The sequence below is a fragment of the Desulfitobacterium elongatum genome, from assembly GCF_055378975.1.
On sequence record NZ_AP038772.1, the window covers coordinates 3,113,458 to 3,344,143 of the forward strand.

General features: G+C 43.8%; 192 protein-coding genes, 53 tRNA genes, 9 rRNA genes and 1 riboswitch (2 of these 255 running past the window's edge). Of the genes, 32 read left to right on the top strand and 222 right to left on the bottom strand.

The genetic code is table 11. From position 1 onward, the window contains the following. A protein-coding gene (locus ACZ42W_RS14555; protein WP_464166065.1) for a TSUP family transporter crosses the window boundary here: on the top strand, nt 1-266 show its 3' end. 487 nt of this gene lie to the left of the window's left edge; 266 of the gene's 753 nt are visible here — the last part of the coding sequence; its start codon lies off the left edge, out of view; it ends in the stop codon at nt 264-266. Nucleotides 267-409: 143 nt separating this feature from the next. Here the strand turns inward: ACZ42W_RS14555 and ACZ42W_RS14560 are convergent, their stop codons facing one another. From ACZ42W_RS14560 to ACZ42W_RS14610, 11 genes are all read right to left on the bottom strand, one after another. Next, on the bottom strand, nt 410-1,390 hold the full coding sequence (locus tag ACZ42W_RS14560) for a VanW family protein (protein WP_464171024.1): 981 nt from the start codon (nt 1,388-1,390) through the stop codon (nt 410-412). A 167-nt stretch (nt 1,391-1,557) separates the two neighbouring features. Then, nucleotides 1,558-2,340 (bottom strand): PRC-barrel domain-containing protein, encoded by a 783-nt coding sequence (locus tag ACZ42W_RS14565; protein ID WP_464166066.1) that lies wholly within the window; start codon nt 2,338-2,340, stop codon nt 1,558-1,560. A gap of 22 nt (nt 2,341-2,362) precedes the next feature. Beyond that, nucleotides 2,363-3,571, bottom strand: a complete 1,209-nt coding sequence (locus ACZ42W_RS14570) for a hypothetical protein (RefSeq protein WP_464166067.1) — start codon at nt 3,569-3,571, stop codon at nt 2,363-2,365. 360 nt (nt 3,572-3,931) lie between these two features. Next, nucleotides 3,932-5,317: a citrate transporter gene (locus ACZ42W_RS14575; RefSeq protein ID WP_464166068.1), complete on the bottom strand. Its 1,386-nt coding sequence runs from the start codon at nt 5,315-5,317 to the stop codon at nt 3,932-3,934. 142 nt (nt 5,318-5,459) lie between these two features. Then, nucleotides 5,460-6,869: a group II intron reverse transcriptase/maturase gene (gene ltrA, locus ACZ42W_RS14580; RefSeq protein ID WP_464166069.1), complete on the bottom strand. Its 1,410-nt coding sequence runs from the start codon at nt 6,867-6,869 to the stop codon at nt 5,460-5,462. Nucleotides 6,870-7,342: 473 nt separating this feature from the next. Continuing rightward, a complete protein-coding gene (locus tag ACZ42W_RS14585) occupies nt 7,343-7,489 on the bottom strand; it encodes a hypothetical protein (RefSeq protein ID WP_464166070.1) in 147 nt (48 codons plus the stop codon). 211 nt (nt 7,490-7,700) lie between these two features. Continuing rightward, entirely contained in the window at nt 7,701-8,333 is a 633-nt protein-coding gene (locus tag ACZ42W_RS14590) for a YigZ family protein (RefSeq protein WP_464166071.1), read from the bottom strand. A 5-nt stretch (nt 8,334-8,338) separates the two neighbouring features. After that, a complete protein-coding gene (locus tag ACZ42W_RS14595) occupies nt 8,339-8,734 on the bottom strand; it encodes a thioesterase family protein (protein ID WP_464166072.1) in 396 nt (131 codons plus the stop codon). Between the two features lie 146 nt (nt 8,735-8,880). Further along, nucleotides 8,881-9,303, bottom strand: a complete 423-nt coding sequence (locus ACZ42W_RS14600) for a CBS domain-containing protein (protein ID WP_464166073.1) — start codon at nt 9,301-9,303, stop codon at nt 8,881-8,883. A 170-nt stretch (nt 9,304-9,473) separates the two neighbouring features. Beyond that, entirely contained in the window at nt 9,474-10,193 is a 720-nt protein-coding gene (locus tag ACZ42W_RS14605; protein WP_464166074.1) for a demethylmenaquinone methyltransferase, read from the bottom strand. A 76-nt stretch (nt 10,194-10,269) separates the two neighbouring features. After that, on the bottom strand, nt 10,270-11,301 hold the full coding sequence (locus tag ACZ42W_RS14610; RefSeq protein WP_464166075.1) for an asparaginase: 1,032 nt from the start codon (nt 11,299-11,301) through the stop codon (nt 10,270-10,272). Between the two features lie 195 nt (nt 11,302-11,496). Here ACZ42W_RS14610 and ACZ42W_RS14615 point away from each other — a divergent pair, with 195 nt between their 5' ends. Both ACZ42W_RS14615 and ACZ42W_RS14620 read left to right on the top strand, forming a co-directional pair. Continuing rightward, entirely contained in the window at nt 11,497-11,766 is a 270-nt protein-coding gene (locus ACZ42W_RS14615; RefSeq protein ID WP_464166076.1) for a late competence development ComFB family protein, read from the top strand. A gap of 272 nt (nt 11,767-12,038) precedes the next feature. Further along, complete coding sequence (locus ACZ42W_RS14620) at nt 12,039-12,692, top strand: Crp/Fnr family transcriptional regulator (RefSeq protein ID WP_464171025.1); 654 nt, start codon at nt 12,039-12,041, stop codon at nt 12,690-12,692. Between the two features lie 17 nt (nt 12,693-12,709). Here the strand turns inward: ACZ42W_RS14620 and ACZ42W_RS14625 are convergent, their stop codons facing one another. Beyond that, the gene (locus tag ACZ42W_RS14625) at nt 12,710-13,585 is read right to left on the bottom strand and encodes a hypothetical protein (RefSeq protein ID WP_464166077.1); all 876 of its coding nucleotides are present in this window, start codon (nt 13,583-13,585) and stop codon (nt 12,710-12,712) included. A gap of 130 nt (nt 13,586-13,715) precedes the next feature. Between ACZ42W_RS14625 and ACZ42W_RS14630 the strand changes: the two genes are divergently transcribed. Both ACZ42W_RS14630 and ACZ42W_RS14635 read left to right on the top strand, forming a co-directional pair. After that, nucleotides 13,716-15,968 (top strand): DEAD/DEAH box helicase, encoded by a 2,253-nt coding sequence (locus tag ACZ42W_RS14630; RefSeq protein WP_464171027.1) that lies wholly within the window; start codon nt 13,716-13,718, stop codon nt 15,966-15,968. 51 nt (nt 15,969-16,019) lie between these two features. Then, nucleotides 16,020-16,307 (top strand): hypothetical protein, encoded by a 288-nt coding sequence (locus ACZ42W_RS14635; RefSeq protein WP_464166078.1) that lies wholly within the window; start codon nt 16,020-16,022, stop codon nt 16,305-16,307. A 149-nt stretch (nt 16,308-16,456) separates the two neighbouring features. On the opposite strand, the gene rd is transcribed toward ACZ42W_RS14635, so the two are convergent. The 10 genes from rd to ACZ42W_RS14685 form a co-directional block, all read right to left on the bottom strand. Beyond that, on the bottom strand, nt 16,457-16,621 hold the full coding sequence (gene rd, locus ACZ42W_RS14640) for a rubredoxin (protein ID WP_464166079.1): 165 nt from the start codon (nt 16,619-16,621) through the stop codon (nt 16,457-16,459). A 132-nt stretch (nt 16,622-16,753) separates the two neighbouring features. Next, on the bottom strand, nt 16,754-17,200 hold the full coding sequence (locus ACZ42W_RS14645; RefSeq protein ID WP_464166080.1) for a hypothetical protein: 447 nt from the start codon (nt 17,198-17,200) through the stop codon (nt 16,754-16,756). A gap of 25 nt (nt 17,201-17,225) precedes the next feature. After that, the gene (locus ACZ42W_RS14650) at nt 17,226-17,921 is read right to left on the bottom strand and encodes an HAD family hydrolase (protein ID WP_464166081.1); all 696 of its coding nucleotides are present in this window, start codon (nt 17,919-17,921) and stop codon (nt 17,226-17,228) included. 222 nt (nt 17,922-18,143) lie between these two features. Beyond that, nucleotides 18,144-20,291 (bottom strand): L-lactate dehydrogenase (quinone) large subunit LdhH, encoded by a 2,148-nt coding sequence (ldhH, locus tag ACZ42W_RS14655; RefSeq protein ID WP_464166082.1) that lies wholly within the window; start codon nt 20,289-20,291, stop codon nt 18,144-18,146. Further along, the gene (locus tag ACZ42W_RS14660; protein ID WP_464166083.1) at nt 20,284-20,859 is read right to left on the bottom strand and encodes a LutC/YkgG family protein; all 576 of its coding nucleotides are present in this window, start codon (nt 20,857-20,859) and stop codon (nt 20,284-20,286) included. Before ACZ42W_RS14660 ends, ldhH begins: the two co-directional genes overlap by 8 nt. A gap of 219 nt (nt 20,860-21,078) precedes the next feature. Further along, nucleotides 21,079-22,335: an NAD(P)-dependent malic enzyme gene (locus ACZ42W_RS14665; protein ID WP_464166084.1), complete on the bottom strand. Its 1,257-nt coding sequence runs from the start codon at nt 22,333-22,335 to the stop codon at nt 21,079-21,081. 141 nt (nt 22,336-22,476) lie between these two features. Further along, nucleotides 22,477-23,361: an HpcH/HpaI aldolase/citrate lyase family protein gene (locus tag ACZ42W_RS14670; RefSeq protein ID WP_464166085.1), complete on the bottom strand. Its 885-nt coding sequence runs from the start codon at nt 23,359-23,361 to the stop codon at nt 22,477-22,479. A gap of 209 nt (nt 23,362-23,570) precedes the next feature. Beyond that, nucleotides 23,571-24,467 (bottom strand): succinate--CoA ligase subunit alpha, encoded by an 897-nt coding sequence (locus ACZ42W_RS14675; RefSeq protein WP_464166086.1) that lies wholly within the window; start codon nt 24,465-24,467, stop codon nt 23,571-23,573. Nucleotides 24,468-24,529: 62 nt separating this feature from the next. Next, entirely contained in the window at nt 24,530-24,817 is a 288-nt protein-coding gene (locus ACZ42W_RS14680) for a hypothetical protein (RefSeq protein WP_464166087.1), read from the bottom strand. 8 nt (nt 24,818-24,825) lie between these two features. Next, nucleotides 24,826-26,103, bottom strand: coding sequence for an ATP-grasp domain-containing protein (locus ACZ42W_RS14685; protein WP_464166088.1), 1,278 nt, complete (start codon nt 26,101-26,103; stop codon nt 24,826-24,828). Between the two features lie 539 nt (nt 26,104-26,642). Between ACZ42W_RS14685 and ACZ42W_RS14690 the strand changes: the two genes are divergently transcribed. Continuing rightward, a complete protein-coding gene (locus tag ACZ42W_RS14690) occupies nt 26,643-27,422 on the top strand; it encodes a tetratricopeptide repeat protein (RefSeq protein WP_464166089.1) in 780 nt (259 codons plus the stop codon). A gap of 151 nt (nt 27,423-27,573) precedes the next feature. Beyond that, on the top strand, nt 27,574-27,792 hold the full coding sequence (locus ACZ42W_RS14695) for a hypothetical protein (protein WP_464166090.1): 219 nt from the start codon (nt 27,574-27,576) through the stop codon (nt 27,790-27,792). Here ACZ42W_RS14695 and ACZ42W_RS14700 read toward each other — a convergent pair. Together ACZ42W_RS14700 and ACZ42W_RS14705 are read right to left on the bottom strand one after the other, a co-directional pair. Further along, complete coding sequence (locus ACZ42W_RS14700) at nt 27,782-29,359, bottom strand: prenyltransferase/squalene oxidase repeat-containing protein (RefSeq protein WP_464166091.1); 1,578 nt, start codon at nt 29,357-29,359, stop codon at nt 27,782-27,784. The genes ACZ42W_RS14695 and ACZ42W_RS14700 overlap by 11 nt on opposite strands. An 83-nt stretch (nt 29,360-29,442) precedes the next feature. Then, a complete protein-coding gene (locus ACZ42W_RS14705; RefSeq protein ID WP_464166092.1) occupies nt 29,443-29,901 on the bottom strand; it encodes an N-acetyltransferase in 459 nt (152 codons plus the stop codon). 270 nt (nt 29,902-30,171) lie between these two features. On the opposite strand from ACZ42W_RS14705, the gene ACZ42W_RS14710 reads away from it, so the two are divergent. Beyond that, nucleotides 30,172-31,413, top strand: coding sequence for a two-component system sensor histidine kinase NtrB (locus tag ACZ42W_RS14710; RefSeq protein WP_464166093.1), 1,242 nt, complete (start codon nt 30,172-30,174; stop codon nt 31,411-31,413). A 38-nt stretch (nt 31,414-31,451) separates the two neighbouring features. On the opposite strand, the gene ACZ42W_RS14715 is transcribed toward ACZ42W_RS14710, so the two are convergent. The 6 genes from ACZ42W_RS14715 to guaB form a co-directional block, all read right to left on the bottom strand. Next, on the bottom strand, nt 31,452-32,666 hold the full coding sequence (locus ACZ42W_RS14715; protein WP_464166094.1) for a hypothetical protein: 1,215 nt from the start codon (nt 32,664-32,666) through the stop codon (nt 31,452-31,454). 111 nt (nt 32,667-32,777) lie between these two features. Beyond that, on the bottom strand, nt 32,778-33,839 hold the full coding sequence (locus tag ACZ42W_RS14720; protein ID WP_464166095.1) for a DmpA family aminopeptidase: 1,062 nt from the start codon (nt 33,837-33,839) through the stop codon (nt 32,778-32,780). Nucleotides 33,840-34,006: 167 nt separating this feature from the next. Then, on the bottom strand, nt 34,007-34,789 hold the full coding sequence (gene uppP, locus ACZ42W_RS14725) for an undecaprenyl-diphosphatase UppP (RefSeq protein ID WP_464166096.1): 783 nt from the start codon (nt 34,787-34,789) through the stop codon (nt 34,007-34,009). A 68-nt stretch (nt 34,790-34,857) separates the two neighbouring features. After that, nucleotides 34,858-35,436 (bottom strand): TetR/AcrR family transcriptional regulator, encoded by a 579-nt coding sequence (locus ACZ42W_RS14730; protein ID WP_464166097.1) that lies wholly within the window; start codon nt 35,434-35,436, stop codon nt 34,858-34,860. Nucleotides 35,437-35,553: 117 nt separating this feature from the next. Next, entirely contained in the window at nt 35,554-35,919 is a 366-nt protein-coding gene (locus ACZ42W_RS14735) for a hypothetical protein (protein ID WP_464166098.1), read from the bottom strand. Between the two features lie 12 nt (nt 35,920-35,931). Continuing rightward, complete coding sequence (gene guaB, locus ACZ42W_RS14740) at nt 35,932-37,386, bottom strand: IMP dehydrogenase (protein ID WP_464166099.1); 1,455 nt, start codon at nt 37,384-37,386, stop codon at nt 35,932-35,934. A 350-nt stretch (nt 37,387-37,736) separates the two neighbouring features. On the opposite strand from guaB, the gene ACZ42W_RS14745 reads away from it, so the two are divergent. Next, nucleotides 37,737-38,219 carry an HD domain-containing protein gene (locus ACZ42W_RS14745; protein WP_464166100.1) on the top strand — a complete coding sequence of 161 codons (483 nt, stop codon included), beginning with the start codon at nt 37,737-37,739 and terminating at the stop codon, nt 38,217-38,219. 79 nt (nt 38,220-38,298) lie between these two features. On the opposite strand, the gene ACZ42W_RS14750 is transcribed toward ACZ42W_RS14745, so the two are convergent. From ACZ42W_RS14750 to rimO, 17 genes are all read right to left on the bottom strand, one after another. Beyond that, nucleotides 38,299-38,586 carry a translation initiation factor 2 gene (locus ACZ42W_RS14750; RefSeq protein ID WP_464166101.1) on the bottom strand — a complete coding sequence of 96 codons (288 nt, stop codon included), beginning with the start codon at nt 38,584-38,586 and terminating at the stop codon, nt 38,299-38,301. A 57-nt stretch (nt 38,587-38,643) separates the two neighbouring features. Further along, the gene (locus tag ACZ42W_RS14755; RefSeq protein WP_464166102.1) at nt 38,644-39,810 is read right to left on the bottom strand and encodes an aminotransferase class I/II-fold pyridoxal phosphate-dependent enzyme; all 1,167 of its coding nucleotides are present in this window, start codon (nt 39,808-39,810) and stop codon (nt 38,644-38,646) included. Between the two features lie 112 nt (nt 39,811-39,922). Continuing rightward, nucleotides 39,923-40,786: a PHP domain-containing protein gene (locus ACZ42W_RS14760; RefSeq protein WP_464166103.1), complete on the bottom strand. Its 864-nt coding sequence runs from the start codon at nt 40,784-40,786 to the stop codon at nt 39,923-39,925. A 36-nt stretch (nt 40,787-40,822) separates the two neighbouring features. Further along, entirely contained in the window at nt 40,823-41,773 is a 951-nt protein-coding gene (locus tag ACZ42W_RS14765; RefSeq protein WP_464166104.1) for a dipeptidase, read from the bottom strand. A gap of 75 nt (nt 41,774-41,848) precedes the next feature. Then, the gene (gene spoVS / locus ACZ42W_RS14770; protein WP_011459952.1) at nt 41,849-42,109 is read right to left on the bottom strand and encodes a stage V sporulation protein SpoVS; all 261 of its coding nucleotides are present in this window, start codon (nt 42,107-42,109) and stop codon (nt 41,849-41,851) included. A 210-nt stretch (nt 42,110-42,319) separates the two neighbouring features. Beyond that, on the bottom strand, nt 42,320-43,099 hold the full coding sequence (locus ACZ42W_RS14775) for a TIGR00282 family metallophosphoesterase (protein ID WP_464166105.1): 780 nt from the start codon (nt 43,097-43,099) through the stop codon (nt 42,320-42,322). Between the two features lie 119 nt (nt 43,100-43,218). Further along, nucleotides 43,219-43,734: a hypothetical protein gene (locus ACZ42W_RS14780; protein ID WP_464166106.1), complete on the bottom strand. Its 516-nt coding sequence runs from the start codon at nt 43,732-43,734 to the stop codon at nt 43,219-43,221. Between the two features lie 194 nt (nt 43,735-43,928). Further along, complete coding sequence (gene rny / locus ACZ42W_RS14785) at nt 43,929-45,500, bottom strand: ribonuclease Y (protein ID WP_464166107.1); 1,572 nt, start codon at nt 45,498-45,500, stop codon at nt 43,929-43,931. Nucleotides 45,501-45,836: 336 nt separating this feature from the next. Further along, on the bottom strand, nt 45,837-46,334 hold the full coding sequence (locus ACZ42W_RS14790; RefSeq protein WP_464166108.1) for a regulatory protein RecX: 498 nt from the start codon (nt 46,332-46,334) through the stop codon (nt 45,837-45,839). Between the two features lies 1 nt (nt 46,335). After that, nucleotides 46,336-47,376, bottom strand: coding sequence for a recombinase RecA (gene recA, locus ACZ42W_RS14795; protein WP_464166109.1), 1,041 nt, complete (start codon nt 47,374-47,376; stop codon nt 46,336-46,338). Nucleotides 47,377-47,623: 247 nt separating this feature from the next. Then, nucleotides 47,624-48,316, bottom strand: a complete 693-nt coding sequence (locus ACZ42W_RS14800) for a TerC family protein (protein ID WP_464166110.1) — start codon at nt 48,314-48,316, stop codon at nt 47,624-47,626. 261 nt (nt 48,317-48,577) lie between these two features. Then, nucleotides 48,578-50,170 carry a DEAD/DEAH box helicase gene (locus ACZ42W_RS14805; RefSeq protein ID WP_464166111.1) on the bottom strand — a complete coding sequence of 531 codons (1,593 nt, stop codon included), beginning with the start codon at nt 50,168-50,170 and terminating at the stop codon, nt 48,578-48,580. Between the two features lie 7 nt (nt 50,171-50,177). Next, nucleotides 50,178-51,425 (bottom strand): competence/damage-inducible protein A, encoded by a 1,248-nt coding sequence (locus ACZ42W_RS14810; protein WP_464166112.1) that lies wholly within the window; start codon nt 51,423-51,425, stop codon nt 50,178-50,180. 234 nt (nt 51,426-51,659) lie between these two features. Further along, nucleotides 51,660-53,135, bottom strand: a complete 1,476-nt coding sequence (locus ACZ42W_RS14815) for an AAA family ATPase (RefSeq protein ID WP_464166113.1) — start codon at nt 53,133-53,135, stop codon at nt 51,660-51,662. Nucleotides 53,136-53,201: 66 nt separating this feature from the next. Beyond that, nucleotides 53,202-53,741, bottom strand: a complete 540-nt coding sequence (locus ACZ42W_RS14820; RefSeq protein WP_464171029.1) for a hypothetical protein — start codon at nt 53,739-53,741, stop codon at nt 53,202-53,204. A 182-nt stretch (nt 53,742-53,923) separates the two neighbouring features. Next, nucleotides 53,924-54,481 (bottom strand): CDP-diacylglycerol--glycerol-3-phosphate 3-phosphatidyltransferase, encoded by a 558-nt coding sequence (pgsA, locus tag ACZ42W_RS14825; protein WP_464166114.1) that lies wholly within the window; start codon nt 54,479-54,481, stop codon nt 53,924-53,926. After that, nucleotides 54,478-55,806, bottom strand: a complete 1,329-nt coding sequence (gene rimO / locus ACZ42W_RS14830) for a 30S ribosomal protein S12 methylthiotransferase RimO (RefSeq protein ID WP_464166115.1) — start codon at nt 55,804-55,806, stop codon at nt 54,478-54,480. The genes pgsA and rimO overlap by 4 nt, the downstream gene beginning before the upstream one ends. A 295-nt stretch (nt 55,807-56,101) precedes the next feature. On the opposite strand from rimO, the gene ACZ42W_RS14835 reads away from it, so the two are divergent. Next, a complete protein-coding gene (locus tag ACZ42W_RS14835; RefSeq protein ID WP_464166116.1) occupies nt 56,102-56,707 on the top strand; it encodes a hypothetical protein in 606 nt (201 codons plus the stop codon). Between the two features lie 183 nt (nt 56,708-56,890). Here ACZ42W_RS14835 and ACZ42W_RS14840 read toward each other — a convergent pair whose 3' ends face one another. From ACZ42W_RS14840 to ACZ42W_RS14875, 8 genes are all read right to left on the bottom strand, one after another. Continuing rightward, the gene (locus ACZ42W_RS14840) at nt 56,891-58,939 is read right to left on the bottom strand and encodes a YgiQ family radical SAM protein (protein ID WP_464166117.1); all 2,049 of its coding nucleotides are present in this window, start codon (nt 58,937-58,939) and stop codon (nt 56,891-56,893) included. 48 nt (nt 58,940-58,987) lie between these two features. Further along, nucleotides 58,988-59,479 carry a YajQ family cyclic di-GMP-binding protein gene (locus tag ACZ42W_RS14845; protein ID WP_464166118.1) on the bottom strand — a complete coding sequence of 164 codons (492 nt, stop codon included), beginning with the start codon at nt 59,477-59,479 and terminating at the stop codon, nt 58,988-58,990. A gap of 29 nt (nt 59,480-59,508) precedes the next feature. Beyond that, nucleotides 59,509-60,273 (bottom strand): helix-turn-helix domain-containing protein, encoded by a 765-nt coding sequence (locus tag ACZ42W_RS14850; protein WP_464166119.1) that lies wholly within the window; start codon nt 60,271-60,273, stop codon nt 59,509-59,511. 25 nt (nt 60,274-60,298) lie between these two features. Further along, the gene (locus tag ACZ42W_RS14855) at nt 60,299-61,084 is read right to left on the bottom strand and encodes a DUF3388 domain-containing protein (protein WP_464166120.1); all 786 of its coding nucleotides are present in this window, start codon (nt 61,082-61,084) and stop codon (nt 60,299-60,301) included. After that, a complete protein-coding gene (mnmH, locus tag ACZ42W_RS14860; RefSeq protein ID WP_464166121.1) occupies nt 61,020-62,096 on the bottom strand; it encodes a tRNA 2-selenouridine(34) synthase MnmH in 1,077 nt (358 codons plus the stop codon). The genes ACZ42W_RS14855 and mnmH overlap by 65 nt, the downstream gene beginning before the upstream one ends. A gap of 67 nt (nt 62,097-62,163) precedes the next feature. Then, nucleotides 62,164-64,560 (bottom strand): FtsK/SpoIIIE family DNA translocase, encoded by a 2,397-nt coding sequence (locus ACZ42W_RS14865; RefSeq protein WP_464166122.1) that lies wholly within the window; start codon nt 64,558-64,560, stop codon nt 62,164-62,166. 157 nt (nt 64,561-64,717) lie between these two features. Next, nucleotides 64,718-65,413, bottom strand: coding sequence for a ClpP family protease (locus tag ACZ42W_RS14870; protein ID WP_464166123.1), 696 nt, complete (start codon nt 65,411-65,413; stop codon nt 64,718-64,720). Between the two features lie 156 nt (nt 65,414-65,569). Next, a complete protein-coding gene (locus ACZ42W_RS14875; protein WP_464166124.1) occupies nt 65,570-65,887 on the bottom strand; it encodes a hypothetical protein in 318 nt (105 codons plus the stop codon). Nucleotides 65,888-66,162: 275 nt separating this feature from the next. On the opposite strand from ACZ42W_RS14875, the gene ACZ42W_RS14880 reads away from it, so the two are divergent. After that, a complete protein-coding gene (locus ACZ42W_RS14880; protein WP_464166125.1) occupies nt 66,163-67,719 on the top strand; it encodes an ABC-F family ATP-binding cassette domain-containing protein in 1,557 nt (518 codons plus the stop codon). Nucleotides 67,720-68,365: 646 nt separating this feature from the next. On the opposite strand, the gene ACZ42W_RS14885 is transcribed toward ACZ42W_RS14880, so the two are convergent. From ACZ42W_RS14885 to ACZ42W_RS15135, 51 genes are all read right to left on the bottom strand, one after another. Further along, complete coding sequence (locus ACZ42W_RS14885; RefSeq protein ID WP_464166126.1) at nt 68,366-69,280, bottom strand: nucleoside hydrolase; 915 nt, start codon at nt 69,278-69,280, stop codon at nt 68,366-68,368. Between the two features lie 450 nt (nt 69,281-69,730). Continuing rightward, complete coding sequence (locus ACZ42W_RS14890; RefSeq protein ID WP_464171031.1) at nt 69,731-71,722, bottom strand: sigma-54 interaction domain-containing protein; 1,992 nt, start codon at nt 71,720-71,722, stop codon at nt 69,731-69,733. 282 nt (nt 71,723-72,004) lie between these two features. Continuing rightward, nucleotides 72,005-74,188 carry a molybdopterin-dependent oxidoreductase gene (locus ACZ42W_RS14895; protein WP_464165687.1) on the bottom strand — a complete coding sequence of 728 codons (2,184 nt, stop codon included), beginning with the start codon at nt 74,186-74,188 and terminating at the stop codon, nt 72,005-72,007. Next, entirely contained in the window at nt 74,185-75,498 is a 1,314-nt protein-coding gene (locus tag ACZ42W_RS14900; RefSeq protein ID WP_464165688.1) for a radical SAM protein, read from the bottom strand. The genes ACZ42W_RS14895 and ACZ42W_RS14900 overlap by 4 nt, the downstream gene beginning before the upstream one ends. A 381-nt stretch (nt 75,499-75,879) precedes the next feature. Further along, nucleotides 75,880-76,803 (bottom strand): NrfD/PsrC family molybdoenzyme membrane anchor subunit, encoded by a 924-nt coding sequence (gene nrfD, locus ACZ42W_RS14905; protein WP_464166127.1) that lies wholly within the window; start codon nt 76,801-76,803, stop codon nt 75,880-75,882. A 17-nt stretch (nt 76,804-76,820) separates the two neighbouring features. Next, nucleotides 76,821-77,369: a 4Fe-4S dicluster domain-containing protein gene (locus tag ACZ42W_RS14910; RefSeq protein ID WP_464165690.1), complete on the bottom strand. Its 549-nt coding sequence runs from the start codon at nt 77,367-77,369 to the stop codon at nt 76,821-76,823. A gap of 1 nt (nt 77,370) precedes the next feature. Then, complete coding sequence (locus tag ACZ42W_RS14915) at nt 77,371-79,614, bottom strand: molybdopterin-dependent oxidoreductase (RefSeq protein WP_464166128.1); 2,244 nt, start codon at nt 79,612-79,614, stop codon at nt 77,371-77,373. Between the two features lie 296 nt (nt 79,615-79,910). Further along, nucleotides 79,911-81,272 (bottom strand): MFS transporter, encoded by a 1,362-nt coding sequence (locus ACZ42W_RS14920; RefSeq protein WP_464166129.1) that lies wholly within the window; start codon nt 81,270-81,272, stop codon nt 79,911-79,913. A 308-nt stretch (nt 81,273-81,580) separates the two neighbouring features. Next, nucleotides 81,581-81,751, bottom strand: coding sequence for a hypothetical protein (locus ACZ42W_RS14925; RefSeq protein ID WP_464166130.1), 171 nt, complete (start codon nt 81,749-81,751; stop codon nt 81,581-81,583). Between the two features lie 84 nt (nt 81,752-81,835). Next, on the bottom strand, nt 81,836-82,060 hold the full coding sequence (locus ACZ42W_RS14930; protein WP_464166131.1) for a hypothetical protein: 225 nt from the start codon (nt 82,058-82,060) through the stop codon (nt 81,836-81,838). Between the two features lie 212 nt (nt 82,061-82,272). Then, nucleotides 82,273-82,608 (bottom strand): 4Fe-4S dicluster domain-containing protein, encoded by a 336-nt coding sequence (locus ACZ42W_RS14935; protein WP_464166132.1) that lies wholly within the window; start codon nt 82,606-82,608, stop codon nt 82,273-82,275. A gap of 29 nt (nt 82,609-82,637) precedes the next feature. Next, a complete protein-coding gene (locus ACZ42W_RS14940) occupies nt 82,638-84,875 on the bottom strand; it encodes a molybdopterin-containing oxidoreductase family protein (RefSeq protein ID WP_464166133.1) in 2,238 nt (745 codons plus the stop codon). A gap of 482 nt (nt 84,876-85,357) precedes the next feature. Continuing rightward, a complete protein-coding gene (locus ACZ42W_RS14945; RefSeq protein WP_464166134.1) occupies nt 85,358-86,143 on the bottom strand; it encodes an MBL fold metallo-hydrolase in 786 nt (261 codons plus the stop codon). Nucleotides 86,144-86,198: 55 nt separating this feature from the next. Continuing rightward, on the bottom strand, nt 86,199-87,164 hold the full coding sequence (locus ACZ42W_RS14950; RefSeq protein ID WP_464166135.1) for a DUF169 domain-containing protein: 966 nt from the start codon (nt 87,162-87,164) through the stop codon (nt 86,199-86,201). Between the two features lie 71 nt (nt 87,165-87,235). Next, nucleotides 87,236-88,378: a (Fe-S)-binding protein gene (locus ACZ42W_RS14955; RefSeq protein WP_464166136.1), complete on the bottom strand. Its 1,143-nt coding sequence runs from the start codon at nt 88,376-88,378 to the stop codon at nt 87,236-87,238. A 15-nt stretch (nt 88,379-88,393) separates the two neighbouring features. Continuing rightward, nucleotides 88,394-89,239 (bottom strand): TIGR04282 family arsenosugar biosynthesis glycosyltransferase, encoded by an 846-nt coding sequence (locus tag ACZ42W_RS14960; RefSeq protein WP_464166137.1) that lies wholly within the window; start codon nt 89,237-89,239, stop codon nt 88,394-88,396. After that, the gene (locus ACZ42W_RS14965) at nt 89,236-89,715 is read right to left on the bottom strand and encodes a GNAT family N-acetyltransferase (RefSeq protein ID WP_464166138.1); all 480 of its coding nucleotides are present in this window, start codon (nt 89,713-89,715) and stop codon (nt 89,236-89,238) included. Before ACZ42W_RS14965 ends, ACZ42W_RS14960 begins: the two co-directional genes overlap by 4 nt. Nucleotides 89,716-89,914: 199 nt before the next feature. After that, entirely contained in the window at nt 89,915-90,991 is a 1,077-nt protein-coding gene (locus ACZ42W_RS14970) for an NADH:flavin oxidoreductase (RefSeq protein ID WP_464166139.1), read from the bottom strand. 28 nt (nt 90,992-91,019) lie between these two features. Further along, complete coding sequence (locus ACZ42W_RS14975; RefSeq protein ID WP_464166140.1) at nt 91,020-91,865, bottom strand: TIGR04282 family arsenosugar biosynthesis glycosyltransferase; 846 nt, start codon at nt 91,863-91,865, stop codon at nt 91,020-91,022. 291 nt (nt 91,866-92,156) lie between these two features. Continuing rightward, entirely contained in the window at nt 92,157-93,257 is a 1,101-nt protein-coding gene (locus tag ACZ42W_RS14980; protein WP_464166141.1) for a GerAB/ArcD/ProY family transporter, read from the bottom strand. 221 nt (nt 93,258-93,478) lie between these two features. Next, nucleotides 93,479-94,630: a Ger(x)C family spore germination protein gene (locus ACZ42W_RS14985; protein ID WP_464166142.1), complete on the bottom strand. Its 1,152-nt coding sequence runs from the start codon at nt 94,628-94,630 to the stop codon at nt 93,479-93,481. Between the two features lie 6 nt (nt 94,631-94,636). Beyond that, the gene (locus tag ACZ42W_RS14990; protein ID WP_464171033.1) at nt 94,637-96,205 is read right to left on the bottom strand and encodes a spore germination protein; all 1,569 of its coding nucleotides are present in this window, start codon (nt 96,203-96,205) and stop codon (nt 94,637-94,639) included. A gap of 693 nt (nt 96,206-96,898) precedes the next feature. Continuing rightward, nucleotides 96,899-97,015, bottom strand: a 5S ribosomal RNA gene (gene rrf, locus ACZ42W_RS14995). A 136-nt stretch (nt 97,016-97,151) separates the two neighbouring features. Then, nucleotides 97,152-100,212, bottom strand: a 23S ribosomal RNA gene (locus ACZ42W_RS15000). A gap of 438 nt (nt 100,213-100,650) precedes the next feature. Continuing rightward, nucleotides 100,651-102,216, bottom strand: a 16S ribosomal RNA gene (locus ACZ42W_RS15005). The 16S, 23S and 5S rRNA genes sit together here with 19 tRNA genes alongside, the layout of an rRNA operon. Before the next feature lie 279 nt (nt 102,217-102,495). Next, nucleotides 102,496-102,573 (bottom strand) — tRNA-Pro (locus tag ACZ42W_RS15010). 267 nt (nt 102,574-102,840) lie between these two features. Beyond that, nucleotides 102,841-102,929, bottom strand: a tRNA-Leu gene (locus ACZ42W_RS15015). Nucleotides 102,930-102,943: 14 nt separating this feature from the next. Beyond that, nucleotides 102,944-103,017 (bottom strand) — tRNA-Cys (locus ACZ42W_RS15020). Between the two features lie 8 nt (nt 103,018-103,025). Next, nucleotides 103,026-103,100, bottom strand: a tRNA-Gly gene (locus ACZ42W_RS15025). A gap of 1 nt (nt 103,101) precedes the next feature. Next, nucleotides 103,102-103,177 (bottom strand) — tRNA-Phe (locus ACZ42W_RS15030). A gap of 11 nt (nt 103,178-103,188) precedes the next feature. Then, a tRNA-Ser gene (locus tag ACZ42W_RS15035) sits at nt 103,189-103,277 on the bottom strand. A gap of 5 nt (nt 103,278-103,282) precedes the next feature. Beyond that, nucleotides 103,283-103,358 (bottom strand) — tRNA-Asp (locus ACZ42W_RS15040). A gap of 5 nt (nt 103,359-103,363) precedes the next feature. After that, nucleotides 103,364-103,439, bottom strand: a tRNA-Val gene (locus tag ACZ42W_RS15045). Between the two features lie 6 nt (nt 103,440-103,445). Continuing rightward, nucleotides 103,446-103,521, bottom strand: a tRNA-Glu gene (locus tag ACZ42W_RS15050). A gap of 10 nt (nt 103,522-103,531) precedes the next feature. Next, nucleotides 103,532-103,605, bottom strand: a tRNA-Trp gene (locus tag ACZ42W_RS15055). Between the two features lie 25 nt (nt 103,606-103,630). Then, nucleotides 103,631-103,704 (bottom strand) — tRNA-Gly (locus tag ACZ42W_RS15060). Between the two features lie 7 nt (nt 103,705-103,711). Continuing rightward, nucleotides 103,712-103,787: transfer RNA gene (locus tag ACZ42W_RS15065), tRNA-Lys, on the bottom strand. 7 nt (nt 103,788-103,794) lie between these two features. Beyond that, nucleotides 103,795-103,869, bottom strand: a tRNA-Gln gene (locus ACZ42W_RS15070). Between the two features lie 40 nt (nt 103,870-103,909). Continuing rightward, nucleotides 103,910-103,984 (bottom strand) — tRNA-Met (locus ACZ42W_RS15075). An 8-nt stretch (nt 103,985-103,992) separates the two neighbouring features. Then, nucleotides 103,993-104,076, bottom strand: a tRNA-Tyr gene (locus ACZ42W_RS15080). A 20-nt stretch (nt 104,077-104,096) separates the two neighbouring features. Continuing rightward, a tRNA-Asn gene (locus ACZ42W_RS15085) sits at nt 104,097-104,171 on the bottom strand. Nucleotides 104,172-104,175: 4 nt separating this feature from the next. Next, a tRNA-Leu gene (locus ACZ42W_RS15090) sits at nt 104,176-104,260 on the bottom strand. Nucleotides 104,261-104,268: 8 nt separating this feature from the next. Then, a tRNA-Ile gene (locus ACZ42W_RS15095) sits at nt 104,269-104,340 on the bottom strand. Nucleotides 104,341-104,362: 22 nt separating this feature from the next. After that, nucleotides 104,363-104,439: transfer RNA gene (locus ACZ42W_RS15100), tRNA-Arg, on the bottom strand. A 396-nt stretch (nt 104,440-104,835) separates the two neighbouring features. Then, entirely contained in the window at nt 104,836-105,495 is a 660-nt protein-coding gene (locus ACZ42W_RS15105) for a protein-L-isoaspartate(D-aspartate) O-methyltransferase (protein ID WP_464166143.1), read from the bottom strand. Nucleotides 105,496-105,985: 490 nt separating this feature from the next. After that, a 5S ribosomal RNA gene (gene rrf, locus ACZ42W_RS15110) occupies nt 105,986-106,102 on the bottom strand. Between the two features lie 138 nt (nt 106,103-106,240). Continuing rightward, nucleotides 106,241-109,153: ribosomal RNA gene (locus ACZ42W_RS15115) — 23S ribosomal RNA — on the bottom strand. A gap of 117 nt (nt 109,154-109,270) precedes the next feature. Then, nucleotides 109,271-109,346, bottom strand: a tRNA-Ala gene (locus tag ACZ42W_RS15120). Between the two features lie 16 nt (nt 109,347-109,362). Further along, nucleotides 109,363-109,439 (bottom strand) — tRNA-Ile (locus tag ACZ42W_RS15125). Nucleotides 109,440-109,641: 202 nt separating this feature from the next. Then, nucleotides 109,642-111,304: ribosomal RNA gene (locus ACZ42W_RS15130) — 16S ribosomal RNA — on the bottom strand. Nucleotides 111,305-111,801: 497 nt separating this feature from the next. Beyond that, nucleotides 111,802-111,876 (bottom strand) — tRNA-Gly (locus ACZ42W_RS15135). A 195-nt stretch (nt 111,877-112,071) separates the two neighbouring features. Here ACZ42W_RS15135 and ACZ42W_RS15140 point away from each other — a divergent pair. Then, on the top strand, nt 112,072-112,467 hold the full coding sequence (locus ACZ42W_RS15140; RefSeq protein WP_464166144.1) for a CoA-binding protein: 396 nt from the start codon (nt 112,072-112,074) through the stop codon (nt 112,465-112,467). A gap of 111 nt (nt 112,468-112,578) precedes the next feature. On the opposite strand, the gene ACZ42W_RS15145 is transcribed toward ACZ42W_RS15140, so the two are convergent. The 54 genes from ACZ42W_RS15145 to ilvE form a co-directional block, all read right to left on the bottom strand. After that, a tRNA-Gly gene (locus ACZ42W_RS15145) sits at nt 112,579-112,652 on the bottom strand. 5 nt (nt 112,653-112,657) lie between these two features. Further along, nucleotides 112,658-112,734 (bottom strand) — tRNA-Met (locus tag ACZ42W_RS15150). A gap of 1 nt (nt 112,735) precedes the next feature. After that, nucleotides 112,736-112,810, bottom strand: a tRNA-Asn gene (locus ACZ42W_RS15155). Nucleotides 112,811-112,825: 15 nt separating this feature from the next. After that, a tRNA-Ser gene (locus ACZ42W_RS15160) sits at nt 112,826-112,916 on the bottom strand. 16 nt (nt 112,917-112,932) lie between these two features. Beyond that, nucleotides 112,933-113,017, bottom strand: a tRNA-Leu gene (locus ACZ42W_RS15165). A gap of 6 nt (nt 113,018-113,023) precedes the next feature. Beyond that, nucleotides 113,024-113,099: transfer RNA gene (locus ACZ42W_RS15170), tRNA-Thr, on the bottom strand. 25 nt (nt 113,100-113,124) lie between these two features. Further along, nucleotides 113,125-113,201 (bottom strand) — tRNA-Arg (locus tag ACZ42W_RS15175). Between the two features lie 9 nt (nt 113,202-113,210). Then, a tRNA-Gly gene (locus ACZ42W_RS15180) sits at nt 113,211-113,285 on the bottom strand. Nucleotides 113,286-113,295: 10 nt separating this feature from the next. After that, nucleotides 113,296-113,371: transfer RNA gene (locus ACZ42W_RS15185), tRNA-Lys, on the bottom strand. Nucleotides 113,372-113,378: 7 nt separating this feature from the next. After that, nucleotides 113,379-113,453 (bottom strand) — tRNA-Gln (locus ACZ42W_RS15190). Between the two features lie 40 nt (nt 113,454-113,493). Continuing rightward, nucleotides 113,494-113,568, bottom strand: a tRNA-Met gene (locus tag ACZ42W_RS15195). 8 nt (nt 113,569-113,576) lie between these two features. Continuing rightward, nucleotides 113,577-113,660, bottom strand: a tRNA-Tyr gene (locus ACZ42W_RS15200). A gap of 22 nt (nt 113,661-113,682) precedes the next feature. Further along, nucleotides 113,683-113,758, bottom strand: a tRNA-Asp gene (locus ACZ42W_RS15205). A 10-nt stretch (nt 113,759-113,768) separates the two neighbouring features. Then, a tRNA-Val gene (locus ACZ42W_RS15210) sits at nt 113,769-113,844 on the bottom strand. Nucleotides 113,845-113,850: 6 nt separating this feature from the next. Further along, a tRNA-Glu gene (locus ACZ42W_RS15215) sits at nt 113,851-113,926 on the bottom strand. A 448-nt stretch (nt 113,927-114,374) separates the two neighbouring features. Continuing rightward, nucleotides 114,375-114,448 (bottom strand) — tRNA-Gly (locus tag ACZ42W_RS15220). Between the two features lie 5 nt (nt 114,449-114,453). Continuing rightward, nucleotides 114,454-114,530: transfer RNA gene (locus tag ACZ42W_RS15225), tRNA-Met, on the bottom strand. 1 nt (nt 114,531) lies between these two features. After that, nucleotides 114,532-114,606: transfer RNA gene (locus ACZ42W_RS15230), tRNA-Asn, on the bottom strand. 15 nt (nt 114,607-114,621) lie between these two features. Beyond that, a tRNA-Ser gene (locus ACZ42W_RS15235) sits at nt 114,622-114,712 on the bottom strand. 16 nt (nt 114,713-114,728) lie between these two features. Further along, nucleotides 114,729-114,813: transfer RNA gene (locus ACZ42W_RS15240), tRNA-Leu, on the bottom strand. Between the two features lie 6 nt (nt 114,814-114,819). Continuing rightward, a tRNA-Thr gene (locus ACZ42W_RS15245) sits at nt 114,820-114,895 on the bottom strand. Nucleotides 114,896-114,920: 25 nt separating this feature from the next. Next, nucleotides 114,921-114,997 (bottom strand) — tRNA-Arg (locus ACZ42W_RS15250). 10 nt (nt 114,998-115,007) lie between these two features. Next, nucleotides 115,008-115,082, bottom strand: a tRNA-Gly gene (locus tag ACZ42W_RS15255). A gap of 10 nt (nt 115,083-115,092) precedes the next feature. Continuing rightward, nucleotides 115,093-115,168 (bottom strand) — tRNA-Lys (locus ACZ42W_RS15260). A gap of 7 nt (nt 115,169-115,175) precedes the next feature. Further along, nucleotides 115,176-115,250 (bottom strand) — tRNA-Gln (locus ACZ42W_RS15265). 40 nt (nt 115,251-115,290) lie between these two features. After that, a tRNA-Met gene (locus ACZ42W_RS15270) sits at nt 115,291-115,365 on the bottom strand. Nucleotides 115,366-115,373: 8 nt separating this feature from the next. Beyond that, nucleotides 115,374-115,457, bottom strand: a tRNA-Tyr gene (locus ACZ42W_RS15275). Between the two features lie 22 nt (nt 115,458-115,479). Next, a tRNA-Asp gene (locus tag ACZ42W_RS15280) sits at nt 115,480-115,555 on the bottom strand. A gap of 9 nt (nt 115,556-115,564) precedes the next feature. Next, nucleotides 115,565-115,640, bottom strand: a tRNA-Val gene (locus tag ACZ42W_RS15285). A 6-nt stretch (nt 115,641-115,646) separates the two neighbouring features. Beyond that, a tRNA-Glu gene (locus ACZ42W_RS15290) sits at nt 115,647-115,722 on the bottom strand. A gap of 144 nt (nt 115,723-115,866) precedes the next feature. Further along, on the bottom strand, nt 115,867-116,652 hold the full coding sequence (locus ACZ42W_RS15295; RefSeq protein WP_464166145.1) for an inositol monophosphatase family protein: 786 nt from the start codon (nt 116,650-116,652) through the stop codon (nt 115,867-115,869). Between the two features lie 784 nt (nt 116,653-117,436). Continuing rightward, entirely contained in the window at nt 117,437-117,643 is a 207-nt protein-coding gene (locus ACZ42W_RS15300) for a TOBE domain-containing protein (RefSeq protein ID WP_464166146.1), read from the bottom strand. A gap of 228 nt (nt 117,644-117,871) precedes the next feature. After that, a complete protein-coding gene (locus ACZ42W_RS15305; protein ID WP_464166147.1) occupies nt 117,872-118,648 on the bottom strand; it encodes an ABC transporter ATP-binding protein in 777 nt (258 codons plus the stop codon). A gap of 1 nt (nt 118,649) precedes the next feature. After that, on the bottom strand, nt 118,650-119,447 hold the full coding sequence (locus ACZ42W_RS15310; RefSeq protein WP_464166148.1) for an ABC transporter permease: 798 nt from the start codon (nt 119,445-119,447) through the stop codon (nt 118,650-118,652). Nucleotides 119,448-119,527: 80 nt separating this feature from the next. Continuing rightward, entirely contained in the window at nt 119,528-120,538 is a 1,011-nt protein-coding gene (locus tag ACZ42W_RS15315; protein WP_464166149.1) for an ABC transporter substrate-binding protein, read from the bottom strand. 30 nt (nt 120,539-120,568) lie between these two features. Beyond that, nucleotides 120,569-121,678 carry a histidinol-phosphate transaminase gene (gene hisC, locus ACZ42W_RS15320; RefSeq protein WP_464166150.1) on the bottom strand — a complete coding sequence of 370 codons (1,110 nt, stop codon included), beginning with the start codon at nt 121,676-121,678 and terminating at the stop codon, nt 120,569-120,571. Between the two features lie 36 nt (nt 121,679-121,714). Continuing rightward, the gene (locus ACZ42W_RS15325) at nt 121,715-122,815 is read right to left on the bottom strand and encodes an iron-containing alcohol dehydrogenase family protein (protein ID WP_464166151.1); all 1,101 of its coding nucleotides are present in this window, start codon (nt 122,813-122,815) and stop codon (nt 121,715-121,717) included. Between the two features lie 714 nt (nt 122,816-123,529). After that, a 5S ribosomal RNA gene (rrf, locus tag ACZ42W_RS15330) occupies nt 123,530-123,646 on the bottom strand. Between the two features lie 136 nt (nt 123,647-123,782). Beyond that, nucleotides 123,783-126,695, bottom strand: a 23S ribosomal RNA gene (locus ACZ42W_RS15335). Nucleotides 126,696-127,134: 439 nt separating this feature from the next. After that, a 16S ribosomal RNA gene (locus ACZ42W_RS15340) occupies nt 127,135-128,700 on the bottom strand. Nucleotides 128,701-129,255: 555 nt separating this feature from the next. Then, nucleotides 129,256-131,073 carry an NADH-dependent [FeFe] hydrogenase, group A6 gene (locus tag ACZ42W_RS15345; RefSeq protein ID WP_464166152.1) on the bottom strand — a complete coding sequence of 606 codons (1,818 nt, stop codon included), beginning with the start codon at nt 131,071-131,073 and terminating at the stop codon, nt 129,256-129,258. A gap of 2 nt (nt 131,074-131,075) precedes the next feature. Next, entirely contained in the window at nt 131,076-134,174 is a 3,099-nt protein-coding gene (nuoF, locus tag ACZ42W_RS15350; RefSeq protein ID WP_464166153.1) for an NADH-quinone oxidoreductase subunit NuoF, read from the bottom strand. Nucleotides 134,175-134,193: 19 nt separating this feature from the next. Next, a complete protein-coding gene (locus ACZ42W_RS15355) occupies nt 134,194-134,691 on the bottom strand; it encodes an NADH-quinone oxidoreductase subunit NuoE family protein (RefSeq protein ID WP_464166154.1) in 498 nt (165 codons plus the stop codon). A 397-nt stretch (nt 134,692-135,088) separates the two neighbouring features. Next, nucleotides 135,089-136,342, bottom strand: a complete 1,254-nt coding sequence (locus tag ACZ42W_RS15360) for a glutamate-5-semialdehyde dehydrogenase (protein WP_464171035.1) — start codon at nt 136,340-136,342, stop codon at nt 135,089-135,091. A gap of 19 nt (nt 136,343-136,361) precedes the next feature. Further along, nucleotides 136,362-137,474 carry a glutamate 5-kinase gene (gene proB, locus ACZ42W_RS15365; protein WP_464166155.1) on the bottom strand — a complete coding sequence of 371 codons (1,113 nt, stop codon included), beginning with the start codon at nt 137,472-137,474 and terminating at the stop codon, nt 136,362-136,364. Continuing rightward, a complete protein-coding gene (gene proC / locus ACZ42W_RS15370) occupies nt 137,467-138,273 on the bottom strand; it encodes a pyrroline-5-carboxylate reductase (RefSeq protein ID WP_464166156.1) in 807 nt (268 codons plus the stop codon). Before proC ends, proB begins: the two co-directional genes overlap by 8 nt. A gap of 641 nt (nt 138,274-138,914) precedes the next feature. Further along, on the bottom strand, nt 138,915-139,973 hold the full coding sequence (gene leuB / locus ACZ42W_RS15375; protein ID WP_464166157.1) for a 3-isopropylmalate dehydrogenase: 1,059 nt from the start codon (nt 139,971-139,973) through the stop codon (nt 138,915-138,917). Further along, nucleotides 139,966-140,454, bottom strand: coding sequence for a 3-isopropylmalate dehydratase small subunit (locus ACZ42W_RS15380; protein WP_464166158.1), 489 nt, complete (start codon nt 140,452-140,454; stop codon nt 139,966-139,968). The genes leuB and ACZ42W_RS15380 overlap by 8 nt, the downstream gene beginning before the upstream one ends. Further along, nucleotides 140,455-141,720: a 3-isopropylmalate dehydratase large subunit gene (gene leuC / locus ACZ42W_RS15385; RefSeq protein WP_464166159.1), complete on the bottom strand. Its 1,266-nt coding sequence runs from the start codon at nt 141,718-141,720 to the stop codon at nt 140,455-140,457. It lies immediately after the preceding gene. Nucleotides 141,721-141,797: 77 nt separating this feature from the next. Beyond that, a complete protein-coding gene (locus ACZ42W_RS15390) occupies nt 141,798-143,336 on the bottom strand; it encodes a 2-isopropylmalate synthase (protein WP_464166160.1) in 1,539 nt (512 codons plus the stop codon). A 65-nt stretch (nt 143,337-143,401) separates the two neighbouring features. Beyond that, a complete protein-coding gene (ilvC, locus tag ACZ42W_RS15395) occupies nt 143,402-144,400 on the bottom strand; it encodes a ketol-acid reductoisomerase (protein WP_464166161.1) in 999 nt (332 codons plus the stop codon). Between the two features lie 67 nt (nt 144,401-144,467). Next, nucleotides 144,468-144,947, bottom strand: a complete 480-nt coding sequence (gene ilvN / locus ACZ42W_RS15400) for an acetolactate synthase small subunit (RefSeq protein WP_464166162.1) — start codon at nt 144,945-144,947, stop codon at nt 144,468-144,470. A 5-nt stretch (nt 144,948-144,952) separates the two neighbouring features. Further along, nucleotides 144,953-146,650, bottom strand: a complete 1,698-nt coding sequence (gene ilvB / locus ACZ42W_RS15405) for a biosynthetic-type acetolactate synthase large subunit (RefSeq protein ID WP_464166163.1) — start codon at nt 146,648-146,650, stop codon at nt 144,953-144,955. Between the two features lie 47 nt (nt 146,651-146,697). Beyond that, the gene (ilvE, locus tag ACZ42W_RS15410; RefSeq protein WP_464166164.1) at nt 146,698-147,576 is read right to left on the bottom strand and encodes a branched-chain-amino-acid transaminase; all 879 of its coding nucleotides are present in this window, start codon (nt 147,574-147,576) and stop codon (nt 146,698-146,700) included. 359 nt (nt 147,577-147,935) lie between these two features. Between ilvE and ACZ42W_RS15415 the strand changes: the two genes are divergently transcribed. Both ACZ42W_RS15415 and thrB read left to right on the top strand, forming a co-directional pair. Continuing rightward, entirely contained in the window at nt 147,936-149,231 is a 1,296-nt protein-coding gene (locus tag ACZ42W_RS15415) for a homoserine dehydrogenase (protein WP_464166165.1), read from the top strand. A gap of 15 nt (nt 149,232-149,246) precedes the next feature. Beyond that, nucleotides 149,247-150,140, top strand: a complete 894-nt coding sequence (gene thrB / locus ACZ42W_RS15420) for a homoserine kinase (protein ID WP_464166166.1) — start codon at nt 149,247-149,249, stop codon at nt 150,138-150,140. A gap of 205 nt (nt 150,141-150,345) precedes the next feature. Here the strand turns inward: thrB and ACZ42W_RS15425 are convergent, their stop codons facing one another. From ACZ42W_RS15425 to ACZ42W_RS15525, 21 genes are all read right to left on the bottom strand, one after another. Beyond that, complete coding sequence (locus ACZ42W_RS15425) at nt 150,346-151,239, bottom strand: NAD(P)/FAD-dependent oxidoreductase (protein WP_464166167.1); 894 nt, start codon at nt 151,237-151,239, stop codon at nt 150,346-150,348. Continuing rightward, nucleotides 151,239-151,397, bottom strand: a complete 159-nt coding sequence (locus ACZ42W_RS15430) for a hypothetical protein (protein ID WP_464166168.1) — start codon at nt 151,395-151,397, stop codon at nt 151,239-151,241. The genes ACZ42W_RS15425 and ACZ42W_RS15430 overlap by 1 nt, the downstream gene beginning before the upstream one ends. Before the next feature lie 207 nt (nt 151,398-151,604). Then, nucleotides 151,605-152,183, bottom strand: coding sequence for a lytic transglycosylase domain-containing protein (locus tag ACZ42W_RS15435; protein ID WP_464166169.1), 579 nt, complete (start codon nt 152,181-152,183; stop codon nt 151,605-151,607). A 68-nt stretch (nt 152,184-152,251) separates the two neighbouring features. After that, nucleotides 152,252-152,857: a dephospho-CoA kinase gene (gene coaE / locus ACZ42W_RS15440; protein ID WP_464166170.1), complete on the bottom strand. Its 606-nt coding sequence runs from the start codon at nt 152,855-152,857 to the stop codon at nt 152,252-152,254. 11 nt (nt 152,858-152,868) lie between these two features. Next, entirely contained in the window at nt 152,869-153,528 is a 660-nt protein-coding gene (gene ytaF / locus ACZ42W_RS15445; protein WP_464166171.1) for a sporulation membrane protein YtaF, read from the bottom strand. 59 nt (nt 153,529-153,587) lie between these two features. Further along, nucleotides 153,588-155,429, bottom strand: coding sequence for an ABC-F family ATP-binding cassette domain-containing protein (locus tag ACZ42W_RS15450; RefSeq protein ID WP_464166172.1), 1,842 nt, complete (start codon nt 155,427-155,429; stop codon nt 153,588-153,590). Between the two features lie 104 nt (nt 155,430-155,533). After that, entirely contained in the window at nt 155,534-156,355 is an 822-nt protein-coding gene (gene mutM, locus ACZ42W_RS15455) for a bifunctional DNA-formamidopyrimidine glycosylase/DNA-(apurinic or apyrimidinic site) lyase (RefSeq protein WP_464166173.1), read from the bottom strand. A gap of 19 nt (nt 156,356-156,374) precedes the next feature. Next, on the bottom strand, nt 156,375-159,020 hold the full coding sequence (polA, locus tag ACZ42W_RS15460; RefSeq protein ID WP_464166174.1) for a DNA polymerase I: 2,646 nt from the start codon (nt 159,018-159,020) through the stop codon (nt 156,375-156,377). A 106-nt stretch (nt 159,021-159,126) separates the two neighbouring features. Further along, on the bottom strand, nt 159,127-159,588 hold the full coding sequence (locus ACZ42W_RS15465; protein ID WP_464166175.1) for an HD domain-containing protein: 462 nt from the start codon (nt 159,586-159,588) through the stop codon (nt 159,127-159,129). A gap of 66 nt (nt 159,589-159,654) precedes the next feature. Then, a tRNA-Leu gene (locus ACZ42W_RS15470) sits at nt 159,655-159,740 on the bottom strand. 109 nt (nt 159,741-159,849) lie between these two features. Then, a complete protein-coding gene (locus ACZ42W_RS15475) occupies nt 159,850-160,842 on the bottom strand; it encodes an acetyl-CoA carboxylase carboxyltransferase subunit alpha (RefSeq protein WP_464166176.1) in 993 nt (330 codons plus the stop codon). Continuing rightward, entirely contained in the window at nt 160,826-161,743 is a 918-nt protein-coding gene (accD, locus tag ACZ42W_RS15480) for an acetyl-CoA carboxylase, carboxyltransferase subunit beta (RefSeq protein ID WP_464171037.1), read from the bottom strand. The genes ACZ42W_RS15475 and accD overlap by 17 nt, the downstream gene beginning before the upstream one ends. Before the next feature lie 360 nt (nt 161,744-162,103). After that, complete coding sequence (gene coaD, locus ACZ42W_RS15485; protein ID WP_464166177.1) at nt 162,104-162,598, bottom strand: pantetheine-phosphate adenylyltransferase; 495 nt, start codon at nt 162,596-162,598, stop codon at nt 162,104-162,106. A 52-nt stretch (nt 162,599-162,650) separates the two neighbouring features. Further along, complete coding sequence (locus ACZ42W_RS15490; RefSeq protein WP_464166178.1) at nt 162,651-166,130, bottom strand: DNA polymerase III subunit alpha; 3,480 nt, start codon at nt 166,128-166,130, stop codon at nt 162,651-162,653. A gap of 141 nt (nt 166,131-166,271) precedes the next feature. Then, entirely contained in the window at nt 166,272-167,585 is a 1,314-nt protein-coding gene (locus tag ACZ42W_RS15495) for a DRTGG domain-containing protein (protein ID WP_464166179.1), read from the bottom strand. 91 nt (nt 167,586-167,676) lie between these two features. Next, nucleotides 167,677-167,868 carry a small, acid-soluble spore protein, alpha/beta type gene (locus ACZ42W_RS15500; RefSeq protein WP_464166180.1) on the bottom strand — a complete coding sequence of 64 codons (192 nt, stop codon included), beginning with the start codon at nt 167,866-167,868 and terminating at the stop codon, nt 167,677-167,679. Beyond that, the gene (locus ACZ42W_RS15505) at nt 167,869-168,003 is read right to left on the bottom strand and encodes a cleavage protein (protein ID WP_464166181.1); all 135 of its coding nucleotides are present in this window, start codon (nt 168,001-168,003) and stop codon (nt 167,869-167,871) included. Between the two features lie 87 nt (nt 168,004-168,090). Continuing rightward, nucleotides 168,091-168,792, bottom strand: a complete 702-nt coding sequence (locus ACZ42W_RS15510) for a metal-dependent hydrolase (RefSeq protein WP_464166182.1) — start codon at nt 168,790-168,792, stop codon at nt 168,091-168,093. Nucleotides 168,793-168,823: 31 nt separating this feature from the next. After that, a complete protein-coding gene (locus ACZ42W_RS15515; protein WP_464166183.1) occupies nt 168,824-169,894 on the bottom strand; it encodes a glycosyltransferase family 4 protein in 1,071 nt (356 codons plus the stop codon). Between the two features lie 116 nt (nt 169,895-170,010). Beyond that, a complete protein-coding gene (locus ACZ42W_RS15520) occupies nt 170,011-170,472 on the bottom strand; it encodes a tRNA (cytidine(34)-2'-O)-methyltransferase (RefSeq protein ID WP_464166184.1) in 462 nt (153 codons plus the stop codon). Nucleotides 170,473-170,503: 31 nt separating this feature from the next. Further along, nucleotides 170,504-170,722, bottom strand: coding sequence for an FmdB family zinc ribbon protein (locus tag ACZ42W_RS15525; protein WP_464166185.1), 219 nt, complete (start codon nt 170,720-170,722; stop codon nt 170,504-170,506). 269 nt (nt 170,723-170,991) lie between these two features. On the opposite strand from ACZ42W_RS15525, the gene ACZ42W_RS15530 reads away from it, so the two are divergent. Both ACZ42W_RS15530 and ACZ42W_RS15535 read left to right on the top strand, forming a co-directional pair. Next, entirely contained in the window at nt 170,992-171,489 is a 498-nt protein-coding gene (locus ACZ42W_RS15530) for an Lrp/AsnC family transcriptional regulator (protein ID WP_464166186.1), read from the top strand. After that, nucleotides 171,486-172,646, top strand: coding sequence for an aminotransferase class I/II-fold pyridoxal phosphate-dependent enzyme (locus tag ACZ42W_RS15535; RefSeq protein ID WP_464166187.1), 1,161 nt, complete (start codon nt 171,486-171,488; stop codon nt 172,644-172,646). The genes ACZ42W_RS15530 and ACZ42W_RS15535 overlap by 4 nt, the downstream gene beginning before the upstream one ends. A 491-nt stretch (nt 172,647-173,137) precedes the next feature. Here ACZ42W_RS15535 and queG read toward each other — a convergent pair whose 3' ends face one another. From queG to ACZ42W_RS15570, 7 genes are all read right to left on the bottom strand, one after another. Beyond that, entirely contained in the window at nt 173,138-174,145 is a 1,008-nt protein-coding gene (gene queG / locus ACZ42W_RS15540; protein WP_464166188.1) for a tRNA epoxyqueuosine(34) reductase QueG, read from the bottom strand. Nucleotides 174,146-174,292: 147 nt separating this feature from the next. Further along, on the bottom strand, nt 174,293-174,403 hold the full coding sequence (locus ACZ42W_RS15545) for a rubredoxin-like domain-containing protein (RefSeq protein ID WP_464166189.1): 111 nt from the start codon (nt 174,401-174,403) through the stop codon (nt 174,293-174,295). Nucleotides 174,404-174,444: 41 nt separating this feature from the next. Further along, nucleotides 174,445-175,089, bottom strand: coding sequence for a flavin reductase (locus tag ACZ42W_RS15550; protein WP_464171039.1), 645 nt, complete (start codon nt 175,087-175,089; stop codon nt 174,445-174,447). A gap of 150 nt (nt 175,090-175,239) precedes the next feature. Next, a complete protein-coding gene (locus ACZ42W_RS15555; protein WP_464166190.1) occupies nt 175,240-176,826 on the bottom strand; it encodes a tRNA nucleotidyltransferase/poly(A) polymerase family protein in 1,587 nt (528 codons plus the stop codon). A gap of 147 nt (nt 176,827-176,973) precedes the next feature. Next, on the bottom strand, nt 176,974-177,855 hold the full coding sequence (locus tag ACZ42W_RS15560) for a diacylglycerol/lipid kinase family protein (RefSeq protein WP_464166191.1): 882 nt from the start codon (nt 177,853-177,855) through the stop codon (nt 176,974-176,976). 26 nt (nt 177,856-177,881) lie between these two features. Beyond that, on the bottom strand, nt 177,882-178,820 hold the full coding sequence (locus ACZ42W_RS15565) for a D-2-hydroxyacid dehydrogenase (protein WP_464166192.1): 939 nt from the start codon (nt 178,818-178,820) through the stop codon (nt 177,882-177,884). Nucleotides 178,821-178,841: 21 nt separating this feature from the next. Continuing rightward, entirely contained in the window at nt 178,842-179,957 is a 1,116-nt protein-coding gene (locus ACZ42W_RS15570) for an aminopeptidase (protein WP_464166193.1), read from the bottom strand. 293 nt (nt 179,958-180,250) lie between these two features. Here ACZ42W_RS15570 and ACZ42W_RS15575 point away from each other — a divergent pair, with 293 nt between their 5' ends. Further along, a complete protein-coding gene (locus ACZ42W_RS15575) occupies nt 180,251-181,165 on the top strand; it encodes an RluA family pseudouridine synthase (protein ID WP_464166194.1) in 915 nt (304 codons plus the stop codon). On the opposite strand, the gene mscL is transcribed toward ACZ42W_RS15575, so the two are convergent. Beyond that, the gene (gene mscL, locus ACZ42W_RS15580) at nt 181,150-181,629 is read right to left on the bottom strand and encodes a large conductance mechanosensitive channel protein MscL (RefSeq protein WP_464166195.1); all 480 of its coding nucleotides are present in this window, start codon (nt 181,627-181,629) and stop codon (nt 181,150-181,152) included. The two genes, ACZ42W_RS15575 and mscL, sit on opposite strands and share 16 nt — an antisense overlap. Before the next feature lie 287 nt (nt 181,630-181,916). Here mscL and ACZ42W_RS15585 point away from each other — a divergent pair, with 287 nt between their 5' ends. Both ACZ42W_RS15585 and ACZ42W_RS15590 read left to right on the top strand, forming a co-directional pair. After that, a complete protein-coding gene (locus ACZ42W_RS15585) occupies nt 181,917-182,060 on the top strand; it encodes a hypothetical protein (RefSeq protein WP_464166196.1) in 144 nt (47 codons plus the stop codon). Between the two features lie 147 nt (nt 182,061-182,207). After that, entirely contained in the window at nt 182,208-182,687 is a 480-nt protein-coding gene (locus ACZ42W_RS15590; protein WP_464166197.1) for a cytochrome c3 family protein, read from the top strand. 92 nt (nt 182,688-182,779) lie between these two features. Here ACZ42W_RS15590 and ACZ42W_RS15595 read toward each other — a convergent pair whose 3' ends face one another. Beyond that, on the bottom strand, nt 182,780-183,517 hold the full coding sequence (locus ACZ42W_RS15595) for a hypothetical protein (protein ID WP_464166198.1): 738 nt from the start codon (nt 183,515-183,517) through the stop codon (nt 182,780-182,782). A gap of 120 nt (nt 183,518-183,637) precedes the next feature. Here ACZ42W_RS15595 and ACZ42W_RS15600 point away from each other — a divergent pair, with 120 nt between their 5' ends. Next, entirely contained in the window at nt 183,638-184,507 is an 870-nt protein-coding gene (locus tag ACZ42W_RS15600) for a methyltransferase domain-containing protein (RefSeq protein WP_464166199.1), read from the top strand. Nucleotides 184,508-184,605: 98 nt separating this feature from the next. Here the strand turns inward: ACZ42W_RS15600 and ACZ42W_RS15605 are convergent, their stop codons facing one another. The 4 genes from ACZ42W_RS15605 to ACZ42W_RS15620 form a co-directional block, all read right to left on the bottom strand. Then, a complete protein-coding gene (locus ACZ42W_RS15605; RefSeq protein WP_464166200.1) occupies nt 184,606-185,055 on the bottom strand; it encodes a hypothetical protein in 450 nt (149 codons plus the stop codon). Nucleotides 185,056-185,673: 618 nt separating this feature from the next. After that, nucleotides 185,674-187,401: an NADH-dependent [FeFe] hydrogenase, group A6 gene (locus tag ACZ42W_RS15610; protein ID WP_464166201.1), complete on the bottom strand. Its 1,728-nt coding sequence runs from the start codon at nt 187,399-187,401 to the stop codon at nt 185,674-185,676. Nucleotides 187,402-187,403: 2 nt separating this feature from the next. Continuing rightward, nucleotides 187,404-188,702, bottom strand: a complete 1,299-nt coding sequence (locus ACZ42W_RS15615; RefSeq protein WP_464166202.1) for a complex I 51 kDa subunit family protein — start codon at nt 188,700-188,702, stop codon at nt 187,404-187,406. Continuing rightward, nucleotides 188,702-189,166 (bottom strand): NADH-quinone oxidoreductase subunit NuoE family protein, encoded by a 465-nt coding sequence (locus ACZ42W_RS15620; protein ID WP_464166203.1) that lies wholly within the window; start codon nt 189,164-189,166, stop codon nt 188,702-188,704. The genes ACZ42W_RS15615 and ACZ42W_RS15620 overlap by 1 nt, the downstream gene beginning before the upstream one ends. A 361-nt stretch (nt 189,167-189,527) precedes the next feature. Here ACZ42W_RS15620 and ACZ42W_RS15625 point away from each other — a divergent pair, with 361 nt between their 5' ends. Beyond that, nucleotides 189,528-190,019: a YopX family protein gene (locus ACZ42W_RS15625; protein ID WP_464166204.1), complete on the top strand. Its 492-nt coding sequence runs from the start codon at nt 189,528-189,530 to the stop codon at nt 190,017-190,019. 100 nt (nt 190,020-190,119) lie between these two features. Here ACZ42W_RS15625 and ACZ42W_RS15630 read toward each other — a convergent pair whose 3' ends face one another. From ACZ42W_RS15630 to ACZ42W_RS15690, 13 genes are all read right to left on the bottom strand, one after another. Further along, nucleotides 190,120-190,812 (bottom strand): CDGSH iron-sulfur domain-containing protein, encoded by a 693-nt coding sequence (locus ACZ42W_RS15630; protein ID WP_464166205.1) that lies wholly within the window; start codon nt 190,810-190,812, stop codon nt 190,120-190,122. A gap of 188 nt (nt 190,813-191,000) precedes the next feature. Then, nucleotides 191,001-191,285: a DUF1905 domain-containing protein gene (locus tag ACZ42W_RS15635; protein ID WP_464166206.1), complete on the bottom strand. Its 285-nt coding sequence runs from the start codon at nt 191,283-191,285 to the stop codon at nt 191,001-191,003. Between the two features lie 44 nt (nt 191,286-191,329). Next, nucleotides 191,330-191,794, bottom strand: a complete 465-nt coding sequence (locus tag ACZ42W_RS15640; RefSeq protein WP_464166207.1) for an MGMT family protein — start codon at nt 191,792-191,794, stop codon at nt 191,330-191,332. A 61-nt stretch (nt 191,795-191,855) separates the two neighbouring features. Next, entirely contained in the window at nt 191,856-192,713 is an 858-nt protein-coding gene (locus tag ACZ42W_RS15645; protein WP_464166208.1) for a DegV family protein, read from the bottom strand. A 241-nt stretch (nt 192,714-192,954) separates the two neighbouring features. After that, nucleotides 192,955-193,776, bottom strand: a complete 822-nt coding sequence (locus tag ACZ42W_RS15650) for an EFR1 family ferrodoxin (protein ID WP_464166209.1) — start codon at nt 193,774-193,776, stop codon at nt 192,955-192,957. A gap of 142 nt (nt 193,777-193,918) precedes the next feature. After that, on the bottom strand, nt 193,919-195,148 hold the full coding sequence (locus tag ACZ42W_RS15655; RefSeq protein WP_464166210.1) for an MFS transporter: 1,230 nt from the start codon (nt 195,146-195,148) through the stop codon (nt 193,919-193,921). Nucleotides 195,149-195,186: 38 nt separating this feature from the next. Next, nucleotides 195,187-195,720: a Chromate resistance protein ChrB gene (locus ACZ42W_RS15660; protein ID WP_464166211.1), complete on the bottom strand. Its 534-nt coding sequence runs from the start codon at nt 195,718-195,720 to the stop codon at nt 195,187-195,189. A gap of 96 nt (nt 195,721-195,816) precedes the next feature. Continuing rightward, a complete protein-coding gene (locus ACZ42W_RS15665) occupies nt 195,817-196,941 on the bottom strand; it encodes a GIY-YIG nuclease family protein (protein WP_464166212.1) in 1,125 nt (374 codons plus the stop codon). Nucleotides 196,942-197,289: 348 nt separating this feature from the next. Next, nucleotides 197,290-198,474, bottom strand: a complete 1,185-nt coding sequence (locus ACZ42W_RS15670) for a pyridoxal phosphate-dependent aminotransferase (RefSeq protein WP_464166213.1) — start codon at nt 198,472-198,474, stop codon at nt 197,290-197,292. A 229-nt stretch (nt 198,475-198,703) separates the two neighbouring features. Continuing rightward, nucleotides 198,704-199,078: a NusG domain II-containing protein gene (locus ACZ42W_RS15675; RefSeq protein WP_464166214.1), complete on the bottom strand. Its 375-nt coding sequence runs from the start codon at nt 199,076-199,078 to the stop codon at nt 198,704-198,706. 15 nt (nt 199,079-199,093) lie between these two features. After that, on the bottom strand, nt 199,094-199,834 hold the full coding sequence (locus tag ACZ42W_RS15680) for an amino acid ABC transporter ATP-binding protein (RefSeq protein ID WP_464166215.1): 741 nt from the start codon (nt 199,832-199,834) through the stop codon (nt 199,094-199,096). A gap of 16 nt (nt 199,835-199,850) precedes the next feature. Continuing rightward, a complete protein-coding gene (locus tag ACZ42W_RS15685) occupies nt 199,851-200,633 on the bottom strand; it encodes an amino acid ABC transporter permease (protein WP_464166216.1) in 783 nt (260 codons plus the stop codon). Between the two features lie 84 nt (nt 200,634-200,717). Then, entirely contained in the window at nt 200,718-201,563 is an 846-nt protein-coding gene (locus ACZ42W_RS15690; protein WP_464166217.1) for a transporter substrate-binding domain-containing protein, read from the bottom strand. A gap of 140 nt (nt 201,564-201,703) precedes the next feature. Continuing rightward, nucleotides 201,704-201,885: riboswitch (Lysine riboswitch) on the bottom strand. A 373-nt stretch (nt 201,886-202,258) separates the two neighbouring features. On the opposite strand from ACZ42W_RS15690, the gene ACZ42W_RS15695 reads away from it, so the two are divergent. The 4 genes from ACZ42W_RS15695 (at nt 202,259) to ACZ42W_RS15710 (ending at nt 205,748) form a co-directional block, all read left to right on the top strand. Next, nucleotides 202,259-203,221: a substrate-binding domain-containing protein gene (locus ACZ42W_RS15695; protein ID WP_464166218.1), complete on the top strand. Its 963-nt coding sequence runs from the start codon at nt 202,259-202,261 to the stop codon at nt 203,219-203,221. Nucleotides 203,222-203,331: 110 nt separating this feature from the next. After that, on the top strand, nt 203,332-204,228 hold the full coding sequence (locus ACZ42W_RS15700) for an ABC transporter substrate-binding protein (RefSeq protein WP_464166219.1): 897 nt from the start codon (nt 203,332-203,334) through the stop codon (nt 204,226-204,228). A gap of 90 nt (nt 204,229-204,318) precedes the next feature. After that, nucleotides 204,319-205,017, top strand: coding sequence for an ABC transporter permease (locus ACZ42W_RS15705; protein WP_464166220.1), 699 nt, complete (start codon nt 204,319-204,321; stop codon nt 205,015-205,017). 5 nt (nt 205,018-205,022) lie between these two features. Continuing rightward, nucleotides 205,023-205,748, top strand: a complete 726-nt coding sequence (locus ACZ42W_RS15710) for an ABC transporter ATP-binding protein (RefSeq protein ID WP_464166221.1) — start codon at nt 205,023-205,025, stop codon at nt 205,746-205,748. 69 nt (nt 205,749-205,817) lie between these two features. Here ACZ42W_RS15710 and ACZ42W_RS15715 read toward each other — a convergent pair whose 3' ends face one another. Beyond that, nucleotides 205,818-206,981 carry an iron-containing alcohol dehydrogenase gene (locus ACZ42W_RS15715; RefSeq protein WP_464166222.1) on the bottom strand — a complete coding sequence of 388 codons (1,164 nt, stop codon included), beginning with the start codon at nt 206,979-206,981 and terminating at the stop codon, nt 205,818-205,820. 399 nt (nt 206,982-207,380) lie between these two features. Between ACZ42W_RS15715 and ACZ42W_RS15720 the strand changes: the two genes are divergently transcribed. Both ACZ42W_RS15720 and ACZ42W_RS15725 read left to right on the top strand, forming a co-directional pair. Further along, nucleotides 207,381-209,105, top strand: a complete 1,725-nt coding sequence (locus tag ACZ42W_RS15720) for an aldehyde ferredoxin oxidoreductase family protein (RefSeq protein WP_464166223.1) — start codon at nt 207,381-207,383, stop codon at nt 209,103-209,105. Between the two features lie 106 nt (nt 209,106-209,211). Next, on the top strand, nt 209,212-209,436 hold the full coding sequence (locus ACZ42W_RS15725; protein ID WP_464166224.1) for a MoaD/ThiS family protein: 225 nt from the start codon (nt 209,212-209,214) through the stop codon (nt 209,434-209,436). A gap of 106 nt (nt 209,437-209,542) precedes the next feature. On the opposite strand, the gene ACZ42W_RS15730 is transcribed toward ACZ42W_RS15725, so the two are convergent. The 7 genes from ACZ42W_RS15730 to ACZ42W_RS15760 all read right to left on the bottom strand — a co-directional run bounded on the left by ACZ42W_RS15730 (nt 209,543) and on the right by ACZ42W_RS15760 (nt 217,932). Next, nucleotides 209,543-209,851, bottom strand: coding sequence for a thioredoxin family protein (locus tag ACZ42W_RS15730; protein WP_464166225.1), 309 nt, complete (start codon nt 209,849-209,851; stop codon nt 209,543-209,545). A 256-nt stretch (nt 209,852-210,107) separates the two neighbouring features. Beyond that, entirely contained in the window at nt 210,108-211,127 is a 1,020-nt protein-coding gene (locus ACZ42W_RS15735) for a ThiF family adenylyltransferase (protein WP_464166226.1), read from the bottom strand. 6 nt (nt 211,128-211,133) lie between these two features. Continuing rightward, nucleotides 211,134-212,282: an aminotransferase class V-fold PLP-dependent enzyme gene (locus tag ACZ42W_RS15740; RefSeq protein WP_464166227.1), complete on the bottom strand. Its 1,149-nt coding sequence runs from the start codon at nt 212,280-212,282 to the stop codon at nt 211,134-211,136. Nucleotides 212,283-212,382: 100 nt separating this feature from the next. Next, complete coding sequence (locus ACZ42W_RS15745; RefSeq protein ID WP_464166228.1) at nt 212,383-214,290, bottom strand: molybdopterin biosynthesis protein; 1,908 nt, start codon at nt 214,288-214,290, stop codon at nt 212,383-212,385. Nucleotides 214,291-214,317: 27 nt separating this feature from the next. After that, the gene (locus ACZ42W_RS15750) at nt 214,318-215,559 is read right to left on the bottom strand and encodes a molybdopterin molybdotransferase MoeA (RefSeq protein ID WP_464166229.1); all 1,242 of its coding nucleotides are present in this window, start codon (nt 215,557-215,559) and stop codon (nt 214,318-214,320) included. 170 nt (nt 215,560-215,729) lie between these two features. After that, nucleotides 215,730-215,954, bottom strand: coding sequence for a MoaD/ThiS family protein (locus ACZ42W_RS15755; RefSeq protein WP_464166230.1), 225 nt, complete (start codon nt 215,952-215,954; stop codon nt 215,730-215,732). 172 nt (nt 215,955-216,126) lie between these two features. Beyond that, nucleotides 216,127-217,932, bottom strand: coding sequence for an aldehyde ferredoxin oxidoreductase family protein (locus tag ACZ42W_RS15760; protein WP_464166231.1), 1,806 nt, complete (start codon nt 217,930-217,932; stop codon nt 216,127-216,129). Between the two features lie 298 nt (nt 217,933-218,230). Here ACZ42W_RS15760 and ACZ42W_RS15765 point away from each other — a divergent pair, with 298 nt between their 5' ends. Both ACZ42W_RS15765 and ACZ42W_RS15770 read left to right on the top strand, forming a co-directional pair. Next, a complete protein-coding gene (locus tag ACZ42W_RS15765; protein ID WP_464166232.1) occupies nt 218,231-220,102 on the top strand; it encodes a sigma-54-dependent Fis family transcriptional regulator in 1,872 nt (623 codons plus the stop codon). An 87-nt stretch (nt 220,103-220,189) separates the two neighbouring features. Further along, on the top strand, nt 220,190-220,456 hold the full coding sequence (locus tag ACZ42W_RS15770; RefSeq protein WP_464166233.1) for a MoaD-like domain-containing protein: 267 nt from the start codon (nt 220,190-220,192) through the stop codon (nt 220,454-220,456). Here the strand turns inward: ACZ42W_RS15770 and ACZ42W_RS15775 are convergent. Then, entirely contained in the window at nt 220,442-222,343 is a 1,902-nt protein-coding gene (locus ACZ42W_RS15775; RefSeq protein WP_464166234.1) for a heterodisulfide reductase-related iron-sulfur binding cluster, read from the bottom strand. The two genes, ACZ42W_RS15770 and ACZ42W_RS15775, sit on opposite strands and share 15 nt — an antisense overlap. Before the next feature lie 246 nt (nt 222,344-222,589). On the opposite strand from ACZ42W_RS15775, the gene ACZ42W_RS15780 reads away from it, so the two are divergent. Continuing rightward, a complete protein-coding gene (locus ACZ42W_RS15780) occupies nt 222,590-224,452 on the top strand; it encodes an ABC transporter ATP-binding protein (protein WP_464166235.1) in 1,863 nt (620 codons plus the stop codon). 89 nt (nt 224,453-224,541) lie between these two features. Here ACZ42W_RS15780 and ACZ42W_RS15785 read toward each other — a convergent pair whose 3' ends face one another. The 6 genes from ACZ42W_RS15785 to ACZ42W_RS15810 form a co-directional block, all read right to left on the bottom strand. Next, on the bottom strand, nt 224,542-224,904 hold the full coding sequence (locus ACZ42W_RS15785; protein ID WP_464166236.1) for a GIY-YIG nuclease family protein: 363 nt from the start codon (nt 224,902-224,904) through the stop codon (nt 224,542-224,544). Nucleotides 224,905-225,198: 294 nt separating this feature from the next. Next, nucleotides 225,199-225,480: a GNAT family N-acetyltransferase gene (locus ACZ42W_RS15790; protein ID WP_464166237.1), complete on the bottom strand. Its 282-nt coding sequence runs from the start codon at nt 225,478-225,480 to the stop codon at nt 225,199-225,201. Nucleotides 225,481-225,612: 132 nt separating this feature from the next. Beyond that, on the bottom strand, nt 225,613-226,239 hold the full coding sequence (locus tag ACZ42W_RS15795) for a hypothetical protein (RefSeq protein WP_464166238.1): 627 nt from the start codon (nt 226,237-226,239) through the stop codon (nt 225,613-225,615). 126 nt (nt 226,240-226,365) lie between these two features. Continuing rightward, complete coding sequence (locus ACZ42W_RS15800; RefSeq protein ID WP_464166239.1) at nt 226,366-226,674, bottom strand: hypothetical protein; 309 nt, start codon at nt 226,672-226,674, stop codon at nt 226,366-226,368. Between the two features lie 19 nt (nt 226,675-226,693). Beyond that, nucleotides 226,694-227,122, bottom strand: coding sequence for an EamA family transporter (locus ACZ42W_RS15805; RefSeq protein ID WP_464166240.1), 429 nt, complete (start codon nt 227,120-227,122; stop codon nt 226,694-226,696). Nucleotides 227,123-227,162: 40 nt separating this feature from the next. Beyond that, nucleotides 227,163-228,020 (bottom strand): glycerophosphodiester phosphodiesterase family protein, encoded by an 858-nt coding sequence (locus ACZ42W_RS15810; RefSeq protein WP_464166241.1) that lies wholly within the window; start codon nt 228,018-228,020, stop codon nt 227,163-227,165. Between the two features lie 409 nt (nt 228,021-228,429). Between ACZ42W_RS15810 and ACZ42W_RS15815 the strand changes: the two genes are divergently transcribed. Next, complete coding sequence (locus ACZ42W_RS15815) at nt 228,430-230,214, top strand: carbon starvation CstA family protein (protein ID WP_464166242.1); 1,785 nt, start codon at nt 228,430-228,432, stop codon at nt 230,212-230,214. Between the two features lie 366 nt (nt 230,215-230,580). Further along, nucleotides 230,581-230,686 carry the beginning of a class I SAM-dependent methyltransferase gene (locus tag ACZ42W_RS15820; RefSeq protein ID WP_464166243.1) on the top strand. Its footprint extends 587 nt past the window's final position, so only the first 106 of its 693 coding nucleotides appear in the window; its start codon is at nt 230,581-230,583; its stop codon lies beyond the right edge, outside the window.

Below are 230,686 nucleotides of genomic sequence, written 5' to 3' on the forward strand. Positions count from 1 at the left end.
TCATCACTATTTACGGATTTGACTTCCTTACTTCATCAGCCAATGCCAAACTCCTTAATTTTGTAAGTAATCTTGTTTCCTTAATTTTATTTGCCTTTAGTGGTAAGATTCTCTACTCTTATGGAATTCCAATGGCCCTTTTCATGCTTCTTGGCTCTCAAGTGGGTACCCGTTTAGCGATTCGTAAAGGAAGCCAGCTCGTGAAACCCATCTTTATCACCATGTCCTTGCTCGTTGCAGCAAAACTTATCTATCAAGCTCTTTAATCTTTCTTTTGTGAACCTCCATCACTCTTTCCTCTAATGTCTTCTTTCCAGGAACATAATATCTAATGGTTGTTTAGTCTAGAAAAAGCCGCTCAAGGGCGGCTTTTCCTATGTCTCTATTTGAACTCTTTACTGAATGGTTTCTACTTCGGATCCTTAACCCAATCTCCGGGTTTCTCTGGATATCCATCTGGAGCACTCAATATAGGATGTTTTGCATCAGATACCCCAAATATTCGAATACGAATCCAATTGCTCCCCGTACGAGCGCTTATCAAAAGATATCCCTGAGTATCATTTTTGAAACGAAAATCAAGCAGCCCATAAGCCACTGTTGCATCTTGACCCCTGGGAACATAGGCAACCGGAAGGGAATGTGAGTTTCTTTCTAAAGTATGAAGATTCGCCTGCCGTACCGCTTGATAGAGCGTACTTGAATCCTGGCAAATCCCTCCCCCATCGTCGGATACAACCTTATTATCTACAAACATGAGTGCAGGGAGATAGCCCTTTCCCTTTTCCCGCTTTCCGACCGTTTCGTTGAACGAAAATTCACCACCCGGTGGAAGAATTAGACCATCAACCGCTTTGGCAGCCAATTGAACATTATTTACTCGCTCTTTTAGGTTCGGATTAAAATAGGTGGTATAATCCCCCAACTTATCCTTAACCTGTTGAAATTCAGCCGTCGTTGGATGAACCTCAAAGGCATCAACAATGAGGGGAACAGGTTGATCTCCTTGACCTTGACGAAGAGCTTCCCAGGAGGCCTCAAGATTGAGTGTAGCTCCCTCTGATCCCTTTTCAAGAATCAGTTCCCCATTTTCATAGGTAAGGTGGGCAGGTTTTCCTTGGCGATTTGTTATTCGACTAAGCTCCTCCAACTGAGGGAGAATCTCATCCTGGTTTAGCCTTTGTGGGGGTTCCGGAGTTTGAGTTAGACGTTTCATATACTCAAACGCATCCGTGATCCAGTGACCCGTTGCTGGCGAGTACTGATGGTCAACCCAGTTTTCTAATTCGTTATGAGTTTGAGCAAGCTCCAAGGGAAACACCTTTTGCTCATAAACTACAGCACTTGGTATCTCATCCTTAAGGATCCCAACTGCTTCTTCTTCAGTCATACCACTCAAATCTTTTCCCCATATCAATAGACCCTCCGGAGCTTTCGTATGGCCCGCTCCGTATGCAACTGAAGTGCCCAATAGGATGGATAAAAAAAGCTGTCCGAGTATGATTACTAAAAAAACTCCGAATGTTATCCTTGCGCGTAACATAGTGCGGCCGCGACTTAATTCTTATGTAGGTAAGACGTTATTTCCATGAGCTTGTTCCGCGTGACAATCTTACGAATCGTCTCTTCAGTCATTGGCTCACCTGCTGATAACACCTCGCCGTTATCTAAAACGATATCCTTAATTACGGTTTTCCCTAAGAAATACTGAAGTTGGCGCTGCTCAAAGAGATTGAACTCCTCTTCCTCGTTCTGTTGTTCTTCTTGTGAGCCCATTTCAGAGGTTTGCAACGGTTCTTCTGCCAAAACGCCCTGAGAAACAACTTGAGACTCTGCCTTAACTTCAAGAGTTGATGCCGGTTTAAGTCCGAAATCAGGATCACGATCGATGATAAGTAATTCCTTACCATAGGTGATAATTTGCTGGCCCTCAACTTGATGTTGTTCGCCTTTATTATCGGCAAAAACGCACTCCGAAATTTTGCCGGTCACTTCATCGAATAGAATCTCTTGAACTTCGCCAATCAAAGCTCCCTTTTTAGTCAATACTTTTGTACCGATGACAGAAACACCTTGCTTAAGCAGCTCCTGTGCTTCTGCGTTTCGAGAGACATCTTGAACAACCAATGGATTGGGGACGGTCAATGCAAATTCACCTAAGCCAACAATATCGTTAAAGGAAATAACCTTCGCTCCAAAATAATCTGTAGGTTGATCAACAATAAAAAAATCCAAACTACCTGTCTGTGGATTGAGAATAAGCTCTTTTACCGTCCCAACCTGCGTTCCCTCGGATATGCTGATAATACGTAAACCTCTAATTTCTGCACTTGCCTTCAAACTAAATCAATCCTTCCTTTACTTATAAATTCATGGATAACTTTTCATCTTGTAGCCATTCTGCGAGTTTAATACGCCATTCTGGAGGAGCATCGTTAATATATTCATTGATATAAGGGCTAACCTTACTCAACGCTTCCTTAGTGGAATAACCATTCTTCCAGTGCCGATATGATTCGACGATAAGGTAGAAGGCGATATCGAAGGTCGGCTTTCTATCGAGTGCATGGAGGAACCATTCCGCTGCACGGTGATAATTTCCTTCCTCTTTAGCTTGGAACCCCTTCTCAATGATCTCCTCTAGGCTAAATACCTCAACCTCATGGAAGTCACCCTCACTACTACAGGCTACCTCATTAAGTAGCTCTATCTTCTCTAGCAAAGTAGCCTCAGACACCAGCTCTTCTTCTAGCGGAGTTACCTCATTTACGGGTTCTTCTTCCTCTAGCGAAGGTACTTCGTTCACGCACTCTTCTTCCTCTAGCGAAGGTGCCTCATTCACGGGCTCTTCCTCTTCAAGCGAAGGTGCTTCGTTCACGGGCTCTTCCTCTTCTAGCGAAGGTGCTTCGTTCACGGGCTCTTCCTCTTCTAGCGAAGGTGCTTCGTTCACGGGCTCTTCCTCTTCTAGCGAAGGTGCCTCGTTCACGGGCTCTTCTTCTAGCAAAGTTGCTTCGCTCACGAGCTCTTCCTCTAGCGAAGGTGCTTCGTTCACGGGCTCTTCCTCTTCTAGCGAAGGTGCCTCGTTCACGGGCTCTTCTTCCTCTAGCGAAGGTGCTTCATTAACGGGTTCTTCTTCCTCTAGCAAAGTTGCTTCGCTCACGGGCTCTTCCTCTAGCGAAGGTGCTTCGTTAACGGGTTCTTCTTCTAGCAAAGTTGTTTCGCTCACGAGCTCTTCCTCTAGCAAAGTTGTTTCGCTCACGAGCTCTTCCTCTAGCGAAGGTGCTTCGTTTACGGGTTCTTCTTCTTCTAGCAAAGTTGCTTCGCTCACGAGCTCTTCCTCTAGCGAAGGTGCTTCGTTTACGGGTTCTTCTTCTAGCAAAGTTGTTTCGCTCACGAGCTCTTCCTCTAGCAAAGTTGCTTCGCTCACGAGCTCTTCCTCTAGCGAAGGTGCTTCGTTTACGGGTTCTTCTTCTAGCAAAGTTGTTTCGCTCACGAGCTCTTCCTCTAGCAAAGTTGCTTCGCTCACGAGCTCTTCCTCTAGCGAAGGTGCTTCGTTGATTGTGTCTTTCATCTCTAATGAATCGTTCTCTTGGTTCGAGTTTAATCTCCGTCTGATTGCCCATATGCCCCATGTGCAAATGAGTATCCCCCCAGACAGAAGCCCCCATATGAATAATTGTTCTTTTCGTAGGTAGTAAGGAAACATCAGAGAATGAATGCATAGAAGTGAAGTCGCAATTATGACATCCAGCTTCCCTAAGTTAAATCGTTCTGCATATCGTGTCATAAAATAGATAAAGGGGGCACTAACGGCAAATACTGTGATCCAATACGGAAAAATTTTGCTCCCCCCTTAAGATCATTAACTTCCTCGTATATTCGACAGTATTCCTACTTTCTCCTGCTCATATCAAGAATTCAATGCTTATCCTCAAAGAATCAACATAGTCCACAAGAACGCTGTAATCACGGCTGCAAAATACGCGGGTAAAGTGTATTTTACAAGCTGATGAACATCTACTCCAGCAACAGCAGCAGTAACTGCAGTAAACCCCCACGGGATCAATGCTGCACCTGTCCATATCCCGGCGACCTGACCAAGGACGGCTAAAGGAACCGCATCGAGACCTGCCGCTTGACTTAAAGCAACTGAGATCCCCCCTACTAAGGGCAAGGAGGAGAATCCCGATCCATCCATCGACCCTAAAATGGCTACGAGCACGATTAATATCCCAACTGTCCATTTTGAGAGAGGAATCCATCCCGATAAAGAGTAGGCAAAGTCACTAAAAAAACCTAACCCCTCGTGATGGAGAATTTGTTGATATCCTGACTTCGTTCCGAGAAAGAAAAAACTCGACATAATAACGATGGGTGCAAAAACCCCCATAGCAAAACGCAAGCCCTCTTTTATATAATCCATAAAACTAGAGAAGGCACCTTTCCCATCTTTTAGTAAAGTACACAAACAAAGAATGAATAGGGTCACTCCTCCAATCAAAGCACTTGCTCCATCTCCGCGGATCTTCAAAGTAAGGATAAATATCACCGTAATGAGGTAACCGATAACAACACAACTGGCTATCATTCGAATCCGCTCTGGCTTAAGGGGTGACTTTTCAATCGTAACTTTTTTTACATCACGATTGAGTTCCTTTTCTTCAAAGAGGACGTGTTGGGCTTCTTCTTTCTTAAGTAAAAACGCTAAGGTCACCCATCCAGCGACTGCTGCAAATAAACCACTCAACATCACGACCGGAAAAGAAGCGGATATAATAGTATGAACAGGGATCCCCGCCGCCTTGCTTAATAAAGAAGGGGCACCTTGGATTACGAAATCTCCGGCGAGCCCTATTCCCTCTCCAAAAATCGTTAAACTCACTGCAAGGCCGATCGGGTTAATTCCGACCTTAACTAAAGCTGGAACTGCAACAGCTCCCAATAAGCTAATGGCTGGTGTCGGCCAAACAAGCAGGGTTAGAATCCACATACCTATCCCAATAGCCCAATACGCTACCCCGAGAGTTCTGATTCTTAGAAGAGGCTTGATCATGACTTGATCTGCTTCCGTTTCCTTGAGTAAACGTGTTAAAGCCACCACAATTCCAATCAACAAAATTACCGTTAGAAGGTTCCCTGTGGCGAGACTCAATGCTCGAAAAGAAACTTGGATTGCTCCAATCACATCCCCACTGTCTGCGATGCCTACTCCAAATAGACCAATAGCCGCAGGGAGAATGGGGGGTTTGCGAAAAATCAAAGTAAGTATAATGATAACTACAAAGATTAAAAAAATCCAATGAGCACTTGTTGGCATGTTACACCTCCACATCAGCTTAGTTTACCAACTCAGGATTAAGAGTATGTAATCGGGTAGGAGGCCACCCATTATTTGAGTAGCCGACCTCCCACACCACCGTACGTACGGTTCCGTATACGGCGGTTCCAAAGTTTACACGTTACTTCGCAGAATAACATTCACTAAAACTGAGATATCCAACTCGTTCGAAGCTTTTGTTGGATAGAGCTTTCGTCAAAATAGGGCTATGGGCTGTACGCCAATAGCCTTTCCTTGTGTTTGCCCACATCCATGCTTGCTCTTCACTTATGCCTGCTCTTTTGAGATTTTCAAATCGCGTTCGGATTTTCTTCCATTGTTTCCAGGTCACCATACGTATGCGACTTCTCAACCATTTATCTAACTCAATAAGTAAATTCTTTGCGTCGGCTAGTTTAAAGTAATTCGTCCAGCCTCGCACGACTTGGTTGAGTTTCGTTCTCCGTTCTTCGATTCCCATCCCATTGCTTCGTCCTGTTACTTCTCGGATTTTATCCTTGAGTTTCTGAATGCTTTTCGGGTGGATTCTTAGACGCCCCTCTCCTTGGTAGATGTAAAAGCTATATCCCAAATACTTGACGTAGTTTACGCGTGCGACCTTTGTTTTCTCCCTGTTTACCTTGAGAAATAACTTTCCCTCGATATACGGAAGAATGTGGTCAAGCGTGCGCTCTGCTGCTTTCTTACTTTTACAGAAAATCATCATATCATCTGCATAACGTACAAAGCGGTGTCCACGCTTTTCTAACTCATGGTCGCATTCGTTCAACATAATGTTGCCAAGTAACGGGCTCAAAGGGCCTCCTTGCGGCACACCCTCTGGACTTTCCTCAAAAAGCCCACCTACCATTACTCCTGCTCCGAGAAATTTGTGGATTAGCGAGATGACTCGTCCATCTTTTATCGTTTCCGATAAGATTTGAATCAGTTTGCTTTGGTTGACCGTATCGAAATACTTCTCCAAATCCATATCAACTACATATTTGTAGCCTTCTGTAATATGGGTCTGGCATTTCTGTAGTGCATTATGGGCACTGCGTTTCGGTCTAAAGCCATAGCTATTGTCTGAGAATTGCTTCTCGAAGATTGGAGATAGGACTTGCGTTATCGCTTGTTGGATTAGCCTGTCTACAACAGTTGGTATTCCCAGTTTTCTTGTCTTTCCGTTTTCTTTGGGTATTTCTACCCTCCGTACGGGTTTTGGACGGTATTTACCATCCCAGAGGGATTGTAAGAGTTCATCCTTGTGTTCTTTCAGGAAGGGTAGAAGTTCATCCACCTGCATGCCATCGATTCCACCTGCACCTTTATTCCTCTTTACCTGCTTGTAAGCTTGGTTTAGATTCTCAGTGCTAAGAATTTGCTCAAGCAAACCTTCTGTCTGCTTGTTCGCGTTGGTGCTGTCGGTTTCAGTCATCTTAGGTGACGCGCACACTTCTGCATACTCTTTCCGTTCCGCAGATACCCTTTGCAGATAGTCTTCGATTCGAAGTTGTCTGTGTTTAAATTTGTCACTTTTAGTAACTTTCATTGACCTACACCTCCTTTGGTTCAGCCCTTCCGTCGGTGTCTAGAACACCTCTGTACTATGGCCTCTGCTGACTCCTCACGATAAATCCTGTTTCAACCGGGTTTCTTACTCTGTTTCCACCCGTCCGTGAGGCCTCCCACGGTAAGACGATTCACTTTCATTCCATGTACCCGCAACATTTACGCTGACGTGTCCGTGTAGCTTTTGGGCTTCGACTTGTCATGCAGTCTTACCCTACGTTTAGCGCCTGATGCTGTTCGTGTTCCTCGGGTCGGAACTTTGCCGCTGGCTGCCTTTAGATTCCACCTCGCGGTGGACACCCTTGCCTTAAGCTAATGGTTGGTCGCTACATACCCCCATAACGGACTTTCACCGTCTAGTTAATCGCCATGCGTGGCGCACACGCAAAAAGGACTGCCCAATTCGGCAGTCCCTAAAAAGACAACTTAAGCTAATTAAAATCTAAATTTACGTCACGCTTGGATCATTTGCGTAACTCGTTTTGGTTGATTAGGAGTGTTCTTTGCAACGTTAATAATTTGGTAACAGGATGCTCCGATTATCACTCCACAACCGGCTAAGAACCCACCAATCATTAAAACAGCGATCCATCCTAGCATTCTCTCCACCCCCTTCTTATTGAGAAAAGCATCTATAATGAAATGACAAAGAATTATGTGAGTTATTGATTTCACTATCATTATATGTGAAATCAAATGCAAAATTCAAGTGAAAGTATTCTTTTTCATAAAATAAAATAATTCTGTGAAATCAGAAAAATACAACCTCTAAAAAGAAGAACCTCGCAAAAAATGCAAGGTTCCTCTTGAGTTACTTATTTACAGGTTCTGCCTGCATAATTTGGCCCAGTTCTCTTGAAACCACTTGACTTTGCGTAAACTCCGCAAGCCAGTGAATAAATTGTTCACGCTCGTCCCAGGGAATATACACCTGTACCTTCACCGTAGCCATGAATTCCTCTTGTGCAGTCATCCAGGAGAACTGTTTAAACCTATATTTCAACGGTTCATACCAATCATAGGTTGCTTCCACCTCATAGATCATGTGAGGAACAAGTCGTGCAATAGGCGTGTTATCCATGAGTTGGCGGGCTGTCCCTCCATAAGCACGAGTTAAGCCCCCAGCTCCAAGAAGAATTCCCCCAAAATATCGTATAACCACAACTAAGACATCCCATATTTTCCTGTACTGAAGAACATCGAGTACAGGTCTTCCACCGGTACCTTGAGGTTCTCCATCATCGGAAGACTTTTCTAGCTTGCCGCTATGGAGACGATAAGCATAAACATAATGACGTGCATTCGGATAAAGTTTGCGGACTTCCTCAAGCCTTTGCTCTACTTCCTCCGTGCTAGAAATCGGAAAGACAACGCCAATAAACCGAGATTTCTCGATGACTTGTTCCCAGGTTTCCATTTGCAGCACGGTATCATAGTTTTCCACGCTGATTACTCCTGTCCACTTAATTTCATGAGAGTTTTACCCATGAATTTCTCCGCATCAATAAGGAAGCGCTCATGAATGCCAGAGCCGATCACTTCTTTTTCATCAAAGGCTTCTACTTTAAAGACAAGACGCCGCCGATCAACTTCGATCAATTCAGCCTGAGCCCATACCTTCATCCCGACGGGTGTCGCCGCACTGTGTTTTATATCCAAGGATACCCCCACACTGCTTTGCCCTTCTTCCAGCACGAGTGCATTGACTGCAGCTTCCTCCATCATTGCGACAAGAGCCGGAGTTGCAAAAACATCAAGTAAGCCGCTTCCCATTGTTTTGGCTGTATTTTCACTTCCTACCGTTTTATCCGCTCTTCCTTTTAGACCTGGCATTAGTTCTGCCATCTCGCCACCTCGCTAAAAAGTTTTTATAACTATAATTTTATATTTTAGCATAGAATTTAGAAAAAGCGTTGAATTTTTCAACGCTTTTTCTGATTAAGTTTTTACACTTTTAAGTGAAATAGATTGAATTTTTCAAAGCACAAGCTTTAATGTTGAATCCCCTGTGAAATATTACTTAGAGCTTCTCCCGCTTCATCCTCATGAATGTTCTCAACGGCCAAATCTCCCAGTGATAGCATTCCTATGAGCTTTCCATTCTCAACAACAGGAAGCCGGCGGATTTGATGATCGGACATGAGCCGAGCAGCTTCGTGAATATCAGCCTCAGGTTCAACACTTACTAACTGAGTAGACATAACTTCAGAAGCGAGAATACTCCCTAAATCTTTCCCCTCAGCAACTGCTTTGATGACGATATCACGATCAGTCAAGATCCCCTGGAGTTCATCTTGCTTACAAACAGGGATTGAACCAACGTTTTCTCTTTTCATCATTTCTGCGACTTGAACTAATGAAGTGTTATAATCAGCGGCCTCAACTTGAGGAGTCATAATATCTCGTACTTTCATTTGATTCCTTCCTTTCTCTCATTCCAATAAACTTCCTAGACAGTGTTCCCATTTTGCTAAATTTCAATCTAATTATTTTCTCGAGAAAACAAAAATCCGGAGTACGCCATTATTAAAGCGAACTCCGGTTACTTATTCTATATATAATATACAACTCAAAGATAAACGTACTAAATTGGCTTTCGTCCGCTCACAAGTGCAACAACTCCACCAGCAAGATTTTCATAACGGGTTTCCACCAACCCGGCTTGTTCGAAGATACGAGCCAACTCTTGTTGAGGAGGAAACTCTCGTGCAGAATCATGAAGATATTGATAAGCTTTTGCCTTTCCTGCCCATACTTTCCCCATCAGTGGGACTAGCTTTTCAAAATAGAGCCAATACCCTTGTTTAAATCCAGGTAAGGTTGGTTTGGCCATATCTAAAGAGACCACTTTCCCACCCGGTTTAACCACTCGGATCATTTCACGTATCCCTTTTTCTAAGTCTGGGAGATTTCTTAGTCCCCAGCCTACAGTAGCCCCATCAAAGGCGTTATCTTCAAATGGGAGATTCATGGCATCCCCTTGTATGAGGTCTATAATGGATTGATAAGAGGACCCGGACACATGTTCTCTTGCTTTTTCGAGCATATTCTGAGAGAAGTCTAAGCCAGTAATATGTCCTGCAGTTCCTACCGTCATAGCCAGTTCCAAAGAGAGCTGACCGGTTCCACAACAAACATCAACGATATTCATCCCTGGCTTTGCTTCGACTGTCTGCACTGCCTTTTTGCGCCACCCTTTATCAAGTCCAAAACTCATTAGGGTATTCATTAAATCATATCGTTTGGCAATTGAATTAAAGGTTTCCTGTACATAGGTTGATTTATCTTTACCGGAAAAATCCATTGTAGCTCATCCTCACTTTCGTTCTGTTTCACCCCGACTTCTCTTAATAGATTGTAAGGGATTATTAGAACGTTGTCTATTTTTGTGATGAAGAATCATGACTTCCGCCATTCGAAATCAATGCTTGTTCAACTCCCCCACGACCTAGAATTTCCTTCAAGGTCCTAAGCGGTACACCCTGCCCTAACGCAATACTTAATAGGAGGCGTACCTTTTCAGTTGAAAGGTCACCTGCAAAGAAAGCCCCTTGGCGTTCGAGGTCTGCTCCTCCACCTGGGTAGCCATAAGTAGGAGCTGTCCGGCCAAATAGACACCGAGAAGTTACTACGACTGGAACACCTCTATGGATGATCCTCTGAATTGCTGGAACCACCTCAGGGGGTAGATTGCCACGCCCGAAGGCTTCGATGACCACTCCTTCCACACTGGGATCTACCATTTTTTCAAGGATTTCCTCTTCCATCCCTGTGAAAGCTTTGCACACAATAACCTTCGCCAAGCGATGGGGAGGATCGAATTTCACTGAGGGTTCCGGTTTCCTATGCCATAATACATCTCCATTATCGATGCTTCCCAAGGAACCCAATTCTCCTGAGCTGAACGCATCCACATGACTTGTATGTAGTTTACGTACATCTCTTGCTGCATGAATCTCTTCATTCAGAGCAATCACAACACCGCGTCCCTTAGCATGTGAATCGAGAGCAATGAGCATAGAATTACGTAGGTTGCGAGGGCCGTCCGAGTCACTCTCCGAAGCATCTCTCTGTGAGGCAGTCAAGATAACTGGCCTACTATCCTTTACCGTCAAATCTAAGAAATAGGCGGTTTCCTCCAGGGTATCGGTTCCATGGGTAATTATAACGCCTTTTAGAGAAGGGTCTTGAAACGAATGGGTAACAGCCTTGGATAGCTCACTCATTCGTTCCGGTTTCATATTACAGCTTGCAACATTACTAAAGTCTATAACCTCCCATTGAGCTTCCTTTTGGAGATTCGGCAAGCTCTCTAATAAGTCATGTCCACTGACAGCCGGAACGACTTTGCCCCACTGATCTTTACGCATGGCTATAGTTCCTCCAGTGGCAATCAACAGTATTTTTCCCAACGTCTCTTCCCCCTGTCATTACGATCAACCTTCGACATCTTATAGTGGTATTCTACCTCAATACTTAATCGAGTGCACCTTTAGATTATTGTATACCTATTCTTCATTATTAAATGAGTTATCTCTTGTACTTCTGACAATTTACCACTATTATGAAATTAGGAACGATTGACTGAAAAGGAGGAAAGATAAAGTATGTATGACTTAAAAAACCACACAGAAAGTGTGGTCCAACAAGCTCTCAAAGAATATATGGAGAAGTATACGCTCCCCTGTAACTGTGAACGCTGCCAAGCTGACATTAAAGCCCTTGCTTTAAACCAGTTACCCAGCAGATATTACGTTTCCAAGCGCGGGGAAATATTAACCCAGTGGGAATCCCAAACAACGCCCGACCAAGCACGAATTATGTCAGCCTTAGTACGAGCAGTCAAACAAGTTACGGCTACACCCTCACACGAATGATTAGAGGGTTATGAGCACAATAAACGTAACAAGAATGAAAATAATAAATCCTATAACTTTGAAGGGTGTATTGATTACAAATTCCACTTCGACCGGGACGACGTCAATTTCTCGCATCCGCTTCTCTCCTCTTCCCCGTACAGAATTCTCGTGGATGGCCTAACCTTTCTGCTCTCCTACTTATTTATATGTTAATCTCCCCAATAATCGTGACTCCTTTTATCCGTCTAACTGAAGTGAGGTATACTGACTTGCTTGATGCACAAACTCTCATGCGTTTTTCCTTATTCTCTTCACTCTCTGAAAAGGATTTAACTCCACTGCTACCCCACTTTAAAACCCGTAAATACCGAAAAGGACAAATCCTCTTTATTGAAGGAGAAATCGGTTCACAGGTTTATTTCGTCCTTACTGGGCAAATCAAGCTTAGTAAGACCTTACCGAATGGTAACGAACAAATTTTGGACTGGTGTGGTCCTTATGATAGTTTAGCCGAAATCCTCCTTATCGAATCAGGTTCCTACCCCGCAACAGCAGAGGTTGTAAAGGAAAGTACCATCCTTGTCTTAACTAATGATGGAATGCCTCAACTTCTTGAAAATCATCCTCGACTAGGGGTAGCACTTATACGAACGTTAAATAAGCGTCTGCGTATGAATCAGGAATTTATCCGAGTACTTACCAGTCGTTCTACAGCAGGGATTCTAGCCATGATCTTATTACGTCTTGCTAAGCCAGCCGAATCCTTGGGAAACCCTATCTATGTCGATGGTTCACTAACCCATAAAGACTTAGCCAGTATGATCGGAACCTCACGAGAGCTTGTTAACCGTGCACTGAATCAATGGAAAAAATCAGGTGTCATCCGTTTAAAGGAAGGTCGCTTAGAAATTCTTCGTCCCCACGAATTAGCGGATTGGCCATAAACCCTTGCAACCTTAAACTAGTTAAAAAATTTACTCTCACTCGTTGGTTCAAATCCAGACGAAGCCTCATATAGGTCAAAAGCTTGAATAGTCTTCCAAATCTCCTCCCATAGCAACCCCGGATTGCGCCGCCAAAAAATCATGGCGGCGCGAACTCGTTCTATACTACTTTCTTGTGGAATAAGGCGAAGCAGATTTCTGCCCCCCCAGGCTTTAACCCACTCCATATAGCACTGGGTTAGTTCTGGAGACTGCTTCTTGATATGTTTTAAAGTAAAGAAAGAAGCGATTCCCACTAGAGTTGAATCTTCATTTCCACGTCTGAAGGATTGTCCGTCTAAATCTTGACCTACAAGGACGAGTAGAAAATAGAGATAGTAAATTCTTACCACCTGCCGCAAAGAATCAGGACTTAACTTCAGCACTTCAGCAAGCCGGCCTAGCGAACGAAGAAATATCTTAACGCCCGGCTCTGTATAGGATATAGCTGCAAAGGCCGTGAGTGGCAAAGGAAACAAATCCTCCCATTTTGATTCCTCGAGTTTGGTGATGAGCTCATTTTCAAGCTGAAGTGCTTTTCTGTCGTGTTGCTGAATTTGTTCTGAAGTTTCACGAAGAAATCTTTCGGCCTCTTTCGGTTGCTCCGGTAATTGCTCCAACCATTCTCTTAAACGAGCTCTCCGCGGCATGAGTATCTCTAGAAGGCTAGCTGTCTCCTGATGCAAGTTCTTGAAGCCCTTCTTAACTTCATCAGGTTCACGGTAAAGCCCACGCATGAGAACTTCTGCTCCGCGGGGTATCTCCATGGACTCTTCAATTCGTATCACGGCTTCTCCGTTCCTTTCTAGAAACCGAAGCCCCATAGCTTGTTCGACCTCTAGGCGCAATGACACTTAAACTCCCCCTTGGCCCTCTTCTTGATTCATAATATGGTCTTTTGAGCCTGCTCAGACCAATTATTTGACCCTGATGGGACAGTTTGCTAAAATGAGGAAAACCCTGGATAGAAACGAGATGAATAAAATGCCCGAGAGAACCTATCGCGGCTTAACCTTAGACCGCTTTCAAGAACAAGCTTTAGAAGCGATTGACGCCGGCAGGTCTGTCGTTGTGGCTGCCCCTACAGGAACTGGAAAGACCCTTGTCGCTGATTACTTAGTCGATAAAGCGATGCAAGAGGGGCGCCGTATCGTCTATACTGCACCTATCAAAGCTCTAAGCAATCAGAAGTTTAAGGACTATAAAGAGCTCTTTGGTGTCGAGAACGTTGGAATCATGACCGGCGATGTCGTGCTCAACCCGGATGCCCCCCTTCTCATCATGACAACAGAGATTTTTCGCAATCAAGTCATTACGAATGATCCGACACTTGAGCAAGTTTCTCATATCGTTTTTGATGAGATTCACTGGCTTAATGATGAAGAGCGTGGAACCGTCTGGGAAGAATCGATCATTTTAGCTCCCTCTCATATGAAAATCCTTGGTTTAAGTGCCACAATTGCCAATGCCAAGCAATTGGTCGAATGGATTCAAACCATCCGTGAGGAAGATGTAGCTTTGGTCGAAGAAAGCCAGAGGATAGTTCCCTTAGAATACTACTATTTTTCTAAGGACACAGGGCTCGTAACCTATGAACAACTCTGGAAGTTCTATCGCCAAAGGATAAAATCCGCTCAAACCGAAGAAGGAAATCTGTTCGCGCCGACACATCATCTCGATTTGATTCGAATGATCCAGCGAAAATACCTCCCTTCCCTTTATTTCGTCTTTAGCCGAAAACAATGCGCCATCAAAGCCTCAGAACTCGCCTCCATCTCAAACTATTTGAAGCCTGAAGAACGGAAAAGAGTCGAGGACGCTTTTCTAGAGCAATTTGGCCCAGAGGACGAATGGTCTTCCTCTACGCGTCAGCTCCGGCGTCTGGCCGTCAAGGGCATTGCCTTTCATCATGCCGGTCTCCTTCCCGCTCAAAAGGTTATTGTAGAAGACCTGTTCCTCAAACGTCTTATTCATGTCCTCTATTGTACTGAGACCTTTAGCGTCGGAATTAACTATCCTGTCAAATCAGTATGCTTTGATTCCTTAAACAAGTTTGACGGTCGTAACTTCCGTGCTCTAGCCAACCATGAATTTTTCCAAATGTCCGGTCGGGCAGGTCGGCGTGGACTCGATGAGCGAGGCTACTCCTTTGCCTTAGTCGATCTCAATTACATGGAGAAAAGCCCCCCACCTCGCTTTAATATCAATCGTTTAGAACCCCTGACAAGTCAATTTAGATTAAGCTATAATACAGTGCTCAACCTCCAAGCCACTTTGACCTTTGAGCAAATTCAAGTCTACTTTCAAAAAAGTTTTGCAGCTTACAGTTATATTCAGGCGAGTCACAATTTAAATACCGAGCTCGCGCAAATTGAAGAGAAATTAAAGATTACGCGAGAAATCGTTTGTGAACATGCAGGTACCTTTACTTGTCCTCTTAAATTTCACCCCAAGAAAAAAGATCTTGATCGTCTAAAGCGTTCTTATCAAGCGTTAGGCCCTCGTCGACAAAACCGGGCCTATGGACGTGAAATGGCTCGCAAGATTAAAACCTGGGAGAGACTTCTCACGCAATCCCCTCAAAAATGCCAAACCTCAAAGCTTACAACCTGTGAACAGGAAAGTAAGACTCTGAATATTCTCCAGCAGAAAGCGGCTGAAATTAAGAAAGAGCTCAAATCCTTACCGGATCAACATTCTTTCCTTATAGAATTTCAATACAAGAAAAATCAGTTGACCCAAATGGGATATATCCGTGAAAATGTGCTCCTTCCTCGTGGGGAATGTGCGCGGCATATTTATGTACAAGAGCTACTCACCACCGAACTCATTTTTTCTGGCCTTCTAGAAACCTTTGATGATGACCAACTCAATGCCCTTCTTTCAGCTTTCGATTTCGAAGCGAGGAAAAATGATTATTTTCAGAAGCTGGCCGTCCTCGATTTCACTCCGATTCAACAGCTTGTTCAGTATATCCAGAGCGTTTGTGGGCCAGATTCTGTTCGTTTTGACCCTCGTGTATCCGTCATAACGTATTTCTGGAGTCAGGGTATGCCCTTCGCAGAGATCCAGCGTTTATGCAATTTAGATGAGGGTGACATTATTTCTGTATTTCGTAGGACCATTGATCTCCTCCGTCAAATGCGTGATGCAGTCACCGAACCTACTCTTCAACAGCGACTCAAAAATTGTATGGATAAGCTCGACCGTGATGAAGCCGCGATTCTTGAGCTATAGAGATACATATTATTTCCTTAGATGGCTCATAATCTTTATGAGGTGATAAACTTGGAATATATTATAGGTTTAAAAAAGGAAGTTGGACTTCTAAGCGAAAAAGCAGCTAAGGAAAGGTATCTCGAACTTCTTGCCATGGGGTATTCGGAGCATGACATCATCTTGGCCTCTCCTGTTCCTGTTCAAGTCCATCTCAATATCGGACAAGCGGCAGTATCAAACGCTGAAACGGATAGGGCAACAGGAATGACGAGCGATGTTACCGGAGGAATACAAAACACCGATGGATCAGGCTTAAATCATAACAATGATGAACTTCCCTCGGATACCTTAAGTTAATAAAAGTGGCCCACTCAAAAGGCAACAACCTATGTAAGATTATCTTCCTAAAACAGCGAACTCCTCATCAAAGTGATGAGGAGTTCGCTGTTTTAACATAATTTAATGAATCTCATTAATGCTTGAGTCAAAGAATCCAGGAAATCGTCTTAATCTTCAACGACTTCGAATTGATCTTTACTTACTCCACACGTTGGGCACACCCAATCCTCCGGGATATCTTCAAACGCTGTACCAGGCTCAATTCCCGAATCCGGATCCCCTACCTCTGGGTCATATTCATACTGGCAAACTGTGCATACATACTTCTTCATTAAAATGCCTCCTTCAATTCAATTAAGAAACTGACTTCATTGAGAGCTTTATACTCCAGCTGAAGTTTAGTTACCTTCCCCAAGCCTTATATATTATGTCCTTTCCCCCATCCCTCATTCAATCCCTCTAATCTAAACGGGATCTCCATAGAGAGAGACTCGATATTTCTTCCAGACATATTTTTTAACATTCTCAGCACATTCACAAGCTGAATCATGCTCACATAAACCAACTTCTAGCTTGCCTAAGAGGTGATGATGAAGAATATGAACATTGATATAAACGTGAGTCGATTTCTTTCTGACGATTAAATACTGTTTAAAGGTGAGAAAAAAAGCGAACAAAAGAGATAACGTAAAAAAAAGAAGGGGCTTAGAAAAAAACATGAGGCTTGTCAAGCTAAGAAAGCCAAATGACAAGACTAGGATAAACCAACTCAATTCTCTTTGGCGAAGTTTTTGTAATTCATCATATCGCCTAAAAAATTCATTTAATAGCCCACGAATATGTACGGGTACCAACGTAGTATCAGCAGTATCTCGACCTTTAGCAGGGAGCTGCTGGACTAAAACACCCATAGTTCGGTTCCCTCACTTTAACCTTTTAGAGATTCCCTCTTAATACCAGCTTATTAAGTTCAGTTAAATCTCCCGCATAATCTGTTTGGATTTCCACAGAGGGGGTACCTACAAAAAATGTCTTCATGCCAATTTTCTTGGCAACAAGATCTTCCAACGGATGATTACCCACCATCATACACTCTTTTGGGGAAAGCCCTAAGCGTTGTGCCAATTCCTCATAAAACCCTAGCTGTGGCTTGCAATAATGAAAGGACTCCAGAGAGGGGACAACGGTAAATACCTCAGGGGATAAACCAGCCCATCGAATTCTTTCTTGAATAGCTATAAGGGGCATCACAGGATTTGAGGCAATAGCGACAGTATACCCTTGTTGTATTGCGCTCTCGACCACTTGCTTCCCCGATGGGTTAAGCTTCACCAGACATCGCAGTGCCGAAAAATCCTCTGCATAAAACGCTTCAAAGATCGGCCAAAGTGTGTTAAAGGATAGTCCCGTCGCTTTAGTAAAGTCATCAAAAAAAACCTGCTGATTCGTCTTTCCCTCTTTGGGTTCCTTAATCATTATATCGATCGAACGCCCAATGTGTTTCGAGAATTTATCGGGAGAGATAAGGTGCTTGAAGCGCGGGGCTAACATTCCCACATAGTTGTGCATAAACTCCTCTTGATCCATCAGCGTCAAAGTTCCATCTAAGTCGAAAAGGATTGCTTTTATCATGGCTTCCTCCTATCCCGTCTACTCCTGCATATGTATCCTTAATTCTCTCTCTGTCCCTAAATTTCCTCCTCTATAGGAAATAGAAATGATCAAATTCAAATCTAGTTTACCATAAAAAATAATTTCCAGGAAATTTCCCCAAGAAAAGGAGAAAATGCACTGCCGGTTTCTCGACAGTGCATCCTCTTAAATCAATTCTCAGTTCTCACAGACGCTACCTCTCTACTTTTGTCGTTTTTCTAACAATAGCTCCGCAGTATGCTTGACTTTAACCTTAAGATCCGTCTGATCAAGTCCTCCGGAAATCTGCATGAGACAACCAGGACAATCGACCGCGACAACCTCTGCCCCGGAGTCTTCAATGTTCCGAAGCTTTCTTTCCAGGATAGGACCAGACATCTCTGGGAATTTAATAGAGTAGGACCCTGCAAAGCCACAGCAACTATCAGATTCCTTCATCTCGATGAGGTTGACCCCGTTGATATTGGAAAGAATTTGACGTGGCTCAGCATAAACTCCCATTTTCCGCTTAAGATGGCAAGAATCATGATAAGTAACCTTCAGTGCTTTTCCATCTCCACCTTCTTCAAGGCCTCCAAGAACGCTTATAAGCTTGGAAAAATCCATAGATTTCCGGCTCAGTTCTTCCGCACGTTTTGCCATAGCAGGATCATCTGCGACTAACTCCTTAAAGCTATCGATTAAGGCATGAGTACAGGTCGGACAGGCTGAAACGACATAATCGACTGCTTCTGCATTCATAGCTTCAATATTGATGACCGCAGACTTTCTTGCATTTTGTCGATCTCCCATATAGGTTGCCGGAGCCCCACAGCAGGACTGCCCTTCAGGGAACACTACTTTATACCCTTTTTCATTAAGAACCTTTACGACACCTTCTCCAATTTTTGGATAGACAAAGTCTACAAGGCAGCCTCCGAAGAAAGCAATCGTACCTTTCGGATTCTTAACCTCTTGTTTGATTGTTTTAATGACATCTCTAAAAGGAACATCCGCAACTGCAGGCAAACTTCTCTTTTCAGTTAAACCTGAAAGGAACATTGGCAGATGACGAATGACAGGCTGTCCTTTCGTGAAAGGTTTCTGTGCTTTCGAGGCCACTCTCAATAATGAATGGAACAATCGCCGATTAGAAACCACATCTAACGCAAACTTTTGGGTGAAGGGGAGTCCTGTCTTCTCACCTAAGCGATTGCGAATTTCTAGTATCATATCCGGTATATCGAGTTTTCCTGCACACACTTCAGTACATTTTCCGCATTGTAAGCACAAGTTCTGAGGGTTCTGTGCATCCTTCTCAGAGTTAAGGAACGCGGTCAAGATCGTTCCAATTCCGCCTGTATAGATATGTCCGTAGACATGCCCCCCGACAAGTTTGAAGGCAGGGCAAACATTTAAACAGGCCGCGCAACGAATACACTGGAAGGTTTTCTTGAACTTTTCGTCGTTATACATTTTGCGGCGACCATTATCCATCAAGATAATATGAAACTCTTTATCTTGGATTGAGCCATCTGGATAATAGGCTGGAGTTTGGCCTGTGATCATCGTAACATAACTCGTGAGCTGCTGTGCTGTACCATTACGTGGTAAGGTTTGAAGAATATATCCCGCGTCTTCAAAGTTTGCTACAAACTTTTCAATTCCTACGAGAAAGACGTGTGTCTTTGGCCAAGTCGAAGTCAATCGGGCGTTTCCCTCATTCGTCACCATCATTAAAGTGCCTGTTTCTGCAACGGCAATATTGGCTCCGGAAATGCCCATATCCGCTTCAATGAACTTCTTACGCATTTCCACACGTGCAGTTTTAACAAGCTTGGCGATATTGGGTTCATTCAAACGATTAAGATTTTCGGTGAAAACATCTGCGACTTCCTCTTTGGTCATATGGATGGCAGGCATAACCATATGAGAAGGCTTTTGTCCAGCTAACTGAATTATCCATTCTCCCAAGTCAGTTTCTTGAACATCAAAACCTTCATGAATTAATGCATCGTTTAAATGGATTTCCTCTGAAGCCATCGACTTTGATTTAACAATATTTTTAACGTCTTGCTTTTTGGCGAGCTCGATAATATAGCGCTTGGCATCCTCCCCCGTACTGGCACGAAAAACCTTTGCACCACGAGCTGTTGCTGCCTTTTCAAATTTCTCAATCATCTCATCCAGGTGTTCAGCTGCATACGATTTTACTTCTACAACCTTTTCTCTGAGGGCTTCAAAATCATAGCCTTCATACGCTTGCTCACGATTTTTCCCATAGGCATCTTGAAAACGGCCTAAAGCACCTCGAAGAACTTGATTCTCTAGAGCATTTTCTATCTTTTGTTTAAATTGTGCATCAGCCATTAGTAGCACACTCCCCTGCCTGTTCATCAACGAAAACTGCTAAGAGTTGTTCAGGACCATGTACACCAATGGTCAAGACTCTCTCAATGTCAGACGTCCGACTCGGTCCTGTAACAAAACCCACAAAGCCAGGAATTTGAGGTTCGCTATGAATCACTGACAAGGCCGTCATAATATTGGGTAATAGGGTTGAAGTCTGAACGAGTGCGATATGTATCGGAGTAAAGGCTGAACAGAGACGTTCCTGCACATCCACTGCGTATTGCACGAGGGTACCCAGCTCAGCTATTGCCCATTTCATTTCCGTAATCCCTGCTCCAACTGTAGGCGTAACTTCTTGATAACGTTCCTTATAGACGGTCACTCCAGCTAGAGGGAGTTGTTCAGTAAGGTTGAGACCACATGTTAAGGGTGAATCAACCATTGCCACTGTCTGTACTCCTTTAGCCTTAAGGAGTTGAGCCACGAGCTCTTCTGCCTCTTTGAGTGTTTTTACTCGATAACATTCACCGGATACGGCTTCCATCTTAGTTTTAAAACGCTCATATAGAAGATTATTATCTTCCACTCTATCCACCCCTTTTTCTTATTTCCTCTCATCTCACTGTAACTTATATACAATTCTTGGTCAGGCCACCATGCCATAAATTATGGTACGTCATTTTGCAGAAAATTTCAATGACTTTCTAAAAATTATTATTACAATATTCTTTTAAATCGCCAAAAAAATAACAAAGAGGTGGGAGATAATTCTCCCACCTCTTTGTTATTTATGATAGTCCAGATATTATTTATATTGGTTAGCGAGTCTCTTCTTGAGGTTATCGGCAACCTCTTGAGGATCCATAGGTCTTCTAGCAATACCGGACTCAATTGCAGCTTTTGCAGTTGCAGCAGCTACTGCTGGGGCTACTTCAGGGTTGAAGCTACTTGGAATAATGAATTCCGCGCTAAGTTCCTCATCCGAAACGAGGTTTGCAATCGCATAAGCAGCGGCAACTTTCATAGCATCGTTGATGTCAGTTGCTCTTACGTCGATAGCACCACGGAACATTCCAGGGAATGCAAGAATGTTATTGATTTGGTTATGCACATCAGAACGGCCTGTTGAGATAACTTTCGCACCAGCATCAATAGCTCTTTGAATCGGCCAGATTTCTGGAACTGGGTTAGCTTGGCAGAAGACGATTGGATCCTTTGCCATAGTACGAATCATATCTTCCGTTAGTACATTTGCTGCAGAAATACCAATGAAGGCATCAGCACCAACAAGAGCACCAGCGAGGTCTCCGCTGAATTTCTCAGGGTTTGTAGCTTTTGCGATTTGTTCTTTCCAAGGATTCATTCCTGCAGTACGGCCTTCATAGATCGCACCTCTGGTATCACACATGATAACATTTTTCAGTCCCATGCTCATGAGAAGTTTGATAATCGCGATTCCAGCAGCACCAGCACCGTTGGCAACGACTTTGATATCTTCGATTTTCTTGCCAACGACTTTTAAGGCATTGATGAGGCCTGCTAAGGTTACTACAGCGGTTCCGTGTTGATCATCATGGAAAATAGGTCCCTTAAAGATACCACGGGCTTTGAGTTTCTCTTCAATTTCGAAGCACTCAGGAGCTTTGATATCTTCTAGGTTAACTCCACCAAAGGTAGGGTTAGTTAATTCGACGATCTCAACAATTTTATCGACATCTGTAGTGTTAACACAGAGCGGGAACGCATCTACATCACCAAACGTCTTGAAAAGAAGTGCTTTACCTTCCATAACAGGCATAGAAGCAGCCGCACCGAGATCTCCCAATCCGAGAATTGCAGTACCATTGGAGACAATGCTTACGAAGTTTGCATGATTGGTATAGATATCAAGCATTTCAAGGTCTTTGCCAATTTCCTTGACAGGCTCTGCTACTCCAGGAGAGTAAGCAAGGGTTAAATCATCGCGATCATTTGCGGGGCAAGTCACTCTAACTTCGAGTTTTCCTGGTTTTACAGTATGAAATTCTAGAGCCTCTTCACGTAAGTTTTTAATGCGAGACATTAAGGAACAACTCCTTTCAAATTTAAGGTAATAATTAGCATGCCACTTGAAACGACGTTTCATTTTCGCGAAACATAGGTGGCCGCCTCAATAATGAAGCGACCTCTCCTATAGTCAATTCACTCCGCTTATGTAAGCGATTTATTGTGCGTTTTTAGCGTCGATTTCAGCTTGAGCAGCTAAAATGTCTTGTGCATTGAGATAAACTGGTGTATCTACCATTTTGCCATTAAGGGAAACAGCAGCCTTACCTTTTGCAAGACCTTCTTCTTCGAAGACTCTAACGACGTCCTTTGCCCATTGAACGTCGGCAGGATCTGGAGCATATAATTTGTTAGAAGGCTCAACTTGTCCTGGATGGATGATCATGCGGCCTTCATAACCCATTTGCTTACCATCAGCAACATTTTTCTCGAAGCCTGGGATATCTTTGAAGTCAACAAAAGGAGCATCGATTGCAACGATTCCTGCTGCACGACAAGCTACAGCCACTTTCGCACGTGCATATTGTTGCTCAACAGCTGCAGAAGTTAGCTTAACACGCATATCACGGCAATAGTCTACTGCACCAAAGATAGCATTAACATTACGTTTGCTAGCAAGGCAGCATTCTTCAGCATTCGAGACACCTTTAGCGGTCTCAAGTAACATAGAAATTTTAACAGTTCCTACAGGAATACCACGACGAAGCTCGAGTTCTTCAAGTTTCCAGTCGAGACGTTGTACATCAGCTGCACAACCTGTCTTTGCTAAGGTTACGCCGTCTAAGCCCGGCCATACAATAGCTTCAAGGTCATCATTGGTCATGTTTGTTTCCCAGTTGTTGATGCGGACGAAAACTTGAGCTCCACCATCACGACCTCTGTGAAGATTTTCCTTGATCATTACGCGGGTAACTTCTTTCTCTGAAGGTGGTATAGCATCTTCAAGGTCAAAGGTAATAATGTCAGCAGGAATTGAAGCAATCTTGTCGATAAATTTGGGATTGTTTCCGGGAATGTACATAATAGATCTCATAACGGCCATGGTTTATATACCCCCTAAAAATTTAATATATTCTAAGGGCTTTGCCCTTAGTAACAGAGTTAATATGGTTACAAGAGTCCAATTTTATCCAATGGCTGACCACCACTAAAGTCCCTAATTCTCTTTGGAATTAAGTGACGCTAAGCCATGGATAACTCGACTATACTTCAGATGGAGTAAAAACTCCACCTGAAGTATTTTTAAATAACTTATTTATTGAGTTTTTCCTTAAGAATAAGAGGAATATCTGTAGGTGTATCTGCAACAAATCCACCTGCTTTAGTGATTGCTTCCATCTTACTCTTTGCTGAGCCGCGGCCACGTTCTACGATATTCGAAGCGTGAGAGAAGCGTTGACCTTCAGGTGCCCAAGCTCCCGCCACATAAATAACGAAAGGCTTTGTGAACTTACCTGCTGCAATAACTTCAGCACACTCTTCTTCTTGTGTTCCACCGATTTCAGCATATACTGCGACACCATGGGTGTCAGGATCTGCTTCAAAGAAAGGTAGTAGGTCAGCCATGGATGTACCGAGGACAGGCTCAGTTCCGGTATGAACTACCGTACTAACTCCAAACCCACCTTCCCTGAGAACCCAGGGAATCGTCCCAGATTGACCACCGCTGCGTGAAAACACGCCGATGTGTCCTTTTTGGAAGAACTTATTAGCCCACTCAACGTTTCCGCCAAGCCAGCCTACGACAGCTTCTCCTGGAGTTAGGATTCCAATCGAACCTGGTCCAATAACTCGGGAACCTTTCATGTTTGCATAAGCAATCATATCCATTATATCATGAATTGGCGTACCCTCGACGCAAGGAATAATATTTTTCACTCCTGCATCAGCTGCTTCCATGACAGCCGTTTTAAGCCCACGACCAGGTACGAAAACTACGCTAAAGTCAATTTCCCCTTGTTCACGTGCAATTTCTTTCACGGTATTGTAAACCGGGACTCCATGAACGAGTTCACCCGATTTTCCTGGACTGGTTCCACCGATCAGTTTCGTACCATAGTCCTTCATGTACTTTGTACGTACAGATCCCTCACGTCCAGTGATCCCTTGGACAATAACCTTGGTATCTTTATTGATCAAAATGCCCATCTTTATCCCTCATTTAAACATTTTGCTAGGTTTACACCTATTGTAACTTAACTCATCGATACTTAAGCGCGTTTTGCGAAGTATGCATCTAAGCCTGCTACCGGAACTTCAATCGTGATTGCATCATTTCCACGGAACTTGCAAGCAAATTCGCATGCGAGACACTCAGTTCCTAGACGAAGAACTTCATCTTCGCTACGATGAGCTACGGAAGCTCTTCCTTTGTCATCAATGCCAAGCAAACCCCTAGCGTACGTTTTGCACGCGGCTGCACATGCCTTAGTTTCGCATGTATCACACTTGCTGGTATCGATTGTGATCTTACAACTTTTTTCTGCGAATTCCAGCATGGTATTCCCTACTTTCCTTGAGCTTCTTTCTCAGCCCGATATTCTTTACTCAGAGCTAAGAGTCTTTCACCGATGAACTTGGTATCTGTTACATGTTCTTTTCCGTAAATTTCAATTCTCTTTCCAGCCCCATCTGGAGTCATCAGATCAGCAAGGCCGGTCCTTAGAATTTCAAGGGACTCATCTTCCCTATTTCCACAGAGCAGAAGTACACAGGGAAGTCCTGGCTTCTGGGTGGGAAGAACTTCACGGAGAGCTTTTACAATAGCGTGAGCATGATGCCATTGCTCTTGGTTAGCCATCATGAATCCGCCAAGAAGATAACCATCGATGTTTGGTTGGGAGAGTACAGATTTCGCAACACGATAGATTTTCGATCCTACAGGATTACCACTCGTATCAGCATAGTTAGCCGGTTTAAGTCCAACTTGATTCAAAGCATCAAGTCCCATCATAGCAGAACCACCACCAATAGGATGATAGCCGATATGGCCTGGACTTACTTCGTCATAACCCATGTTCATCAAAAACCCTGTACCACGTGCATCCGTTTCTTCAATGCTCCAACCAATATAGTCAAGCTCTGTTGGCTCTCCTGGAAGGTCACGAGCAATATCAAATCCGAATTCTGGGTGACGACCCACTGCACTATTATCGATTTCCATTTTGCAGTCGGCACAAATGAGATTACCTGCTCCTGTCATGATGAAAGGATTAATCTCTAGGGTCATACAGTCGTATTTCTTATAGGTTTGAGAAAGCTTGGTTAAGAATTGTGCGAATTTCCCCAGATCTTGAGGAGCAACTCCGGCTTTAGCAGCTATATCAACTGCATCATAGCTTTGGAGTCCGTTTATTGGATCAACATTAATTTTTAGAAGCTTTTCTTCTGGAACACTCTCGATATCCATACCGCCTTCTAGGCTGAACATCAGCATAGGTGAGCGTGCTTCTCTTGCCCCGTTAACTACAAAGGAGCAGTAGAATTCTTTCTTGATATCGAGTTTCTCTTCGATGAGAACTTGGCGAACTGGTAATCCTTTTACCGTTTTTGCTAGGATTTCTGCTGCTGCAGCTTCAGCTTCTTCTGGAGTGTTAACCAGTTTGACAATTCCTGCTTTACCACGACCACCCGCTTGAACTTGACCTTTAACAGCTACAGGTCCACCAATCCATTCAGCAACTTTTCTTGCTTCTTCGGGGGTCGATGCCGGACGACCCTTGGGTACCGGCATTCCTGCTTTTGCAAGCCATTCTTTACCTTGATACTCTAGAAATCTTGCCATGCATAATCCCTTCCATAATGTAAATTTTCCGTGTTCAGAGACATCCTTAAGAAATTCTATCGAAGTCTCCCCGTCCTTATGCTTACTTCGACATTAAGTCAGCAAGCTTTCCGGCCGGTATTTGTTTACCGCAAAAGGGAATATGTTTGTTTCACTATGTGAAACTTAGTTTCATTTCCCTTTGCTTAACACTATTATCTTATGAATCTCTTGAATAGTCAACAGATTTATTTATAAATTTACACGAGAATTTAAATGATTTTTTATTAAAACGGCCACCTTCTTTCGACTCAACCTCCGCTGAATCTCTTGATTATGACAAATAAGTTTAGAAACCTTATAAGGAATTATAAAACATCGTTTCAATAGTTAAAACAATTCTATATGAATTTTCAAATTCCTGCTGGTCTTAAAAAAAATATGACCTTATGAAGGTCAGACCACCAAATTCAGACTATCTTCTTCGGCTTTACTCATCATATTGATTGTACCCTTGTCATATAATGCACTAAAGGGTATCGCACGATGGAGGTAACCTTATGCGCCAAGTTCAATTTGATCTTGAAATCCTCTATGTCTATAAACTTTACTATTTTCTGTCACTCTTTATACTTTTTCTCTGTGCAAGTTTTGTCATGGTTTGGAGATTTAACTGGCTCATTGGAGGCTTTGTCTTTTTTATAGGGTCGATAATTTCCTATCTAACGATGATGCGCAAAAAAAGCTTTCCTCCACCAGACAAGAAGTCTACCGCACAAAAAATGGCTCGTGAAATAACTCAGGACCCAACTCCCCTCGCTATCTCACGTTTTGCCAGTCAACTCTATTTTTACTTTCATGAACCGAAACAAGCTATACCGCTCCTCGAAAAGTATTTAGATACCCAAGACCCACTTTTGTGTGCTACTTTAGCCGATATCTTGCTCCGTGAAGGGCGCCCTAGGCATGCCCTGAGTGTCATCCATGGGAATCATTACACGTTGACCGATCCTCTTCTCCTCGCAACTCAAGGGCATATCCTTCAACATATGGGTAAACCTCATGATGCTGTAAAAATCTACGAAAGAAGTCTAAGGTTAGCCCATGAATTCGGATTCCCTCACAATGGAGCAAACCGATTCACACAACGGCTTCTCACCTTAAGCTATACCGCAAGCATCTATCATTCACTGGGGGATTGTTACTTTGTCTTAAAAGATTATCCTAACGCGAAAAAGAACTATCGTTCGGGAAATATTAGGTTCTTTGATATTACGCTTTGGCGGAAAGTTAAGCTACCGACTAGCGTTTCACCAAAAAGCTACACAAAATCACATTAGTTCAGCATTCTTCTTCTCTTTCTCACGCTTGCAATCTTCTTTTTACAACATGTTTCACAAGGATATTTCTATATAATATAGACAAACTAGTTTAGACGTTTAATTTCATTCTCATATCTTAAAAATCATAAATAAGATGGAGGAATGCCATATGCTGTCATCTCGTGAAGAAGCATTAAAATTTATTCGCGAATTCGAAGCCTCTTCCCGTGAATATCTGTTAGCCCAGGGTACAAGTGAGCACGAATATGCCAGTGCCTATCTTGAGTTGCAGTGGAAGTTCCTTCGAACGATTATTACTGAACAACCTTCGTTGTCCCGTCGACGTAAAACAAATTCACTGCGCTGCAAATCACATTCTATAGCTTAGCTTGATTCACATACCATTCTAGAGCTCGTATTGCGCTTAGAGCGGTGGAAATGGGTTCTTCATAATTCCAACCCTTCGCATAAATACCTTGATAAATCGGAATAAATGACCCGGTTTGTTTCTGTCTAGATAAGATACTTTGGATTGCTCTGTCAAAGAGGTTCCTATCAAGATGGGCTCCCTCATTCTTTAAAGCGGATATCGCTAAAGAAGTTTCAGCGACAGAATCTCCCCAATCCCCATTGGAGCTGTATTGATGGAGAAGAAATTCAACCCCTCGTTGGCGGGCATAATAAGCCTGTCTCGACATCCGTAACATACCCCATCCGAATTTGACGTTGTTTAACAGGTCAATCACCTGGGCACTTCCATAAATCGCATTTTCGAACCAAACGGACTGAAAGGGTCCGTCTTTTTTTTGTTGTAACAGTATCCAACGTAGAGCTTTTTGGACACTCGGTTCTGCGGGTGGAAGTCCTTGTCTTAGTAATGCTTCAACTACATGGACAGTAACATCGAGGCTAGAAATATAAACGGGCCTCCTGGACTCGATATTGGGGGGCTGACCGCTGAAACTAGGGAAAGTCCCCCAGGAACCATCTTCATTCTGTAAGCGGCGCAGTAGGCGTATCGTTCGATTTGAAGTTTCACAACCTACTGGCAGTCCCCTAAGCGCAATTGCTGTATCATCCAAGTCTGGGTGGCTCGAAGGAGGAGTCGTTCCGAAGCTCCCATCTAAATTCCCTGCTTGGGCAAGCCATACACGTGCCTTATTCAAAATGCCTTCCGAGAGAGAGGAACGCTCATCCAGGATAGATAATGACCAGCCTACCGCCCAGGTCTTTAGCTGATCAAAGGCTGGCCAACCTCCACTCGCATATTGCTTACGCGTGAGCCAGATTCCAGCATTGTGAATATTCATTTCCATTCCTCTAAACCGAAAAAGAGCCATTATGCACAGACTGGTGGCTACAATATCCTCTGCCCAGGATCCGTCTGGCATCTGACTCTCTTGGATCATTTTGAGCCCTTCTTCAATTCCCTTCTGACCTTCATTAGCTGCCAAGAGGGCGGCGGCAACTACAACCGGCCTCCCATAGGGTGGAAGCTTTTCTAAGACAGAATCCTCAAGGATATGGGGTAAGCGAATTTCTTCTGCCGAAGGCCCCTCTAAGCCTGGGACCACGTCCTGTCCTAAAGTTAATACCAGTTGAGCTAATTGTTTAGCTTCTTCTATGAGGGTAAGCTTGCTTAATAGGCTCCCTCGGCTTCCTTGAAGAACAACTCGACCGATTTGTGTTACTTCAGGGTCTGGAGTACTTCCAGGAATTTTACCCCATCCCTGATTTTGTTGTGCTTTAATTAACCAATTGACGCCGCCACGTTGCGACCTTTCAAATCCTTTTCCTAGAATAAGCAAGCTTAAGGAAGCCATCGCTGTGGCTCCAGGGCACACTGATACTCCATGTTCCTCATCCAGCTCATCCTGAAGGATCTGAATAATACCTTCTTCGACAAAGCGTATTGCCTTCTCCAGGCCTACCTTTGCCTCTTCTCTCACATCCATAGTACGCTCCATTTTACTTTTTCTAGCTATACTATAATTATGAGAGAAGCGTAAAACCGGTGAATATGATTCTTCTTTTCAGCTTAATTCCCTAGGTTTAGAATCATAGCATTCTCATCGCAATTTGGGAATTTCACGCAATGGATACACTCTTTCCAAACCTTATGGGGCATATCTTCCTTATCTGTTAGGGTAAAACCACAACGCTCAAAAAAGCCCGGCTGATAGGTCAAGGTGAAAACCTTAGGACATTCGATTTCTCGCGCTTCCTGAAGTAGCGCTTGGACGAGCATCTTTCCCAAACCCTGGCCTTGATTGTCCTGAGACACAGCAAGCGCTCTTATCTCAGCTAAATCATCCCAGATAATATGCAAAGCTCCAACAGCGATGATCTTCTGATCACTTTCAATGACTAAAAACTCCCTGAGGTGTTCATAAAGTGTATTTCTCGATCGGGGAAGCATTAATCCTTGATCAGCAAAGCCATTGATCAAGGACATTATTTCTTCAACATCACTTAATTTAGTTCTTCTTAATTTCATAGTCTTAACCTCCTCCATATGTATAATTATACATCGTATATAATATTTATGAAAGAAATTAATATATGCTTTAAAAAAAGAAAGAAATTTGTCAGTTTAAAGTCTGTTATCTATCTTCAATCTTTTTACTCGTTTGCAAAAACCGCTAGCTGCTAGGCTTCGCCGAGTTAATATATTATTTTTTACGTTATACTATTTTTTTACATTTTTCTTCCATCACCATGTGATAAGATATCCCATGGCTGTTGTCAATATTGGGAGGTAATATCAATGGTTTCCTTACGTGAAAAAGTCTTTAATCGAATCTATGTGTCCATACTCCTCACTCTGCTCGCATTAATCTTACACCTAGGCTTTTCTGAAACATCTCATCAATTTGTCATCATCGCTGTGACAACCTTTCTCGGAACCTGGAGCATACTCACTTACTATACTCTAAATAAGGAAAGACAGCTTCATCAAGGACATATCCGTGCCATGCGCGTTTTGCTCCAACAAAATCCTCCCTTAAGTCAGACCGTTGACTATTCACGTGAAGCTTTAATTGTACTCGATGCGCACTATCGAGTCATTGATATGAGCCCCCATGTATCTGAAATTCTTGGAATACCCGAATCTAAAATTATCGGAAAGTCTATCTATACCACGCTTCACATTCCAAATATAGAATTCTCCTTAAAGGATACTCTAAAAGGAGAATTGACTTGGGAGAAACCTAATGCTAAGTCAATCTATCTTGATTATCGGATTCGCCCCTTACTTGATCAGGGATGTCGTTCCGGACTTCTGCTTATCCTCACCGATATAAGCGAAGAAAAACGACGCAATGAAGCTTATCTGCAAGCCGCTAAATTTTCAGCAGTAGGGCAGGTGGCAGCTGGATTAGCCCATGAGATAAGAAATCCTCTCACAACGATTAAAGGATTTATGCAACTTATTGGGTCTGAGCAATTCCCACCTGCTTTTAGACCCTATCATCAACTGATCTTAGAAGAAATACAAACCACAGATGAGCTCTTAAAGCACTTCCTTCTCCTGACAAATCCAACAGCTCCTCACTTCCAACCCCTTATTGCAGAGAAGCTTGTCCATTCAGTTGTACAAATTCTCCACCCCACGTGTTCCATGAAGGAGGTTGCAATTCACGTATCTGTAAATCCTCCTATTAGACCCATATTAGGCGATGAGGAGCAGCTTATCCAAGTGCTCCTCGCAGTTACGCAAAATGCTATTGATGCTTCACAGGTAAACGATCAAATTCATATCTTACTTGACGAACACCAGGATCATCTTCAGATCAAGGTTATCGACTTTGGGGATGGCATTTCAAAGGACATCCGCCCGCATATCTTTGATCCGTTCTTTACTACACGGAAAGAAGGGACAGGCCTTGGACTAACCATTGCACAAAGGATCCTCTTGGCACATCACGGCGAACTCGTGTTCATGGAGCCAGAGGTTTCTTCTGGGACGGTCGTTCTCTTGCGTATTCCGGTAATCCAAGAGGCTTAGTCTATTTTATTTTCTTCTCTTCCCCTCTTCGTATTCGATTAAAAGGCTGTTATACTTCGACAGGCGAGCTCATTTAAGCCCTGTTTCTGCCAGGTATCAGGCAATGTCCAAATTTGGAATTGCTCTGGTGCTTTGAGCCAGGAAAGCCAAAGCCGAAGGTCACCTTCCATACTGCTCAAAGTAAGCCAATGAATTCTTGAATCCCAAATAGAATTCATTGGCTTTGTTTTACCCGTGTCAAGTAATAGACTTCTTTCTAACACACTGGTAAGTAAGGTGGCTTGACTCGCATTATTCAGGGGTTTTTCAAGAATCGGACAGACAATGCTGAGTTGCCCGTCACCCTCAAAATAAAACCACTGACTTAAGTCATGAACCCAACTTTCTCCCCGATCTTTAGGTAACCACGGCCATTCTCTGGGATTCCCCCATAATGTGGATATGACTCCTCCTCCGTAATGTAACCAAAGCGAAAGACGCTCCCTCGATTTTAATTCGTCATTCTTCTCCTTATATTCTAAATGGCAAAGTATGCTTAATACAGTCGAGCTGAACTCACCATTTAAGGTTCCTGACGAATCAACCCAACCTTGACGCTGAAATTGTCGGCTTTTTTCTATATCTCTCTCCCATTTTGATTTCGTTGTTAATTCGAATTTTTTACCTTTTCTTTTAATCTCAGCAATCTCTATACTTCCCCACAAAAATGAGATACTCTGAGGTTTGATCTCCGTACGCACACGTCTTTCGCTAAGTTGTTCAAAAAAATCTCTAACCACTGCAAGTTGTTGTTGGGCAACTGGATTGAGTTCTTGCCTCCACTTTGACCAATTCGGACGAGCTTCGCCCAACGTATATTTCGTTGAACTTCCCACTGTGTTATCAGGTATAAGGTAGAGGCTCGGGGAAAGCCTTTCCCGCCAATACATTGCCCGCGCGGCTATGACGCCTCCAATTTTATTTAAAGTATAGAGAAAAAAGGGTGAAAAATCAGGCGCGATAAAATATATTACCGTTCTCGCCCCATTACTCAAACGGTTTGCCCAAAGCATCCCCGCAAGTAAAAATTCATCTTCCTTCGGCATTGACTCGCTCGCAACAATTCCAACCCGCAATGCTGTTTCCCCACCAGAGAAATAAGAAAATTGAGCTGGCAAGCGCCAGTCTTTCCTTCTTTCGCTAGAACATTCCTGCCAATTATGTGCGATGAAAATATCTCCATGGTGCTCCCAGACCTCTTGCCAGTTCTTCACAGTGATCCTCCCTTAGCTTTTGTCATACTACATATTTACGCAAGGATTGTAGACAAAATGACACAAGCCTAAGGAAAAAGCGAGAACCTTTTCTTGCCTCTAGCTTTCTTGTTAACATTTGTTGCAGATAAGTTGTAAGGTTTCTTCTATGGGAATCTCTTCTCTTCTATGACAATCTCGTCCTTCCATACTCTCAGCAAGAAACATCGAGTTCCATATACTCTCAGCCGTTGTTTCAACGACAGCCTTGAAGAAGGGGTCAAGATCCCAATCCGGAATTTGCTCTTCTTGAATCAAGCCATTGGTGTTAACGATTAAACAGAATTCTCCGCTTCCAGTGCGAGAAACTCCTCCCGTTCTCCCTAGTCCAAGGGTAGCCTTGGTTGCGAGCTTCTCTAACTGCCAACGCGTCAAAGGGGCATTGGTCATTCCAATTAAGATAAGTGAACCTGGAACCTCTCCTTTAAGCGATAGTCTTAGGCTTAGACTTAACCCAATGGGGACGCCGTTGATCACTAAATCGTTTAGATGCCCAAAATTACTTAAAGCCAACATACCGAACATATAGGTCTGTCCCCTTAAGTCAATAGTTCGTGAAGCACTTCCAATTCCACCCTTGAGTTGAAAACACGACATCCCTATCCCCGCTCCGATATTTCCTTGCGGGATAGGTCCCCTCCCTGCTCGGTTTAGCGCAAGAATCGCATCCCAAGGTTTAACATGGCGACCCCGAATATCGTTCAGATAAGAATCATCGCATTCAAATACGAGTAGGTTCGGAGTACGCGCGTCATTCCCTATTTCAGGATTTTCTTGTAATAAATACGTTAAAAGCCCTTGAGCTACCTCATTGACACTTAACGTATTCGTTAACAGAATCGGTGAATTAAGTATCCCCGTTTCTTGAACAAAGGGAACCCCTATCGACTTTCCAAACCCATTAATGACATGAATTCCAGCCCAACAGGGTTGGCGATATAGATTTCCTGGATGGGGACGAATCGCAGTCACCCCTGTTCGAATAGGCCCTTTGCCAGGAATCAGGGGGCCGAGCCCTTTTATGATAGAGACATTTCCTACCAAGACTCCCGGGACATCGGTTATATCATTATTCACCCCAGTGGGTAATTCACCCATCCATAGCCCATAGGATCTTGGACTTTCTCGTTTCATTAAAGCACCCCCTGTCACTTTATGCACGACAAGGGGGAACAGAACATGTTACCCTAAGAAAAAGTAAAAAGGCTATCCAAGCTGGACAGCCTTCTAACCTTTTAAACTTTTAAGCTCTTAACCTTTTATTTTAAGCTGAAAGGAGCAAAAATCGCAGTGACAATGAGTTATCTGATGAAAAGTGCTATAACAATCACAGCCAAACCGAGAATAAAACGATACCCTACGAATATTTTAAAATCACTCGTTTTTAAATACCTTAACAAAAACGAAATGCTAAGTATTCCAATGATAAAAGAAGTAATTACTCCAACGATGAACGCTGTATTGATATCGGTTAACTGCAAATGCCGCATACTCAAAATTCCAGCTCCCATAACAATAGGCGTCGACATGAGAAAAGAGAATCTGGCAGCATCTTCCCGAGTAAGAGACAGCCAGCGAGCCACAGTCATTGTACTTCCGGAGCGTGAAACCCCTGGAATAATTGCTAAGGCCTGAGACAAACCGATAAGTATCGCATCGGAGAATGTCATCGTATCCATAGTACGGAGTTGACGACGACGGTCAGCCAGATAAAGAAGGATTCCCATGACAATAAGCATGACCCCAATTAATAAGGGATTACGGAATACCGTCTCAGCTTTACTTTCAAGAGCGAGTCCGATCGCAGCTCCTGGTATCGTGGCAAAGACAAGATACCAAAAAATTCTCCGTTCATAGGAAGGCTTGGTACTTAATGCTCCCTTCAGCAAACTCACCCAATCTCGCCAAAAATAGATAACCACGGCCAAAAGAGTACCCATATGTAAGGCCACATCAAAGGTTAATCCAGGATCTTGCCAGCCAAATAACCACGGAATTAAGACAAGATGCGCCGAACTAGAAATTGGCAAAAATTCACCTAACCCCTGAACAATTCCCAAGATAACCGCTTGTAAGATTGTCACGTTCCTACCTCCCAAGAAATATTACTTCGACTAATATACCACAACTAGTGCATCCTGAAAATACTTAACTAAGCTCTACGTTGACTATCTATAAGTCCATCAAAAAACAAACTTAGAACTTCTTTCATCTCCTCTTCAAGATTTCCTTCCCGGGTTACAAACCAGTGCATGAAATGTTGTAAAACCATACCCTCTAAACTCTCAGCCAGAAAGACAGGATCAAAACGTTTACTAATTTCTCCAAGCCGCTGACCGTGACTTAAAATACCGATGATTCCATAATGTAAGCCTTTATCCAACTCCGCTTGCTCGCGACTTCGTACGGCAACCCAAGCCAATTCCCGCTCAGACACCATGAATTCAGCCCAACCCCGTAACACGTTATCTAATCGTTCCCTTAGAGAGTATCCCGCCTCTCTCCCCGTAGCAATCATGTCTTGATATTTTCTTTTCGAAAACTCCAAGACAACCGCTTCTTTTGATTCAAAATAATTATAGAAGGTTCCTTTTCCCACGTCAGCCTGTTGAGTAATTTGTTCTACCGAGGTATGTTCATAACCCTGAATTTGAAATAGGTTCATGGCACTATGAAAGAGCCGATCATAAGTCTCCTTTTTTTTTCGCTCACGTCGAGATATTTCCGGCATGAAAAAACCTCCTTCTCCAGGGGAATCGATAGACCATAGCCATATACTTCGCCATAATCCATTATTTTCCTTCTGCAAGGAGGAGGTTTTCATTATTAAACACATAGCTAAGTACGCTTAACGTGTTCTTGTTCTTCTTCCTATGAGAATTCCTAAGTAGACAAATAGAAACATGGTTAGAAAATCAACACATGCTAAAAGGAGAGGGACACTTATACCTGAAGTGATCACTAAGACATACGTCATTAGGTTGAACACAATGACCATTCGAAACACGGGTATAGCCCCACCCGGATCCTTAAAGTATCCATTCATGAAGCCAACAGGATAAAAAAGTGCAAAGTTAAATACCAATTGATTGATGAATGTCTGTTCTGGAAAAAACTCTCCCCAGATAAAATACAGTGACACCAACACGACCGCGTAATGCCAGTTTTTTAGCTGAAAAGACGACTCATTCGGCTCTTGAGGAGTTGAATTCACGAAAAACCTCCATTAAAGACTATAGTTCGGCGATTCCTTTGTAATGGTTATATCATGCGGGTGGCTTTCCTTCAAACCAGCTTGAGTAATGCGCACAAATTGACCCTCTTTGCGAAGCGTCTCAATGTTTGCCGTACCGCAATAGCCCATACCTGCTCGTAACCCACCGATCATCTGATAAACGGTATCGGCCAATGGACCCTTGTAGGGAACACGTCCTTCGATTCCCTCAGGGACAAGCTTTTGATCCTTTTCTTGGAAATAGCGATCACGGCTTCCCTCTTTCATCGCCCCAATCGAGCCCATTCCCCGGTATACCTTGAAGCTACGCCCTTGATAAATTTCAGTCTCTCCAGGACTTTCCTCAGTTCCAGCAAATAAACTACCAATCATAACGACCTTCGCGCCAGATGCCAGGGCTTTGACGATATCTCCTGAGAACTTGATTCCGCCATCCGCGATAACAGGAATTCCATATTTGTCTGCCTCTTCAGCGCAATTCATGATCGCTGTTATTTGAGGAACTCCGATACCCGCTACGACACGTGTAGTACAGATGGATCCAGGTCCAATTCCAACCTTAATCGCATCTGCACCTGCTTCGATGAGATCGCGAGTCGCTCCAGCAGTTGCTACATTCCCTGCGATAATCTGCATCTCAGGGAACGTCTGACGCATTAATTTAACCATTTCAAAGACTCCATGGGAATGTCCATGCGCTGTATCAATGACGATAACATCTGCTCCAGCTTTGTTCAAAGCTCCAGCCCGTTCTAGAGTGTCCTGTGTTACACCGACTGCAGCACCTACTCTTAATCGGCCTCTTCCATCTTTTGCAGAATTGGGATACTGGCGTGCCTTTTCAATGTCCTTAATCGTGATTAAGCCTTTAAGATATCCTTCAGCGTCAACAATGGGCAATTTTTCAATTCGATGTTGTGCTAAGATCTCCTTCGCGTGCTCTAGTGTTGTTCCGACTGAAGCAGTCACCAAATTTTCTTTGGTCATTACTTCCCCAATAGCACGGTCATAATCTCTTTCGAAACGTAGATCTCGATTGGTCAAAATTCCGACGAGCTTTCCCTGGACTGTAATAGGCACTCCAGAAATTCGATAGCGTGCCATCAAGGTAAGCGCGTCCTGGACTTTATCCTCTGGATGTAAGAAAATAGGATCAGTAATAACCCCATGCTCTGAGCGCTTAACTTTATCGACTTCAAGGGCCTGCTGTTCAATCGTCATATTCTTATGAATAATACCGATTCCACCTTCTCGGGCCATGGCTATAGCCATACGAGAATCGGTTACAGTATCCATACCAGCACTCATCAAAGGGATATTGAGCTTAATCTTTTTCGTTAGATAGGTACTTACATCGACGTCTCGTGGTAAGACTTCCGATTTAGCCGGAATTAACAAGACATCATCAAAGGTAAGGGCTTCTCCAATAATTTTAGCAGAGTACATAATAGACTCCTTTCTCAATGCTTTTCTAAGTAGTATATCAGATTACTATCGAAGAGAATAGGAAAAAGTAGATTCACATAAGTATTAAGATTCATAATTATCTACCATCTTTTTCTATTCGACGACTCAGCGCCACTTAGATTCCTGCTTCTAAAGCGGTCGCTTCTCGCCCGTGAGTTTCGGAGGAACTTACGCACATGTTTCTGATAAATTCTGATGAATTGGGTTACCCCTATTACCGAAATAGAATTCCCTTTATCCTGAAAAACTTACATAGATAGATGAAAATTCTTCTGTCCGCCTTAATAATTGTGTAAAATAGAGTTGGAACATCATTCAGGGAGGCTATCATGATTTACCGTATTCGTCAGTTTTGGCAAGCACTCATGCCTAAAATTTCTTCTAAAGAGTTAAACTGGGCCTTGGATATACTCCCTTCCCCTGCTATCCCACTCTTTTTGGCTCAATCCTTAGCCGAACAGCGCCATGCTTTAGACGTCACACTTGATTTATGGTCTGCCTCTAGGAACCCTAATCTTCTTATAGCAGCTCTTCTTCACGACTGTGGAAAATCTAAGAATCCACTTAACGTCTGGGAGCGCATCTATATCGTTTTGTTGCAGCGAGCCCCTCGTAAAGCATGGGACTTCTTTCTTCGTTGTTCTCCCTTTTTTTCCTCCCCTCTCTGTACTGCAGAGAAGCATCCGACCTGGGGAGCTGAATTCGCGCTTGATATTGGCTTAGATGTCGAAATCGTCGAGCTCATCCTTCATCATCATTCCCCTAAGACACGGGAAGGTCTGCTGCTCTATGAAGCAGATAACCGGCACTAAGGCTCCCACTTCATGGCAGCATCAGATACAATAAGTTCTGAGACAAGAAAAGAAGGCTTAACTAAAACTCAAGTTTTAGTTAGGCCTTCTCTTGATATTCCTCAATTCTTTCCTGAAGCTCTACTATCTGCCGATTCTTAGAAAAAATCCACTTTGCAAAACGAGTATTATCCCGATGGAGACGGACATTCTCACTTTCAAGCTTATGCACTAAAGAAACCTTTTCTCGCTCAACCTTCTCAAGCAAGTTCATAAGTACCCTTCGGCTAACTCTTAAATGCTCCACACGTTGCTCTAATTCTCCGATCCTTGCTTTGGCAGTCCTCAGTTCTTCGTTAAGATGCCTTATCTCTTCATGGACATCCAAGGTGCTACCCCCCCGGCGATAGATTTACACTTGTATTCTATGCCGAGAGACGATTTTTTAACCCTTACATCTCAAAAACTCATGAACGCGTGTTACAGCCTCATTGAGAATCTCTAATTCCTGGACTAAAGCAATTCGGACATAACCCTCTCCGTACCTTCCGAAGGCTATCCCCGGAACGACGATAACCCCGGCCTCCTGTGCAAGCTCCCTTGCGAACGTCAATGAATCCTGCGAGGTGGGAACGGGCGCCCATATAAACATTGATCCACTCGGCGAGGGCATTGACCAACCTGCTTTAGCACATCCCTCAATCCAAAGATCCCGACGTTGCTGATAGGCCTGTCGATTCTCCTTGACATTGTCTTGTGATGCATTCAAAGCAAACGCACCGGCTTTTAAGACAGGTTCAAATACGCCATAGTCAATATTGGACTTCAATTGTGCCAAAACACGTATGATTTCTGAATTTCCTACGACAAAGCCCAGTCGAGCTCCTGCCAAATTGTACGTTTTCGAGACAGAGTGGAACTCAATTCCCACATCCTTAGCACCTGGTGCTTGCAAAAAGCTCGCTGGTCGATATCCATCAAAGGCAAGCTCAGAGTACGCCGCATCATGGCAAACGATAATGTCGTATTTCTTAGCAAAGTGAACAACCTCTTCATAAAAAGCGAGTGGTGCGACAGCCGCAGTAGGATTATTAGGGTAATTTAAAAACATGATCTTAGCTTTCTTCGCTATCTCTGGTTCGATATCTGTTAAATCGGGCAGGAAACTGTTCTCCTCAAGCAAAGGCAAGGAAACCTTTTCTCCACCCGCGAGAATTAATCCTGCTGTATAGATTGGATATCCCGGATCAGGAATCAACGCGATTTCCCCAGGATCTAAAAAGGCCAGAAAGACGTGTGCCAATCCATCTTGTGATCCCATCAACGGCAACACTTCATTTTCCGAATCTAAAACAACACCGAAACGCTCGTTATACCAACGGGCACAGCTTGTACGAAAAGCCTCTGAACCACGCGTTAAGGTATACCCATAATTTTTCCCATCAAGCACAGCCTCCGCAAGGATCTGACGGATTTCTTGAGATGGGGCACGGTCAGGACTACCGATACTCAGATTGATGAGTTTACGTCCCGCCTTTTCTAACTCCGTTTTTAAGTCATCCATTTCTGTGAATACGGACGCTCCTAAGCCGCTTAAACGTTGAGCTTGCAAAGTCTTTCTCCTCCTACTTCCTCTAGGACTTACCTCTTAACGAGGACTTCTCTCGATTAGGGAACTCATTTCAGATGGGTTTCTCCATCTGAAGCTTTGTTACTTAAAAAGGTTACTTACCGGCTTGAAAATAGTGCTCTCGAGCAATGCTTCGAATCTTCTCGACAACCTCATACGAGGTTCCCCAATCTCCAAGATGTATGCCAGGTTTACGCGCTTCTCCATGGAAATCTGATCCACCTGTCATAATGAGATTGTAGTGTTCTGCTAACTCCCGATAGTGCTTCTCATCCTTGCTTGAATGCTCGGAATGAAAGACTTCAACACCCTGAAGACCTGATTCGACCCACTGAGGGATGCTTTCACTTAAGCCATGTACTCCAGGATGAGCTAATACAGCAACCCCTCCTGCTGCTCGGACCAAGGCAATTCCCTCTTCAGGACTAAGTTTATAACGCGCTACATAGGCTGGGGCTCCCAGTCCAATATAGCGATCAAAAGCTTCTTTAATGGTTTTGACAATCCCTTTATTCATGAGGGCTTGAGCAATGTGGGGTCTTCCGATCGATTCTCCGCGGGCGATGTTCTCAATCTCCGCCCTCTGAATTTCGATCCCCTGACTCTTTAACCTCTCCAAGATTGTGAAGACCCGATGATGACGAGCATCCTGTAATATACGTAGCTTCTCTTGCAATACGAGCGTCTTCGGATCCATTTCATAACCTAATATGTGAACCTCAGTACCCGAGTGATCTGTGTTAAGTTCAATTCCTCTTAAAACGTCTACTCCGTAGTGAATTCCTGCTTTTTCGGCCTCATCCCAACCACTCGTAGTATCATGATCTGTAATACCTATCGATGTAAGTCCACATTCGGCAGCGGCTTTCACAAGCTCCCACGGTGTTAGCACTCCATCGGAGGCTGTCGTGTGGCAATGCAAATCTGCCTCGGGATACCTGTTTTTAGCACCAACCATGATTAACCTCTTTTCGGGAAAATTATTTTCACCCTACTATTTTATCACGGCAGAGAGGAAACGCATAAAGTTTTTGTACATTATTTGTTCAACTTCTTGTGTATTAAATCCAGCCTCTAGCAAGGCTTCAGAAAGTCCACTGTATTTCCCCACGTCTTCTAGACCATTAGGAGTACGATCAATCCCATCGAAATCTGACCCTATTCCGATGGATTCTACACCTGCCACTTCAGCTATGTGCGTGATATGTCGAACCACATCGGAGAGTCGAGCTTCATTCTCATGTGTAAGGAAAGCAGGATAGAAGTTCACTCCGACCAACCCATGATTTTGGGCGAGTGCCCTTAATTGTTCATCTGTCAGATTTCGTTGATGTGGACAAAGTGCATAGGCGCAGGAATGCGAAGCAAGGATAGCCTGATTGCTAATTCCGAGCGCATGCCAAAATCCAGCTTCGTTGAGGTGAGATACATCGACAATCATGCCGAGTTCATTCATACGATGAATTACACTTTCCCCAAATCGGGTCAAACGGCTATTCGTTTTTTCGCCTACACCGTCAGCAAGGGCATTTCTCTGATTCCAAGTTAAACCTAGGGCACGAACGCCTAACTCAAAGATGACATCGAGCATGAATAGACTTTCACCTAAGATCTCCCCACCCTCAACACTCAGCAAGCAGGCGATTTTTTCCGCGTAAGGGAGTTGGGGTAGGTCCTTCTGCGTCCGTATAAGATACACGCTCTCTGCATTCTCCTGAATAAATCGGTGGGCTGCGTGAATCAGTTCTAACCCTCTTCTACTCGCCTGTTCCGGTTTATACTGGCTTTCGATAAATGCAGCCAAAAATTGGAGAATTACCTTTCCTTCCCGTGCCCTTTTGATATCCCAGTGCCCACCTTCCTTCGGATCACACAACGTTCTTTTTCCTTCGAGATAATCTATTAGACTATCACAATGACCATCAACAACCCAGAAATCCTTCATATCCTCTAATCTCCTTTCCTAGACAAAAAGAAACACCTGCCCGCGTAAGCAAACAGGTGTACTGCTCAAGTTGATCTATCTTGGTTCGACGATAAGCTTTATTGCCGTTCGCTCTTCTCCGTCAATTTGTATGTCCGTGAAAGCGGGGATACATACAAGATCGACTCCACTTGGGGCAACGAACCCCCTTGCGATTGCTACAGCCTTGACAGCCTGGTTGAGCGCCCCTGCTCCAATGGCCTGTAACTCCGCACCTCCCCTCTCACGGAGTACTCCGGCTAGGGCTCCTGCGACGGAATTTGGACTCGATTTAGCTGAGACTTTTAACACATCCATGAACGACAACCTCCTGTTCGAATCACTGACATGTATTTCCATACACAGTTACATGTATTCTCGAAAAGTAAAAAAAATCCTCTTTTTTAAAATGACTTTTCAGATTTTTTTATTATTATCAATCAAATGTGACAGAAATTCGTTACCCATAGAGCCTGGATCAACGAGACTTTGCCCTTCATGAAATAATGTGTAAATGAAGAAGAGAAACTAGTCCTTTACTCTTTGTATCGGGGTAATACTTCGTGCTTTACCTGTGTTCTCGTCGATATCAAGAACAACAGCATTGAGTTGCAAAGCACCCGTAGCGAGCTCAAACTTAGCCGGCAATTGAGTAAGGAAACGATTGATAATAGTCTCTTTCTTGACACCTAAAACAGAGTCCCGGGGGCCAGTCATACCGACATCAGTAATATAAGCAGTACCTTGTTGAAGAAGTCGTGCATCCGCCGTTTGGATATGGGTATGGGTCCCTACGACTGCACTGACTTTTCCATCAAGAAACCAACCTAGAGCGACCTTCTCTGAAGTCGCTTCTGCATGAAAATCGACTAGGATAATAGGGGTTTCTTGGCGCATTTCATTAACCCAACGAATTGCCCCACTAAAAGGATCCTCCAACGCGGGAAGATACACCCTACCTGAAAGATTAAGAACCCCAACCTTTTTTCCATTCTTTCTCACATACCCGTAACCTTTCCCAGGTGCACCTTTCGGATAGTTTGCAGGTCTTATCAGGCGTGCTTCTTCTTCGATATACTTCATGATGGTCCGTTGATCCCAGACGTGATTACCCATGGTCATGAATTCAATGCCAGAGGAGAGTAATTCCTCCCCGATTTCTTTCGTTAGACCTTTCCCACCAGCCGCATTTTCGGCGTTAGCTATCGTCAAGTCAATCGAGTATTCCTGCTGCAGTGGTTTAAGTAAGGATTTTATCGCATCCCGACCAGGGTTACCTACTATATCTCCGATAAAAAGAATATTCACCTAAAAACAATCTCCTTCTCAATTATATCGTTCATCAGAAAGGAAATAACCCTTCAGACTTAAGATATAACCTTCCCCAAAATCCACTTCTTAAGACAGAGAGAGCGGACAGTCCCAAGTTAGTTCTTATAGACTAAGACCCGTCCTTCTTCTCGAACTGCAATAAATCCCTTATCCAAGCTACTTTCTCTAAACGATTGCAGAATTTGGCCAATCACTTCTTCCTGGAAGATCAATTCATCCTCCGACAGTTCTGCCTCCTCGAAAATAAGTTGCTTACTCCACTCCGCTTTCACAAGATCAACGATAAGTCCAACTTCCCTTTGGCTCATACTCCCGACATCCCGTGTAATCATGAGGAGGGATAATCGATCTTCTGGTTTCTGTTCTACCTCACAAAGTTGCATAGTATTTCCCTCAAACCGATGGAAAACCTCCAACGCTTCGCGAATCTTCTTCGTTAATTTTTCCCCGTGTTCAGGCACTTGTAGCAAAAATCTAAATTTAAGGGCATGCTCTTGTTTTAGATATCTTACGGAGCACACTTCGGGATAGCGCACCAAAATGGATATCAAAAGCCCAACCCCTTCCGGCACATCGCTACCATCCTTGTACTGGAAGTTTAAGCTTCCCATAGTGTCATTCCTCTCTTTAAAAACGACTAATACTATATTAATTCGTCAAGGCTTGGCAAAGTCCTGCTCTCACCTATTCCCATTTAAAACTGCCTCGACCAATCTTATCCAGTGGTGTTTAGTCCTCGGATAAATCATAGAAACGCTAAAAGACAGGCGATATTCATCACCTGTCTTTTAGCACACTTAGAAATTTATTTAGCATAATCTACTGCTCGAGTTTCCCGAATGACAACGACCTTAATTTGTCCGGGATACTCTAGCTCATCTTCAATACGCTTACTGATTTCACGAGCAACTCTTGGAGCTAAGACATCATCGATCTTATCGGGCTTAACGATAATTCGAATCTCACGACCTGCTTGAATTGCAAAGGATTTCTCGACACCCTCAAAAGTATCCGCAATTTCCTCTAACTTCTGTAGACGTCTTATATAAGACTCAAGGGTTTCACGTCGTGCACCCGGACGAGCAGCTGACACTGCATCCGCTGCAGCCACAAGGACCGCGACAATCGTTTTGGCTTCCACATCACCATGATGAGCTTCGATTGCGTGTATAACTTCCCCAGATTCTTTGTACCTTTTGGCCAGATCCACGCCAATTTGCACATGAGTTCCTTCGATATCGTGATCGACAGCTTTACCAATATCATGAAGTAGGCCGGCCCGTTTCGCAAGTTGAACATCTACACCAAGTTCAGCCGCCATCAATCCAGCTAAATGAGAAACTTCTATGGAGTGTTTTAATACATTCTGACCATAACTGGTCCTGAACTTTAACCGACCTAATAAGCGAATCAGCTCTGGATGTAAGCCATGAACTCCCGTCTCGAAGGTTGCTTGTTCCCCTTCTTCGCGTATTCTCTGCTCAACTTCTTTCTGAGCCTTTTCAACCATCTCTTCGATCCGCGCCGGATGAATACGGCCGTCTGCTATTAATTTCTCTAAAGCAACTCGAGCAACTTCTCTACGTATCGGATCAAAGCCGGACAAAATAACGGCTTCCGGAGTATCATCAATAATCAAATCAATACCGGTCAACGTCTCTAAGGTCCGAATATTTCGTCCCTCACGTCCAATAATTCGCCCTTTCATTTCATCACTCGGCAAGGCGACAACAGAGACTGTCGTTTCTGCGACATGATCAGCAGCACATCTCTGAATAGCTAAGGAAATAATGTTCTTAGCCCTTTTATCTGCTTCTTCCTTTGCTCTTGTCTCAATTTCTTTAATCATAATTGCTGACTCGTAACGGACGTCTTCTTCTACATTATGAAGAAGCATTTGTTTGGCTTCCTCAGTGGATAATCCGGACACACGTTCAAGTTCTTGCTTTTCCTTGGCTACAGTCTGAGCCAAATTCTCCTTAAGGACTTCCACTTCATCTTCTTTGCGATGAAGATTTTCTTCCTTACGCTCTAAAGATTCCATTTTCCGATCTAAGGATTCTTCCTTCTGGATGACCCGTCTTTCCATTCGCTGAATCTCATTACGACGCTCACGAGATTCTTTTTCAACCTCATTACGAATATGCATAACTTCTTCTTTAGCAGCTACAACAGCTTCACGACGTTTTGCTTCTGACGAACTATGTGCATTCTCGACAACTCTTTTTGCTTCTTCTTCTGCCGATCCAATCGCTTTTTCGGCCGTATTCTTCCGAATGATCCACCCAACGAAGCCACCTATGCCAAGCGATAAAACAGCTAAAACTCCTGAAACGATTCCAGTAACCTCCAAGTGGACCTCACCTCCCTTAATCACCTACACTTATTTGAAATAATCACCAATTGAATCGAATAAAAATAAAAAAACTGGGCATACGCCAGCCTCTACAAAAAATCCTTAATATAAGACATGATATGTCTATCGGTTCCTACAAACCCACACGCGCTAGTTCGTTACCCTCCATATTATACTAACAACGATGCAATCTATAAGAAAACCTTTTAAGGTTTGATTTACAGAAACAGGCTTCTTTTTAGAGTTTAATATCTTTTGAAAAATTTGTCAAGATTATCCCTTGATTAGGCTATTTCTGAACCTTTTTTTGTCTTGTAGAGAGCTTGGTGGTGATTAATAAAAAAAGAGGAAGAGAGCTTAATCCCTTCCAGCTATTTCATCGATACTATGATAAACCAGTTCAAGTGAATATCCCTTTTGAAGAAGCTTCTGCCCTACTTTTTGTCGGAGGAAAACCTCACGAGGAATTTTAGCATAACTCTTTTTGTATTGATAAGAACTTTCCCAACGTCTCAATTCTTCTGACCATATCTTCTGAGCTTGTTGTCTACATAGTGCCTGTTCCTGGCTTGGTAAATAGGACTCTTCTAGCACGTCAAAGACAAGTTCATCTTCAATTCCTTTATGCTTGAGTTCAACTTCAATACGTTTCTTCGAGTAACTCGATTGCCTACTTCGACAATAGGAAAGTGCATATTCCCGGTCATTGAGATATCCCCATTCCACTAATCGTTCAAGGGCCTTTTCAACTTCATCAGATGCGAAGCCTTTCTGTCCGAGACGCTGAACCATTTCAAAACGAGTATATAGTCGTCTCGATAAATAAGTTAACGCCGCGTCCAACGCCGTTTTCATCCTATTCTTCTTCCTGCACTGTTTCTGGTTCGTCTGAAGAAGGAACAGCTGTTACGCTTATATTCGCGCGAATACGTTTTTCGATTTCAGCCGCAATATCTGGATGCTGTTTAAGAAAGTCTTTTACATTCTCTCTTCCTTGGCCTAACCGTTCTCCATTGTAAGAATACCAAGCTCCAGATTTTGCAATAATGTCCATATCTGTACCTATATCAACAATACTACCTTCGCGAGATATCCCTTCCCCATACATAATATCAAATTCGGCTTGTTTAAACGGTGGGGCTACCTTATTCTTCACGACTTTTACCTTTGTTCGGTTTCCAATCATATCTTGACCTTGTTTAAGCGTCTCCGTACGACGAACATCCATCCGAATGGTCGCGTAAAATTTCAGGGCACGCCCGCCGGTGGTCGTCTCGGGATTGCCAAACATGACTCCGATCTTTTCACGAATCTGATTGATGAAGACAACACACGTCTTACTTTTACTAATGGCGCCGGTCAATTTACGTAGCGCTTGTGACATTAAACGGGCCTGCAATCCAACATGGGAATCGCCCATTTCACCTTCAATCTCAGCTCTTGGAACTAAAGCTGCAACAGAGTCAATAACAACAACATCGACTGCACCGCTCCGCACTAGGGCTTCGCAGATTTCCATCGCTTGCTCTCCTGTATCAGGTTGGGAAACTAATAAATTATCGATATTGACCCCAAGTGCCTTAGCATAGATGGGATCCAGAGCATGCTCCGCATCGATAAATGCTGCAACTCCACCTAACTTTTGTGCTTCCGCGACGATATGTAAAGCGACCGTGGTTTTACCTGAAGACTCCGGCCCATAAATCTCTATCATCCGGCCCCGAGGTACTCCCCCTACTCCAAGCGCAATATCAATGGCCAAGGAGCCTGTAGGAATAACCTCTACTGCCATTTTGGCTGAGGCTTCTCCCATTCTCATAATCGAACCCTTGCCAAATTGCTTTTCGATTTGGCTTAATGCCATATCCAGGGCTTTTAATTTATCAGTCCCGGCCATTCTTTTTCCTCCCTAAAACCCTTACTTTTTAATTTAAATTCGCAGCGAACAAAACACTTGTTCGATAACAATTATACTTTTTTCGGCTTCAGCTTGTCAATTGTTTTTACAGAATACAGCAAAAGGGTTTTCTCAATTCATTAAGAAAACCCTTTAAGCGCCATTCTATCTTACCTATTATCTAAAAATAGGTTATTTGATCTATCCCTTAATTGAAGCACATGCGACCGAACGCGATAAGGCTATATTATGCTGTTTTTCCCGGCTCTTGTTTTTGAACTGCACATTGCCTTTTTTTCAGCCAATTCCCTAAAAGAATAACCCCTATGGCTAAGATCCCAGGAATGAGATACTCTAGAATGTGAATCTTTGTAAGGAAGTGGAAATAGGAATCTTTCAAAATCATCTCTCCTGCAGTGTACCCTAAAAGTCCAGCACCCACCGAAACAATCCAAAAATACTTTTTCATGATATTAGACAATACAGTACTGCCAAAGATAACTATCGGAATGCTGATGAGTAAGCCTAAAATCAGTAGAACTATATTTCCTCCAGAAGCTCCTGCCACAGCTAAGACATTATCTAAACTCATGAGCAAATCCGCAAAAATAATCGTTTTGATGGCTTCCCTCAAGCTGCCTGCAGCATGAACGTTCTCATCACAGTCTTCGCCTTTCAAGAGCTTAACTGCAATATAAGCGAGAAGTATTCCCCCTACAGCTTGTACAAATGGAATCTTTAAAACTGATGCAGCAACTGCTGTTAATGCAATTCTTAAAGCGACTGCACCGAACGTACCCCAGAAAACACCTTGTTTTTTCTCCTTCCCTTCTAAACGAAGAGTAGCTAAAGCTATAACGACTGCATTATCTCCACTAAGCAGTAGGTTAATTCCGATTATTTCTAGTAATGAAGTCCAAAATGTTGCATCAAGTACCATTATAATCCCTATCCCCTCTGACGTTTTTATTAGATTGCTTTCTAAAAGAAAATGTACAAGAGCAATAAATCAAGAATATAGTAGGTCCTCTTAGGATCATGTTCCTTATCGCCTCCTTCACGGATTTAATACATATGCAAGAATCATGCCGAATTCTTTGAATATAAAAAAGCAAGAGGATGTTTCATATCGAAACATCCTCTTGTTTCATGTAACAATATATCGTTACACTATTGCAACATGCTGCCTATTGCAAGAAACTTACCTTGCTTTAGCCGGTTCTACATTAACCTTCCGGCCCTTCATAAAGTTTTGATGCATACAACTCAAGACTCTGTTCGCAAATTGCTCAGGAACTTCTACGAACGTAAAATTATCGTAAATATTAATCATTCCTATGATATTCCCAGGAATTCCACTTTCATCCGCAATCCAACGAACAATATCCTGAGGACGAATTTGCTGTAACCGTCCAATGTTCATAAAAAGTCGTACCATTCCTGGAGCCGCTCCTGTATTGCCGAAGGAGGGATCCTCGTCTTCTTCGAGCCGCTCATCTGCCCCTTCAACAGCAAATTTTAAGGCTGCGGCAGCCACATCCACCGAATCATACTCTTCAAGCAATGAACTCACGATGGAGCGGTAAGTTCCTAAGTGGTTCTTCTGTAACAATTTAATCAATTGACTCTTCAAGTTCTCAGCCTGACGCTCACTCACATCTGCAAGCGTCGGCAATTCTTTACGAAGAATCCGGGTCTTAATTAATCGCTCAATTAACCGGAGTTGACGGTATTCACGAGAGGAAATCAGGGTAATCGCTTGTCCTTTTCTTCCCGCTCTTCCTGTACGCCCGATGCGATGAACATAGGATTCAGGATCCTGTGGAATATCAAAATTGATAACATGAGTTACATTATCAATATCTAACCCACGTGCTGCAACATCTGTTGCAACAAGGAGTTCAATCTTCGCATCGCGAAAGCGTTTCATGACGCGGTCTCTTTGTTGCTGACTCAAGTCTCCATGAAGTGCATCTGCAAAATACCCTCTTGCCTCAATCGCTGCAACAAGTTCATCCACTCCACGCTTCGTCCGGCAGAAAATAATGGCTTGGCCAATCTCTTCCATGTCTATGATGCGGCATAAGGCATCGACTTTAATCTTTTCGCGTGTTTCATAAAATACTTGTTCGATCAAAGGAACGGTGAGTTCATCACGACTAACCGCGATAGACTGCGGATCATGCATATAATTCTTAGCTAACTTCTTAATTTCAAGTGGCATCGTAGCTGAAAAAAGCATCACTTGACGTTCTTCCACTGGGACTTGTTTTAGAATACTTTCTATATCTTCGACAAAGCCCATATCTAGCATTTCATCCGCTTCATCAAGAACGACCATCTTGACATATTGTAATTTCAAGGTTCCACGATTCAAATGATCGAGAATTCGTCCTGGGGTACCCACAACCACCTGACTTCCAAAGCGAAGGGCACGAATTTGGCGATCAATGGATTGACCACCATAGATGGGCAAAGGCTTAATGTGACGGTATTTCCCAATCTTGCTAATTTCCTCTGATACTTGAACGGCAAGTTCACGCGTCGGAGTTATAATAATCGCTTGGACAGCTTGAAACTTAGGATTAACCTTCTCACAGATAGGAATCCCAAAGGCTGCAGTTTTTCCTGTACCTGTCTGGGCCTGTCCGATCAAATCGACTCCTTCCATCGCCAAAGGAATCGCAGCTTTCTGAATGGGTGAGGGTTCCTCAAACCCCATTTCAGATAATGATTGTAATATTTGTTTACTTAGTGAAATCTCACCAAAGGATTGTAAACGTTCTGCACTCAAACTATTGCTAGCTCCTTTCAACTTTCAACATATATCGACGGACCCAATCCAAGGCAGCTTGAACAGATAATTGCCGAATTGAATCTCGTCCCCCATGAAACTGAAACTTACACGCTTCGATACCATCCGGCGTTGCTAAACCAATATAGACTAAGCCAACAGGCTTTTCCTGGCTCCCCCCGCCGGGTCCGGCTATTCCCGTAATACTAACTCCCAGATCAGAATTTGCATACTCTCGGATACCACCCGCCATTTCTAGCGCAGTCTCCGTGCTAACCGCCCCAAACGTCTCGAGAGTATGAGGTTTAACCCCCAAAAACTTTTCTTTAAGCGTATTCGAATAGCTAACTACTCCACCTAAGAAAAAGTCTGAACTCCCTGGTTCTTGAGTGAGTACAGCTCCAAGCATGCCACCTGTACAGGACTCTGCTGTTGCGATAGTCAACCCTCGACGTTTTAAATTCTCGCTGACTAACCCAATCATCGTATCCTCATTTGTTCCGAATACCCGATCTTCTAGACGGGCATATATGAGCCGTTCAGCCTCATTCAAAATCTCCGCCGCCTTTTCAGCATCTCCTCGGGTTACTAAACGGATATGCAACTCCGAGTGCTTTGCAAGCAAAGTCATACTTGGATTTCTTCCTCCGAGGAGATCTTGAAGCTTCTCTTCCACATCAGATTCCCCGAGACCCACAACTTTAATAACGCGAACATGCATCCGGCTTGAATCGACTTGAGCTGCTCGCTCTAAAACCGGCCATACACAATCATCGAACATCGGTTGCATCTCGGACGGTGGCCCAGGTAATATAACAATCGTTTTTTCTTCTTTTCGAACGATGGCCCCTGGTGCCGTTCCGTGGTTATTCGGAAGAATTTTAGTTCCTTCAGGAAAGTATGCTTGTTTCTTTTCCGTCTCAGGCATATTCGTGCCACGAAGTGAGAAAAAATGTCGGATCTTATCAAGACTGACAGGATCGAGAACCATGTTTAATCCAAGAACCTTTGCCACAAGCTCCTTAGATAAATCATCAACCGTAGGGCCTGTCCCTCCAGTTATCACAAGCAGATCCGAACGTTCTATTCCTTGTTGAATTACCTTTTCCAGCCGTTCTGCGTTATCTCCTACGGTGGTATGATAATCTACTTCTATTCCTAACTCCGATAACTTTCCTGTAAGATAGTGTGCACTCGTATTTAAGGTCTGTCCAAGCAGTATTTCCGTCCCTGTAGCGATAATTTCAGCTTTCATAGTATTTTATCACTCTCCCTCTTCAAACGCAAACTTAAGCTCTCTCGTCCTCATCCTATTTATTTCTCGTCTCAAGGAAATCTATCCTTTCAATACAAAGAAAAAAATCGTATTGCAAGATAATTTTTTAAACGAAATGCAAAAAAAATAGAGAACGACAAAGGGATCGTTCTCTACATCTAATTTTGTAGATTTTTTTCAATATCTCAAAAATCGATAATCTCGATTTCAAGCTTATGCTGCATGTTCATCCATCAGAATACGAAGCTTTTCTCCATTGAGAACTTCTTCTCTCTGAAGCAGTTGCGTGAGCTCAACGAGCGTAGATTGACTTTGTAGAACGACCTCTCGGGTACGCTTTTCGAGATGACTTAAGATATCGCGAGAGACATTCTGTCGTTGTTCTGCACCTAACTTAGAGACATCTACCACTCCAAGTGAAGACATTCCAGAGGCTAACATCTTCTCTACCATACGAAGTGCCTGCTCGTAATCACCTGCCGCCCCGGTACTTCGCGCCCCAAGGATCACTTCCTCAGCCACTGCTCCAGCAAGAGCGACCATGATTTGTTCTTCGATCATAGCTTGCGTATAAAGATACAGATCATCCTTTGGATAATGCCGTACATAACCAAGAGCATTCCCACGGGAGCGAATCGAGATCTGAGAAACCGAATGCGGTCGTACGTGTTCAGCAAGTATGGCATGACCACTTTCATGTACCGCAACACGCTTTAACTCCTCGTCTGAGGGTTTTCTGTCAAGCTTCTCTCCTAGGAGCACTTTTTCTACTGCTTCTCTGAAATGACTCATATTAATCTCATTTTCATTATCCCTTAATGCAAATACAGCAGCTTCATTCGTGACACTTTCAAGATGTGCTCCCGAGAATGTAAACGTTTCTTGTGCAATTTTCTCGAGATCAACATCAGTAGCCAATGGCTTGTTTTTGGAATGAATCTGGAGGATTGCCAAGCGTCCTTCTTTGTCGGGTAAATCCACTTTCACTTGACGATCAAAGCGCCCAGGACGTAATAAAGCCTGATCCAGTGCATCTGCTCTGTTCGTTGCTGCAATAACCAGAATCTGCGGACCCTGGTCACTTCCAAGGCCGTCCATCTCAACCAGAAGCTGATTAAGAGTCTGATCGTATTCATGATGCGAAACATTACTTCCACGCTTCGCTCCGAGAATATCCATCTCATCAATAAAGATAATCGCGCTCTGCTTCTTCTCTTTTTTCGAAAGATCTTTGGCCTTTCGAAACAAACTTCGCACTCTTTCCGCACCGACACCCGCATACATCTCAACAAATTCGCTACCTGACATTGCTAAGAACACCGAATTTGTATACCGAGCTGCCGCTTTTGCTAAAAGAGTTTTTCCGGTCCCTGGTGGTCCAGATAAGAGGATTCCTTTCAGTGGCCGAATCCCTAACTCCTTCATTCTATCTGAGTAGAGGAGAAAGTCCAAAGCCTCTTGTAACTCCTTCTTAGCAGCATTTTGTCCACCGATATCTTCAAAGTCAATCGATGTACCAGAGATCTGGACTCCCTTTCCCGTGGTCTTGACGACTTGACGCTGAATTACAAATTTCCAAAGTAAAAAGCCACTCAGAGCAAGTAGCCCTATGGGCATTACATTGAAGCCCGCAACCCAAAGATAGAAAAATATCCCGACTCCTGCACCGATAGCTATATCAAGCCCCATCCGATATATCCTCCTCTTGTAGCACAGTGAAAACACCATGTAGCCTTTTCTTGTATAATTTCTTTCTTATTCTACGGAATTACTCTTTGTGTTCCCTTCACTAGGCAAAAAGGTTCCTTGTCCATGACGCTCGAGGACAGCTACGAGTTGACTCTCATCCTGAGTCAAAGTCAAGTAGATTGCTGAGTTATCCATGGCAAGATTCAGGGTCACATTGTTTTTATCGGCTAGTTCCTTAAGGGTTTGTTCCATTTGCGTAAAGTTTCCTTTCGCAATTCCTTCTTGTATAGGGAATTGCATCTGCTGAAAAATGCGTTCAAGTTCTGGAGTCCTTTGATCTACATAGCGAATGGGTCGCATACCCGAAATTTTCTGGAGTTGAAGGCTTGCCTTCTGTAAATTATCAATCTGACTTGTTTGGACTAAGATTTCGGACTGTCCGTCATGAGAAGCTATCTTAGCAGACAGAACACCCTGAATTTGCTGACTTTCTTGGGTCAAGGTGCCATTAACCCACTTATTCTTATAGACAAGCTGTCCGCCTAGTAATAATCCAAATACAAGAATGCCAATCAGACTGATGAGTGCAATCCGCTGTTTAGTCATCATTTTTCCTCCCCACGAATCAATACTCACTAGCATACAGACATTATATCATGCAATATATCTATAACTGATATATAAAATTATCCAATTGTGTATAAAAAAGCAGAGCTTTCCTAGGTTTGGAAGCTCTGCTTTACTTTAGGCTCAAGATAAACAACATTGAGTTTCGAAGGGCTTAAGGCTTACTTTTTCAATAATTTTTTAGACTTTCTCAAATAATCGATCCCAGAAATAATCGTAAAAACGAGGGCTATGTATAAAAACGGCTGTCCAACAGGAATATGAATAAGAGATAAGGGCCAATCATGAAGGAGTATCGCAGAAATTGCAATGACTTGGGTCACCGTTTTGACTTTCCCAAGCTTACTGGCACTAATCACTGTACCATCTGCTGAGGCAATCGCTCGCAATCCTGTGACGGCAAATTCTCGGGCAAGAATAACCCAGGCCACCCAGGCAGGAACATCGCGGAGTTCGACAAGTGCAATCAAGGCGGCAGAAACAAGGAGTTTATCGGCCAAAGGATCCATAAACTTCCCTAGCACTGTAACTTGCCCCCGTTTTCGGGCTACATACCCATCTAATCCATCCGTTGTCGCAGCTAAAATGAAAATGACCGCAGCGACTATGTCCTGATGCGGGAATATAGGTTGCCCTTTCGGCGCCTGCAAGAGCAAAAACGCCATGAAAATCGGGATTAAAAATATTCGCGCTAATGTGAGTCGATTGGGTAAATTCACAAAACAACCTCTCCCACTAAATCATAACTATCCGCTTCTAAAATTTTCACTTGTACGAAATCTCCAATTTGAAGCGCCTTAGGAGATTTGACATAGACTAAGCCATCGATTTCAGGAGCATCGCCTTCAGTACGACCCACCCAACGGCTATCAGGCAACTTTTCTTCGATGAGTACTTTAAGTACTTTATTCACCCATCTCTGCTGTAATTCATAGGCAATATCTTGCTGTACTCTCATGAGTTCATCACGTCGGCTCTCCCGAATTTCGAGCGGAACCTGATCTACTCTCTTTGCTGCAGGTGTGGATTCTTCCTGAGAATAGGCAAATGCTCCTAAACGGTCAAACCGTACCCGCTTCGCAAATGTTATAATTGCCTGAAACTCTTCTTCTGTCTCCCCAGGGAAACCGGTAATCATCGTCGTTCGGATTCGAATATCTGGCATCGCTTGGCGAAGCTTAAGAATCAGCTCCTCTGCTTCTTGAATCGATCCTCGACGATTCATCTCACGCAACACTTTATCATGGGCGTGCTGCAGTGGCAAATCTAGGTAACGGCAAACCTTAGGCGTTTCTTTCATTACACGAATTAATTCATCTGTAAAAAGTTCAGGATAACAATACATCAGCCTAATCCATTGAATCCCTTCGATTTCAGCAATTTGCTGGATTAAAGAAGGTAATCGATACTCCCCATAGAGATCTAGGCCATAACGGGTGGTATCTTGTGCGATAAGTAAAACTTCTTTAACTCCTTCATCTGCCATCTTTTTGACTTCCTGAAGGATGGATTCCTGTTTCCTACTACGAAAATGCCCACGTACATGAGGTATTACACAGTATGTACAATAATTATCGCATCCCTCCGCAACTTTAACGTAGGCATACTCTTTTGGAGATAAACGGTTTCTTGGCATGGTCTCATCATACAAGAAATCAGGTGCTTCAGAGCTAATTCTACGCACTCTTTGACTCTCTGCTTCTTCAATTGCCTCAATGACCTCAGAGATATTACCTGTACCCAATACTCCATCCAGTTCGGGGATATCCTTTAAGAGTTCATCTCCATAGCGTTGCGCTAAGCATCCTGTAGCTACGAGTGTCTTACAGGTTCCCTCATCTTTGTATTGAGCCATCTCCAAAATGGTTTCGATTGATTCTGCCTTGGCACTCTCGATAAACGTACACGTATTGACGATAATAATATCAGCTTGTTCAGGGCCTTCTACAACTTGATATTTTTCTCCGATTCGGCCTGACATCACTTCACTATCGACCTGATTCTTTGGACACCCCAAAGTCACGATAGCCACTTTTTTACTCAAGATTTGCACCCCTAGACTAAGACCATTCGTATCTCTAACGATTTCAAATAATCTCTCGATATATTCTTACTTATCTAGTATAAACTAGTTTTTCCCTTAGTGTCAAAAGCAAATATAATTATGTATACAAGGCTCTCTTTTCCTTTCTTATTTTGCAGCTATTTGGCAATACTTTATTAGTGAGCTTTAATTACGGCTCTTAATTATTTCAGGATTACTCTTTATAGACCGAACGTTTTCCAGTACAATAATATATTGATATCTACTTTCTCTGGTGCTCAACGTATTATGCGAGGTGTTTTATTTGTTTAACGAATCTCTTTCCCCCGTCGATTCCTGTGGATGTGGAGATACAGGCTACCTTACTTCACGTACCCTACCCATCGCTCTTGACCATGGCGCTGGGAAGGTTTTAAACGTCCCCGTCTATTCGTGTGGAAACTCAATGTGTGATGAGTACACTATTCCTTCGCTTGTAGCCTCTCGGCTCGATGTTATTGCTGAGGAAATGGAACAAACTCAACAGCTCACACAAGAATTTTCTTGGAAATCCCTTGAGAGCGACAAGGCAATCGACGCAACCACAGCACTGATTCAAGCTTTCACCTGGAAGTTTTTACACCGAGTCTATGAAGATGCGCAGGTTGTTTTAGTCATTCCCGGTGATACGATTCTCTTGCAAAGCCGAATCGATCTTACGGAGTACTTTGCCCTAAAACACGTATCAGAAGCCGAAAATGGAGTATTGTTTAACTTTTCGAAGTTTTATGAGGATGATCCAGAGCTGACCTATGAGAAGTATCTTGAGCTTGAACCGCAGTTTTCGAAAGAGCTGGGGACGTTGAAAATGGATGAGGTTGAAGATGCTCTTATCGAGGAGTTCGGGGAAGTTGTAGAGTAGGAAGTCTTCGAAAGTTAGTGGAGGCCAACCGCTTACTCCTACACCCATACCATACGAGACTTATACGGTAAAGATTCTACAAAAAGGTTCGCCACTTATCAATTACTTGATATTGGCGAACCTTCTCCATTCACTTCAGTTCAGTTCAGTTCATCTTTTTTTATGTTCTTATCTTAAAAGGAGCTATTTAGAATTTGTACGAGCTTTTCCCTTATTTTTAAGATTCGTCTTCTTGACAGATTTTCCTTCAGTCTTTTGGTCAAATTTTGCTGTGACTTTTGCTTCTTTCTTTCCACGGCTCTTATCCGTTAACCCATGTTTAACCGACTTAAGATTCTGGGTTCCGTTTGCTTTCTGGATTCTTTTGGTTGTTTGTGTATGTGGAGTTTCTTCCTTCTCATTTGCACCTGCTTTATTAAATCTTCGGTGAGAGAGGGGGCGAATGAGGCACTTGGGGCCATACCCAATTAAATCCTCTCGATGAGCTAGCTTTAAGGCCTTTTCCACTAATTCGAAATTCTTAGGATTTCGATATTGGATAAGGGCTCTTTGCATTGCCTTTTCTTCCATCGTCCGAGGCACATAGACTTTCTCCATAGTTCTCGGGTCAAAGCCGGTGTAATACATACACGTGGATAAAGTACCAGGGGTCGGGATAAAGTCTTGGACTTGTTCCGGATTGACTCCCATATCACGGACATATTCAGCAAGCTCAATAGCCTCTTTGAGACCGCTTCCGGGATGGGAGGACATGAGATAAGGAACGAGATACTGTTCCTTTCCAATGTCTCGGTTCATATCTTTAAACGCACTGACAAAGCGCTCATAGACTTGCTTTCCGGGTTTGCCCATCCGCTTTAAAACTGCTTCACTCACATGCTCAGGGGCAACTTTTAATTGGCCACTGACATGATGTTCACAAAGCTCACGCAAAAAGGTTGATTTTTTATCGGCTAAAACGACGTCATAACGAATCCCAGAACGAACGAATACCTTCTTAATCTTCGGCAAACTTCTCAAGCGGCGTAGGAGTTCGATATACTCCGAATGATCTACATCCGCTTGATCGCAAGTTGAGGGGAAAAGGCATTGCTTATGCGGACATGCTCCACGCTTAAGCTGAGCCTTACAAGCCGGACGACGAAAATTCGCAGTCGGACCGCCCACATCATGAATATAACCCTTAAATTTTGGGTTCCAGGTAAGCTGCTCCGCTTCCCTGATAATCGATTCTGCACTTCGTCCTTGGATAATCCGACCCTGGTGAAAGGTTAGGGCACAGAAGGAGCACGCACCATAGCATCCTCTGGAACTCACCAAACTGAACTGGACTTCCTCGATTGCTGGGACTCCTCCCTCCTTTTCATACTGAGGATGATACGTACCAACATACGGAAGGGCATACACTGCATCCATTTCCGACTGAGTTAAAGGATAAGTGGGCTGATACTGTAATACACCACCCTGTGGATGCCTTTGAAACATACTTTTCCCATGAAAGGGGTCCTGCTGATTATACTGAACCCAGAAGGCCTCAGCGTACTTCTTTTTATCTTCGACGACATCCTTATAGGAGGGGAGTTCGAGAACGCCTTCTGGAATATCTCCTTTCCAAGGAACCATCGTACCACGAATTCCCTGGATTTCTCGAATGGGCGTGTTATCTTGCAGCGCCTTAGCTATTTCGACGATTGGTTTTTCCCCCATCCCGAAAACCAGGAGATCTGCCTGACTATCGAGCAGAACCGAGCGTTTAACCTTATTACTCCAATAATCGTAATGGGCAAATCGCCTCAGTGAAGCTTCTATACCTCCGATAATGACGGGTAAACCTGGAAAAGCTTCCCGCGCCTTGTTTGAATAAACAATGGTCGAGTGATCAGGACGTAGGTCAGGTTTTCCCCCAGGAGAATAGACATCCTTAGAGCGGCGTTTCTTCGCAGCCGTATAATGATCCACCATCGAGTCAAGGTTCCCCCCCGATAGGAGGCAGGCAAGCCTGGGTTTACCGAGCACCTTGAAGGCTTCAATATCGCGCCAATTCGGTTGAGCTATCACGCCGACCTTATACCCATGCTTCTCTAAAACACGTGAGATGATTGCTATTCCAAAGGTTGGGTGATCAATGTAAGCGTCTCCTGTAATAAGCAGAAAATCGAGTTCATCCCAACCGCGTTTTCTCATGTCTTCACGACTCACCGGTAAAAACTGTGGGGTTTTAATATGGCTCACTCCTTACTTGTAAGAAAAAACTCCCACTAGAAGTGGGAGGAGAATTTATTATCGATAATTAGTAAACTGAAGTTCAATTCCTAAGTCCTGTTTACGTAATAAAGCAATAACTGCTTGTAAGTCATCTTTATTCTTTGCAGTAACTCGGATTTGATCTCCCTGCATCGAACTTGTCACTTTTATCTTACTCTCTTTAATTATTCTATTAATCTCTCTACCTTTATCCTGGGAAATTCCTTGTACCAGCTTAACCTCTTGGCGTACCGTATCCCCCGCAGCCGGTTGAATCTTCCCATATTCCAAAGCCTTGAGGGAGACTTCCCTTTTCACTAACTTACTTTCGAGAATGTCTGAGACGTTACGGAGTTTGAAGTCGTCATCAGACACAAGAATAATCTTATCCTCCTGAAGTTCAATGGAGGACTTACTATTTTTAAAATCAAAGCGTTGTTCGATTTCCTTTTGAGCTTGATGAATTGCATTGGTAACTTCCTGCAATTCTACCTTCGAGACAATATCAAACGATGAATCTTTCGCCACGAATCTTCTCTCCTTTATCCAATTTAAAGCTAGCTCAAGCTTTCCTTCTTCAGAACCACATTTCGTACGACCTGACTCGATGCCCCCAGGCTAGGTAAGGTCTTCCCATTCAAGGTTACCGAAACTCCACCGGCATTTCCCACTGTCACTAGCTCAATTTGTTCTTTGGCCTTAAGCTCCTTCGTCATTCCCTGAGTAAAGGTCCCTTCTAAAGCAGGTTGTCCATCGACTTTAACAACGATCCAACAGGGCTGAGTAAAAACGAGCTTTGCAGTGAGTCCATCCGTTTCCGCTGCAATCACGCTTGGCGGATTTTGAGCGGGAAGTTGAGGCTGCACGTTCGATTCGGAGGGTTGAGTCTTCTCCTCTTGTGGAGCAGTCGGTAAGGGTGTGGGAGTAAATTCTGAAGCGAGAGGTTTTTCTTCAGGTTTACTAAAACTTGCAATACCAATCACAATGAAAAGTGCGAGTAAACCTGTAACAGCAAGAGCAGCGGGTTTCAACCAATGTGGACTTTTTCGAGGAGTATGGGTGATGGATTCAAGTTTCGGTTGAGGTTCTCTAACTTCAGATAACTTATAAAGCGACAAAAGCTCTTCTGCATCAAGTCCTAAATGCTTAGCATACGTTCTTAAAAAGCCCTTTATATAGGTTGTGCCCGGTAAAATACGATAGTTTTCTTCTTCCAAGGCTTCAAGATAACGAATCCTAATCTTCGTTACTTCCTCAGCCTTTACCATATCCCATCCCTTTTGCTCACGAGCATCGCGAAGGATTTGTCCCTCCCCTGCCATGATAAGCACCTCCTTCTTGTTATCCCTAACTCACATCAAAAGAGGAAAAACTACTGTTTACATCTTCAATCCGTATCACATCCTCGGGTCGATTCCGGATCTCAATAATAAAATCAAAATCTACGTTAAAACGGCCATCCCGCATAAAGACATCCGGATGTTCAATAATCTTCGGGGTTGGCATGTTAATCACTCGATTCAACAAGTTCCAATGTAAATCATCACCCCGGGAAGTGCTAGTTATCCCATCAATAAGGAAGATAGCATCCTCTGAATCATCCAACAACAGCGTCGTCCGCATCGTCTGACGAATGATGGTCGAGGAGAGTAACGTCCATTTTTTATTGGCATAAACGCAGGCGGCGATAGCCGCTTCGGTCTTCCCAACCCGTGGCATTCCACGTATACCAATAATTCGATTTCCACCCTCGATTAAAGTATCCCCTAAAAAGTCAACTAACACACCTAATTCTTCACGAACAAAGCGATAGGTTGGAGGATTTATCTCAACCATATCTAATCGCTTGCCATGACGCATGGCAATTCGGTCCAGCAAGGTTGGGAAGCGAAACGCCGTAAGACGAATGGCATCAACATTATCTAAGGCGGTCCGAAGGGCGTGAAGTTTTTTATCGGAGGGAATCTCAAGCAAGAACCCTCTACGCGATTCCCCTATCCCGTTAACCGTCAAAATATTGATTTCTAGCATTCCCATTAACGTTGTCACGGCACCCAACAAACCTGGTTTATTTTGCTGTATCTCGTACTCTAGGTAGAGAAGATGTTCCGAATCCGGCCATCCGCTGGTCAAGGTAATCCTCCAACTCTCTAGCTCCCTTTTCAGGGACTTTATTACTCAATGAATACTCGTAGTCGGCACTGGATTCATTAGGATAAGCGTAAAGTGAATCATAGTACATTAACATTTCTTCCGTAAACGCGGTTAAGTTACCCTGATCTAAGTGAGCGTTTAATTCCTCAATTTTTTTGTGTCCAACATTTTTAATTAATCGTTCAAGAGCGGCTTTAATTTCAGGGATTGCATTGGGAACTGCTGTATATTCCTTAACCAAGCGCTTGACTCTATTTTCGATGGAATCATAGAGTAATACTTGAACACCAGTTTGCATGGCCTTAAAAAACGTTACTGGAAGAGTGACACGACCTATTCTTTTACTCTCGCACTCTACAACGATATAAGGAGAATTTTCTAATCGCTTTAACTCCTCATAGAGTAAGGCTTCAAATTTCTTCTGAGATGGCGCAGGACCAAGTCCTAGTGCACCAAATACGGATCCACGATTATTGGCAAGTCTCTCCAGGTCAATGGCAGGATAACCTTCTTCTCTTAACTGCTTTAAAATATCCGTTTTCCCAACACCCGTATTTCCACGCAGGACAACGACTTGAAACGGTAAGTCCCTCTCAAAAAAGTCATTGACCCTATGTCGATACGCCTTATATCCACCTTGTAGCCGATAAACAGATATTCCCATCAAATCCAATACCGTAGAAAGAGATTTACTTCTCATTCCCCCACGCCAGCAAAAAAGCACAAGTGAACGACCTTTTCCCCATTCTGCGGCTTGCTTCACCAGATTTGACAACTTCGGCCCAACAATCTCCAAGCCTTGCTCACGTGCAAGAGTCGGAGATACTTGTGTATACGTAGTACCAATTTTGGCCCGTTCGTCATTATTAAAAAGGGGAAGGTTCAAGGCCCCAGGAATTGAAGCTTCTTCATATTCCCCTTCTGAACGCACATCAACAAGGACTGGATTCTTCAACTTTTCCAATTCCTCAACAGTGATCTCGCGAATCATCGTCATTTCCCTTCAATATAATCTATTCTCCCTAAATATCATAAATCCTCTTGACAAATTGCGCAACTTATTTGCCCATAACTTCTTCTCCTAAACCAAATTTTTGATCAAATTGCCCTTTTGTGAGCAAAACTTCCCGAGGCTTTGAGCCTTCGTATCCTCCCACTACCCCTTTTTCCTCAAGAAGGTCCATCAATCTTGCCGCACGGGTGTACCCAATACGAAGTCTGCGTTGAAGAAGTGAGACCGAAGCGTTGCCAGATTCGATAAAGAGGAGCGAGGCTTGATGGAACAGTTCATCCCCTGACTCTTCAGGCGCTTTATTCGTACCTAACTCGATATTGGGTATTTCTTGATACTCAGGTTTTGCCTGGTTTTGAAGGAAGCGCACGACATTCTCCACTTCCTTGTCCCCTAAGAAACATCCTTGTACCCGGATGGGCTTGCTCGCTCCCATAGGATAGAAGAGCATATCTCCGCGGCCTAATAATTTTTCTGCACCATTCATATCTAGAATCGTTCTCGAGTCAATCTGTGAGGAAACTGCGAAGGCAATTCGCGAGGGAATATTGGCCTTAATTAAACCTGTGATAACATCCACTGAGGGACGTTGGGTTGCAATCAAAAGATGGATTCCGGCGGCTCTGGCCATCTGTGCCAGGCGACAGATAGAATCCTCGACATCCCCCGGAGCAACCATCATTAAGTCCGCTAACTCGTCAATAATTACAACGACATAAGGGAGCGGTGGAGCCTCCTCTTTCTTCTCCTGAGTACGAAGAAAGTTATAACGAACGATATCTCGTACCCCAGCTGCTGCGAAGAGTTCATAGCGGGTTTCCATTTCTGTGACGATCCACTTCAGTGCTCCTGCTGCTTTTTTAGGGTCAGTGACGACTGGAGCAATGAGATGTGGAATTCCATTATAGTTTGTGAGTTCGACCATTTTCGGGTCAACGAGTAAGAACTTCACCTCATCGGGACGTGCTTTAAATAGAATGCTATTGATCAATGCATTTACACAGACGGATTTTCCCGAACCCGTAGCCCCTGCTATCAGTAAGTGGGGCATCTTTGTTAGATCCGCTACGATTGGGGTTCCGGTTATATCTTTACCAAGCACCACCGTGAGCTTACTCGCTGCATTCTGAAATTCCGGGGTCTCCATCACTTCCCTAAAATGAACCATGGCAATTTCCTTATTCGGAACCTCTATCCCGACAACCGACTTCCCTGGAACCGGTGCCTCAATACGCACATCAGTTGCGGCAAGACTTAGGGCGATGTCATCTGATAGATTAGTAATTTTACTTACTTTAACCCCTGGAGCAGGTTGTGCTTCGTAACGCGTTATTGCGGGCCCTTGAGTGACATGAGTCACTTTGATTTTTACGCCAAAGCTATCTAACGTATCTTCAAGAATCTTCACGTTATCCGCAAGATCCTTATTGATTCTGGGATTTTTAACCTTTAACGATTTATTAAGAAGCGTTAAATTCGGAAGCTGGTAATTCCCATCCTCTTTTTGGGCTAACCTTGAGATAGGAGTACCTGTAACTTTCCCTGGAGGTAAGACCCCTGAAGCAGCTCTACCTTCTCCACCACGGGATCCATCATGTACTTTATTCTCAAATCTCAAGGACGTTTGAGCTTCAGAAGTATCCTGCCCAGACCGCTCCACTTCATGCCCTAACTCTGACGAATCCTGAAGGGTCTTTATGACAACCGGTCGTTCGACAAGCTCTGGTTCAAGGATTTTTGGGATGTCTGTAGTGGATTTGATATCCTTCTTTTTTATATTTTTCCGCAAATGTTTCTTCTCAGTGGACTCTTGAGAGAACTCACTTACAGATTCCTCGTCTGAATCCTGAAGGACAAAAACAAAATCCCCGACTTGATTTTTGACCCACTGCCCAGATTGTTTTCCCACTCGCTGGACTTCCTGAATTCCTCCGATGAGTGAGCGATTCGTAACGAGGAGAGCTCCAATCAGCGCAAGCATTATGAGAAGGACATAGCCCCCGGAAATTCCTACAGAGCTTTTCAAAGCAGTCGCAATAACCGCACCTACCACTCCTCCGCCATGCCCTTTTTTCCCCTCCTCGATTAAATTCGATGGAGAGAATGCTTCAACCCCAGGAAGTTGAAAATGAAGCACTCCCTCGAGAACAAACCAAAGAATAATGACTCCCGAAGTTCTCCACTTGTTTTCAAAATGCCTACGATTCATGTAGGCAATTCCCCATGCCCCTAACATCAATAATAGCCAGACTCGGCCGCTTCCTGCGAGCATTGTTAAAAGTTCTTTGATCTTTGCTCCTAATACCCCATTTGTACTGGAATATAAGATGACAATTCCAAGAACCGACATTCCTAAGGCAGCGATTCCAATAACCTCATGCCGAACGGTTTCCTTCAATATTCTTTTTTTCGGTACTGAACGGCGAATTTTTTTCTTAGTCACAAACATCCCCCACAAATACTCTTTCTCTACATTTCCACGATAAGGAAACATTTCCCTTTATTATTGAAAAGAATTTTTAAAGTCTAGTGGCAGTAAGCCATCGGTTAAAAGTATAACAAAAAATCGGCCTAAAAGCCGACTTTTTTGGATAAAAGCATTAAGTATTACTATTTTTCGCTGATATTAACTCTCTCAGCTCAGCATAACCTTCTTTTAATCCTCCCACTGCATCGATTAGCCCAACATCCACTGCATCTTGCCCAATCAAGATTGTCCCGATATCTTGAGCTAATTCTCCTGTGGCAAACATTAATTTTTTAAGCTGATTCTCCGATATCTGTGAATGCTGCACAATAAAATTGTTGATGCGTTCCTGCATTTTCTGCAGATAATCAAACTGCTGATGTCCATTGATGACTAACCCAGTATATCGAATCGGATGAACTGTCATGGTACCTGTAGGAGCAATAAAGCTTTTGTCGCAACTCACAGCGATTGGAATCCCAATACTATGCCCCCCGCCCAGCACTATGGAGACACTGGGTTTGCTTAAACTACTCACTAATTCTGAGATTGCCAGACCGGCTTCTACATCCCCCCCTGCGGTATTTAAGATGAGGAGGAGTCCCTCGATCTTGGGATTTTGTTCAACGGCGACTAATTGGGGGATAACATGCTCATACTTCGTAGCTTTCGATTGGGCAGGAAGAATCTGATGCCCTTCAATCTGCCCAACAACAGTCAGGCAATAAATGTTCTCCACAGGGTCTGGAAGGCGGATTTGACCCATTTCTTTTAGGTTCAGAACTTCTGCACTTGGTCTTTCTTCAGGTACGATTTCTTCACTTTTCATCGCAAGCAAACTCTCCTTCCCAGGTTAAGGCTCCATTTATCTGATAAGGGCTTTTGTAACTCGACATTAAGACAAATGAGTTTGTCGTCGATCTTACTATATTATGATGACTTATTAAACAAATCATGCAGGGTACTTACGTCCCTGCATGATTTGTTATCGACCTATTAAAATAAACCATGACCTTCGGATAATATCATGAAGAAGAGAGGAACTTACTTTTCCATATCTACTCATGGCGACTGAAGCTCTTCCCCCTAAAAATTGACCTCCAAAATAAGCTCCTACAAAAAGCGCGATAGTTATCCCAAGCCAACCGTAATGGAAATGGCTTCTCAAGTAGGCTACTAAAGGTACCGGTAGGTGCACTGCAAGGAACCATGCAATAGAAAACTTCTTAACATTGGCTCGCCAATAACCAAATGGAATATTTATCAGGGCCACAAGGAACAAAGCAAAAATGAGACTCAACACCCATTAACCCCCCCAGAATATGCAAAATCGTTCCTCTTTGCTGCAGTTGAAGATGTCCTAGAAAGTAGCTCATAATGTATCATAAAAGATTGGATTAGATATTACAAGCTAAGAAGCAACTTAAGTTTCTTTCTGTTTTCCTATTATTTGAGGTAAGAACAAATTTATAGAAATCCAAAACATTATTATCCTTTTATTATATTTTCTTTGACATCTTCTCCTCTGTTTTTTAAGATAAGATAGACATTAAATTTCTTATTATAAAGGAGCTACCCATGAGTATTTTAAATGTAGAGAATGTGAATCACGGCTTTGGGGGTCGGCAGATTCTCGAAGATACAACGTTTCGCCTCTTAAAGGGAGAACATGTTGGTTTAGTCGGTGCTAATGGAGAAGGAAAATCGACGTTTTTGGATATTATCACAGGAAAATTGATTCCTGACGAGGGGAAAGTAGAATGGTCTAACCGTGTAAGTGTTGGCTACCTTGATCAGCATAGTGTCTTGACTAAAGGAAAAACCATCCGCGATGTTTTAAAAGAAGCTTTTCAAAAGATGTTTGAGCTTGAGTCTGAAATGCTTGAACTCTATAACTTAATGGCTGAGGCCTCGGAAGAGCAAACGAACAAAATGATGGATGACGTCGGAGAAATTCAAACCATCCTTGAGCACAATGGCTTTTATATGATCGATGCAAAGATCGAAGAAGTAGCCAATGGTCTCGGCTTGGGTGAGATTGGCTTAGACAAAGATGTTTCGGATTTGAGTGGCGGTCAGCGTACCAAAGTCCTTCTAACGAAACTCTTACTTCAAAAGCCGACGATTTTGATTTTGGACGAGCCTACGAACTATTTAGATGCCGAGCATATTATATGGCTTAGCAATTACCTCAAGAATTATGAGAATGCCTTCATCCTTGTATCTCACGATATTCCTTTCTTAAACGATGTAGTCAATGTTATCTATCATGTTGAAAATGCCGAACTGACTCGATACACCGGGAACTACGAGCAGTTTATGCAACTTCATAATGTAAGGAAGGAGCAGGAACTCAAAGCTTATGAAAAGCAACAGAAGGAAGTCGACCGCTTAGAAGACTTCATCGCTCGCAATAAAGCGAGAATTTCTACGACAGGCCGTGCCAAAAGCCGTCAAAAGCAATTAGACAAGATGGAAATCATCGAAAAGCCTAAAGAAAAAGTCAAACCACAGTTCCGATTCAAGGAAGCAAGAACACCAGGACGGATTATCTTTGAAGCCCATGATTTAGTCTTAGGCTATAATGAACCCTTGACGAGTCCACTTCATCTGAAGCTCGAAAGAGGAAAGAAGGTTGCCATCCGTGGCGTCAATGGTCTCGGAAAAACAACGTTACTCAAGACCCTATTGGGTAGTATTCCCTCGATGAGTGGGGAAGTTTTACTCGGAGATTATCTCCATCCTGGCTACTTTGAACAAGAATCTAGTCGGAATAATACCAACACTCCCCTTGAAGAGATCTGGAGTGAGTACCCAGGACTAACAAATTATGAAGTGAGACAAGCTTTAGCCAAGTGCGGCCTTACGAATGAGCATATCTCGAATAAGATGATGGTCTTAAGCGGTGGGGAAAGCGCCAAGGTCCGACTCTGTAAGCTGATGCTTAAAGAGATCAATTTTCTCATCCTCGATGAGCCAACCAACCATCTTGATGTCGATGCCAAAGAAGAGTTAAAAAAAGCAATTAAGGAGTTCAAAGGGACCGTTCTTCTCGTATCTCATGAACCTGAGTTCTATGAGGATTGGGTCTCGGATGTCTGGAACCTAGAACAGTGGACAACTAAAATAGTATAGTAGCTGGAGTTCGATTCAATGTAATCGAACTCTTTTTTTGCATGTAAGATTTTCTACTCCCCCAAATCATCAATAGCAAGTTATGCTCCAATGTTATATGAAGCCGTACGCCCCACGAAGTTAGAGGTCGCCATGGACGGCGGCCAAAAATTAATTTCAGATGTCTAAAGCAAAGGATGGCTATTTATAAACCCCCAAACGCTTATAGCGAATGGGGGTTTTTTGGTTTCCCGAATCTCATTCTGTCACATTGAAAATACCAATTAGATGTACATATGCGTGGGACATTATACCGCATTCCTAATAGGGGGGCGTTCTATCTCTTTTCCCTTGCGCTTTTGATCCTTTACTTATCCAATGGATCTTTTGGAGGAGTATTTAGCTTGCAAGGTTTAATAATTCCATCTTTGGGAGGATCTTTATATTTACCACACGGATTAGCACATATCAATCCACTATATAAACAATTCACAATAGGACGTGGCGGTCGCTTTGGTAAAACGGAACCGCATTTTTTACATTTCATGGGTTCGTCGGTAATATCAATATATACTTTATTACATTGAGGACATATTATCGGTCTCTCTTTCGGCGGTTTGCAATTACCACAATACGGATTACAGGACCAACACATGATTTTACCTCCTCATAAAACAGCTAGCTGACCAAACATCTTATAGTTCGTCAAATTCGATTCTATCGCAAACCACGCCTCATAAATATCGTCATTAAATGCTTGTAAACTCTTAATCATAGGAAGGTTAACCTTTCGTGAGGCATCTTCTTTTTCTGGTACAATGCATAATAAACCTGACTCAATATCTTTATGATTCAATGAAATGAACTGGTAATCATCTTTAAACAACTTGGGATTTGCAAGATAGGCGGCAGCAAAAACATCCCAGTTGTAAAAGCCATTAACATTGTAACAAGACCTCATGTCTTCAAACCAATATTCACATTTATTCATGATATAGCACGCTAAGGGATTTGTGCTTGAGGAGCACCTATGAACAAAGTTGGAGTAATCAATAAAAGCACTAAGACCATTGTTTCCAGTGATTATTGAAAGATTTTTTCCTTCCTTCAAAACCCATTGGGAAGCTGAGGGGTCATTTGAAAAACTTAATTCATCGAGAACTTTGCCATTAATATTGAGTTCTTCAGTTATTCCACCACTGACAACAATTTGCGGTATTCTCTCAAAGATAGTCTGGTCTGTTATATAGGCAGCGAATAGATTGGTTAATGATCCAGTGGCGAGAATTGAGATATTTCCTGGATTTGCATTTACCGTTTCAAGGATATAATCAGCTGCTTCGCTCTCAAGAGTATATCGATTCGGGCACCCTTTAAGAACCTGAATATCTGTCCTGCCTATGTCCTTAAGCATATTAGCGGTATTTTGATAAACTGTATCGATGTTGCTGTTCCCATAACTTGTTGTGATCCCGCATAACTCTATGTCTTCTCTCCCTAATAGATATAGTAAAGCTAGGCCGCCATTCACATCGCAGCCCTTAATGCCCATGGTATTATCACAGTCAAAGATAATTTTCATAAAAAATTTATCCTCCTTAATACGAAATCAATGGTTTAAATCTATCTGTTCAAACATTTTCCTTCAGCAGTCAATAAACTCAATCCTTGCCAAATCAGATATGCTTTCTGCTCTTTTTATCGGGGTCTTTTTTTAGCTGTCTAATTTCTATATAACCCTCTAAATTTCTTACAGGCATATGGTCATTTCTGTTAGCAATAAATTAAATATGCAATATTTATGCCAGGTCCAGGCCTGGCATAAACTAGCTATTTTCTAGGAGCTAAGGGTTTCCCCCATAAACTTTAAAGTGCTTCATTGTATTATTTTAAGAATAATTGTTTAATAACAAAACTAGAATCTGATTTTTGCAAGGAGAAGTTATCCTGAAAACAAAAAATCTGGTCCTTTACTATTCTATCCAACGTAAAGGGCCAGATACTCTTTCCTAATTCTTAGCTTTTTTCCTCATCAGTGGTCTAAATGATAATCTTTCAATTTTCTATAGAGGGTGGAACGACTTATTCCTAAAATATTTGCTGCATCAGGAATGGAATTGCTAGCATGAAGTAGAGCGGTTTTTATAGCATTCTTTTCAAGATTCTCTAAGCAAAGCATCTCACTTCCAGTGGTTTCATCTACATTTACAGGATTACTGTCTAGAATAATATAAAGGGGTAGGTTTTCGGGTTGAATGATGTTATCCTGTGCAGAATTGACGGCATAAATCAAAGCATTTTGGAGTTGTCTGATGTTACCTGGCCATCCATAGTCATTAATTTTTTTAATAGTCAAAGGACTGATTTGGGGTATTTTCCAACCTTGTTTCTGACAATAGTTCTTAATAAAATATCGACTGAGTCTTTCAATATCATCCACTCTTTTACGCAAGGGAGGAATATTAACCGTCAATACGGATAAACGATAGTAAAGATCCTCACGATATTGATTTTCTTTGGCCATCTTGCTTAGATTTTTATTGGTAGCTGCAATTAATCTGAAGTCAACTTTTTTGTAACGACGGCCACCTATACGCATGACCTGCTTATCCTCCAGGGTTCTCAGTAAAACAGCCTGAATTTCAAGGGGCATGTCGCCTATTTCATCTAGGAAGAGGGTGCCACCATGGGCCAACTCAATCTTACCTGGTCTTCCGCTACGCTCGGCACCAGTAAAACTACCACCTTCATACCCAAACAATTCGCTCTCGATTAATTCCCGAGGCATAGCAGCACAATTTACCGCCATAAACGGGCCTTGTGGACGATGTAAGTTATGTATGCCCTGAGCAAAAAGTTCTTTCCCAGTACCACTTTCTCCAATCAGTAAAATATTTTCCGACGAGGTAGCAAACCGCTTTGCTAGGGATATTACTTTTTTAAATTCTTTATTTTCTCCAATAATGTTATCAAAATTGTAGGACGCCACAGCGCCTGATCGATTAGCGACGATGGCATTGACTTTTTCCGTATGATTCAACCGTAGAACCGCTACCTCTACTTGATTTGTGATTTGGTTCAAAATCGGACGAATATTCATAACGTAAGGCTGTTCATCATTCCCCACATAAATAGATTCTTCTAGGTCGATATTTTTTCCTGTCTCAACGACAGACATGACACGTGACTGTCTTCCTAGAAAGTCATTAATGTTTCTAATTCCTATCTCGTCCGGTCTCACTTTCAATATCCGGGCACCTTCATGATTGATATTAATAATTGTACCCGTATGGTCGATAGTAATAATACCTTCATCGATAAAAGCTAATGTTGCTTCTAAAGTATCCTTTGTGGCTTTATAAGTACGATTAAGGACAATTAAACTTTCATTACTCTCTTTAAGCTTGTCATTACTTTTATTGAGTTTTATTTGAACCTCAACCGCTTTGGCTAGAGAAGTTATTAAGCCTAGGGTATGTGAAAGAAGGTTTTGGAAACTATCTCCCAAAGGCTTATCTCTGAGAAGCTGACCCAAAATAAGAGTGGCAATAACTTCTCCTGATTCATCCATGATAGGAGCAGCTGAAGCAATAATATCCTGTAAACCTACGCAATAATGTTCCGGACCTATTAATTGCACTGGTCCATTAGAGCGAATACATAGCGAATGAACACAAGTACCTACGGTATATTCATTCCAAACAACGCCTTCCGTAGTAAATCTCATCATTTCGCCTTCCTGTAATAAGAATGCCCCATTCTTATCGCATAAATATAAGATATAGTCAGAAGTCAAAATAGCCATCTCTTTAAATGTTTTTACCAAAGGCCTAGTGACATCAATGAGTAGACGGTTTTCCTCCAATAGTTTTCTATGTTCTAATGGACTTAGAAGGGGCTCTGTAACCTTGACATAGGGGTTTATTCCCAATTTGCGTGATCGTAGCCATGATTCTGCCACCTCCTCGTTCATATAATCACAAGTACGAGGATCTATATTATTTTCGGTCTGTAAAAATTGCATCTTACATTCTAGTATCTTCTCCCAGCTTTCGAGGGTAATAAATCGATGCAAGTCCTTAGAATTCAGTCTGGTTGTATGCAAAGGATCAGGATCTGAGTATATTAAAGACACTCTTAATCTCCTCCCCTATGTGAAAAATATTATTTTGAAGTGCAAGATTATTAGCATTAATTAACTATATTCGCTATTATTTACATGGATTCCTTCATTTTAAAATAGGATCAGGAGATTAAATCACCTGATCCCTTCTAACTTGGAATGGTATCATATAGTTTCGCTACTTTATGTCCTGACTACGCGACAAGGTATTCCGTTATAGGTCCATGTTCCAATTAGTGGATCTGAGGACTCAAAATCTCCACTGGTTAAACTATTAGCATTGGAAATCCACATTCCACCAAGTTCTGCCTCTGAGGAACTCATTTCTGGCTGCCACCAGCCATATTCAACGCTCACTACATCCTCACACATCAGCACGATCTTGGTAACGAATCTGGCTTTACCTCGTTCTGTCTCCACGTACACAGGACACCCATCCTCTAAGCCTAACTTACGAGCTGTCTCAAGGCTCATTTCAACGATAGGCTCTGGGTGCATCGCACGAAATCTCTCGAGCTGATGGTAACTGGAAGCATAATACGGTTGAAAACGAGCTCCACTCATGAGTAAAAGTGGGTACTCTTCCTTTTGTTCCAGAAACAGTTTGGGACTGGGTAAAGGATCTTCTCCCATTTCCTTCAAAAGTTCGCTATATACTTCAACTTTTCCACTGACTGTGGCAAACCCCGAAGGAAGTCCGTTTTTCGGATCAAGTTCTTCCTGTTTGTAGTATTGGTTTTCCTGGTAGTATAACCCGGTAAGACTAAATTCGTCCCACGTTAAACCTAGCGGAGATAAACTTGCTTCTAGTCCTTCGTGATAGGTTTCCCAAGGCCACGCCTGTTCTTGTCCAAGCCTGAGCCCAAGCTCCTTCCAAAAATAAAAGTCTGGACGGCGTTCGTAATAGGGTTCAACCGCCTGTTCCCCTCCATAGGCAATATTAGCTACTCCGGCTTTTGTCTCCAATAAAGGACGCTCTAATACACCAGCACTTGGCAACACATAGTCAGCGAGCATAGAGGTTGGTGTCTCGAAAAGCTCCAAAACCACTAAGAGATCCAGACTTTTTAATGCTTTATAAATCAACTGCGAATCGGCCTGAGTTAGGAGAGGATTGGAAGCCATAACTATCATGGAGCGAATAGGATAGGGCTCCCCTGTTAACATGGCACGCCAGACAAGATTGGGATGTGCTGAAGTTAGATAACGCATAGGAAGGCGTTTATTATGCTTCATCGTAAGTTCTCGAACCTTCGCATATCCCGAATAGGATTGAAGCGACAGCTTGTCTTGGTTAAGGGACTTGGGATTCGTTCTTGCGAATTCTTCACTGAGTTCTAAGTCAAGTTCTGGAATAAAATCAGGCATTTCGCTTAGATGGGATGCTCCGGGTACATCAACGTTCCCGGTAATTGCCCTTAATATAGCCAAGGCGCGATGCGTTGGGAAACTGTTTACACCAAGCTGGTCAATGCCTCTCCCACTATACAAGGTAGATGGAGTACTTTCTGCATATAAGCGAGCGGCCTTAACGACATCTTCCGCATTTACCCCAGTCATTTTCTCCACATAGGTGGGGGTATACGGTGTAAGATGTCCGACTAAACGTTCGAATCCATGACACCAGGTTTCTACGAAGTATCGGTCATACAGCCTTTCTGTAACGATAACGTGTAAGAGCCCTAAAGCGAGAACCGCATCTGTTCCAGGCCGCACAGGTAGCCATAGGGTTGCTTGTTCTGCTGTACGGGTGCGTCTTGGATCCACGACTATCAGGGGTTTCCCCGTTTGACTAAATTCTTGGATCGTACGCCAGAACAAAGAATTATCCGACTCTGCAGGATTAACTCCCCAAAGTATCGCACTGCCTGTTGTCTCCGGATTCAATTCCATATCAATCGGCCAGCCATAGGTAAGCGTATTCACCCAAATTCCGGGATTCCAGCAAATCTGCCCTATTCCCATATTATTCGGGCTGCCAAAGAGGGACATGAAGCGATGCAAGGGCCAAAAGGTTGTATGTGGACCGCCGATACTGGTTGCCAGTACCTCGGGCCCAAACTTCTCCTTGAGGGTTTGAAGCTTTTCAGAAATCTCATCCAAGGCCTGATCCCAAGATATTCTTTCCCATTGTCCACTACCGCGTTCACCTACCCGTTTTAAGGGGTAATTTATTCTTTGGGGATGGTCCATGACTTCAGGAATCATCGGCCACCGTTTGCAACCCCGTAGAATTTGATTGTCATTCGGAAAACGAGAAGGGTCTGGTCTAACCTGAGTCACGCGTCCCTCTTGAACGGTAGCTATGAGTCCACACTGGTAACCACAGAAGCGACAATTGGTTTGAACCGTTTTCTTTTCCGTCATGGCCGTTTACCTGAAAGCATGCTTACTTCGCTTCGCTTCTTCCCTTCGATATTGGTCAACTGATATCCGCAAAAGGGAATTAACCCTCCCTCTTTTCCTGCTACAATCATGCTGCACTCTCGAAGTTTCTTCAGATCCATGTTCCTAGCATCGATATAATTCTCGATGAGGATGGATAAACCAGGCTCAAGTTCAGGGTATTTTTTGAGGGCAATATCTGCAAACACTGAGCCTTGAGGACTTTGTGGATCAAAGGATTCTATATATTCCTCGGGAGTTAAACGTCTTGAAAGGGGCTGAAGCTTACCCTGATCTTCCACCAGGTAAGTGGAGCTTGAGCATAAAGGATTCGAACAACCTAAAGGCCAGAAATCATAGGGTTCGATCCTACCTTGGCTTTGCTCTGAAAGCATGAATATGACATCCCCCATGGTCAAGCGCTTCGTCATGGATACATCAAAGCGCCCTGAGCCAAAGGCCGGTTGGTAAGCAATCCCGGCGATGACATCTCTGTTCTTCAGGGCGAAGCTTAGCACATCGCCCATTTGGTCTTCGTTAATCCCTTCGATGACCGTCATGGCAAGAACAACTTGTACCCCCGCTTCGCGGCAGTTTTCTATGGCTTTAAGTTTAGTCTCTAGTATATCTTCGCCGCGGATAGTCTTGTATACAGACTCTGTCAAGCCATCAAACTGAAGGTAAATACCACTAATTCCTGCTTCAGCAAGTCTTGTTAGATAGTCAAGATCTCGCCCAATTACCATGCCATTGGTATTCACCTCGATAGCACCGAAACCAATCTCTCGTCCCAAACGGACGATTTCAGGCAAATCCTTGCGAGTGGTCGGTTCACCACCCGTCAATTGGATACTGGTTTGAGGACTTGTGTTTTGAAGAATATATCGATATTTTTCAGCAAGGGTCTCTAAATCGGGGTCTGGTGAAGGACGAAAATCATTGGCGGCCATAAAGCAGACCGGACAACGCAAATTGCAACCTTCAGTCACTTCAATTTCAACCAAGGTGGGGTGACGGAGATGAGCCTTGCATAGGCCACAATCCGTTGGACATCCGTGTTGAGTGGGGATGGGGGAATGGGGAGGTATCGATGGCACTTTAAAATGATTCATCCACTGGTAATGCTCCACGTCTGGCCAGAGATACGATGTATATGCTCCATGCTCCGGACATGACTTTTCCATATAAACTGCCTTTTCACGAACAACGATGTCTGCTTTTACTACCTTTAAGCAGATCGGACAAACGCTTTCCGTATGATCTAGGATAGTGAAACTCTTACTTTGCTGCATATCAAATACCTCCTATTTTCCTACCCCGAAAACTTATTTAAAAAGTATTCAAGACCCAATAGATGTAGCTTCTCGCACATTAGTGAACGATTTGCGTGGAGGGGCGTTATGGCGAACGATGCTTTCGTAGTATTGCGTAGCCACCTGGTTCACTTCAGGTATTACCCTGAGGTTTGGCGGAGCGGCTAAACAAGTGCGAGAGTCCCACTGGGACTCTCGGGAAGCAAGTTTGCGCCTTCGTCCGAATGCTCCGTCGCATTCGAGCCCTGGAACGCTAAGTACGTGAGTCTCCCGAAATCCGTCGTAGGATTTTGGCCTTAGCGTGGAGATTCACGCCCGAAGGTCCGTTGTGCGAGAAGCTACATGACCCCATATTATTTTTTAAATTTGTTTTGTCCATACCTTTTGCAAGAAGGCTTCATCCCCATGCGGTAATCTTGAACGATATTTTTCTTCACCCGGTAACCAGGTTCTATCCTGACCAGCATAAACAACTAAGTTGCGCATGATTAATCCACCAACGATGGCCAACAATCCAGCGATTCCCATGGAAGCACTGTTGGGTACCAGATACAAGATCAGCGGTAAGAGGGTGCCTACCAATAGGAAGCCGATCTTGAAAGGTCCTGAGAAATTACCACTTGTCCATCGTTTAACTGCGTTAGCTTCTCGTTCCGTGGTACCGGTACTCTTAATCCAAAGATAACCCAACCAAATGACCAGTTGGAAGGCGCATAGACTGGCTGCAATATAAGGGAATACGTTATAGACTACAGGTGCTGCTTTAGTGAACCAACCACAGACAATGTAAGCGGATACTCCCGTTAACAAAGATGAGGTTAAGAACAACACTAACATGCCAGGGCCATTCCAGAACGGCCGCGCTTTATGGCGAGCCAATAATACGCCAGGATATGTTGCTACGATAAAACCCGTGATGACACAAATTAGGGCTAAGACTTTACGAAGTCCAATAAGACCAAACCAAGGGAAAACTTCAACCCAGCTGGAGGCTAAAAGTAACCCGGCTACAATGGCGATGGACATATTCCAGGCTCCAAAGGTTAAGATTGCTTTTGGATTCATAAATACGCGCAAGGCTTGAAAGGGTCTCCCTAATTCCAAAATCAGTAAGCCGGCTCCCGCAGCGACAAATACAGATCCTGCAAAGATGCCTAGAGTAGAAAGATTTCCGATTTGAAATAATTCGGCAACTCCGGCAAAGAGCAGCATAGCTGCACCCATGCCGGCAAAAAAGAAATCAAAGGCTAACATCCAACCCCAAGTTTCATGTTTATGGCTCATTCCTTATATCCCTCCAATCAATAAAGATAAAATACGTAGGGTTCGGTTCCTAGTTCTTCTAGCAAGCGCCCTGTTGTTTTTGTTCCATTCACCAACTTATAGACTTCACTTTCTTTATCTTCTATGTCGCCAAAGATACGAGCTTTTTGGTGACAGGTCTGAACACAGTAGGGTACCTTTCCTTGATCAACCCTGTCATCTTTACAGAAATTGCATTTTTGGATCGTTCCTTTTTCCGCATTGGCGATACGTGCTCCATAAGGACAGGCCATAACACACGCTTTACAGCCAACACACTTGTTCTCTTCCACCCATACGATTCCGTCTTCACGTTGCTGAGAAGCACCTGTTGGGCAGGCGTCGACACATGGTGAATTGTCGCAATGCATACATAGTAAGGGTATATGGATCATGCGAACATCGGGGAATTTTCCTTTTGGACCCAACGTGGGTACTGGATTATAGATCATATCTATCGGAAGTTCATTATTGACTCGACAAGCCACTGTGCAGGATTGACAGCCAGTACATTTACGAGTATCAATAACCATTGCATAACGTGCCATGTTATTTAGCCTCCTTTCTGTCTGAGCCATCTACTTTATACACTTTGCATAATAAGCCTCTGTTCGCCCAGCTTCCACTTAAGGGGTCACAATCTTCATCTGCAGTACTCGTTAAGACATTGGTATTGGATTCAAGGCAACCACCGAGTTCTGGGTCACGCATTTCGCGTTCTGGATACCACCAACCCCGTTCCGTGAATACCGTACCCGGCCGAATCCCTTCCGTTAGGCTGGCTTTTTGTTTGATCCGTCCTCGCTTCGTTTCGATCCATACCCAATCGTCTTCTTGAATCCCATATTCCGCTGCTGTATCTGGATTGATCTCCATGTGAGGCTCATGACGGATGAACCGCAGTTCTTTAATTTGGAAGTGCTCAGAATGATGGAAAGGCATTACGCCTGCTCCTGTCGTTAGGACCAAGGGAAATTCCTTTGCCAGTTCCGGGTGATCGATTTCATTTTCAACCGGTGGAATATATTGCGGCAGTGGTGAATATCCGAGTTCTTCAAGTACGCTTGAGTAGAGTTCGACTTTACCAGATGGTGTAGCAAATCCACCCTTTTCTTTATATTTGAAGTATTCTCTTTCGGGGAAGTGCGCACGGTAAAACTCGACAAACTCATCGAAGCTTTCTACTTCATACCCTAAGTCTTTAATACGGTAGAAGTATGCATCTTCTAAGGTTTCCCAAGGCCAGTGTTCCTTCTGCCCCATCCTTACTCCTAAATCACACCAGAATTCAAAGTCGGTGCGACGTTCGTACATCGGCTGAATCGCTCGTTGTGAACACATTAAGAAGTCGGAGCATCCATAGGTTGAGGTGATGGTTGGGCGCTCAAAAGATCCGGCGATGGGCAGGACATAATCGGAAAGCATTGCGGTAGGCGTTAACCAATAATCGCAAGTGACGAGGAAATCAACAGCTTTTAGGGCCGCCAGTGTTTTTTTGCTTTCTCCATAGGAGTTTACTGGATTTGTCGCGGAAACCAGCAAGGCTTTAACCGGGTAGGGTTTCTCGGTCAGAATTGCATTGTACACACTGGGTGGATGAGCCTCGCACATCCATTCTGCTGTAGGAGCCTTGCCCCAATATTTCTTCGTTATTTCAGCGATACGGCTATACCCTGGCCACGTCACCAGTTTGAAACGGTCTGAACCCAGTTGTTTGCCTCTTTGTTCTTCTGTGAGAAACTCATTGAGTTCCATTTCTTCATCGGTAACAAAGTCTTTGCTAGGGCCCGTTAAGAGGTCTGCACCAGGACAATCCAAATTACCGGTAATAGCTCTTAGAATGGCTCTCGCCTGCATGGCTGATCCCGCTGGTTTACCTATTTGGTCGATCGCAACACCCCATTGGATATTACCGGGTCTATTCATCGCATACATCTGAGCGCCTTTACGAATCAGATCGGCACTCAACCCTGTCAGGGGTTCAGCCCACTCCGGAGTAAAATCTGCCACATGTTCTTCTAATTCATCGAAACCTACGCAATTGTCTCCAATGAAGTCATAATCGCATAAGCCTTCATAGATGATGACATTAATCCAGGCAAGGGCTAAGGCTAGGTCAGAGCCTGGACGCAAAGGCAGCCATAAATCGGCTTTAGCAGCAGTCTCTGTAAAACGCGGATCGATAACGATGAGCTTGAGTCCTTGTGCTTTTAGAGCACTAATTCCGCTCATTTCGGGTAAAGTGGAAGACCCTGGATTTTGCCCCCATAATACCAAACAGCGACTGAGTCCCAAGTCAATTTCAAAAGGACTCCAACCATAAATAGCTGTCTCTACCATAAAGGTAGGTATCCAGCACAAATGCGAATTATGGAAACCATTGGGGCTGCCATAGAGATTCATAAAACGGCGACGAGCCCAATCATCTGTACGTGCTGTGCCGCCAGCTGTGGCCACTGCCTCAGCGCCAAACTGATCACGGATAGCTTCAAGTTTCGTTCCGATTTCGTCTATAGCCTGCTCCCAGGTGATTCTTTCCCAAACGCCTGCTCCCCGTTCTCCTTTGCGTTTCAATGGGAAATTGACTCTTGCCTCATGATCCAGATGGATCATATTGACATTACCACGACAACACAATCCGCCTGTGTTGGTGGGGTAATCCGGGTCCCCTTCGAAGTGCAGAACCTTACCGTCTTTGACATAAACTAAGCAGCCACAGTTCTGATGACAAAAATAGCAGCATGCTTTTTTGACTTCGATTCCCTCTTGTTCTAAATCAATATTTTTGTTCATTTGATGCCTCCTGTGTTGAATTTGATAATTGTAACTCCCTTTACATTTTTATAGGTTGGAAGGGTCATTAAAACATATATTATTGCAAAATTCGTGCCAACCCTCGAACATCGCGAAAGTGCACTAAATCCCTAGTCGCAATATATTTCGTTTATCAAGCACTCTTTCATTTTGAAAATATAGTTTCTTTTTGGGACTCAAGCTTGAATAAATACTGCCTCCAAGCGCTAAGGCCTGGAAGCAGTATTTCATCGTTCCCACTTTAAATTGTGCTTTAGTAGGGATAAAGAAATCCCTTAAAGTGCAGGTTTAACCGACTCTTGGGCAATTTGGTCAAGAGATTTTCCTTTGGTTTCATTTCTTACAAAGAAGTAGGCTGCAAGTAATCCTATAAAGAGTGGAATGGTATAAAACAAGAACGACATTGAAAAGCCGAGCTTCATTTGAATAACCATGCCGGCGACGATTGGAGCAAGAGCACCCCCAAGTCGACCAAATGCCTGACACCAGGATACCCCAGTATTTCTAATATCCGTTGGATACCCCTCCGCCATTAGTGGTTGTATAGCAGTAATCGAATAGTTAATAGCAAAACCTAAGAAAATGTTTGCCGCTAGGATGGCCACAAAACTACTACCAACGAAGGCCATGATGCAAACAGAAATAATCCCAACAACATAACTTAATATTAGATTTTTTCTACGACCAACCGCTTCTGCGACAAAACCCGTCGAACAATTGGCGAGAACTGCTGCTCCATTTTGAGCGATTGCCAAGCCATAAGCTGAAGAGAGCTTTAACCCTTTTTCCAACATCAAGGAAGGGAGCCAGGCATTGATGCCATAAACGGTGAAGCAACCCATGAAGTACGTAATCCAAATACCGGCTGTTATAGCTCTATAGTTTTTGGAAAATAGTGCTTTGGGACCGACAACAGCAGATGGTGGCGGAGTAACTAAAGCCTTAGGATCCCAATCTGTACATTTTCCCGTAGCGACTTTTTCAATATATTGAAGTTGTTTAACAGCTTCTTCGTTCCGTCCTTTATTGGCGAGCCAATAGACTGACTCTTTCATTTTAAAGTGCAAGAAAATAGAATAGATAAAAGGAACGCCTCCCACCAGGTAACAAGCTCTCCACCCGACCCTGGGAATAAGATAAGTGGCGATAAGGCCCGCCAGCACCCAACCAACGATCATCCATGCCATACCGAAGGATATAAAAAGTGCCCGACGTCTAGTTGGTGTAGATTCAGAAAAAATTGTGGTGACAACAGGAATGCAAGCGCCCAGCCCCAGTCCGGCTAGTACACGAAATAAAGCAAACATTCCAAAGCTTGTGGAGAAATAGATAGGAATGGTTAATAGGGAATATGCTGCAATGGCACAAACCAAAGTTCTCTTTCTGCCAATTTTGTCTGAGATGATACCTGCAAAGGCACCACCTATGATCAAACCAAAGAGACTCCAGGAAGATAAACTCCCTTTTTGGACTGCGCTCAAGGCCCATTCAGCCGATATCTGCGGCATGGTATAAGACACAACCATGTAATCATAGCCATCAAAGACCATAGCCATCCCGAGGAAAAAGAACACGTGCCAGGTAAACTTATTGACCCCAAAGGAATCCATTACTTCGGATATGCTGAAATTTTTCATTCAGTAATCCCCTTTCGCATTAACTTGTTTGCGTTCCTGCAATAAGTCATAGCTTGGAATGAAATAAATGTAATGGGTACATGTACAGTACGCAAGTCCTTATATTTCGAGCAGGGTCACTCTCACGTATTAGGTTCGGATTGAAGATTAGTGCACTTTGTCCAAGAACCCACTTTCACTAATACATGATTGTTACTTGAGTTCGGAAGGTTGGTATAGAAAGGTTTTCACCGATCTACACCACCTTCAAGGCAATTATACAATTGGACAATTGAATTGCCTACTTTTATTAGATTCATTTTTAAATTTTATTTTTCTGGAGTAGTTTTTGCTTCGTCTTCTGCTTTCGCTTCACTTTCTTTTAACTCAGCTTTGCACATTGGGCATTTTTTTTGTTTAACTCCACCTACAATAGGAAACTTTTTTCCACAGTTAGGGCATTCTACTGATTTTGATGCTGATGCAGGTCTAAAACACATTTCTTACTACCCCCCTCTTGTTTCATGTATTACCTCGTAAGATGTTGGACTAAACCATGCAACTTGTTCTAAATCCTATTTAAATCAGATCTTTTCTTCATTTCCACTACGTTTCGTGGTTTGATAGCCTTTCATGGGCTTTTGCATAAATTTGTCTTTAACATAATAGAATCCGATTTTTTCTAGTTCCTTTTTATTCATATTTATCCCTGCGGCAATTTCATTGAAACTTATGCCTTTGGCAGCTTCTCCATTTAGATGTTTCAATTGAGCAGCGTCTTCAAGATTTAAAAATTCCTGTTTAGTCATGATATTTACCTCCTTGGAATAAAATAAGTATTTATAGGTTTGGAGAGTTAGGGTATTTCACTTTGGAGGGGGCTCATCATGTTGAACTAAACATTAGAGTTTAGCTTCTTTCATGGGGACCTGGTTTATCAGGAGGCCATGACGGTTCAAATAATAGAGAGCCGTCATGGCATTATCTCCATGCAGGTAAGTTATAAACCTTAAAAACAGCCTTAAGGAACAAACATGACTACTTTTTTACCCTTTGCAGCCATTTTTTTAGCCAGCTCTTCTATTGGGCCATATTCCATAGCCTGACCTAAGCAGTGATGAACACAGGAAGGTTTTTTTCCATCCTGGATGCGATCTTCGCATACATCACAGAATTCGGTCGGAACGGGAATATAGTTCCATTCCCATTTGTCGGCATCAACTTTCCAGGGACCTACCTCTGTAAGCTTGATACCCCATTTCCCGATGGGAAGGTTCTTCTCATTCTTACAAGCCACTTCACAGCTATGACAGCCTGTACAGTATTCATAATCGATCATTAAGCCATATTGAGCCATTCTATTTCCTCCTTTCACTATGATTTAAGTTAATCTTCGGCTTTATAAACCTTACAGAGTATACTCTTAAAGGTATCGCCGAAACCGAGTTTCCCATTATGTTGATGGGGCATCAACGTGTTAATATTGGATTCCCAAACTCCAAAGAGTGAAGGTTCTTCGGCGTCTTTCTCTGGGAACCACCAGCCGTGTGTCGCATGTACAACTTTCGGATGAATAGCCTCGGTGACATGAGCTACTAACCTAGCCTTACCATACATGTTTTCGATAACAACCCAGTCACCTTCAATGATGCCAAGATTTGCTGCAGTTTCTGGATTGATTTCCATTTCTGGGTTAGGATCAATTTCACGCAAGGTTCTAAGTTGTCTGTGTTCTGAATGGAAAGAAGTATACTTTCTAGCTCCAGTAGTCAACACCAATGGGTACTCTTTAGCGAGTTCTGGTGTGCTAATAGGACTGTAAGGTGGCTCCTGATAATAAGGCAGAGCATCTTCACCCCAGGACTCAAAGAGGGTCGAGCACAGTTCCACTTTTCCTGTTACTGTATTGAATCCAGGCTCGCCATCAAATCTCAAAAGACCTTTTTCGTGTTTGTTATAGGTATACCCTGGTTGGTACAGGCCTTTTTCACGTAATTCTTCAAAGTCAAAACCTGCATCAGGTTTAAGTTGTTCATTGAAGAACTCTGCAGCAGTATTCCAAGGCCAAGCTTTTGGGTTAAGTCTCTTACCTAGTTCGATGCAGACTTCAATATCAGACTTGCATTCGCCTACTTCTAATGCTTTGTTCATAGCACCTGCAAATACAGCATTCCGTCCATAGTGTGTAAGCACTACACCATCATGCTCTGCAAATGTAGGGAGCGGTAAGAAGATATCAGCAAAGGCCATTGCTGTAGGAGTCATAAATGTATCTTGAACAACGTTAAACTCTAAGGATTTCAGTGCTCTATACCATCTATCCGGTTGAGCAGAATTCGTGGGAGTGATGAAATTGCTGCTATTAAACCAACCCATTCTCAGTTTATAGGGTTTACCCGATTCTAAAGTATTCAATGTTTCATCGGGGTGAGTTGTAGCTAAAGCGGTACTCACAGCAGGCCATTGCTCTGCTCCAATTCTCTTTTCCCAAAGTTCTTCCGACAAATTGGAACGTGTTTCTACACGCCATTTACCCATGAGGGTTGCAGGTGGTCCAATGGTTACTCCACCAGGTACATCAAGATTACCAGTCATTGCGACCAGAGCAAGCAAGGAATGACCCAGTTGAACCCCGTTTGGATTCTGATCCACAGCTAATCCCCAGCCAAGACTAGCAGGTTTAGCCTTAGCAAAGACCCGAGCTACCTCAATGATTTTATCCTTAGGAACCCAGGTAATCTCAGCAACCTTCTCAGGTGGGTATTCCATAACCCGTTCTTTGAATTCATCGAAACCATAGCACCAGTTATCTACAAAATCATGATCGTAAAGATCTTCATTAATGATAACGTTCAGTAAACCCAAAGCAAGGGCGGTATCTGTACCCGGTCTAAGTTGGAGTACGTACTCCGCTCTCGTAGCAAGCCAGCTGATTCTTGGGTCTACCATGATAATTTTGGTTCCCCTCTTCATCATGTCAATAACTGCATGGCCAAAGAAACCATCAGGATTTGACTTTAATGGCTCCTTACCCCACAACATGAGATATTCTGGTAATTTCCAGCCTGGATGATCAAAGCGGTCCTCAAAGTGACCTGCAAAGTCGATTTCTGGATATCCTGCACCCAGAATATAGTCGGTAATTGCACATCTGGGGCCGTAGCAAGACCAACCGCTTTGCGGATAGCATACATTTGGTGTACCAATTGAAGCAAACCCAAGAGGATAATAGTACAGACATGCTTCTCTACCTGTTCCACCAAATACGACGATTGATTCAGCACCATGGTTTGCTTTAAAGTAATTAATTTTTTCGACGATGGTATCCCAGGCTTCGTCCCAAGATATCCGTTGCCATTTATTTTCCCCTCTATTGCCAACGCGCTTCATTGGATATATAACACGTTGGGGATGATACGTATATTCTGGGAGCGTTAGACATCTAACGCACAATCTTCCTTGTGTAATTGGATGTTCAGGGTCTCCCTCAACCTTAACGAGTCTGCCATCCTTGACGGTTAATATCATTCCACATCCAACTGGATGATCCCCCGGCGGCGACCAACCACATGTTCTTACTGTATAAGAACCATCATCTAAAGACTTCTTCCATTCTTTTTCCATTTTTGTTTTCTCACCCTTTCATTGAACTTGTGTTTTCAATACAATGAATGATCAACTTCTTTTTCTTTAACACCCCCTTCAAATCCGAACCTCCCTTATGATTTACAGTCCTTTGGGACGGCAGCGGCAAGGAATTCAAGGATTGACTTGTACGTGTATAATACTAAGCAATAATCGTGCCAATATTGTATGATTAGGCACAATCCGCATTATTACTAGGTTTCCGCGGCTTCTCCACCTTGGAGCAATGTCATATTAAATCTTCTTTTGAGATATTTGTGCTTGTATAGACCTTCACATATGCATAGCTTAGCCATTTCAAGGAAATTCCTTTTTTGTGATTTTTGTATCATAATTGTATTCCTTTATAAATTAGCGACCTTGGTTAAACGAGAAAAAACTCTAAGAATATTTCCAATGGAAATATTCTTAGAGTTTTCGAGTAACGAACAGTGATTAATTATGAAGATATTGAAAATGATTTATAGTTTGATGACCATTCCGTCATATGCAACAGACACTTTAGGATAACACTGAAGATTTTCTTGGATTTGTGCTACCGTAGTAGGAATACTGTAGTGCATCGCAAGATGGGTGAGAATCGTCTGCTCTGCTTGGACCGCTTGCCCTAACGCGATAGCTTCTTCGATAGACATATGGCTATGGGGATACCAATTGTCTCCATGAAACGTTGCATCACATACTAATGTATCCACACCTCGAATTCTTTCGGCTGTCGACTCGGGTAAGCCTGCTGTATCTGTGAAATAGGCTACGCTTTTTCCTGCCTCTAGTAATATTCCAGCGGTCTCGATGCTGTGTCTCGCGGGTAACACGGTGAGCTTTGCCTCTCCAAATTGATAGCTTCGTTCAAATTCCCAGGTTTCGATCTCAAAGACATCCTCTAAAAAGGGATAGGCTGCCTGGAATTCAGCCACTGCACTGGGAGGTAAGAAAAGCCTCATGGGTTGTATACGGCCAAGTTTGATGTAGAATTCAAGATCTCCTATCCCACCAAAATGATCGTAGTGCCAGTGGGTAATAAAAAGATAATCCAAGGACTTAACTTTCTCCTTGAGTAACTGACCCCTCATGTCAGGAGAAGCATCGACCAATATTCGTTCTTTCCCTGTTTCGATTACCGCTCCACTGCGAGTTCTTGCCCAGTGTGGGTTATCCAATGCCTCTTTGCACGCAATACAGTCACAATGAAAGGCTGGTACTCCGAGACCGGCGCTTGTTCCTAATAATCTCATTTCTACTGGCATCGTTCTTGCCCCCTTTCTACGTGTTCTCTCCTGGAAAACTGCACAGTGTATGGCGTTAGATATAAGAGAGTTGAATTGCTTTGCGCGGGCATTGACCGACACAGGTATAGCAAGCGCTGCAAGCTTCCGGGCTAAGAGCTTTTGCCACTTTGCGATCTTCAATTTCTACCATTTCCAAGACCCCTGATGGACAGAAGTCGACACAGAGTCCATCACCCATACATTGATCTGTATCGATAAAGATCTCTACACTAGCTCCCGCTTCCTCTCCCTTCGAATCGGGTCGCCTCGAGCCAATCCTGTCCATGACTGGATGAAGGTAAATTTTCTTTCTCTCTTCGGGAATACTCTTCTGAGATAATTTCAGTAGGGATTGCGCAATGGGTTCAAGTAAGTGAGTGGGAACGGATAGATATAGCTCAAAATCGTCAATTTCACTCGAAGCACGAGCACCATAGCATCCGAAAGAAATATTCATTTCTCTCGTATTCATCACCTGGACGATCAAATCTGCACAAGCCGAATTAAAGCCTGAGGTTTTAAAGGACTGGCGTTCCCCATTATAGTAGGTCTGAGCACAACAGAGCCACATGGCTTGTTCCGGCCACAGGGTAAACACCACCACATCTGGTTCGAATTTCGCCTTATCCAAGGGCGCGAGAAGAGTCGCATCATAGCTCCCTGCCTTAAATTCAGGGCGAGAGCCTATCATCTTTCGAGCCGTTTCTATATTTGGCATCTTCTTAAAGAGCAAATATAGATCCCCAGATCTTAGTTTGGCAGACATCTCTACCAATCCTAAAACACCTGTTCCATCTGGGCAGGCATGACTGCGGGGAGGCATATAGAGACAATTCCCCCGTCGAGCAACGATGAGAGATTGGCAATGTCGTAAGGGCACCGGTGGTTCAATCATTTGTGGAGGTCTCTCTTCACCAGGACGCATCATTCTCACTGCCACTGGATCCCAGCGGAGCGATAAAGTTTCTTTAAAGACTTTGCTCATTTCTTGGTAATTCATATTTTATCCCTTTCCCCTTGCAGCTTCTCTATCAAAATTTTTCTATCTACATCAATTTTTGCTGGACGATTTCACTCTGCCATAATCTTCTCCCAGAGCTTTTCTCCCTCAGGACCCTCAAACATATTTTTTGATTTATTTTTCAAGCCTTCAAAATCCAGTTCCAATTCTAACAAAAGATTGAGTACATGCTGAGTTTGGATACCTCCTGGCACCTTACTTAAATTTAAGACACACCCTAGACAGTAAGCCGCAAGGATCTGTGCTTTAGAATCCTCTGCTTCGTCCACCCGGGATTTCACCAAGTTCTCGCCGAGATCAGGACGAAAATGAGTAATTTGGCCCCCACTCCCGCAACAAACCGCCATTTTTTGGTTATGTTCCATTTCAGCCAATTGATAGCCCTTGTTGAGGAGAGCGTTTCTCGCCTGGCTTGCAAATATCCCCTCAAAGCGGTCTGGGCAAGAGTCATGTACTGCAACGACCTTACTTGCCTTCTCTTCAATTCTTTTATTGAATAATAGAGAATCACTTAAGGCCTCATAAATAGTCATTAAGGTTATTTCAGTATTTTTCAAGAAGGGACGTAGTTGGTAATAGCAATTAGGGCAAGCAACAATGAGTTTTTCTACGTTTAGCTTTGTTAGCTTTGTCAGCTTTGTCATCAAGGAGTTCACATAGGTATCTCCCCGACTCTTTAATCCCAACTGATACAGAGGCATCCCACAACAATCCTGAAGTAGAGAAAGCCCCTTGTACTGTAGGGCAAGGTTATTGAAAATGGCGTTTGTAAGCTCAGGGGAATACGAAAGCATTGTACATCCTGGGAAGAAGACCGTTGCACTTTCTTGATTTGGCTTAAGTTCATCATATCGAATACCATTGAGTTCACGGTAAGCGCTCATTACAGTCAGATCGCGATCAGGAAACATATATCGGTAGTTATTGATTGGAATTTCACTGTTCTCAACCGCATTCAACCTTGCTTCGATAAACATTTTTTTAGGGCTTAAGGACGAGGGACACACTGCCTCACACAAACCACAAAGAGAGCAAGCGAAGGCTTCATCCACAGTGGGTTTTCTCATAGCGATGCTGCCGAGATCTTCACCGATTTGCTTTAGCATCAGACACTCTGATAGGCATAGTCCACAATTGATACATTCGTTACAGATTTGCTGACACGTACGATTCAATTGATCTGAAGAACTCATAAACTCCTCCTCAAGTCAGACTGACTCACTGGCAGGGGGTAACGCAAGAGATTGTAGTCCGATCTCTTCCAAACAACGAATGGTTCTTTGTGGGACAATTATCGTTGGATCGTATTTCGCGGCAAGCTTTATCCCTTGAAGAACTGGCAACTGGCTTGCTAGGTCTACTGGAATATCTACATCAGGGACCATCTCTACATAAGCAAGCGGAATCTGTTCTCTCTCAGCTTTGGTTACCAGCATATCTAAAGCGGTGATACCAGATTTGTTATAAAATACTTCATTAAAATTGAAGTCTGTCGTGCAGGTAAGACCCACGAGAGAAAATCCACCTTCTTGACATGCGCCTTCCACCAGGGAAGCCCCGATGAGTGTTCCATCACTTCCCTCAACTGTACGGATCGCTTTCTCCTGCCCAGCTTCACTTATACTAAGTTTCTCTAACTTATTTAACGCGTCTTGGAGAATGTAGGGTTGCAAGGTCGGTAAATCTCCTCCGCTAATGAGTATGCCATCTGCTAATCGATCCTCTGCCCCCGATTTGAGAAGGTATTCTGCTGCATAAGTCATGCAATCATCAAAACTTCCTCCTTGATCTGAGAAGACGCCTGAAATTCTTTGTGGGTTTTTAACTTCTGCCAAAAGCGAATCTAAGTATGACCGATCTCCACCTTTGTTATAACAGACCCAAACGTCCGCCTCTACTACAGAGGCACAAACATCGATGACATCTTTCATACATGCTTCATAAAACGCATTGGATTCTTCGGGAGTGAGAATTCCACCACGAGCTTCAGTCAAACGAGTCTTACACTCTCCGACTTTAGGTACTTTGGTAAAAACAAGTATTGCTTTTTTCATCTTAAATCCCCTCCAACAAATATCATAGGAACTGGTTCACAGTCCTCTTTATCAGGACAATCACTACATTGATCTCTAAACAATTCCGGTAATTTAAGGAAATCACAGGATTCAAACCCCATGTTTCTGTAAAACTCAGCTGCATACCCTCTAGCCACAGTCGTAATGATATAAGTTTCCTTAGGTTCAAATCCGGATAGAGGATTTTTACAGCACTTCCATGGATTTTGAACGATTTCTGTCATGAGAAACCGACCTATCCCTTGACGAAGATTATCTTGCTTAACTCCTAATACTTCTAAGAAATAGTGTCTATTCTCATACTCGATTATCTTAGCACCGGCTACTACCCTTTCATTTTCTTTTACGATTAGCTGCTCATCAATCTTGCCAGGAATGCCCATTCCATACTCCAAAAGAATTTCATCTAACTCATACTCATCCTGCTCTTCAGCAAAAAGTATTTTTGCCGCCATAATCCACCGCCTGACTTCCTTTCATATCGGCTTTAACTTCATTACCATGCAAACCCATTAAATCTATGAGTAAGTCGTATATATATCACGTAATACAGCAAGAATCATGCCAACCTGAAAATCGTCATAAACCTAGCCAGAATAGCCAATTTGACGTTTTTCCCTTGTCTTACGTTTATTAAAATCTTTTTCATTTTGGTTAATCTTTTTCATTTTGAGACTGAAGGTATCCATTGCTCTCGAACCACACTTTTCTTGCCCAGCCTGGATCTTCTAACAAAGCCCTTCCGACTCCAACTAAATCAGCCGTTTTGCTTGAAATAATTTCATTAGCAATTGACCCTGACTTGATTCCCCCCGTTACCATTACGGGTATATCAACTATTGGTTTTATAGCCTTCGCCATATAACTAAAAAATCCTTCACTCCCGTTCTTCAGATATCCACAGATGCCGCCCGATAGATCTAAACAATCTATTCCTGCCTCTACTAAAAGATGAGCAGCTTGCTTACTGTCTTCAATACTGTTACCTCCAGACAGCCTATCATCGGCTCCCAGCCTATAAAACAAAGGCATATTCTGTCCAACTGTTTTCCTCACGGCTTCAATGACTTCTAGTGGAAAGCGCAAACGATGTTCGAGACTCCCGCCGTATTCATCTGCACGCACATTTGTCAAAGGAGAGTAAAACTGGTTCAACAAATATCCATGGGCCCCGTGAATTTCAACAAAATCAAATCCTGCAAGTTGGGCTCTTCGTGCGGCTCTAGCGAAGTCATCAACGATTTCCCTGAGCCCCTCTCTGCTCAATTCACGGGGCAACTCCTTAGTTTTCTCTCCTTGCCTTTGCCCAAAACGGGAAAGGTGAGGAGAGAGAAGCTCTGAAGGAGCAGAAGGTTCCTGAAGAGCTCTGGCCCCAGCGTGGCTGATTTGAATCCCCACTGGCACGTCTTCCTGATGAATCCCTGCTACAAGTTCTCTTAATCCATCGATCAGTGAATCATCATAGATACCCAGCTGACGTGGATGTGCTCTTCCGCTTGAATTCACATAGGAGTGTTCAACTATGATAAGCCCCAACCCAGCCCTATCCGTCCCTCGATACTTCTTCCTATCGATCTCGGGATAAGGACGAGCTCGCCTCAAATAGTGTTCCATCAATGTATGAGTTACTTCTCCTTGTTCTGTTGCTATATCGAGTGCCATCGGAGGCATAACTAACCTATTTCTCATTACAAGATTTTTAATTTTGAGAGAAGAAAATAAAGCATCCATCGGGAATCCCCCCTACCTAAATCCTACATCAAACTGACTCTCTTGCAGGTGGTAAAGCAAAGGATTGTAAACCCATCTCCTTTAAGAAAGCAACCGTCCTCTTCGGAACTGCTATTGTCGTGTCATGCAGTGCAGCAAGCTCTATCGCATTTAGTACTGGCATGAGACCCGCCAGATCCACCGGAACATCCACATCTGGGACCATTTCTACAAAAGCGAAAGGTATTTGTTCATTATTGGCCTTGTCAATTAACATTTCTAAGGCTGTAATTCCTACACTGTTGTAGAATACATCGGTAAAATTGAAGTCCGTCGTACAGGTAAGTCCGACGAGGTCGAACCCCCCCTCCTGACACGCTCCTTCGACAAGGGCAGCGCCTATTCGTTGCCCATCGCGACTAACTTCACTAAGGGCTGCCTTCTGACCAAACTCACTAATGCTGAGTTTTTCTAACTTATTTAATGCATCTCTGAGTACGTGCGGTTGTATCGTAGGCAAATCTCCCCCAATAAGGACAAAACCATCTGCCACTCTCTCTTCTCCACCTGATTTGAGGATATAGTCCGTGGCGTATTGCATACATTCATCGAAGCTTCCACCTTGATCGGAAAAAGCCCCTGCAATCCTCAAGGGGTTTTCGACCTGTACTAACAGTGAGTCCAGGTATGATCTATTTCCACCATGGTTATAACAAATCCAAACATCAGCTTCTTCTACTGAAAGACAGACATCAATAAGATCAAGCAAGCAGGCCTCGTATAGATCGCTTGATTCTTCAGGGGTAAGGATTCCCCCTCTGGCTTCGGTTAAACGGGTCTTGACCTCACCTGCTTTGGGTACTTTAGTAAAAACGAGTACAACTTTCTTCATCATATAACCTCCATTATGAATTCTGACATAAATAGTGTGGGTAAGACCACTATAGATTCTGTAATACAGCAAGAATCGTGCCAACCCAGAAAACCCTGTGAATTCCCCATAAATCCCCGATTCAGCTCATTTCCACTCGTCTTACATTTCCCAAAATGTTTTCATTTTGGGTTATCTTTTTCACTTTGAGACTTTTGCTTTGTACTTCGACTAATTGCCACAAAACAAAAATGAGACCATTTTTAAATAGTCTCAAATTCCTGTATTGGGTTGTACTCATTAATTCTTCTATCGCTAGCGTTGCATATTAGAAATATTTTTTATATTTTTTGCTTTAATCTCAGCAAAAATCCAAATAATTATAGGTAGGATCACTTGAAAAGGAAAAGCATAAAAAGGATAAACTCTTATAGCCCAATTCTTCATCTCCATACTATTATCATAAACTGTATAAGAAAAATAAATCATAAGTAAACCCATCTGTATCACAATCGATCTGTAATCCTTTAGATTGAGTATTTTTCCAATGCCTTTACATGCAACTAATAAACAGATTGAGCTTTTTATAAAAACGCCAAAAACAAAGGAGAAAGAAACAAATACTTCTATTCTTTCTATGAAATCACCGACTTTTATTGTGCCTACGGCTGCATATGCAGGGAAATAATAGCTATCAATCATATTTCCTAACACTGCAATATTTCTAATTGTAGTAATAATCATAACAATTGCCGCAAAAGATATTCCCCAAGAGTAAACCTTAAGCGGCGACTTTTTTGTTTTTAATGAACTGAAAACACCTATAAATAGAACTGTTTCCGCAAAAGGAAACGAAAAAGTCGAAAATCCACCTTTAAATACCGGAATTAAGCCATTCCCTAAAATAGGTTTAATATAGTGTAAATTAAGTTGTGGTATTCCCAGCAATTCTACTACGAGTAAAATGAATAATAGGATTGGGAAAAAATATACAGTGGTTCTACCTAATACTTCTATTCCTAACTTTACAGCAATAATACATACCAGTCCTAAACAAAACATAGTCACAAACATTGGTGTTTCAGGTATAGCTACTATATTTGTAAATTCGCCAAAGTTTCGAAGCACCAATGCTCCTAAGTGAAAAGCATACCAGATATATATTATGACAATAATTTTACCTATCACTTTTCCAAGTGTTAAATATAGAATATCAAATAAATCTTTACCTTGGTAAAGTGATAGTATTCTTGAATATATAAACAACATAGGAATAACCATAATTAAACCCACTATTACAGAAATCCATGCATCATTATCAGCCTCTCCTCCGATGCCAATAATGAGTGAGCTTCCAATAATGAATATGATTAAAAGACATATTGCTTCTTTGTCGGTAATTTGCTCTCTTTGCATTATTAACCTACTTCCCCAATATAGAAATAATCAACTCCCGAATTGGCTTTTCAGGGCTTGGAATCTCTACATCCAGACACAACAATATGGCAATTATAAAGGAAAAAATCCCCAACATGACATTTACCCAAAAGTCACGCCATAGTTTCTGCTTGTATAAGGGTATAAACTCATAGATGGCCAAAAAAGTATATCCAATAATTGCTAATATCAACATACTGTCAATCACTTTCTCCAGAAGACTTTGATAATATTGCACTATTTTTTATATGCACTCTCGTATTAACGTTCACCTTCAAATCTCGAAATATTTCTTCCCAATTATTTCCTACACTATTCCATACTTGTGCTTTATCTTCCCGTAATTTTTCTCCAAATCCGAATATATCTGCATCATATTCTGATTGTACATTCCTAATCAATGATTCAATTTGTTCTTTTAACGCATTTTCAGAACGTTGTTCTAGTTCATTGAGCCCTTCCTCATCAAAAATATTGACTGTCCCTTTTGTTTCGCCAATACTAACTGTTGTATCGATGTTTATTTTTATCTCAATATCCTCACCATTTACAACAGGTGTAACTTTTGTTTTACTTTTAAATATTTCAAGAATAACTAAGGTGGGCACCTTGTTCACTTGCATTTCTTCGACTAATATTCCGCCTTTAACATCATTTCTAATGAAAGCCAAATCCCTTGTTTCTTCACCATTTAGAAAGCCAATTAGCTTATCATTTTTAATAATTGCAGTCCCCATGATTTGAGGTACTTTCTTTTCATCCAATTTCTTTAGATCTATAGTAGGAATTATTGTTGAAATCCCTTCAGTTTTTGATTCAATATCAAACTTTAAAATGTCAATCATTGGTGCCTTATTTAAACTCACTTGATTTTTTATCATTTCTTCCAATACAAAAGATTTAATATTCTCTGTGATTCCCTGTCCATCAAATATTTCCTTGGCAGATGCTCCTTCAGAAATTAAGAGCTGAACATCCTCACGCGTTTCAGAGTCACGATTGTACCAATCAATAACTTTTGTTACCCCTTCACTTGCAATTTCCTTACTTATAATAATTACCTTTGCATGACTCCAATAAAGTTTTTTCCCGGATAAAGATATTATATTTCTTGCAGCGTCAAACATAGACTTCCCTTCCATAGTTATCGTTTGTGACGTCATATTTGTCTCCTTACCAGCACTAACCTTTATAATTTCAACGGTCATTTGGATTTGGTTATTAGTCCCTTTATCAACTGCTACACCGGCAACAATTGCCAATTTATCTATTTCCCTGTAATTCCAACACCCTGTAGTGGATAGTAAGATCAACATTAGTAAAACCAGCAAGATAATTCTGATTTTATTCATATATCTCTATTTCTCCTTGCTTTTCCTTGATGACTGTCTGACTAAATTTTTCGTTGCAACAATTTTAGGTCTTAAGGTCATAGTCCACCATGGGGCACGAATCCATGCATCCTGTCCATCATGGTTTCTAGCTCGAGTGACGTTCATCATGTAAGGTACACCGAAAGAGCGGATACTCATTAGATGTAGATAAATAATAATTAAGCAGAATATGAATCCGTAGACCCCTAAAAATGAAGCTCCTAATAATAGAAAGTTGCGAAAAAGAAGGGTTGCACCTATAAAATTCATATTGATCAAGGTCATAATACCTGTTAGAGCAGTTACAATAATGACAGGAGCACTCACCAATCTTGCTTCTACAGCAGCCTGACCCAATATTAGCGTACCAACAATGTTCATTGCTTGTCCTATAGAAGCCGGCATTCTTGTACCGGCCTCCCGTATAATGTCGAATATAAAAAGCATCATAAATAATGATACTGCTGTTGGAATCGGAACATTTTGCCTAGAAACAGAGAGGCTCAACAGTAACGATGTAGGCAGCATTTCCTGATGGTAAGTGACAATTGACAGAAATAATGCGGGAATAGTAATGGCGGTTACTGCAGTAAAACCTCTAATCAGCCGATTCATAGTGGAATAAATGTAGTTATTATAGTAGTCCTCACTTGCTTGAAAATTCTCGACTACTAAATAGGGAACTGTTAATACAAAGGGACTTCCATCTACAAACAGAGCTATTCTGCCCTCCAGAAGCTTTGCTGCAATAACGTCTGGCCTTTCGCTTGAACCTACTGTCTCAAATGGGGAAAAGGGTGCATCTTTGATCAGTTCCTGAATATACCCGGAATCAAGAATACCGTCAATGACTATGTTATCCAGACGCTGCTCCAATTCGCTTAATATACCTTCCAAAGCCAAACCTTCAATATAACAGATGCAGGTCTTTGTATTTGTTCTTTCTCCAATTTCCTTGAACTTAAACTTTAAATCAGGATTCTTAATTTTGCGCCGTACCAAGGACAAGTTCACCATAATTGACTCTGTAAAGCCTTCCCTTGGTCCACGGACAACCCTTGAAGACCTCGGCTCACTGATGGGCCTATCTTGCCCGCCTTTTGAACTAATAACTAAGGTTTTGTCGTATCCATCTAATAATAAAAGTGTATCCCCATTAATAATCGAACTTACTATTTTGTTTACTTCAGTTTCCTGGTTCACATTATTTGAAATAATAACTTTCTTTTTCAATTCTTCTAATAGATTGTCACTTTCTATATCCTTCGATAAATCACTGCAGAGGATAGGCTGAATGATATTCTCGTTTACAACTTCTGTATTTACCATTCCATCCAGATAGATAATACAGCATTGTGCATTTTTTAACCGTTTGTTTTGAAATTCTCTAACAATTAACGTTTCATCATTTTTAAAAATAGATTTGAATAATGATATATTGTTACTTAACGATGTGTTCAACCCATTGTTTAAGCCATTTTTTTCCACGTCGCTACTTTTCTCTTTATTATTTATACTACTTTCCGATTTTCTCTTCCAATACCTTTTAAACATTGCATCACCTAAGTAATCTATAAGATTTTTTCTATTATATCCAATTTGTGAAGCATGTATTAATATATAATCGATACGGATAACTCCACCTTGCAAATCGAGCTAAACCCAGTTTATAATCGCTCATCGGTGCAATCGAGCGGTATGGAACCGACCCCCAAAACATCTCGCACACTCCTTTAGTTTTTTACTTTGTAAAAAAGCGAAGAGACTACCTTTTACAAGATAGTCTCTTCGCAAATTACCTGGCAACGACTTACTTTCCCAGGAGGCCGCGCCAATCAGTCATTCTGTGGGGATGTGGCGCTAGCCGCGTAACAGTCCACTGGACTGTTACGTCTGCGGTCCAAGTATCATCAACCCTGGAGGTCTTAACTTCCGTGTTCGAGATACGAAATACGAAAGTGTCCAGTGGACAGTTTCGCCGAAGCGGCAACTCTACAAAAAACACTTAGCCGCTGAAGTTGTAGTACATCATTTCTGCCAAGCCGCTGTGCTGGAGAACAACGCTACGCGGCGCCACGAAACAGTCCGGTGGACTGTTTCGGCCACACGGCAAACTGTCAAAGGAATACTATCGCCGTGTGAGCCGAACGGGTGGAACCGACCCCAGAGCATCATGCACACTCCGTAGTTTTTTACAACGTAAAAAAGCAAAAAGACCATCTATATAAAGACGGTCTTTTTGCACTTACCTGGCAACGACTTACTTTCCCAGGACCCTGCGGTCCAAGTATCATCAGCCCTGGAGGTCTTAACTTCCGTGTTCGAGATGGAAACGGGTGGAACCCCTCCGGAATAATCACCAGATCTTTGAAGTTTTGCGTTCCTTTCGGAACTCATTCCCTCAAAACTGCACAGATGTAATGTCTTAACTGTAATTAAGATAATCTCTTCCTCACTTAGACTTTCGCCCAAAGTGAGTGAACTGCTTGTTAGCGTTTGTTAGGTCAAGCCCTCGACCGATTAGTACCCGTCAGCTCCACGCGTCACCGCGCTTCCACACCGGGCCTATCAACCTGATCATCATTCAGGGGTCTTACCAGCTTATGCTGTGGGAAATCTCATCTTGAGGTCGGTTTCGCGCTTAGATGCTTTCAGCGCTTATCCGCTCCGGATATAGCTACCCAGCTGTGCCTCTGGCGAGACAACTGGTACACCAGTGATCCGTCCAACCCGGTCCTCTCGTACTAGGGTCAGATCCTCTCAAATTTCCTGCGCCTGCGACGGATAGGGACCGAACTGTCTCACGACGTTCTGAACCCAGCTCACGTACCGCTTTAATGGGCGAACAGCCCAACCCTTGGGACCTACTACAGCCCCAGGATGCGATGAGCCGACATCGAGGTGCCAAACCTCCCCGTCGATATGGACTCTTGGGGGAGATAAGCCTGTTATCCCCAGGGTAGCTTTTATCCGTTGAGCGATGGCCCTTCCACTCGGTACCACCGGATCACTAAGCCCGACTTTCGTCCCTGCTCGACTTGTTGGTCTCGCAGTCAAGCTCCCTTTTGCCTTTACACTCTACGCGCGATTTCCAACCGCGCTGAGGGAACCTTTGGGCGCCTCCGTTACTCTTTAGGAGGCGACCGCCCCAGTCAAACTGCCCACCTGACACGGTCCTCAACCCCGATTCAGGGGTCTAAGTTAGAACTTCAGTACAAAAAGAGTGGTATCCCACCGGCGACTCCACCAAGGCTGGCGCCCTAGCTTCTTTGTCTCCCACCTATCCTGTACATTTTATACCAAAATCCAATGTCAAGCTACAGTAAAGCTCCATGGGGTCTTTCTGTCCTGTCGCAGGTAACCCGCATCTTCACGGGTATTACAATTTCGCCGAGTCCCTCGTTGAGACAGTGTCCAGATCGTTACGCCTTTCGTGCGGGTCAGAACTTACCTGACAAGGAATTTCGCTACCTTAGGACCGTTATAGTTACGGCCGCCGTTTACTGGGGCTTCAATTCAAAGCTTCGCCTTGCGGCTAACCTCTCCTCTTAACCTTCCAGCACCGGGCAGGCGTCAGCCCCTATACTTCTCTTTTCAGATTGGCAGGGACCTGTGTTTTTGTTAAACAGTCGCCTGGACCTCTTCTCTGCGGCTCCACTTGCATGGAGCACCCCTTCTCCCGAAGTTACGGGGTCATTTTGCCGAGTTCCTTAACGAGGGTTTTCTCGCGCGCCTTAGGATTCTCTCCTTACCTACCTGTGTCGGTTTGCGGTACGGGCACTCTCTTGCTCACTAGAGGCTTTTCTTGACAGCTTGGAGTCGGTTACTTCGCTACTTATTTTCGCTCCCCGTCACCTTTCAGGCTTCTCGCGAGACGGATTTACCTGTCTCACACCCTACGGGCTTGGGCGTGCTCAACCAACGGCACGCTTAACCTATCCTTCTGTGTCACCCCATTGCTCAAACGCTTAAGAGTGGTACTGGAATCTCAACCAGTTGTCCATCGCCTACGCTTTACGCCTCGGCTTAGGTCCCGACTTACCCTGGGCGGACGAGCCTTCCCCAGGAATCCTTAGGTTTACGGCGGGTGAGATTCTCACTCACCTTTTCGCATACTCATACCGGCATTCTCACTTCTAAACGCTCCACCATTCCTTACAGAACAACTTCGCTGCATTCAGAACGCTCCCCTACCCCTGGAATGGAATTATTAAATCCTTAGCATTGACTTTACGCTGAGCCCCTAAAGACATTTGGGAATTTTGCTTTGATTAAAACTTTTGTCTTCCTTTGTGGAAGCAAAATTCCTGAAGTAACGTCTTTTGTGTTCTCTATCTAAAGACTTAATAATTCCATTCCAAGCCATAGCTTCGGTGATACGCTTGAGCCCCGTTACATTTTCGGCGCAGAACCACTCGACCAGTGAGCTATTACGCACTCTTTAAATGGTGGCTGCTTCTGAGCCAACATCCTGGTTGTCTGTGCAATTCCACATCCTTTTCCACTTAGCGTATACTTTGGGACCTTAGCTGATGGTCTGGGCTGTTTCCCTTTCGACTATGAAGCTTATCCCCCACAGTCTGACTCCCGATCTAAATTATTGGCATTCAGAGTTTGATAAGGTTCGGTAACCCGGTAAGGCCCCTAGCCTATTCAGTGCTTTACCGCCAATAATCATCGATTCGAGGCTAGCCCTAAAGCTATTTCGGGGAGAACCAGCTATCTCCGTGTTCGATTGGCATTTCACCCCTACCCACAGCTCATCCCCTGCCTTTTCAACGACAGTGAGTTCGGGCCTCCAGTAGGTTTTACCCCACCTTCACCCTGTCCATGGGTAGATCACACGGTTTCGGGTCTACAGCATGTAACTTGTCGCCCTGTTCAGACTCGCTTTCGCTCCGGCTCCGGCTTCTCGCCTTAACCTCGCTACATACCGTAACTCGCCGGTTCATTCTACAAAAGGCACGCCATCACACCTCAAGGGTGCTTTGACTGCTTGTAAGCGTACGGTTTCAGGTTCTTTTTCACTCCCCTCCCGGGGTGCTTTTCACCTTTCCCTCACGGTACTAGTTCGCTATCGGTCGCTAAGGAGTATTTAGCCTTGGGAGGTGGTCCTCCCGGTTTCCCACGGGGTTTCTCGTGTCCCGCGGTACTCAGGATACCCTCACAGAATGTCTTCCTTTCGCCTACAGGAGTGTTACCTTCTTTGCTCGATCTTTCCAGATCGCTTCGGCTAGAAATCCATTCCTAAAAGAGGGTCCTACAACCCCGATCCCCGAAGGGGTCGGTTTGGGCTCTTCCCGTTTCGCTCGCCGCTACTCAGGGAATCGATTATTCTTTCTCTTCCTCCGGGTACTTAGATGTTTCAGTTCCCCGGGTTGTCTTCGTTAACCTATGGATTCAGTTAACGATATCCAGATATGACTCTGGATGGGTTGCCCCATTCGGGTATCCACGGATCAATGCATGCTTACTGCTCCCCGTGGCGTTTCGCCGCTCGCCGCGCCCTTCTTCGACTCTTAGCGCCTAGGCATCCACCGTACGCCCTTAGTAGCTTGACCAAACGTCCCGCCACATTAGGTTCTCAGATGTTTATCCTAATTTACAGTTAATTACTTTCTCTGTGCAGTTTTCAAAGAACACTTTTGCTTAGAGACTTTCATCTCTTCAGCGGATTGTTAGTTTAGCATGTCTCAGCTAGACTTTCAATCTGTATTTTTTGCCAATTCTTTAGTTCATGGAACTCAATTCAAAAGAATTTAATTCCTTTAGAACCATAGTTTTGGTCAAAAAAATAGTGAGTTCCCATTTCTGGTCTCTCAAAACTAAACAACAAGTAGTTTGCACTCAAACAGCTCTTTACAGGTTTCCCTGTTTTGCCTCTTCGGCATTTCGAGTCTTGCGACTCTTCACCTTTGAACTCTTAATGCTTTCGCATCAGTCCTTCAAAGGATCGACCATAGGATACGCTCACTACTAGAGTGAACCGTTCTCCTTAGAAAGGAGGTGATCCAGCCGCACCTTCCGATACGGCTACCTTGTTACGACTTCACCCCAATCATCGGCCCCACCTTCGACGGCTAGCTCCCTTTCGGGTTACCTCACCGGCTTCGGGTGTTGCAGACTTTCGTGGTGTGACGGGCGGTGTGTACAAGGCCCGGGAACGTATTCACCGCAGTATGCTGACCTGCGATTACTAGCGATTCCGACTTCATGTTCTCGAGTTGCAGAGAACAATCCGAACTGAGACCGGCTTTCTCGGATTCGCTCCACCTCACGGCTTCGCTTCCGTCTGTACCGGCCATTGTATTACGTGTGTAGCCCAAGACATAAGGGGCATGATGATTTGACGTCATCCCCACCTTCCTCCGGTTTGTCACCGGCAGTCTATCTAGAGTGCTCGACCTTACTCGTTAGCAACTAAATATAGGGGTTGCGCTCGTTGCGGGACTTAACCCAACATCTCACGACACGAGCTGACGACAACCATGCACCACCTGTCTCACAGCTCCCCGAAGGGCACTCTCAAGTTTCCTCGAGATTCTGTGGATGTCAAGCCTTGGTAAGGTTCTTCGCGTTGCGTCGAATTAAACCACATAATCCACCGCTTGTGCGGGCCCCCGTCAATTCCTTTGAGTTTCAACCTTGCGGCCGTACTCCCCAGGCGGAGTGCTTATTGTGTTAACTGCGGCACAGAAGGGGTCGATACCCTCTACACCTAGCACTCATCGTTTACGGCGTGGACTACCAGGGTATCTAATCCTGTTTGCTCCCCACGCTTTCGCGCCTCAGCGTCAGTTACAGTCCAGAAAGTCGCCTTCGCCACTGGTGTTCCTCCACATATCTACGCATTTCACCGCTACACGTGGAATTCCACTTTCCTCTCCTGTCCTCAAGATACCCAGTTTCCGATGCACTCCCAGGGTTGAGCCCTAGGTTTTCACACCAGACTTAAATATCCGCCTACGCGCCCTTTACGCCCAATGATTCCGGACAACGCTTGCCCCCTACGTATTACCGCGGCTGCTGGCACGTAGTTAGCCGGGGCTTCCTCCTCAGGTACCGTCATGTACAGGCATTATTTACACCCGTACCGTTCGTCCCTGAAGACAGTACTTTACAACCCGAAGGCCTTCGTCGTACACGCGGCGTTGCTCCGTCAGACTTTCGTCCATTGCGGAAGATTCCCCACTGCTGCCTCCCGTAGGAGTCTGGGCCGTGTCTCAGTCCCAGTGTGGCCGTTCACCCTCTCAGGCCGGCTACTGATCGTCGCCTTGGTAGGCCTTTACCCCACCAACTAGCTAATCAGACGCGGGTCCATCCATTATCGGTAGCATGTTCAGAGGCCACCTCTCCTTAAGTGCTGATGCCAGCTCTTAAGCGTATCCGGTATTAGCCCTCGTTTCCAAGGGTTGTCCCGATTTAATGGGTAGGTTACCCACGCGTTACTCACCCGTCCGCCACTAAGAACTCTCTAAGCAAGCTTATTAAGTTCTCCGTTCGACTTGCATGTGTTAGGCACGCCGCCAGCGTTCGTCCTGAGCCAGGATCAAACTCTCCATAAAATTTATGAAGAAAATTTGATTGCTCAAATGATCTATTCTTTAACTCTTGACGAGTCATTGGCTGTTCCTTGTTGTTTAGTTTTCAAAGACCATTGTCGGCTTTCACCGTGTGTCGCACTTAGTGGCGACATTTATATACTTTATCAGATTGGTGTTTCTTTGTCAACACCTTTTTTTCGTAGTCGCTTTTGCTTTTCAGCTCTTGCGACGGATCATTACCTTAGCACTTCTAAGGATAACTGTCAACCACTTTTTCAGTAGCTTTACTCTGGTTAGAGATGGTCGGGATAGAGGGATTTGAACCCCCGGCCTCCTGCTCCCAAGGCAGGCGCGCTAGCCAAGCTGCGCTATATCCCGATAAAATATGACCTAAAACATTTCCGAACCACTTGCACCAAATCTTAAACAATTAGCAATTTGCGGCCGGAATTGTATGATACCATTTTAACCACATTGCGTCAATACTAATTTTTCTCAGTTTCTTAGATTACCCCGCAGATTTGATTCTAATTTTGAAAACAAAACATTTAAAAAACATAGACAGTATAGTGTAGGTATGTTCGCAAATGTATATATGACAAAAGAGACAATTCCTATGAATCGTCTCTTAATATAATCTTATATTGGTGCCGATGACCGGAATTGAACCGGTACGGGCTTTAGGGCCCGCGGGATTTTAAGTCCCGTGCGTCTGCCAGTTCCGCCACATCGGCAAAATTAATTGATTTGGAGGCGGCACCTAGATTTGAACTAGGGATAAAGGTTTTGCAGACCTCTGCCTTACCACTTGGCTATGCCGCCCAATTAAATGGAGCGGGTGACGAGATTCGGACTCGCGACTTTCACCTTGGGAAGGTGACACTCTACCACTGAGTTACACCCGCATGGTGCCTTAGGACGGAATCGAACCGCCGACACGAGGATTTTCAGTCCTCTGCTCTACCGACTGAGCTACCAAGGCGTAAATTAGTATGGCGGAGGGGGTGGGATTCGAACCCACGGCCCCTTGCGGAGTCGCTGGTTTTCAAGACCAGTTCCTTAAACCACTCGGACACCCCTCCATAAATGGCGACCCCGATCGGACTTGAACCGACGATCTCCTGCGTGACAGGCAGGCATGTTAACCACTACACCACGGGGCCTTGTTTGGTGGGGGATGACGGGATCGAACCGCCGACATCCTGCTTGTAAGGCAGGCGCTCTCCCAGCTGAGCTAATCCCCCAGAAATTGGTGACCCGTACGGGATTCGAACCCGTGTAGCCGCCGTGAAAGGGCGGTGTCTTAGGCCGCTTGACCAACGGGCCAGATAGGTATTGGCAGGGGATGAGAGAGTCGAACTCCCACTGACGGTTTTGGAGACCGCTGTTCTACCATTAAACTAATCCCCTATGAATGGATGGATAATTGGACTAATGGAGCGGGTGAAGAGAATCGAACTCTCGTAACTAGCTTGGAAGGCTAGCGCTCTACCATTGAGCTACACCCGCATGATAGTGGTGAGCCATCCGCGACTCGAACGCGGGACACCCTGATTAAAAGTCAGGTGCTCTACCGACTGAGCTAATGGCTCATCTTGCTGGCTGGGGTGGCAGGATTCGAACCTACGAATGCCAGAGTCAAAGTCTGGTGCCTTACCGCTTGGCGACACCCCAATCGGCTTATACTAAATCAACTTCCGTTGACTTAATAACTTGGTTGCGGGAGCCGGATTTGAACCGACGACCTTCGGGTTATGAGCCCGACGAGCTACCGCTGCTCCATCCCGCGATGTTTTGTGGTGGGCAGGGATGGATTCGAACCACCGTACCTTTCGGAACAGATTTACAGTCTGCCGCCTTTAACCACTCGGCCACCTACCCACATTTGTATAGAATTAAAATGGCTCCCCGAGCAGGACTCGAACCTGCAACCTACCGGTTAACAGCCGGTTGCTCCACCATTGAGCTATCGAGGAATGATGGTGCGGAAGATGGGACTTGAACCCATACGGTGTTACCCACACGCCCCTCAAACGTGCGCGTCTGCCAGTTCCGCCACTCCCGCATGAATGAAGTCGTTAACCGGGATTGAATCGTGGTCTTATCCTTATCAAGGATACGCTCTACCAAATGAGCTACAACGGCATCTTCACTGAGGATTTGTAAATGGTGCGCTCGGAGGGATTCGAACCCCCGGCCTTCTGATTCGTAGTCAGACGCTCTATCCAGCTGAGCTACGAGCGCAACTTATGGTGGATGTAAGCCCAATCAGAAACCTTTCGATTTCGCGACGGATTCTTACTTTAACATGAAAAGACGTTTTTGGCAACTGGAAATTTATTTAATAAATTATTCGAAAGAAATTCTAATTTATCCCACAAAGCCGTTTGACTTTTTCACCAAGTACTTTCTGCTCATGTCATTGCCGAAAAATTAGGTGTAGAGGTTCATTGTTCGTCCTATGGCCGCTTTAAGGTTCACCTTCAGGCAGGTCCGAGCTTAAACTTCATCACCCTTAGCATAGAATTGGGAAAACAGAAATTAAAAGAGCTTTCCTTGATGAAGTTGGCTCTATAGGTTTTGGACGATCAGAAGGTGTTTTATCGAATTTATCAGTGAGGTATCATTTTTCTAACACTTTCATCCCCTATCCTCCCAACCTTCTTCCCCAATCAGTGGAACAAAGCGCACATGACAGAGCGTTTCTTCCTGATATTCTTCTTTCGATATTCTGAGCACTCGCAAGAGTTTTTGTTGTCCCTTCTCCCCTGTCGGAATCACGAGCCGTCCTCCCACTGCTAATTGCCCCTTAAGGGATAACGGTACAACTGGCGCAGCAGCAGCGACAATTACACCATCAAAAGGGCTATCCTCTGGCCAGCCTTTGCTGCCATCCCCTACTTTTAGAGTAATATTGACATATTGCAAAGCAGCAAACCGTTCACTCGCTTCCTTAGCTAATTTAGCATGGCGTTCAATCGTATATACTCTTTCAACCAGGCGTGAAAGCACAGCTGCAGCATAACCTGATCCGGTGCCGATTTCCAATACTCTGTCCTCTGGTCGTGTTTCCAAGGCATCAATCATGAGCGCAACCATATATGGCTGACTGATTGTCTGTCCGAGTCCAATCGCCAGGGGCATATCATAATAGGCATAATCGACTTGTTCAGAAGGAACAAATAGATGGCGTGGTACAGTACGGATGCTTTCAAGTATCCGTTCATCTCGAATGCCTTGGGTCGCCAGTTCTTCAGCAAGCCATATTCGCTCTCGGTGGCGTTCATCTGCTTTTTCCATAGATTGCACCTCCTCAATGTGGCTTTAATATTTCTAGTCTTTCCCAATCGAGTTTAGATAATAATATTCTACTCCCCCTTCATGCCAATAGGGGCACCCAAAGTAGTGAAACTCTTCAGCATAATGTTCCTTTATTCATCATTTGAGCAACCATATCACCGGCGAATACCACAAAGCGACAGTCGGTCCAATTTTTACGACCATGCGAAATTTATTTTCTAAGAGTCTAATATTCTATTGGCCCAATCAATTTGAAGTATTAAAATCAGTGTTATTTCGGTCAAGCCGCTGTGCTGGAGAGTAATACTACGCGGCGCCACAAAACAGTCCGGTGGACTGTTTCGGCCACACGGCAAACTGTCAAAGGAGTACTATCGCCGTGTGAGCCAAACGGGTGGAACTAACTCCAAAGAATCATGCACACCCCGTTTAGTTTTTTACGCCGTAAAAAAGCAAAGAGACCATCTAAATAGATAGTCTCTTCGTTGTTACCTGGCAACGACTTACTTTCCCAGGACCCTGCGGTCCAAGTATCATCAGCCCTGGAGGTCTTAACTTCCGTGTTCGAGATGGGAACGGGTGGAACCCCTCCGGAATAATCACCAGATCTTTGAAGTTGTTAAGCTCCTTTCGGAACCCTATTCCCTCAAAACTGCACAGATGTAATGCCTTAACTGTAATTAAGATAATCGTCTTCCTCACTTAGACTTTCGCCCAAAGTGAGTGAACCGCTTGTGTCGTTTGTTAGGTCAAGCCCTCGACCGATTAGTACCCGTCAGCTCCACGCGTCACCGCGCTTCCACACCGGGCCTATCAACCTGATCATCATTCAGGGGTCTTACCAGCTTATGCTGTGGGAAATCTCATCTTGAGGTCGGTTTCGCGCTTAGATGCTTTCAGCGCTTATCCGCTCCGGATATAGCTACCCAGCTGTGCCTCTGGCGAGACAACTGGTACACCAGTGATCCGTCCAACCCGGTCCTCTCGTACTAGGGTCAGATCCTCTCAAATTTCCTGCGCCTGCGACGGATAGGGACCGAACTGTCTCACGACGTTCTGAACCCAGCTCACGTACCGCTTTAATGGGCGAACAGCCCAACCCTTGGGACCTACTACAGCCCCAGGATGCGATGAGCCGACATCGAGGTGCCAAACCTCCCCGTCGATATGGACTCTTGGGGGAGATAAGCCTGTTATCCCCAGGGTAGCTTTTATCCGTTGAGCGATGGCCCTTCCACTCGGTACCACCGGATCACTAAGCCCGACTTTCGTCCCTGCTCGACTTGTTGGTCTCGCAGTCAAGCTCCCTTTTGCCTTTACACTCTACGCGCGATTTCCAACCGCGCTGAGGGAACCTTTGGGCGCCTCCGTTACTCTTTAGGAGGCGACCGCCCCAGTCAAACTGCCCACCTGACACGGTCCTCAACCCCGATTCAGGGGTCTAAGTTAGAACTTCAGTACAAAAAGAGTGGTATCCCACCGGCGACTCCACCAAGGCTGGCGCCCTAGCTTCTCTGTCTCCCACCTATCCTGTACATTTTATACCAAAATCCAATGTCAAGCTACAGTAAAGCTCCATGGGGTCTTTCTGTCCTGTCGCAGGTAACCCGCATCTTCACGGGTATTACAATTTCGCCGAGTCCCTCGTTGAGACAGTGTCCAGATCGTTACGCCTTTCGTGCGGGTCAGAACTTACCTGACAAGGAATTTCGCTACCTTAGGACCGTTATAGTTACGGCCGCCGTTTACTGGGGCTTCAATTCAAAGCTTCGCTTGCGCTAACCTCTCCTCTTAACCTTCCAGCACCGGGCAGGCGTCAGCCCCTATACTTCTCTTTTCAGATTGGCAGGGACCTGTGTTTTTGTTAAACAGTCGCCTGGACCTCTTCTCTGCGGCTCTTCTTTCAAAGAGCACCCCTTCTCCCGAAGTTACGGGGTCATTTTGCCGAGTTCCTTAACGAGGGTTTTCTCGCGCGCCTTAGGATTCTCTCCTTACCTACCTGTGTCGGTTTGCGGTACGGGCACTCTCTTGCTCACTAGAGGCTTTTCTTGACAGCTTGGAGTCGGTTACTTCGCTACTTATTTTCGCTCCCCGTCACCTTTCAGGCTTCTCGCGAGACGGATTTACCTGTCTCACACCCTACGGGCTTGGGCGTGCTCTACCAACGGCACGCTTAACCTATCCTTCTGTGTCACCCCATTGCTCAAACGCTTAAGAGTGGTACTGGAATCTCAACCAGTTGTCCATCGCCTACGCTTTACGCCTCGGCTTAGGTCCCGACTTACCCTGGGCGGACGAGCCTTCCCCAGGAATCCTTAGGTTTACGGCGGGTGAGATTCTCACTCACCTTTTCGCATACTCATACCGGCATTCTCACTTCTAAACGCTCCACCATTCCTTACAGAACAACTTCGCTGCATTCAGAACGCTCCCCTACCCCTGTACACTTAGTGTACAAGCCATAGCTTCGGTGATACGCTTGAGCCCCGTTACATTTTCGGCGCAGAACCACTCGACCAGTGAGCTATTACGCACTCTTTAAATGGTGGCTGCTTCTGAGCCAACATCCTGGTTGTCTGTGCAATTCCACATCCTTTTCCACTTAGCGTATACTTTGGGACCTTAGCTGATGGTCTGGGCTGTTTCCCTTTCGACTATGAAGCTTATCCCCCACAGTCTGACTCCCGATCTAAATTATTGGCATTCAGAGTTTGATAAGGTTCGGTAACCCGGTAAGGCCCCTAGCCTATTCAGTGCTTTACCGCCAATAATCATCGATTCGAGGCTAGCCCTAAAGCTATTTCGGGGAGAACCAGCTATCTCCGTGTTCGATTGGCATTTCACCCCTACCCACAGCTCATCCCCTGCCTTTTCAACGACAGTGAGTTCGGGCCTCCAGTAGGTTTTACCCCACCTTCACCCTGTCCATGGGTAGATCACACGGTTTCGGGTCTACAGCATGTAACTAGTCGCCCTTTTCAGACTCGCTTTCGCTCCGGCTCCGGCTTCTCGCCTTAACCTCGCTACATACCGTAACTCGCCGGTTCATTCTACAAAAGGCACGCCATCACACCTTAATAGTGCTTTGACTGCTTGTAAGCGTACGGTTTCAGGTTCTTTTTCACTCCCCTCCCGGGGTGCTTTTCACCTTTCCCTCACGGTACTAGTTCGCTATCGGTCGCTAAGGAGTATTTAGCCTTGGGAGGTGGTCCTCCCGGTTTCCCACGGGGTTTCTCGTGTCCCGCGGTACTCAGGATACCCTCACAGAATGTCTTCCTTTCGCCTACAGGAGTGTTACCTTCTTTGCTCGATCTTTCCAGATCACTTCGGCTAGAAATCCATTCCTAAAAGAGGGTCCTACAACCCCGATCCCCGAAGGGGTCGGTTTGGGCTCTTCCCGTTTCGCTCGCCGCTACTCAGGGAATCGATTATTCTTTCTCTTCCTCCGGGTACTTAGATGTTTCAGTTCCCCGGGTTGTCTTCGTTAACCTATGGATTCAGTTAACGATATCCAGATATGACTCTGGATGGGTTGCCCCATTCGGGTATCCACGGATCAATGCATGCTTACTGCTCCCCGTGGCGTTTCGCCGCTCGCCGCGCCCTTCTTCGACTCTTAGCGCCTAGGCATCCACCGTACGCCCTTAGTAGCTTGACCAAACGTCCCGCCACATTAGGTTCTCAGATGTTTATCCTAATTTACAGTTAATTTCTTTTTCTCTGTGCAGTTTTCAAAGAACAAATTAGAAACCAAAAAACCATTCAAATTTTATTATGGTGGAGGTAAGCGGGATCGAACCGCTGACCCCCTGCTTGCAAGGCAGGTGCTCTCCCAGCTGAGCTATACCCCCACAATATCAACTTAAATGGTGGGCCTAGGTGGACTCGAACCACCGACCTCACGCTTATCAGGCGTGCGCTCTAACCAACTGAGCTATAAGCCCAATCAGAGAGATTTTTGGTCTCTCAAAACTAAACAACAAGTAGTTTGCACTCAAACAGCTCTTTACAGGTTTCCCTGTTTGCCTCTTCGGCATTTCGAGTCTTTCGACTCTTCACCTTTGAACTCTTAATGCTTTCGCATCAGCTTTTTCAAAGGATCGACCATAGGATACGCTCACTACTAGAGTGAACCGTTCTCCTTAGAAAGGAGGTGATCCAGCCGCACCTTCCGATACGGCTACCTTGTTACGACTTCACCCCAATCATCGGCCCCACCTTCGACGGCTAGCTCCCTTTCGGGTTACCTCACCGGCTTCGGGTGTTGCAGACTTTCGTGGTGTGACGGGCGGTGTGTACAAGGCCCGGGAACGTATTCACCGCAGTATGCTGACCTGCGATTACTAGCGATTCCGACTTCATGTTCTCGAGTTGCAGAGAACAATCCGAACTGAGACCGGCTTTCTCGGATTCGCTCCACCTCACGGCTTCGCTTCCGTCTGTACCGGCCATTGTATTACGTGTGTAGCCCAAGACATAAGGGGCATGATGATTTGACGTCATCCCCACCTTCCTCCGGTTTGTCACCGGCAGTCTATCTAGAGTGCTCGACCTTACTCGTTAGCAACTAAATATAGGGGTTGCGCTCGTTGCGGGACTTAACCCAACATCTCACGACACGAGCTGACGACAACCATGCACCACCTGTCTCACAGCTCCCCGAAGGGCACTCCTAAGTTTCCTCAGGATTCTGTGGATGTCAAGCCTTGGTAAGGTTCTTCGCGTTGCGTCGAATTAAACCACATAATCCACCGCTTGTGCGGGCCCCCGTCAATTCCTTTGAGTTTCAACCTTGCGGCCGTACTCCCCAGGCGGAGTGCTTATTGTGTTAACTGCGGCACAGAAGGGGTCGATACCCTCTACACCTAGCACTCATCGTTTACGGCGTGGACTACCAGGGTATCTAATCCTGTTTGCTCCCCACGCTTTCGCGCCTCAGCGTCAGTTACAGTCCAGAAAGTCGCCTTCGCCACTGGTGTTCCTCCACATATCTACGCATTTCACCGCTACACGTGGAATTCCACTTTCCTCTCCTGTCCTCAAGATACCCAGTTTCCGATGCACTCCCAGGGTTGAGCCCTAGGTTTTCACACCAGACTTAAATATCCGCCTACGCGCCCTTTACGCCCAATGATTCCGGACAACGCTTGCCCCCTACGTATTACCGCGGCTGCTGGCACGTAGTTAGCCGGGGCTTCCTCCTCAGGTACCGTCATGTACAGGCATTATTCACACCCGCACCGTTCGTCCCTGAAGACAGTACTTTACAACCCGAAGGCCTTCGTCGTACACGCGGCGTTGCTCCGTCAGACTTTCGTCCATTGCGGAAGATTCCCCACTGCTGCCTCCCGTAGGAGTCTGGGCCGTGTCTCAGTCCCAGTGTGGCCGTTCACCCTCTCAGGCCGGCTACTGATCGTCGCCTTGGTAGGCCTTTACCCCACCAACTAGCTAATCAGACGCGGGTCCATCCATTATCGGTAGCATTTTCAGAGGCCACCTCTCCTTAAGTGCTGATGCCAGCTCTTAAGCGTATCCGGTATTAGCCCTCGTTTCCAAGGGTTGTCCCGATTTAATGGGTAGGTTACCCACGCGTTACTCACCCGTCCGCCACTATCCAGCATCTAACACCCAGTATTCTCTGCTTCGTGTTGGTACTTATTGAATGCGTGGAGCGCTCATTCTTCGCGCTCTCGCAAGGCACCACTTACGAGCTCCAAAATACTCGGTGTTAGACACTGGACCGTTCGACTTGCATGTGTTAGGCACGCCGCCAGCGTTCGTCCTGAGCCAGGATCAAACTCTCCATAAAATTTATGAAGAAAATTTGATTGCTCAAATTATCTAAATCTTTAACTCTTGACGAGTCATTGGCTGTTCCTTGTTGTTTAGTTTTCAAAGACCATTGTCACTTGCTGTGACGATTTTTAATTTTACCAGAGTGACTTTCAAGTGTCAACTCTTTTTTGTATCACTCGATGTAATTGAGCATTTTCTTCTCTAAAAAGTGTTCTTCACATCTGAGCGCTTAGTTATATTATCATGTTCAATCCCAAGTGTCAACTACATTAATGGAGTTATATTTTTCCATTGAGGATTTCCCACTGTTCCCCAATGAGTGCAAAATAATAGCGAACACACTCATCGTTACCCCCGCAAGGTCGTCAAGCTCCTATAAATCAGAATAACCACTGCTGAAAATGAATTAGTCAAAACTACGGATACCTAGCGACTCCCCTTATCCGTAATTATTAGCACCTCGTATAATAGAAAAACGCTGCAATTCTTTGCAGCGCCAATGTTTCATTATGGAGCGGAAGACGGGATTCGAACCCGCGACCCTCGGCTTGGGAAGCCAATACTCTACCGCTGAGCCACTTCCGCATGGAACATTATCGATTATAGCATTATGCGTTCTACTGAGTCAAGCCTATAAGGAAAATTTAATATTATATATTTACTATGATTTAAACACTTGGTTTCCTTTGCTTCTCGATGTTATCAGTCATTTGTGAGTTGATTGCTAACTTCATTCCATTGAGTTAAACTAATGTAGAACAATGTCTAGGAGGTGTTTATATGCAAGGCGACATGCAAGAATTCTTAAGTAAAGATAATTGGGCAGTAGTTGGTGTATCTAACGACCCAACAAAGTATGGAAATAAAGTTTACTTCAAATTAAAAAGAGCTGGCTATAATGTCTTTGCCATCAATCCCAAATTAAATGAAATTGACGGGGATCCTTGTTATCACAATCTGAGTACCCTTCCTTTGGTGCCAGATGCTATTAGTGTGGTCGTTCCACCGAAAGTAACTGAACAGATTATCGATGAATGTGCAAAGCTTGGCATCCAAAGAATTTGGATGCAACCAGGTAGCGAAAGCGAAGAGGCGATCCAGAAAGGGAATAAGCAAGGCTTGCACCTTATACATAACCAATGCGTTCTAATCCAAGCTCGGGATAAATCTAAGTGAGCTCTTAGTTAATGCCGTACTCTCTATCTGATGCTCTTTCTAGATCTCTGAAGCCAAACGATATACAGATAGCAAAAACCGCACTGACACCAGTGCGGTTTAAAAATCATATGGAGCGGGTGATGAGAATCGAACTCACGTAACTAGCTTGGAAGGCTAGCGCTCTACCATTGAGCTACACCCGCAAGTGTGGTAGCAGGGGGGGGATTTGAACCCTCGAATGAGCGGGTATGAACCACTTGCCTTAGACCACTTGGCTACCCTGCCATGGCTCCCCGAGTAGGACTCGAACCTACAACCTACCGGTTAACAGCCGGTTGCTCCACCATTGAGCTATCGAGGAATATTAAGATTATCCTGGCGGAGAAGGAGGGATTTGAACCCTCGCAGCAGTTACCCACTCTAACGGTTTAGCAAACCGTCCTCTTCAGCCACTTGAGTACTTCTCCGCAATATTAACTTAATTGGTGCGGAAGACGGGACTTGAACCCGTATGGAGTTACCCACACGCCCCTCAAACGTGCGCGTCTGCCAGTTCCGCCACTCCCGCATTTTATGGAGCCATTGACCGGGATTGAACCGGTGACCTTATCCTTACCAAGGATACGCTCTACCAACTGAGCTACAACGGCATCTTTGAGGATTTGTAATTTTAAATGGTGCGCTCGAAGGGATTCGAACCCCTGGCCTTCTGATTCGTAGTCAGACGCTCTATCCAGCTGAGCTACGAGCGCATGGTTCTTTGGAGCGGGTGACGAGATTCGAACTCGCGACTTTCACCTTGGCAAGGTGACACTCTACCACTGAGTTACACCCGCATAATTTGGATGGTGAGCCATCCGCGACTCGAACGCGGGACACCCTGATTAAAAGTCAGGTGCTCTACCGACTGAGCTAATGGCTCATCTTGCTGGCTGGGGTGGCAGGATTCGAACCTACGAATGCCAGAGTCAAAGTCTGGTGCCTTACCGCTTGGCGACACCCCAATCGGCTTATACTAAATCAACTTCCGTTGACTTAATAACTTGGTTGCGGGAGCCGGATTTGAACCGACGACCTTCGGGTTATGAGCCCGACGAGCTACCGCTGCTCCATCCCGCGATGTTTTGTGGTGGGCAGGGATGGATTCGAACCACCGTACCTTTCGGAACAGATTTACAGTCTGCCGCCTTTAACCACTCGGCCACCTACCCACAATGTTTATGAAATTTGAAATGGCGACCCCGATCGGACTTGAACCGACGATCTCCTGCGTGACAGGCAGGCATGTTAACCACTACACCACGGGGCCTTGTTTTGTTTGGTGGGGGATGACGGGATCGAACCGCCGACATCCTGCTTGTAAGGCAGGCGCTCTCCCAGCTGAGCTAATCCCCCGGAATTTGGTGACCCGTACGGGATTCGAACCCGTGTAGCCGCCGTGAAAGGGCGGTGTCTTAGGCCGCTTGACCAACGGGCCGTTGTTAGCGCAATAACAATAATACATGTCCAAGCTCATCTTGTCAAATACTTTTTGATTTTAATTTGCAATTTTGCAAAGTGAAGATCACAAGTTTCAGTTTTATCCATTTTCTTGTAAATATCCTTTCATCTAATATTTTACAAACGGACAAAGATAAATTTATGACCTTCATTCAGGTTATCTATAAACAGTCACAAGTAGGATCCCTTTTTACCTTAATTCCAGGAATGGAATTTATTTCTCAGCGAATAATAGCAAGGATAAATATGACAGCATTAAAGGAGGCCGTTACTTTTCTGTGATTTGGGAATATGGGGAGCATTAGTGTTTTTAGATCCTCTCAGCGAAGAGGACCTAGCTGTGCAAAGAGCTAATATCTGATTTATCGCTGCAAAAAACAAAAAAACAAAAGCCGCACTGACACCAGTGCGGCTTAAAATTCATATGGAGCGGGTGATGAGAATCGAACTCACGTAACTAGCTTGGAAGGCTAGCGCTCTACCATTGAGCTACACCCGCAAGTGTGGTAGCAGGGGGGGGATTTGAACCCTCGAATGAGCGGGTATGAACCACTTGCCTTAGACCACTTGGCTACCCTGCCATGGCTCCCCGAGTAGGACTCGAACCTACAACCTACCGGTTAACAGCCGGTTGCTCCACCATTGAGCTATCGAGGAATATTAAAATTATCCTGGCGGAGAAGGAGGGATTCGAACCCTCGCAGCAGTTACCCACTCTAACGGTTTAGCAAACCGTCCTCTTCAGCCACTTGAGTACTTCTCCGCAATATTAACTTAATTGGTGCGGAAGACGGGACTTGAACCCGTATGGAGTTACCCACACGCCCCTCAAACGTGCGCGTCTGCCAGTTCCGCCACTCCCGCATTTTATGGAGCCATTGACCGGGATTGAACCGGTGACCTTATCCTTACCAAGGATACGCTCTACCAACTGAGCTACAACGGCATCTTTGAGGATTTGTAATTTTAAATGGTGCGCTCGAAGGGATTCGAACCCCTGGCCTTCTGATTCGTAGTCAGACGCTCTATCCAGCTGAGCTACGAGCGCATGGTTCTTTTGGAGCGGGTGACGAGATTCGAACTCGCGACTTTCACCTTGGCAAGGTGACACTCTACCACTGAGTTACACCCGCATAAATTGGATGGTGAGCCATCCGCGACTCGAACGCGGGACACCCTGATTAAAAGTCAGGTGCTCTACCGACTGAGCTAATGGCTCATCTTGCTGGCTGGGGTGGCAGGATTCGAACCTACGAATGCCAGAGTCAAAGTCTGGTGCCTTACCGCTTGGCGACACCCCAATCGGCTTATACCAAATCAACTTCCGTTGACTTAATAACTTGGTTGCGGGAGCCGGATTTGAACCGACGACCTTCGGGTTATGAGCCCGACGAGCTACCGCTGCTCCATCCCGCGATGTTTTGTGGTGGGCAGGGATGGATTCGAACCACCGTACCTTTCGGAACAGATTTACAGTCTGCCGCCTTTAACCACTCGGCCACCTACCCACAATGTTTATGAAATTTGAAATGGCGACCCCGATCGGACTTGAACCGACGATCTCCTGCGTGACAGGCAGGCATGTTAACCACTACACCACGGGGCCTTGTTTGTTTGGTGGGGGATGACGGGATCGAACCGCCGACATCCTGCTTGTAAGGCAGGCGCTCTCCCAGCTGAGCTAATCCCCCGGAATTTGGTGACCCGTACGGGATTCGAACCCGTGTAGCCGCCGTGAAAGGGCGGTGTCTTAGGCCGCTTGACCAACGGGCCGTTTTTCGCGGAACATTTGTTAGTATATCTGAACTAGGATTGAATGTCAATAGCATTTTTATATTATTGTATTCTGTTATATTTTGTTGTTTTTTGTGCTTTTTTGGGTTGGATAAACTTCGCATTGAGGTCAGGCATTCAGATCTAACTCCTGATGACCTCGACAAATCTATCCACTTTCAGATTCCCAGCAAAAACTTCTGAAGCCTTGATAGGGTAAGCATTATCATGATTTGAAATTAAAACCCTGCCCCCTGCCTCTTGAATAAGAAGCATCCCAGCGGCAATATCCCAAAGATTTAGATCCTTTTCCCAATAAGCATCTAAGCGACCCGCTGCTACATAAGCTAGGGCAATAGCAGCCGTCCCTAATGCTCGCATACCCCCAACTCTGTCAGCCAGTTTTTGGAGTTCTACATCCTGTTTTCTTCGTGCCACTGATACACCTACTATGGACCGCTCTAAACTCTCTGATTCTTTCACTTGGATGCGTTGATTGTTTAATGTAGCCCCCATTCCCTTTTGGGCTGTAAACATTTCATCTATAAGCGGATTATAGACCACTCCGGCGATGGGTTCGCCATTATAGAATAATGCGATAGAAACAGCCAATAGTGGAATCCCTGATGCAAAATTCAAAGTCCCATCGATAGGATCAATCACCCAAATGTACCCTTCATTAGGTAAAAATGCACCAAAAGTACCTTTACCTAAATATTCATGTTCTTCCCCTAAAACTAGATGGTCAGGGTAACTTTTCTTAATCTCATCGATTAGTAAATCTTCCACTCTTGTATCATATTCTGTTACTATATCCATTGCAGAGGATTTCTGATTTACTGTCTTGGAAGTTGCAAAACCAGTTTTAATGACTTCTCCAGCTTTCTTTGCAAGTTCGATCAGTACAGGAATCCAATTATTCTGTTCCATTTTTGCTTCACCCCTCTATAGAGATACTACTCCTTTTCAACAGTATTATCAATTTACCTATTAATATTGTCATATTCAATCATTAAAAAATCGCCGAACTATAACCACTATCCGATTCTTGGATTATTGAAGGCAAATAAGTAAGTCTTCTGCTTCTAGCTTGTCTTATGAACGACGTTTAGCCTAATCGTTTGGTTAGATATCCCTTAGTCGATACAAGCCCTCTAGGACCCATTTATTATGCTCTCTGTCTTGGTATTCCTAGCATTAGTCAAGATACGCGTATTCAATGAAAGAAGTCTCATTTCATGTTCTTTGAATAGATATTTAACTTCTCGATAAAGATCCATTTGCAAATCCTACCCCAAAGGGTTCTTTATAACCTACACAAAGACAACATCTTTTTAAACTAACAATGTTCTTTTATTATTAAGAATCTATAGATAGCCACGAAAAAGCATAGGTATTAAATATTCTGCCTGCCTTTCTTAGCTTTTGCCTCACTCTTTTAATTACCTAACGTATCTTTTCGAGCGACTTCCTAATATTGCTCTAACAAATTATGATGAGCTCGATAAACTTTTGCCCTACTCAAAGGAACTGCCAGACAACTTCAGAAAATTAAATAAGTAAAGTCATAATAGTGAGCCCCAATTTCTCTCTTTCGAGAAATTGGGGCCGTTGTATTCTCGAATATTTGATTTACTGATGTGTGCGTGATTTGACGCTTACACTATCATAGGGTGTGCTTGTATGACTACAAAAGAAAAGCTTTTTCTAAGTATTATTGAAGACCAATCATGACCGAACTTGCTTTGATAATAGCTACTACATCATCGCCAACTTTCAATCCTAAGGATTCTGACGAACCCGAAGTTATACTTGCTGTAACAGACTGACCGTTGATATCAATGACTACTTCAGTTGACACCGGACCGTTTTTCATTCCTGTAATTTTACCTTTTAACTGGTTTCGAGCTGATAATCGCATTAGATAATGCCCCCTTATTCAACATTCTGAAATAGTATGTACACAATTGATACGTATTAAACAAGGCTTCGAACTACTATATGCAGGGGTGACTCTGATACTATTTCTTTGTTTTTTACATCGTAAAAAAGCAAAAAGACCATCTAAAGTAGACGGTCTTTTTGCTTACTTACAGAAAAGACCCGATCGCCCAAAAGTTGATCGAATCTTCTAGTAAAAGTTATTTCATTATTTGATTGCCTTAAGGGTTTCCTCTCTGATTAGTCCAAGCAATTTAGTCTTTAAGTCAAAGAACTCAGGGCTATTTTTAATCTCAAAATCTCTGGGCCGGGGCAGATTAACAGTGATATTCTCTTTTAGTCTTCCCGGACGAGCTGTCATGACATAGACCGAATCAGCTAGGAAGATGGCTTCCTCGACATCATGAGTAATAAAAAGGATGGTCTTCTTTGACTCTTCCCATGCTTTGAGAAGAACTTCCTGCATAATTGTCCGAGTCTGAGCATCTAAAGCACCAAAAGGTTCATCCATTAAAAGGATTTCTGGGTCATTCGCGAGTGCTCGGGCAATGGCCACCCGTTGCTTCATTCCCCCAGATAATTGAATTGGATAATGTTTCTCAAAACCGCGTAACCCGATCAGTTCAAGATAGTGTTGTGCCGTTTCTTTACATTCTTTAGATGAACGTCCCTTTAGCTTAAGTCCAAAGGAAATATTATCCTCTACGCTTAGCCATGGATAGAGTGTATAGGATTGAAAAACCATTCCGCGATCAGGACCTGGGTCCTTCACCTCGTGCCCATCTAGATAGACCTTTCCAGAACTAGGTTCTTCAAGTCCAGCAATAATCCTTAGGATAGTAGATTTTCCACACCCTGAAGGCCCAAGTATGGTGACGAACTCTCCTTCTTTAACCTGAAAAGAGGTTTGATCCAGAGCGGTCATCTCTCCTCCCTTAGTTGAAAACACTTTTCCCACGTGTTCAATAACAAGTTTATTCGCCACTTCATACTCCCTCCTTCCTCATCCAAGAAAATGATACTCTGTAGATTAACTTAAAGATCAGATCCGTAATAAGTCCTAACAATCCAATAATAATAATTCCAACAAAAATCTTATCTGGACGTAAGAACCTTGATGATTGCATAATCATGTATCCTAAACCCCTAGATGCTCCTACGATTTCAGCAACGACTAAATACGTCCAAGCCCATCCAAAGGTAATCCTTAATGTATCCACTATTCCTGGTAGGGAAGCTGGAAGAATGACTTTGCTGAAAAGCTGTCGTTTACTTGCCCCAAGGGTATAAGAAACCTCAACTAGATCATTTTGAACATTTTTTGTTACATCCATAACCATCAAGGTTAGCTGAAAAAATGTCCCGAAGAAAATTACGGCCATCTTCTCCCCTTCACCTAGACCAATCCAAAGGATAAACAAAGGGATAAAAGCTGATGCCGGCATATAACGAATGAATCCCATTAAAGGCTCAAGGAATCCCTCCATAATACGTAGAGTCCCCATAAGAACACCAAGCGGTACGCCAATTAGTGCAGCGATTATAAAACCTAAGCTAACCCGGGTAAAACTAACTTGTATATCCTTTAAAATATCGCCTTCAGAAAATAGTTCTACAGCAGTATTAATGACCTTACCGGGGCTTGGCAGGAAAAGCGGATTGACAATTCCAGAATAGCTAAGAACAGACCATATAAGAATAAATAATAAAAAGGCCATAAGTCCCGCAGATGTATATACCGTTTTAGAAATTTCCTTTTTGGGTGAAAATATATTTTTCCACATCGCTTTTCTCCTTTCCATAATTTTATGCAAGTTCAAACAGAAAAAATAAGGAGGCCCATACGGGCACTCCTCGCGTCATTCTAAAGTCCTTCTACAAACTTAGAATTGATAATACTTTCCGGAGTAATAGCTTTTTCGATAATCTTTTGCTCGACATAGAAGTCTATATCATTCTTTGTTGCTTGATAGATCGAACCAGGCTTTGCACTCGTTCCAAATAACTTTTTGTTATCATCTTTGTCGAAGAATTTAAGTCCAGGAACAGTTCCTGTAAATTCTTTTAGATCAATTTTTAAACCATCTGCCATAATCTTATCGGATTCATCTTTATTAGCTTTCCAGTAGTCCATAGCTTCTGCCATTGCAGCTACAAATGCCTTAACATCATCCGGGCGTTGCTCAACAACTTCTTTTCTAAAGCTAATGCTATCAACAATGATTCCAGGAAGGTCCTTAGTGGAGAGTAATACTTTGCCGTTCGCGTTAGCTCCTTTGGAAAGCCATGGTTCCCAGGTTACAGCAGCGTCCACTTTTCCGGCCATAAAAGCTGCTCCAGCATCCCCTGCGGACATCGGAACGACTTCTACATCTTTATCCGTTAAGCCTGCATTCTTCAGAACTGTAAGCATCAATAAATGGCTCGTGGATCCGACTTCAAAGGCGACTTTCTTTCCTTTTAAGTCTGCTGCAGATTGAATCTCCTTCTTGACCAAAATTCCATCACCACCGTAGGAATCATCTAAAAGCCAGACGACTTGAACAGGGATATTGGAAGCAGCTAAGGTCACTTGAACATCTTGTGCCGTTGCCATGCCATCGATTTTGCCACCAGCCAAGGCTTGCTTGCGCTCTGCCAATCCATCGATGATTGTTAATTCAACGTTTACTCCATGCTTTTCGAAGAATCCCTTTTCTTTAGCCAGGAATAAGGGACCATATCCTGTCCAAGTCGGTAAAGTTACTTTTAAAGGTTTCTTTTCGGTCGTTGCTTGTCCTTGTTTCGGTTGCTCCTTAGATGAATTGGAATTACCGCAACCTGCGAGGCTTAATACCAGGACTAACGATAGAACCATAGCTAGAATCTTCTTCATTTTAGTTTTCCCTCTCTCTTTTAACTCCATTTAGGACATTATTATATTTTTTAAAGCGTTAATGAAAGCCGTTACTTCTTTTGGATTACCAATGGATATACGAAGTGAAGTATTGAGCCCGTAACCCTTTAAAGTTCTTACGATTAAACCCTGCTCGGCTAATTGATTGAATACCTTATCGCTATCCATTTTAGTATCGACATAAACGAAGTTAGTATCACTTATAAGATAAGGTAAGCCCAGTGATTGAAAAGCTTTATAGAGCATTTTCTTTCCTTCGCTATTCAATACCCTCGACTTGTGAAGATGATCAGTATCTTCCAAACTAGCTAAGGCTCCTGCTTGTACAATTGCATTAACGTTAAACGGAAGGCGTACAGAATTAACCGCTTCTATGACTTCACGTGATGCAATTCCGTAGCCAAGACGAGCTCCGGCCAGCGAATAGATTTTAGAAAAGGTACGGACGATAAATACCAGTTTATTCTGGCCAATCGAATGGACTGCTGATTCGAATTCAACAGAATCTGCATATTCTTGATAAGCTTCGTCGATAACCACCAAAACGTGATCCGGGATTTGACTTAAAAATTTTCGAAGTTCGGTGCGTGGGATGCTCGTTCCAGTAGGATTATTCGGATTACACAAAAAAATGATCTTAGTTTTTAAAGTTATTCTATTGAGAATGTCCTCCAAGTCATAGGACAGATCTTCTTTCATATCTGAGTAAACCGGAACAGCCCCCATTAAGTTTGTTGCAGCTGTGTATTGGATAAAACAAACTTTCGGAATAATGACTTCGTCATCCGGCTCTAAAAATGTTTGAGCTATCAAGGTGATCATTTCGTCTGCACCATTGGCAAGAATGATTTGTTCTGGATCCACACCCTCTAGGTCCCCGATTTTTTTCATAATGGGTTCCCCCGCTGAGCTTGGGTATACATTTAAACTCTGAAGGGAATCCGTCATGGCTTGAATGGCTTTAGGAGACGGACCTAGTGGATTTTCATTAAATGATAGTTTGTAAACCGTTTCTTTACCGAGTACTTCTTTAATCTCTTCTACGGGTAAATCCGCAAGTGCACATTTATATGGCGTTAACTTTGGATGTATTTTACGGACCATCTTCTTTAAGTCCATTACGTTCTCACTCTTTCCTGTAAACCATGATTATTTTTATTTTTGAATGAACGAGCGCCCAAGCTGGTCTGCTCGCCGAATCCCATCAATTACCATTTGGGGAGTCACTGTAAAGGGCATATTAGCCATGTCCTCGATTTTCACGGTTACAGTGCCTAGAGTTTTCCACTGCTCATCCGAAATACAGGAAATATCGATTCCCATTTCTCCTAAAGTTGATGGTAAGTTAACCTTTTTATAATAAGAAATCAATTCGAAGATCTCTTCATCTGCTCGCTGCTCGATTGCTAACTGGGTTAAGATTCCGAAAGCAACAATTTCCCCATGGTACACCTCGTGAACTTCCGGGAAGATCGTAAGGCCAGAGTAAACAGCATGTGCTGCGGCCGTGCGGCAATCGTCCCCACCGTAATTACTAATGCTTCCGCTTACAGGGATTATCGCATCAATTACATTTTCTAATTCACTTGAAACAATTCCATTATTGATAGCCTCTGCAGCTCGCTTCCCTTCCTTTAAAAGAAGTTCATATACGAAATGTGCTAGGGTAACTGCACCGCCATTAAAAGCATTGGGTAAAGCTTTTTGGTTTGAAGCCTTGGATTCAAACCATTTTGCTAAGGTATCTCCTATCCCTGATGTTAAAAATCTCACAGGTGCTTCAAGAATAACTTGTGTATCGAGTAAAATTAGTTCTGGATTTTTTGACTTCCGACTTATCTCAACATATTCCCCATTGTCATCATAGAGTATGGTTATACAGGTCGCCGCAGCGCATGTTGAGGCGATCGTTGGAATGGCAATCACCGGTAGGTTTAACAAGTACCCTAAAGCTTTAACCGTATCAATAGCTTTCCCACCACCTGCTACAATGAGAAAATCAGGCTTAAATTTTTCGATTTGTTTACTTAATGCTTGAATATTGCTCTCACTGCATTCTCCTCCGTACCAGAGGGGAGGGTATAAATCGATTCCAGTTCTTATAAGATCCTTTGTGATACGATCTGAAACAACACTCAATGCTGTTTTTCCGCCAATGAGGCAAGCTTTTTTTCCGAAAGTACGAACGTATTCACCAATTTCATTGAGTAAGCCGGTACGCCGAATATATTTTCCATAACTAGTTACTATTTTCATTTTTCAACACCTTTTAAAATGTTTATTCAACATTATGTATCTTTATACATAATTCTTTTCAATTTTACGGAAATTTGTATGCTTTGTCAACTCATTTAAATTAACTAGTGAGCACAAATGTAATTAAAACAACGACCGTACTATATTTATAAAAGTCTTTTTTACTACACAACTTGGTATTACTGAACATTCATGATGTTTTTTGTGAGAGACTACACGGCGCAGGCGAACGGGTGGAACCGACCCCAGAGCATCATGCACAGCCCGTTTAGTTTTTTACACCGTAAAAAAGCAAAAAGACCATCTATTAAAGACGGTCTCTTTATGCTTACCTGGCAACGACTTACTTTCCCAGGAGGCCGCTCCAATTGGTCATTCTATGGGGATGTGGCGCTGGCCGCGTAACAGTCCACTGGACTGTTACGTCTGCGGTCCAAGTAGGGCGGCGCCTCTCAGAATGCGTCTGTAGCCTTGGCGCTCGCCCCGAAATCATCCACCGGATAATTTCGCATCAGCCCTGGAGGTCTTAACTTCCGTGTTCGAGATACGAAACGATGTGGGACATCGTTTCGGCCAAGCCGCTGTGCTGGAGAGAGAGACTACGCGGCGCCAGCGTACGGGTGGAACCGACCCCAGAGCATCATGCACACTCCGTAGTTTTTTACAACGTAAAAAAGCAAAAAGACCATCTAAATAGATAGTCTTTTTGCACTTACCTGGCAACGACTTACTTTCCCAGGACCCTGCGGTCCAAGTATCATCAGCCCTGGAGGTCTTAACTTCCGTGTTCGGTATGGGAACGGGTGGAACCCCTCCGGAATAATCACCAGATCTTTGAAGTTGTCAAGCTCCTTTCGGAACCCTATTCCCTCAAAACTGCACAGATGTAATGTCTTAACTGTAATTAAGATAATCTCTTCCTCACTCAAGTTGAGCCCAAAGTGAGTGAACTGCTTGTGTCGTTTGTTAGGTCAAGCCCTCGACCGATTAGTACCCGTCAGCTCCACGCGTCACCGCGCTTCCACACCGGGCCTATCAACCTGATCATCATTCAGGGGTCTTACCAGCTTGTGCTGTGGGAAATCTCATCTTGAGGTCGGTTTCGCGCTTAGATGCTTTCAGCGCTTATCCGCTCCGGATATAGCTACCCAGCTGTGCCTCTGGCGAGACAACTGGTACACCAGTGATCCGTCCAACCCGGTCCTCTCGTACTAGGGTCAGATCCTCTCAAATTTCCTGCGCCTGCGACGGATAGGGACCGAACTGTCTCACGACGTTCTGAACCCAGCTCACGTACCGCTTTAATGGGCGAACAGCCCAACCCTTGGGACCTACTACAGCCCCAGGATGCGATGAGCCGACATCGAGGTGCCAAACCTCCCCGTCGATATGGACTCTTGGGGGAGATAAGCCTGTTATCCCCAGGGTAGCTTTTATCCGTTGAGCGATGGCCCTTCCACTCGGTACCACCGGATCACTAAGCCCGACTTTCGTCCCTGCTCGACTTGTTGGTCTCGCAGTCAAGCTCCCTTTTGCCTTTACACTCTACGCGCGATTTCCAACCGCGCTGAGGGAACCTTTGGGCGCCTCCGTTACTCTTTAGGAGGCGACCGCCCCAGTCAAACTGCCCACCTGACACGGTCCTCAACCCCGATTCAGGGGTCTAAGTTAGAACTTCAGTACAAAAAGAGTGGTATCCCACCGGCGACTCCACCAAGGCTGGCGCCCTAGCTTCTTTGTCTCCCACCTATCCTGTACATTTTATACCAAAATCCAATGTCAAGCTACAGTAAAGCTCCATGGGGTCTTTCTGTCCTGTCGCAGGTAACCCGCATCTTCACGGGTATTACAATTTCGCCGAGTCCCTCGTTGAGACAGTGTCCAGATCGTTACGCCTTTCGTGCGGGTCAGAACTTACCTGACAAGGAATTTCGCTACCTTAGGACCGTTATAGTTACGGCCGCCGTTTACTGGGGCTTCAATTCAAAGCTTCGCTTGCGCTAACCTCTCCTCTTAACCTTCCAGCACCGGGCAGGCGTCAGCCCCTATACTTCTCTTTTCAGATTGGCAGGGACCTGTGTTTTTGTTAAACAGTCGCCTGGACCTCTTCTCTGCGGCTCCACTTGCATGGAGCACCCCTTCTCCCGAAGTTACGGGGTCATTTTGCCGAGTTCCTTAACGAGGGTTTTCTCGCGCGCCTTAGGATTCTCTCCTTACCTACCTGTGTCGGTTTGCGGTACGGGCACTCTCTTGCTCACTAGAGGCTTTTCTTGACAGCTTGGAGTCGGTTACTTCGCTACTTATTTTCGCTCCCCGTCACCTTTCAGGCTTCTCGCGAGACGGATTTACCTGTCTCACACCCTACGGGCTTGGGCGTGCTCTACCAACGGCACGCTTAACCTATCCTTCTGTGTCACCCCATTGCTCAAACGCTTAAGAGTGGTACTGGAATCTCAACCAGTTGTCCATCGCCTACGCTTTACGCCTCGGCTTAGGTCCCGACTTACCCTGGGCGGACGAGCCTTCCCCAGGAATCCTTAGGTTTACGGCGGGTGAGATTCTCACTCACCTTTTCGCATACTCATACCGGCATTCTCACTTCTAAACGCTCCACCATTCCTTACAGAACAACTTCGCTGCATTCAGAACGCTCCCCTACCCCTGTACACTTAGTGTACAAGCCATAGCTTCGGTGATACGCTTGAGCCCCGTTACATTTTCGGCGCAGAACCACTCGACCAGTGAGCTATTACGCACTCTTTAAATGGTGGCTGCTTCTGAGCCAACATCCTGGTTGTCTGTGCAATTCCACATCCTTTTCCACTTAGCGTATACTTTGGGACCTTAGCTGATGGTCTGGGCTGTTTCCCTTTCGACTATGAAGCTTATCCCCCACAGTCTGACTCCCGATCTAAATTATTGGCATTCAGAGTTTGATAAGGTTCGGTAACCCGGTAAGGCCCCTAGCCTATTCAGTGCTTTACCGCCAATAATCATCGATTCGAGGCTAGCCCTAAAGCTATTTCGGGGAGAACCAGCTATCTCCGTGTTCGATTGGCATTTCACCCCTACCCACAGCTCATCCCCTGCCTTTTCAACGACAGTGAGTTCGGGCCTCCAGTAGGTTTTACCCCACCTTCACCCTGTCCATGGGTAGATCACACGGTTTCGGGTCTACAGCATGTAACTAATCGCCCTTTTCAGACTCGCTTTCGCTCCGGCTCCGGCTTCTCGCCTTAACCTCGCTACATACCGTAACTCGCCGGTTCATTCTACAAAAGGCACGCCATCACACCTCAAGGGTGCTTTGACTGCTTGTAAGCGTACGGTTTCAGGTTCTTTTTCACTCCCCTCCCGGGGTGCTTTTCACCTTTCCCTCACGGTACTAGTTCGCTATCGGTCGCTAAGGAGTATTTAGCCTTGGGAGGTGGTCCTCCCGGTTTCCCACGGGGTTTCTCGTGTCCCGCGGTACTCAGGATACCCTCACAGAATGTCTTCCTTTCGCCTACAGGAGTGTTACCTTCTTTGCTCGATCTTTCCAGATCGCTTCGGCTAGAAATCCATTCCTAAAAGAGGGTCCTACAACCCCGATCCCCGAAGGGGTCGGTTTGGGCTCTTCCCGTTTCGCTCGCCGCTACTCAGGGAATCGATTATTCTTTCTCTTCCTCCGGGTACTTAGATGTTTCAGTTCCCCGGGTTGTCTTCGTTAACCTATGTATTCAGTTAACGATATCCAGATATGACTCTGGATGGGTTGCCCCATTCGGGTATCCACGGATCAATGCATGCTTACTGCTCCCCGTGGCGTTTCGCCGCTCGCCGCGCCCTTCTTCGACTCTTAGCGCCTAGGCATCCACCGTACGCCCTTAGTAGCTTGACCAAACGTCCCGCCACATTAGGTTCTCAGATGTTTATCCTAATTTACAGTTAATTATTTTCTCTGTGCAGTTTTCAAAGAACACTTTTGCTTCGAGACTTTCATCTCTTCAGCGGATTGTTAGTTTAGCATGTCTCAGCTAGACTTTCAATCTGTATTTTTTGCCATTTCTTTAGTCCATATAAGCTAAATTCAAATGAATTTAGTTCTTTAGAACCTTAGTTTTGGTCAAAAAAATAGTGAGTTACCATTTCTGGTCTCTCAAAACTAAACAACAAGTAGTTTGCACTCAAACAGCTCTTTACAGGTTTCCCTGTTTTGCCTCTTCGGCATTTCGAGTCTTGCGACTCTTCACCTTTAAACTCCGTGCACTTGCGTGCCGGTCTTTTCAAAGGATCGACCATAGGATACGCTCACTACTAGAGTGAACAGATCTCCTTAGAAAGGAGGTGATCCAGCCGCACCTTCCGATACGGCTACCTTGTTACGACTTCACCCCAATCATCGGCCCCACCTTCGACGGCTAGCTCCCTTTCGGGTTACCTCACCGGCTTCGGGTGTTGCAGACTTTCGTGGTGTGACGGGCGGTGTGTACAAGGCCCGGGAACGTATTCACCGCAGTATGCTGACCTGCGATTACTAGCGATTCCGACTTCATGTTCTCGAGTTGCAGAGAACAATCCGAACTGAGACCGGCTTTCTCGGATTCGCTCCACCTCACGGCTTCGCTTCCGTCTGTACCGGCCATTGTATTACGTGTGTAGCCCAAGACATAAGGGGCATGATGATTTGACGTCATCCCCACCTTCCTCCGGTTTGTCACCGGCAGTCTATCTAGAGTGCTCGACCTTACTCGTTAGCAACTAAATATAGGGGTTGCGCTCGTTGCGGGACTTAACCCAACATCTCACGACACGAGCTGACGACAACCATGCACCACCTGTCTCACAGCTCCCCGAAGGGCACTCCTAAGTTTCCTCAGGATTCTGTGGATGTCAAGCCTTGGTAAGGTTCTTCGCGTTGCGTCGAATTAAACCACATAATCCACCGCTTGTGCGGGCCCCCGTCAATTCCTTTGAGTTTCAACCTTGCGGCCGTACTCCCCAGGCGGAGTGCTTATTGTGTTAACTGCGGCACAGAAGGGGTCGATACCCTCTACACCTAGCACTCATCGTTTACGGCGTGGACTACCAGGGTATCTAATCCTGTTTGCTCCCCACGCTTTCGCGCCTCAGCGTCAGTTACAGTCCAGAAAGTCGCCTTCGCCACTGGTGTTCCTCCACATATCTACGCATTTCACCGCTACACGTGGAATTCCACTTTCCTCTCCTGTCCTCAAGATACCCAGTTTCCGATGCACTCCCAGGGTTGAGCCCTAGGTTTTCACACCAGACTTAAATATCCGCCTACGCGCCCTTTACGCCCAATGATTCCGGACAACGCTTGCCCCCTACGTATTACCGCGGCTGCTGGCACGTAGTTAGCCGGGGCTTCCTCCTCAGGTACCGTCATGTACAGGCATTATTTACACCCATACCGTTCGTCCCTGAAGACAGTACTTTACAACCCGAAGGCCTTCGTCGTACACGCGGCGTTGCTCCGTCAGACTTTCGTCCATTGCGGAAGATTCCCCACTGCTGCCTCCCGTAGGAGTCTGGGCCGTGTCTCAGTCCCAGTGTGGCCGTTCACCCTCTCAGGCCGGCTACTGATCGTCGCCTTGGTAGGCCTTTACCCCACCAACTAGCTAATCAGACGCGGGTCCATCCATTATCGGTAGCATATTCAGAGGCCACCTCTCCTTAAGTGCTGATGCCAGCTCTTAAGCGTATCCGGTATTAGCCCTCGTTTCCAAGGGTTGTCCCGATTTAATGGGTAGGTTACCCACGCGTTACTCACCCGTCCGCCACTAAGAACTCTCTAAGCAAGCTTATTGAGTTCTCCGTTCGACTTGCATGTGTTAGGCACGCCGCCAGCGTTCGTCCTGAGCCAGGATCAAACTCTCCATAAAATTTATGAAGAAAATTTGATTGCTCAAATTATCTAAATCTTTAACTCTTGACGAGTCATTGGCTGTTCCTTGTTGTTTAGTTTTCAAAGACCATTTTACGGCTTTCACCGTGTGTCGCACTTAGTGGCGACAGTTTTTAATTTTACCAGAGTGACTTCGGAAAGTCAACTCTTTTTTTCGTTCAAGTCTTTCGACTCTCGCGACGGAATCTTATATTAGCATGCTCACTTGCTTAAGTCAACACCCAATTTTAAGTTCCGTTACGTCGCTTGGGCCTAGGCTTTATCCCTGTGGCCTGAGACGTTTCCGTCCTTGCGGCGCTTTGTTATAATAGCACTTCTAATTCATAGAGTCAATACGTATTTCGAGATAATTATTCGGCCTAAATAAGGGACTCAATTGAAGGTTCTAAATTAGTTTTCTACTGCCCTTTTTAGCATCCTTATGATTAGCTTCGGATTTTGGATCAATATTAGATCAATATAATTAAGAAGAAAAAATAAGGGCTTTGAAAACCTTGCCTCCAAAGCCCTTACTCCATCCTTAATCTAAAGTCTAGTTTTGATTTCCTTTCTCATCACAGTCGGCTTCAGCTAGATATTCGTTATACGCCCCACGCTTCGTATAATGGGTATGAAGTAATTCATGAGATAGATGTCCCAATGGGTTAATGAGGAACTCAGAGTAGATTGCCTTAATCAGAGGATTATCGTGAGATTTTCTTAAGCTCTTCCCTTCATCCTCTCGGTAGATCGCTTGAAGTCGCTTTAGGCGAATATCATGATTCGTGGGCCTTGGTTGGCCCCCTCCACTGATACATCCCCCAGGGCATCCCATAACTTCGATAAAGTGATAAGGTGACTCTCCCTTATCGATTTGCTCCATCAGGATTTTCGCTCCTTTAAGTCCACTGGTCACAGCAACCCTCACAGTTACCCCCTCTAAGAATTTATACTCTTCGAGTGTATTGTCAATTGTGAGCTCTGCTACTTTTATTTGGTCAAGACCTACAATCGGGGTCACATGCAACTTCTCAAACGGCAGTTCGCGACCAGTTACAACCTCATATACAGTCCTCAGAGCGGCCTCCATTACACCACCTGATACAGCGAAAATATCAGCTGCCCCCGTAGACATACCTAAGGGATTATCAAACTCTCCCTCTTCCAAGGAGCAAAAATCGATTCCCGCTTCCTTGATCATTTTAGCCAGTTCTCGCGTCGTCAGCACTGCATCGACATCCGGATACCCTGTACTGCTCAATTCAGGTCGGCTGATTTCAAATTTCTTTGCTGTACACGGCATAACCGAAACCACAAAAACATCTTGCGGATCGATTCCCAACTTCTGCGCATAATAGGATTTGGCTAACGCACCTAACATCATATGCGGTGATTTACAGCTGGAGAGATGATCGAGTTCTTCTGGGAAAGTATGCTCTACATACTTAATCCAGCCTGGGCTACAGCTTGTAATCATCGGGAGAACAGCCTTTTGGCCTGTTAAAGCATTTTTTACCCTCTGGAGAAATTCGTTTCCTTCTTCTAAAATGGTTAAATCCGCCGCGAAGTTCGTATCAAATACATCATTGAATCCGAGTTCCCGTAAAGCAGAGACCATTTTTCCCGTGACAAGCGTGCCTGCCTCATAGCCAAACTCTTCACCTAATGCCGCCCGAATAGCAGGAGCAGGTTGAACGATAACACGCTTTTTGGGATCATAAATTGCACCCCAAACTTGTTGGATTGCATCCTTTTCCTGTAGAGCGCCCACCGGACAAACGACTGTGCACTGACCGCAGTAGGTACAATTCACGCTATTGAGTGGGAGCTCTGCTGCCGGTCCGATGACACTCTTAAATCCCCTTTTTTGTACATTTAAGACTCCAACCCCTTGGATTTCATTACATACCGTAATACATCTCCTACAAAGAATACACTTTGAAGTATCTCGTACGATAGAGGGGGAACTCGAATCAAAGTAGGCTTTAGATTTTTCTCCCTCAAAGCGCGCACCACTTACTCTCAAGGTCTCTCCAAGCTGTTGGAATTCACAGTTTTGGTTTCTTTCACAATTCAAGCAATCCTTGGGATGATCAGATAGCATAAGCTCATAGAGGTTTTTCCTGGTTTTTTTTACTTTCTCAGTATTCGTATGAACAACCATTCCCTCTTTTGCAGCAACCATACATGAGGCTTGAAGCGCTTTGACTCCTTCCACTTCCACGACACAAATCCGGCAGGAACCAATTTTATGCACTCCTTCGAGGTAGCACAGATTTGGAATTAAGATATTGTTTTGTTTGGCTGCCTCAAGGAGTGTGATTCCCTCTTCTACTTGAACCTTTTTATTGTTTATCGTTAAGTTAATCACCTTTAACCCCTCCTGTCGCATCTTAAGCATCTCATCGATTCAGCAATCGCATTAAGCTTGTGGAATCCGACAGCGACTTCATCGAAGGAATTTTTTCGAACTCCGGCTTCAAGGAACTTCATAGGGAAGCGCTCGTGCTCGATAATCTCCTTTTCATCCGAAGGTTGAGGGATCTCAATCTCTTCACCGGTATTAAGAATTCCTAGACCACCAAGGTAACGGTCAATAGATTGAGCCGCCTTTTTCCCATCCGCTATCGCAGTAATCGCAGTATCTGAACCTCTTACGACATCCCCTCCAGCAAAGACGCCTTCCATCCGTGTCATAGAGGTCTCCTTGCTCGTGACAAAAGTCCCCCACTGAGTCACTTCGAGTTCTTCTTTTTCGATAAACGGCAAATCAGAATACTGGCTCACGGCTGGAATCACCATATCTGCTTCTATAGTAAACTCAGAATCCCAAACCGCTTTGGGTTTTCTCCGTCCGCTCGAGTCAAAGTCCCCTAATTCCATTCTGACACACTCGATACCATTAACTACTTGATCCCCTAAGAAACGTACAGGTGCTATCAATGGAAGTATCTCTACTCCTTCTTCGATTGCGTCATGGACTTCCCTTGGATCTGCAGGCATATCTTCGACTTCACGACGGTAAAGGATTGTAACCTTTTTTGCTCCGAGGCGAACCGCCACGCGAGCTGCATCTGTCGCCGTATTTCCACCACCGATAATGACAACCTTCTGACCTACCTGCACATCACGCCCAAGATTTACATCCCTGAGGAAGTCGAGACCGTGATACACTCCTTCGAGCATTTCGCCCGGAATATTGATTTTATTAGAAAATTGTGTTCCTGTGGCGACATAAATAGAATCATGTTTACTTCTTAAGTCAGAGAAGGAGATATCTTTTCCGACCTCCATGTTGAGATGAATCTTCACCCCAACCTGCTGAATAAGTCTAATTTCTTGCTGGAGAATCTCTTTGGGTAGCCGATATTCCGGGATCCCAAAAGCGAGTACTCCACCCGCTACCGGATGAGCTTCGTAAACTTCTACATCATACCCTAAGCGTGCAAGATAATATCCACATGTTAAACCCGAAGGTCCTGCCCCGATAATCCCTACACTTTTCCCTTTATCTGGGTAGATAACATCCACGTAGGGCTCCTCATGTTTTAGGACATAATCTGCGACATAGCGTTTAAGATCGGCAATTGCAATCGGTTCATCCAGCTGAGATCTCCGACATTTGCTCTCACAGGGATGCGTACATACACGTCCACAAACCGCTGGGAAGGGATTCTCTTGTCGAACCAAATTGTAAGCCTCACGTAATCTTCCTGCGGTAATCAAGGCTATATAGCCGGGTACATTAACATTCGCAGGACAGGCATTTTCACAGGGCGAGATAAATAAATCTCCACAGACCCCAGCTCTGCAATACTTATCTCGAATATGCTCTTCGTATTCCTCACGGAAATTTTTAATCGTACTGAGTACAGGATTAGGAGCGGTTTGACCCAAGCCACAGATAGCTGTCGCCTTAATCGTCTCTCCGAGTTCTTCAAGTAGCTCGATATCTCCTTCATGCCCTTCTCCGCGGGTTATACGCTCTAGTATCTCTAACATTCGCTTCGTCCCTGTCCGGCATGGAACACACTTCCCACAGGATTCATCCTGAACGAACTCCATGAAGAACCTCGCCATATCCACCATGCAGGTATCTTCATCCATGCTGATAAGTCCGCCAGAACCCATAATCGCCCCTAGCTTCGCTAAGGAATCATAATCAACTGGAGTATTGAGAAATTCCTTCGTGATACAGCCTCCTGAGGGCCCTCCGGTCTGCGCCGCCTTGAAGGCTTTCTTCTTCGGGATTCCTCCACCGATTTTGAATAGGATGTCACCTAAACTCATACCCATGGGGACTTCGACAATACCCGTATTATTAATATCTCCCGCTAAGGCAAAAACCTTCGTTCCTTTACTTCCCGGTGTTCCTAAGCTTGCAAACCATTCCCAGCCCTTAAGAAGAATCGTAGGAACGTTGGCGAAGGTCTCGACATTATTAATAATTGTAGGCTTACCAAATAATCCACTCTCAAAGGGGAAGGGGGGTTTTTGCCTGGGCTCTCCACGTTGCCCTTCTATAGAAGCCATTAAAGCCGTTTCTTCTCCGCAGACGAAAGCTCCAGCCCCGATTCGGATCTCCAGATCAAACACAAACGAGGTTCCGAAGAGATTCGATCCTAGTAGACCTGCCTGACGAGCCTGAGTAATCGCTCGACCCAGTCTCTCAACCGCTAGAGGATATTCCGCCCGTACATAGACATACCCTTTATTCGCTCCTATCGCATATCCACCCAGCATCATCCCCTCGATGACGGAATGTGGATCTCCTTCGAGAATACTTCGATCCATAAACGCACCTGGATCACCCTCGTCGGCATTACATACGATGTACTTAATATCTCCTGCTGCTTTTAAGCCTGCTTCCCACTTAACTCCTGCAGGGAATCCTCCACCTCCACGTCCTCTTAACCCGGACCTCTTCATTTCTTCCACGACTTCATAAGGGCTCATCTGGCTCACTGCCTTTGCTACGGCTGCATATCCATCCTTAGCGATATACGCTTCAAGTGATGAATGGTCGATGCTCCCACAGTTTCTCAGTGCCACTTTAACCTGATCCTTAAAATATTGGATATCACTTATACGTGATATGTGTTGGCCAGTTACCCTATCGCAATAGGTTTTATCGTTCTTGATTTCCCGTCTTACTAAATGGGACTCTACAATATCCTCAATATCTAAAGGTGTAAGCTTTGTATAGAGGGTTTCATCGGGGAGCACTACCATGACAGGCCCTAAATCACAGGTTCCAATACACCCTGTCTCAATAATTCTTACATCATCCTGGAGTTGTCTCTTCTCAACTTCATGAACTAATTGGTTTTTCACCGCATGGCAGTTAGAAGAAATACATCCTGCTCCAGAGCAAACAAGGATTTGGTAGGTATAATCTTTGAGAGAATCGTTATAGTTCGCCCCTATATTCACAAGGTCTTCTACATTTAAAATCCTTCCTTGACTTGACATCTCCTTCACCTCCATCGGTTTATTTGAATTCCTTTAATATAGACACGAGTTTATCCGGATTTACTTGCTTATAGACCACATCGTTGATTGTAATCGCAGGTGCCAGCCCGCATGCACCGATGCACCGCATGACCTCTAAGGTAAACTTACCATCCTGTGTCGTCTCACCCACTTCGATTTCTAAAAGATTCTTTAGCCGATCCACAATCTTCTTACCCCCACGCACATAACAAGCTGTCCCAAGACATACACGAATTGTGTGCTCACCTTTGGGCTGAGTTGAAAAGAAGGAGTAAAATGTCACCACCCCATACACCTCTGAAAGGGGTTTATTAAGCTTTTGTGCAATAAATTGCTGTAATTCTAAGGGCAGAAAACCATAGATACCTTGGGCCATATGCAAGATCTGAATTAAACATCCTTCTTTGTCTCTATACTCTTCGATGACTTCTTCAATTCGGGCATACTTTTCTTCATCAGTTTCCTGTTGACAATGGCACTGTCCAACGTGGTTCATACCTTAACCTCCCTCACTAATTTCTAAATAGTCTGAATTGATAAATATATTTGTTATATCTTTCACAAAGCAGAACAGTCCTCCTCCTTTCTCACTAGAAGAACTTAGGGTCACCTACACATGGAGATTTAGTTCAAGTTCAATCCATAATTATTAATAACTTCTACTATGACTATAATTAATTATAACGATTTGTGATTGTACTTACAAGTGCTAATATTCTAAACTTTATAACTTTATTATCCCATTCTAATTATTATAATTATTTATTATTTTTCGAAGAATAGATCCAGCTAACTTCTATGGACTTAATACTACTTCTTAAATGAGTATCTCTTATACTACAAAAGGGCCCTCTAGACTTTTGACGTCCGAGAAGCCCTTTTAGTAATTCTTATCACGTTACAATATGATCCTCACCATAAACCATGTATTTCAGAGTCGTCAGTTCTCTGAGACCCATTGGGCCTCGTGCGTGTAATTTTTGCGTACTAATTCCGATTTCCGCTCCAAATCCAAATCGTCCACCATCAGTGAAGCGCGTTGACGCATTGACATAGACCGCCGCGGCATCTACTTCGTTGAGGAAACGCTGAGCCTTGGTATAATTCTCTGTGATGATCACCTCAGAGTGTTTTGTCCCATAGTTGAAGATATGGTCGAGCGCTTCATCCAAATACTTAACGACCTTTACGCTAATGATCAAATCGAGATACTCGGTCGCCCAATCTTCATCTGTCGCCTCCAGGGCGTAGGGCAGAATCTCACATACCTTCTTACACCCTCGAATTTCAACACCGAATGCTCGGAATTCTTCGCCCATCTTAGGGAGATACTCCTGGGCAATAGCCTCATCCACTAACAAGGTCTCCAGAGCATTACAGACTCCAGGTCTTTGCGTCTTAGCATTGAAGACAATCTTGACCCCCTTGTCGAGATCCGCATCCCGATCTACAAAGGCGTGACAAACTCCAGTTCCTGTCTCAATCACTGGGACAGTAGACTCTCGGACTACGGTTTGAATCAGTCCCGCTCCCCCTCTTGGAATAATGACATCGACGTATGCATTCATTTTCATTAATTGTTGAATCCATTGCCGGTCTGTATTTTCAAGGAGTTGGATACTAGCGGGTGGCATTCCCTGACTTTCTGCAGCTGTAGAGATTATCCGACAGAGGATTTTATTACTTTCTATAGCTTCAGAACCACCTCGAAGGATGACCGCATTTCCCGATTTCAGACATAAGGCAGCGGCATCCACGGTAACATTCGGTCGAGCTTCATAGATCATGGCTACAACTCCCAATGGAACACGGGTACGTTGGATCCTTAGTCCATTAGGTCGAGTCCAAAACTCCCCTTCCCCAACAGGGTCAGGTAAATTTACAACTTCCTTTAAAGCGTCACTCATCTGACGGACTCCGTCGGGGGTTAAGGTCAAACGATTAACCAAAGTCTTCTTTAGCCCCTTTTGGGTCGCCGCCTCGACATCCTTCTGATTGGCTTCTAAGATTTCCTTTTCATGGGCAAGTAGCGCTTCTGCCATAGCAAGGAGAGCCTTATTTTTTCCAGCAGTCCCGGTATAAGCTAATTTGCGGGCAGCTTGCTTCGCCTTTTGCCCGATCTCAATCAATTCTGGGAAAAACTCCATCATTCTCCGTCCCTCCTTTTTAACAATCAGTCATCAGTGTCATATTATCCCGGTGCACTACTTCTTCTCCGTCTAAGTCAGAAAGGATAGTCAACATCTCTTCCGAATGTTTACCACGCACCAGCTCCAGTTCCTCACTACTTAATTCTGCTAAGCCTCGAGCAATTTCAATCCCATCAGGATTATTGATTCGAACCAACTCTTTACGTTCCCATATCCCATCGATGCCAATAATTCCTCTCGCTAGCAAGCTTTTTCCTTGAGTTAAGGCCTTGACTGCTCCTTTATCAATAAATATACTCCCCTCCGAAAGTCCTGCATAAGCGATCCAACGTTTCTTACCTACAAGACGATGTGCGGAGGGATAAAAATACGTCCCTACAGGCCGGTTTCCCTTAATTAAATTCGGAAGTTCTTTCATTCGATTGGAGTGAAGGAGGAACATTCCGATTCCAAACCGTGTTGAAATTTCAGCGGCTTTAATCTTTGTTACCATTCCGCCCGTTCCTAAGGAAGTTCCTGCTCCCCCAGCAACACCTATAACTTGACTTATATCGGTAACGTCCTCAATCAACTTAGCCTCAGGATCCTTCTTCGGGTTCGCTGAATAAAGCCCATCCACATCCGTCAAGATCACGAGCAGGTCAGCATGGACAAGTCCAGCGACAAGTGCGGACAATCGGTCATTATCCCCAAAGCAAAGTTCTTCGACCGCGACTGTATCATTTTCATTGATAATTGGAATTACCTGAAAACGCAGCAATCGTTCTAGGGTATTCTGAGCATTCTTGTAGCGAGAGGCTTCTGCCAAGTCAAGGCGTGAAAGGAGTACCTGGGCACCCACTAAACCATGTTGCTCTAAGGCAAGGGCATACTTCTCAATAAGAACTCCCTGGCCAATTGCAGCTATTGCTTGCTTCCCAGCGACATCTTTCGGTTTAGCCGCTAAGCCCAATTTGCCTACCCCTGCTGCGACAGCACCCGAGCTTACGAGAATGCATTCTACCCCTTGTTTTTGAATTCCCGCGATGACCTTAACGATCTTATCAATCGCCTGATCATCGAGCCCCCCCTGAGGATGGTTTAAGCTACTACTCCCTATTTTTATCACAATCCTGCGAAGTTCACTCACCCCGATACTCCCTTTCCATTTCTTCCCCGCGGCTCCGACAGGCCTTTGTAGCTTGCACAACCATTTTTTCTAAACCGCTATCCCAGAATACATTGAGTGCTTCAAGCGTTGTTCCCTTAGGAGAAGTAACCTCCTCCCGCAGCTGTCCTGGAGACTTCGTTGTCGTAGCGAGCATCTTAGCCGCGCCGATCATAGTCTCCTTAGCCAGCATTTCCGCTTCCTCGTTGCTAAAACCAAATTCTAGCCCAGCCTTCACCAGAGCTTCGGTAAACAAGTAAAAATATGCCGGTCCACTTCCACTGATGGCCATCAGGGAATTCATTCGTTCTTCCGGTATCCACATAAACTTCCCTACAGCACCAAAAATATCCTCCGTCTCCTTTCGATGCTGTTCTTTGACTCCTTTTCCTTCCACTAATCCGGTCATCGAATGCATAACTCCGCTTGAAGTGTTAGGCATCGCGCGAACCACTGGATTACTCGGCAGACACTTCTGGAGAAGTTCCAACAAGATTCCTGCAGCAACGCTGATGATCAACTTATCGTCAAGATTCAATGGACTCATATTCGAAAGGACCCCAGAAACATCTTTCGGCTTTACTGCCAAAACAAGAATATCTGATTTCTCAAGAACGTCTTCGAACGAAGAAGGAATGACCTTATAGTCCTCTCTCATTCTTTCGAGTCTTGTATGATTTGAGCGATTCGTTACACGGATTTCATAGCGTCCCGTGCTCGCTAACCCTTTGATAATTGCCTCCGCCATATTTCCTGCACCAATAAAGCCTATTCGTTTCATGCGTAATCCTCCCTTTCTTAACTCACTCATCTTTATTAACTCATTTTTCACTTAAGAATCCGAACAACTTCAGGACAATAGCTATCGAATAAAAATATATAAAAAATATATAAAAAAGGCCCTTTCAATCCTTGATATAAGGACGAAAGAAGCCTTCCGCGGTACCACCTTTATTGCATACGCCAACTTAATCCCATAACGGCGGGTACCGTCTGATTCATCATCAAAGCCTCACGATTGGGTTCAGGCGACACATCTTAAGGAAGTTCTCACCAAGCCTTCCCTCTCTAAAGTAAAATGCGAAACCTTACTAGATCGCTCATCAGCAATTTAGCATCATTCAGTTAAAACTTAACTCATTTTATCATACTTAAACATTTTTATCCAGTTGGAATCTGTAGATTTCGTTGCGAAGAACTTGAGCGTTAGATTGGTCCGCAAAGCGTACAGAGCACGAAAGTGTCCGGTGACGAAAGCTTCCGGTGGAAGGTTTCGCCCGAAGCCGCATGCCCAAAGAGGCTACTAAACGGCTGAAGGTCGGTTTCGCCCAAGTCGCCTGCTCAAAATGAAATCAATACGGCGAAGGATCCGGTGAAAAACAAAATCCTGGAGATACGAATTACCTAAAGCTCTTAATAGGCTTATAGCGCCGCAATCACCGCATCCCCCATCTCCTTTGTCCCTACAACCCTCTCCCCAACACCCGCTAAATCACCCGTCCGATAACCCTGTTCTAGAACTTTCACTACTGCATTCTCGATGCGAGAAGCCTCTGCTTCCAATCCAAAGGAGTAACGAAGCATCAACGCTGCGGAAAGAATGGTTGCCAGAGGATTAGCCAGGTTTTTACCGGCAATATCCGGTGCAGAACCATGAGCAGGTTCATACATACCTTTTGTACCGTTCAAGCTTGCAGAAGACAGCATGCCAATGGATCCACCCAGCATCGAAGCTAAATCCGTGAGAATATCGCCAAACATATTCTCCGTGACTAAGACATCAAATTGCTTAGGATTGCGAACCAGCTGCATTGCAGCATTATCTACGTACAAATGAGTTAACTCCACATCAGGATAATCTTTGGAGAGTTCGTTAGCAATCTCTCTCCAAAGGCGGGAGGTTTCCAGAACATTGGCCTTATCTACAGAGCAAAGCTTTTTATTACGCTTCTGAGCCGTCTCAAAGCCTTGGATAAGAATACGCCGAATTTCTTCTTCAGAATAAGACATTATATCATAAGCAGAGCGGGGATTATCTGAACGTCCTTTTTCTCCGAAATATACTCCACCGGTTAGTTCACGGATCACAACCATATCCACCCCATCCAGAACTTCTTCCTTTAGGGTTGAAGTGGAAAGCAAGCTGGGAATCATGCGAACAGGGCGAATATTGGCATAAAAGTTAAGTCCTTTTCTTAGCCCCAGTAGGGCGCCGGTTTCAGGTCTCTCTGCGTTAGGGAGATGATCCCATTTGGGTCCACCCACAGCACCGAGAAGCACTGCATCGGCCTCCTGACAACCCTTCAAGGTCTCCTCAGGCAAAGCCTTGCCTACCAAATCGATGGCCGCTCCGCCTACGGGATATTCATTAAATTCAAACTCAAGGGGTTGTTCTGCTAATACAGCCTTAAGTACCCGAACCGCTTGAGGAATAATTTCTTGACCGATTCCATCCCCGGGTAAAACAGCAATCTTAGGCATTTTCACGTCTTCCTTTCACATAAGGAATTAATCCCCCAGCTTTAATCAGATCTTGCATAAAGGGAGGGAAAGGGCGGGCTTCGAATTGGAGCTTACGAGTAAGATTCTCAATTAAACCTGTTTCTAAGTCTACGATAATCTCATCCCCTGCATCAATCCCTTTTACTGCCTCTGGACACTCCAAAATGGGAAGCCCTATGTTTAAGGAATTGCGATAAAAAATCCGTGCATAGGACTCTGCGATAACCGCCTTAACACCTGCTGCTTTAATAGCAACCGGTGCATGTTCCCGGGAGGATCCGCAACCAAAGTTTTTCCCACCGATGATGAAATCACCGACTTCTACATTTTTAGCAAAATCTTTATCCGCATCTTCCATGCAGTGTGCAGCCAAATACTCAGGGCTATTCCGATTCAGATAACGAGCAGGAATGATGACATCGGTATCGATATCATCTCCAAATTTCCAAGCCTTAGCCATTTATAGCACCTCCTGTGGATGTGTGATTTCCCCTGTAATCGCCGATGCTGCAGCAACAGCAGGTCCTGAGAGGTAAACCTCACTTTCCGGATGACCCATCCGTCCGACGAAGTTACGATTGGTCGTAGATAATGCTCTTTCACCCTTAGCCAGGATTCCCATATATCCTCCCAGACAAGGTCCACAGGTAGGCGTGCTGACCACTGCCCCTGCATCAATAAAGATATCAATAAGTCCTTCTTTCATAGCTTGTTTGTAGATATCTTGTGTTCCCGGAATGACAATCAAACGAACATCTGAATGAACGGTTTTGCCCCGGAGAATTTCTCCGGCAACCCGTAAGTCCTCTAAGCGACCATTGGTGCAGGATCCGATGACCACTTGGTCGATCTTAATTCCTTTAGCTTCACTCACTGGTTTTGAGTTCTCTGGTAAATGAGGAAAAGCAACTTGCAAAGGGATATCCGCTACATCCCATTCATAAGTTTCTACATATTTAGCATCCGGATCACTGGCATAGACCTTATAAGGGCGTTTTGCTCTTTCTTCTACATAGGTCAGTGTTTTCTCATCTGGGGCAATAATTCCGTTTTTCGCCCCTGCTTCCACGGCCATATTGCACATGGTTAAACGACTGTCCATGGATAAGGCTGCAATACCTTCCCCAGTGAATTCCATGGCACGATAGCGAGCTCCATCCACTCCTACTTTACCGATGGTATAGAGGATGAGATCCTTTCCACTAACCCAAGGTTGAAATTTCGTTCCCCGGAATACAAATTTCATGGATTCTGGAACTCTAAACCAAGCTTCTCCAGTGGCTAAACCTGCTGCCAGATCCGTACTTCCGACTCCCGTTGCAAAAGCACCTAAAGCTCCGTAAGTACAGGTATGAGAATCCGCTCCGATAATGACATCTCCAGGTAAGGTCACCCCCTGTTCTGGAAGAAGGCAATGCTCTACACCTACTCGGCCTTGTTCCCAGTAGTGGACTATTTCTTGCTTCTTAGCAAACTCTCTCAAGGACTTGGTTAATTCAGCGGAAGCAATATCTTTATTCGGAGTAAAATGGTCTGGAACCAGTGCAACTTTTTTATTATCCCAAACGGTCTCGACCCCGAACTTTTCAAATTCGCGAATGGCCACGGGACCGGTAATATCGTTGGCCAAGGCAAGGTCTAGTTTTCCTGTAATCAATTGACCAGGGACAACCTCTGCCAGACCGGCATGGTCGGCGAGAATTTTTTCAGTAATCGTCATTCCCATACTGTCTCAATTCCTTTCATTCTATAGAACAGTGCGCTTTGTTTCTCTCTAACAAAGCGCACGTTTTTTCTTTATACTTAGCGAGCAGCGGAGAACTCCGCATTCAACTCTAGCCACCCTCGTTCAACGGCACGATTAACGGCTTGTAAATAAGCCTTCACACTGGACTCGATGATATCTGTACTTACGCCACGACCTCCAACGGTGGATTCATTGAAGCGAACGGAAATAGTTACCTCCCCTTGGGAATCCTCTCCCATATCAATGGCTTGAAGGGCATAGTGAAGGAGTTTTCCCTTGGAACCGAGGATCTTATCAATGGCTTTATAAGCTGCATCTACTGGACCATCACCACAGGCTGCATCCTGATAGCTCTTGCCTTGGTAGTTTAAACCCAAGGTTGCTGTGGGAACCATCTGTGTTCCGCTGGAAACTTGCAAGTATTCCAGTTTAATTTCATCAACTGGGCGTATTTGAGCATCCGCAAGTGCAAATAAATCAGCTGTTGTAATTTCTTTCTTGCGATCAGCCAGAATCTTAAACTGTTCAAAGACTTCCTCGAAGCGGGTTTCTTCTACGTCTAGGCCCAGTTCGGAAAGTCGCTCCCGTACGGCATGTCGACCGGAATGTTTCCCTAGGACAATCGTATCCACATCAAGCCCAACTGAGCTCGGTGACATGATTTCATAGGTCGAACGCTCTTTCAATACGCCATCTTGGTGAATTCCCGATTCATGAGCAAAAGCATTTTTTCCCACAATGGCCTTATTGGGCTGAACCATCATGCCAGTAAGTCGGCTTACAAGGTGACTGGTTCGGGAAATTTCCGTACTGTTAATTGTGGTTTGAGCTTGGAACTGATCCTTGCGGGTCTGAATCGCCATGGCGATTTCCTCTAGGGCAGCATTTCCTGCACGTTCTCCAATCCCATTCACTGCGCATTCAATCTGTTGAACCCCCACCTGGATGGCTGCCAGAGAGTTGGCTACGCCTAAGCCCAAATCATCATGACAATGGACGCTCACCTTTACCTTCTCAATGCCTTGGGTCCTCTCCATGACGGCACGGAGGAAACTCGCAAATTCATCGGGAGTTGCATAACCCACGGTATCTGGAATATTCAAAACCGTAGCACCAGCTGCTATGACTTGGGTAAAAATCTGACCGAGGAAGTCTACTTCACTTCGTGAAGCATCTTCTGCACTGAATTCCACATCGGCTACTTTAGATTTTGCCAGGCGAACAGCAGCTACTGCTTGTTCTAAAACCTCTTGCTGGGATTTTTGCAGCTTATATTTCATGTGGATGGGAGATGTTGCAATAAAGGTATGAATTCTTGGAGCTTCAGCTTTAGCAATAGCTTGCCAAGCGGTTTCAATATCCTTTGCTTGAGCACGGGCTAAGGCTGCAATCGTAACCTGCCGTACTTCCTTCGCAATTCGCTCTACAGCTTTAAAGTCCCCAGGGGAAGCGATGGGAAATCCTGCTTCGATCACATTAACTCCCAATTTGGCAAGTTGACGAGCGATCTGTACTTTTTCTTCCGCATTCAGTGCCACACCTGGTGATTGTTCTCCATCTCTTAAGGTTGTATCGAAAATATCAATTTGACGCATCTTGAACCTCCCCAAATCCACTCCGGGCCAAAGTATCCACTAAAGGACTCTTCAGCAAGAACTGACTACTCGCGTTTCTTAATAAAAGGCATCATAGCACGGAGTTCTGCTCCTACTTTCTCGATTTGATGTTCTTCCTCTTGACGCGCGATTGCATTAAAGGTCGGACGGTTTACTTGATTCTCTATAAGCCAATTTTTAGCGAACTGACCATTTTGGATTTCTTCAAGTACCTTCTTCATTTCAGCACGAGTTTCTTGAGTCACGATACGCTTACCAATCATTTGGTCACCGTACTGGGCTGTGTCAGAAACAGAATAACGCATCCAGCTTAAGCCGCCTTCATAGATGAGATCGACGATTAACTTCATTTCATGTAAGCATTCAAAATAAGCACTTTCTGGTTGATAGCCTGCTTCGACCAGAGTTTCAAATCCAGCTTTGATCAACTCAGATACACCACCGCATAATACAGCTTGCTCACCAAAGAGGTCCGTTTCAGTCTCTTCCTTGAAGGTTGTTTCCAAAACTCCTGCACGCGTACAGCCAATTCCTTTTGCATAGGCCAAAGCTAGGTCATAAGCGCGGCCGCTCGCATCTTGGTGAATAGCGATAAGTCCAGGAACCCCAGCACCTTCTTGATAGGTTCTACGAACCAAGTGTCCAGGGCTTTTGGGAGCAACCATAAATACATCCACATCTGCAGGAGGTACGATTTGGCCAAAGTGAATGTTAAAGCCATGGGAGAATACGAGGCATTTTCCTGCTGTAAGATAAGGCTTAATTTCAGTTGCATAGACTGAACCTTGACGCTCATCGGGAAGCAGTATTTGAATGACATCCGCTTGTGCAGCAGCTTCAGCTACTGTGGCAACCTTAAGACCAGCAGCTTCTGCTTGCTTCCAGCGACGGGAATCCGCACGAAGTCCAACAACAACATCTAATCCTGAATCTTTTAAGTTCTGAGCCTGGGCATGCCCTTGGCTCCCATAACCCATAACTGCGATCACTTTACCTTGAAGTAAATCTAAATTTGCGTCAGAATCATAAAACATTTTTGCCATAATAATTCAACTCTCCTTTTTCTTTTCCATTTTATATTATCTATCCAAATTAATTTGATAGAGCATATCAACTATCCAAACGAGTGATCGCGATTTTTCCCGTTCGAACAAGTTCCATAAGCCCGAAAGGGCGAATGGTTCTCACGAAGGCGTTGATCTTTTCCTCGTCTCCGGTGATTTCCACCGTTAAATTACTTCGTCCCATGTCGACCACCCGTCCACGAAATACATCGACAATCTGCAACACTTCAAGGCGAGTATCTGGCCGGACCTTAACCCGAACTAGTGCCAGCTCCCGATCCACGACGGTTTCTTGGGTCAAATCCGTGACTTTATGAACGACAACCAACTTATGGAGTTGCTTTGATACTTGCTCTATGACTGTATCATCGCCGTCTACAACAATTGTCATTCTAGATATACTGGGATTTTCCGTCTGGCATACGGTGAGACTGTTGATATTGTAAGCACGTCGAGCGAATAATCCAGCTACCCGGGTCAAGACCCCAGGGTTATTTTCTACGAGAACAGCTAGCGTATGCAGCATTTCTCTCACCTCCCCAGCATTTCTGTGAGTCCCTTCCCTGCAGGAACCATCGGGTATACCATTTCATCTTCCGAAATCACGAAATCCATTAGAACAGGGCCGGGGTGATTTAGCGCTTCGAGTAAGGCTCCTCGAACTTCTGAGACCTGTGTGACTCGAATCGCATGAATATGGTATGCTTCAGCAATCTTGATGAAGTCAGGATTTGCATGGAGCTGAATTTGATTATATCGCTCATCGCAATAGACTTTTTGGAGTTGGCGTACCATTCCTAATACGCCGTTATTCATAAGGATAATTTTAATGGGAAGCTCATATTGAACCATTGTCGCAATTTCTTGGATACTCATTTGAAAGGAACCGTCTCCCGTTACCAAGAAAACCGGTACATTTGGAGATGCGACCTGGGCACCAATAGCAGCAGGCAAACCGAATCCCATTGTCCCAAGTCCTCCGCTCGTAATGAAGTGCCGTGGATGTGGGACTGGATAATATTGTGCAGCCCACATCTGATGCTGACCAACATCGGTAGCAACGATGGCCTCTTTACCAGCGACTTCACCAAGTGCCTCAATAATGTATTGAGGATTTAAAACGACTTGAGCCTCATCAGTCCTTTTTTCTTCCTGCCACACTCGGATTTGCTCCCACCAGACGTTGGTTCTTGGGGGCGTGATCTTTGGCAGGAATTCTTCAAGCACCAGCTTCGCATTTCCTACAATTGGAATATGAGCACGTACAACTTTTCCGATTTCAGCGGGATCAATATCGACATGAATAATACGGGCTTTCGTGGCAAAACGTTGTCCTAAGGCGTTTGTGACTCGATCATCAAAACGCACCCCCACTGCAATAAGTAGATCACAATCGTTTACCGCATAGTTAGCCTCTACCGTACCATGCAGACCTACCATCCCGAGTAAATTCGGGTGATTTGTAGGCAAACTCCCGATCCCCATCAAGGTCGTTACGACCGGCAGATTCGCAGTTTCTACGACTTCTCTCAGAATTTCACTTGCCCCTGCAGTAATAACCCCGCCCCCTGCGTAAAGCACTGGACGTTCACATTCTGCAAGCGCACGCGCTGCTTCCTCTATTTGCCCTACGTTTCCCTTTCCGAAGTACTTATAACTCTTTAGATTAAGTTCGGAGGACTCTGGGATGACATCCTTTTCCAACATAACATTCTTAGGTAAATCAATAAGAACGGGTCCAGGTCGCCCTGTCCTAGCGATGTAGAAGGCTTCTTTCACAATCCGAGGAATCTGTCGTGCATCTTTTACGATATAGGAGTGTTTCGTGATCGGTAAGGTAATCCCAGTGATGTCAACCTCTTGGAAGGAATCTGTTCCTAAAAGACTCGTTGGGACTTGACCTGTTAAGACAACCATCGGAATGGAATCCATATAGGCATTAGCAATTCCTGTAACGAGGTTTGTCGCCCCGGGTCCAGAGGTTGCAAGGCATACTCCGACTTTTCCACTTACCCGAGCAAAGGCATCTGCTGCGTGGACTGCTGATTGTTCGTGCCGAGGAAGCACATGACGAATCGGGCTGTTGATTAATGCATCATAGATAGGGAGAACCGCCCCACCCGGATAACCGAAAATCACCTCGACTCCTTCCAGGGTTAAAGCCTCTAACAAGAGGTTGGCACCGGATGTAGGGATGATCTTATTATCCTTCTCTTTGGAATTTACCATGCTTATTCCCCCCAATCTTACCACTTCGCTTATCTGACGAATTGTTCTTATTGATTGATGGGTGTTCCATCTACTAGGGTTAACTCTCTAAAGCCTTTAAGAAGAGTCTTAAAGATTTCTCCTGGTACACCCTCTCCGATGACTCGACCATCCACTTTGATGACAGGGATAAGTTCGGCAGCCGTTCCAGTCAAGAAACATTCTTGGGCGTTGTACACATCATGACGATTAAAGAGTTCCTCACGAACCTCAATTCCCAACTGCTGAGCAACCGAGATAACTGCATTACGGGTAACACCCTCAAGACAGCCTGCCGATAAAGGTGGAGTCAACAATACGTTCTTACGAACGATGAAAATATTATCCGCAGTCCCTTCTACGACATACCCCTCCTGCGTCAACATAATGGCTTCTGTCACTCGAGCTTGTTCTGCCTCAATCTTTGCGAGAATGTTATTCATATAATTCAAGGATTTTACGCGTGGACTGAGGGAATCGGGATTTGTTCGACGAATAGCTACCGTTTTTACATCCAGACCATTCTCGTATAGTTCTGTAGAATAGAGCTTAATTTGGTCAGCTATACAAAAAATCGTTGGGTTTGAACAGTTATTCGGATCTAACCCTAAATCTCCAATTCCACGTGTAACCACAAGCCGAATATAAGCATCAGAAAGATTATTTTTACGGAGGGTTCCGGTTACAATCTCCTCCATTTCTTTCATTGGAATTCCGATATTAAGCATAATGGTTTTTGCCGATTCATAGAGACGCGTAAGGTGCTCTGTAAGTTTAAATACTCGACCATGATACGCGCGAATTCCTTCAAAGATTCCATCACCGTATAGCACTCCATGATCAAATACCGACACCTTAGCTTCAGAGGCAGTGAGAAATTCCCCATTGAGATAAATCAATTTGTCCATCGTATTTTCTCTCCTTTTATAAAAAGTTAAATTGTTGACCATCATTCTTTCTAAAAAAGACTATAGAAAACGAGCGGCGTTCCTAATGTAGATAAGGAACTTTCCGCTCGGGTTTTTTCTGCCCACGGTGTAAATCCAATCCTGGATCCTGTACCGCTTGGACCAGACGGAAATCTCCCGGAACCCTAGGTACACTTCCTACGTGTTATAATACATTCTACTTTTTATAGTAAGTGTATATTACACAGTTATGAGTGTCAACCCAAAATTCAAAAAGTCTTGTCAAAGCAAAAAATCCATATTATAATGTCCACTATACAAAAACATCTGTTCCCATGGAGGGGATTGGAGGAGCCATCATGCGCGAGATTCATATCGGATTATTAGGCCTCGGAACTGTCGGTAGTGGCGTCATACAAATTCTTGAGCAAAATGCTAAAGATATACAGAATCGGTCACAGACACGGATCATCGTTTCCAAAGTTCTCGTCCGAAACCTCAAGTCGCCACGCGCCATAATCGGGGATTTTACCCTCACCGATAATCCAGAGGATATCCTCGCAGATCCGAATATTGATATAATAGTAGAAGTCATTGGTGGGATTGAACCCGCAAGAACGTATATATTAGAGGCCTTTAGAAATGGGAAGAATGTTGTCACTGCGAATAAGGATCTCCTCGCTCTCCATGGCCATGAGTTGCTCGATGCTGCGAAGGAGGCCAAAAAAGACCTTTACTTTGAAGCAAGTGTCGCCGGAGGAATCCCCATTATTGCGGCTCTCAAACAATCACTGGCCGGAAATCGAATCTACGAGGTTTTAGGTATCATTAATGGAACCACAAACTACATTCTAACGGCCATGTCCGACCAAGGTAGAGATTATGAAGAAGTACTCAAGGAAGCCCAACGCCTCGGTTATGCCGAAGCAGATCCATCTGCTGATGTAGACGGATTAGATGCGGCAAGGAAATTAGCGATCCTTTCATCGATTGCCTTTAACTCGCGGGTCACGATTCACGATGTTTACGTCGAGGGAATTTCCAAGATCACTTCTGAAGATATTGCTTATGCTCGGGAACTCGATTCAACGATTAAACTCCTTGCCGTGGCTAAGTCTCAAGAGGATGGAATTGAAATCCGAGTTCATCCAGCCATCGTGCCGAAAGCACACCCCTTAGCTGCAGTCAGCGGTGTTTTTAATGCGATTTACGTGGTTGGAGACTCCGTAGGAGAAACCATGTTTTATGGGCGTGGCGCAGGCTCTTTACCGACCGGAAGTGCTGTTGTTTCTGATATTATCCAAGTGGTTCGAAATATCGAGACCGATTCGACTTCCTCTGTTAACTGCACCTGCTACAATGAACTTCCTATCAAGACTGAACAAGATTTCAAAAGCGCTTTCTATATTCGATTACGTGTCAAAGATGAACCCCGAGTTCTAGCGACACTAGCCTTATTATTTGCTGAAACTAACGTTAGCTTTGCCTCTATTATCCAGAAACAAAAGAAGCACCATGAAGCAGAAATCGTGTTAGTCACTCACCCTTGCCAAGAGTCTCTACTCAGAGAAGCACTCGCTTCAGTAAAAGCCTATAGTAAGGTTCTATGCATTCACAATGTCATCCGTTTTGAGACGGGTAACATCACAGATTAGCTAAGGAGGAGAACCATGGTTCGTGTCAGAATCCCCGCGACCTCAGCAAACTTGGGCCCTGGCTTTGACTGCTTAGGTTTAGCTCTTACCTTGTATAATTATATTCAGATTGATGAAAGCCATGCTTTCCAGATTAACTTAGCTGGAACGTATGCCACTGGCTTACCCTGCGATGAAAGCAATCTCATTTGGCAGAGTATGTGTACTCTATGGAATGAAATCGATTTTTCCATCCCCAAAGTTACCTTATACCTCGAGAACCATATTCCACCGGCTAGAGGGTTAGGAAGTAGTTCCGCAGCCATCGTCGGGGGACTAGTCGCGGCGAATGCGTTTGCGGGAGGAGTACTATCAAAGCAAGAAATCCTTCGTCTCGCTAATCGCCTAGAAGGCCATCCCGATAATGTCACCCCAGCTCTTTTAGGTGGAATCACGTTAGCCGTTGAAGCTGAAACAGGGGTCATAGGTAGAACCTTGCTCTCCAATCCCAGTTTTACAGTCTTAGCTATTGTTCCGGATTTTCTACTCGCGACAGATAAAAGTAGGAAAGTCCTCCCTTCTACTGTAAGCCGAGAAGATGCGGTTTATAACCTCTCACGCACAGCACTCCTTGTAGAAGCAATCATTCATGAGGATTATGAACTCCTCAAGGTTGGAATGCAGGATAGACTTCACCAGACCCAACGGGCAAACCTTGTGCCCGGACTGCCAGAGACCCTTAAGACTGCACTTACAGCAGGTGCCTATGGTTCAGCGCTTAGTGGCTCAGGGCCGACGGTTCTCGCCCTTGTCCCTCAAGAAAAAGCTGCCACGATTTCACAAGCCATGCTTGATTCCTTATCCGCTCATGGATTAAGAGCAAAAGCCTATGAATTATCTGTTGATTCCGAAGGGACGACGGTACTTTAGATGTAATGTTCAAGAGACCTACTAAGAGAAATGGGGCTGTCATTATCGACAGCCCCATTTCTTTTATGCCTTAAGTACCCTTTAAGAAGGACTAAAATAAACCGAATAGTGTATGGAACCAGGGGAGCGTGGAGATTTACACCCGAAGGTACGGATGTGCGATAAGCTACACAACCCCAACTGACGGACTACAACAGCATGATGTCTACTGAACGGCCTTTTTCTCCTTTAATGAATCAAGATACTTTATCGCATGGAGCGCCGCCGTACCGCCTTCACCAGCTGCTTTGATTAACTGATAAGGTTGCCCTGTGCAGTCCCCTGCGGCAAATAGTCCAGGAATATTCGTCTCTAAACCATGGTTCACCGCAATAGAACCCTTGTCCATTCGTAAATCTGGAACCAATTGTTCTGCAGGCAAGCTCTCCCGAAGAATGAATACCCCATCAATCGATATTTCCTCATTCTCTAATACAAGTTTCTCGGCTCGTTGATCGCCACGTATCTCCTTGACCTTGTCCTTCTTCTGGATAATCCGCGAGTCAAGCTGACCTATGTCCTTATAGAAGGGGAGATAGTATACCTTAGAGCAGATTTCTGCCATAAAGTTGGCTTCTGCTTCTCCTTCCTTATCATAAGCAAGGATAGCAACCGTTTTCCCCTTATACAAGGGGCCATCACACGTTGCACAATAGCCTACACCACGTCCCAAGAGTTCAGTTTCACCAGGAAGAAGCTTTTGAGGAGACACTCCTGTCGCCAGAATCACAGCGTCTGCTTCAAAGGATTCATTATTTCCAACTATGGTAAAAGGGGGCCCTGGATAGATGTTGATTACCTTCCAGGGAATGATATCAATCCCCATCTTTGTTAAATGACTAAAGAATCTTTGACGCAATTCTTCCCCACCGATTTCAGGGAATCCCAAGAAGTTATCCACCTGAGGGGCTTTGGCTAGTTTAGGGCTACAAAATTCCGTTCCTACCAAAATAAAATCACGCTTTCTTATCTTGGCATTCAGCGCTGCAGACATTCCTGCTGGCCCACAACCTACAATAACCAACTCATAGTGGGACTTTAACTTAAACTCCTCAGTCATTAACCCTTCACCCCTGACTGTAGCTTAGCCATGATTCCATGAAGTTTCTCATTGTCAGGCCAACGTTGATCTATTCCATCGGCCTTGTTCATGTTCAGACAATGTTGAGCTGATAAAAGTAAGACGTTGATTTCTTCCGCACTTAAATCAATATTCATGTGGGAAAGACCTCCTTATAAATATAATTATATAATCTTAAGAAGTTTTCCCCACATGAATGAATATATCCTTCAAAATTCAAAAAGGAGTATCGCAAAACAAATTTTCATTGGTAAAACACACAAAAATAGGGAATTGTCCATGGACTTTCCCTACTTTTCGTTCATATTACAATTTTACAGCAGACTCACAAAGCCATCACGAAACTACATACGCTCGTAAAGCGTAATGTATTTCGTATAATTTTGCAAGACACGATGGACATATTCCCGTGTTTCGCCAAAAGGGATATCTTCTTCCCGCAGGTTGGTTAGATCGAGTTGTTGTGTTCGAATCCATTCATTAACATGTCCACGTCCACCATTGTAAGCTGCGAGAACTAAGGTAATATTTCTGAACTCCTTCTGAAGACTGGCTAAGTACCAGGTTCCATATTGGATGTTTTTTTCCGGTTTCTTCAAATCACTTAGGTTAAACCCTTCATCCCCTATACTCTCTGCAATCCACTGGGCCGTTTCAGGCATGAGTTGCATTAATCCTTGAGCACCTTTATGCGATTGAGATTGAGGAATGAATTTGCTTTCCGCACGAATCACCGCAATCACTAACAGGGGATCCACCCCATATTCAGAGGAATACTTCTCGATGATGGGGCGGTAAGGATACGGATATAAAACTTTCTGAGCCATAGGAATTTGCATAACAGATAAAACAGCTAACAGCAAGATAAAGAGGATAATAAAACTTCTTTTCAACCGTTGAGCTCTAAAACCTTTCTTTCTCATTGATACTCCTTAACATACTTTTTTCACGCTTGATCACTACCCAAGTGAGGTCTATCTCTAGTATCAGTCTATAGTCCACAGTCCCTCTTTATTCTTGCCAATTCTTTAACTAATTGAACTTCTGTTTCTTGCCAAGTTCCAGAATTATCGATAACAACGTTGGCTTGTCTAACTTTTTCCTCCAAAGGGTATTGAGCTTGAATCCGTAAATCAACCTCTGATAAGGACAAAGCATCTCTTTTCATGACCCGATCTTTTTGGATCGATACAGGGACCCACACCACCCAGACTTCATTCACCCATTGTGAAAAGCCCGCTTCAAACAAAAGGGGCACATCCCAGACACACACCTTTGCTCCTTGAGCTTCGAGGATGAGTTGGTGCTTGTACATGGAATCCGCAACTCGTGGATGTAAAATCTCTTCTAATCGCCTTCTAGCCTTTGGATCGGAAAACACACGCTGGCCCAAAACCCTTCGAGCGATTTCCCCCGTATCCGATTGCACTCCCTTCCCGAATTCCATGACAACATCGTTTATTGTTTCCTGATCGCTCGCTAAAAGTTCATGTACAGTGCGATCCGCATCAAGTACCGCAATTCCTTGTTCCGAGAGCCAGTGGGCGACAGTCGATTTACCGCTCCCAATCCCTCCTGTTAAACCAATCACCCACATGGAAATTCACCTCACATCAGTTTACCGAGTGCAATAAGAATGAGCATTGTCCCAGGTAGAAATTCAAGCTTATCTAGATATTCTTCAGGAATTCTCCCCGTTAAGGCCTGACCTAAACGTATCATTAGGAATTGAATAAGAGCAACCAACCCGATTGCTGATAAGGAATTCACAACCCCAACAGCAAGTCCTAAGGCCAAGCCTGATGCAAAGGCATCCAAGGATAAGGCAATTCCCAGAAGAATACTTTCTTTGGCACTAATTACCCCCGAACCATCTAAATCAGCATGTTCTGGAGTTCTTAACACTTGGACGATGATTCCCAGAATCTTGAATTCCAGTTTTATAATCGGCTCGCTTGACGCAAAAGAGCAAACAGGAACCGCCTTTTCCTTTACTTCTCCCTTAATCATATGGATCACAGCTCTAACCAACTGGAAGCCACCCAGCCCAAGAAGAATACTCGCTGCGAACCAATTCGGTGGAATAAAGGAGAATACATTCATCAAGGTATTTCCAAAAACCACAGCGCTTCCCATTGAAATAACAGTACAAAGTGCAATGATGAGCATTGAGAGAAACGGGATTCGAATTCGGCGTATCCCATACGATAATCCCACTCCAAACCCATCAAAACTTAATGCTAATGCAAAGAGTATTGCCGCCCCCATAATCATCCTCCTTTTTATTCGCAGGATAATATATGGAGGGGCATTCCCTAAGGTGCCCGTTATTCTTCAGTTAATTCTAACCATTCCGCCATTGCAGCTTCTAAAAGATCTTTGGTCGATTCATAGGTATTATGAAGTTCAATCGCCTTTTCGTAATCAGATTCTGCTTTCGCAAGATTACTTTCAATCTCTTGGAGCTCATTCTCCCAATCGGCGATCTGTTTTTCGAGCTGTTGGATTCTCTTTTGTCGTCGCTGTGCTTCCCGATCTTTTTGTCCCTTATTATTCGTCTTTATCTCAAATTGACTATTTTCTTCTGAGAGGGCTTCATCTTGGACTTTTGATTTATAGGAACTGTAGTCTCCTTCATGAAGTTCAATTCCGTCTGGAGTTAAAAGTGCGATCTTATTGACGACTCGATCGAGAAAATACCTGTCATGAGAAACAACAAGCAGTGTCCCGTCGTAGTCTTGAAGTGCCTCTTCCAAGACATCCCGCATCCTTGAATCCAAATGGTTCGTCGGCTCATCAAGCAGGAGTAGATTCCCCTTCGACAGAAAGAGCTTAGCCAAAGCTAACCGGCTTTTTTCTCCTCCACTTAACACCTGGACAGGCTTGAAAACGTCTTCGGAGACAAAACCGAAACGTGCAAGTAGGCTCCGAATCTCTGGATCCTTTAATTCGGAAGCATCACGGATTTCATCCAGGATACTTCCCTTTCCCTTCAGCTCTTCATGCTCCTGAGAATAATACCCTAACTTCACGTTTGCACCCAGTCGAATCTCACCACTATAGTGGAGTTTGCCATAAATCGCTTTCAGGAAACTTGTTTTCCCAATTCCATTTTTACCAAGAAGTGCGACTCGGTCTCCACGCCGTAGCTCCAGACTAACTCCTTCAAAGAGCTTCCGTTCGGGAAAACGTATGGATACCTCCTCTATCATGAGCGTGCGATCTCCGCTACGTCGCCCCGTGGAGAGAGAAATATGCATATCCTTGGAAGACTTCGTCATTTGATCAGGCTTTATCTTATTCAGTTGAGTTTCTCTACCTCGTGCCTGCTTTGAATTAACACCCGCTTTATTTCGTCGAATATACTCTTCAAGACGTGCTATTTTTTGACTAACCCGCTCAGCTTCCCGAGCGAGAGTTGTCTCTTCAACTGCCCGTTGAAGCTCGTACTCAGAATAATTACCAGGATAACTTTTGAGAGTTCCATTCTCAAGATGCAGAACTTCATGGACGACATTATCTAAGAAATATCGGTCATGAGATACAACTAAGATTGCACCCGGATATCCCTTTAAGAAACCCTCCAACCACTCTAAGGCCTCCACATCGAGATGGTTCGTAGGTTCGTCTAAAACGAGGAAATCAGGAGAACGAAGAAGAAGTTTACTCAGCGCGAGCCGAGTTTTCTGCCCACCGCTTAGTTGATCTACTCGAGTCTTGAACTCCTCGCCCAGACCTAGACCTGACAGGATCTTTCGGATTTGTGCTTCAAGTGCATATCCTCCGGATCGTTCAAAGGATTCTGTCAAAGCACTATATTGCTCGAAGACCTTCTCCTCAGGGTTCAACGACATTTTCTCTTCTAGAGCATGTAATTGGTTCCGCATCTCAATTAAATCTGAGCGTTCAGCCAGCATGCTCTCCCAGACCGTTCCTTGTTCCTCGATGAGAGGATTCTGAGGAAGATAACCTACCGTCCCAGTAAGAAGGACTTGCCCACTCTCCAACCGCTGCTCACCAAGACAAGCCCGCAACAGAGTGGTTTTTCCTGCACCGTTAGGTCCTACTAATCCAATCTTTTCTCCCTTCTCCACGCCAAAGGTTACTTGCCGGAAAAGGGCCTCACCGGATACATCCACTCCACAGCTCCGACAGTAAAGAATACTCATATCTTCTAAACCCCTTTATATCATACATCTCTTTTACATAACATCTCGAAAAAGACCTATTAGACCCAATACCGTAGCTTTTCGCGCAGAAGTGAAATAAAGGTTTAGAACTGACAATCCGGGCAGAACACGGTAGTCCGCCCTCCCATTCGTTTCTTTGCAAGAGGTCGTCCGCAAAGCATACACGCTTCTCCCCCACGACCATAAACCTTTAGTGCCCTTTGGAATGCCCCCTTTTCTCCATTGGCATCTTGATAATCCCGAAAGGAAGTTCCATTGGCATCTACTCCCTCTTGCAATACCTTACGAATGGAGGTATGGAGTCTAGCCAGTTCTTTCTCGGACAAGGTGTTTGCCACCCGCTCTGGAGAAAGTCCAGCACGAAATAATGACTCATCAGCATAAATATTTCCTATACCGGCAACAATGGTTTGATCTAATAGGGCGTTCTTTAACGGCATCTTACGAGGAGCAAGCCGTCGCCCTAATTCCTCGGGTGTAAACTCCTCTTCTAAAGGCTCTGGACCTAAACGTTTCAAAGAGGGCTGATTAAGACGGTCATCCGATCTTACGAGCTGAAGTCGTCCAAATTTTCGAGTATCTGTAAAGTGAATTTCTCCTTTGGAAAGCTTCAAAACGACATGCGTATGCTTCTCCGGTTCCTGACTATGCGGAAAATAATTCAACCGTCCCGTCATACGCATATGAGCAATGATAGACCAACCACCTTCTAAAGTGATTAAGAGGTATTTCCCCCGTCTTTCGATACTTTGAAGGCTTAGACCTCTGACGATTTCCTCAAAGCCATGTCCCTCATACCCGACTACAGCTCCTGACCAAAGTAGGATGACTTTTTCAATTTTTAATTTAAGAACGTGTAGACTTAAAGTCCTGCGAATGGTTTCAACTTCTGGTAATTCCGGCATCAGTTACACCCTCATAGTCTTAGCTATTTTCAATGTCATAGGACTGCATTTCATACCAATTCGGCCCTGTCTTACATTCGACCGTTAAGGGGACCGAAAGAGGAAATGCATTTTCCATCTCTTCTCGAACAACTTGTGCGACGCTAGCCAATTCCTCAGGTGCGACCTGAATCACCAGCTCATCGTGCACCTGCAACAGTAGATCAGCCTGATACGGTTCCAAGGCTTGGGCCACCCCTAGCATTGCTAATTTCATAATATCTGCTGCGGTACCCTGGATGGGGCTATTCATCGCAATCCGTTCCCCGAATTGACGTTGTACACGGTTTGGATGACGTAGTTCTGGAATGCGCCGTAAACGATTCAGCAAAGTACGCACCTGTGCTTCTTCCTTCGCCTTGACAACGACTTCTTCCAGATAACGCCTAACTCCCGCATAACGAGAGAAATATTGCTCGATGTAATACTTCGCTTCTTTGCGAGGAATTCCTAAATCCCTACCCAGCCCAAAATCAGTGAGCCCATAAACCAAGCCGAAGTTAACAGCTTTGGCCTTACGCCGCATATCGGAGGTAACTTGCTCCATTGGAATACCGAAGACCTCTGATGCAGTTCTAGTATGCACGTCTTGATTGAGCGCGAAGGATTCACAAAGCAATTCATCCTGAGAATAATGTGCGAGGATTCTTAGTTCGATCTGAGAGTAATCCGCTGATAAGAGAACCCAACCATTTCGTGTGGGTTTAAAGACTTTACGGAGCAAACGCCCATGTTCAAGACGAATCGGGATATTTTGCAAGTTGGGCTCAGTACTCGATAAGCGACCCGTTGCAGCCACCGTTTGTTGGAAGGTAGTATGGATTTTCCCCTCCCGAATCTGGGAAAGCAAACCGTTCACGTAGGTCGACATCAGCTTACTTAATTGACGATAGTCCAAAATACGCCCCACGATGGAATGCGAAGTCCGTAATTCTTCTAAGGTTTCAGCATCAGTCGAATACCCAGTTTTCGTCTTTTTCATAGGGGGTAGCCCTAGCTTTTCAAAGAGGATACGCCCGAGCTGCTGGGGGGAATTAATATTAAAGGTCTCCTCGGCATCTAAATAGATTTCCTGCTCAAGGCGCAGTAATTCTCCCGTTAACTCTTGGCCAAATCCCTCCAGTTGACTGGCATCGACCCCAATCCCCTGTCTCTCCATTCGCGCTAACACAGGACTCAAGGGTTCTTCCAGTTCATGAAGAAGCGCACTCATCCCTAACTCCTCTAAAGTCTCCTGATATCGCGCTACGACTTGGGTCAACGCTGCTGACTCTTCTGCGAGACTCGTAAACGGCATATTCCCCGGCACATACTCTCGAACGAGTTCCACGGGTTCGAACTTAGTCCGAGTAGGATTGATAAGATAGGCGGCAAGGCTTATATCTAAACTCAACCCACGCAGGGTAATATCTTCATTCAATAAGAGGGTATACAAAACCTTGCTGTCCGCAACAATTTTCGGAACGTCTGGATTTTCCAGAAGGGTAATCCAAGCTTTCCGCAAGTCTATGTCAAGATCGTCCCATGCAAGAGAATACGACTCCCCTTGGACTGCAATTCCCCAACCCGTGATTTTCCCCCAGTGAGGGTTCCCACCGGTCGACCCGAAAGCTAGGACCAAGGATGTTTTCTTATCTTGCCAGTTGTCAACCCGCTCAAGCCATTCCTCTGGCGTAAGCTCACGAATCGGCCATGTTTCAGCTAATTGATTCATATTTTCTTCTTGGGATGTTGAATCTTTAGAATCAGAAGGTCTTAGGCTATGGTGCTCCTGCCAGATCCGTGCAACACTTTTCAGCACATATTTGTCAAGTACAGCCGAAAAGGTTCCTTCGTCTGGCCTATGGTAGGTGAAAGCATCCAAATCAATTTCCAGTGGAACATCATAGATCATGGTCGCTAGTTTTTTACTTAATAAAGCCTGTTCTACATTATTCTTGAGGTTTTCCTGCAGTTTTTTCCCAGAAATCTTCTCAATATTTTCTAAGACATTTTCAACCGTTCCATACTCCCAAAGCAGCTTCAAAGCCGTTTTTTCCCCTACTCCAGGAACTCCTGGAATATTATCAGAAGTATCGCCCATTAACCCCTTGAGGTCAATGATTTGTGCGGGGCGCAACTGATATCGTTCATAAAGGACGGGTTCCGTATAGGCATCAACTTCGCTGATCCCCTTTTTAGTGAGAAAAACGGTCGTAAGAGGAGAAACCAGCTGCAGAGCATCCCGATCTCCCGTATAGATTTGAACTTCCCAATCCCGCTTTTCCGCCATCGAGGTGACTGTGGCAATGATATCGTCTGCCTCATACCCGGCACATTCTAGCATAGGAACCGAAAAGGCTGCTAAAACTTCTTTCAGGTAATCAAATTGAGGCTTCAGTCCCTCAGGAGTCTCCTTCCGTTGACCTTTGTATTCAGCATATTGTTCGATGCGTACCGTCGCTTTCGTTTTATCAAAGGCGACAATCCAGTAATCAGGCTTCTGTTCTAAAAGCAATCTTAATAACATGGTCATAAAACCATGAAGAACATTCGTTGGCTTACCCTCCGCTGTCGTTAGCATAGGCAGGGCATAAAAAGCACGATTGGCTAAACTATTTCCATCTAAAATCAGGATTTTTGACATGAGAAAAACCCCTTTCTATACGTTATTAACTATATCATATCGGGCAATCACCTGCCAAACCAATAAAGAAAAGCTTCCAACCTTAGTACGTTGAAAGCTTAGCGATTTATTTGATAAGTTTCTCAAGGCGAGCGAGGTGAAAAGGCTTTGTAATCTCATCACCGTGCAGATAGCAATCTAAGATATCCGCATCTTTAACCACTTCCCCGAGGGGTGTACCCACCTTTTCCTTCTCGGAATGATGTATGACAGCCTGAAGGATTTCTTCCTTTTGCTCTTCGGATAAGGGCATGGTCTTCAAAAACTCTCGCACGGGCTCTTCACCATGAAGCGCATGGTTTGCCTGTCGTCCCGTATACCAACGCCCAATATCATGGAGAGAACAAGCCAAAGCTGCCAATTCGTTATCCACGCCCCGTTCTCTCGCTAGTAGCCGCCCCAATTGAGCACAACTTATCACATGGACACGTTCCCAAGTGATCGGATAATCTCGTTCTATTTCCAAAGCATTTAAACGATCCAAAAGTTTATCAATCTGCTCAAGATGCTGGATAAATCCCCAGTTCATCCAAATTCCTCCCCTGTCCGAATATACTAAAAAAAGAGCCAGAAGGCTCTCCTTAAATAGCTGAGTTGGTGCGAGAGGGGGGACTTGAACCCCCACAAGGTCACCCTTACTGGATTTTGAGACCAGCGCGTCTGCCATTCCGCCACTCTCGCATAAAGTCATGTGTCCGTTCCGTTGCTTCAGCAACAGATGACTTTGTTATAATAGCATTTGTTCAAAAACGTGTCAAGCACTCCATTAAAAAAACTAGAACAAACCACCCTATTTCTCAGCGTCTTCACAGTCAAGCTTCTCTTGAACTTTAACTTCAAATTCGCCATACGCTCTCAGCTTTTCATAGCGTTTCGTTTTTAGCGATTCTGGCGATTCTTCACGAAGCTTGGCAAGGGACTGAGAGATTACCTTAGAAATCTCTTCTGCAGTTTGCTTAACGTTCTTATGGGCTCCGCCTAGAGGTTCACGGATAATTTCATCGGCGACTCCTATTTTCAAAAGATCTTGGGCCGTAAATTTTAAAGCCGAAGCAGCTTCCTTAGCCTTGCCCGGATCCTTCCAGAGAATCGAAGCACAGCTCTCTGGAGCAATGACAGAGTAGAAGGAATTCTCAAGCATCAAGATGGAATTGCCAACGCCTAAAGCCAGAGCCCCACCGCTTCCCCCTTCCCCAATCACGGTACAAACAATGGGGACCTTGTAATTAGACATGGCCTGAAGACAGCGAGCAATGGCTTCTCCCTGCCCTCTTTCCTCAGCTTCCAAATCACACGCTGCCCCTGGTGTATCGATAAAAGTGAGAATAGGTCTTTGGAATTTCTCCGCTTGGTCCATCAGTCGAAGCGCCTTTCGATACCCTTCTGGATGTGGCATACCAAAGTTTCTTAGAATATTTTCTTTCGTATCCTTCCCTTTGACATGGGCAATCACGGTCACAGGAATTCCTTGAAACGAAGCAATTCCACCCACGATAGCACGATCATCAGCAAAGAGCCGATCTCCTTTGAGTTCGATAAATTCATCAAAAAGCAGAGGAGCATAATCATAGAAATTAGGCCTCTCCGAATGGCGAGCAATTTGGACTTTTTGCCAGGGTTCTAGATTTTCATAAATTTCTTTTCTTAATCGAACGAGTCGTCGAGATAGCTTAGAAATTTCCGGAGAAAGATCAATCTCCTTTTCTTTTGAGAATTTCTGCAGCTCGGTAATCTTTTGTTCTAGCTCTAACAGAGGTTTTTCAAAATCAAAGTGTTGAGCCATAACCTGCCCCTTCCTGGTGATAACGCAACAAACGCGCTAATACAGATCTTATCTCTGCGCGTTCAACAACTAAATCAATCTGTCCATGATCCTGGTTAAATTCAGCAGTCTGAGCTCCTGCTGGCAGTTCTTTGCGCATCGTTTGCTTTATTACACGTGGGCCTGTAAAACCAATCAAGGCACCCGGCTCTGCGATATTGATATCTCCCAAAGAGGCATAACTTGCAGTCACTCCTCCAAAGGTCGGATCAGTAAGAACAGAGATATAAAGCAAGTGATGCTCTGCTAAGCGACCTAGTGCGGCACTTGTCTTAGCCATCTGGTAAAGGGACAGTATCCCCTCTTGCATGCGAGCACCCCCAGAAGTGGAAAAGATGATGACAGGATAGCCCAGTTCGATAGCACGTTCCACTGCACGGGTTATTCTCTCTCCAGTAACAGAGCCCATACTTCCCATCATAAATTTCTCGTCATTAAAAGCGAGTACAACTGGAAGCCCGTCAATCTTTCCCTGTCCTGTGAGAACAGATTCAGATACATCGCTTTTATTACGAGCTTCTTCCAATTTATCCTCATACTCAGGGAAACCAAGTGGGTTTATCGATTCCAGCTCATGATTCCATTCCTCAAACGTCCCAGGATCAACTAAATGATCAAGCCTCTCCCGAGCAGAGATTCGAAAGTGATAGCTACACTCCGTACACACTCTCTGATTTTCATTGAGGTCTTTATTAAAAAGCACTTCACCACATTTTGGGCATTTTACCCAAAGACCATCCGGTAATTCTTTACGGATTGAAGTCTGCTCAAGAACTTGAGTGGGTTCCGAAAGGTTTCTTTGAGAGGCAGGGCTTGAGTTTATCGTTATATATTTTGGTTTACGGAAAATATCTTTAAACATGCTAGCTCCCATTAGGCCAGTTATAATCTCATGGGCTTCCTCAGCCTCTGACTCTGGAACAAGAATTTCTACGGATGCATGCTCCCCTAAATGTGCTGAACCAATAGGGCGTAGTTGAACTAACATTCCTTCTTCAGATAACGCCTTTTTATACTTTTCAGCAATCACCTTATTGGGTGCAATATAAATAACGGTCCACATCATAAATTCCTCCTTGTTCAAAAAGAGAAACATACCCTTATCTTAGCGGATATGTTCTAACCGTTACGAAACAATTGTGACCAGCTCACAAAACCTTTACTATTTTTCATCATAACACAAGGGAAAATTTCTTGCAAGAATGGGGTAAGGATGGGGCATTTACTCACCCTTCATTTCGATTTGATACTTGTTCAGGAGAGCCTGTTCCACATGAGCGGGAACGAATTCCGTGATACTTCCATTCAAGCTGGCAGCCCACTTAATCGAACTTGAACTAATAAATGAAAATTCACTTTGCGTCATTAAAAAGACCGTTTCAATGTCTGGCGCTAACTTTTTATTCATAAGGGCCAATTGGAATTCATACTCAAAGTCTTGCATGGCCCTTAACCCTCTGATAATTGCGATAGCCCCACATTCTCGAGCAAACTCTACAGTTAGCCCTTCAAAGCCTTTTACCTGCGTACATGGCATATCCTTGGTCGCTTCATTCAATAATTGAATTCGTTCTTCAAGGGAAAAAAGTGTTGACTTATTGCTGTCTACAGCAACTGCTATTATAACTTCATCAAAAAATTCTGCGGCCCTTTTAAGGATATCAAGATGACCATTCGTGACTGGATCAAACGTACCGGGATAAATCGCTGTTCGCACTTGTCCCCATACCCCTTTTCAAAATTCTTATTTTTATACTACAATAATAGTGTTAACTGACCTTCCAGGCAACATTTTCATTTCCTAGTATCTTAGACAGATCATGGACTAATTCCTCTAAGTCTGTCACCCAAAATTCTCTATTTCCTTGTATTAATTTTTTATCCAGAACGAAATAGAAAAAGACAGGATTCGGACCCGCATAGTTCTGTAACACAGGTATCACTTCGTCTAGAAGGTTTGTCCCTTCATGGGGAAACCGTAGATAAAGTTTTCTGGCAGACGTTGGACTTTTTTGTATCTGCATATTGGTTTGATGTCTCGGTACTGGTACTTGATTACGTTCTGACGCTTGCTCTAACCCCGTGATTCGTTCTGCGAAAAGCTTACGCTCATCATCGCGAATATTATATTTCCCCTCAATCACGATGATCTGATCATCTTTCAAACCTGAAATTTGGGCGAAGGTTCGAGGGAAAACGAGAACTTCGATTGTCCCCGTCAAATCTTCAAGGACGAAGCTCGCCATCATTTCTCCTCTTTTGGTTACTGTTGTTCGGTATCCAGTGACTAAACCCCCGAGAATAACCTTTTTCTCTTCATCTGATTCCAAACAGGTCAGTATATCCGATGAAGTCGCATTTTTCAATTTCGGGAGAAGACTGTCTATTGGATGTCCACTGAGATAAAGCCCGAGGTACTCTTTTTCCATCGTGAGAAGTTCACGATCTGAGTACTCCTCAACCTCTGGAAGTTCGACTCCTTCATCGACGGAATCACCGAAATCGAACAAGGAGAATTGACCGCTTTCTTTATCTTTTTGGCGCCGTTGAGCCAGATCGAGTATTGAATCCAAGGCTTGTATTCCTTGAGCCCGTTTGCAGAGAGAACCAAATCCGCCCGCTCGGAGCAAGCTCTCTAGTACCCTCTTATTGAGAACTTTACCATCGACCCGAATGCAGAAGTCGTAGAGGGAGGTAAAAGGCCCTTCACGACGTGCTTCCATAATCTTCTCTACCACATTCGCCCCAACATTGCGTACAGCCCCTAGCCCGAAGCGTATCCCCTGCCCTTCGATGCTAAATCCGACCTTACTCGATTGTACATCGGGTGGAAGGATTTGAATCCCGCTCGTTCGTGCATCATGAATATAGAAGGAGACCTTATCTGCCGAGCTCATCACCGTACTGATTAAAGCCGCCGTGAATTCTAGTGGATAGTTGGCCTTAAGGTAAGCTGTTTGATAAGAAATCACCGCATAAGCTGTCGCATGCCCTTTATTGAAGCCATATTCCGCAAACTTAGCCATCAAATCAAAGATTTCACCAGCTTCGCTCTCCGTGAGTCCGCATTTCAAAGCCCCTGTGATAAGAGCTTCCCCAGTAGGGCCCTCAAGTCCATAGATAAAGCTCTGGCGTTCCTCTTCCATGATCTCTTTCTTCTTCTTCCCCATGGCACGCCGAAGCAAATCGGCTCGTCCTAGAGAATACCCCGCTAAGTCCCTTGCAATCTGCATGACTTGTTCCTGGTACACGATAATCCCATATGTGCTTTTCAGGATGGGCTCAAGCTTCGGGTGGAGATAGGAAATCCTCCCACCGTGCTTACGCCGAATAAATTCGGGGATCTGATCCATCGGCCCAGGTCGAAAAAGTGAAATGACAGCGATAATATCTTCAAAGCAGGTGGGTTTCAAATCCTTTAAGACAGAGCGCATCCCCCCGCTTTCCAATTGGAAAACCCCTGTACTGTTTCCATTCGAAAGCATCTCATAAGTAGCCTGATCATCTAAGGGTAAATTCTGCAAGTCAAGGAGCAGTCCCCGAGTCTCTTGAATACGCAGAAGAGCCTCTTTGATAATCGTAAGATTGCGAAGTCCCAAGAAGTCCATTTTTAGAAGCCCTATCTCTTCTACTGTCTTCATAGGGAACTGAGTCATTATGAACCCCCCATCAGAGGTTCTCTGTAACGGAAGATAGTTTGATAAAGGCTCCTTCGCTATTACGACACCTGCCGCGTGAGTAGAGGAATGTCGCGGCATTCCCTCAATTGATCTCGCCAAGTCATACAGTCGTTTTGTTTCTGGATCTTCATCGATCAACTTGACGAGATCCGGAGACACCGTAAGTGCTTTTTCAAGATTCATTCCTGGGTCACTGGGGATCGCCTTGGCCACTTTATCCACTCTAGCTAGCGGCATCCCGAGAACCCGTCCTACATCGCGAATGGCAGCTTTTGCGCCCATCGTCCCGAAGGTAATAATTTGGCAGACTTTATCCGCTCCGTATTTTTCCGTGACATACTGAATCACTTGTTCACGGCCTTCGGGGTCAAAATCAATATCGATATCGGGCATACTGACCCGTTCTGGATTCAAAAATCGTTCGAAGAGAAGGTCATGCTTAAGCGGCTCAACCGTAGTAATTCCCAAGAGATACGCCACTATACTCGCTGCTGCTGAACCCCGTCCTGGGCCTACTGCTATCCCATGAGTACGCGCATACTGACAAAAGTCTGCCACAATGAGGAAGTATCCAGAAAACCCGGTTTGAGAAATTACTCCCAATTCATATTCTAAACGATCCTTCTGTACTTCAGTCTGTTCAGGGTAAAACCGTTCAAAGACTTCATAACATTGTTCTCGAAGATAAGTATCAAGAGTAAACCCCTTGGGTACCTCAAAATCCGGAAGAAAATGCTCTCCGAACTTGAAATCCACTTGACAACGTTCAGCAATTCTTTCCGTATTTTTTAGTGCTTCAGGATGTTCCCCAAATAGAAGCGTCATTTCCTCTTCTGATTTAAGGAAGAACTCCTGACTAGAAAAACTCATCCGTGAAGTATCTGCTAAATTCTTCCCCGTCTGAATGCACAGGAGAACATCTTGGACAAACGCATCCTCACGCCCGATATAGTGGGCATCATTCGTTGCAACTAATGGAATACCTGTCTTCTCATGAACTTGATACATCCCGATATTGACTTTGCGCTGTTCTTCCAGACCGTGGTCCTGTACCTCGAGAAAGAAGTTCCCTTCGCCAAAAATCTCCTGATATTCTAAGGCGCTCTGACAGGCCATGTCAAATTGATTATTCATGAGGTACTCGGATACTTCTCCAGCTAAACAAGCACTTAAGGCTATGATTCCATTATGATGTGATCTCAAAAGTTCCTTATCTACACGGGGTTTATAGTAAAACCCTTCGACATGAGCTGTGGATACAACCTTAATGAGATTTCTGTACCCTTCTTCATTTTCGGCTAATAATACGAGATGGCGATTTCCGTCATCTCGCCCTGGCACACGATCCGTCCGCCGATTCGGGGCGACATACACCTCACAACCGATAATCGGCTTGATTCCGGCTTTTAGGCATGCCTTATAAAAGTCAACGACGCCATACATTACACCGTGGTCTGTAATGGCTAAAGCTGACATTCCAAGTTCAGATGCTCTCTTGACTGCCTTTTCAATTCGTGCTGCTCCATCAAGCAAGCTATATTCCGTATGGACATGGAGATGTACAAACATCGATTATCTCTCCCTGTAGAGGTCACCTGTAAGACTTCACTCTGAATCGCGGAAAGGCCTTGAGTGATCAAGGCCCTTCCAATATATAGATACATTTTTTATAAGATACAAATTTGTCTTAGGAAAATGCATTTTGGAGAATTAAGACAGTTTCTTATCTCCCATTCGTGCACTCATAAGAGCTTTCGCTAAGAGCGAATTATTCGAGTAAACATCGATTTCGATATTACAATGTTTCTTAGCGACAAGTAATAGTTTTGCTGTGATGCGAACTTCCGTTCCGACAGGAATCGGCTGCATCTGATAAAGTGTAAAATTCTCCGTGATGGCATCAAGTCGATGCTGCTTACGCAAAGCAATATATCCGGCCATATTCATTACGGTTACTAAAACTCCGCAGCTTGCAGACCCAAATTCATTGACCATGAATTGGCTGATCTCACCCTCGATGGTCAGATACTCCGGATCTTCCACATAACGGAAACCGCTTAAAATCAGATTATCTACTGTTTCACCAAATTGAGGTTGCTTCTGAATTTGCTGATACGCTTCGATCAGATCTTGCAAGCCAATGATACCAATGAGCTTACCTTGATCGACAACTGCAGCGATTTCCCAGCCTTCCCAGACCATAATCCGAGAAATATGGGTCACTGAATCCTCGCGTCCAACGACGAAGGGTTTAGCGTTCATCACTTCAACGACAGATGTCTTCATTTCTGCACCAGCCACATCAACTGCTGTAATCATCCCAACGACAATCATGTCGGAATCCACCACAGGGAAACGACTATGACTAGTCTTCTGGGAGAGTTCATGCCAATCTCCGACTGTTGCATCCGTCGTTAGATACTTCACATCCTTGACCATAATATCTTCAACGAGGATAAGTTCTTTTTCGATAAGACGGTCATACAATGCCCGATTGATCATAGTCGTAACAGCAAAGGTATCATAGGGTGATTGAATAATGACCAGATGGTTTTCTCGTGCTAAGTTGACAACATCCTCCTGAGGGTCTAATCCTCCGGTAATCAGAAGAGGAGAACCCTGTTGCAAGGCCAACATCTGAGCATCATGACGATTACCAACGATACATAAAGCGTTATCTTCGAGATAGCGCTCCATCGCATCCAATTCCATAGCGGCAATAATAAATTTATTGGGCGAATGATCTAAGTTTTCATAGCCACAAATTACGATTCCCTCAACAATCTGAGAGACTTCACGTAAGGTTAAATCTTCAATACGCCGCTCTTTCGCTCCCTCGATACGAATCGTTCCAACCTTAGGAATCGAACGGACAAAGCCTTTCGTCTCCGCTTCTTTGATTGCACGATAAGCAGTACCTTCACTAACATCTAATTCCTTTGCGATAAAACGGACAGAAACCTTGCTCCCTATGGCAAGGTCCTCTATAAAGCTCAAAATTTGTTGATGCTTTGTCTGACTCAATGGTACGCTCCCCACTTTTCTCATGCTTTTCAAGTGTCATTATAACACATTTGAAACTCTTTCAACTATGCTCTGAAAAATATGTTGAAAATTATTGTATATCAGGGGGCTTTTTCTTATTTCTTTGAGTCATGAGTCCCCCAATTTTCCCTGCATCCTTTGCACTGAGTGAATGCCACCCTTTTACACGCACCTGATCCAGGAGTCCTAATTCAGCTGCAATCTCCATTTTTAGTGATTCTAGTGGATCGGTTCTCTTTGCCTTTGGTTTTTGTCCCTTCACTTAAATCATCCCCCTGCTTATTCCATGCCCATCGTAATAGGGACAGATTGGCTTTATCTCCGTCGGACGGTGTCTTAATCGGCAACGACCCTCCACATAGTAGAAGCAATTTGCTGTACATGATTTTTGTGTCATAGAGATCAACTCCTTAGAAAGAGTTTTTCCTAATTCCCAATAAAAAATACCTGCGGTTCTCTCCGCAGGTATCTCATACACTTTTTACTATAGGGTAATCGCTTGACCAGGAGTCAAGATAACGCCTTCACTCTCCGGGCATTTTCTTCGCAGGTTTTCAGTAAATTCACTTGCATCCTGCTGAATGAGGGGAAACGTATTATAATGCATCGGAATAACGCGCTTGGGACGAAGATAGGTCGTGGCAAAAATTGCCTCCTCCGGTCCCATCGTAAAATTATCCCCGATAGGGAGCATAGCGACCTCTAGCGGATGTCTCCGCCCAATGAGCTCCATGTCGCCAAAAAGTCCCGTATCTCCTGAATGATAAAGCCACTTTCCCTCTATCTGAATTAAAAATCCACAGGCTAACCCCGCATAATCAAAGGACTCCTCTTCTCCTTGGGGTTCAAAAACTGAGCCATGCAAAGCATGCGTCAGACGTACGAGCCCGAATTTGAAAAGATGTTTCCCTCCAATATGCATCGCATGGGTCGCCGCACCCCGCTTTTCGCAAAGTCGAGCAAGCTCATACACCCCTATAATGGGAGCGCCAGTCCTTCTCGATAGCTCGATAGCATCCCCTAAATGATCTGAATGCCCATGTGAAACAAGAATGGCATCTAATTCTTCGAAATCCATAGGGCTAACATCCGCGCTCGGATTATTGCTTAAAAAAGGATCAATAAGGATCCTTCCTTGTTTACTGCTCACCTCGAAACAAGCATGTCCATGGAAGCGAATTTCCATAATGATGTCCCCCCTGATACATAATAATTAATTATTTGCTCTGTTTCCGACTCATCGCACTCAATATAGCAGTGCGACGTAACAATATGGTCACCAGTAAAGCGAAGTCAGCAATGAGTAACGTCGCTGCCAAGACCCAAGACCCCAAGGCACCTAAGACAGCTGCAATACCAAAGCAAGCACTCATCCCATAGAGTAAAAGGACAGCCTGGCGCTGTGAAAGTCCCGCATCAAGCAACCGATGATGAAGGTGACCACGATCTGCCTCCGCGATCGATTGACCTCGTAGTTTCCTACGAATAATAGCGAACGTCAGATCTGTAAGGGGCATTCCTAAGACGAGGAGAGGGAATACAAGACCGAGAATTGTCGCCGTTTTTAACAAACCCATAATGGAGATTCCACCGATAATATACCCTAAAAACATACTCCCCGAATCTCCCATAAATACACGTGCCGGATGAAAATTAAAAAATAAAAATCCAAGGGCGGCCCCGGCCAATGCCAACGTCAAATGAGCCTCTGGAACTTGACTAATCCGATTCGCTGACCAAAAAAGAAGCAGTGCAGCTTCAAAGCATATTCCAGCTGCTAAACCATCGAGTCCATCGGAAATATTAACCGTATTAACCAATCCAACAATCCAGAAAACAGCTAAAAGTAGACCGAGCCAACCTAAGCCACGGTTTTCAAAATTCAGATCGACTCCAATGATGGGAAGGGATAGTTGATTCATAGAAAATCCAAAGCAAACAAGCGCGATTGCCGCTGCGATCTGCCAACCTAATTTAACGATAGGGCGAATTTCTCGAATATCATCCCATACCCCGACAACCATGATAAGTGTACTTCCTACAAATAATCCCCATAGCTGAGTGTATAGCTGGGTGTATAGCTGAGTATCCCAATTCCGAGTAAACACAACAGCAATCCAAAATGCCGCATAAATGGCGATCCCTCCGAGCCGAGGAATCGGTTTCTTATGAACATGACGTCCTCCAGGGTAGGCAATCGCACCCCAACGACGTCCAAGCTTCATTGAAAGGGGTGTAGCCACCACTGCGAAGATTAGGGCAATGATGAACGTCAGAGCATAACTCATTTCTGACCCTCCATCGATTTAAGCTGATTACACATATTACATCCTCCATCACTTGCTACGTCATAGTAATACTTATATTTCAATCTCAAAAGAGGCCTGTCCCTTTTAAGTAAACATCAAACGAGTCCTGGATTGCCCCACTGACGTAAAGCCTCATAGACAACCACTGCGACAGAATTCGAAAGATTAAGGGATCGGGCATCGGGGCGCATAGGAAGCCTCATCGTTGTTTCTGGATATCGCGCGAGAATTTCTGGAGCAAGCCCTTTGGTTTCTTTCCCGAAGAGTATATACCCACCCTGTTCAAACTGGATCTCTGTATGCAAACGTCGGGCCTTAGTTGTAGCTAGATAACGCGTCCCTACAGGGTTCTTCTCCTCAAACTCAGCGTAATTTTCATAGATATGTATATCAAGCATATCCCAATAATCCAGTCCAGCTCGTTTTAGATGCTTATCCGTAATTTCAAAGCCTAAAGGTTTGACAAGATGCAGAGCCGCACCGGTAGCAGCACACAGCCTTGCGACATTACCCGTATTCGGCGGAATTTCCGGTTCGACCAGAACAATATTTAACATTATGCTACAGTTCCTTTCGAAAACACATTAATTAGTGACAGCTTGAGCAATTCCCACCACAGCCCGTCGAGCAGCCACCTTCACCACCCGAAACACCTGGACTTGCAAAGCCAGAAATCAGTCGTTTCAAGCCAACGTTTCCACACTGAGTGCATTCAAGCTCTTGCCCCATCTCTCCGATTTTGCAAAGTTTAGATAGGGTCTTCCCGCATGTCGTGCACTTAAATTCATAGATCGGCAAAGGATTCATCCCCTCTTGACCATTTTACTCGTTCACTATCAAATCCATCTTTCTATTATACCCCAAATCATTTGAATGCCCAAGAATTCTCTTTTATTTAACTTATATTTTTTCTATTTTTTTAATTCTTGCCGCCTTAAATCCGATAACAAAACATTACAATGACAAAGGCTTAAACCAACTAATAAAGGATAATAGAGCCCTCTAAACGACTTGTTATACTACAGAGCAATATGATATTATGGGAATAAAAATCTTTGAAGGGAGGAATTCCGTTCATGCTAACGAACGAAGACCGGAAGCTTCTTGAACTCATTTCAACAGATTACCGTTTATCACCCGAAGAACTCGCCATCCAAACCGGTTTAAGCCTGGACCATGTCGAAGATCGAATCAAACACTGGGAAGAAGAAAAGATCATTGTCCAATACAGCCCTCTTATTAACTGGGAACGTACGGGTGAGCCCAGTGTTACAGCACTTATCGACGTTAAAGTCCTCCCTCAGCGAGGATACGGCTTCGATAAAGTCGCAAAGCGTCTTCAGAAATTCCCTGAAATCAAGGCCGTCTATCTCATGTCGGGTGGCTATGACCTTTCACTCTTAATTGAAGGAAAAACGATGCAAGAAGTTGCTTTATTTGTGGCAGAAAAACTTGCACCCCTTGAGCATGTTCAAAGTACTACAACGCATTTTATTCTCCGCCGCTATAAGCAAGATGGTATAGAACTCCTAGGAGAAGAGGAAATTCCTGAAAGGCTGGTGGTCTCGCCGTGAAGAACTATCTGTCTCCCATCGCAGCGAATTTACCTCCTTCAGGGATACGAAAATTTTTCGACCTCGTCTCTACGATGAAGAACGTCATCTCTCTGGGAGTTGGAGAGCCTGATTTTGTTACCCCCTGGACAGTAAGAGAAAGCGGAATCTTCTCCTTAGAGCAAGGACAAACGATGTATACCAGTAACTCTGGTATCCTCGAATTAAGACAAGCCCTCACATGGAATATGTCTAAAAACCTCGGGCTCGAATACAACCCCAATGATGAAATTTTAGTCACAGTGGGGGCGAGTGAAGCCGTGGATCTCGCGATGCGTGCTTTAGTAGCTCCAGGAGATGTCGTCTTGCTTCCTGATCCCTCATATGTCTCTTATGCGCCATGTGCAACTCTTGCCGGGGCCGAGGTTCAGTACATACCCACTCGAGCTGAAGAAGGTTTTCGCTTGCGTATAGAAGACTTAGAGCGAGTCTATACCCCTAATGCCAAACTCCTCGTGCTCTCCTACCCCAATAATCCCACGGGTGCGATTATGACACGAGAGGACTATCTTCCCATTGCTAAATTCGTCTCAGAACACGATTTAATCGTATTATCCGATGAGATCTATTCCGATTTAACCTATGACGGGACTCATACTGCTTTCGCCAGTTTACCCCTCATGAGAAACCGCACCTTGCACATTAGCGGCTTCTCGAAGTCGTATGCCATGACCGGCTGGCGAATCGGCTATGTCGCTGGACATCCCGATTTTATCGGGGCTATGACACGGATTCACCAATATACTATGCTTTGCGCCCCAATCACCGCTCAAGTCGCGGCGCTTGAAGCTCTCCGTTCAGCAGAACAAGCGATGAGAGACATGGTCGGAACCTATGACCGCCGTCGTCGCATGATGGTCCATGGTTTCCGCAAAATGGGCTTACGCTGTTTTGAACCCCTCGGTGCCTTCTATGTCTTCCCAGACATCTCAGCGACTGGGCTAAGCTCTGAAGAATTTGCCGAGCAACTTCTTCTTGAAGAGAAAGTAGCCGTCGTCCCCGGCACAGCGTTTGGTCCATCTGGAGAAGGACATATCCGCTGCTCCTACGCCTATTCGACAGATCAAATTCAAGAAGCTCTCGATCGCATGGAGCGCTTTGTGAGTAAACGCATATAAATCTAGATATCCTGACAAAGACAAGAAGAGTGTACTCGACAATTGAGTACACTCTTCTTATGTACTTATTTTTTTAAAGGCACGTTAAGACCCCAGAGCGTAGCTTTTCGCGCTGTCGTGAACGACTTTTAGCGGAGGGGCAATAAATCGTACGAGGCTTTCGTTGGTGAGCGGCGCCACTGGTTCACATGCAGTAAGCAGAAGGGTTTGGCAACGAAAGTGTCCAGTGACGAAAGCTTCCAGTGGAAGGTTTCGCCCGAAGCCGCATGCCCAAAAAGATTACTAAACGGCTGAAGGTCATTTTCGCCCGAGGCGGCATTCCACAAATGATACTCATCCGCTGAAGGTGCTCCGACGGAAGCGAGTACGAGCCTTCGTCCGAATGCTCCGCCGCATTCGAGCCCTGGAGCTACTGAGTACGTGAGTCTCCGGTGGAGATTCACGCCCGAAGGTACGGCTGCGCGAAAAGCTACTTCTCCAAATTTAAATGTCTACTCCCGAACATAAGCCCGAATCATTGGCGGTATCCCATCCTTCTCCCGCTCTTTCTTCTTCTCCCACTCCCTGAACTTAGAGTCCTTCTGTTTCCTCAAAGCCAAATACGCATTTCGCTGAAGGATCCCTTTCCCTCGCCAACCAGCGGCCGTAGATTTAAACCTCTGATTAAACTCACTCTTTGTCAGGTCGAGAACTCCCCATAAATCCTCACCGCGCGGTACTTTCGATTCCACAGACTCTTCCTTCTGAAGCCATGCTTGATTTTGAGGACAGACCTCTTGGCAGGTATCACATCCAAAGAGACGATTCTCAAGTCGAGCTACTTGCTCCTCCGACAAGACTTCTTTGCTTTGAGTTAAGTAAGAAAGGCATTGGTTTGCAACAAACACACTTTTACCAATAATTTGCGCTGGACAAGCTTCTATACACTTTCTGCAGGAGCCGCATTGATTTGCCATAGGCTCATCAGCAATGATCTTCTGATCCAACAGCATAAGGGCAAGCGAGACAAAAGAACCCGTCTGGGGGATAATCAATTGTTGATTCCGGCCAATCCAGCCGAGCCCTGCTCTTAGGGCAAAAGCCCGCTCATTTAAGGGCCCTGTATCCACTTGGATACGGGGTCTTTCATAGTTCCATCCTGCATTCTCCATAGAAATTATCAGCTCATCACAGCAGTTCTTCACGATCTGATGATAATCTTCCCCCACGGCTGAACGAGCGAGTACTCCTTCTCCTTCCAGTGGCTTACTGGTATAAGGGAGCGGATACGCCAGTGCAACGACCGATTCACAAGAGGGCCAGATCAATTTTGCATCCACACGTCGGGACAGTTCTTTTTCCTCAAAGGAAGTATGATACCCCACTTCCCTACGTTCCTCCAAAAACTCCTTCAAGCCCTCGATGGGCTCAGAGCTGGTAAAACCAATCGCCGAAAAACCAACGATTTCAGCCAATTCACGAATCCTGGCTTTCCAATTCAATTGTTCCTCTCGCTCCATTCGAAGACCTCCACCTATTTGTCCGCACTCATTCATCGAAATACAGTTTATCTGATGACTCTACGAATGTCTAGCGGAGCTAATTATAAAGTAGAGGGCCTTGAACCATCCTAGTTGTTCAAAGCCCTCTACTTGAAAACGTCTAATTTACTCTGCCTGAGTGAATTGTGATTTAGAAGCTCCACACACTGGACAACTCTCTGGAGCTTCCTCTCCTTCATGAACATATCCACATATTAAGCACTGCCAGTTTTTCATGAAGAAATCCCCTTTCTTGTTACACCTTACACTTTCGAGGATTATTTAGTCGCTCTAAAGTAGGCGTAGGTCATAGGTTCAGCTTTTTGAAGAACTTCCGCATTTATGATTTCACCTAAGAATAGAGTGTGGGTACCAGCGTCAAGTTGACCGATGACCTTTGCTTCCATCGTTGAAACGACATCATCCAGAAGTAAAATTCCTGACTCACCACGATGGACCGATACACCCTCAAATTTATTCACCCCGCGGCCTGAGCGATATCCAAACTTCCTTGCATAGTCTTGCCCCTGCTGATTAAGTACAGAAACTCCAAATATTCCACTATTGGCGATAAGCTCGTGAGTATAGTTATTTTTGTTAATACCAATCGCCACTCGAGGTGGTTCTGAGGTCACTTGAAAACAAGTATTTGCACATTGACCATTATCCACTCCCTCGGAGTGAGCTGTGATGATGAATAAACCATAGGATAAAGCATAGAGTGCCTTTTTAATTGCTGTTTCTTTGTCAAGCTCAAGAGCTTTGATGGGGGAAGTCAGAGCACCCAAACTTACTGATTCCTCTTGCTCCGACTTAATTTCTTGGAAGTGAGTGGAGTCCACACCACAGAGTGGACAAGTATCCGGGGGATTATCACCCTCATGAATATAACCACAGACGTCGCATCTCCATTGTCTAATAATAGCCTTCACCCTCTTTCTAAATCTTTAATTAGCATAAATTGAGTCGTATTTTAAGTCAATATACCCCCGTGCTTTTTTTAATATTTCTTAAAGCAAGCCTTAGATTAGCGGCCCTTAATAAAGCACTTCTATTAGTACTTTATTAGGATCTTACAAACGTTTCTCAGCCTGCTGATTTCTTGAAAACTCTCTATACTCCTTCTCTAAGAATTCTTCATTCATTATGAAGTGATCTCCACTCAAGATAAGAACTTTTCGCACAGTATCTTTAAAGGCCCCAAACTCCCGCCCTGAAATTCCACGATTCCGTGCAAATTCTTCTAACGTCCTCCACTGAAGTTTCTGGTTTCGAGAGAGTATTTTTTGAGCCTCAGACCGAATCCTCTGCTGCACCTGCTCAAAGATCTCTTCATCCTGAGGATCGCGTTGTTTTCCTCCGAAAAAGTCCGCTCGCCAAAGATCCAGAAGGTTGGATAACCTCTCTATTTGATAGGCACGTCCATCCCAGCCCTGTTCCCAGGCGAAGCGCCGCGCTTTCTCCTCGAGTTGTCCAGGCTTACCCTCACCACGCAGTTCTGGCATGAAAAATAGCGTCCCAAGCATGTGATTTTCAATAAGCCAAAGAAGTTCCTTTTCTCCACCTGAATTACCTTGTCCCAGGGCCATTGAAAAACGAAATCGAGGTAGGATCTGTCGTGTCAAACGCCCACTTTCCCTTTCATGACCCAAAAAATGTCTCTTCCCATCGGTTACCCACTTAAACCCGACTTTTCCCGAATTCGATTTCCTGATATGTTTCACTTGAATTACATCAGGATAATGATCTAATCGTGCCCCATGGACTTCTACACATTGCCCATTCCAGCGTTGCAGCTGTTTACCCAGAAGACGAAACTCACCCAGCCTAAACCCCCTATTTCCTGCGACACATTTACCCCAAGCGTAACATTCTCGGCTCGCTGTCTCCCATTTCCCCATATCATGAAATAATCCCGCTAATCTTAAGATCAAGCGAGGAGGGGTATTGCGAACGACATGAAGTGTGTGTTCCAACGCATCTTTAGAATGATATTTGTTTTGTACTAAGCCTTTTAACCGAGCAAGCTCTGGTAAGAAGACTTGCCAGTATCCGATTTCGCCGAGCAGTCGAATACCCGTCACTGGATCATCTAGGGTAAGTATACGACCGAGTTCTTCAGAGATTCTTTCTGCCGCAGTCCCCGCGAGAGCTCCAACTGCCCTCTTAGCCGCTTCTAACGTTTCAGCCTCGATCAACAGGCCATATCTCACACTAAAGCGGACAAGTCTAAGGACTCGAATCGGATCTTCTCTAAAACGTTCATCGGGATTGCCGCAAGCTTTCAATATTTTATTTTTTAAGTCCGTTAATCCACCCAGCGGATCGATATATTCTCCCGTCCGTACCTCTTGATATATGGCATTGATTGTAAAGTCCCGCCTTAAAGCATCCGTCTCGAGGTTTCCACTTAAGGGATTAAAGTCGAGACGCTCTCCATTTTGAAAGACACTTATGGTAGGGTGATTCGCCCCAATACGCAAGGGATGATAACCCCATTCCTTTAATAACTGCTCAAGTTGCTCCAAGGATAGTTCGGTGACTCCATCCACATCCTTTGTCGGACGATCTAACAAAGTATCGCGAACCGCCCCTCCAACAAGATAGAGCGGAGAAATTTTAGATATTTTTTCGACGACCTCTTGCTGGAAAGCATCCATATCTATCCCACCTCATAAAGATTAACGGCTTTATTTTTTCCTCAGTTCGCTTTTTTACTCTTTCATACCTTCTAAGATTTGATTGAAAGCTTAGCTTGTACCAAGGTCTTTCGTAAAAACAAAGAAATGGGACCCCATCGGTCCCATTTAGCAAAGCACAGTAATCTTGGGCCCGATCTTAATCTCCCACGGGCTATCTGGACCCCATTCTCCATCTAGATCAGAGCTCACGGGGCGTTCAGTGATAATCTTCAGTTCTGTAGCCTGGAATTGTTCGATTCGATCGCTCCCCACTTTGCCGCCACCAACAAGTTGAAGTAGCATACGCATCGTATCAGGCCACCCGCTTTGGCGAACTAAGAGAAAATCAAGCTTTCCATCTGTAAGGGAAGCTCTCGGTACTAATTGTTTAAGCCCACCGACCGAAAGTCCGTTTACTGCAAGTAAAAGTAAAGCATCCTCTGAATACTGGTGGCCTTCGAATTCAAATTCTACCCGAAAGGGTCGAAAAGACGGTAATGTTTCAATCCCTTTAAGGTAATAGGCAAGCTGACCTAAGCGATTCTTCACATGAACATCGACCTTAGGAGAGACATCCGTCATGAGCCCCGCACTAAAGACATTCACGAAGTAACGGTCATTGACCATACCTAGATCCATTTCAAACGTGGAGCCGTGAACAATGACTTCGCAAGCTTCCTGGATACTCTTACGAAGGCGCAAAGCATACGCTAAATCATTGGCTGTACCGACCGGTAAAATCCCAAGTGAGGGTCTTTGAGTAAGAGGGATCTTCATAAGCCCATTGACCGCTTGATGAATACTTCCATCCCCACCTGCGATAACCAAACAATCCACATCTTGACACAGAGCGGAAACATGCTCGATATCTTCCGGAGATTTTGCGCGATGGACGCAAACCTCGTAACCACCTTCCTGAAAGATACGAATGGCGGTATCGAGTTGACTTACCAGCTTTCGCCGACCTGCATATGGATTATAGATTAAGCGAAGTTTCTTTTCGTTCATACAACTTGACTCCTTAAGATTATCCCTTAATATCCTTTGTCCAACTGGATATGATTAATCATGTCTTGACGTTCAGGAAAGTTACTTGTGTTCTTGATGAGAACATCGAACATTCTCTTTGTATAACCAGGAGATCTCCCTCCAATATGCGGAGTCAAGAAAACATTTTCCATGGTCCAAAAGGGACTGGACTCAGAGAGCGGCTCATTTACGAACACGTCAAGAGCAGCACCACGTAGTTTTCCGCACTTCAAGGCTTCAAGTAAGGCCTCTTCATCAACGACCGGTCCTCTAGCTACGTTGATAAAGTATGCCCCTTCCTTCATTTGACTAAACCGCTCTGCATCGAAAAAGTTTTCGGTCTCCTGTGTCAGTGGGAGAATCGCGACGACAACATCACTGATTTCCAAAAAGTGAGGGAGCTCCCCTAACGCGCCCATACGATCATAAGACGGATGACTTTCTCCGCTTCGTGAGATGCCTAAAACGGTCATTCCAAAAGCACGGCACTTCTCGGCAACAGCTTCCCCGATCGCCCCAGCGCCCACGATACATACTGTTTTTTCATACATTTCTTCAACCCGAAGTTTTGCACTCCAGATTTTTTGATCTTGCTGGTGCATGACCTGCCGACCCTGGCGCAAAAGGTTGAGCATACTCCAGATGACATGCTCCGACATTTGAATGGCATGGGCTCCCCGTACATTCGTTAAGAGTATGTTCTTCTCAGCGAGTTTTGTCAGAGGTAAACGATCGACACCGGCACTCATGGCCTGAATCCACTGTATATTAGGATAAAGTTCGAGTGTCTTTTCTGTCACATCCCAACCATACGTTAACAAAGCCTCAACTTGCGAATCTGGTTCACTAAACGCCTTCACGGTTTCAATTTCCAAATCAGGGCGTGCACTCTTGAGCTGCTCCATCTGTTTTTCCGATAAAGGCATCGAGCTAATCAACTTCATCTCTTTATCCCTCTTTTCAGTTTATTTCAGATTTTCCGGATTCAACCCGTCAAGCTCCGGTATCACAAACCTTCCATCCTTGCGAATAAGAACATCATCGAAGTAAATTTCTCCGCCCCCAAATTCTGGTCGTTGTATGCAGACCAAATCCCAGTGAATCGCCGATTTATTTCCATTGTTGCAGGTATCATAGCAATTTCCTGGAGTAAAGTGGAAGCTCCCGTCGATTTTCTCATCGAAGAGAGTATCCTTCATTGGGGTCAAAATGTAGGGATTCACCCCAATCGCAAATTCCCCCACATAACGTGCTCCTTCGTCCGTATTGAAAACATCTTCAATTCGCTCGGTATCATTAGCCGTCGCCTTAATAATCTTTCCATCCTTAAATTCCAAGACGATCGATTCATAGGTGAACCCTTGATAGAGAGCTGGAGTATTGTAAGAAATCCGACCATTGACTGATTCCCGAAGAGGAGCAGAGAAAATTTCCCCATCCGGAATGTTCAAGTGTCCATCACACTTAATCGCTGGCATCCCCTTAATCGAAAAGGTCAGATCCGTTCCTGGTCCAGTGATACGCACCTTATCCGTACGCTCCATCAAATCAACTAAAGGATCCATGGCCACTGACATTTTACTATAGTCAAGATTACACACATTAAAGTAGAAGTCCTCAAAGCCTTCGATACTCATATTGGCCAGCTGTGCCATAGACGCATTGGGGTAGCGCATAACTACCCAGCGCGTATGAGGAACACGTTGCTCAGAGTGGACAGGCTTAAGATAATGCGTTTGATAAATACTCATTTTCTCTGACGGAATATCGGCATGTTCATTCGCATTTTCCCCTGCTCGTATCCCGACATAAGCTTGCATGTCCTTCATTCGTGCCAAGTCCCATTGTGCCATGGACTCCGCTTGTTCGATTGTGATTCCTTTTAAAACTTCGCGCAGTAAGGTATGATTATTGATAGCTAGAAAAGGAACCCCGCCAGCCTGATAAGCATATCTCACCAAAGCCTGAGCGAGAGGAATCTCTAAGCCATTGACATCAATTAAGACTTTCTCTCCTGACTTCAATCCGATAGCATAGTTAATAATTGATTCTGCTAATTTCTCTACACGTGGGTCTTTCAAGGCGAATCCTTCTTTCTCTGGTTAATTCTTAAAATTTCTAAGCATCTTAGATAAAACCCTTAAGCCTATCTTTCCAGTCTTTGAGAACTGTGAAACATATTCTTTCTCTTATACTCTAGATAATTCCTTCAATTTTTAAAAAAATTATTAAGAAAACTAACTTCATATAATTTTTGACTTCCTGTTAAGGTCTAGTTATAAGTAAAAATCTTGAGTGATTTTAATGACGAAAGGGGAAGCGCATTCCTCCCCAACGTATTTCTTTGAAGTTGGGGTATCCCGCGCAACGAACGATGAACAGTAAGTGTGACCTTTGGACCTACACCCTTCAACCGCAGGATGAAGGAAAAAAATATCAAGATATTTTAGAAAAGAAATTCCACTTTTCGCACAACCTTTTACAAAAGCTAAAGCAAGGCGAACGTGTCTGGGTGAATGATAAGTTCACCTTTCTGAGCACTAGGGGCAGTTCTGGGGAAATACTCACAATCCAACTCCAAACTCAAGAATCGATTAGCATCCCGGGTGAGAATCTTCCCCTTGATATCCTCTATGAAGACGACCATATCCTCGCTGTCAACAAGCCTGCTGGACAGGTTGTCCATCCCACGCCCCGTTATCCGACAGGCACGATGGGCAACGCAGTGGTAGGGTATTGGTTATCCAAAGGAGAAGCCCACCCCTTCCGTCCGATTCATCGGATCGACCGCAACACTTCTGGAGTCGTCATCATTGCCAAAAATCAATTTGCACATCAACAAATCGCTTGGCAACTCGAGCACTATCAGATTCATAAACGCTACCTTGGTTTCGTCGAAGGGCAAGTGTGCGAAGACGAAGGGAATATTGAAGCTCCCATAGGTCTCGTCCCCGGGAGTTTTATCAAAAGGCAGATATCCCCCGAAGGCTTATCTGCAGTGACACGTTTTCGCGTACTTAAACGCTTTCAGGAGGCCTCTCTACTAGAATTCATTCTAGAGACAGGCCGTACTCATCAGATCCGTGTCCACTGCCAGGCCCTAGGACATCCCCTCCTCGGCGATGACCTCTACGGAGGAGCCTTAACGCGAATTAACCGTCAAGCACTCCATTCCTTTATGTATGAGTTTCTTCACCCTATAACGGGTAACAAGATAACGATCCGTGCCCCGTGGCCTGAGGATCTTCGCAAACTTTTACGGACCCTTGCCCCTCAACGTGCCCCCTGATTATGACTATGACCTAACTCAGATAGTTCAGAGGTGCAGTAAGGACACCGTGTAGCCTCTTTATTGATTTCAGTATAACAATACCTACATAGCTTGGTTTTGGGTGACTCAGGTTCAACTGCTTCTTCCTCTTTCTTCTTTGTGAAGCGGCTAAGTTGCTTAATCACTAAGAATATGCAGAATGCTACGATAAGAAAATCAATGATATTGTTAATGAAGATACCATAATTCACTGTTGCTACGCCAGCTTCTTTCGCCTCGGCGAGGGTTTTGTAATGCCCAGTTCCTAAAGCAATAAAAAGATTAGAAAAATCCACTTTACCCATCAGCATACCCACTAAAGGCATAATGATGTCATACACGAGAGAGGTGACGATCTTCCCAAAAGCAGCTCCGATAACCACACCAATAGCTAAATCTATGATATTCCCCTTTATCGCAAAGTCTCTAAATTCTTTCCACAATCAAAATCATTCTCCTTGCATTTTATTTATAAGTTCAGATATTATTATTACTCAGCCTGTCCAGCTTGTCAAAACAGTTATTTGTATCTTACAGTGAAATTCGATTTCTTTCTATATTTCCCTATTCTTAACCAGTGAACTCTTTTACGAGCTTGAGAAAAAGCTCTTTTTCTTTATTAACATTTTCATGAACGAAGTGGAGAATAGAAGATATAATAGAACTATATCATTAGCAAATTATTTAGAATATTACAAATAATACAAGCGGGTATGGGGAGGTCTTTAATATGACTAAATTATTGAAAGTCTGCGCTAATGGAATTGCCTACCTCTATTCGGGGGTCGTCCTTGCAGCCTTCGCAGCAACCGGATTTATGGCGTTGGCCTCTGTCGCCATCGTATGTGCAGGAATCTTTGGGTTTATGGGGTAAATAACTCCTCCTTTCCTGTCTAGACCTTAAAAGGGCTGTCAATTTTGACAGCCTTTTTTCTGTAACTGCTATGTGCAAGTCTCGTTGTAAGGGATAAAAATTCTTCAAATGTACACACTATTTTAAGCATCGTCGGGAGGGGTTAACATGTGGAAAAGATTAATTTTGGGCTGTGGAATTTTATTAGTTGGCCTATACATATTGTTTCAAATCGGTTATGTCGCGACCTCAGGACCAAGGTTTTGCGCTCGCTGTCACGAGGTTAAGGAATATGTAACCTCATGGGAGACCTCCGTGCACAAAGAGGTTACATGTCTTGAATGCCATCAACCGAGAGGTGAATTAGGAAAGTTCCACGCCAAAGCCAGAGGATTGAACTATGTCTTCCAACATTTCAGTGGAGATTATACTATACCTACTTCTGCAGTAATTTCTAGTCGTGGTTGTATTGAGTGTCATTTAGGTGATAGAAAACCCTTCCCCAATGCAGTTCGATTAAAAAATACTTCGAAGGTCAATCACTACGAAATTATTAAAAACTCCCAGTCCTGTTTAGAGTGCCATAGAGACTCAGGGCATGCAATCGATATATATATCACTCCAGAGTTGAAAGGGGCAAAGTCTTAAGGCACTTAGTTTTATATATTTAGTATAATTCAAAAGCCAGGCCATATTTACGATCGAAAATATGGCCTGGCTTTCACTATGTTTTAGATATTTTAGTGGATAATAACTTCATTATCAGCAAATGGGTTTCTGCGTTCCGCTAATGAGTATAAATATGGATATTCCCTGTTTAAATGATTCATATAATAGGTCCATTCGCTAACCAAAAGCTTATACGCACGTTCGATATCTCCCGATATGTGTTCACTATCCTTCTCTTGTATGATGAGTAGGTCCCCTCTATTATCAAGCTCATCGGCTATATGGTATATAGCCCATAGCATATCCGTAAAAGCATCATGTTCCATAAGATTAGGATTTTCGAATACTTTCAGCATATAGCTTTTACGATCAATGAGATAACATTTTAATGACTCCAAGTTACCCTTACGACTATCTGCCTTAACTTGAAAATCATTGATGATTTTGCGCATTTTATGTGAGTTTATATCAGACCAATTCGGATTATTGTTGAGTTCTTTTTTGAGTTGATCAAAATTAACGATGAATTCAGATAAGTTCTTAATAAGCGTAATACCAAATTCAGTGTAGAACGTGCTTATAATTAGATCCATTTTTTTAACTTTAAGTTGTTTCTCTCTTATGTTCAGAATCTCATCTAGGATTAACGTGACAAGTAAAACCTGCACCGGAACAAACGCCATATCTTGGAGGAAATAAAATTCTGTATTTCTACTATCGTTAAATAACGCGATTTGAATAAGGTAAATTGCAATAGATAAGCCGAGTAAAATGGTTCCGAGTACTATTTTCCCTTTAAAAATTCGCATAGTATTCACCACCTTGCTTAGATATAAGTCTTATTATGAATATAACCTCAAATTTCATCAATCTCAAGAGAATTTACAATAAAGTCATATCACGCTAGTTTGGAATATAATACCATAGATATGAGAGGAGGTGTGACATTGCAAGATTATAAGCGAGTTGAAGATATGAACTACTTCGAACTCTTGGCTTGGCTAGGTATAGGAAGCTCTCATCCCGGAGGTTTCCCAGCCACAAAACAGAATCTCGACGCAATGCAAGTGACAGCCGAGGAATTCGTGCTTGACGCAGGTTGTGGTAGCGGACTGACCGCATGTCACGTCGCCAAAACGATTGGCTGCAAAATCATCGGAGTCGATATTAGCCCAGAAATGATTGAAAAAGCAAGTTTAAGAGCCGAGAAAGAGGGCGTCTCTCATTTAGTTGAGTTTAGGGTCGCCGATGTCTATAATCTGCCCTTTCCTGATAACCACTTTGACCTAGTCATGGCAGAATCTATCACCGTCTTCCTAGATAAAGTCAAAGTGTATCGGGAGTTTCATCGGGTCCTCAAACCCGAGGGCAGAGTTGCAGACCTAGAAATGGCTCTGCAAGCAGAATTGCCCGATCATCTTAGAACCCAACTCGAAGTATGCTTTGGTTCAGGCACAAATCCCTTGCCCTTTGACGAATGGCATGAGGCTTTGGTGCAAGCTGGATTTCAAGATGTAGAAATTAAGAATCCCCAACCACTAAAGAGTAATAACGGTAACGTAATCCTCAATGAACTCAAAAAAGACTGGCTCTTGATTTATAATCTTGCGAACAAAGCCTCTAGCCAGCCTGGCTTACTCACAAGGTTGCAAAAAAATGCCGGTTTTATGAAAAGATACCAAGGATACTTTGGATTCGGACTCATTTATGGGCGAAAACCTACTCCACCACCGGCACCTAAGAAATTGAGCTTCAAAGAAAGGATTCTGCAGCTATTTCTTCGTAAGCCCGCAACTTAAGCGGGCTTTACTCATACAAAAATCCAGGCTATCTCATATAAGACAGCCTGGATTTTTTTCTTTCATTGGCCTTTATTCTTTTTTCTAATCGAACTTATTTATCTCGATAAGCTATCAATTACTTTTTTATAGAATCTGTACCCCTGCTTGTTAGGACAGCCGTAATCCACTAATACTTTATTTCCATCTAATATTCCCCAGGAACTTGTAGCCCTAATATCCACTTTAGAGAGGTAATATTTTTGGCATAAGTCCAAAATATCTTGGTAGAAAGTTACACTTCCACAAAATATCATAAGACTATTCAAATACTCTGTATCATCCTTTATTGGAATAGCTCTCTTAGCTATCATTAATTCAGGTTTTAATTTAAGAATAGGACATAAATATTTTTTGAAACGATCCTCAGCGTTTTCATAGATATAATTTTCAAGTTTATTCTGATACAATCCAAATGAGTTTTTAGGTATTTTTATAACTGAGTCATCATCTAGGGCGAACACCATTCTAGCAGCGCCTTCGCCTAAATATTGGTATAATTTTGACATTTTTTTTACTTAAAGATTTTATTTTTATTAAATCATCATCGTACATGATCTCAGTACCTCCATTAAGCCTTCAACTTTTTTCAAAACCATGCCGCTCATAATATAAGAAAAAATAATCCTTAAGTATCTAGGGTTTGATACCATATCAAACCCTATTTTTTTAGTTAATCTCTACATTACCCTAATGTCTTCTGTAACTGCTATGGTGTCTCTTGTAACTGCTGTGATGTTTTTTATCACTGCTGTGATGCCTCTTATGACTGCTGTGATGTCTCTTATCACTGCTGTGATGTCTCTTATCACTGCTGTGATGTCTGTTTCTAGGGCTCATTCTAACACCTCCTCTGTATAGGATATGTATTACATAAGCTTGTTGTTACGTCCTAAATCAAGCCAAGACTCTCATATTATTCTTATGTGCTTACTATACTGTGAGCATTTTTTCCTGATGCCTATAATAACTAAAGGTTAAAAAATTCATCTCTTGTAAATCTTACAAGAGATGAATTTTCAGGGTGGCTATGTTCGCAAAAAACGAGGGGCGTGGCCCCTCGTTTAAATTTTAAATATTAATATTTTTCACTAACATCTTACTAATTCCCCAACCTACTCTAGTAGTTAGTTCCTGGCTACATAGTGCGTGTGCAGTAGATGATGTGATTTATGCCCACCCGGTTTTTCAAGATACTCTTCATATATCTTTTTAATCTCGGGATTCTCATGAGATTTTCTCTTTACTGCTTGTCTATCTAAAGTGTAAATGCCAGCGCTTCTCAAGCGACTGACTTCTTCGGTCTTTGATTTATCTAGGATAATAGGTTGACCTCCACCGTTGATACACCCGCCTGGACAACCCATGACTTCTACGAAATGGTAGCTTACTTCTCCATCTCTAATCTTATCAAGAAGCTTTGAAGCATTACTGGTACCATGAGCAATCGCTACTTTTACATCTAACCCATTGATATTTACTGAGGCTTCTTTTATTCCCTCTAAACCACGGACTGCAGTATATTCAATTGCCTGAAGATCTTCACCTGTTAGAATATCAGCGACCGTACGTAGGGCTGCTTCCATTACGCCCCCTGTATTAGCAAATATCACTCCAGCGCCGGTTGATTCGCCCAACATATCATCATAGCTACTATCAGAGAGCCCCTTAAAGTCTATACCCGCCTGTTTGATCATCCTGGCTAATTCCCGAGTCGTAATAACAACGTCGACATCCTTCAGCCCATCCACAACGAGCTCTTCTCTATCGGCTTCAAACTTTTTAGCCGTACAGGGCATGACAGAAACTACAAATACCTTTTTGGGATCAATTCCTGCTTTTTGAGGATAATACGATTTAGCAACTGCTCCAAACATTTGCTGTGGCGATTTGCAGCTTGAGAGATTATCAAGAAAATCTGCGTAATTGTGCTCACAGAATTTGATCCATCCTGGAGAACAAGAAGTAATAAGAGGCAACTTACCCCCGTTATTTATCCTGTTAAGAAGCTCTGTGCCTTCCTCCATAATCGTGAGGTCAGCGCTAAAATTAGTGTCGAATACCTTGTCAAAGCCTAACATCTTGAGTGCAGTGACCATCTTCCCTTTGACATTCGTTCCTACAGGCAATCCAAATTCTTCACCCAAAGCGATTCTGACTGCAGGTGCAGTTTGGACTACGACATGAAGCTCTGGGTCTTCAAGAGCATTCCACACCTTCTCAGTATCATCTCGTTCCTGAAGCGCCCCGACTGGGCAAATCTTAATACATTGTCCACAGTTAATACAGGAACGTTCTGAAAGCTTCTCCTCATAGGGAGTGGTCACAATGGTATGCGGTCCTCTATAGGCAAGGTCTATAGCACTCACCTTCTGAACATTTGAGCATACGTTGACACATCGGCCACATAGCACACACTTGCTAGTATCTCTAACCACTGCACCGGATTTATCCATCTCTGCACGAGCTGCTTTCTTCTCATAGTAAACAGTAGTGATTCCCATCTCATCCGAAAGCTTTTGAAGTTCACACTTCTGGTTTCTTGCACAAGATAGACATTCCCGATTATGATTCGCCAATATAAGCTCCAGAATATCCTTCCTTGTCTCTCTGACTAGCTTACTAGCGGTTTTCACCACTATCCCCTCATCAACGTAAGTTATGCAGGCAGGGTGTAGACCCCTCCAACCTTCAACCTCAACGACACATATTCTACAAGAGCCCATTTCGTGAAGTCCTTGCATATAACAAAGTGTAGGGATATGAATATTCAATTCCTTAGCTGCTTGCATTATTGTAGAACCTTTGGGAACAGATACATCCATTCCATCAATCTTTAGGTTAATCATATCCATCCTTATTTTACCCCCTTACCACTCATGTTGCATTTTCCGCTTGGACAATAACCTTCGATGTGTGCTTCAAACTCGTCAGCAAAATGCTTCAATAAGGTGGTCACGGGAACTGGAGCGCTCTGCCCCAAACCGCAGAAACTCGTGTTTCTCATCATCTGTGCTAATCTCTTTAAGCGCTGGATATCTTCTGCAGTACCTCTGCCTTCAGTCAACTTCTCAAGGAGTTCTACCATTCTCTGATTACCCTCCCTGCAAGGAGTACACTTTCCGCAGGATTCCTCTTCGAAGAACTCCATCACGGCTTTAAGGTAATCCACGACACAGTGACGATCATCTACGACCAAGACTGCACCTGAGCCGAGTGATAATCCATTTTTCCTTAGGTCGTTATAACAGATCTTTGTATCCAGCAAACTCTCAGGGAAACAAGATCCGCTCGATCCACCCAAGTGTACGAATTTTAGCTTTCTGCCATTGGCGATCCCGCCGCCGATATCATAAATCAGTTCTCTGAGCGTCGTGCCAAAAGGAACTTCATAGGTTCCTCTATTGACGACATTACCAGAAAGACACATCAATTTGGTACCGCCGCTGAATTCTGTCCCCAGCGAAAGGAACTTTTCCCCACCTTCTTTGACGATCCAGGGAATACAAGCATAGGTTTCTACGTTGTTGAGTACCGTAGGCTTCATGTTTAAGCCCGCGTTTTTAATATAGGGTGGCTTACGTCTCGGTCTACCCGTTTTTCCTTCGATCGACTCAACCAGTGCGGTATTTTCTCCACACACATAGGCTCCTGCACCGGAGACGACAGTAATATCAAAATCCAACCCGGTACCAAGAATATTTGCTCCAAGGTAACCGGCTTTCTTAGCATTCTCAATGGCACTTCTGAGTGTCCTTTGGATGGCAGGATATTCTCCTCTGCAATAGATGTACCCTTCCTTTGCTCCAAAGATAAAAGCACCGATCGTCATCCCTTCAATTAGCTCGAGCGGATCTTCGGCCATAATGTGCCTATCCTTGAAGGTTCCTGGTTCTCCTTCGTCAGCATTACATACCATATACTTGAGGCCTTTTTCCAGAGGTATAGCGTAGGCCTGTTCCCATTTGATTCCTGTCGGATAGGCTGCGCCCCCTCGACCAAAAAGATAAGCCTTCTTGATTTCCTCGATAATATCGACAGGGTTCATCGTAATAGCTTTCTTAAGCCCCTCATAGCCCCCAGCAGCAATATACTCCTCCACGGATTCTGGCTTAATCTTGCCAAATCTTGAGCTTAAAATTTTAGTACTTTCCATTAGTTAAGCCCCTCCCTGTAAGAGTTGATGATATCCTTAAGCAGCTCTTGCGTCAGATTGCCGTAGACTTTTTCCCCAATTTTGATGGCAGGAGCAATATCACAGGCTCCGAAGCAACTGCAATGCTCTAAAGTGAACAAGCCATCCTTAGTGGTCTCACCAGGCATAATACCAAGCTCTTTTTCTAACATGACTACGATACTCTCTGAACCCGACACATGGCAGGGACCGCTTTTGCAAACTTCGATGAGGTTTTTTCCTCTCGGTACGTTATCAAACATCGCATAAAAGGTAATGACTCCATAAACCTTGCTCATCGGCAAATCAAGTTCTTTGGCAACATACTCGACCCATTCATGAGGCAAATAATTCTTCCCAGAAAGCTGTTGTAACTCTAACATGATTTGAATAAGGTTTTCGCCTGAGTTGCCGAATTTCTTTAGAACCTCTTGCACTTTTTCCATTCTGACTCCCCTTTATTGCTATATCGTTTTCTGAAACGTTGTTTCAAAAGTATCTCGCATGATCGATTTTAACGTTTTGTGCGAAAAATTACAAGCTCTCTAGAATAAGTTTATATTTTCAATTTAAACAAAAATTCTTTATTCTTTTGTCTTACCCTGTTAGCCCTCAATTCCTTGATACATCAGGGTTCTGGAGTTTTTTTGTTGGAATATTTCAAAAAAATAGTTATAGACTTTTAGAAATTTTTTGATTATACTGAAAATGTAGATTCTACCTTTTATAAACCTGAATGTTTATCCAAAGGTATGAGATTCCGCTCTGAAATTATTACATAGGATCATAGGATTGGAGGAGTTGAAAATGGGGGATATGGAATTTAGAGCTTACGACAATAAGCAAAGAATGTTGGTTTACGACAAGGATTTATGGCTGCCACTTGGATTGAAAAAGTTAGGGCATAAAGAATACCCGGTAAGCATCACAAACACAGGGATCCATTACACCCTTAATTGTATCTCGAATCATTATGAAAATGACTGGGAAGAAGATGTGGTCAGTATTCTCGGTATAGAGATTATGCAGGCTACTGATTCTTATGACTTTGAAGAGCCAGGAAGAAAAATCTATAGTGATGATATTATCTCCTTTTACCAAGATAGCACTCCCAATGTTTCCGATGATCAAAGAATCCTAGGGCGGATTAAATATAGCGAGCAAGCTCACGATTGGATTGTTGTTGACCAAGGTGAGCAATTCATTAAAATGTTGAGCAAGGTTGTACAACCCAAAGTGGTCGGAAATCGGTTCGATAACCCTGATTTACTGGGAAGTGAAATTTGCATTACAAACTAGAATTAAATCCAATAAAACGTTGAACACAAAGCAATACCCGCTCTTTGAGCGGGTATTGCTTTGCCTATGGATCCAGGTGGCACCTAGAATAACTATTAACCTATTTTTGGCTATCTTTATATCTGATTGGGACATGTGTCGCATCACAAAAAGGTTTGTTGCTGGATTCTCCACAGCGACAAAGAGCAACTCTATTTCTCACTTCATAAGTGAATCCCTCTGACGATTCTATCGGGATATTTCCTTTAACAAAAATTGGGCCACTGACTCTTCTTTCGGGATCTTGGAGTATTTCGATCGAAGGCTCGTATTCAGGTTCGAATAAATTCCCTTCCTTATCCATGGCGACAAGTCTGCCGGCAGGGCAATCACTCGCTGCTTTAATAGCCTCTTCTCTGTATATTGAATTATCCGATTTTTCAGTGAGTTCCCAGACATCCCCATGTTCTTGATGACAGAACCTAGCGAAGGCACACCGCTCATCATCCAAGAGGTCTAGATCAGGCCCTTCCAGCTTAAAAGCCCTCTCTAAATACGGTGCTCTCGAGGCCGTCTCAGTTCCATCAAATCCGGTCTCTTCATGAGAGCCGTCACAAAAAGGTTGATTTTTGGACTTTCCGCAGCGGCAGAGAGCATATTGTTCAGCTTGAGGGAATTGACGTCCCTCAAAATATTCATATCCATGACCCTTGGGGACTATGATTTGTTCGGACAAGGGTACATTTCCCGTAATAATATAAGGGCCATTTTTTAAAATTTGAATTTTACATTCGTGTTTATTGACCTTGGACATAACAAACCTCACCCTTCGTTAACTTTCTAAGCTATTATTTCATTTTCCTACAGCTCACATACAATATTCCACTTCTTTCTAGGTGATTCCTCCTTTATAGACAAAGTTCTAGTACGGATCCCCCTATCTCAGAACAAGTAGAAAGCTGCCCTGGCGCAAATTATATTGCGTAAAAGGCAGCTGGCGTTTTATCCCTTCCCCTTTTCAACCACTCTTTCTTTAAGGGTCACCTTAATCACATCACCTGGCTGTTTGCCGATTTTTGCTCTGATATCTTTTCTAATTCCGATGATATGGCAAGGCGTCTTCATCTTTACAAGGCTACCCTCGTAAAGCTCACCATCAAAAGTTGACGTCACCGGAACTCGCCCTTTCCCGAACTCGGCCTTGACATCAAAGGGGATTTCTATATATGCACCATCAATATCTGGAACCTTCTTTATTTCCGCTTCAAATTCATAGACTTTACTCATAATCTACCTTCTTGTATGCTAGACTATATTGCTTGGATGCAAGCTTAAACCTCGAGTTCAAAAAGCTTGCCCATAAATTCCTTCACAAAATATCGTTTCCCCTTTTGAATTATAGTATGTCCTTCCCTTTCAAGAAGTAGCTTTTGTCCCTCTATACCATCGGGATACTTTTCATTGAGTTCGCCATCTTTTTTAAGAGTTCTCCAGTAAGGCGTTTCGTCAACTCCACGTTCAGGCGATGCGTTTGCTGCAATATTCATAAATATCCCTGCGGTTAGGGGACAAGTATAATCCGCCTCATACTTTTGGGCTAAGTAATTTCTGACATAGTCTGAAGTTATCACTTTACCCAGGGGAACTTTCTTCATGATCTCATCGTAAGCCAATGGAGGAGCGATCAACATTTTGGTACCGCCATAACGCATAACGGCTTTTGGATCAGTTACTTCTATGATTTTCGGCATATCTTTACTATCTTGTAATTTCTCATTAAAGGATTTTTTAGCCATTTGTATCCCCTTTTTTGTTCTTTACTAAACAAGTTTATATCGGATAATCTTCCATTGGATTTTAGCGCATATCCCTTTCCGTATAATAAGCAATCGCTACAGTGCCTGGCCCTACATGTAAGCCAATAACTGGCCCGATATCAGAGATATCTATATCTACCTTTAGCTTATCCCTTATCATTTGGGAAAGATCTTTAGCTTCTTTCAAGCAATTAATATGTAAAACCGCAATTTCTCCTAAACCGTACTGCTTAATATCCTGTAGCATTCTTTCAACCATAGTCAGCACAGCTTTTTCCTTCATCCTAACCTTTGCCAGAATAGATGTCTTACCCTCCTCGACGGTCAAAATGGGGATAATCTTAAAGAGATTCCCGATTAACGCACCTGCACCGCCAATTCGCCCACCCTTTTTCAAATATTCCAGATTGTCGGGGATAAATAAAAATCGACTTCTTTTGATATTTTCCAGCGCAGCTTCTTTAACCTGATCTAATTCCTTACCTTCTCTCGCTGCTCGGGCAGCCTGAATCACTGCGAAACCCAATTGCATGCAGTTGGATCTAGAATCGACGATTTCAATCTTAGCATCCGGATACTTTTCTAAGACCATCTCCTTGGCGATTTTCCCTGTCGCAAAAGTCCCGCTCATATCAGAGGATAGGAAGATACAACACAGACTTTCTCCCCTCTCGACCGCACTGATCATTTCATAGTACAATTCTCCGATCGCTGGTTGTGAAGAGGTTGGAATTCCTTTTGTAGCCATCATCTCATAAAAGCTCTCATTGTCTATATCCATTTCTCTCATACTGCTATCGCCAAAGGAAATATTCAGAGATACCATTCTAATGCTTAGCTCTTTTCGAATTGCTTCAGTCAAATAGCTGGTGCTATCTGTTAAGATTTGTACTGCCATTTAATCATCTCTCTTTCAAATTTTACTACGTTTAGCCCACAATCTTAACTGCATTTTCCTTTAGCTTTGTGACGAACTCTACGATCTGCTTTTGTTTTGAGATTTCAAACTGCTTGACAAAGCGTTTATTACCTTCATTTTAACATATAAGCCAACCTATGTCGTTTCAGGAAAACAAAAGCAGCTCAGCCGATTCAAAAATTAGGCTGGTTCCATTATAGCCAACCCCTTAAATTACCTATCACAAAAATAATTCAGGTTCTCTTCGACTAGCACAATCCTTTTCTAATTCCTGTTTATGTCTTAAATAATCCTTATCATCATAATACTTTGCATGGGTAGGACATTTTTTTATGCAAGCACAGCATTTAATACATATTCCATTTAATTTAGAAACATCATTAAAATCAATGGAGCCCATTGGACAGAAATTTGCGCAAACTTTGCAATTGGTACAATTACTATTTGTTTTTGGAGTAACCTTTCTAATATCAACTGAGCTACCATTTTTATCTTTAGGCATATAATATTTTCTATAAGGTTTATTCCCAGTGACATCGACCGATTGAATAATTTCAACTTGAGCTATTATTTTTTTATAAATTTGCTTGCTAAAATCACCTACTATGACCATATCCTTTTCATCCGGTCGGTTTTTGGCAAGGGTTTCAGAAAATGCGTGTTCTCCTATAAACGCTCCTCCTGCAATCACTTTAAAACCGTTTAATTCAAGTATATCTTTTAACTCTATTAAAGCGTCATCATAATTTCTGTTTCCATAAACAACTACAGGAATAGCCATTGCCCCATTACCCTTAATTGAATTTAAATAGTTTAGTAATATATTAGGCACTCTTCCTGCATAAACAGGAACTCCGATGATGACAACATCTTCTTCCTGATAAGAAATTTCTTCTTTTCTAACTGCCGGTAAAGTAAAATCAATACTATTAAAAGTAAATTTGCGATCACAATTTTCTATAATTCCTTTTGCTATATCAGATACTACTTTTTTTGTTGTACCCGTTGCAGAAAAATAGAGTGCATTTATTCTTTTTTTCATGTTTATTACCTCCTTTGAGGCTGTACCTCTTAGTTATAAATTTTCGGTATTAGCTAGAAATTTCCTTCTTATAGGAAATTATACCGAAAAATTAAACACTGAAAGACAGCCCAGCCGATTTATAAATTCGGTTGGGCCGCGGTTATTCCCTCACCTTCAAGATTTGTTTCCTTTTCCAGTAGAATATCAGCATAAGTAGAGCGGCAACGAGAGCCATGATTGAACCAAAGTAAAACGGTGCTCTGTTATTAACGTTATCATAGAGAAGACCCGCAATTACACTGGCTGGGAGGAGCGTTATTCCTACAAGACAATTGTACAGCCCAAGACCTGTACCTTTCTTATTTTTATCGATAAGGTCAGAAACCAAAGCCTTCTGGACTCCATCCGTCGCTGCACTATAAAGGCCGTATAAAGCAAAGAGTAGGATAAGAACACCTTGGCTGTTCGTCCTTCCAAAACCGAAGTATATAATTGAATAGAGTAAATACCCGAAGATGATGAGTCTTTCTCGGCCAATTTTATCCGATAATATCCCGGCGGGAACAGCGAATATCACTGAAACGGCATTGAATATTAGATAGATAATGGGGATAAACGCATCCTGAATTCCTATATCACTAGCTTTGATCAACAACAAGGCATCTGTCGAATTCCCTAGTGTAAATATAAAAACAATCCCTAGAAAAGCATAATATTTTGGAGAAAAGTCCTTAAAAGAAATTTTACCTAGGAGTTCCGCTTTATCTTTCTTTGCTTCTCTCACAAAGAAGATAATTGAAAACAGACCTAATAATCCAGGGATTGCTGCAAAAATAAATACCTTACGATAATCACCAGGAAATAGTAATAATATGCCCGCAGCTAAAAGTGGCCCAAGAATTGCTCCACTATTATCCATCGCTTTATGAAAACCAAAACTCCTCCCCTTTTCGTTCTCAGCTGAGGAGCCAGCAATTAAGCTATCTCGCGGAGCAGTTCTTATCCCTTTCCCGACCCTTTCAGTGAATCTGACCATCAGCACCTGCAGCGGAGATGTAACCATGGAAAACAAGGGAGATAGTATCGCTGTAAACGCATACCCTATGATCATAAAAGGCTTGTTTCTGCCAATTTTGTCACTCCACCAGCCAGATATAGCTTTAAGCACGGAGGCAGTGCTTTCCGCAATTCCTTCAATGAGAGAAAGCTCTGTTTTCGTTGCTCCTAAAGTCATTAGAAACAGCGGCATAATCGCATAGATCATTTTTGTTGTTGTATCCGTTAAAAAGCTGGTAATTCCGACGAAGAAAATATTATGATCTAGTCCCAGAATCCTTTTTCCCTTCCCTTTATTCTCATGATTGAATGCTTCAGAGTTGTTATCATTCATGTTGAATCCACCCTCACTCAATTCAATTCCAGCGTGTTTTATTCATTATGTTGATAAACCAGTTTACTATACCTTTCAAAGGCGTTCTTTATCTGCTCTTGGATTCCCTTAGCGAAATTTCTCTCTGAAGAATGAAAGATATCCCTTGCTTCAATCTTGTTATACCAGGATATCAGCTTCTGAAGCTCCTCCTCTTCCTCTTCAAGCTCAGCAAAGGTGAACTTTTCTATTGAGATTTCCTTTTCAATTTCTTTTAAATATTCCTCACATTCACTAATGCATTCCTTATACTCTTCATCTCTAATCGTGTTAAAGTTCAGCATTACTTTTTCTTCATATCTCTCTTCAACACATACGCTTTCCATCAGGAGCGCATCTCCACTGTTTATTTCAATTTCTTGTGCTATTTTCTGTAGAGCAGAGTAATTAATCTCATTGTAAGGCAAAATCCACATTGATTGTTGAACGTTCACTGCCCCTAATTTTTTGAGGCCCCTCCAGGTTGCTACTCGATATCTTGAGGGTTCCGTAGGTAGATTATAATTTAACACTAGCCATTTTCTTTTTTCCATACATACACTTCCTCTGTAATATCCGTTACATGAATATTATCATATTGTAATATCCGTTACAATAGATTATCATAAAAAAACCCGCCTTATGCGAGTTTAAACTAACTTTTCTATTACGGTCCCCTCTGTCGAATGTCCAGAAGTAATCCGAGTTATTATCTTTATAACTGTGGTATCCATAGATGCTTCATTCTTCAATCGAGTAGCTGGTATCCAAAAACTAAGGACCCTTCCCCTATTCCTTTTCAGGTATGAACTAATAATTTGCGCCTCATCAATATCCTGCTGTGACAAATTATGAGGTTCACTTTTATTCGTCACAAACGTATCCCGGATCAATCTTTTGAGGAACTGACTAGACTCTAGACTATTGCCCGTTTCTCTATTAAATACTTTTCCATAAAGTAGCTTGTTCCCTTTGATCAGGAACAATTTTGCAAATTCAGAGTCGATGAATTCAACTGCCAAGATATTCTTATTCTTACTCGATGATTGAACTAATCGCTGCTTTCCTATGACATGTCGAAGTCCTAGATAATACTCCCTGTATTGAGCCGCCTTCTCAAATTCAAGATTCTCAATGGCCATATCCAACCTTTGAGAAAGTTCCTGGATAGCTACCTTATCCTTCCCGTTTATGAGTTGCTGGATTTTATCGATATAGATCCTGTATTCCTCTGGACTTACTTGCCCGGTACAAACACCCAAACACTTTCCCAATTGCCAGTACAGACACCCATTTTTCCTCTTACCTAATCTTGGACTCGTACATTTTCGTATAGGATAGAAATCGTTCAAGTATTGTACTGCTGTCTCCACTTGATGTGTGCTGGTAAAGGGTCCAAAATATATTACGCCATCTTCTACTTTTTCATGGACTATAGTCAGTTTAGGATACTGTTCAGACGGTATCTTTATATAGCAATATTTTCGATCATTCTTCATCTGCCTGTTATACCTTGGTTTCACTTCCTTGATAAGGTGACATTCTTCTATGAATGCATCCAATTCCGTATCTGTCACTCCATAATTAAACGTATGAATATTTTGTATCATCTCAGCGACTTTGGGATCCCGATCCTTTTGATTCTGAAAATATTGCGATACCCTGTTCTTTAGGTTTTTTGCCTTGCCCACATAGATGATATTTCCCAGTGAATCAAGCATCCTATAGACGCCGGGTCTTTGTGGAAGTTGCTTGAGTTTTTCCTTAATAACCATATATTCTCCATACCTTTAGTATAAATGCTCTTAACATTATATCATCGTTTTTCATTTCACTGCCAGATGCATTAATTGTTCAGAACTTGACCTGATTCACTGCAGGAATTTTAGTTGTTTTTGTAGAAATACATGTCTCATAAAGCACGAAAGGGGTGCATTCTGATGGGTGATAAGAGCCGCCCCAAGAAAGAAACAAAAAAACCAAAGCAACCCAAAAAGCCGTAATAACTCTCGAGATCCTTTTCGAACTCAGCAAAATAAAGTAAAGCAAAAGGCGCCTCTCCAGGGAATTTACTTTCCTCTGAAGAGGCGCCTTTCATTCGAAGGGATACTTCTTCCTTGACTCTATTTCACTTCTTCGATTAAAGCCTTAAAGCCTGGCAAGGCTTTTTCAATGGTCTCATACGTCACACAGTAGGCGATACGAGCATACCCAGGGCAGGAGAAGGAAGTGCCTGGTACAATAAGAATATTCTTTTTCTTGGCTAGGTTGCAGAATTCGATATCATTCTCAATGGGCGTTTTAACGAACAGGTAAAATGCTCCCTCGGGTTTAATACATTGGTAACCGTAAGAGGAAAGCCCATTATAAAGAAGTTCTCGATTTCTATTATAGGTTTCTAGATCCACTTTTGCATCTAAGCACTTCGCAATCACTCGCTGGAATAACGACGGAGCATTGACAAAGCCTAAAATGCGATTGGCAATATTCGCTGCAGCAATAATATTTTCGTAATCTGCAACCTGATTAGGAATCACCAAATACCCTATTCTTTCGCCAGGTAAGGAAAGAGATTTGCTGAAGGAGTATCCGACAATCGTGTTCTCATAATATTTGGTTAGATAAGGAACTTCAACGTTATCATAAGCAAGTTCGCGATAAGGTTCATCTGCAATAAGATAGATATCTGTCCCGAATTCCTTCTGCTTCTCCCTCAGGATGTCTGAAAGCATAATTATGGTTGCTTCCGAGTAGATAACGCCAGTTGGATTATTAGGTGAATTGATGATAACCGCTTTAGTTTTCGGGGTTATCTTCTTCTTGAATTCTTCTAGATTAGGCTGAAAATCAATTGTATTTGCAGGAACGACAAGCAATTCACCCTCATAGTTACTGACATAGTTTCTGTATTCTCCAAAAAAAGGTGCGAAAGTAAGGACTTCATCCTTCGGGTTAAGTAAGGTTTTGAAAATAACGTTAAGCCCGCCTGCTGCGCCGACCGTCATGAGAATATTATCTTGAGTAAAAGCGGTACTGAATTTATCATTGATAGATTTTGCAATTGCTGCTCTTACATCTTCATAACCTGAGTTATTCATGTACCCATGTATACTAAGAGCATCTTCCTTATTGATAATCTCAATAATCGCCTTTTTCACTTCTTCAGGGGATGCAACATTGGGATTTCCAAGGCTAAAATCATAGACATTTTCCGCTCCGTGAATTGCAGCTAGTCTTTTTCCTTCCTCGAACATGGCTCGAATGATTGAGCTGTTTTGTACCTGTACTTGCATTTTTTCTGATATCATGTCGATCAACCTTTCTTATATAACTCTCCATGAGAGCTGTAGTCCTGTCTTCATCTCACCACAGAGTATTACGTGTCTCCTCAAAATCTCTGTTATACTATTATTTTACTACATAGAAGTGTATTAGTATACCGTTTGAATCCTACTGTCTTGGCTGAAATTATTCCTGGAAGCAGCACGCGGCGAATTAAAAAGACACCAAGGAATGCACTTGGTGTCTTTCGCTATCTCATCCTACAACTATTATGGCTTTGTTTGGCAGACATGCAGCTAAATCCCCTTCTTTATTCAACCATCCTGCCTTTACACAAATTTGATCTCGGCAATCTGATTTTAAGAACCGAATTCTTCCTGGCTCTACTTGAACGACAACATTAACTCCCTTGAGTTGTATTTCTCTAGTTTCCTTTTCAGAGGCAAGGTTAATGCTCTCAACTTGTTGCTTATTCTGAGTAATTACAGCTACCCTTTGGTCAGATCCCTTCGAACCCCGATTACAGCCGGCTAATAAACCTCCTGTAGTTAACAAAGCAATAGCTGCAACACTTCCTCTTAGAAAAGTTCTACGGGATATCTTAATTTTTGACTTATCCTTATTGCACATGTAGCCTTCTCCTTATTACATCTGTGTCAAGGTGCGTTTTAAAAATTCCCGGGTCCGCTCTTGGGTTGGATTATTGAAGATTTGCTCGGGACTTCCTTCTTCAGCAATAACTCCTTTATCCATAAATACTACACGATCAGATACTTCCTTTGCAAATCCCATCTCATGAGTCACTACTAACATGGTAAGGCCCGTTTCAGCAAGTTCCTTCATAACTTTTAATACTTCTCCTACCATTTCAGGATCCAGGGCTGAAGTTGGTTCATCAAACAACATAACATCTGGATCCATCGAAAGTGCACGAGCAATAGCCACACGTTGCTTTTGTCCACCTGACAACTGTCTTGGTTTTGCGTTAATATATTGTTCCATTCCAACGACTGTCAGATATTTCATAGCAACCCTTTCAGCCTCAGCTTTGGAACGTTTCAACAATTTTATCTGCCCCACGACACAGTTGCTTAATACATTATGATTATTAAACAAGTTAAATTGTTGGAATACCATGCCCAACTTCGTTCGGTAGGCGTAGATATCATGTTGATCATCTAAGATATTTTCTCCGTTATAGATGATTTGGCCCCCACTTGGTTTTTCCAGGAGATTAATGCAACGAAGCAGAGTAGACTTTCCCGATCCGGAGGAGCCAATGATGCAGACCACTTCTCCTTTTCTTACCGAAAAATCAATGTCTTTCAACACTTCATTCGTTCCAAAGGATTTGCTTAGATGTTGGATATCAATTACCTTTTCCAAAGTCTCTCCTCCTTCTCTAATATTTGTTCCCATCGCTATTTTTCATTCGACGCAGCATATCTTCAGTTGTTTCTACCTGCATTTGATTGCCAATCATAATGAAATTCTCTGGACCCTCAAGCCTTCTTTCAATATAACGCAAAATCCGTGTAACTGTAAAGGTCATGATAAAATAGAGAATACATGCCACGAAAAAAGATTCGAAATATCTGAAGTTATTCCCTGCGACGGATTTGGTTTGGAAATATAGCTCCGATACTGCAATTACATTAAGCACGGAAGTATCTTTAATATTAATGACGAATTCATTACCCGTTGCCGGTAAAATATTACGAATAACTTGAGGTAGTACAACATTGACCATCGTTTGAACATGATTCATTCCGATAGCATGAGCAGCTTCAAATTGTCCTCGATCGATTGAAACAATACCGCCGCGAACAATCTCTGACATATAGGCCCCAGTGTTGATGGATACAATAAAGATTGCTGCCACGAACTGGTTCATTTGTATACCAAAGGCCTGTGCAGAACCATAATAGATAACCATTGCTTGTACAATCATTGGGGTCCCACGGAAGAATTCGATATAGGCTGAAAGAATCGTATTAATAACTTTGAGAATAAACCTTTTTGGCCCACGTTCAGGCATCGGAATTGTACGGATTACCCCAATTAATAAGCCAATTACCGAACCTATAATAGTACCAATTATAGAAACTACTAAGGTCACACCTGCCCCACGAAGGAACATTGGCCAGTTATTTGAAAGAATTTTTATTACCCACTCTAAGGACATATTTTTCCTCCTTAAAAAACATCATAAAACCGACTGCATTAAATGTAGCCGGTTTCAATGATCTTTATTCAGCCGCAGTAATTCTTATTTTGCTGCTGGTTGATTCTTAATAGCAGTATCCATAATACTTGTACGATCTTTGTCTGAGATTCCTGCTAAGACTTCATTGATTTTTGGAGTTAATTCACTACCTTTTGCGACACCTACAGCGATTGCCGTATCATCTGGTGATGTAACAAAACCGTCTTTAAATTCTACCATCTTGAAGTTCTTATTGGCAGCAGAGGCGCTTACGCCTTCTGGGCGTTCAGACACGTAGCCATCAATTATTCCTGATTCGAGAGCAACTCTCATTGCAGGGAAGTTATCCATAGCTTGCTTCTTATCTACACCTTTAATCTGATCGATTACTGTATAGTGGAAGGTGTTGAGTTGCGCAGTTATTTTTGCCCCTTTAAAATCTTGAATGGAAGTAGCCCCATCAAATTTCCCGCCATTTTTAACAACCATGACTAAATCTGATTTATAGTAGATATTTGAAAAGTCGATGGTTTGCTTACGTTCTGCTGTGGGTGACATACCTGCGATGATTGCATCAATTTTGCCAGAAGTTAATGCTGGGACAAGGCCATCCCATTCCGTTTTAACAATAACTAAATCTTTTCCTAAACCTGCAGCAATTTTTTTAGCGATTTCTACATCATATCCACCAGCATATTCTGCATTGCCATCAATCTTAACCCCTCCGTTGGATGCATCCTTTTGAGTCCAGTTGAAGGGTGCATATCCAGCTTCAAGGCCTACCTTGAAGGTTCCTTTTGCAGCGGCAGGGGCCTTTGCGCTTTCTGAATTACTACTTGATCCGCATCCTGTTAATAACATCATCACGGATAGAGACAGTGCTAAAAATAATGATAATTTTTTTCTCATGATAATCCTCTCCTTCTTTTCTATAAAAATAATAGTTTGTTGTATTTTTAAATTCTTTAGGCATTTTACTAAACAAAAAAGACCTGAGTTGAACTCAGGTCGCATATGTATAGTTGCCCCTAATTCCCCCTTCTTATCCCAAATGAGATAGCACAACTCAATAAACTGGGAAGCTTATTGAGACAGTCCTGCAATTCTTAACTGCAGACCCAGCATGTAACAATGAGATTATTACAAGCTTCGGCGACCTTTCCTTCTCCTTAGTATCACTGCGTCTCAAACTCCACTAAAGACTGTTAAATGTCGCGCCTCTACCTCACCTATAAGAGTGAGGCCTTATTAAATTATACATTTACTCTACAGTAACATATTATTTCTGTCAACCTAGCTTTGAGGTTTTTCCATAGGAAAAACACCAAAAACACATCGATACCACTTAGATTAGTGGTATTAATATGTTTCCTATGGTTTTAATCCGTTACCCTTTCAAGGCAAAGTACTACGATATATCGCTTGAACTCGATGATGAACTGAAAAAGGTAATTAGTCAAACCAAATCTAACTTAATCAAACTTAATCCAACTGAATCAAACCAAATCCAACTATTTTTCTTGAATAGTTAGTCAATTTAATCTATAATGACCGTAAAAACTACCACTATAGTAATATTTATCTCAAATCCTGGAGGTGAAAGATTGAACAACTTGTCTCCCCTAACTGTCGAGGAAGCAGCAAGACTCTTAAAGGTGTCAAAGTACACCCTCTATGAACTGATTAAGCGTGGGGAAATTCCGGTACAACGCATTGGCCGGCAAATTCGTATCGATCCGGAGATCCTCTATCGCTCACTTCAAGGAGGACTTTCTCCAGATCAGACTTCGCAACTTCACAATCCTGCGGATTCGTTGGTTTCTGATCAGATGATACCTACAGAGATTCTAACTCCTTCGCATGTACACTTTGTTGGGAGCCACGATCCCGTTGTCGAGTTGCTTGCTGATTTTTTAAAGCATTCCTCTATCCCCATGGATTTCCATCTTTCTTTTAAAGGAAGTATGGATGGGCTTCTTTCTCTTTTTCGCCGTCAAGCCGATATCTCTGGAATCCATCTTTGGGATGAAAAAACGGGAGAGTATAACCTACCTTTCGTTCACTATGTTCTTCCCGGAGAATCGGTAACTCTTATCAACTTGGTTCAACGAGTTCAGGGGCTGATAGTGCAACCTGGAAACCCCTTGAAGCTTCAATCCTTGGAGGACTTACAGAACGACAACGTGCGATTTATAAACCGTCAAAAAGCCTCTGGCACCCGTTTAAGGCTGGATGCCGCCTTACGTGCCGCTAAAATCTCACCCGCCGCAATTCTAGGTTATGAAAACGAAGAGCAAACCCATTTTGGAGTCGCGAGCTGTGTTGCCAATGGTCAAGCGGATGTGGGAATAGGTGTTCAATCTGCCGCCCACCGGATGGGCCTTGATTTTATTCCCCTCTTTAACGAACGCTATGATTTGGTCACTTTGCATGAGGTAACCAAATCAGAAGTATGGAAGATGATCCTTCATATATTAAACTCTTCTGCTTTTCAGATTGCGATACAGCGACAAGTGGGGTATGATACTTCTTCTACTGGAAAGGTCATGTTCGAAACGGGTCCTTGAATCAGGGAGACAGGTTTTTCAAAAAGCAAAAGGTACGGTACTTCTGGGTACAGGTCGGCTTTGCTTGAAGATACTGTAGAGCTTGTATAAATGAGAGGAGATAATATTAAATGAAAAAATCACTTCAGAGAATTATTTTAATCATGTTAACCTTTACACTTGTACTTACAGGATGTGGAACTGCTACTACTACACCGAATACAACTAATACGCAAACTTCACAAACCCCAACACCCTCAAATCCGGACATTATCCTAGCAACCACGACGAGCACTCAAGATAGCGGACTTCTCGATGTCCTTATTCCGAACTTCGAAAAGAAAACAGGTTATAAAGTGAAAACTGTTGCCGTGGGTACTGGGGCAGCACTAGCCATGGGAGAAAAGGGTGAAGCAGATGTTCTTCTAGTGCATGCACCAAGCTCGGAGAAGAAATTAGTGGACAATCAAACGGCTATTAACTATAACCTAGTTATGCACAATGATTTCGTCTTTGTCGGCCCTTCTTCTGACCCAGCTAAGTTTAAAGAAAAAAAGACTTCCTTAGAAGCCTTGAAGGCTATCGCTGATAGTCAGTCTACTTTCGTATCGCGTGGCGATGACTCAGGAACAGATAAGATGGAAAAGGCTTTATGGACAAAAGCCAACCTCAAACCCACAGGAAATTGGTATCAAGAAACGGGCTCTGGAATGGGTCAAACTTTAACGATTGCCTCAGATAAGGCGGCTTATACTCTGACCGATCGCGCGACCTTCCTCTCGATGCAAAAAAATCTTAAACTTGATATTCTCCTTCAGGGGGAGTCCGCCCTTCTCAATATCTATCATGTCATGCAAGTAAATCCTGAGAAATTCCCTAAAGTTAATAAAGACGGGGCAAAGGCGTTCGTTAGCTTCATGATTGACCCAGAGACACAGAAAGTCATCGGAGATTTTGGCAAGGATAAATTTGGTCAATCCCTGTTCTTCCCCGACGCGGGCAAAAAAATGGAAGATCTCAGTAAGTAATCTGAAATGATACTCCTTTGCTATACGTTAAAGAATGAGACAATAGGGTGAACCTAGAAAGGTGAGCCAGAGGAAAGGGAATGTGACAGCATGGAAATGATAGGGCAGGGGATTCTTGCGGCCTTTCGCTTGCTCATTACAGGTGACCCTGAGGTCTTAAAAATTACACTTTTAACTCTTAAGGTGTCAGGAACGGCAACACTTATCAGTCTCTTGATTGGGATCCCCTTAGGTACCTTACTCGCCCTTAAACCTTTCCCCGGCCATAGAGTGATCTTAAGTGTCGTGAATACCGGAATGGGACTCCCCCCTGTCGTTGTAGGTCTTTGGGTTTCTATCTTTCTTTGGCGTTCAGGTCCTTTTGGTTACTTAAATATCATGTACACACCGATAGCAATTATCATTGCACAAGCGGTGATTGCTTCCCCAATCGTCATAGCCTTAACAAGTGCCGCCCTCCAACAAACCGATCCGAAGCTTAGATTACAGATCAAAGCACTCGGGACGACTCGACTGCAATATCTCTGGTTACTTCTGAAAGAGGTCCGATTTTCAATTTTGGCTGCGATTATTGCAGGCTTTGGTGCGGTGGTCTCCGAAGTAGGAGCATCTATGGCGGTCGGTGGAAATATCAAAGGTCAAACTCGAGTTTTAACGACGGCGACGGTTCTCGAAGTATCCAAGGGGAACTTTGATATTGCAATCGCCTTGAGCATCATTTTATCCCTACTTGCCTACTTTGTTACTCTTTTCTTAACCCTCCTCCAACAAAAAAAGCAAGGAGCCTAACCCCCATGCTGAAAGTACAAAATATTTCTTGGCAGATAAATAACAAAACTATTCTCGAGAATATTAACTTTGTTCTTCCTCCTGGGGAATGCTTAGGGCTTGTTGGCCCGAATGGTTCGGGGAAAAGTAGCTTATTAAAAATATTAGCTCTTTTAGAATCACCCTCAAGTGGGGATATTTGGCTTCAAGGGCAGCTTATCTCTAAAAAAGTTTCGCTCGATATACGACGCAGGATCGCAATCGTTTTCCAGGAAGCCCTTCTTCTAGATACCAGTGTCTGGGAAAATATCGCGATTGGGCTCAAAATCAGAGGTGTTCCAAAAGGTGAAATCAAAAGTCGGGTGACCTATTGGCTGGAGCAATTTAGGATAATTCATCTTACCAAGCAACCTGCTCGATCCCTTTCGGGTGGGGAGGCTCAACGGGTTAGCTTAGCTAGGGCTTTAGTTTTAGAGCCGGATATTTTGTTTCTTGACGAACCCTTCTCTGCCTTGGACGCCCCGACAAAAGAAGCCTTAAGAACCGATCTGGCACAGATCTTTCGAACTACAAAGGTTACAACGGTATTAGTAAGTCATGATTTTGATGATATACGACGATTAGCCCAAAGAACCCTGTTACTAATCCAAGGTAAGATCATTGCTGACGCTACCCCTTCTGACCTCTTATTAACGCCTCAAAGCGTCGAGGTAGATCAGTTCCTTGCTCATTGGCGCACAACTTTGAATTGAATTTCCAAACGTAAAAGCGGATCAAGAACTTTCTTGATCCGCTTTACGTTTAGAGGTTGGGACTAAGACTTATAAGGCGTTCTTATAAATCTGAATAACATCATCGAGAGTGGCTAGCCGAGGGTTGGTTAGACTGCAGGCATCTTTCATCGCGTTAATCCCCATAGTTTTCAGGTCTTCCTCTTTCACTCCAAGTTCAGTGAGACCGCTTGGGATATTGATATCCTTCGACAAGGTTGAAATTGCAGTCAGCGCCTTCTCTGCGGCCTCCCGAGCGGATAAGCCTTTTACTTCCTCACCCATCGCTTCTGCGATATCTACAAATCGATCGACATTCCCAATCAGGTTAAAACGAGATACGTAAGGTAGTAGTATGGCGTTACAGACGCCGTGCGGAAGATTATAGAAGCCTCCTAATTGATGTGCCATCGCGTGAACATAACCTAAGCTGGCATTGTTAAATGCCATTCCAGCAAGGAACTGGGCGTAAGCCATTTGTTCACGTGCTTCGAAATCACTGCCATTAGCTACCGCGCGACGGAGGTACTTACTAATGAGCTTCATGGCCATTAACGCAGCAGAATCTGTAATCGGTGTGGCTGCAGTAGAAACATAAGCCTCGACAGCGTGGGTTAAAGCATCCATCCCAGTTGCCGCAGTCAGTCCTGCTGGCTTTTTCATCATGAGCAACGGGTCGTTGATGGAGACATTCGGTGTAGTATGCCAGTCAACGATTGCCATTTTAATATGACGATCTGTATCGGTAATAATGCAGAAACGGGTCATTTCACTGGCTGTCCCGGCAGTCGTGTTAATCGCTATCATTGGCACCATCGGCTTTTCGGATCGATCGACTCCCTCGAAATCACGAATGCTACCCCCATTCCCTGCGACGAGACCCACACCTTTGGCACAGTCATGTGCAGATCCTCCCCCGAGGGACACAATCATATTGCAGCCTTCTTTTTCGAAGATCGCTACACCCTCATGAACATTCTTATCGGTAGGATTCGGTTCAGCTCCCGGGTAAATTACGACTTTAACCCCTTCAGCTTCGATAATGTCCGCAATTTGTTTTGCCATGCCAATTTGATTGAGATAAGCATCTGTTACTAAAAGGGCAACTTCCCCCCCTAAAAGTTTTGCTTGTTTTCCAGCTTCTTGCACTGCTCCAGCACCCATAAGGTTAACCGTTGGCATGTAATAGCCATACACTTGTTGAATGACAGCCATTGATCTCATCCTCCTCAATTTTCTTTTCCCGTTGGGGATATATGCTTTTATATAAATGCAATAAGCATGCCAAATAAGATGCTTGTTCAAAATATAACTAATAGGGTGAATATTCGGAAAAATGGGGCTATTTTAAGTCACTGTCTTTGACTTGAAGAGATACCGCTGCGGTCCCTGCTCCATTTTTACACATTGTGATTAGAACAGTGTTCTGAGTTGGAGCACTAAAGTAGTGAGAAAAAACCTGAAGTACATAAGAAAAGGCCCATGAGCGGCATCCTGTGCTTAGTAAGGAAACTAACGACCTTGAGAATAAAACAAGTTCTAACTTGAAATGATATTCTTATATGAAATCTGGCTGGACTAGCTAACAGAATAAATTTCTTGGAGGTTGCAGAAGTGAAAATCTATCGTGTCAACATGTCAAATTTGTCGTTTGTAGCGGAGGACGTACCAGCAGAGTGGGAAATGCTCGGGGGGCGGGGCCTAACTTCAGCCATAGTCGCCAAAGAAGTAGTACCAACGTGCCATCCTTTAGGCAACAAAAATAAATTAGTATTTGCACCGGGATTACTAACGGGAACCATGGCTGCTAACTCCGGACGCTTATCTGTGGGAGCCAAGAGCCCTTTAACTGGCGGTATTAAAGAGAGTAACTCGGGAGGAACCGCAGCCCAAAGATTGGCTAAGCTTGGCGTTAAAGCCTTAATAATAGAGGGCATTCCAGAGGGAGACAAGTGGTATTGCCTTCATCTTCATAAAGACGGTGTGGAAATTAAAGAAGAGACCGAACTCCTGGGTAAAGATAACTTTGAAGTAATCCATACTCTAACCTCCAGGTATGGAGAAAATACTGGAGTAATGACCATTGGTAGGGCTGGAGAATACAAAATGTCTGCAGCAAATATTTCTATTAAAGACCCGAAGGGCCACCTCCGTAGTGCTGGACGGGGTGGACTTGGGGCTGTAATGGGTTCAAAAAGGATTAAGTTCATAACCCTCGACGATAATGACGGGGCAGGGATTGATGTTCTCAACAAGGATAAGTTTAAGGAAGCAGCTAAAATTTTCAATAAGGGACTACTTAGCCATCCTGTAAGCGGTAATGCTCTTCCCAAATACGGGACCAGTGTACTTGTAAACATTCTTAATGAGGTTGGTGGACTACCTACCAAGAACTTCCGAATGGGCCAATTTGATGGAGCGGAAAAAATTAGTGGTGAAACCATGTATGATACCATCATGAGCAGAAAGGGCGATCCTACACATGGCTGTCATGTTGGGTGTGTAATTCGTTGCTCCCAAACTTATAATGACATAGACAATAAATACCTTACCTCTGGTTTTGAGTATGAGACAATTTGGGGACTTGGGGCGGGTTGCACTGTAGACGATCTCGATATTATTGCCCATGTTGACCATATTTGCGATGATATTGGCATCGATACGATTGAAACTGCTGGAAGTATGATGGTGGCCATGGATGCTGGTATCCTTCCCTGGGGGGATGGTAACGGAATGCTAAATTTGTTTGAAACCGATATTAAAGAAGGCACTCCCCTTGGTCGTATCCTTGGCAATGGAGCTGAATTTACGGGTAAAGCCTTTGGAATCACCCGGGTTCCGACGGTTAAACACCAAAGCATGCCGGCCTATGATCCACGGTCCATTAAGGGTATCGGTGTAACCTATGCTACGTCTACTATGGGTGCCGACCATACCGCGGGTTATTCAGTTACTGCGAACGTTCTGAATGTGGGTGGACGCGTAGATCCCTTGTCAAAAGAAGGGCAGATTGAACTTTCTAGAAACCTACAGATTGCCACTGCTGCCATCGACAGTGCAGGCCTATGTGTTTTCACAGCCTTTGCCATAGTAGATTATGAACCTGTCTCTCACGCCCTCGTCGACATGATTAACGCTCAATATGGTACAAACTGGACCGTGGACGACTGGTTTAATCTGGGTAAATCTGTACTAAATACTGAACGGGCTTTCAACCAAGCTTCAGGATTCAGCAATATCGACGACCGGTTACCGGAATTCTTTAATGAACCGGTACCTCCTCATAACGCCACTTGGGATTTTACGGATGAGGAGCTTGATCAGGTTTATCAATTTTAGAATGAATAAGTCAGTTCAATTTTCCCTCCAGTAGGTGGGGGGTAATTGACTGTAAAGTGTCGTCAAGATACTTTTATCACGCTAATAATAAAGGAGGTTAAGTTAAATGGAAGTTAATGTAAAACTTTTTGGTGACCTACGCGAAGGCCGATTTGAGGAAGAAAATACTCAATTAGAGGAAAGTAGCCGTGTCATCGATGTAATAAACAAGTGTGATCTACCCGTGGAAAAAGTGGCTTTATGCTTCGTCAACAGTCGGGTAGCAGAATTTGGACAAGTCCTGCAGAGCGGGGATACTGTTGCTTTTTCACCTCCGGTAGGTGGAATGTAATCAATGTAATTATGTAAAATCTTATACTGGTCATCATCAGGACAAAGACCGAACTTAAACTTCAGTTCGGTCTTTGTTTTGTGCGTTGATGGACTTTGCTCTTTTCTTATTGACAAAGAAAATTATAGATTTCTTGTTCCGAATGGTAACCAATTAACTTGTCCTGTGGTTTTCCATCCTTAAACAGAATCATAGTTGGCAGCTCTTTAACTTGATATTCACCCTTATCTTCCGGAACCTTATTAACATCGACATAATATACTTCCACTTTATCCTTAAAACTATCAGAAATACGCTCTACAGTTGAACTTAGACGTTTGCAGTCAGAACAATCTTCTGCCCCAAATTCAAGGACTAACGGAGTGGGACTATTTAGTACAATAGGCAGTTTGCCAGATTCTATCTCTTTAAGCATCAAATACTCCGTCCTTTCTATTGAATGTACTCTTAAGCTTTCATGTAAGATAGAAATTGATAAACAATATCACCTCCAAAAAATAATGTTCCCATTTATGATATTGTTTATTTACAACGGTTAGCTCATTGGCGCACAACTAAGGAATTAACAAAGAGCGGATCAAGGTTTTCCTTAATCCGCTCTTTGTTAAAAAAAACCATAGGAGGTACAGCCACAAGCGTGGATTACTCTTCTTATTGACCAATATCTTGTACTATCTTCCGATATACTCAGCATAAATGGATTTTGCTTGCCCTTCACTCTTTGCGTTTTTAATAATAGCTCTTCCGTCTTTGAACAGGCTAATCTCCACTCTGCTATCGGAAAACCGTAACATAAAAGGATTATAAGAAACCGTTCCCGCTTTCTCTAAGCGTTTTGCCATGGTCTCAAAATCAATAGTTCCAGGATTATCCGGAAGTACCTGAATGGCATTTTGCCCACAAAGACTAGTAGCAGATTCTTTGCCATTGATCTGCTCCAGATATTCATAGCGATGCTGCGCACATGTATGGCAGTCTGGATTTTTCTTGACTTCTATGAATTCCACCTGCCAATCCCAAATATCTACTACCATCAGAGTTTTACGCACTTCTTTAGAGCCTATTAGGATTTTTACCGCCTCTAGTGCTTGGGCAGAAGCAAGAAGGCCAGTGAGCATGCTCAGTACACCCACTGTACTACACGTCTGCACCGAGCCCGCCGGTGGAGCTTTCGGCACTAGGCAACGGAAGCAGGGGCCGTCACCCGGTATAATATTCATAGTCATCCCTGAGCTACCTACTGCGCCGCAGTAAATCCAAGGGATGGTGTGCTTAGAACAAATATCATTAATCAAATAGCGAACAGCAAAATTATCTGAGGCGTCGATTACTAAATCCACACCTTTCAAAAGAGCCTCCGCATTAACAGTATTGAGATCAGCCACTACAGGTTCAATCTCGATTTCTGAATTGACAAGTCGCAAATGTTCTGCTGCCGTCACAGCCTTGGGTAACGACTGCCTGGCATCTTCTTCTGTGTAGAGCATCTGTCGCTGAAGGTTACTCAGTTCCACCAAATCTCGGTCGATAAGCCTGATATATCCTATGCCAGCACGGCAAAGGTGGTCTGCTACCACCGTACCTAGAGCACCTATACCGACGATAGCCACTCGTGAAGAGAGCAGTCGTTCCTGCCCCTCCTTCCCTACATTTGTTAAGGTCATCTGCCGTATATAACGTTCTATTGGCATATACTATTACCTTCCTCCATCAGCTATTTCACGAATTGCCCTGATACAGACCTCTACTTCCTCTTCCGTATTCAGATAGCTTAGACCAATACGTACCGTACCGCCCGTTTGCAGTGTACCCAACATGGCATGGGCATCTGGTGCACAATGTAGCCCAGACCGAACCGCGATATCGAAACTGGTGTCGAGCACTACTGCCAGATCACTCGGTGACCAGCCCTGGATGTTGAAGGAAATCACGCCTCCTCGATCATAGTCGGCTGCCGGCCCATAGATATGCACACTGGGAATTTGATAGAACGCCTTCAGGATCTGTTCCGTCAGTAACCTTTCCTTCTGCTGGATCTTATCGATGCCCTGCTTTAAAACAAACTCAACGCCTGCTGCCAGTCCTGAAAGGCCTGCCATGTTTAGCGTTCCACTTTCATACCGCATGGGTAATTCCTCCGGCTGATCAGGCAGCTCTGATTGGTTACCTGAACCGCCATGCCGCAGGCAGTTGAGCCTGACGCCCTCACGTATATACAGTCCGCCCGTGCCCTGAGGGCCAAACAATCCCTTATGCCCCGGGAATGCTAGTAAATCAATGTGCATTTTCTGTACATCGATGGACCGAATACCTGCTGACTGGGCTGCATCCACCAGGAACAGGATGCCTCGTTCCCGACACAGCTCACCCAACGCTTCGATATCATTCACAGTCCCTGTCACATTGGAAACATGGGTACAGACTAACATTTTAGTATTTGGCCGAATAATTTTTTCTACCTCTGCCACGGATAAACCAACATCCGGCGAAGCCTGTATCTTAGTAATTTCTGCCCCGAGTTTCTCTAAGGCATAAAGCGGGCGCACAACCGAATTATGCTCTAAGGTATCCGTGATCACATGATCGCCTGGATCTATAGCGCCTTTAATAGCCAGGTTCAGGGCATCTGTCGTATTCAGTGTAAAGACCACTCGCTCAGGCACTGCTACATTGAAAAGCTGCGCGCATAATCTGCGCGCCCTCTCTACCTGCGCTGAAGCCGCCAGAGATAGTCTGTGTCCTGATCGCCCAGGGTTACCACTGAACTGTCTGAGTGCCTGATCTGCCGCCAGATAAACGCTTTCAGGTTTTGGTAAAGAAGTCGCCGCATTGTCCAGATAGATCACAATTCATGTTCCTTTCTTCATATAATGTGGCTATTTATAAAGCAAAGTAATATAGCACGACGGACCAAGTTAAAAACATTGGTCCGCTTTGCACTATTCCCTAGATTATGAACTTCCCTGTATCTCTAAGGTCATACCCTCCGAGTTTCAGAACTTCCTCTTTGAATTCCTCACCTTGAACGACCGTGACGAGCGTTTTCATGCGAGGTTCCTCAAGGTATTCTCGAGGAATGGCTAAGTCATAGCGTTCCTCACCGATCGGTACAAAATCAAGTCCAAGGGCTTCCGCAGCACTCTGAATTCCAAGTCCAGCTTCTGCAGACCCTGAAGCAATTGCCACAGCTACATTCAGATGCGTGAATTCTTCACGCTCATAACCAAGAATTTCTTCTTTAGATAGTCCTTTTTGGTTGAGAAGATAATCCAAAAGCACTCTTGTGCCCGATCCTCCCTGTCGGTTTACAAAACGAATTCCAGGGCGAACCAGATCTTCAAGTCTCGTAATATTTAACGGATTTCCTTTAGCTACAAGCAGACCTTGCGTCCGGTACACCAGATTCATCAAAGCGATATCCTGTCCAGGTAAGAGCCGTTCCAAATAGGAACAGTTATAGTCTCCCGTCTCAGGGTCAAGGAGATGGATTCCCGCGAAATGAGCCTCTCCTTTGCGCAAGGCTAAGATCCCGCCTAGACTTCCAACATGCGCGGAGGCAATCGCTCCATATCCTCCGCGGGCTTTAATAAGACTACTTAACAGATCAACCGTTAAATCATGCGAGCCTATACCCACGAGGGTTTCTTCTAGCTCCTCCACAGAGCGCAAAAGCTCCACAGGAACTGTTTCCCCTTCGTGGAAGCCCTCTTGTAAGCGTGGGACACGGATTATTCCATCCGCCCGAACGAGGCTCATGGTTACCCCAGCCCCACGGCTCAGGGGGGCAGCAACCCAACGGTCCCCGACCTTTCCCACTTTGACTCGGACAAACTCTTCACTCCCAAGGGTGGAGAAAACTTTCTTCGTGAGAATAGCCTCTAGAGTAGGCGGTGTTGCTTTTTTTATTCCAAGAAGGTGCTTTACCCAAGGTTCAAGGAAAAGTTGGGCCGTTATATATGCCGAAACAGGATAGCCTGGAATTCCAATGGCAGGTTTTCCCTGAACCTCTCCTAAGATAACAGGCTTACCCGGTTTAATAGCTGCGCCATGGAGATAGAGTTTGCCATACTTTTCAATGATTTGGGAGGTATAATCATCCCGTCCTTGGGAGGACCCGGCAATGAAAACGAGCATATCTTGAGTTCTTGCCATTTCCAGCAAAGCGGCTTCAAGTTCTTCGGGACGATCAGAAGTAATAGGCCAGATGGAACCTTCTCCGCCCCATTCCGCGACCAAGGAAGCTAAGACGGTGGAATTGCTATCCACAATGTCCCCGACCTTAGGCGATGTATCCGGGGTACAGATTTCGTCTCCTGTCGGCAGAATCCCGATTCGAGGCTTACGACGAACAGTAAGCTCTATAACTCCAGCTGCGAGTAAGGCGCCTTGATCTTGCGGACGGAGGCGGTGATTCACAGGAAGTAAGATTTCCCCTTCAACGATGTCCTCCCCGACCGAGCGAACATTGTCCCAGGGTACGACGGCGCTCTGAATAAGAATCCCCCGCTCACCCTGCTCAAGGATTTCTTCTAACATGATGACGGCATCCATTCCCTCAGGGAGCGGATCTCCAGTATCGACCTGAATCGCCTGAGTTTCCCACTGAAGCCAACGGGGTTCACGCTCAGATACCCCAAACGTTTCACTAGCCCGAATCGCATATCCATCCATTGCCGAGGCGGGATAATGAGGTGAACTTCTCTCCGCTCGGACAATGTCTCCCGTTATTCTATTTAAGGCACGCCTTACATCGATGCGTTCATTTTCCGGAAAACAAGTCGTTGCTAGGTTTTCCATCATAAGAGCTAATCCGTCTTGCCAGGTTTTGTTCTCCAGATAGATTCGGCGTTCCATTAATTCTTCCTCCCCTAATGTGAAATCTTATCGTATAAGGCTAACCCTCACGCGTTTACCTGCTTCAATCCCTTCAGTATCGAGTCCAATATGCACAAAACCATCTGCCTGAACCATCGTGCTGATCAGACCTGATTTACCTCGGATGGGCTCAACACGCCAATCATCGCCTTCAGGCCAGAGGCGAACACGAACAAATTCTTCTCTCCCCGTTCCTGAGTAGAGGTTCTGTGTGAGTCTTCCCTCAGGCTCTGGATAACTTTGGGCCCTTAAAACGGAAGCATCTAACCACGGTCTAACCACACAATCAAAGACCACCATCGCTGAAGCAGGATGTCCAGGCAAGCCAAGAATTAGTTTTCCATCCACGATTCCGCCGATTGTTGGCTTTCCAGGACGAAGGGCTAGTCCGTGGAATAAGACTCCGGGTTCTCCAAGTTCTTCTATAAGTTGAGCGGAAAAATCTCGGGCTCCTACGGAGCTTCCACCCGAGAGTAAGACCACATCATTTTCGTTAAGCATAGTTTCAAGGGTTTGACGCAACAGCTCGGTCTCATCTTTGACAATCCCATAGTATCTTGCTTGAGCACCGGTTGCGAGGGCCTGTCCAAGTAAGGTATAACCGTTAATATCTCGAGTTTGGGCCGGAGCAGGATTGACTTCAGGCGAAACAATTTCATCTCCAGTTGAAAGAATCCCCACCTTTAACCTTGGTAGGACAGGAACAGAAAGCACGCCCTGCGCAGCAAGCAAGCCCATTTCTTGAGGTCGAATTTTTGTATATTGGGAGAGGATTATTTCCCCTAAGGTTAAGTCTTCACCCTTATCGATTAGATTTTCACCCGGTGCAATAGGCTTGGTTACTCCGTAAAGGCCACCACCAAAATCATCCAAGTGCTCAACCATAACGACAGCATCTGAAGCTTCAGGAAGCATTCCCCCCGTCGGCATGAGCATTCCTTCCCCCGGTTTAAGCGATTCTAATGGAGCAATCCCCATCTGAACTTCGCCTTGTGATTGGATGAGTGCCGGCATACTCTCACTCGCCCCAAAGGTATCTACTGCCCGTACAGCCAACCCATCGACTGTTGATTTACGGAAATGAGGTACTGGATATTCAACTTGGATATTCACACCTAAAACCCTATCGAGGGACTCAGTTAAAGGAACTTCTTCAATACGCTCATAGAAGGGCAGAAGATAGGGCCTTAAGGTCTCCATAGCCTCGGCTAAGGTCTTAACTTTAAAGAGTTCGCTATGACTTCCCAATTTTCATTACACCTTTCATCTGCTTATTTGAAGCGACATATTTGTATGTGCAGATGACAAGCTACACTTGTCTACTTATTTATTATACTCACTTAGATAAAAGAGTGGTAATCAAATAATTTATAATATTATATTTTTTTATGCATTTAAATCAACCTTTAAGTCTTTTTTTACCCTCCACCTACGGGTGGGAAAAGTGCGAGTGTATCTCCATCTCCCAAAGTGTGGTGCTCATTCGCATCCCGTCCATTCACGAGACAAATCGCTATCTCATCTGGTGTAATACCTAATGAACGAAGGATATCCTCAACGCGGCTTCCCTCGGGTAGTTCTCTGACATCAACTTTGAACCGCTGATCCCGGAACGTGGCAAATAACTTGATCGTTACGCGCACAGAATTTCCTCCCTTGTAAACAAGCTTCTCTTTCTCTTTATGCTTTCTAATAAACATTTAATCCTTACGTAGTAACATCCAATCTTTACGTTCACTTTAAGACTTCGAAGGGGGACCAGTTAGGTCCCCCGCTTCTCAAGTTCTTTTTATATAATAATTTGGGGCAAATACCTTACATCCCTAGAGCACTCAAACGCTCAGGTGTGGGAACACCCTCTTGGTCCCATCCCCGGACGCTATAATACTCTGGCAACAATTCTTCCAATCGATGAACCTGACCTTTAGAAGGGCCCTCTGAAATCGGATCTTCAAGTAAACGCTTAGGTAAGGTGTCGTCAGCTTTTGTATATCCTACACGGAAGTTGTGAAGGCGTTCATTATTCCAGATCCGTTCTCCACAAGCAAGGAGCTCCTCATCTGTATAGTTAAAGCCCGTAATAGCATTAACCAATTCTGTATAGTCAGTTAATCCAAGAGCAAATGAGGAGAACAGACACAGACCGACAGCATCAATGACAGAGGTCAGGTCTTGGAAAATCTTAACCCAAGTTGCCTTTCCTTCCACGCTTAAGCGATCGAGTTTTTCAGGAATTCCGAGAACCTCTGGAGAAATGAGATAGCCTCTTACGTGGCAGCCCCCACGGTTACTGGTAGCATACGATAAGCCCTGTCCTTGGACACCACGCGGATCATATGCAGGAAGTTCTTGTTTTTTGACGCTCATGGAGAGTTCGGGAGCTCCATAACTTTCGGCAAGTCGATAGGATCCAAGAGCCATTTTTGCTCCAAGCCCCTCAGCATAGGCAATTTTCCGAACCCATTCTACCATTCCTTTAGCATGACCGAATTCTAAAGGGGTGCCATCAAGTTCTTCAGGTTTAATGTAACCACGTTGGAACAATTCCATACCCGCGGCAATCGTTGCTCCGACTGAGATTGTGTCTAGTCCTAACTTATTGCAGAGATCATTCGCTTGGTGAATAGCATCATAATCATGTATACCAGAGTTTGAACCGAAGACCCAGACGGTTTCATATTCTGGTCCAGCACCTTCTGCTTCACCTTCTCCTTCATCCCACTTACAATAGCGACCACAGGCAATAGGGCAACGATAACAAGGGTGCTTTTTCACGAGATGCTTTTCAGTCATGGTTTCCCCACTGATCAAATCAGCCTCGGGATCATAGGATTCTTGGAAGTTATTGACTGGATAAACTCCGTTTTCATTAATAATGTTAACCAGGATGGCACTTCCATAGCCTGGTAGTCCTTGGCCTGTGACACCGTTCTCCCGTGTCTTTTTCAGCACGTCGGTTAGAACCGCTTTCATCTTTTCTGGGTCCGCATTTTCGACTTTTCCAGTTCCACGGACAATAATAGCCTTTACATTTTTAGAACCTACTACTGCACCGACACCGGTCCGTCCAGCTGCCCGGTAAAGGTCATTCATTACTGCAGCCATCAAAGAAAGATTTTCGCCGGCAGGCCCAATCGTCATGACCTTCGCTTTATCGTCTCCAAACTCTGATTTAAGAATCGAGGTTGTTTCGTAGACGTCTTTTCCCCAGACATGCCCAGCATCTTTAATTTCAACCTTGTCATCTAAGATGGAAATATAAACGGGTGTATCCGCTTTTCCTTCCAATACCAACATGTCATAACCTGCAAACTTCAATTGGGGACCCCAATATCCGCCAGAGTTTGAAGAGGCCAAAGTGCCATTTAGAGGAGATTTAGTAACAACCATAAAGCGCGCCGATGAAGGAGCGTTGGTACCTGTTAATGCCCCCGTAGCAATAAATACTTTATTTTCTGGCGAGAGCGCATCAACATCTGCCGGCACCTCATCCGTAAACATTTTTCCTGCTAGTCCACGGCCACTTAAGTATTTTTTCGCAAGCTCCATGTTTAAGGATTCGATCATCGTGGTTTTTTCTGTCAAATTAATTCTTAGTATCTTTCCGGTATACCCACCCATTCTTTTTCCTCCTTGTATTTTCTTACTTAATAAGATGTGTATCTATTTAAATGATAAATGCAAGAGTCGTGCCAATTATCCGACAGTTGATACTGCAGTCATTATTCATCCTTGGCTTGCTCGATTTGCCCTAACTGGTGACAGTTAGTGTATCACACCTGCTCCATGTTGGAACACTTCCAGCAATTGTGAAGAGGAATCTCTGTATGTCCTGTTGTTTGGTTGCGATCAATGTGTTATTCTGACATTAACTAAATTTTTAAAAAATTTTTCATTAAAACTGGGGGGTGGGTTCAGTATGAACGTATATTGGCGTAGATTTCTCAAAGGTGAACAGGTCGAAAACGAAGTTTCACCCGTGATTCATCGTTCTTGGCAACGGAGCATGAGTTATAATGTCAATCATACCGAAATCTCTCAGAATATGATTTTAACTGACTCGCATTTACGTGAATTGCGTGACTCTCAGGAAGATATAATTCGTGCGGCTGAATCGGTTTTACCCTATATCTTCAAACTGCTCCAAAGTGCAAATTATACGGTCTTACTCGGGGACAAAAAGGGTTTCATTTTGGAAGCCCTAGGGGATGGTCCCTTTCTAAGTAAAGCACAAAGAATTCACCTTTCTCCAGGGGTTAATTGGCGTGAAGATGTAAAAGGTACAAATGCGATAGGGACAGCGCTCTCAGAGAATAGTCCTATAACCGTCAACGGTTGGGAGCACTTTGTACATGAGAATCATTTTATGACTTGTTTTGCAGCTCCTATTCATGGGCTGCAGGGAGAAACCGTTGGCGTTATTGATATTAGCGGTGAAACCGGAAATCGACAAGAACGTGTGCTAGACATTGCAATCATGGGTGCTAAAATGATCGAGCAAAACTTGCGGTCAATAGATATTGAGCGTCAACTCAAATTTTATCAACAAGGATCAAAGTTAGCCATTGATCTCCTTAAGGAAGGTTTTATCTCGATTGATCGGCTTGGAGTTATCACTAACATCAATCCGAGTGGTGCCTCACTTCTCGGGCGAAAACGTGAAGATATTATTGGCAGGCCTGTGGCAGAGGTATTTAGCACTCCTAAGGGCTGGATGCTAAACAATCAGGAATTAGATCTCCACTTAAGAAATCAAGCAGGTAATGAGATTATCTCGCACTTAAGACGGCTCACAGATGACTCCGGAAAGTCTCTGGGTGCTTTCGGAACAGTACAACTTACTGAGTCACCACAGACCGTCACCCCTTTATGGGTTGGAAGCAGCACAAGCTCCCGACAAATCTTAGAACGGGTTCAAAGAGCTGCTTCGACTCACTCTTCCATCCTCCTTCAAGGAGAAAGCGGGACTGGCAAAGAAATTGTAGCCCGTATGATTCATGAATTAAGCCCCGTCAAACAGGGTCCTTTCGTAGCCCTTAATTGTGCAGCGCTTCCTAGTTCTCTCTTAGAAAGTGAATTATTTGGTTATGCTGATGGAGCCTTTACAGGAGCTCGTCGAGGTGGACAGCCTGGCAAATTTGAACTCGCCCATCAAGGGACTATTTTCCTAGACGAGATCGGTGACATGCCATTAACGGCACAGGTTGCTCTTCTCCGTGTACTCCAAGAAAAAGAAATCACTAGAATTGGGGATACAAAACCTCATAAAGTGGATGTTCGTGTAATCGCTGCCACCCATAAAGATCTAAAAGCCTTGGTCGAGGCCCAAACGTTTCGTTTGGATCTTTTCTACCGACTTAAAGTCGTCACTATCGAACTTTCTCCTCTCCGTGAACGACTTGAAGATATTCGTGAGCTTGTCCCCCATTTTATTCTAAAATCATGCGCTCTCCTCGGTCGTCCCTTCTTAGGAATCGAGGAAGAGGTTTATTCTTACCTCTATGCTCATTCCTGGCCAGGAAACGTCCGTGAATTGGAAAATTGTATCGAAGGCATGGTTGCGATGACGAATACTCCAATGTTAACGGTGGACGATTTGCCGATTGAATTAAAAACTATGTCTGCGCTTGGAGATCGTGAGACCCCGTCCCTTCTTAGTCAGCAAACAAAACAAACAATATTAAATGCACTCGCTCAAACCCATGGTAAGATTGCTCCGGCAGCGCGACTTTTAGGAATTGGCCGGAATACCTTGTATCGGAAGATAAAGGAATTTAATATCAGTCCCTAAATTGTTCATAGCCATATTTAAAAAAGTTAAGACGCCCTTACCTAATAGGCAAAGGACGCCTTAACTTTTTTGACGGAGGGAATATCAATGAGTGTTATTTACACACAGACGTTAGAAATGCGTGGATTAAAACGCCATGTCTTTGTAGACTATTTCCTTTCCCAAGGTGGCATTTTGGTCCATTGGGATCTGATCCAGAGTTCGGGTTGGGAGGTCAGACTAGGAACGGAGAGTGAAATCAGTTTAGGGTCCATCACCCTACCCGTAGTACAGGTCACCTTCGAGGCGGAAAGAGAGACTGCATTCAGTATGATTCACGCCTTCCGTATGCGCTTTCTTTCAGCGGGAGGTTGAAAGGATGTTTGTCGAGACTAATTCAGCTATATCTATGGTACTTACTTCTTTATTCGATTCTCTTCTCTGAATTTCTTCTTTTAAAATAGTATTGCAATATGGGCAAGAAGTAACAATCAGATCAGCCCCAGTAGCCAGGGTTTCGTTAACTCGGTTCATTGTGATTGGATTTTTTGTATTTCTACTTTCCCAGAAGCGCCCACCACCTGCGCCACAGCAAAACGATTTTTCTTTCCTACGAGGCATCTCAATGAGGTCTATCCCTGGAACTGCTGCCAAGACGTCTCGCGGTTCAGTGCAGTAACCATTAAAGTGACTAAGATAGCACGGATCATGAAAAGTGATCTTCTTGCTTTGCTCTTGCGAGATTTTCAGTTTCCCCTTGCGCAGAAGGTCTGCCAGGAAAACTGAGTGAGGTATGACTTCATAAGAACCACCAAACTGAGGATATTCATTTTTCAAGGTGTTGAAACAATGGGGACAGGTGGTTAGTATTTTCTTTACCCCTAGCTCATTAAAAGTCGCGATATTTTTCCGGACTGTCTTTTGAAAAAGGAGTTCATTACCCATTCTTCGTACCGTTTCACCACAGCACCATTCCCTTTCACCTAATAGGGCAAAATCAATATCAACGGCTTGTAGAATTTTCGCGAAAGCCACTGCAACTTTTTGGGCTGACTCATCAAAGTTACCTTGACAACCCACGAAAAATAGATATTCCGCTTCAGGTTTTTCCAGTACTGACGGGATTTCCATTTCCTTAGCCCAGTTATTATTTGAAAGGATACGTTCTTTTCCCCAAGGGTTTCCGTATTCATCTACCCCCTGGAAGACCTGTTTCGCTTCAGGTGAAAGTTTATCCTTCTCCGATACAATGGTTCGTCGCATATCAATTATTTTTGAAATATGATCTATCGACACAGGACATGCATTATTGCATCCGCCACACATTGTACAACTTGAAATGAAATCGAGATGAAACAGATTGCCTACAACTTTTACGGGTCGTTTTCCTTTCGCACCGGTTTGAAATCCTTCCTCTTCCATGTATGCCCGTATACGCCCATTGATTCGTTTTGGTTTTAACCATTCTTTACTTTGTTCAGATGGACATTGGCCATGACAATAACCACATTTAACACAGCTAAAGGTATCAAATAACTGCTTCCAGGTAAAATCTTCAACTGTTTTCACCCCACAGGTTTGCTCTTTTTCTAAGTCTAAATCAACAGACAAAAGTGCGCCTTTGGGCGCACGGGAATGCCAGTAAACGTTCAAAGGAGCGAAAATAAGATGGAGATGCTTGGACTGTGGGATAATATAAAAGAAGGAGAAAATCAATAGAAAATGCATCCACCAAAAGAATTTCGCGAGTATCGGTAAACTTGGGCTTTCCCCAATTTGGGCTCCTACTATTAAATAGAGAAGTTCACTTAGTATGATGGCGAAGATGAGGACTAGTATCATGTAAGCGTTAGTAGAGTTATGGAGCCAGTTTGGTTTAAAAAATAAACGACGGGAAAAAAAACCGATAACTCCGATCATCGCTAAGATAATTAAAGTATCTCGAATAAACAAGAAGCCAGGATTTGTCCCAATAAAGGGTATGTGTGTATGAAAGAGGCCGAACCCAGCCATATCGATACTACTTAACGTTAAAACGATAAAACCCCACATGATAAATGAGTGAAAGAGTGCAGACAAAGGATAGTCCTTGAGGTTTCTTTGGAGGAAGACTTGCTTCAAAAGAAAGACAAATCGTTCACGCGGGTGGTCATTACGATAATCGGGTCTACCAAATTGAGTTGAACAAAAACGTCTATATATTTGATATAAGAAGTAGCCCAACGATACCCCAAATAAAACAAAAAAGATTATGGCTTGCATAACACACCCCCTAACTCCATCATATTGTTTCTTACTCGAAAAGCAAGAAGATTCTTTGGGACAACAAAAAGATTCTATTTGTTTTTTACTTCCAGCTTTTTGACTTGTCTCACTGGAAGCCTTCGGCTTGCTTCAAAAAAAAGATTTTTATATAATTTAATAATTAAGGTACTTTTGATACATGGCACGCAGGGACCATGCTCCGATGTTGACCCCTAATGCCGAGACAAAAGGAGGGACGATAAGATGCGCTCTGGAGGACTTCGCGGGAGTGGCATGCGCTCAAACCTCACGGAGGAGGAAAAAGCAAATAAACCAAAGATATCCATGGCTTTACTCAAGCGCATATTTAGCTACCTTGTCCCCTATTGGCCAAAGCTTACCTTGGTTTTTATAGCGATTATTGCCTCGTCCATATTTGGGCTACTTCCCCCGCTATTAACGGGACGCATCATAGATGAAGGCCTGATCGGAAAGAACTACTCCGTGCTCCTTGAGCTGATCGCCTTATCCTTTGGCGTTGTCGTTATATCCAATCTTATCGGGGTTTTGGAAAGCTATCTCAACACTTGGGTGGCCCAAAATATTACCTATGACATGAAAAACCAAATGTATAGCCATTTGCAACAGATGTCGCACCGCTTTTTCACCACCAGTAAACAGGGTGATATCATCACCCGCATGACAAGTGACATCAATGGAGTACAAAGCGTTATCGTCGGCACGCTCACCAAAATATTCAGCAACACGATAATCCTTGCCACAACGATCATAGCCCTTTTTCAAAAAAACTGGCTTCTTGCCCTCATAAGTATCGTTATCGTGCCGCTTTTTATCGTGCCGACAAAACGTGTGGGCACGACACGCTGGTCACTCGCGCAAGAAACGCAACAACAAACGGATGCTTCCAATCAGCTACTGAACGAAACATTAAGCATCAGCGGACAGCTTCTCGTAAAGCTATTTACAAGTGAGAAGAAAGAGTATGACAAATTTGAGAAAATAAACAGAGAAACCACTCTCCTAAGCGTCAAAGAAAGCATGGCGGGCAAGTGGTTCCGAGTGGCGCTCAATACATTTACGAGTATGGGGCCCATGATCATCTATCTTGCGGGTGGGTTTCTCATAATCAAGCTCGGCTCGGGCCTTACTGTTGGAGACATCACAGTGGTCGTTGCGCTTTTGGCGCGATTGTACCGTCCAGTCGATTCCCTCTTAAATATTCAGGTAGACATCATACGCTCTATGGCACTGTTTACGCGTATATTTGAGTATTTTGATATCCCGCTTGAAATTAAGAACGCACCGAACGCCATAGTGCCAAACGATTGCAAAGGTAAGCTTAGCTTCGAGAATGTATCCTTTCATTACGAAAGCGACAAGCCTATTCTAAAGAGTGTGAGCTTTGTTATAGAAAAAGGCAAATCAGTTGCCCTTGTTGGTCCATCAGGCGCGGGCAAATCGACTATCGTAAACCTAATCCCGAGACTTTATGACGTTACAGAGGGTAATGTATTGCTCGACGACAGGGATGTACGTGATATCGACCTTAAATATCTTCGAAAATGTGTAGGTATGGTGTCACAGGACACCTATCTTTTCAACGGCACTATACGTGAAAACCTTCTGTATGCCAACGAAAAGGCCAGTGAGGCTGACTTAGAAAGGGTCTGCCATGAAGCGAATCTGTATGACTTTATCCATGCTCTTCCCGACGGCTTCGACACCTTAGTAGGCAACCGGGGGCTTAAATTATCCGGAGGTGAAAAGCAAAGACTTTCCATTGCGCGCGTCTTGCTCAAGGATCCGAAGATTCTTATCTTGGACGAGGCGACCTCTTCACTGGATTCTATCAGCGAATCACTGATTCAAGAGGCAATAGAACCGATTCTCAAAGGAAGAACCAGTCTGGTCATTGCTCATCGCCTCTCGACCATAATGGCAGTTGACGAAATCATTGTAATCAAAGATGGCCAAATCGTACAGCAGGGTAAGCATAGCGATTTGGTCGAGCTTGACGGTGTATACAAGGAACTTTATGAAACTCAATTCAAGTGGGCCTTTGAGGACTACGACAATCGTGAACAAAGAAAGGCCCTGTCAACTTGATCTTGTAGGTTACATCAATGTCATATAAATGCACAGTAAAAATCCTTTACATACTTTGAAAGGATTCTTACTGTGTTTTTTTTAATTCTTTAATTATCTCTCGGTGGTTTATTATACCCTCTGTCTCCGTAGGGCTGCAATTTCACCAGCCACGGCTTCTCCATTTGCTTTAGCTCCCAGCGCATGTCAGTCACATCGTCGGTTTCCTTTTCCTCCAGCACCTCATAGGTGAAGGCTTCAGGTCCTAGCTCAGTCCAGTCCTTTTGAAGCTGTGAATTTATATGCCTGCCCATGACCAGCTGGCCCTGAATGTTCAACCATTTGTTTTTTAAGTTGGGAAAGGCGGCTATGAAGATTTTACCGCTGACCTTGTTTGTTATTTGTATGACACCCATATAGGTCTTAATCTGCTTGTATTCCTCTAGAAGCTCCTTACGACTTTTCTTGTCCATGTTTTTCCTTCCCTTCGGCCAATAATTATCATTTAGTCCTTCGATGGGACATTCAAATATCCCCTTTTACTCGATTAGTAATTTACTAACTTAGTAACTTTATTCTAATGCTTCTTATACACTGATGTCAATACTAAGTGTAAGATACCATGTCTATCGATCTAAACCTTAGATTCGCCGCATGAATATGCTAAAAAACAAAAGTTCCCTCAAGACATCTTGTCCGAGGGAACATAAAATACTGCAGATAGCAGAACCCCCATATACCTTTATTACGTATATGGGGGTTCAAAGTTATTCTTCAACCAGAACATCCTTGTACTCATCGCTTTTTGTAAGGACGCTTTTCGCAAAAGGACACTGAGGGATTATCTTGATATTTTCTTGACGCGCATACTCAACTACCTTCTCCACGAGTTGCTTCCCTACTCCTTGACCCTTTAAGGACCCTGAAACATAGGTGTGATCAATGATAATTTTGTTCTCGCTTGTTGGAGCGAAGGTAATCTCAGCTAATGGATCCTCAGGCTTTTCGCCCAAGTAAAATTGATCATTATTTTTCTTGAAGTCTTTCATGTATTCCCTCCTGCTTCACTCAATAGGTAATCTTATTTTCCCATTTCTATGAATAAAATATGAGCTAATTCCATTGCTCTAATTGAAATATCTTCTTCAACGATCTCCATTCCATTGGTACTCAAACACCTATTACGCAAATTTCTCCAAAGACATCATAAGGAAACCACAGAAAGCCGCATTATCAAACTGCAGTGAAAGATTAACTTCTTTTTTAATTTGATTGATTTGTTCTCGATAAGCCCGATAAAATTCAAACGTTGGTTTGGGGCTGTATTTGAGTCCCTCCAATTCAAAGTGCTCAATTATTCCTTTAGCTGTAGTCGGTTTGACGAGAATCTCCACACTCGGTCGATAATAGTTGGGGCAGACTGTTAACAACGGCCATTTCGCCAGCTTATATTCAGTAAGTAAGTCTGTCATTAGTACAAAGCCGAACTCTTGATCGCCATGCAAGAATTCCCTCAGCCCATGGGATAATCGCTCTTTTTCATTATCGCCCATGGTTTTTACTAAATCTCTAAACTTAGGCTTTTCAAAAAGCGAAACCAACGAGGACTGGCTGACAATCTTGCTCATAGAATCAGCAATTTGGATTGGATCTTCAAATTGCTCGATTGCAAAGCTTTCCTGTGCCAGTTTATTCATTTTTTCTATCTTATGTTTCTTCGCAATTTCCAGCATCAGAGGATCAGAAAAGCCACCGGGGTATTGCATAAAAAATCTTTCTTCGGCTTCTTTGAGCTTTTCTCTGTTCATAACTTGATCACCTCATTTGAAAATTATTTCTCCCATTCTAATAACTTTTATGACCTTTTTAGCAAAATTCAATGAGAGGAATCCTTTTTAAGGGTTCCTCTCTTTAATCTCATTATGCTTTTAAATTTACAACAGCATCCGAATTCTCGTTCTGACGATTCCAGCAAACTCTCCATTTCTAAAATAACTGCTATAGGTTATTAGCATTCCGTGAGCTGTTTTCGTAAATTCCTTAAGCTCTCCTGATTTGAATTTTTCTAGAAACTCTAATATCTTCTCCCTGTTTTTCTCCTGATGACAATCTACAACCCATAACCCAATTAACGGTTTCTTATAAACCTCTTTCTCAAATTTGTTAGCCCAAACTACTTTAAAATCTGCATCCGTGACCAACAGTCCTGCAGAAATATCTTCGAAAACCTCCTGGAAATCCATATTTTCCCTCCTACCCATTTTACTTTTTGTTCACAAGAACTAATCCAACGATACACAACAAAATACCAGCGATTTGTGTTAGATTCATGTTCTCTTTATAAAAAAGAACTCCAACAACAATAAGTGCGATTGCAAGAATAATATTGGCTACCAATGATCCAACACTGATATTCCATCCTGCGCGATAAAGAAAGATATAGCCGACTTCCAATCCAACTATAGCAAACCCTAGTAAAAAACTTGTATAGTTTAAATTCTTTAAACTTCCTATTAGATTTGTGTCTGAAGAAGAAATCCAATAGGCAATAAAGGCTAAAGCAGAACCCATTAAATACGTTATAGTCAAAGATAAAAACGCATTGGCATTCTGTGGGGTAGCTTTGGTGACAATATTATACACTATGTTAGATACGACAATCAAAAGAATCGGCCAATAGTAACTCCACATTTACGAGTATCCTCCCATAGAAATCCCCTTTATGACTTTATTATTTGAGGTCAAATATTTCGACGATGAAGTTATCGCATACATCCTTTACCTTCTCATAGTCTGCAGAATCTCTAATCGTCCAGGCTAATACAGGTACCCCCAATTTTCTTAACCCTTTAAAGGTCTCGACATCGTTATTCTCAACTTCATAAGCAATAAAATTAGGTCTGCTCTTAAAATTAAGTATAAGATTGGAGAGTAGGACTCTTTTATACCAGGGTAAGCGGGTTGTCCCTACATACTCAACTTCGTAATCACTGACTATAAAACTTCCAGAAAGCTGGCCCCGCAATACCTCCGGTGCATTTTCTCTAAACCAGGCAACGGTGTAAGGATTAAAGGATTGAATCGCGTACTTACCAGTGTAATCCTTTAATTCATCATAAATCATGCGTTCCATTTCGCCCACTTCACCCTCATTTTTTATTTCAATGAGTAGTGGGACCTGGCCATCGACATAAGCCAATACTTCACTGAATAAGGGTACCGTCTCAGAGGAATTGGGGAAATTAAGTTTAGCAAGTTCTTCATAATCTGTCTCAATTAGATATGAATCAATACCAAATACTCTTTTAAGCTTCTTATCATGGAATACCACCAACTGCTGATCCTTCGTCATCGAAACATCCAGTTCGATAATATAGCCCTCTTCTATAGCTCTCTTAAATGCTGAAATCGAGTTATCCTGAATATAGTCTGCTTCACTATACATACCCCGGTGTGCTATCAATGTACTGGTTAGCCACTCAGCACCCTTTGCACTTTCGGCTTTTCTAGCGAAACCGACGAATTGGAAAACTGTCACTACCAATAGTAATAGAACAAAACCTGCCACTATCCATCGCCTTTCTCTCATAGAATACTCCTCTCATTATTAAACCATCAAGTCAATCTTTACTGCAAATTTTCCTATCTTACCTCTTAGTTATTCGTTTTTCCGTGCAACCCAGATTCCCTTGGATACCTTGGCTAGAGTATTCCCTGTAACTCTTTGTTTTCTTATGATGAATGTTGCTACTCTTTCAATTGCATAAATAACCATGGCCATGGTTGTAGTGGTTGAGGTTTCACTTAAGCTTGTTGATATATTAACATAATTCAAACTTGTTTTGATTAAAGGTAACTTAAAGTTTTCTTGATAATAGAACAAGCCTCGATGAAATTTTCTCACCGAGACTTGTTCTTTGTTTCCTGGTTCTATTTTCCTGAAGTATAAAACTTCGAGAAATCTTTCAAACTAATCCAAGATTAGGAGGTATGAATGCATGAATGCAATTTGGCTTGTAATTGTCGCAGCCCTCGTCTTAACCCTAGGTTATCGTCTTTACGGTTCGTTCATTGCCGCAAAAATCTTAGCCTTAGATGACAGCCGCAAGACTCCAGCAGTGGTTCACGATGATGATCGTGACTACGTCCCCACTAATAAATGGGTTCTATTTGGACACCATTTTGCAGCGATTGCGGGAGCTGGACCCTTAATCGGACCCACCCTCGCCGCTCAATATGGCTACTTGCCTGGCGTCCTCTGGATCCTTATTGGGTCAGTACTTGCTGGTGCTGTTCATGACATGGTTATTCTTTTTGCCTCAGTACGCCATGACGGCCTGTCTATTTCTGAGATTGCTAAAGAGGAGCTTGGTCCTGTCGCTGGCTTAGTCTCCTCCATTGCCGTGCTCTTCATTTTGATTATAACTATGGCTGGATTAGCCTTAGCTGTAGTCAATGCCCTTTTTAACAGTCCCTGGGGAACGTTTACCGTTGGAGTCACCATCCCCATCGCCCTCTTTGTGGGTATCTATCTCAGATGGCTACGTATTGGTAGAATCGGAGAGGCGACTGTCATAGGTGTAGCTTTAATCTTTCTCGGGGTGGTTCTCGGCCCTATGGTTGAGCAATCCTTTTTTGCTCCATATTTTTCGTATTCACATCAACAGCTGTCGATCATTCTCGCAGTCTATGGCTTTGCGGCTGCAGCTCTCCCCGTCTGGCTTCTCCTTGCCCCACGCGACTACCTCAGCACCTATTTGAAAATAGGTGTTATTGCCGCTCTAGCACTGGGAATTATCTTTATCCAGCCCCACCTGAGAATGCCTGCCATTACGCCGTTTGTCAATGGTGGTGGTCCTATTATTCCTGGCAAAGTGTGGCCCTTTATGTTTATAACTATTGCCTGTGGTGCTCTTTCAGGCTTCCACGCGATCATTGGAACAGGGACCACCCCGAAAATGATTGCCCGTGAACGAGATATCCTCCCGATTGGCTTCGGAGCCATGGTTGTGGAAGGATTTGTCGCTCTGATGGCTCTGATTGCTGCGACCAGTTTACATCCTGCCGATTACTTTGCCATCAATACTGCTCCAGCGGTTTTTCAGAAATTAGGCATGACCATTCAGGAGCTTCCCCAACTTTCCGCACTGGTTGGTGAAGATGTAACTGGCCGAGCTGGTGGAGCTGTCTCTCTGGGAGTAGGAATGGCCGATATCTTCAGAAAAATTCCTTTCCTTGCCTCCCTTTCGAGTTACCTCTACCATTTCATCATAATGTTTGAGGCCCTGTTCATTCTCACAACAATTGACGCCGGTACACGGGTTGGACGCTATTTATTACAAGAATTGGGTGGGAAAATTTACAAACCCTTGGCTAGAGTAAACTGGTTACCGGGAATGATCCTGGCCAGTGCCTTGATTTCGTTTACTTGGGGTTATCTCGTCTATAATGGAAACATTTCAACTATCTGGCCCTTATTCGGTGTAGCAAATCAGTTACTCGCGGGGATGGGCTTAGCAATTGGTACGACTCTGATTTTTAGAATGAAAAAACCTCAATATGCTTGGACGACGATCCTACCCTTCATCTTTGTCACCGTAACCACGATTACTGCGGGATACCAAAACATTGTAATTTACTATCTCCCCGCTGGCAAAAACCTTTTAGCCTTTCTAACCGCGGTCATGATGATCTTAGTTACGATCATTCTCGTAGCATCGATTCGAAAATGGTTTGAGCTTATGCGCGAAACTCCAACTCCTAAACTCGATCCTCAGAGTTAAATTATTTATATAGTCGACATGTTCCCTCACACAAATAAAATAGGGCTTTCCGACTAGTTTGCTATCGGCCATTATCTTAGCGCCAAACAGCAAACCCCGGGAAGCCCTTAGTTTATATCCAATGCCACAACAAATTTAATTTTTTGTATAGTTGAGCACGACTAGACCACAGTCAAATCAACTAGTCTGTATTAAATTCAGGTTTTGCCTACCCACTAATTCCTATAAACCCCACCCCAAGGGCCGAGTCAATTTAATTCCGGGGAGCTTTTATTAGAATGGACATGAGTTTAAGGAGGAATTAAAAAGCAAAAAGTAGAAAGTTACAAATAAAAATAGGAAATAGGAACACGAGGGTGATTGCGAATGAACGAAGCACTTTTTGACCACGTTGCTGCACATTATGATTCCTGGTATGATACTGAGCTTGGCTCGGTATCTGATCAAGTTGAACGTCACCTGGCCCAGTCCA

Excerpts from the sequence above, each read along its gene's own strand:
- ACZ42W_RS14955 (WP_464166136.1), bottom strand. The coding sequence starts at position 88,378 with ATGAGTTCTTCAGATCAATTGAATCGTACGTGTCAGCAAATCTGTAAC.
- ACZ42W_RS14820 (WP_464171029.1), bottom strand. The coding sequence starts at position 53,741 with ATGACTAAACAGCGGATTGCACTCATCAGTCTGATTGGCATTCTTGTA.
- ACZ42W_RS15635 (WP_464166206.1), bottom strand. The coding sequence starts at position 191,285 with ATGAGTAAAGTCTATGAATTTGAAGCGGAAATAAAGAAGGTTCCAGAT.
- ACZ42W_RS15515 (WP_464166183.1), bottom strand. The coding sequence starts at position 169,894 with ATGAGTTATGCTCTGACGTTCATCATTGCCCTAATCTTCGCAGTGGTG.
- ACZ42W_RS14885 (WP_464166126.1), bottom strand. The coding sequence starts at position 69,280 with ATGAAAATTATCTTTGACTGTGATAATACCATGGGCATTAAGGGCTGC.
- ACZ42W_RS15415 (WP_464166165.1), top strand. The coding sequence starts at position 147,936 with ATGCGCGAGATTCATATCGGATTATTAGGCCTCGGAACTGTCGGTAGT.
- ACZ42W_RS15725 (WP_464166224.1), top strand. The coding sequence starts at position 209,212 with ATGGAAGTTAATGTAAAACTTTTTGGTGACCTACGCGAAGGCCGATTT.
- ACZ42W_RS14695 (WP_464166090.1), top strand. The coding sequence starts at position 27,574 with ATGCTGTCATCTCGTGAAGAAGCATTAAAATTTATTCGCGAATTCGAA.
- accD (WP_464171037.1), bottom strand. The coding sequence starts at position 161,743 with ATGTTTAAAGATATTTTCCGTAAACCAAAATATATAACGATAAACTCA.
- ACZ42W_RS15790 (WP_464166237.1), bottom strand. The coding sequence starts at position 225,480 with ATGAAAGACTTCAAGAAAAATAATGATCAATTTTACTTGGGCGAAAAG.
- ACZ42W_RS14895 (WP_464165687.1), bottom strand. The coding sequence starts at position 74,188 with ATGACGGAAAAGAAAACGGTTCAAACCAATTGTCGCTTCTGTGGTTAC.
- ACZ42W_RS15670 (WP_464166213.1), bottom strand. The coding sequence starts at position 198,474 with ATGATATCAGAAAAAATGCAAGTACAGGTACAAAACAGCTCAATCATT.
- ACZ42W_RS15600 (WP_464166199.1), top strand. The coding sequence starts at position 183,638 with ATGAGAGGAGGTGTGACATTGCAAGATTATAAGCGAGTTGAAGATATG.
- ACZ42W_RS15710 (WP_464166221.1), top strand. The coding sequence starts at position 205,023 with ATGCTGAAAGTACAAAATATTTCTTGGCAGATAAATAACAAAACTATT.
- ACZ42W_RS15815 (WP_464166242.1), top strand. The coding sequence starts at position 228,430 with ATGAATGCAATTTGGCTTGTAATTGTCGCAGCCCTCGTCTTAACCCTA.
- ACZ42W_RS15620 (WP_464166203.1), bottom strand. The coding sequence starts at position 189,166 with ATGGAAAAAGTGCAAGAGGTTCTAAAGAAATTCGGCAACTCAGGCGAA.
- recA (WP_464166109.1), bottom strand. The coding sequence starts at position 47,376 with ATGGCCGGGACTGATAAATTAAAAGCCCTGGATATGGCATTAAGCCAA.
- ACZ42W_RS15430 (WP_464166168.1), bottom strand. The coding sequence starts at position 151,397 with ATGAATATTGATTTAAGTGCGGAAGAAATCAACGTCTTACTTTTATCA.
- ACZ42W_RS15700 (WP_464166219.1), top strand. The coding sequence starts at position 203,332 with ATGAAAAAATCACTTCAGAGAATTATTTTAATCATGTTAACCTTTACA.
- ACZ42W_RS15805 (WP_464166240.1), bottom strand. The coding sequence starts at position 227,122 with ATGTGGAGTTACTATTGGCCGATTCTTTTGATTGTCGTATCTAACATA.
- ACZ42W_RS14675 (WP_464166086.1), bottom strand. The coding sequence starts at position 24,467 with ATGGGCATTTTGATCAATAAAGATACCAAGGTTATTGTCCAAGGGATC.
- ACZ42W_RS15300 (WP_464166146.1), bottom strand. The coding sequence starts at position 117,643 with ATGCGATTATCAGCTCGAAACCAGTTAAAAGGTAAAATTACAGGAATG.
- ACZ42W_RS14560 (WP_464171024.1), bottom strand. The coding sequence starts at position 1,390 with ATGACTGAAGAAGAAGCAGTTGGGATCCTTAAGGATGAGATACCAAGT.
- ACZ42W_RS15760 (WP_464166231.1), bottom strand. The coding sequence starts at position 217,932 with ATGGGTGGGTATACCGGAAAGATACTAAGAATTAATTTGACAGAAAAA.
- ACZ42W_RS15780 (WP_464166235.1), top strand. The coding sequence starts at position 222,590 with ATGCGCTCTGGAGGACTTCGCGGGAGTGGCATGCGCTCAAACCTCACG.
- ACZ42W_RS14760 (WP_464166103.1), bottom strand. The coding sequence starts at position 40,786 with ATGGTTGGTGCTAAAAACAGGTATCCCGAGGCAGATTTGCATTGCCAC.
- ACZ42W_RS15785 (WP_464166236.1), bottom strand. The coding sequence starts at position 224,904 with ATGGACAAGAAAAGTCGTAAGGAGCTTCTAGAGGAATACAAGCAGATT.
- ACZ42W_RS14685 (WP_464166088.1), bottom strand. The coding sequence starts at position 26,103 with ATGGCAAGATTTCTAGAGTATCAAGGTAAAGAATGGCTTGCAAAAGCA.
- ACZ42W_RS14810 (WP_464166112.1), bottom strand. The coding sequence starts at position 51,425 with ATGAAAGCTGAAATTATCGCTACAGGGACGGAAATACTGCTTGGACAG.
- ACZ42W_RS14915 (WP_464166128.1), bottom strand. The coding sequence starts at position 79,614 with ATGAACAAAAATATTGATTTAGAACAAGAGGGAATCGAAGTCAAAAAA.
- ACZ42W_RS15295 (WP_464166145.1), bottom strand. The coding sequence starts at position 116,652 with ATGGAACAGAATAATTGGATTCCTGTACTGATCGAACTTGCAAAGAAA.
- mutM (WP_464166173.1), bottom strand. The coding sequence starts at position 156,355 with ATGCCGGAATTACCAGAAGTTGAAACCATTCGCAGGACTTTAAGTCTA.
- ACZ42W_RS14990 (WP_464171033.1), bottom strand. The coding sequence starts at position 96,205 with ATGTTTAAAAGGTATTGGAAGAGAAAATCGGAAAGTAGTATAAATAAT.
- ACZ42W_RS14570 (WP_464166067.1), bottom strand. The coding sequence starts at position 3,571 with ATGAAAGACACAATCAACGAAGCACCTTCGCTAGAGGAAGAGCTCGTG.
- ACZ42W_RS14910 (WP_464165690.1), bottom strand. The coding sequence starts at position 77,369 with ATGGCACGTTATGCAATGGTTATTGATACTCGTAAATGTACTGGCTGT.
- ACZ42W_RS14615 (WP_464166076.1), top strand. The coding sequence starts at position 11,497 with ATGTATGACTTAAAAAACCACACAGAAAGTGTGGTCCAACAAGCTCTC.
- ACZ42W_RS15315 (WP_464166149.1), bottom strand. The coding sequence starts at position 120,538 with ATGAAGAAGATTCTAGCTATGGTTCTATCGTTAGTCCTGGTATTAAGC.
- ACZ42W_RS15685 (WP_464166216.1), bottom strand. The coding sequence starts at position 200,633 with ATGTCCTTAGAGTGGGTAATAAAAATTCTTTCAAATAACTGGCCAATG.
- proC (WP_464166156.1), bottom strand. The coding sequence starts at position 138,273 with ATGAAACGAATAGGCTTTATTGGTGCAGGAAATATGGCGGAGGCAATT.
- ACZ42W_RS15140 (WP_464166144.1), top strand. The coding sequence starts at position 112,072 with ATGCAAGGCGACATGCAAGAATTCTTAAGTAAAGATAATTGGGCAGTA.
- ilvE (WP_464166164.1), bottom strand. The coding sequence starts at position 147,576 with ATGGACAAATTGATTTATCTCAATGGGGAATTTCTCACTGCCTCTGAA.
- nrfD (WP_464166127.1), bottom strand. The coding sequence starts at position 76,803 with ATGAGCCATAAACATGAAACTTGGGGTTGGATGTTAGCCTTTGATTTC.
- ACZ42W_RS15390 (WP_464166160.1), bottom strand. The coding sequence starts at position 143,336 with ATGCGTCAAATTGATATTTTCGATACAACCTTAAGAGATGGAGAACAA.
- ACZ42W_RS15465 (WP_464166175.1), bottom strand. The coding sequence starts at position 159,588 with ATGAACTGGGGATTTATCCAGCATCTTGAGCAGATTGATAAACTTTTG.
- polA (WP_464166174.1), bottom strand. The coding sequence starts at position 159,020 with ATGTCAAAAATCCTGATTTTAGATGGAAATAGTTTAGCCAATCGTGCT.
- ACZ42W_RS15795 (WP_464166238.1), bottom strand. The coding sequence starts at position 226,239 with ATGAACAGAGAAAAGCTCAAAGAAGCCGAAGAAAGATTTTTTATGCAA.
- hisC (WP_464166150.1), bottom strand. The coding sequence starts at position 121,678 with ATGGACTTAAAGAAGATGGTCCGTAAAATACATCCAAAGTTAACGCCA.
- ACZ42W_RS14690 (WP_464166089.1), top strand. The coding sequence starts at position 26,643 with ATGCGCCAAGTTCAATTTGATCTTGAAATCCTCTATGTCTATAAACTT.
- ACZ42W_RS15765 (WP_464166232.1), top strand. The coding sequence starts at position 218,231 with ATGAACGTATATTGGCGTAGATTTCTCAAAGGTGAACAGGTCGAAAAC.
- ACZ42W_RS15380 (WP_464166158.1), bottom strand. The coding sequence starts at position 140,454 with ATGGCTAAGGCTTGGAAATTTGGAGATGATATCGATACCGATGTCATC.
- ACZ42W_RS15565 (WP_464166192.1), bottom strand. The coding sequence starts at position 178,820 with ATGAAGTTGATTAGCTCGATGCCTTTATCGGAAAAACAGATGGAGCAG.
- ACZ42W_RS14935 (WP_464166132.1), bottom strand. The coding sequence starts at position 82,608 with ATGGCTCAATATGGCTTAATGATCGATTATGAATACTGTACAGGCTGT.
- ACZ42W_RS14950 (WP_464166135.1), bottom strand. The coding sequence starts at position 87,164 with ATGAATTACCAAGAAATGAGCAAAGTCTTTAAAGAAACTTTATCGCTC.
- ACZ42W_RS14600 (WP_464166073.1), bottom strand. The coding sequence starts at position 9,303 with ATGAAAGTACGAGATATTATGACTCCTCAAGTTGAGGCCGCTGATTAT.
- leuB (WP_464166157.1), bottom strand. The coding sequence starts at position 139,973 with ATGCCTAAGATTGCTGTTTTACCCGGGGATGGAATCGGTCAAGAAATT.
- ACZ42W_RS15575 (WP_464166194.1), top strand. The coding sequence starts at position 180,251 with ATGAACAGTAAGTGTGACCTTTGGACCTACACCCTTCAACCGCAGGAT.
- ACZ42W_RS15545 (WP_464166189.1), bottom strand. The coding sequence starts at position 174,403 with ATGAAAAACTGGCAGTGCTTAATATGTGGATATGTTCATGAAGGAGAG.
- ACZ42W_RS15590 (WP_464166197.1), top strand. The coding sequence starts at position 182,208 with ATGTGGAAAAGATTAATTTTGGGCTGTGGAATTTTATTAGTTGGCCTA.
- ilvB (WP_464166163.1), bottom strand. The coding sequence starts at position 146,650 with ATGGTAAATTCCAAAGAGAAGGATAATAAGATCATCCCTACATCCGGT.
- mnmH (WP_464166121.1), bottom strand. The coding sequence starts at position 62,096 with ATGATTCGCGAGATCACTGTTGAGGAATTGGAAAAGTTGAAGAATCCA.
- ACZ42W_RS15650 (WP_464166209.1), bottom strand. The coding sequence starts at position 193,776 with ATGAAAAAAAGAATAAATGCACTCTATTTTTCTGCAACGGGTACAACA.
- leuC (WP_464166159.1), bottom strand. The coding sequence starts at position 141,720 with ATGGGAATGACGATTACTGAAAAAATTCTCGCCGACCATGCCGGTCTG.
- ACZ42W_RS14720 (WP_464166095.1), bottom strand. The coding sequence starts at position 33,839 with ATGAAACGAGAAAGTCCAAGATCCTATGGGCTATGGATGGGTGAATTA.
- ACZ42W_RS14745 (WP_464166100.1), top strand. The coding sequence starts at position 37,737 with ATGATTTACCGTATTCGTCAGTTTTGGCAAGCACTCATGCCTAAAATT.
- ACZ42W_RS15630 (WP_464166205.1), bottom strand. The coding sequence starts at position 190,812 with ATGTCCAAGGTCAATAAACACGAATGTAAAATTCAAATTTTAAAAAAT.
- ACZ42W_RS14900 (WP_464165688.1), bottom strand. The coding sequence starts at position 75,498 with ATGCAGCAAAGTAAGAGTTTCACTATCCTAGATCATACGGAAAGCGTT.
- ACZ42W_RS15425 (WP_464166167.1), bottom strand. The coding sequence starts at position 151,239 with ATGACTGAGGAGTTTAAGTTAAAGTCCCACTATGAGTTGGTTATTGTA.
- ACZ42W_RS14945 (WP_464166134.1), bottom strand. The coding sequence starts at position 86,143 with ATGCCAGTAGAAATGAGATTATTAGGAACAAGCGCCGGTCTCGGAGTA.
- ACZ42W_RS14920 (WP_464166129.1), bottom strand. The coding sequence starts at position 81,272 with ATGAAAAATTTCAGCATATCCGAAGTAATGGATTCCTTTGGGGTCAAT.
- ytaF (WP_464166171.1), bottom strand. The coding sequence starts at position 153,528 with ATGGGGGCGGCAATACTCTTTGCATTAGCATTAAGTTTTGATGGGTTT.
- ACZ42W_RS14850 (WP_464166119.1), bottom strand. The coding sequence starts at position 60,273 with ATGGCAGGGGAGGGACAAATCCTTCGCGATGCTCGTGAGCAAAAGGGA.
- ACZ42W_RS15625 (WP_464166204.1), top strand. The coding sequence starts at position 189,528 with ATGGGGGATATGGAATTTAGAGCTTACGACAATAAGCAAAGAATGTTG.
- ACZ42W_RS14925 (WP_464166130.1), bottom strand. The coding sequence starts at position 81,751 with ATGTGTTTTAGACCTGCATCAGCATCAAAATCAGTAGAATGCCCTAAC.
- ACZ42W_RS15435 (WP_464166169.1), bottom strand. The coding sequence starts at position 152,183 with ATGAGAAAGAAAGGTTTTAGAGCTCAACGGTTGAAAAGAAGTTTTATT.
- ACZ42W_RS14730 (WP_464166097.1), bottom strand. The coding sequence starts at position 35,436 with ATGCCGGAAATATCTCGACGTGAGCGAAAAAAAAAGGAGACTTATGAT.
- ACZ42W_RS14650 (WP_464166081.1), bottom strand. The coding sequence starts at position 17,921 with ATGATAAAAGCAATCCTTTTCGACTTAGATGGAACTTTGACGCTGATG.
- ACZ42W_RS15595 (WP_464166198.1), bottom strand. The coding sequence starts at position 183,517 with ATGCGAATTTTTAAAGGGAAAATAGTACTCGGAACCATTTTACTCGGC.
- ACZ42W_RS14815 (WP_464166113.1), bottom strand. The coding sequence starts at position 53,135 with ATGGGGCTTGATATAGCTATCGGTGCAGGAGTCGGGATATTTTTCTAT.
- ACZ42W_RS14765 (WP_464166104.1), bottom strand. The coding sequence starts at position 41,773 with ATGAAGGATTTCTGGGTTGTTGATGGTCATTGTGATAGTCTAATAGAT.
- thrB (WP_464166166.1), top strand. The coding sequence starts at position 149,247 with ATGGTTCGTGTCAGAATCCCCGCGACCTCAGCAAACTTGGGCCCTGGC.
- ACZ42W_RS15770 (WP_464166233.1), top strand. The coding sequence starts at position 220,190 with ATGAGTGTTATTTACACACAGACGTTAGAAATGCGTGGATTAAAACGC.
- ACZ42W_RS15490 (WP_464166178.1), bottom strand. The coding sequence starts at position 166,130 with ATGTTTGTACATCTCCATGTCCATACGGAATATAGCTTGCTTGATGGA.
- ACZ42W_RS15355 (WP_464166154.1), bottom strand. The coding sequence starts at position 134,691 with ATGAACCACGTTGGACAGTGCCATTGTCAACAGGAAACTGATGAAGAA.
- ACZ42W_RS14980 (WP_464166141.1), bottom strand. The coding sequence starts at position 93,257 with ATGCAAAGAGAGCAAATTACCGACAAAGAAGCAATATGTCTTTTAATC.
- ACZ42W_RS14620 (WP_464171025.1), top strand. The coding sequence starts at position 12,039 with ATGCGTTTTTCCTTATTCTCTTCACTCTCTGAAAAGGATTTAACTCCA.
- ACZ42W_RS14575 (WP_464166068.1), bottom strand. The coding sequence starts at position 5,317 with ATGCCAACAAGTGCTCATTGGATTTTTTTAATCTTTGTAGTTATCATT.
- ACZ42W_RS15525 (WP_464166185.1), bottom strand. The coding sequence starts at position 170,722 with ATGAATCCTTTGCCGATCTATGAATTTAAGTGCACGACATGCGGGAAG.
- ACZ42W_RS14630 (WP_464171027.1), top strand. The coding sequence starts at position 13,716 with ATGCCCGAGAGAACCTATCGCGGCTTAACCTTAGACCGCTTTCAAGAA.
- ltrA (WP_464166069.1), bottom strand. The coding sequence starts at position 6,869 with ATGAAAGTTACTAAAAGTGACAAATTTAAACACAGACAACTTCGAATC.
- ACZ42W_RS15325 (WP_464166151.1), bottom strand. The coding sequence starts at position 122,815 with ATGAAAATAGTAACTAGTTATGGAAAATATATTCGGCGTACCGGCTTA.
- ACZ42W_RS14780 (WP_464166106.1), bottom strand. The coding sequence starts at position 43,734 with ATGGGAAGCTTAAACTTCCAGTACAAGGATGGTAGCGATGTGCCGGAA.
- ACZ42W_RS14710 (WP_464166093.1), top strand. The coding sequence starts at position 30,172 with ATGGTTTCCTTACGTGAAAAAGTCTTTAATCGAATCTATGTGTCCATA.
- ACZ42W_RS14930 (WP_464166131.1), bottom strand. The coding sequence starts at position 82,060 with ATGACTAAACAGGAATTTTTAAATCTTGAAGACGCTGCTCAATTGAAA.
- ilvN (WP_464166162.1), bottom strand. The coding sequence starts at position 144,947 with ATGCTGCATACGCTAGCTGTTCTCGTAGAAAATAACCCTGGGGTCTTG.
- ACZ42W_RS15450 (WP_464166172.1), bottom strand. The coding sequence starts at position 155,429 with ATGAGTATTCTTTACTGTCGGAGCTGTGGAGTGGATGTATCCGGTGAG.
- rd (WP_464166079.1), bottom strand. The coding sequence starts at position 16,621 with ATGAAGAAGTATGTATGCACAGTTTGCCAGTATGAATATGACCCAGAG.
- ACZ42W_RS15660 (WP_464166211.1), bottom strand. The coding sequence starts at position 195,720 with ATGGAAAAAAGAAAATGGCTAGTGTTAAATTATAATCTACCTACGGAA.
- ACZ42W_RS15530 (WP_464166186.1), top strand. The coding sequence starts at position 170,992 with ATGCTAACGAACGAAGACCGGAAGCTTCTTGAACTCATTTCAACAGAT.
- ACZ42W_RS15640 (WP_464166207.1), bottom strand. The coding sequence starts at position 191,794 with ATGGCTAAAAAATCCTTTAATGAGAAATTACAAGATAGTAAAGATATG.
- ACZ42W_RS15665 (WP_464166212.1), bottom strand. The coding sequence starts at position 196,941 with ATGGTTATTAAGGAAAAACTCAAGCAACTTCCACAAAGACCCGGCGTC.
- ACZ42W_RS15645 (WP_464166208.1), bottom strand. The coding sequence starts at position 192,713 with ATGGCAGTACAAATCTTAACAGATAGCACCAGCTATTTGACTGAAGCA.
- ACZ42W_RS15705 (WP_464166220.1), top strand. The coding sequence starts at position 204,319 with ATGGAAATGATAGGGCAGGGGATTCTTGCGGCCTTTCGCTTGCTCATT.
- ACZ42W_RS15615 (WP_464166202.1), bottom strand. The coding sequence starts at position 188,702 with ATGGAAAGTACTAAAATTTTAAGCTCAAGATTTGGCAAGATTAAGCCA.
- ACZ42W_RS15775 (WP_464166234.1), bottom strand. The coding sequence starts at position 222,343 with ATGCAAGCCATAATCTTTTTTGTTTTATTTGGGGTATCGTTGGGCTAC.
- ACZ42W_RS14890 (WP_464171031.1), bottom strand. The coding sequence starts at position 71,722 with ATGCAATTTTTACAGACCGAAAATAATATAGATCCTCGTACTTGTGAT.
- ACZ42W_RS14680 (WP_464166087.1), bottom strand. The coding sequence starts at position 24,817 with ATGCTGGAATTCGCAGAAAAAAGTTGTAAGATCACAATCGATACCAGC.
- ACZ42W_RS15475 (WP_464166176.1), bottom strand. The coding sequence starts at position 160,842 with ATGGCTCAACACTTTGATTTTGAAAAACCTCTGTTAGAGCTAGAACAA.
- ACZ42W_RS15715 (WP_464166222.1), bottom strand. The coding sequence starts at position 206,981 with ATGGCTGTCATTCAACAAGTGTATGGCTATTACATGCCAACGGTTAAC.
- ACZ42W_RS15745 (WP_464166228.1), bottom strand. The coding sequence starts at position 214,290 with ATGGAACGCCGAATCTATCTGGAGAACAAAACCTGGCAAGACGGATTA.
- ACZ42W_RS14585 (WP_464166070.1), bottom strand. The coding sequence starts at position 7,489 with ATGCTAGGATGGATCGCTGTTTTAATGATTGGTGGGTTCTTAGCCGGT.
- ACZ42W_RS14665 (WP_464166084.1), bottom strand. The coding sequence starts at position 22,335 with ATGTCTCGCATTAAAAACTTACGTGAAGAGGCTCTAGAATTTCATACT.
- ACZ42W_RS15560 (WP_464166191.1), bottom strand. The coding sequence starts at position 177,855 with ATGAACGAAAAGAAACTTCGCTTAATCTATAATCCATATGCAGGTCGG.
- ACZ42W_RS15505 (WP_464166181.1), bottom strand. The coding sequence starts at position 168,003 with ATGACACAAAAATCATGTACAGCAAATTGCTTCTACTATGTGGAGGGT.
- ACZ42W_RS15310 (WP_464166148.1), bottom strand. The coding sequence starts at position 119,447 with ATGTGGAAAAATATATTTTCACCCAAAAAGGAAATTTCTAAAACGGTA.
- ldhH (WP_464166082.1), bottom strand. The coding sequence starts at position 20,291 with ATGGCTGATGCACAATTTAAACAAAAGATAGAAAATGCTCTAGAGAAT.
- ACZ42W_RS14985 (WP_464166142.1), bottom strand. The coding sequence starts at position 94,630 with ATGAATAAAATCAGAATTATCTTGCTGGTTTTACTAATGTTGATCTTA.
- ACZ42W_RS14940 (WP_464166133.1), bottom strand. The coding sequence starts at position 84,875 with ATGGAAAAAGAATGGAAGAAGTCTTTAGATGATGGTTCTTATACAGTA.
- guaB (WP_464166099.1), bottom strand. The coding sequence starts at position 37,386 with ATGTACTCTGCTAAAATTATTGGAGAAGCCCTTACCTTTGATGATGTC.
- queG (WP_464166188.1), bottom strand. The coding sequence starts at position 174,145 with ATGGAGCGAGAGGAACAATTGAATTGGAAAGCCAGGATTCGTGAATTG.
- ACZ42W_RS14595 (WP_464166072.1), bottom strand. The coding sequence starts at position 8,734 with ATGGCAGAACTAATGCCAGGTCTAAAAGGAAGAGCGGATAAAACGGTA.
- ACZ42W_RS15810 (WP_464166241.1), bottom strand. The coding sequence starts at position 228,020 with ATGAGAGAAAGGCGATGGATAGTGGCAGGTTTTGTTCTATTACTATTG.
- ACZ42W_RS15105 (WP_464166143.1), bottom strand. The coding sequence starts at position 105,495 with ATGGAAAAAGCAGATGAACGCCACCGAGAGCGAATATGGCTTGCTGAA.
- ACZ42W_RS14970 (WP_464166139.1), bottom strand. The coding sequence starts at position 90,991 with ATGGATGCTTTATTTTCTTCTCTCAAAATTAAAAATCTTGTAATGAGA.
- ACZ42W_RS14705 (WP_464166092.1), bottom strand. The coding sequence starts at position 29,901 with ATGAAATTAAGAAGAACTAAATTAAGTGATGTTGAAGAAATAATGTCC.
- ACZ42W_RS14870 (WP_464166123.1), bottom strand. The coding sequence starts at position 65,413 with ATGAAAAGTGAAGAAATCGTACCTGAAGAAAGACCAAGTGCAGAAGTT.
- ACZ42W_RS15360 (WP_464171035.1), bottom strand. The coding sequence starts at position 136,342 with ATGGAGTTTTTCCCAGAATTGATTGAGATCGGGCAAAAGGCGAAGCAA.
- ACZ42W_RS14880 (WP_464166125.1), top strand. The coding sequence starts at position 66,163 with ATGAGTATTTTAAATGTAGAGAATGTGAATCACGGCTTTGGGGGTCGG.
- ACZ42W_RS15655 (WP_464166210.1), bottom strand. The coding sequence starts at position 195,148 with ATGAATGATAACAACTCTGAAGCATTCAATCATGAGAATAAAGGGAAG.
- coaE (WP_464166170.1), bottom strand. The coding sequence starts at position 152,857 with ATGTGGGTGATTGGTTTAACAGGAGGGATTGGGAGCGGTAAATCGACT.
- ACZ42W_RS14700 (WP_464166091.1), bottom strand. The coding sequence starts at position 29,359 with ATGGATGTGAGAGAAGAGGCAAAGGTAGGCCTGGAGAAGGCAATACGC.
- ACZ42W_RS14960 (WP_464166137.1), bottom strand. The coding sequence starts at position 89,239 with ATGAAAAAAGCAATACTTGTTTTTACCAAAGTACCTAAAGTCGGAGAG.
- ACZ42W_RS15675 (WP_464166214.1), bottom strand. The coding sequence starts at position 199,078 with ATGTGCAATAAGGATAAGTCAAAAATTAAGATATCCCGTAGAACTTTT.
- ilvC (WP_464166161.1), bottom strand. The coding sequence starts at position 144,400 with ATGGCAAAAATGTTTTATGATTCTGACGCAAATTTAGATTTACTTCAA.
- ACZ42W_RS15605 (WP_464166200.1), bottom strand. The coding sequence starts at position 185,055 with ATGTCAAAATTATACCAATATTTAGGCGAAGGCGCTGCTAGAATGGTG.
- ACZ42W_RS15610 (WP_464166201.1), bottom strand. The coding sequence starts at position 187,401 with ATGGATATGATTAACCTAAAGATTGATGGAATGGATGTATCTGTTCCC.
- spoVS (WP_011459952.1), bottom strand. The coding sequence starts at position 42,109 with ATGGATGTGTTAAAAGTCTCAGCTAAATCGAGTCCAAATTCCGTCGCA.
- ACZ42W_RS15735 (WP_464166226.1), bottom strand. The coding sequence starts at position 211,127 with ATGCCAATAGAACGTTATATACGGCAGATGACCTTAACAAATGTAGGG.
- ACZ42W_RS15510 (WP_464166182.1), bottom strand. The coding sequence starts at position 168,792 with ATGGAAATTCGCTTCCATGGACATGCTTGTTTCGAGGTGAGCAGTAAA.
- ACZ42W_RS14790 (WP_464166108.1), bottom strand. The coding sequence starts at position 46,334 with ATGAAAACGGCGTTGGACGCGGCGTTAACTTATTTATCGAGACGACTA.
- ACZ42W_RS14965 (WP_464166138.1), bottom strand. The coding sequence starts at position 89,715 with ATGGCGGCAAAAATACTTTTTGCTGAAGAGCAGGATGAGTATGAGTTA.
- ACZ42W_RS14605 (WP_464166074.1), bottom strand. The coding sequence starts at position 10,193 with ATGGATTTTTCCGGTAAAGATAAATCAACCTATGTACAGGAAACCTTT.
- ACZ42W_RS15690 (WP_464166217.1), bottom strand. The coding sequence starts at position 201,563 with ATGAGAAAAAAATTATCATTATTTTTAGCACTGTCTCTATCCGTGATG.
- ACZ42W_RS15555 (WP_464166190.1), bottom strand. The coding sequence starts at position 176,826 with ATGGATGCTTTCCAGCAAGAGGTCGTCGAAAAAATATCTAAAATTTCT.
- ACZ42W_RS15800 (WP_464166239.1), bottom strand. The coding sequence starts at position 226,674 with ATGGATTTCCAGGAGGTTTTCGAAGATATTTCTGCAGGACTGTTGGTC.
- ACZ42W_RS15730 (WP_464166225.1), bottom strand. The coding sequence starts at position 209,851 with ATGCTTAAAGAGATAGAATCTGGCAAACTGCCTATTGTACTAAATAGT.
- ACZ42W_RS15520 (WP_464166184.1), bottom strand. The coding sequence starts at position 170,472 with ATGTTAAATATTGTTCTGGTCGAACCGGAAATTCCGCCGAATACGGGT.
- nuoF (WP_464166153.1), bottom strand. The coding sequence starts at position 134,174 with ATGTCAAGTCAAGGAAGGATTTTAAATGTAGAAGACCTTGTGAATATA.
- ACZ42W_RS15585 (WP_464166196.1), top strand. The coding sequence starts at position 181,917 with ATGACTAAATTATTGAAAGTCTGCGCTAATGGAATTGCCTACCTCTAT.
- ACZ42W_RS14645 (WP_464166080.1), bottom strand. The coding sequence starts at position 17,200 with ATGGGTGTTTTAGTCCAGCAGCTCCCTGCTAAAGGTCGAGATACTGCT.
- ACZ42W_RS14670 (WP_464166085.1), bottom strand. The coding sequence starts at position 23,361 with ATGGCCGTTATGAGATCTATTATGTACATTCCCGGAAACAATCCCAAA.
- ACZ42W_RS14800 (WP_464166110.1), bottom strand. The coding sequence starts at position 48,316 with ATGGTACTTGATGCAACATTTTGGACTTCATTACTAGAAATAATCGGA.
- ACZ42W_RS14975 (WP_464166140.1), bottom strand. The coding sequence starts at position 91,865 with ATGATGAAGAAAGTTGTACTCGTTTTTACTAAAGTACCCAAAGCAGGT.